The organism is Morganella morganii (assembly GCF_041099235.1).
Lineage (GTDB): Bacteria > Pseudomonadota > Gammaproteobacteria > Enterobacterales > Enterobacteriaceae > Morganella > Morganella morganii_E.
On sequence record NZ_JBFZSO010000002.1, the window covers coordinates 57,672 to 288,357 of the forward strand.

Genomic DNA, 230,686 nt, shown 5'->3' on the forward strand with positions numbered 1-230,686 from the left:
GCTGGATTATGCTTTCAGGGATAATATCCTGGCTCAGGATGCACTGAATCCGATGCAGGCGGCAGTGAAGAAAATCATTGCCGCACAGATTGACTGGCAGGGCGAGAAGATCCGCGAAGAGGCTGATTTGCAGCATCTGCTCCGGGAAGGGCTGAATAAAACACTGTTTCCGGCCTGTAACCGCTGGCAGGATCTGAAAAAGAGGACGCCGGTGATACTCAATGATACCTGGGCAACAGAAATCACCCTGGATTCTCTTCACATCAAAAGTAATCACTTCACCGCACAACTGAGTTATCAGCTTCAGGGACATTTCGGCCTGAGTACCGCAGATATGAAACGGTACAGGGATTCCCGGTTTTTCCGCATCTGGTATGTGCTGCAGCGTTATAAAAAATTCGCGTTTAAACCGTTTGTTATCAATATCAGAGCGACCACAGAAATCAGCGGAAAAGCGCCGGGCAGCCGGACAGAAAATAAAGAAAATTAAAAAAGACCCGTTACGGGTCTTTTTTACCGGATATTACGGCTGCTATTTCAGCGGCATAATATATTCGATAGCACCGGATTTATTGGCCACCCAGTCATACAGACGCTGACCACGGGTATTGTCTTTATGGGTGTGCCAGTAAAGACGGCCGCACGGACGTGCCAGTGCCTGCTGCTGTACAAACTCAATCAGTTGTTTGCCGATATGCTGGCCGCGCACAGACGGATCCACATACAGGTCTTCAAGGTAACAAAACTCTTTTTCCGCCCAGGTGGAGCGGTGATAGAGATAATGCACAAACCCGATGACGTTGCCGTTCATCCGCGCCACGGCGCAGAACATCGGTTCTTTTTCATCAAAGAAGCGTGACCAGCTGGTCAGCGTGACCTCTTCCGGAAAGCTGACTTTATAAAATTCCTGATAGGCCAGCCAGTGCGGCAGCCAGCCCGCATAATCATTCTGTGTGGCAGGTGCCACTGTCACCAGATCCAAAACGGATGATGTCATTGTATTATTCATGGTGTTTCCCTCATTATTCTGCATTCTGCTGTTGTGAAGAAAACGCGCGTTTTCCGTGATGTGAAGAGTACGTGTTATTTTGGTTCTTTATAAGATACACTTTTTGTATTTTTAACAGATCCACTTTTCAGGCAGATCACAATGCGAAAATCCGGCGCAGCAGCGTTTCCCGAATTACTGACAGGTAACGGGATCATCAAAGATCAGGTGTATCACGCTCTGCGGGAAGCGATCCTCAGCGGTCGTCTGCATGCGGGCAGCAAAGTGCCGTCCGGACGGGCGCTGGCGGAGATGATGGGGATCTCCCGTAATTCGGTGATAGCCGGGTTTGAGCGGTTGCAGGATGAGGGCTATCTCATCACCCGGCGCGGGGCGGGGACCTTTGTGGCGGATAATCTGCCGGATCACGCCATCTGCGGACCGGTGGCATCCCCGGCGGATGATGCCGGGGAGCCGGTGACCGCCAATATCAGCCCGCTGGCAGAAACATTGAAGTCACAGCGTGTTGCATCCGGTGCGCCGTCCGATGCACTGTTTATGGTCGGCACCGGATGTGTGGATCTGTTTCCGCATGATGTCTGGGGGCGGCTGCTCGGCCGTGTCTGGCGTCAGTCCCGCTATGCACTGCATGCGCACAGTGAGCCGCACGGCTACCCGCCGCTGCGCCGGGCAATCTGTCATTATGTCCGTGCCACCCGCGGATTGCAGTGCGATGAGGATCAGATCCTGATTGTTAACGGTACTCAGCAGGCGATCAATCTGACAGTGCAGACACTGTTACAGCCCGGGGATGAGGTCTGGCTGGATGATCCGGGCTATGACGGTGCGCGCGGGGCGTTTTTATCACAGCGGCTGACGGTGCGTCCGGTACGGGCGGATGAAGAGGGTATGGATGTGTATGACGGCCTGTGCCGCTGGCCGGACGCGAAACTGGTGTTCACCGCGCCGTCACATCAGTTTCCCGGCGGCGGTACACTCAGCCTGGCCCGGCGATCGGCGCTGCTCTCCTGGGCGGCAAAGCACCATGTCTGGATCCTGGAGGATGACTATAACGGTGAGTTCCGTTATGCCGATCGTCCGCTTCAGGCATTGCAGGGGCTGGACAGGCATCAGCGGGTGATTTATGCGGGAACGTTTTCCAAAATGCTCTATCCCGCTTTCCGTCTGGGATTTCTCGTCGTGCCGAAAGCCCTTATTCCGGCCTTTGAGGTGACAAAATACTATGCCGATACCGGCTGCGGCTATCTGGAACAGGCCACGCTGGCCCGGTTTATTAATGAAGGGCACTATGCGCGGCATGTCCGCCGGGTGCGCAAAGCCTGTTATGAGCGGCGGCAGGCAGTGACGGATGCTATAAGTCAGTATCTTCCTGCGCTGCTGGATATTGTGCCGAGTGACTCGGGAATTCACCTGTTATGCCGGATGAAAAACGGCATTCCGGCACAGACAGTGATTCAGGCGGGGCGTCAGTGCGGCATGGGCATGCAGCCGTTATCGCGTTACTGCCGCCCGGATGCACCGCAGGACGGGGTGCTGTTCGGGTTTGCCGCGTATCCGGCAGAGAAACTCACCGACGGCATCCGCCGTCTGGCGGAGGCGTTACAGGCGCAGGGCGTGGTGACGGTTTAGAACAGATTCAGTGTCATCATCACGGCGCTGCACAGGATAAGGATCAGCGTGGCATACTGAAAAGCGCGATCCGGCATCCGCGTGAGCAGAATTTTGGTCAGCGGCATACTGAGCAGGGAACCGGCAAACAGCCACAACGCCAGACGGACATCCGTGTGCCCGTCCTGCATATAGGCAATAGCGGAAGAGCCGGAGAGCAGGGTGGTGACAAAAATAGAGGTGCCGATCGCCTGACGGATATCCATCTTTGCATAGCGCAGCAGCATCGGCAGTACCACAATCCCGCCACCGACACCCGTTGCCCCCAGCACCACACCGGCGGTGATCCCCGGCAGCAGTAACTCCCGTACTGACATAGCGGTTTCAGCCGTATCCGCCGGCAACGGCGGCGGGAAAAACATCCGCTGAATAAACAGCCACAATGAAAACAGGATCGCAGCCACCACCAGCAGATTAATACTCTTTTCCGTAATGTCCTGCCAGGCTGGTACCGAGGCAAGCCATGTCACCAGCAGGCTGGCGCCGAAGGTGGCGGGCAGCATAATCCCAAGCACAATCATGGCGCGCCGGAGCGGAATATTACCGAGCTTGTAGTGCAGCCAGGAAGAGGCAACTTTCATCAGCATGGAGAGAAGATTGGCGGTGGCGACGGCCATCAGGGCATTCATGCCGTAGAGATACGTCAGGATTGGCAGCACTATCACTCCGCCGCCGACACCGGTGGTGCTGATAATCAGCCCGGTTAAGGCACCTGTGATCAGTGTTGTGATAATGGCCATTGTCCTTTCCCCGGGCCGGAATAAACAGGGGAGTTATCATACCCCATGGCGGGCAGATAAATACACTTAAGGATAATTCCGGTCAGGATTTCTCATTTTTTGCGCTATGATCACAACGGGTTTCCGGTGATTAAATAAAGGATGAGTCATGAAAAGGGGCGTGTTTTTATCTGTGGTGATTGCATTGCTGGCCGGATGTAAGGAAACCCCGCCTGCGCCGGACGGATATTATGTAATTGATGATATTACCGTCACATATGATAACCCGGCGGATAATGCGCCGGAGAACAGTGATCCGGAAAAAAATGTCAAAGCCGCCATCCGTGACACTATGGTCAGCCTGAAAGACACCACATTCTTCTGGTTTGAGCCGGGCAGAGTTACGGTGGATAACAGCGGCAACCGCTTTGACAGTGATATTCATGGCGATACCTTTGATCTGAATAATATACAGACCACCTGGACGTCACCGGACAGCGGACAAACCGTCTATCTGACCACGGAAAAAGAGGGCGCGTGCGGCTTTTTTAACTGCACCCTGAAAATGACCCTTTCCCGCGCCGATCACACCTCCGAAAAACTGGCCGGGATGAAAGCGGTATCTGATGTCAGAGCGGCCTCCTACGAAGCTTATCTGGAGACGCAGCGTCAGTTTTATAAAGAGAACGGTTTCCCGCCGGTTCCCGGTGACACCATCAGAATGACAGAAAATATCTCCGTCACTCTGCCGGAAACAATGGCCATCGACCTGAAAAAACAGGAGGGCGGCGATTATGTCCGCGATATCGGCGGCCTTCATATTGAAAGCGATGATGATAATACGGAGATTTACCGCTTCCGTGATCCGCTCAGTGACGCGGAAGGTGTCATTCACTTGGTTAAAGTCCCGAAATACCGCTGGCGTTTTGATGAATGGCTGAATCAGCAGAAAGGCATTATCTATCAGGAAGAGAACGGTGCGATTTACTACAACCGCTGGGGTAAGCCGGAATGCACCTATTTCCGCTATGATCAGAAAGAGCGGCGCTATGTGATTATTGTGGCGGAAACGGCGGATCAGATGATGATGCAGCGGATGTACAGTATTGCGCGATCTGCCGGGAAAAACCCGCCATCTGAAGCGAAAGGCAATCAATAAGTAAAAAAATGCCCGGCTGTGCCGGGCATTTGAGTGATGATGAATTATGACTCTTTGGTGCTGATATAGATGTTTTTCACTTCGGTATAGGCATCCAGCATCATTTTATGGGTTTCCCGTCCCAGCCCGGAGTTTTTATAACCGCCGAACGGGGCATGAGCCGGCAGCTCATGATAGGTATTCACCCACATACGGCCGGTTCTGACCGCTTTCGCCACACGCAGTGCGCGGTTGATATCCTGTGTCCAGACCGCACCACCCAGCCCGTACTCGGAATCATTTGCCATCGCGACAACTTCATCCTCATCACTGAACGGGATCACCACCAGTACCGGCCCGAAAATCTCTTCGCGGGCAACACGCATCTGGTTAGTGACATTGGTGATAATTGTCGGCTTCATAAAGAACCCGGCATCCAGCCCGTCACTGGTCAGACGCTCACCGCCGGTGAGGATGGTGGCACCCTCTTTTTTCGCCAGTTCCACATAGCTGAGGATGGTATCGAGCTGTCCCTGACTGACCTGGCTGCCCATCTGGGTATCTTTCGCCATCGGATCACCGACTTTGACAGATTCAAAACGGGCTTTCAGTTTTTTCAGGAACTCATCGTGAATATCTTTGTGCAGGAACAGGCGTGAACCGGATTCACAGGCTTGTCCCTGGTTCATCAGGATCGCGATAGCCGCGTATTTGACGGCTTTTTCCATATTGGCATCCGGGAACACGATATTGGCGGATTTACCGCCCAGTTCCAGAGTGGCCGGGATCAGTTTTTTCGCGGCGGCGGCGGCAACGGTGTAACCGACGCTGGTGGAGCCGGTGAACGCCACTTTATCCACATCCGGATGGTCAAGAATCGCCTGGCCGACCACAGAGCCGCGGCCGGTGACAATGTTAATCACCCCGGCAGGCAGCACATCATTCAGAATACGGCCCAGTTCCAGCAATGTCAGCGGCGTCAGACTGGCCGGGTTGATCACCACGGTATCTCCGGCAGCAATGACCGGCGCCAGTTTCCAGGCGGCCATCAGCAGCGGGAAGTTCCACGGGATAATCTGACCGACAACACCGAGCGGTTCGCGGATCACCAGACTCAGGGTGTTTTCATCCAGCACATCAGCCTGGTCGGAATGGGCGCGGATAGCGCCTGCAAAGTAGCGGAAATGGTCGATGGCAGCCGGTAAATCGATGGAAATGGCCTCATTATACGGTTTACCGTTATCGAGGGATTCCAGGGTGGCGAAGCGCTCTTTTTCGGCTTCCAAACGGTCGGCAATTTTCAGTAACAGTTGCTGACGCTCAGCAGGGGAGGTATGGCGCCAGGTTTCAAAGGTCTTTTTGGCGGCAGCAACCGCAGTGTTGACATCCTGTGCCGTACCGGCCGGGTAATCTGCTAATAACTCACCGGTGGCAGGGTTAAATGTCTGGCTTTTGGCGTGATCACTGCTTTCGACCCACTGGCCGTTAATCAGCATTTTGTAGGATGGCTGAGGACGCAGAGCCTGTTCTATATCTTTCAGTTTAATCATTATCTTCTCCGTTCTGTCCGGGTGACTGATGAGCGCCGGAACGGCCTCATCGGGACAACAAGGCGTAAATACATGAGTACATAACAACACGTATTTATTAACGTCCTTAAACATTACCATATCAAACTATTAACGTGGCAATGAATTTGGCTATAACTGCAAAAGGCAGCATTAATTACCAAAAGTCAGACCGCCAGCAAAAGCCGCCCGGCAAACAGCAGCAGAACCGTGCCGATCACATTGTCGAACAACCGGCTGTGCGCGAGGAACCGCTCACGGATACGCTGGTGTGAGAACAAAACGGAAACGGCCATAAACCAGGCCGCATTCACGCCGCACATCCACACGCCGTAGAATAATTTTACGGATACCGGCGTGGACGGACTGACCAGCGTGGTGAACATGGCCAGGAAAAACAGCATCGCTTTCGGGTTGGTGGCGTTGGTCAGAAACCCCATCCAAAATGCCTTTCCGGCTGTTTGTGCCGGGCGGGTATCCGGGCTCTCCGGGGAGATAGCGGCACTTGCGCCTTTACTGCGCAGAAACTGGATTCCCAGCCAGATAAGATAAGCCGCACCAATGTATTTTGCGGTATCCATCAGCCACGGCGTGGCCTGCATCAGGGCTGTCACACCAGCCAGTGTGTACACCACATGCACAGAAATTCCGGCACCGATGCCGAGCGCCGTCATCAGCCCGGCTTTGCGTCCGTGATAAATACTCTGGCGCAGCGTCACGGCAAAGTCCGGTCCCGGCGAGACAACAATGAAAAAATGGACGAGCGCAAGCGCCAGAAATTCACTCTGGTTGAACAGATTCATCATAACCTCAGCAGATCAGCAGGAGCGGCGGGAGTGCCGCCGCAGAGAGACAGGCTCCGTCAGACGACGTCGTACTGAACGGACAGAACGCCCTTTTTGGTTTTCACGGATTTCAGCACCAGTGTGCCGATTTCACCGAGTGACTGTACATGCGTGCCGCCGCAGGAGTAAGGCTCAAAATCCGCAAACCGGATCTGAAACATACCTTCCTCATCCTGATAGTGATAGCAGGGGTGATCTGCGTCGATCAGCGCCTGACAGTGACGGCGGACATCTTCCGGATCCACGATCACCGGGGAACCGGCAGGAATATACTGGATCCGCCCTTCATCCGGCCAGTGATGTCCTTTGGTCGGTTTCCAGCCGAAAGTTTCCATCACATGAGAAAGCAGATGCCCGCCGGTATGCAGCCGCGAGTGCAGCTGACGTTTCTCCGCATCGACATTCATCTGAACTTCGCCGGGGGCGACCGGGATATCGGTGTAGTGAATGATACCTTCCGGCATAAAAGCGGTGTGAATAACAGTGGCATCACCGAGTGTGCCGGTGTCACCCGGTTGTCCGCCGCCCTGCGGATGGAACAGGGTTTTATCCAGGATAACCGCATAGCGCCCGTCCTCTGCCGGACGGCACTCCAGGACAGTGGCGGTGCCTTGTAAGGCGCGGCTGGTCAGATAGCATTTTTCTGTCATGGTGATGTGTGCCTCATTATTATTGTGTCGTGTTGTCTGACATTGTATTGCAGGCACTGTCATATGATAATACGGCAAAAATGCAAAGGATTTATTCCCTGTGATCACAAATGAAACCCTCGCATTACTCGAGGAAATGGCGGTATTTGCCAAAGTGGTGGAAACCGGCAGTTTCTCGGAAGCGGCCCGGCAACTGGGCGCTACCCCGTCTGCGATCAGCCGTGCGGTCTCGCGGCTGGAGCGCGCCCTGAATACCCGGTTATTGCAGCGTACGACCCGCAAGCTGCGCCTGAATGAGAGCGGAAAGGCGGTGTATCAGCACTGTCAGGCGCTGGTCAATTCTGCGGGGGCTGTGATGAGTGCCAGCGGGCAGTTCAGTGAAACACCGTCCGGGCTGGTGCGCCTGGGGGCACCGAAAGCACTGGGTTACTTTATGGTGCATCCGCTTATCAATGAATTCCTCGCAATGAATTCAGGTGTGAATGTGATGCTGCGTCTGGAAGATCGCTATATGGATCTGATTGATGAGGACATTGATCTCGCCATCCGTATTACCAATGAACCGCCGCCGGGGCTTATCGGCAAGCGGCTGTTTACGGTCAGTCATATTTTGTGCGCCACACCACAATACCTGGCGGAACATGGCACGCCGTCTCATCCGCAGGAACTGAAGGATCACAGCTGCCTGTTTCTCAGTGAGGAAGCGGCAGATACCCGCTGGCGTTTTCAGCAGGGGAATAAAGTGGTGTCTGTGAATGTGCACGGACGTTATTCATCAAACCACAGCGGCGTGCGGCTCGGCGGGGTGAAATCACATCTCGGGATCGGCGGGTTGCCGGTGTTTACGGCGCGTAAGTCTCTGGAGAGCGGGGAAATTGTGCAGGTTCTGCCGGACTGGACATTTAAAACCCGTTACAGCGGGGATGCCTGGCTGCTGTATCCGCCGTCGCGTTATCAGCCGCCGCATATGATGGTGTTGATTGATTATCTGGTGAAAAAACTGCGGACATAAAAAAAGCGCCTTAAAGGCGCTTTTTTTGTATCTGTCTGATAAATCAGAATGCTTTGCTGTATTTTGCAATGATAGCAGCAGCACGGGTCAGATTTGAGAAGAAAGTTTTGATACTTTTCATAATGAACTCCTGCTTTGAATTAGTTGAGTAAGCGTGTTTTGCTTCGATGGAGGTATGATACCAGTTTTGTGATGTGGGTCAACATTAAATTCAACTATTTTTTAATGATTACAAAATCATTTTAATAACAAAAAAGCAGTGAAAAATAGCAGAAGTGAGCATCGTAACCGGGATAAAACAGTGTGTTTCTGCTGGTTGTTATTTACTAAATTGATTTACATGAATTTTTTAATCAGTGAAAAGGTGTTGAAAATGTTAGAGGCACGTTACGGCAGCGGAAAAACGGAAGTTGTGCCACTGTCTCGGTCAGTCACTTCAACTTTTGTTGAAAGCTGGATCGCAGGCAATAAAAAAGCGCCCTGAGGGCGCTTTTCTTAAATCTGTCTGATTTAATCAGAATGCTTTGCTGTATTTTGCAATGATAGCAGCAGCACGGGTCAGATTAGAGAAGAAAGTTTTGATACTTTTCATAATGAACTCCTGCTTTTGAATTAGTTGAGTAAGCGTGTTTTGCTTCGATGGAGGTATGATACCAGTTTTGTGATGTGGGTCAACATTAAATTCAACTATTTTTTAATGATTACAAAATCATTTTAATAACAAAAAAGCAGTGAAAAATAGCAGAAGTGAGCATCGTAACCGGGATAAAACAGTGTGTTTCTGCTGGTGGTGTTTTACTGAATTGATTTATAAGTAATTTTAAATCAGATGAAAGGTGCCGAAAATGTTAGTGACACGTTACAGCGGCAGATAAACCGGCTGTTTTGCCTCTGAGGCGATTATCTGTTTCAACTTTTTTTGAAAGAATCACACTGCGATAAAAAAAGGGTGGCCGGAGCCACCCAAAACTGTGCATTTAAAGGATGAGACTGTTGTTATTAATTAATGGCGGTTGCGCACTAACTGGTAGCGGCGCGTAATGTATTCGACCGGCGCACTCCAGATATGCACCAGACGGCAGAACGGGAAGATCAGGAACAGCGTCATACCCAGCACCAGGTGCATGCGGAAGATAAAGGCAACCCCTTCCAGATGCTCTGATGCGCCCCCCTGAAATGTCACGACAGACTGCGCCCAGCCGACCAGTTTCATCATCTCGCTGCCGTCGGTGTGCTGCGCAGAGAACGGAATGGTGCCCAGTCCCAGAATCACCTGGATCACCAGCAGGGTGATGATCAGGATATCACCCGCAGATGATGTTGCACGGACGCGCGGGTTGGTCAGACGGCGTTTGAGCAGCAGACCGCCGCCGATCAGGGTCATCACCCCGCAGGCACCGCCTGCCACCATCGCCAGCATCTGTTTCTGAGCCACAGTGATAAATGGTTCATACATCCAGTGCGGGGTCAGCATGCCGACGAAATGCCCGAAGAAAATACCGAGGATCCCGATGTGGAACAGGTTGGAAGCCAGACGCATCCCTTTTTTATCCAGCATCTGACTGGAACCGGCACGCCAGGTGTATTGTCCGTAGTCATAACGCAGCCAGCTGCCGATGATAAAGACCGCGCCTGCGATATACGGGTAAATATCAAAGAAAAATGTATTCAGGAAATTCATGGAGTTACTCCTTTCGCCGCAGGGGGAACCGGCGCGTCACCCACCTGAATGTAATTCGGGGCGACACTCTGTGAAAAACGACGCTCATGCTGTGTCAGAACAGAGTTGTCACAGCCTTTATCGGCCAGGAATGTCACCTGTTCTTCTTCCCAGACCGCATCCAGCGCAGCCGGGGTGTCATCACGGGCTTCGCCGTCCACCTGACGGGTCAGTGAGCTGAGTGTCAGGTCGCTGTCCGCCATTGCCAGCAGCAGGCTGAATAGTTCATGGTAATGACTTTCGCGCTGACGCAGCCGCTCACCGAGCAGGGCGAGGATCGGTGCGATATCTTTCAGTCCCTGACAGGCCTGTTCCGGAGGCATAACAGAGAGATATTCCAGATAAACCGGCAGGTAATCCGGCAGTTCGCGGCTGCTGAGGGTGATCCCGGCCTGCTCATACTGCTCCAGCAGTGACACCATCGCCTGGCCGCGATCGCGCGACTCACCATACACGTGTTCAAACAGCAGCAGAGAGGTGGCTCTGCCGCGATCAAACAATTCACTGTAGCGTGCCTGGCTGTCGAGCAGCGGCTCTGCGGTCAGTTCAGCGACGAAGTACATCAGTGCGGCAGCCTGAGTCAGGCGCAGTTCGTGCGCCTGTTCAATCTCTGCAATCAGTTCGTCGCGGTGTGCCCAGAGCTCCTCATTCGGGTAATCCAGCAGGCAGCCGATAATTTTTAAGCTGATCATGATGAATGCCTCTCTGAGATTGGTGTATCTGCCGGTGTTTTCTGCGTGATATCAATGGCATCGATACGGCGGCTGTTAAACAGATTAAATTTGGTATCGCTGCCGTGGCAGCCGTCACCGAAGCTGAATCCGCAGCCGTTACGCTCAGGGAATGCCTCACGGGCCAGTTCGCGGTGTGATGACGGGATCACAAAGCGATCCTCATAATTCGCGATAGCCAGATAGCGGTACATTTCCTGTGCCTGGGCTTCTGTCAGACCGACTTCTTCCAGCGCACTGATATCGCGGGTTTTATCCACGGTTTCCGCACGTTTGTAGTGACGCATAGCCAGCATCCGTTTCAGGGCACGCAGTACCGGCGCGGTATCCCCGGCGGTCAGCAGGTTGGCGAGGTACTGAACCGGGATGCGCAGACTTTCCACATCCGGCAGTACGCCGCTGTGCGGCAGCATACCCGCATCACTGACAGACTGAATCGGTGACAGAGGCGGCACATACCAGACCATCGGCAGGGTGCGGTATTCCGGGTGCAGCGGCAGAGCAAGTTTCCACTCCATCGCCATTTTGTAGACCGGCGATTTCTGTGCCGCGTCTATCACACTCAGCGGAATGCCGTCTTTCTGCGCCTGACGGATCACTTCCGGGTCGTTCGGGTCGAGGAAGATCCCGAGCTGACGCTCATACAGATCTTTTTCGTTATCCGTGCTTGCCGCTTCTTCAATGCGATCCGCATCATAGAGCAGCACACCGAGGTAACGGATACGGCCCACACAGGTTTCCGAACAGACGGTCGGCTGACCGGCTTCGATACGCGGATAGCAGAAAATACATTTCTCGGATTTGCCGCTCTTCCAGTTGAAATAGATTTTTTTGTACGGGCAGCCGGTCAGGCACATACGCCAGCCGCGGCATTTGTCCTGATCGATAAGGACGATACCGTCTTCCGCACGTTTATAGATCGCACCGCTCGGACAGGTCGCGACACAGGCCGGGTTCAGGCAGTGTTCACACAGACGCGGCAGATACATCATAAAAGTCTGCTCAAACTGGCCGTACATCTCTTTCTGCATGTCGGCGAAGTTTTTGTCCGCGCTGCGGCGGCTGAATTCACCGCCGAGGTCATCTTCCCAGTTCGGGCCGTTTTCGATTTTTGTCATGCGCTGACCGGTGATCAGTGAGCGCGGACGGGCGGTCGGCAGATTGCCTTCCGGGGCATTTTTCAGATGATCATAGTCGTAAGTGAACGGCTCGTAATAATCATCCAGCTCCGGCTGGTCGGGGTTGGCGAAGATTTTTGACAGCAGGCCGATTTTGTTACCCATACGCGGCACCAGTTTGCCGCGGATGTTTTTGATCCAGCCGCCTTTCCATTTTTCCTGGTCTTCCCAGTTATGCGGGTAGCCCAGGCCGGGTTTGGTTTCGACGTTATTGAACCACGCGTATTCCACACCTTCGCGGCTGGTCCAGACGTTTTTACAGGTGACAGAGCAGGTATGGCAACCGATACATTTATCCAGGTTCAATACCATGCCGACTTGGGAACGTATCTTCATTATGCTTTCTCCTGCCCGCTCAGGGTCTGTTGATAACCATCCTGCTCACCGTCGAGCCAGTCCACATTTTTCATTTTGCGGACCACCACAAACTCGTCGCGGTTGGAGCCGACAGTGCCGTAATAGTTGAAGCTGTACGCCAGGTGGCTGTAGCCGCCGATCATATGGGTTGGTTTCGGGCAGACACGGGTGACGGAGTTATGAATACCGCCGCGCATACCGGTCACTTCCGAGCCCGGCAGGTTAATCTGACGCTCCTGGGCGTGATACATAAAGATCATCCCGTCCGGGATACGCTGGCTGACAATCGCACGGGCAGTCAGTGCGCCGTTGCTGTTGAAAGCTTCGATCCAGTCATTATCCTCAATCCCCAGTGAACGGGCATCGTCCTCACTCAGCCACACTACCGGACCACCACGGCCGAGGGTCAGCATCAGCTGGTTGTCGCTGTAGGTGGAGTGAATACCCCATTTCTGGTGCGGAGTCAGGAAGTTCAGGGCTTTCTCCGGGTAGCCGTTCGGCTTTGCGCCCAGCAGCGGTTGTGCCGCACGGGTATCCACCGGCGGACGGTACACCACCAGAGACTCACCGAATGCACGCATCCATTCATGATCCTGATACAACTGCTGACGGCCGCTCAGGGTACGCCACGGAATCATCTCGTGAACGTTGGTGTAACCCGCGTTATAAGAGACATGCTCATCTTCAAGGCCGGACCAGGTCGGGCTGGAGATAATTTTGCGCGGCTGTGCCACGATATCGCGGAAGCGGATTTTTTCATCTTCTTTATGGATAGCAAGATGTGTATGGTCGCGGCCGGTCACTTTACCGAGCGCATCCCACGCTTTCACCGCCACATGGCCGTTGGTTTCCGGTGCCAGTGACAGCACGACTTCTGCCGCATCAATCGCGGTTTCAATCGCCGGACGTCCTTCCGCGGCGCCTTCAGTACGGGTGCGGTTGAGTTTTTTCAGGAAATCGACTTCTTCCTGCGTATTCCAGCTGATACCTTTGCCGCCGTTGCCGAGTTTATCCATCAGCGGCCCCAGCGAGGTAAAGCGGGCGTAGGTGTTCGGATAATCGCGCTCCACCACCATCAGGTGCGGTGCGGTTTTCCCCGGGATCAGGTCGCATTCACCTTTTTTCCAGTCCTTCACATCAAACGGCTGCGCCATTTCGGCAGCGGAGTCATGCTGGATTGGCAGCGTGACAATATCGGTCTCTTTACCCAGGTGGCCCGGGCAGAGTTCAGAGAAGGATTTGGCGATCCCTTTGTAGATTTCCCAGTCGGTTTTGGATTCCCAGGCCGGATCGACTGCAGCGGTCAGCGGATGAATGAACGGATGCATATCCGAGGTGTTCATATCATCTTTTTCATACCAGGTGGCAGTCGGCAGCACGATATCCGAGAACAGACAGGTGCTGGACATGCGGAAATCCAGTGTCACCACCAGATCCACTTTCCCTTCCGGCGCATTATCCACCCATTCTGCTTCTTCCGGTTTCACGCTGCCCTGTTCGCCGAGATCTTTACCCAGCAGACCGTTTTCGGTACCGAGCAGGTATTTCAGCAGATATTCATGGCCTTTACCGGCGGAGCCGAGCAGGTTGGAGCGCCAGATAAACAGGTTACGCGGGAAGTTCTGCGGATTATCCGGCTGTTCTGCCGCAAAGCGGATCGCACCACTCTTCAGCGCTTCTGTGGTGTAAGCCTGCGGCTCCTGACCGGCGGCTTTTGCTCTGGCAGCGATTGTCAGCGGGTTCACGTTCAGCTGCGGTGCGGACGGCAGCCAGCCCATGCGCTCAGCGCGGATGTTGAAGTCCAGCAGGCTGCCGCTGAAGCGGGATTTGTCCGCCAGCGGGGAGAGAAGCTCCTGCGGCTGAACAGTTTCATAACGCCACTGGCTTGAGTGGTTATAGAAGAACGAGGTGCTGTTCATATGGCGCGGCGGACGTGACCAGTCCAGCCCGAACGCCAGCGGTAACCAGCCGGTCTGCGGACGCAGTTTTTCCTGGCCCACATAGTGTGACCAGCCGCCGCCGCTCTGGCCGACGCAGCCGCAGAACACCAGCATATTGATGATGCCGCGGTAGGTCATATCCATGTGATACCAGTGGTTGATACCGGCACCGACAATCACCATCGAACGGCCGTGGGTTTTCTCGGCGTTATCGGCAAACTCACGGGCAATGCGGGAGATATGATGCTGACTGACGCCGGTCACTTTCTCTGCCCAGGCCGGGGTATAGGCCTTGATTTCGCTGTAATCCGCTGCGCAGTTCACATCGTTCAGACCACGATCGATACCGTAGTTGGCGAGGGTTAAATCGAAAACACTTGCCACACGGATTTCACTGCCGTCTGCCAGACGTACCACTTTCACCGGCAGTTTGTGCATCAGCACTTCATCCAGAGCCACACCTTCGAAGAACTCATTTTCAATGCCGCCGAAATACGGGAACGCGACATCCGCAACTTCATCGTGCTTATCCAGCAGGCTCAGCTGCATGGTGATCTCATCACCGCTCTTGCCGTCACGCGGCTCCAGGTTCCATTTGCGGGATTTGTCCCAGCGGAACCCGATAGAGCCCTGCGGTGCCACCAGTTGCTGACTGTTTTCATCAATGGCGATGGTTTTCCACTCAGCATTTTCTTTCTCGCCGAGAGAATCCACCAGATCAGATGCCCGCAGCATACGGCCCGGCACATAGCCGCCTTCCGCACGCGGATCCAGCATCACCAGCATCGGCATGTCGCTGTAAGTGCGGACATAATTGGTGAAGTATTCCGCCTGACGCTTCGCGTGGAACTCATTAAGGATCACATGACCCATCGCCAGTGCAACGGCGCTGTCTGTACCCTGTTTCGGGTTCAGCCACTGGTCACACAGTTTGGCGATTTCAGCATAATCGGGCGTGATCGCGACAGTTTTGGTGCCTTTATAGCGGACTTCGGTGAAGAAGTGCGCGTCCGGGGTACGGGTCTGCGGGACGTTGGAACCCCAGGCGATCAGATAAGAGGAGTTATACCAGTCTGCGGATTCCGGCACGTCAGTCTGCTCACCCCAGGTTTGCGGGGAGGCCGGCGGTAAGTCGCAGTACCAGTCATAGAAACTCAGGCAGGCACCGCCGATCAGGGATAAATAACGGGCACCGGAGGCATAGGAGACCATCGACATCGCCGGGATCGGCGAGAAGCCGATAATACGGTCAGGGCCGAACTGTTTGGCAGTCACAATATTGGCTGCCGCAATCATTTCATTCACTTCCTGCCAGTCGGAGCGGACAAACCCGCCGCGTCCGCGTGCCTGTTTGTAGCTTTTGGCTTTTGCCTCATCATTAATAATGGACGCCCACGCATCGACCGGATCTGCGTGCTGCGCTTTGGCCTCACGCCATAGTTTGATCAGGCGTTTGCGTACCATCGGATATTTCACGCGGTTTGCGCTGTACAGATACCAGGAATAGCTGGCACCACGCGGACAGCCGCGCGGCTCATGGTCAGGCAGATCAGGACGGGTACGCGGGTAGTCCGTCTGCTGCGTCTCCCAGGTTACCAGCCCGTTTTTCACGTAGATTTTCCAGCTGCACGAACCGGTACAGTTCACGCCGTGGGTGGAACGGACAATTTTGTCATGCTGCCAGCGGCTGCGGTAACCATCTTCCCAGTCGCGGTTGACGTTCAGCTCTTGTCCGTGGTCGCCGGAGAAGGTTTCCCCGCGCTGCTTAAAATAACGGAATCTGTCTAAAAACTTGCTCATTCGGTAATCCCCCGATAAGCGCCGGGCGCTCACATTGCTCTGATTATCAGAATTGAATTAATTATTTTTTACGGCCGTATACCAGCCATGTGGTCAGAATGCAGACCACATAAAAGACAACGAACACTTTCATTGCACCGGCAGGCGAGCCGGTCAGTGTCAGTGAAATACCAAAGGCATTCGGGATAAAGAACCCGCCGATAGCGCCGATGGCAGAGATAAAACCGAGTGCGGCAGCACTTTCGGTGATAGCTTCATGCTGAGCTTCTTTTTCGGTACCGCCCTGTGCCAGCACGCGCTCAGTGGTGATTTTGCGGAACACCACCGCAATCATCTGAAAAGTGGAGCCGCTGCCGAGACCGGCAGTGAAAAACAGCACCATAAAGACGCCGAAGAAAGCGGCAAATGAACCGGCATCATTTTTGCCCGGCAGTGTGAAGAACAGCAGGAATGCGAATACCGCCATCACCACAAAGTTAATAAAGGTCACACGGATGCCGCCGAATTTATCGGAGAGGAAGCCGCCCAGCGGACGGGCCAGTGCACCCAGTAACGGGCCGAAGAAGGCAAATTTCAGGATAACGATATCCGGGAACTGGGTTTTCGACAGCATGGCAAACCCGGCGGAAAATCCGATAAATGAGCCGAACGTGGAGAGATAGAGGAAGCTCAGGATCCACAGATGTTTGCGTTTCAGAACCGGTAACTGCTCTTTTAACGAGGCTTTGTTGGCAGAAAGGTCGTTCATCCCCAGCCAGGCGGCAGCGGTAAACAGCAGCAGGAACGGTACCCAGATCCACGCGGCATTCTGTAACCACAGCTCAGAGCCGTCCGGCTGGGTCACACCGGTGCCGCCCATAAAGCTGAACACACCAAATGTCACAATAAACGGCGCGACCAGCTGCATCACACTCACACCGAGGTTACCCAGCCCGCCGTTGATACCCAGTGCTCCGCCCTGTTTTGCTTTCGGGAAGAAAAAGCTGATATTCCCCATACTGGAGGCAAAGTTTGCCCCGGCAAAGCCGCACAGCAGGGCGATAATCACAAACACCGCATACGGCGTTGACGGGTTCTGCACCGCGAATCCGAGCCATACACACGGCACAATCAGGATCAGGGTACTGAATGCAGTCCAGCGGCGGCCGCCGAAAATCGGGATCACAAAGGAGTAAGGAACCCGCAGAAGTGCGCCGGAAACAGACGGCAGCGCGGTCAGCATAAACAGCTGATCGGTGGTAAAGTTAAAGCCGACTTTCGGGAGATTGACGGCAACGGCACTGAACAGCATCCACACGCAGAATGCCAGTAACAGGCAGGGAACGGAGATCCACAGGTTGCGTGATGCAACCCGGTGCCCGCTCTCTGCCCAGAATTTTTCATCTTCCGGGCGCCAGTCAGTAATGACGCCCGCTGATGCCTTGCCTTCGGAGATCTGAGCCATAATACACCTCAAAATTATGCTGAAATTAAGGGCGTTTTACGTGGGTTATAAGGTGCTGATACTGATCTTAATCAAAGGGTGAACCGATTGATTTTTAAGCGCAAAACCGTCATTCTACTTTAGGGGTACGGTTGTTAATCTGATGAAAATACGTAAAATCAAACGGTTAGTATCAGTATGATTAGTGTGGGTTATAGCGGCTAATTCCTCAAGGTTTTAAGGGGTACTACTTTGGTGGTAAGTGTTTTTTCGGGAAAATCAGAGAGAATAACCGGTCAGTTCAGAGGAGCATCAGTGCATGCTGAAACACACATCCATTCTTACCCAAATCACCGGTTTTATGGTGCTGCTTACCGTCTTTGCGGTGATCGGCATGGGGCTGACCAATCAGATCACGGAAAGTGTGCAGGGCAATGCGCACGCGATTAATAAATCCGGCACATTGCGGATGCAGAGCTACCGTTTCTTGTCTGAAATCCCCCTGACCACACATTCACAACAGTATCTTAATGATTTTGAATCCGATTTAACCCTGCTTGCCGGGATGAAAGCAGTCAGTCCGGCCAAAATACAGCAGCAGTTCCGGTCCGTGGAACAGACCTGGCGGCAAAAGCTGCGTCCGGCACTGGAAGCGGCAAAACAGCCTGAAGAGGCCCGTGCGCTGGTGGCCGCGTTTGTCAGTCAGATTGACAGCCTGGTGTCGGCTATCGATCACCAGACCGAATCCACCATCCGGCTGGTGGCGGCTATTCAGCTGGTCTTTATCGCACTGATGATTTTACTGCTGCTGTTGTCGGCGCGGCATTTCCGCCGCCGGATCCTTCATCCGTGGCAGCGTCTGCTGGCGCAGGCGGATGCAATGGGGCAGGGGAATTTTCAGCCGCGCTTTGCGGATTATGACCACCGCGACGAAATCACCATGATCGGTAATACCCTCAACCGCACGGCAGAGGAACTGTCTGCGCTCTACGGGGAGCTTGAATCGCGGGTGGCGGCCAAAACACAGGATTTACAGGAAAAAAACCAGATGCTGGCCTTCTTATATAAGAGCGGACAGCGGCTGAATAATACCAATGACCTGACCACGCAACTGACAGATATTCTGCGTGACCTGCATCAGATCATACCGGAAGGTGCACTGTGCCTGCGGATCTTTGAGGATAATAACGCCACCCGTTTTACTGAAATCGGTGACTGCGGCTGTGTGCCGTCACAGACACAGGAACAGCTGACCTGGAATCTGAGCGGACCGATTAACCGTTACGGGGTATTGACGCTTCTGTTACCGGCCGGGCAGCAGCTGAACAGTGAACAGCAGAATATGATGCAGATGCTGAGCAAACAAATTATCTCTGCTTTTGCGCTGGCTTATCAGCATGAGCAGCAGCAACAGCTGATTCTGATGGATGAGCGCTCAGTGATTGCCCGCGAACTTCACGATTCTATTGCGCAGTCGTTATCCTGCCTGAAAATTCAGATAAGCTATTTACAGATGCATTCCGCGCAGATCCCGGAAAATTGTCAGACACTGCTGACCGAAATGCGCCAGGAAGTGAACGGTGCTTATCATCAGCTGCGTGAGCTTCTGACCACTTTCCGCCTGAAACTGACTGAGCCCGGGCTGCTTGCAGCGTTACAGAGCACGCTGGAGGAGTTTGAGCAGCGGATGGGGTACCGCATCGGTTTTGATTTTCAGCTCTCCGGGCGCCAGGTCTCCGCGCACCAGACCATTCATGTGGTGCAGATTGTCCGCGAGGCGCTGAGCAACATTCTCCAGCATGCTAATGCGTCAAGGGCGCAGGTGATATGCCGGTCAGAAGATCAGATGATTTATATCAGCGTGGAAGATAACGGGGAAGGTATCCCGGAACATCCGGAAAAAAATAACCATTACGGGTTATCCATCATGCGGGAACGGGCAGCCACACTGCACGGAACCTGCCGGATAACCACACGGGAACAGGGCGGCACTCAGGTGCTGATCAGCTTTCCCGCCAATACAACTATAAGAATAAATGAAGACGATTCAGGAGCAAGGTAAACAATGACGAACAGAATACTTTCGGTCGGAGAGATTATACTCAGTGATCCGGATGAAGCCGCTGACCCGGCCTCTCCCGCCACGATCCTGCTGATTGACGATCACCCGATGCTGCGTAACGGTGTCAGGCAATTAATCAGCATGGAGCCGACACTGACCGTGGCTGGTGAAGCCGGGAATGGCCGCGACGGCATTGCGCTGGCGGAATCACTCGATCCGGATCTGATTCTGCTGGATCTGAATATGCCGGAAATGAACGGTTTTGAAACCCTGGATATTCTGCGGCGCAAACCGCTCTCCGGCCGGGTGGTGGTGTTCAGTGTATCCAACTACCGGGAAGACCTGATTACGGCACTGCGCCGGGGAGCGGACGGCTATCTGCTCAAGGATATGGAGCCGGAAGAGCTGCTGGTGGCACTGCGTCAGGCGGCAGCCGGCAAAATGGTGGTCTCCCCGGCACTGACCGAAGTGCTGGCAGGGGCGCTGCGTGAGGTGCGCAGTGATGATGAACCGGATATCAACAGCCTTACCCCGCGTGAGCGCGATATACTGAAACTGATTGCTCAGGGGCAGCCGAATAAAATGATCGCCCGTAAACTGGACATCACTGAAAGCACGGTAAAAGTGCATGTGAAAAACCTGATGAAAAAGATGAAGGTAAAATCACGGGTGGAAGCAGCGGTATGGGTGTTGCAGAACAAATAGTACCGGTGTCCTTCTCTATATAAAGGAACAGATTATGATTATTGCAGCACACCGCGGCTTTGCCGCCCGTGCACCGGAAAATACCATGGCAGCATTCCGGCAGGCTGCGGAGTTCGGCTGTCTGTGGATTGAAACCGATGTTCAGCTCAGCGCCGACGGTGTACCGGTGCTGATCCACGACGAAACCGTGAACCGCACCACTAACGGCAGCGGGAAAGTGACGGATCTGACCTTACGCGAACTGCGGGCACTGGATGCCGGGTTATGGGCGGGGGAGGTATACCGGGGGGAAAAAATTCCGCTGCTGACCGACCTGCTGGCGCTGGCGGAAGAATCCGGACTGTATCTGAACCTGGAACTGAAAACAGAGCTGACAGACAGCGACCACGCGATAGCTCAGCTGTGTGAAGCCACCGCAGCAGTGCTTGAGATGCAGAATTTCCCGGCAGACCGTATTCTGTTTTCCGGCTTTGACACCCGCACGCTGCGCCATATGCACAAACGGATGCCGCATATCCGGCGCGGACAACTCTGGGAAAAAATTCCGCCGCAGCCTCTGGCACTGCTTCAGGAGATTGACGCATTCAGTGTGCATTGCGACTGGTTGTTCCTGCGGGAAGAGACGGCGAAATCGCTGAGAAAGGCCGGTTATCAGGTCTTTTGCTATACACCGAATTATCCGGAACTGGTTGCGCATTTTGCTGACTGGGGAGTGGGGATGCTGATAACGGATAACCCTGCAATATACAGGGACGAAAATCGTTTTTCTTAATGCTATATTGCATCTGTATTACACCGGCCTCTTCTGACAGGCCGGTGTTTTTATTTTGGCAGGCGAAAATACAAGTTATCGGAGTTATATTTAATAAATCATAATAAAATTCTTTTTATTATTATCAGATGAACAAAAAGAGGATAAAAACTGTAACAAAGTGATACAGGTTTAATCATACGGGGAGTTATCTCAAATATCCTTTTTCTCACGCCATCATTACCCATCCTGTTTGTTTTTATATAATAACCTGAAATTACATAACTATTTTGTCTTTTATTACTATTTGTGGTTACTCACAGATAGATTTTACCAATTGTTCTTAAGGCAACGAAAGAGGAATGATTATTTGCATGACTGCTCCGGATTCACTTATTCTTTACCCGATCTGATAGTGATGATTTATCGGTATTATTTTGTTATCAGTGATTTTATTGCTGCTGAATAACCGGGATTAAACTCACTTAATTTGTATTTAGCTGAATAATATCAACTGAAAATAAAAGGCAGTGGCTGGCTTCTTTTCCGATAAAGGATGCAGTAATTAACAGGGATCGTTACCTTTCCGGTCTGATTCTCCGGTGGATATAGTGCGTAATAACGGGGTTTTTATGTTTATTACTATCGTTAATTATTCCGGATAAACCTAAAAGGAGTTAAATATCCCGGGTAAATCAGGTTTTGCTATGTGTGATAATAATATATCTCTATTGAAAGAAGTTGGTTTTTTCTTAAAAAGAAGGCGAAAAAGTCAGGGATTAACAGGTTCGGAAGTGGCTGAGAAACTGAATATCAGTCAGCAGCAGATATCCCGCTATGAACGCGGGCTGTCGGTGCTCAGTCCGGATGTCATGCTCAGGTATTGTGCGGCGCTGGGAATGACGGAGCGTGAGATCAGCGAACTTTTCTCCATTATCAGCACCCATTATCAGTCTGTTATTTCCGGACCGGAAGATACAGATGACACTGATAACCCGTAATGCTGACTATCCAACTGTTATGACTCTCCCTTTACGCGTGTATTTAATATCACCAACCTTTTTCTGTCTGATGACATCTGAATGCTGTTAATAATATGTTGCATTAACTTCATATCATCAGCAGACAGGTGTTTTTATTAAACCTGTAATTTCTCTCTGTAAGAGTTAATTTTATAAATAGGAATAAATGAAAATGATGATTAACAAAAAAGCACTTGTTGTAGCCGGGCTTTCTCTGGTTATTTCTGCCTGCTCAACATCACCGGCAAAGAAAAATACGGCAGCAGTTAAAAACCCGCCGGTAAAACAGCAAACCCGTTCTGCCACACCGAATGTAACCGGTAATAACGCGGCACAGGCGTATGTGGGAAGTAAACAGGTGGCATCGCAGGGTATTGTTATTGCATCCACCAATAATGCCTGCGTAGACGGATTTAATTTCCTTAAAGGCGTAAACCAGGCTGAGTTTAATGATTTTTCATCAAGCTACGGACGTATTAATCAGAACTATACCTTCTTAAACGTCAATAAAGAGATCATGGATAAAGACTCCCGTGAAGTGTTATCCATGACACTGAATAAAAAACTGGACACCTTATGTACCAAAGTTCAGTACGCAGGTTTCATCGGTGTGAAGGATAAAATAAAAGCACTTTCTGATATTTAATTTTTTTTGGATTTTTAATCTTATTTCGGGGATGTATTCATGCCTGTGACTTCGTATTACTCAAAAACAAAGAGGGTAACAGCCTATCTGTTGCTCTTTTTGCAGTTATTTTTTCCGGTGTCGACGGCAACATTATCTGTTGCCTACGCGGCAGAACATGACAATGAATTAATCATGTCAGAAACATTTGACGGACTTAATGCATTGATGGATACATCCCCGGCTCCGCCTCCGAAACCACAGGGCGGAAAAACCGCTTCCGGCAGCACTCTGAGCGGTGAGGGATTTACCGTTGAAATGCCGTCCGGCAGTGAATACGGCGTGATGCCGGCCGGTTCAGACAGTGGCTTTATCTCCGGACAGAACGGCATGCCGTTCCCGATGAGTGTCAGCACGCTGCCGGATCCGGCGAATCCTGCACCGCGTGATAACACCGTGCGATCCGATGATATCTTCAGTGCGTTGCCGACCCTCGGTCTGCCGGATATTTCTCCGGAAGATGAAGCGGCACAGAATGAAGCCCGCCTGGCGGGTAACGCCTCACAGGCCGGGCAGATCCTCTCCAGTGAGGATGCGGTGAATGCATCCCTCGGCTATGTGCGCGGTATCGGTGAAAACCTGCTTAACCAGCAGGTGAATGACTGGCTGAACCAGGTGGGCCATGCCCGCATTCAGTTTGGCAGCAATAAAACCGGCGATGCGGACGTACTGATACCGTTAATCGATAACCCGAACAGCCTCCTGTTTTCACAGGTCGGGCTTCGCGCTAATGAAGAACGTACCACCACCAACCTCGGTCTGGGTTATCGTCAGTATGAAGACGGCTGGATGTGGGGTGTGAACAGCTTTTATGACTACGATATCACCGGCAGTAACTCGCGGGTTGGTGTCGGCGGTGAGTTATGGGCCAATTACCTGAAACTTGCGGCCAACGGCTATTTCAGGGTAACAGACTGGCACCAGTCAAAACTGCATGAAATGCGCGATTACGACGAACGCCCGGCTAACGGGTTTGATATCCGTGCGGAGGGCTATCTGCCTGATTATCCGCAGTTAGGCGCATTTGCAAAATATGAACAGTACTTCGGCGATGGTGTCAGCCTGGCCAGTACCACCTCTTCCGGTGAACTGAAAAGTAACCCGTCGGTCTCCACCATCGGGCTCAGTTACACCCCGTTCCCGCTGATCACCTTCAAAGGTCAGACATCCCGCGGTGATTCCAACGACAGCCAGATTGGTATGGAGCTTTCCTACCGTTTCGGCGTGCCGCTGTCACAGCAGCTGGATACCGACAATGTTGATCTGATGCGTAACCTGGCGGGTAACCGTTACGACTTCGTCGACAGAAACTACAACATTGTAATGCAGTACCGTAAGCAGGAACTGCTGCGGATTGCTCTGCCGCCGGCACTCAACGGTGAAGCGGCACAGACACTGCCGGTGACGGTCAGTGTGCTGAAAGCCAAATACGGCCTGAAATCACTGCGCTGGTCAGCACCTGAACTGCTGGCAAACGGCGGTGAGATCAAACAGACCGGGCTGACCACGGCAGATATTACGCTGCCGGAATATATTTTTATGGATCGTAACGGCGGGCCGCAGGGCTACCGTGTGACAGCTGTTGGTGAAGATAACGAGGGTAACCCGTCCAACACCGCAGAAATGTGGGTGAATGTTATTCCGTCTGTGGAAACCATCACCAAACTGACCGTCACGCCGAACCAGTCTTTAATCGCCAACAACAGCGACCAGTTTACCGCTGTGGCGCTGTTACAGAATGACAAGGGCGAAGTGCTGCCGAATAAAGCAGTGACTTTCAGCGTTTCCGGCCTGAAAAATCCGGAAGGCGTGACCATTTATGATGCAGACGGTAACAGCGGCCAGACACTGACCGTGATCTCCGGGCCTGACGGCACGGCGACCGTGAAAATTATCAGTAAATCCGCCGGTAAAGGATTGCTGAAAGCCAAGATGCGTAACGGTAACAGCCGTACCGAAGCAATCACTTATATCGCTGATATCAATACAGCAAAAATCAAAACTCTCGAATTAACCAATAACAAAGCAGTGGCTGACGGCCAGGCGAAAAACATCGCTGTGGCAACGGTGACTGACCAGTTCGATAACCTGGTGGAAAACTTCCCGTTAACGTCCAGAGCAGATAACGGGGCAACCGTCGCTGATCCTAACCAGCAGACTGACAGCAATGGTCAGGTCACTATCCGGTTCAGCAGTGAGACGGCCGGGGATTCCAAACTGGTTGTAGAGGGAACGGGTACGTCGAAGAGTGTGACCGCACAGTTTATCGCGGATATCAGTACTGCGAAGATCCAGAGTGTTGTGGTAACTCAGAATAACTCGGTGGCAGACGGCAAAGCGAAAAACAGCGTGCTGGTAACCGTCACTGATAACCGCAACAACCCGATCGCCGGTGCACCGGTGACAATCAAAGTACCGGGAACTGCCGGTTATCTGACACAGCCTGCCGGTGGCCTGACTGACAGCAATGGTCAGTTGCGGGTGAATATCACGAATACCAAAGCGGGTCAGGATAACTATACCTTCAGTATCAATGACAGCCGTGAAACTGAGGCTCTGACCTTTGTTCCGGATCTGTCCACTGCAACCATCACGTCCCTTATCAGTGATAAGAAAGCCATTATTGCTGATGGCACTGAGCAGGCGATGCTGACTGTAACGGTGAAAGATGCCTTTAATAACGTGATCCCGGGTAATACCGTTAACCTGACAACCACACTCGGCCAGCTGAGTGATCAGAACGTCGTTACCGGCAGTAACGGTGAGGCAACCTTTACACTGACCGGTACCCGTGTGGGTGATGCGACTGTCCGTGCGATCAACGCCACAGACGCAGCCGGTAAAACCACCGTTGTCCGTATCACACCGGATAACAGCTCGATGGCTGTCCGCAGTGTGCTGTTAAACGGTGATCAGACAACCAAAGTTGCCAACGGTACAGATAACTTTACCTATACCGTCCTGGTTCAGGATAACAATGGTAACCCGATCCAGGGTGTTCCGGTTACTGCATCCGCAGATAATCCGGCAGCAGTTGTACTGGTAACAGGCACCACCAATGCGGAAGGTAAAATCACCATTACCTTAGCCGGTACCAATAAAGCGATGGACAACGTTCTTGTCAGCGCGGCGCTGGACGGCGGGGTAAGTGTGGATGCGGATAAGAGTGTTAACTTTATCTATAACATCGACACCGCGAAGGTCAGTAAAGTCACGCTGAACGGCGATGTCACTCAGAAAGTGGCTGATGGTCTCAGCAGCTTTACCTATACCGCGCAGCTGGTGGATGGTAACGGTAACCCGATCCGTCAGGCGGATCTGGATGTGAAGTGGACGCAGAACAAAGGCAGCGATGTGGTGCTGTCAGCGGAAACCAGTAAAACCAACGCAGACGGTGTGGCGACTATCACACTGATCTCCACCACCAAAGTGGCAGATAACATCCGCGTCAGTGCGCAGTATGCCGGTACGCCGGTTATTCAGGCGGATAAAGCCGTCAGCTTTATTTATAACGTTGCCTCAGCCAGAGTCAGCAAGGTGGAACTGAACGGCAGTGTGACTGAAAAAGTCGCCGATGGCCTCAGCAGCTTTACCTACACGGCACAACTGGTGGATGAGAACAACAACCCGATCCGTCAGGCGGATCTGGATGTGAAATGGACGCAGGACAAAGGCAGTGATGTGGTGCTGTCAGCCGCAACCAGTAAAACGGATGCGGACGGTAAAGCCGTTATTACTCTGACCTCGACCAAAAAAGCAGCGGAGAATATCCGTGTCAGTGCACAGTACGCAGAAACTGCTGTGGTACCGGCAAACAAAACTGTCAGCTTTATCTTCAACATTAATATGGCCAAAGTCGGCACAGTGGAGCTGAATGGCGCTGTCACGGAGAAAGTGGCAGACGGCACCAGCAGCTTTACCTATACCGCACAGCTGGTGGACAGCAATGGTAACCCTGTCCGCAAAGCAAACCTGGATGTGAAATGGACCCAGGATAAAGGTGCGGCGGTGAAACTGTCCTCCGTTGTCAGTAAAACCGATGCCGATGGTAAAGCGACTATCACGCTGATTTCGACCACCACAGCAGTGGATGATGTCCGTGTCAGTGCGCAGTACCAGGAAACCGCAGTCGTGCCGGCGGATAAAACCGTCAGCTTTATCTATAACATTGCGTCAGCCAAAGTCGGTACCGTGAAACTGGACGGCGATGTGGTACAGAAAGTGGCGGATGGTGTCAGCTTCTTTACCTATACCGCGCAACTGGTGGACGGCAACGGTAACCCGGTTCGTCAGGCCGATCTGGTGGTGAACTGGAGCCAGGATAAAGGGACGGATGTTGCTCTGTCAGCCACAACCAGTAAAACGGATGCCACCGGTAAAGCCACGATCACCCTGACCTCCACCAAAAAAGCGGTGGATGATGTCCGCGTCAGTGCGCAGTACGCAAGTACCGCTAAAGCAGATGCGAATAAACTGATCAGCTTTATCTTTGAACTGACCTCCGCCAAAGTCGGTACAGTTACCCTCAACGGTGATGTGACGGAAAAAGTTGCTGATGGCGTTAACGCCTTTACCTACACCGCACAACTGGTGGACGGCAACGGTAACCCGATCCGTCAGGCCGGTCTGGATATTAAGTGGACGCAGGATAAAGGCAATGATGTGACGTTGTCTGCTGTCAGCAGTAAAACCAACACGGACGGTCAGGCCACTATCACACTGACGTCGACCACAAAAGCGGTGGATGATGTCCGTGTCAGCGGGCAGTACGAAAGTACCGCCAAAGCGGCAGCGGATAAAACGGTCAGCTTTATCTATAACGTTAATCTGGCCAAAGTCAGTACTGTGACCCTTGACGACGCTGTTATTGAAAAAGTGGCGGATGGTGTGAATACCTTCACTTATACCGCGCAACTGGCGGACGGCAACGGTAACCCGGTCCGTCAGGCCGGTCTGGATGTGAAATGGACGCAGGACAAAGGTAATGATGTTGTGCTGTCTTCGGCAACCAGTCAGACCAATGCCGATGGTAAAGCGACTATCACCCTGAAATCCACCAAAAAAGCTGTCGATAACGTCACGGTGAAAGCTCAGTACAAAGAAACCGCTGAAGTTGCTGCAGATAAGACGGTCAGCTTCATCTATGAACTAAGCTCAGCCAAAGTCGGTACCGTGACCCTGGACGGCACTGTCACGCAGAAAATCGCGGATGGTACCAGCTTCTTTACCTATACCGCACAGGTTGTGGACGGTAATGGTAACCCGGTCCGTAAAGCGGATCTGGTGGTGAACTGGACGCAGAACAAAGGTAACGATGTTGTTCTGTCAGCCACAACCAGTAAAACCCGTGCCGATGGTACAGCCACTATCACGCTGAAATCGACAACCACTGCGGTGGATAATGTCACCGTCAGCGGGCAGTACGAAAGTACGGCCACTGTGGCGGCGGACAGAAATGTCAGCTTTACCTATGAACTGACCTCAGCCAAAGTCGGTACCGTGACCCTGGACGGCGATGTGGTGCAGAAAGTGGCAGACGGCGTCAATGCTTTCACCTACACCGCACAGTTGGTGGACGGTAACGGTAACCCGATCCGTCAGGCCGATCTGGTGGTGAACTGGACGCAGGACAAAGGCAATGCAGTCGTGCTGTCAGCGACAAGCAGTAAAACGGATGCCACCGGTAAAGCCACTGTTACACTGACATCCACCACAACTGCGGTTGATAACGTTACAGTGAGTGCACAGTATGAAGACACTGCCAAAGTGGCAGCGAATAAAGCGGTCAGCTTTATCTTTGAACTGACCTCAGCCAAAGTCGGTGCCGTGCAACTGACCGGTGATGTGGTACAGAAAGTGGCGGACGGTGTGAATAACTTCACCTATACCGCGCAACTGGTTGACGGCAACGGTAACCCGGTCCGTCAGGCTGATCTGGTGGTGAACTGGACGCAGGACAAAGGTAATGCAGTCGTGCTGTCAGCGACAAGCAGTAAAACGGATGCCACCGGTAAAGCAACTATCACCCTGACCTCCACCAAAAAAGCGGTGGATGATGTTCTCGTCAGTGCGCAGTATGCCGGTACGGCCAAAGTGGATGCCAATAAGCTGATCAGCTTTATCTATGAGATGAGTTCAGCCAAAGTCGGTACCGTGCAACTGACCGGTGATGTGGTACAGAAAGTGGCGGACGGTGTGAATAACTTCACCTATACCGCGCAACTGGTCGATACCAACGGTAACCCGATCCGTCAGGCGGATCTGGTGGTGAAATGGACGCAGGATAAGGGCAACGATGTTGTGTTGTCTGCTGAGACCAGTAAAACCAATGCGGACGGTAAAGCAACCATCATACTGACCTCCACCACAAAAGCGGTGGATACCATCACCGTGAGTGCGCAGTATGAAAGCACCGCCAAAGTGGCGGCGGATAAGATGGTCAGCTTTATCTATAACCTGGCATCCGCACACGTCAGTACTGTGACACTGAAAGATGATGTGACGGAGAAAATTGCCGATGGTGTGAATACCTTTACCTATACCGCACAACTGGTGGACGGCAACGGTAACCCTGTCCGTCAGGCAAATCTGGATGTGAAATGGACGCAGGACAAAGGCAGTGATGTCACGCTGTCAGCGGCAACCACGAAAACGGATGCCAACGGTCAGGCGACTGTCACCCTGAAATCAACCACCAAAGCGGTGGATACCATCACGGTGAAAGCGCAGTACAAGGAAACCACCGAAGTTGCGGCGGATAAAACTGTCAGCTTTATCTATAACATGGCGTCAGCCAAAGTCGGTACGGTGAAACTGACTGGTGATGTGGTGCAGAAAATTGCTGACGGGGCAAATAACTATACCTTCACGGCGCAGTTAGTTGATAACAACGGTAACCCGATCCGTCAGGCGGATCTGGTGGTGAAATGGACGCAGGATAAGGGCAATGATGTTGCACTGTCGGCTACAACCAGTAAAACGGATGCGGACGGTAAGGCTGTTATCACTCTGACCTCCACCAAAAAAGCTGTTGATACCATCACCGTGAGTGCGCAGTACGAAAGCACGCCGGTTGTGGCAGCTGATAAGACGGTCAGCTTTATCTATGACCTGGCGTCAGCGCATGTCAGTACGGTCACGCTGGGCGGTACAGTGACAGAAAAAATCGCGGATGGCGTGAGTTACTTTACTTACACCGCACAACTGGTGGACGTAAATAACAACCCGATCCGTAAAGCAGATCTGGATGTGAAATGGACGCAGGATAAAGGTACGGATGTTACGCTGTCCGATGTAACCAGCAAAACGGATGCAACCGGTAAAGCGACCATTACCCTGACCTCCACCACAAAAGCGGTGGATACCATTACGGTGAGTGCGCAGTATGAAAGCACCACGAAAGTGGCAGCGAATAAAGCCGTCAGCTTTATCTATAACCTGACATCCGCACACGTCAGCACCGTGACACTGAAAGATGATGTGATTGAGAAAATTGCCGATGGTGTGAATACCTTTACCTACACCGCACAACTGGTGGATGGCAACGGTAACCCTGTCCGTCAGGCAAATCTGGATGTGAAATGGACGCAGGACAAAGGCAGTGATGTCACGCTGTCAGCGGCAACCACGAAAACGGATGCTGACGGTCGGGCGATAGTCACCCTGAAATCGACCAAAAAAGCGGTGGATACCATCACCGTGAAGGCTCAGTATCTGGATACCACCGAAGTAGCGGCAGACAAAACGGTCAGCTTTATCTATGACCTGGCGTCAGCCAAAGTCGGTACCGTGATACTGACCGGTGACGTGGTACAGAAGGTGGCCGATGGCGCGAACAACTTCACCTACACCGCTCAGGTGGTGGATGATAACAACAACCCGGTACGCAAAGCGGATCTGGTGGTGAAATGGACGCAGGATAAAGGTAACGATGTCGCGTTGTCAGCAGCAACCAGTAAAACGGATGCTGATGGCCGGGCAACCATCACCCTGGTTTCCACCACAACAGCGGTCGATACCATTACGGTGAGTGCACAGTACGAAAGCACACCGGTTGTGGCAGCCGATAAGACAGTCAGCTTTATCCATGACCTGACGTCAGCGCATGTCAGCACAGTGACCCTGGATGGTGATCTGGTTGAGAAAGTGGCAAACGGCACCAACAACTTTACCTATACCGCGCAGTTAACGGACAGCCGCGGCAACCCGATCCGCCAGGCGAATCTGGATGTGAAATGGACGCAGGATAAAGGTACGGATGTTGTACTGTCAGCGACAACCAGTAAAACGGATGCAGAGGGCCGGGCCGTTATCACGCTGAAATCGACGACCAAAGCGGTTAAAGATATCACTGTGAAGGCTCAGTACGCTTCGACTGCTGAAGTGGCAGCCAATAAGACGGTCAGCTTTACTTATGACCTGGCATCGGCGCACATCGGTGAGGTAACGCTGGATGGTGATCTGATTGAGAAAGTGGCAAACGGCACCAACATCTTTACCTATACCGCACAGCTGGTGGATGCCAATAACAACCCGGTCACACAGGCGGATCTGGATGTGAAATGGACACAGGATAAAGGCAGTAATGTCATCCTGTCAGCGGCAACCAGTAAAACGGATGCGACCGGTAAAGCGGTTATCACGCTGAAGTCGACCACCAAAGCGGCTTATGATATCAGTGTCAGTGCTCAGTACCTTGAGACCGCACAGACTGCGGCTGATAAAACCGTCAGCTTCACAGCGGATCTCGCAACGGCGCACATTGCATCGGTCAATCTGAAAGGGGAAGTCACCCGTAAAGTGGCCAACGGGACAAATACCTTTATATTTGTTGCCACGGTACTTGACGGGAACGATAACCCGGTAAGGGATGTCGCGCTCACCTGGGAAGGCAGTGCACCAACAACCACAACACTGACAGCGGCTGCGCCGAAGACGGGTGTTGACGGAACGGTTGAAGCCACACTGACGAGTTCGGTGACACCAACGTATGACATTGTTGTTTCGGCCAAAATGGACGGACAGAACAAGGTTAATGCGAATCTGACGGTGTCTTTTGAAGAGTTGTTCAAGAGTACAATCACCGTTGTGGATGCCGGTAAAACAGGCACCGTTGTTATTCCGGGAGCGAGAATTGAAATCTATTCCGAGAATAAAGGTGAAAAACTGGTTGATAGGCTGACACCATCCGACGGCAGGATTGAGGTTGAACTGGTGGCAGGACGGTATGCGATTGTTATTACAAAAGATGGCTTCAGAACCTATGATGATTTCATTGATATTCGCACAGGTCTCAACCTTAATTATCAGTACGGTCTGATCCAGATAGGTAATAATGATGCCAAGATTATTGTCCAGTGGCTGGAAAATAATCCGAAGGATCCGGATGCCTATATTAAAGTGCCTGACGGAACGGTGGTTTACCGTGGTAAGAAAGATTATGACGGAGTACATCTCGACAGGGATAACACATCCGCTCCGGGTCTTGAAACGATTACCATCGAGAAGTTTAAGCCGGGCACCTATACCTATGCTCTGGAATGCTACAGTTGTACCTGGTCAAACTTTAATAATACCGATACAAAAGTATCAGTACATATTAATGACCGTGTAACGCTGGCATCGGGAACCGCGCCTGATACTTATGTTGAATCTCCGCGGAATGCTTCGGGTACCAGCACTAAATTCTGGCGTGTACTTGAAGTTAATGTGGATAGCAATAATGTGGTCAGTGTGAGACTGTTGCAGACATACTCCTCTGCCATGTAATGCAGAAGATTGGTAATGATAAAATAAGCCGTTCAGACCACAGGATAATACGTGATCTGTATCTCATAATCTGATATGACGGTAATATAACGAAAAGCTCCGGTATGACAGCCGGAGCTTTTTATTTCGTGTGAAAAGAGGAATAACATTGGTAATACCGGCGCGGGGGTGATAAATCCCGGTGAACATATTGTATTTCAGATGTTCAGATGGTTTTTTTCGGCAAATATACATTTATTCAGATCTGCAGATTTATATCAGATGATCATACTAATTGACGGGATTTTATAAGTATAATACGCGTTTTTATACTATTAATCCGGAATGGAATACCACGAGTAATTATAGTTACCAATGCAATTATTTGTTAATAATTAGTGCGTTACAATGGTGTTTTTGTGAAAAAATATGATTAATGTGTAACAGAGTGCTTCAAACGTAATCGCGAGAGGAGTGGGGGGGATATTTAGGATAAATCGTATTTATTGTGTAAAAACAGTCACTTCAATTTAACTTACTGATGTAGTTAGTAAATTTGACTTATTATGCTATTTTTCGGGTATGAATAAATTTTTATTGATAGGTTTAATCTATTGTTCGATTTGAATGGAGAGGTGAATAAAAATTTGCACACACCGCCATAAGTCATTTACTCTTTACATGAAAATAAAATAACTTATATAAAGAAGGTTATTAACGATAACAGGTAAATGGCGACAAAATGATCTTCGTGATTGTCTTGTAATACCAATTTCCCCGGCGATAAGAAAAAGAAATACGGCTGACATATCAGTGACGATAATGTTTGTCCGTACACGGGATAGCAGAGATCATTAATCTCTGCCACTGTGACATTGTTATCAATAAAATAGTTAACTACTTAACAAAATGAATGCTGAAAATAGCATTTTTACTCTCACGTGGAGTGAAAATGTATTATCATGCTTATCTTTTTTAACTGAAGAAGGAGTTGTCTTAAACAGGCATGCAGTATATTAGTTTATCTTTTCAGTGATTATCATTATTTCACATGGCATATAAAACAGAGTACATATTGTTTTATTTATAATAAATAGTAGTCAGAGTGTAATGTAGTCGTCAGGAGGATTTGTGATTAAAAATATTCATCCTATTTCCAGCGTAATAGGCCAGGCTCTTAAAAATAAACGCCGGCAGCTCGGGTTATCCGGTATTGAACTTTCAAAAATTTTAAGTATCAGTCAGCAACAGATCTCCCGCTATGAAAGAGGCGTGAATTGTTTTAACCTGGACATGCTTATGCGCTATTTTGCTGCTCTTCAAATGACACCAAACGATGTTAATAATTTATTCTCGGTATTAGGGAGTTATTACCACCACAAGGTCGGTGAGCACGAAGGAAGAATAGAACAATCGTACTATAATGATTACGGAAAATGATTTAAACAATAATAAAGTATATTTATACAGAAATAATGCATAAAACCATTATGATGGGGATATCGTCGGTACTTATTGATAAATTATTTTATCATCATTAACTCTGAAAATCCGGGACCGGGACATATTTATGTTTATGTCATATAAAAAATTTAATATGAAAAAAATAAGATTATATCTGCTGTTTTCCTTGCCGTTTATTTTTCCGGTTTCAGTCGCAGTATCCTCTGCATCAAAGCCGGAGATCAGACAATCTGAGCCGGTAATATCGGAAACAATAGAGGGTATCGGGGCAGTTGTCGCCGTGTCTCCGGATGATCTCAGAAACCGCTTTTTATCCGGCAGACGGGGCATGCCGTTTCCGATGGATCTGACCACACTGCCGGAGCCTGCCGGAAAACTGCCGCCCGGCAGCCGGATCCCGCACAGTGATGTGTTCAGTACATTACCGGCGGTTCCGGTGCAGCGCGATGAATCCGGTGATCAGTTTTACTCGGATGAGATCGCCGGTGCCTGGCAGGCATTCTTTGATAATAACGGATACGATGTGCAAACCGGATTCGGCGGTGATCTGGAAAAAGATCTGAAAAATAATCAAAAAAATAACTTATTAAATACCAGCAGTTATATGGTTATCTATGATGAAAAACCATAGCTTTACCTTATGCAGTTCTGTTCAGATGTATTTGTTGTCACTTTAAACCTGAGCATCAGGAGGAACTATGATTTTTGATGATATGAAAACTGATTTGGCAAATATAATGAAAAAATTTGTTAAACAGGATTGTGATATTAAATATCACTATGACGGTGATAACGTCGTGTTTTATATCGATGAAGAGAATGGTGTGCATATCCAGATCAATATAAATTGTATCAGTGATGTGCCGGTATACCAGTAAACGTAAAGATACTGAACGAATGAAAATACATTTGTATTTATACAGTCTCTGGTTTCTCTGGGGAGGGATACTGATAGCTATTATCTCTTCCGGGAGAGAATTGTATTTTCATGTGAGCATCTATTCTTTACTTCTTTTTGTATTATTTTTCATCACAACAGGAAGGCGTTTTTTTATGGCATTATTCAGACAAGACGATAAAAAAGATAAAGCAGAACCCATGAAAGCGGAACCGGTAAAAGCAGAGCCGGTAAAAAATGAACCAGCCGGTAAAAGTATTACTATTGTGGGAACCGGCTGTGAAATAACCGGTGATATTATTCCTGGCGGTAATATTGAAATATTCGGGAAAGTGAAAGGGAATATCAATGCCGGTGCTTTTAAAGTTTCCGTTATGGAAAAAGGGGTTATTGAAGGTGATGTGACGGCGGAGTATGTTTCAATTAATGGTCTTATGAAAGGCACCTGCTGTGCTAAAAATACGGAAATTTTACAAAAGGGCGAACTTAATGGTGTATGCCGTGCAGAAGCATTTTCCATTATTACCGGCGGGCGTTTTACCGGCCAGTCCGAACCTTATAAGAGTAATAAAGTAAACCCTGATATCGTTGTTGCCGGTAAAGAAAAGATAATAAATCAAAAATGATATTTGTCCCGGCACACTGTTAACGGATAAAGGAAAAATGAAAATATATTCCCGGATTTTGATAGCGCTGCTTTTTATCCCGTTACTTTGTTCTGCGGGAACGCCGCCGCAAAATGTTGAGCTGCTGAGTATAAAAGCAGGGCAGGGAGAGACAAATGCTCAGTTTTTACTGGGAACACTGTATCTCACCGGACGTTACGGTGTAAAAAAAGATATTGAAAAGGGAAAGTATTATTTGCTTATTGCGGCCGGAAAAGGTGATTCAGATGCAAAACGTTTTTTGGCGCTTCAGTATTATAATGAAAAAAACTATTTTGCATTCCTTAATCTGCTTTCTGAGTACTGCCTGGATATTATTGAACAGAATCCTGACTGATAATAAACAGAGACTAAAAAGGCTTGTATTAACTGCAAGCCTTTTTTATTTATAAACCGGCCTTCAGACTGGATTTTTTCTTGATTGAGCGGAACGCGCTTAGTTTGATATCACTGCATACCTTACCGAGTTTTATCGTCAGGCTGTTTCTCATATAAATTTTAATATCATTGTCCATGATACTTTCATTTTCCCGCAGGAAATTAAACTCATTCATCACTTCACTGTATTTCCCGGATAACACACGGTAATCATTGGCATTCGTTTTGCGCAGCAGATACATATCATCAATACAGCTGTCACTGGTGGAATTCTGTGCCGGAGCAGGGAGCAGTTTTACCGGCTCTGCCGCAGGTTGCGGGGGCTGAGAGGCCATTTGCCGTGACGGGGTGGTACAGCCGGACAATGTGGTCAGTAATCCCGAAATCAGAATTAATGTTTTAAAACGCATGATAACTCCTCTGGCGGGTATATATTGTATCTGATTTTAAAAACAGAGAGGGTTATACATTAAAGTATGTCTGTAGTGTTTGTATATGAATAGAGTGTGACGAAATAAGCATAATATTATCATGTTTTTATTTGGTTTTTTGGTGATAAATATACTGATGATTATATTTTTTATTATTAAATTTGTCGTGACGCAATATAAGTAATGCAAGGTACAGAGGATATGATTATATACACGTTATAAGAGTGGTAATAAGCATCATAGTATATATATAACCGGTATTTTGCCGCGGAGTAAATAAAAAATATTTTTCCGCCCTGCATTGTTATGTCGTGGCAGGAAATCATCTTTTCCGCAACGGAAAACGCCTTTTTACTATTCATCAGTAGGGTAAGGAAAAACAGATAGTTACAATCTCACAGATGACTTTTTGATTGGGATAGAGTGATGCTTAAATATGTGATTTTCAGCTTCTGGATTGTACTGATGTACCCGCTCGGGGTTGATTTGCATCTGACCGGTATTCCGCAGATTGCTGCGGATCTGAATGCCCCGGAAAGCGCACTGTATACTGCTTTCTCCGTATATCTTGCCGGAATGGCGGCCATGATGCTGATTGCCGGATGGTGTGCTGATCATATCGGGCGCCGACCAGTGGCACTGGCCGGCGCGGTTATTTTTTGTCTGGCGTCGGTGGCTGCCGGGTCCGCTGTCACTACCGGGTTTTTCCTCGCTGCCCGCTTTGCCCAGGGCGCAGGTGCCGGGTTCTGCTATGTGGTGACGTTTGCCCTGCTGCGCGATGTGCTCCCCGGTCCGGCACGGACAAAAGTCCTCTCTATGATGAACGGTATTACCTGCATTGCGCCGGTACTGGCGCCGGTGATTGGTTTTCTTATCCTGTTGTATTTTCACTGGTCCGTGATGTTTTACTTTTCTGCGGGCTATGCGCTGGTGAGCATTATTTTCTGTCTGTTCTTTATTAAAGAGACCCGGCCGGATAAACACACGGCGGAAACAGCAGCAGTTGCCGGAAATGAACAGCCGGAAGGTTTTCTGAATGCCTTTTTCCTGACACGGCTGGTGATTTCCTGCCTGGGAATGGGCGTGATCCTGACTTATGTGAATGTGTCGCCGATTATTCTGATGGGACAGATGCAATTCACCTCCGGTCAGTTTTCAGCGGCGATGGCGTTGCTTGCTATGGTCAGCATGAGTGTCTCTTTTTCCATGCCGAAAATTATCGCCGCTTTCAGCAGTAATGCCATTTTATATGCCGCGCTTGGATTGTTCCTGCTCAATGCCGCGTTGCTGGGAATATTTTTGTCCGGGGCGGAATACACGCTGATACTGATTATTGTGTTTGGTTTGTGCGGTGCCGGGTTTTCACTGATGTTCGGGATTATCATGAGTCAGGCGCTGTCGCCGTTTGCAAAGCGCGCCGGTGTGGCCAGTTCGGTGCTGGCGATTGCCCAGCTCAGTTTTGCCTCGCTTTATATCCGGCTGATGGCTGCCGCAGAAACCGGCGCGGTGGCAATGCTGCTGATTATTCTGCTGACAACCGCCACGGCGGGTGCGATATTACTGAAACGATATCCTGTCAGCAGCGGAAACCGCCGGGCGCTTTATGAATAAATCACTGCACCGCCTCGATTTAAATCTGCTTATCATCCTCCAGTATCTGCTGGAAGAGCGGAGCGTGAGCCTGGTTGCGGCCCGGCTGGCAGTGACCCCTTCGGCGGTCAGTAAAGCGCTGACCAAACTGCGAACCTGGTTTGATGATCCGCTGTTTATCCGCAGTCCGCAGGGATTAATACCGACACCGCTGATGCTGCGTCTGGAAGGGGTGCTGCCGGAATTTCTCCATACCGCCAAATCGGTGGCGGAGATCCGCGACAGCGATAACCCGAAAGGGGTGCAGTTCCGTCTGCTGATGGAAGAGCCGCTGAACCTGATCATGCTGCATGACCTGGCGGTCACGATCCTGAATCACTATCCGGAGTCGGCGGTCAGTATCCGTGACTGGGATTATAACTCACTCAGTGAAGTGATTGCGGGAGAGGCGGATATCGGTCTGCTCGGACGCGAAAGTTACCCGAAGTCGCGGGAGAGCATCAGCGCGATCCCGGATATTGTCAATTTTGATCTGCTGTTCACAGACAGACCGCTGGCGTTTATCCGGCGCGGACATCCGCTGCTCAGTGAAGCGTGGACTATCAGTAATCTGATCAAATACCCGCATATCAGTACGGAATATGCGAACCGGATCCCGTGGGCACTGGATGATTTACTGCATGATCTCGGCTATTCGCGTCAGATCCGGCTCTCTTATTCCTCTTTTGAGCAATCACTGCAGATGGCCGCGCATCCGGGACACGAACTGATCACCTGTGCGCCGGGTTACTGCAGCCACTATGTGACGAAATTTCAGCTGGATCTGGAGTGCCGCCCGCTGCCGTTTGAGGAGTCGTTTTACCGCCAGCTGGATATTCCGTTTCTGATGCTCTGGCATAAACGCAACGCGCATAATCAGAAAACCCGCTGGCTGCGGGAACAGATCCGGCAGAGTGTGAGGGCGTTTACCGGAGAATAAAAAAAGGCATCCGCCCCCGGATGCCTTTGGGTACAACAACTGAACAGCGGACTATTCAGCGGTTCTGGTACTGGTGCGGATCAGGTAATCAAAGGCGCTGAGTGACGCTTTGGCCCCTTCGCCTGCCGCGATAATAATTTGTTTGTACGGCACGGTGGTACAGTCACCGGCACCGAACACCCCTTTAATGCTGGTTTCGTTACGGGCATCGACCACAATCTCACCCATCGGGTTCAGATCCAGTGTTCCTTTCAGCCACTGCGTATTCGGCAGCAGGCCAATCTGAACGAAAATCCCCGCCAGTGTCAGTGTGTGAAGCTCACCGGACACACGATCTTTGTACTGTAAGCCGGTCACTTTGCTGCCGTCGCCGAGCACTTCGGTGGTTTGTGCATTCACAATGATATCCACGTTTGCCAGGCTGCGTAATTTCTGCTGTAACACCGCATCGGCTTTCAGTTCCGGGGCAAATTCCAGCAGGGTGACGTGTTCCACCACACCGGCCAGGTCGATAGCTGCTTCCGCGCCGGAGTTACCGCCGCCGATCACCGCCACGGATTTGCCTTTGAACAGCGGGCCGTCACAGTGCGGGCAGTAAGTCACCCCTTTGGTACGGTATTCCTGCTCGCCCGGAACACCCATGTTACGCCAGCGGGCTCCGGTACTGATAATGACGCTGCGCGCTTTCAGGGTGGCACCGGACGCGGTCTGTAACTGATGCAGGCCGCCTTGTTCTGTGGCCGGGATCAGCGCCGTGATGCTCTGGTTATCAATCACATCTGCGGTGTAATCTTCCACATGCACTTTCAGTGCTGCAGCCAGTTTTGCGCCTTCGGTTTTCGGCACGGAGATATAGTTTTCAATATCCACGGTATCCAGCACCTGGCCGCCGAAACGCTCACCGATAAGTCCGGTACGGATCCCTTTACGGGCGGCATACACAGCAGCGGATGCCCCGGCAGGGCCGCTGCCGACAATCAGCACTTCATACGGCGCCTGCTGATTCAGAGCGTCAGCTGCACGTTTACCGGCGTTGCTATCCACTTTATTGACGATTTCCGCCAGTGTCATACGACCCTGACCGAACTCGTTACCATTCAGGAAAACCGCCGGCACGCCCATGATGTTGCGTTCGGTGATCTCATTCTGAAACAGACCGCCGTCAATGGCCGTGTGTGTGATGTCCGGATTAAGTACCGCCATCAGGTTCAGTGCCTGCACCACATCCGGGCAGTTATGGCATGAAAGTGAATAATAGGTCTCAAAATGGAATTCACCTTCCAGATTACGCACCTGATCCAGTAATTCCTGTGCTTCTTTCGACGGGTGACCGCCGACTTGTAACAGTGCTAACACCAGTGAGGTGAATTCATGACCCAGCGGGGAACCGGCAAAGCGGATACCCTGAGTCTGTCCCGGATTTACAATCAGGAATGACGGCTTGCGTGCAGAAGCACTGTTATCTTCGCGAACGATAATCTTCGGCGATAACTCAGCGATTTCCTGTAATAATGTCCTGATTTCACCGGATTTAGCACTGTCGTCAAGGGTTGATACCAGCTCAACCGGACGGGTTAATTTTTCGAGATACGCTTTAAGCTGCGCTTTCATTGTGTTATCGAGCATGATTATTCCCTTAAAAAATCGGGTGCAATGCACCCGATAACAGTAAATAAGAAAGAAGACGGAGAGGGGGTCTTAGATTTTACCGACCAGGTCCAGTGACGGAGACAGAGTCGCTTCACCTTCTTTCCATTTGGCAGGGCAGACTTCACCCGGATGGCTGGCAACATACTGAGCCGCTTTTACTTTACGCAGCAGGTCAGATGCGTCACGGCCGATGCCTTCAGCGGTGATTTCAATCGCCTGGATGATACCCTGCGGGTCAACAACGAACGTACCGCGGTCAGCCAGACCTTCCAGTTCACGCATGTTTTCGAAGTTACGGGTCAGTGCGCCGGTCGGGTCACCGATCATGGCATATTTGATTTTGCCGATGGTTTCTGAGCTGCTGTGCCATGCTTTGTGGGTGAAATGGGTGTCAGTGGAGACAGAGTAGATGTCCACGCCCATTTTCTGGAATTCGTCGTAATGGTCAGCCAGGTCGCCTAACTCAGTCGGGCAGACAAACGTGAAGTCAGCCGGATAAAAGAAGAAAATGCTCCATTTGCCTTCGGTGTCTTTTTCGGTGACTTCGATGAATTCACCGTTTTTGAATGCCATGTTTGTGAAAGGTTTGATTGGGGTATTAATTAAAGACATAGATGATTCCTCCTGTTTCGTTGAAAATAACAATACGGGAAGCTGCGCAGGGAAGCCAATGGCTTGCTGCTATCGATGTGATAGGTTTTACCTGAGAATGGATTTATTTTAATAGTTTACAGCGCCAAAACGGCAGATATTGCGCACGGACAATAAGATCGCATTCCTGTTTGAAAATGCATTCAATCAGGGGGATGATTGTTAAGATATGTATGAATAAAGATGAACAAAAAATTAGTGGCGTGATGACGTTTCAGCTTTCATTTTAAGGTCGCTGTGTTTATTATGCCCTCTTCTTTTTTTGACGGCGTAACTGGTTTTGGGCATTGGCCATAAGTAGACCAATCTGCTTTAACAGTCTTTTTTCAGTTACGGTTCTATCTGCATGACCTCCGGGATAGAGTGAATAGCATAAATGACTGAGACAACCTCTCTGACACCACTTGTCACCCTGAAAGGGCTGAGCAAAAGCTTTGACGACAAGAACATAATTAAGCATTTCGACCTCACAATTAATCATGGTGAGTTCGTCACCATTCTGGGCCCGTCCGGGTGCGGTAAAACCACGGTTTTACGGTTAATCGCCGGGCTTGAGGATGCGGATGAAGGCACTATTATGCTCGGCGACCAGGATATCACCCATATCCCTGCTGAACAGCGCCATATCAACACTGTTTTCCAGAGCTACGCCCTGTTTCCGCACATGACGGTTTTTGAAAACGTCGCATTCGGGCTGCGCATGCAGAAAACCCCGGAAAATGAAATCACACAGCGTGTTGAAGAAGCCCTGAAAATGGTGCAGCTGGAAGATTTCGCCGGACGAAAACCGGGCCATCTTTCCGGCGGACAACAGCAGCGTGTTGCCATTGCCCGTGCGGTGGTAAATAAACCGGAAGTGCTGCTGCTGGATGAATCCCTCTCCGCGCTCGATTACAAACTGCGCAAACAGATGCAGAGTGAACTGAAAGCTCTTCAGCGTCAGCTGGGGATCACTTTTGTGTTTGTCACCCACGACCAGGAAGAGGCGCTGACCATGTCTGACCGTATCATTGTGATGCGCGACGGCAGGATTGAGCAGGACGGCACACCGCGTGAAATCTACGAAGAGCCGAAAAACCTGTTTGTGGCGCAGTTTATCGGTGAGATTAATATCTTTGATGCAGATGTTCTGCACCGAATCGATGAACAGCGGATCCGCGCAAATGTCGAAGGGCACGAGTGTGATATTTACACCACGCTGGATGTCACGCCGGGGCAGAGAGTTCATGTGCTGCTGCGTCCGGAGGATCTGCGCGTTGAAGAGATCCATGATAATGAGCCGATTGCCGGGCTTATCGGTTATGTCCGTGAGCGTAACTATAAAGGAATGACGCTGGACTCCGAAGTGGAGATGGAAAACGGCAAACGGGTGATGGTCAGTGAGTTCTTTAATGAGGATGATCCGGATGTGGATCACTCGCTGAATCAGAAAATCGCCGTGACATGGGTTGAAAGCTGGGAAGTGGTGCTGGGCGATGAAAATGACGCGTAAACCATTCCAGACTATCGTGATCACGGGGATTGTCGCCTGGTTACTGCTGTTTGTTTTCCTGCCCAATCTGATGATCATCGGCACCAGTTTCCTGACACGCAATGATGCGAATCTGGTCGATATGGTCTTTACCCTCGACAATTACCGTCGCTTATTTGACCCGATGTATGCACAGGTGATGCTGCACTCGTTCAATATGGCGGTGATTGCCACGGTCTGCTGCCTGCTGATCGGCTATCCGTTTGCGGCTTTTATTGCCGGGATGCCGCAGAAGTATCGTCCGCTGATGTTATTCCTGCTGATAGTCCCGTTCTGGACCAACTCTCTTATCCGCATTTACGGGCTGAAAATTTTCCTCAGCACACGCGGCTATATGAATGAGTTTTTATTATGGACAGGGCTTATCGATAAACCCTTTAAGCTGATGTATACCTCTGAAGCGGTGGTGCTCGGGCTTATCTATATTCTGCTGCCGTTTATGGTGATGCCGCTTTACTCCAGTATTGAAAAGCTCGACAAATCTTATCTGGAAGCGGCGCGGGATCTGGGGGCAAATAAATGTCAGACCTTCTTCCGCATTATTCTGCCGCTGACCATGCCGGGCATTATCGCCGGTTGTCTGCTGGTACTGTTACCGGCGATGGGGCTGTTCTATGTGGCGGATCTGATGGGCGGGGCGAAAAATCTGCTGATTGGTAACGTGATAAAAAGTCAGTTCCTGAACATCCGTGACTGGCCGTTTGGCGCGGCAACCAGTATTTTCCTGACCGCAGCAATGGGGCTGCTGCTGTATGTCTATTACCGTGCGGCGAAAATGTTAAATAAGAAGGGTGAACTGGAATGATAGGACGCCTGTTACGCGGTGGTTTTATGACCATCATCTATGCTTATTTATACATCCCGATTGTCATCCTGATTGTGAACTCCTTTAACTCATCCCGTTTCGGGATCAACTGGCAGGGGTTCACTACTGACTGGTACAGCACGCTGGTCAATAATGACAGCCTGCTACAGGCGGCGGGTCATTCACTGACAATGGCGATTCTGTCCGCCACATTCGCCACGGTTATCGGTTCACTGACGGCGGTGGCACTGTACCGCTACCGGTTCAAAGGAAAACCGTTTGTCGGCGGTATGCTGTTTGTGGTGATGATGTCACCGGATATCGTGATGGCAATTTCCCTGCTGGTGCTGTTTATGATCCTCGGGGTGTCGCTCGGTTTCTGGTCATTACTGTTCTCGCACATTACCTTCTGCCTGCCGTTTGTGGTGGTCACAGTCTATTCGCGGCTGAAAGATTTTGATGTGAAAATGCTGGAAGCGGCACGTGATCTGGGTGCCGGGGAATTCACCATTCTGCGCAAAATTATTCTGCCGCTGGCGTTACCGGCAGTGATCGCGGGCTGGCTGCTGAGCTTTACCCTGTCAATGGATGACGTGGTGGTGTCCTCATTTGTTACCGGACCAAGCTATGAAATTCTGCCGCTGAAAATCTACTCGATGGTAAAAGTCGGGGTTTCACCGGAAGTGAACGCGCTGGCCACGATTTTAATGGCACTTTCGCTGTTTATGGTCATCATCAGTCAGCTTGTGCTGCGTGACCGCTCACACAAACAGCAGTAACCTTTCTGTTACCGGCGCGGTCTTCAGCGGATCCGCCGGTTTATTTTGTGAATAATCCCGCATTGCCGCAGAATTTTCAATTCTGTTACCGTTTTATGACGTAATCGTTGCTTTACCCCCCGCTTTTCCGCTTTTATAATTGCTCTGCTTAATTAACAAAGGGGGCGTTACCGCCTGTGATATTCACTGATTAACCCGGGTTGAGGGAAACACTGAAATGAAAAAGTGGTCCTTACTGCTTGGTGCCGGCATTCTGGCAGCGGGCTTGAGTTCAGCATCAGCAGATGACAGTAAAACACTCTATTTCTATAACTGGACGGAATATGTTCCGCCGGGATTATTAGAGCAGTTTACCAAAGAGACCGGAATCAAGGTGATTTACTCCACCTATGAATCCAACGAAAGCATGTACACCAAACTGAAGACCTACAAAGACGGGGCTTATGACCTGGTGGTACCTTCAACCTATTTCGTCGCCAAAATGCGCCACGAGGGGATGCTGCAGAAGATCGATAAATCAAAGCTGAGTCACTTTGATAATCTGGATCCGAACCTGCTGCACAAACCGTTCGATCCGGAAAATGATTACTCGATCCCTTATATCTGGGGTGCGACTGCTATCGGGATTAACGGTGATGAGATAGATCCGGTCTCTGTGACCTCCTGGGCCGACCTGTGGAAACCGGAGTATAAAAACAGCCTGCTGATGACTGATGATGCCCGCGAAGTGTTCCAGATTGCTTTAAGCAAACTGGGTTATTCAGCAAATACCACCAACCCGGCTGAAATTGAGCAGGCATATAAAGAACTGCAAAAACTACGCCCGAATATTTTAGCGTTCAACTCCGATAATCCTGCCAACCCGTTTATGGAAGGGGAGGTGAATGTCGGGATGATCTGGAACGGCTCCGCTTATGTGGCGCGTCAGTCCGGCCTGAATATTGATGTTGTCTGGCCTGAGGAGGGCGGTATCTTCTGGATGGACAGTCTGGCTATCCCTGCCAATGCCAAAAACCCGGAAGGTGCACATAAGCTGATTGATTTCCTGTTGCGTCCGGAAATTGCAGCACAGGTCGCACAGACTATCGGGTATCCGACCCCGAACCTGGCAGCGAAAAAACTGCTCCCGGCTGAGATTGTGAATGACAAATCACTTTATCCGGATGAGGAAACTATCCGCAAAGGACAGTGGCAGGATGATGTGGGTGACGCCAGCGTACTTTATGAAAGCTATTATCAGAAGCTGAAAGCCGGTCGTTAATTTTACTGGCGCTAAAAAAAGCACCTTCGGGTGCTTTTTTTATGCCCGCAATAAAGTGACATAACCTAAATAGTTTCATTGCAATGATATATAAGGAGCTAAACAAAAATGTTTTTAATTATTAAACAGTGATTGAATCAATAAAGCGGTTTATAGAAAAAACATAAATGACACCTGTCACAATGTGGATTTGTAATCATTTCAACTAATTGTTTTAAGTCAATTATTATCTAATGCATTGATGTATAAGGGGCTGATTTAAGTTATCCCGGTTTAAGCGAAAAGTGATGTGAAAATTAACAAATAAAAAATTACAAATACAACAAGTAAGTTACAAATTGCAACGACGAGACTGCAATATCATGCTGGATATCTTTTTTTGTTGAGAATAAAAACTTGAAATTAAAATAAAATATTCACGGTGCAGCATGAAACACTTATTCACTGTGAATGTCAGATTTTAATGGTTTTTTATCCGGGCAGCATAACTGATGCCTATCTAAAAATAATTAGATGATTATAATTACGAAAGTGACTAAGTAATGTGTAAATGGGTAATTATAAATACCATTATTTGTTACTGGTTTTTCAATCAATTCACCCTTTGGATGGCGGATTGGTCAGTCGCTGAGTCTTTTTTCATCATATAGCTGGTGTTTTAGGCATAATGGCGATTAAAGTGTGATGGGTATCACTGAATTGATGTAAAACAATGAAAAATATTTTGTTGCATGTGATCTGTTTCACTTTTTCTGTGGTTAGATCAAAGAATCATAGTTAGCGGATGGATTAGTATATAATCAGACATCCTGATTTACATTCTCTCATTATTTCGGCTGATGCTACGGATAGCATAAAAAAAGACAGGGCGACGAATTAATCACAAAATGGCTAAGTAATTATACTAAAACATTACTTATCTTTATGTGACTAGTTAGTAATCCCGGTCTTATTTTGTTTAGGGAATAGTCTTAAATATGCAGAGTGATTTTAAATTTTGATATCGTAATAAAGATTCTCACGTTTTTCTGTGGCGCTGAATTTTTTAATTGGTTAAATAGATAAACCTGGTTAAGCATTTTCACTGAAGTTCAGATAAATCTGTTTATTTCTTAAAGATATAATGAAATTTCTGTGAAGTGTGACATCGATATTAAACTAAATTTAAATATTACGTCATAATTAAAACGCAATTATTCATAACTTTTAGTATTTCTAGAGAAATACTTTGTTTTTATTTGAAATTTTAATACATAAAAAAATATAGCTTTTAAGTAATTTTACTTAATCGAATTCACGACTTATAGAGAAATAGGTAGACATTATGGAAACTTCCGACTTTTATGCAGTCTTAGGCCACAGAATCCAATCAAGACGTAAAGAACTCGGGATTGTTACGGTTAAATTAGCACAAAAACTGAATATCAGTCAGCAGCAATTTAACCGTTATGAACGCGGTGTCAGTAAAATCAGTCTGCATCATCTTATTGAATTATCTGAATTATTAGATGCGCCGATCGAATGGTTCCTCAGCGGTAAAGCTGAAGCATCAGAACATCCGCATGAACCGCATATTCAGATGCGTTCAAATCAGTTCAGAGCAGAAACAGTATTACTGAACGGCAAGCAATTTATTTAAATCAAGATATTGTTTCTGCTGTTATCAATTCTGATGCGACAGACATTATCAGCTAAACGCAGTAAGCCAGTCATCTTTGTTATTATTTTGGTTAAAATCAGCGGAAAGTACATCCGGTGCAAATCCCAGCTGCTTTTGATTAACCATCTTAAGAAGATATTGTTGGTAAAAGGCATAATAGTTCACAGCTTCGCCGCCAGCCTGGCTTACTGATTTGCACATTTCCGTATCAGAATATTCCGGATTTTTGATTAATTTATTTTCAACAGCAATTAATAACTTTATTTTTTCTTGTATATTATTGCCGGTATTATAACCATCAATATCCACTAACCTCATTCCAAGATAAATATCCTCTCTTTTATTATAATTATTCATAAGCCAGTCATGCAATCGTTTGGCTTTTTCATTGTCTTCGTTATGATTAATATCCGGCTTCCCGGTTTCCATTTCTGCTCTCATATTTATTGTCCTTTTTTGTATAATTATAAATATTCACCGGATATATCCGCCGTGCTATCCGGAACAACACGGGCATTTATTTGTGTTGTTTTTTCACGGGCAAACGTTTCCGGAGTCAGATAAAGTAATTTTTTTCCGGTACGTAATATGATGTTACGACTGAAATGAAAAGAAACCGGCACAGTGAAATCCGGATATTCAGTCATTTTCTTTTTAAGCTCAGCCGGCAGGATTAATTCACATTCACACTCCGCTGCAAACTGTTCAACCAGTTGATAAATCAGCTGAAAACGTATTCCGGTATCATCAAAAAATGCAGTCAGTTCTTTTTCCAGACCGGAAACTGCGCCGGCCAGGTTCTGATGAATGACAAGTCTGTACTCATTCATCACGCGCATCAGTTCCGGCATCGCCTGTGCCAGACCCTGTTGAAAACCGGCATCAAATCCGGCTTTGCGGTGTTGCTCTGCAGTATCTTCCGCCTGTTTTATCAGGCGGGCAGCATACTGGTTTGCCTGCCGGGTCAGGTTACTGAGGCGGCAAAGGGCAGAGACGTGACGATGTTTAATCAGCACGCCGTGTCTGATATGTGACAGCAGGGAATCAGGCAGTAAACGGCACATAATGTAATACCAAAGGTAAAAGAGAACAGGGCAGATGCGGCAGATGTATTTCTGCCGGTGATAAGGACGCATCCGTCATCAGCTGAAACCGGGCCGCCAGCGCGGAGGAAAAACCGGATAATAATTGAGTCATGGCAACCAGGCCGGGCAGGGTTGCCGGGATATCCTGCATTACCTGTGCCTGCGGCCACGCCGGCAGCGGCAGCACGGGACTCAGTGACAAAAATGCCTGTTGGGATGAATCAGGCACGGTATCATCCGGCAGATCATAAGCATGGCGGATGAACATATCCAGGTAACGGCTGACGGCCGGAAGCTGTTGCCAATGGCGCATCAGCGGGATAGTCAGCGGAGATAACAGATCAAAATCCCTCTCACGCGGTAGCCGGTAGTGATCAATAATGACCGCATTATACATTCTGCGGTATGACGCAGATTGCGCTTCCGGCGGCAATCCGCTGAATAAGCGGCTGCTGTGCAGATAATCCGCCGGCTGGTACATAACCCGTGCAACGGCACCTTGTATATCAAACCGGTTATTCATGGTGTTTTGATCTTCTGGCGCGTCAGAAATGCCCGTAATTGTGCGCGGCGGAGATAACCGGCCGCAACCAGTATGAACCCTGCCGGAAACAGCAGAAAAAACGGGGACAGACCGGCTGCTTCCGGTTGCGGCGGCAGATCAATAACCGGTTTCCCGGGATACAGAAGGACAGAAACGGTTTCTTCGGTCAGTCCGTTAAAGGCATTCATCACAAATGTCTGAATATCCTGAGTGAACTGCGTTTCCTCCTCAATCCCGGAATGGTAAATCAGCACCGAGGCACGGGGTATTTCCGGTTTTTTCCGGGGGCTTCCCGGTCCGGACAGCGGATAACTGAGATGAACCCGGGCTCCGGTAACCGTATCAAACGAGAGCAGCGATTGTTCCAGCCGCTGCTCAATGGCAGAAATCAGGCGGGCTTTTTCTGACTGCGGGGAGGCAATCAGTGAGTCTGACGGGAAGATCCCGGCAATCTCAATCCGCTCATCAGTCGGCAGATGGTATTCCTGCAAAATATGAATGGCGTGACGGCTCTGTTCTTCCGGTACGGAAATGGTAAACAGACCTTTTCCCTGCGGAGTTTTCACTGCCTGAATCTGGTGTTTATGCAGCGCGGCCAGCACTTCATTAGACTGACGCTGATTAAGTGATGACAGAATCGTACCTTCTTTGCAGCCACCGAGCAGCAGACTTATCCCGCTTATTATTAATATAAACATTATCTTGTGCATCACTGACCCTTAATCACCGTATCTGCGGCATTCAGGGTCAGATGCAGCATACGGGAATAGAAGCTGATCTCTGTATGCCATTTGGCCATCACGGCCTGGTTTTCCAGCATCATCATGACATCGTTGGTGTCTGTGGTTGTTTGCCCTGCGTCCAGTGCCTGTGTTTTTCGGCGCAGGTCTTTTTTTGCGGTTCCGGGTAATGCGATATTCTGATAAGCCGCCTGCTCCCGGCCGCTGAGATCAGTCAGTAATTCAGTGATCGTTGAAACAGGTAAAATCCGGTTAAATGATGACATCATACAATCCTTGTTATGGTTAATGGCAGGCGGGTAACCTGCCAGTTTTACGTCATAAATCAGCGCATATTACCGATCGGCGTTGACAGGTTTTCTTTATGCTGGCGGATCATCGCTGAGAGTGCGGAACACTTGATATTCAGCGATGAAGTACAGGCCTGTAACATCGCCATATCGTAAGCGTTGGCAGTGTCTTTATTGCCTGACTGTAAATTATTCATCAGCGCATTCAGTTTCACATTATCTTCATGAATGGGTAATTTGAATTTCTTCGTCAGGATAGTGAATGTAATTGCATCATTTTTATTTGCTATATCAGCCATAAATATCCTTATTTATCATCAGAGGTGAATTTTGTGTGGTTATCAGACAGGTGAATATAATTTATTGAGCCATATACTCCCGGCGGTGTATCACGGTATGGTATTTCCCTGTACTGTACCAGCGTGTTTTCCGGTGCTGAGGATATCGTGGTATTGATATCCTTTATAATATTGTCTGTTTCCTTATCTCTCCTTTTTTCGCCATGAATGATAATGCTGTTATGTGATTTTTTCACAGAATATCGAATCGGAAGATGACTGAATCTGTTATTTATTAATCTGGTTATGTCATCGAATGAAAAATATCTTATAGTAATATTTTCCCTGAATGTATCAGGGATGGCCAACAGGGTTAACGGTGTTTTGTTATTATCCTGTCGTATATATATGATCTCTTTTCTGTGATAAAAATCAGGCGTCAGGATGATATCATTATTATTTATTTTTAATTTTGATTTGTTTATTCTGTGAATGTGGTAGCCGGGAAGCTTATCCCTGATAATCTTAATTATATGTTCATCAGTGTATAAAATAAGAATATTATTCCCATTAATAATGTAATTATTGTTTTCGATATATTTTTTTATAATATTTATGCTGTCTATGTTATCAGGATTTCTGATTCTGTTGTCGCTGTATTGAAAGAACATCAATCCGGTTACTGGTAGGAATAATAGCAGAATCATAACGGGAAGAAGATAGCGACGGGCAGGGTGTCTCACTTTATTTTCTGGTAACATTATGTTTTTACACCATTCATCGGATTGATTTTTGATGGCGAAAAGACATTTCCCCTGACATATAAAAGGGGAATTATAACTAATTTCTTGTGTTATTAATTCACCATTATATGTTTTAAAAGAGACGCGATAATGATCGTCATGCAACTCAACTTCTGTCTGTTCAGGCAGTAAACTGGTATCTGTGATATTCAGGTTAATCAGGTTGTTGTCATGATTGACTGCATTATTGATGCCGTATATCCCGGAAGGAATGGTTATTTCTTTTTGTAATCCTTCATCGGAAATTATGATTAAAGTATAAAGATTTTGCATCAATAAGCCCTGGTTATTAAATCATAAGTATAATAATTTTATTTGATAGTGTATTTCTGATATTCAAATGATAGTTAGGTTTATAAAAAAATGGTAGTAAAAAATAGTTTAATATTTTAAATTCATCACTAAAATTTAGTTCGTTCAGTAATGGTTTACTGTTTTACAGGTATTTGTTATCTATTCTGAGGCAAAGGATGGTTGAATTCATATGGAAAAGGAAAGTCAGATATATATTTATAATGATATATATAAAGTGGATAGGTGCAGAGAATATGGTCAGGCTGACCGTTGTTTCCCGTTATCGAAATGTATAAAACTGCTGGCATTTATAGATTGCCATTATCATTTCCCCCGGACAGATACTAATGCAGCAGCAGATAACCAGGTCTGTCCTGATTATGAGATTATTTTTTCGGTTCAGGGGGATGCAGACAATCCTGAATACCGGATTGTCTGTGAAATACTGAATGAAAATAGTGTAATAAAAACATTTTTTAATACATTGCGTCACTCTGAACACTATTGGCTGGTAAAGCATCTGATCAGTGCGGCGGATTGTAAAAATAACAATATCAGGGATATCAGCCAGCGTTACGGATTATCCGGTACTCATTTCAGACGCCTGTGCCAGCGTTATATCGGCAATCAGAGTAAATACCAGTTACGTCACTGGCGCGGCGTGGCATCGGTGCTGGATATCCTGGTCAAAGAGCACTCACTGACCCGGATCGCAGCAGATAACGGCTACTGCTCGGCATCGCATTTCTCAAATGAAATCAAAATATTATTTGGTATGTCTCCCCGGAAAATAAGGAATTTAAATCATGCGGTTAAAAAATAGCACCGGGGGACTGTTTGGTCTTATTCTTTGTCTGTTTTCTCTGCCGGTCATGGCGGAGCAAACACTGTTATACGAAAAAAAACCGCCGCGTCAGGAGCAGTATGTGGCGAAAGAAACACGCCTGGATCATTTTTTTGATGCGCTGGCCGGAAAGCTGGATGTCATGATGATTTCGTCGGACGCGGTGAAAAAGAAGAAGATTTCCGGCACCTTTGATTTATCCGACCCGCAGGCCGCACTGTCACAGATGCTGAAAACGATGGCACTGGTGTCATACCGGGAAAACCGGACTCTCTATATTTACAGCAGCAATGAAATTGAATCATCAATGCTGACTCTGAATGCCATCACCCGCCATGAACTGACGGCTTTTCTGAAACAAACCGGGTTATTTGACGCGCAATATCCGCTGACATCTGACCGGCAGCAGCGGATTTTATATGTCACCGCCCCTCCGCGCTACCTGGCACTGATCCGTTCTGCGGTGGATGCTCTCGAAGCTCAGTACAGTGTGCAGGAACAGGGGATTTCACCGGAAGATGAGCATATTCAGTTGGTTAAGCTGGAAAACAGTTTTGTGCAGGACCGGGAAATTACGTCGCGCGGGAAAAGCCTGATACTGCCGGGAGTGGCCTCGGCATTGCGGGAGTTACTGGATTCCGGGTCAGCAGCCAAAACCGGACTGGTGCCGCAGGATGGGGAACCGGAAGAGACAGCGCCTGCTGAAACGGTCTGGCTGGGCGGTGAACGGGTACGGATTGTGCCGTTGCAGGGGGAAAACAGCCTGCTGTTAAAAGGCCATCGCAATGCCCTGCACTTAATCAATCAACTGATAAAACAACTGGATGTTACCAAACCGCAGATCGAATTATCATTGTGGATTATTGATGTATCAAAAAATGAAGCAGATCAGCTGGGGATCAACTGGCAGGCTGATTACGGTACAGGAAAAATGAAGGTGTCATTTAATCTCAGTGAGCTTAATCAGTTTACTGGTTTTTCCTTTTTCAGCAAGATCAGAGCATTGTCTGCGAAAGGGCAGGCCAATATGGTCTCCCGGCCGATTATTCTGACCCAGGATAACACACCGGCGATTTTCGATAATAACACCACCTTCTACAGCAAATTGCAGGGAGAACGCACGTCATCCCTGGAAAGCATCACCTACGGTACAAAAGTGAGTGTGACACCGCGGATCGCCAATCAGCGGAAATCCGTGGAGATGATTATCGACCTTGAAGACGGCGCACAGAAAAAGGACGCTGACGGAACAGGCGGAGAAGATGCACTGCCGGTGATTAACCGCACCAATATCAGCACGATAGCCAGGGTTGCTCAGGGCAATACACTGCTGATTGGCGGGTACACGCGGGAAAACAGCCATCGCCATAACGATAAAATTCCGCTGCTGGGTGATATCCCGCTGGCAGGCCGGTTGTTTCAGTTTGAATCAGTGAAGACAGAAAAAATGGTCCGGCTTTTTTTGTTGCAGCCCCGTATTCTGCAACAGGATTTTTTCAGCGACACAGAGATTACTGGTCATATTCCGTTTAATGATGAGAATAAACAAGGTATTAAGATGATGCAGTCACTGAGGCAGGGCTATTGATATGATCAATAGCGTATCCGGCTCAGCGATGTTCCGTCCGTCAGCAGCACCACAAAAACAGGCGGGTGATGTGGCGGCGGAGCAGCGCCCGGCGGAAAACCAGGCAGAAAATCACGCCGAACAGATGATGGATGTGATGGATGACATGGCGATGGCGCTGTCACAATTTAACCGGCGGCAGTACGGCAAAGATGAAAATATCAGTCAGTTACCGGCATCAGAGCAAAAAAACAGTGCGGAGGGCGCGGAGACAAAACTGGATCGGGTCGTGAAGTGGTTTGCGGCTTGCGGACGCTCTGTCCGGGAGTTTCTCGATTATGTGCGTAACCTGTTTCCGGACCCCAGTGATTATGTCATGGCGCTGCGTTCCTTATTGCGTAAGCTGCCGTTTTCGGCAGAAGAAGCCGCTGAAATTGATGCGGAAATTGAGCAGTTACTTTATGGTGAGTTTGCGCAGGAAACGCGGGCCGGAATCAATATCGCGCTGAAAATCCGCCTGCACGCACCGGTGACACAACTGGATTGCGCGCAGCTGAGAATGGTGTATCGCAGTTACATCAGCTGGAAATTCGATATTTTGTATCTGTGGAAAGTGTGGCTGGAGCAGTACCGGAAAAGCCGGGTCAGAAGCCTGCTGAATTATGTCCGTGACTCGCTGGTGTGTGATATGGCGGCTGCGTTACCGAGTTGCAGTCATCACAGTGAGTTCGGGGAGCTGACCGCCCGTCTGCATACCCTGAATCAGCTTATTTCCCTGAATGATATGTTTCATCAGAAAATTTCGTCTCTGAATTGTGCAGAACCGGTACTGGCGGATGAGCCCCGGCTGAACCAGTTACTGATTTCCGGGCTCGGTGACGCAGAGGCATTTCAGACGGAAACCGAATCGTTGCTGGCGGCGGCAGAAGATGACAAAAACAAACCGCTTATTTTACAGCGTTTGATTGTGATTTTTGGTGAGATACCGGATGTCCTTTTTTTGCAGGAAGCAGGGAAAGAGCAGGTGGTTTCTTTTCTGAAAGCCCTTATGAGTAAAACTATTAATATCTTATAACTTTCACCGGCAATGGATTGCTATGCTGACAACTTTTATTAATGCGGTCAAAAGCAGACCGGAGATCGCGGTACTGCTGATTATGGTGATGGTAATTGCCATGCTGATCATTCCGCTGCCGAAAATGCTGGTCGATTTTCTCATCGGGCTGAATATTGTCATTTCTATCCTGATGTTACTGCTCTCTTTTTATATCATCCGGATTCTGGGATTTACCTCTTTCCCGGCACTTTTGCTGATCACCACCCTGTTCCGGCTGGCATTGTCGATCAGCACCAGCCGCCTGATCCTGCTGGATGCCGATGCCGGGAATATCATTCAGTCATTTGGTGAATTTGTTATCGGCGAAAATATTGTGGTGGGTTTTGTTATCTTCGCCATTGTCACCGTGGTGCAGTTTATTGTCATCACCAAAGGATCGGAGCGTGTGGCGGAGGTGGCGGCGCGTTTCTCTCTTGACGGTATGCCCGGCAAACAGATGAGTATTGATGCCGATCTGAAATCCGGCCTGATTGATAACGAAGAAGTGCGCAAACGCCGTAAAGAACTGGAGCAGGAGAGCCAGATGTACGGTGCGTTTGACGGTGCGATGAAGTTTATCAAAGGCGATGCGATCGCCGGAATTGTTATTATTTTTGTGAATTTTGCCGGCGGAATTGGGATCGGTGTTGCGCAAATGTCGATGCCGTTCAGTGAGGCACTCAGCACTTACACGCTGCTGACGATCGGAGATGGTCTGGTGGCGCAGATCCCGGCGCTGCTGATTGCTATCAGCGCGGGGTTTATTGTCACCCGGGTCAGCGGCACCAATCAGAACCTGGGGGCTAATATTGTCAGGGAGCTGTTTTCTCATGACTTTACTCTGATTGTCACCGCTGTCCTGGCACTATGTATGGGGATGCTGCCGGGGTTTCCGGCCGGTGTTTTCGGCCTGCTGGCTGCCGGACTGATGTTGTTTTACGGTATGCGGCTCAGACAAAATAAGCAGAAGCAGGCATCTGAATCGGCACAAACCCGCACTGACAGCCGCTCTCAGGCAGTATCCGCGTCGTCTGCGGACGATTTTGCGCCGCGCGGACTGACGGCAGAAAATAACGAAGCTATTCCGCTTATCATCACGCTTCACCACCGTTATCAGACGCTGTTTGAAAAACAAAATATTACAGCGTGGCTGCAGGAGGAGTTTGCCTTCTGTTATGGCTTCTTTTTGCCCGCTGTCATTATTAATTACAGCCGGGAAATACCGGAACATAAAGCGGTGGTGTTAATCAATGAGATTCAGTCCGGAGTCATTTACAGCTATCCGGATCGTTACCGGATAATTGAAATCAATGATGCCCTTGATTCACTGAATATTGAATCTGAGAGTATTGATCAGGAAGGCGGTGAGAAAACGATCTGGACAGATAAAAATCACGAGGAAGACTGCCGGGCAGCCGGAATGGAGACAGAACAGGGTATTACAGTATTTTTCAGCGAATTCAGCCGGATAATGACGCAACATATTCAGGAACTGCTGGGCATTCAGGAAACCAAAACGCTGCTGGATAATGTGGAGAATAAATATCCGGAACTGCTGAAAGAGTGTTACCGCTATTTATCTGTTCAGCGTATTGCGGATGTCTTTCAGCGGCTTATCGCGGAGCAGATATCCATCCGTAATATTAAAATTATTCTCGGCGCGCTGGTGCAGTGGGGGCAGAAAGAGAAAGATCCGCTGGTGCTGGTTGAGCATGTCCGCAGCCACCTTGCCCGTTATATTTCGGCACATTTTGCCTGTGATCAGGTATTGCGGGCGGTGGTGCTGTCAAACCCGCTGGAGGAGATGATCCGTCAGGGTGTCCGCCAGTCAGCGGGCGGGACGTTTATTAATCTTGAACCGGCGCAGTTGGATCATTTTTATGATGCACTGGCGCTGGTGATGACACCGTTGCGCCACCGGCGGGATATCGTGTTACTGACGACAATGGATATCCGCCGTTTTGTCCGGAAACTGACTGAAATGCACTATCCGGGAATAGCGGTGCTGTCATTTTCTGAAATTGTCCCGTCGGCACAGGTGTCGGTGATTGATTCTGTTTAATGTCATAAAAAGGAAACTGGAGATGGATCTTGCAACACTGGTAACAGAAGGAATGAAACTGATCGGGCGCGGGGATTTGGTGCCGGAGGGCAGCTCTCTCGATAATCACTCAACAATCTCATTATCACTGGGGGAACAGCAGGTGATCCATATTGCGGTGGTGGATGAATATCCGGTTATCTGGGTGCCGCTGCCGGCGGATTTACCGGCATTGCTGCCGGAGGTAAAAGGCGGATTGCTGGATATTCTGACAGAAGAACCGGCTGCACTGTTTTATCCGGGATTACCGGCACTGCGGCAGACAGAAAACGGCGCAGAACTGGTCGGCTGCTTCAGTCACAGTGCCGTGAGTGATGCGGAGTCCTTTGTGCAGGCGCTGGATCAGTTTGTCCGCCTCAGTCAGCAGTGTCACACGCTGATCCTCAGAGGCTGATCATGCTGGATGCTCTGCTCAGCCGGCGGGCATTTCCGGTGCATATCCGCGGGTATTACCTGGAAGCACCGCTGCCGGATGTGTTTATCGGGGAAATTTGTCTGTTATGGCAGGATCTTACCTGCCGCGTCCTGCTCGGCCGGGCTCAGGTGGTGGGGTTTAATGAACACAACACCCTGCTGAGCCTGATCGGGCAGGCAACCGGACTGACGCTGACCACGGTTATCGCGCCGACGGGTCGTGCAGTAACACTGACATTCACACCGCAGATCCCGGGCTCGGTGATTGATCCGTCCGGTAATACGCTGGCCCGTCTGAGTGAGATAACTGAGCCGGATAACCGGGCGATCACGCGCCCTGTCTGCGGGGAGGCACCGGATGTGCTTTCCCGGCAGCGTATCACGGAGATTTTGCCGACCGGAGTGAAAGCCATTGATGCCCTGCTGACCTGCGGAAAAGGTCAGCGGCTGGGCATTTTTGCCGGGGCGGGCTGCGGCAAAACGGTGCTGATGAATATGCTGATTTCGCATGCGCAGGCGGATATTTTTGTGATAGCGCTGATTGGTGAGCGCGGCCGGGAAGTAACAGAACTGATTGATGAACTGCGCAACAGCCCGCAGGCCGCTAAATGTATCCTGGTCTGCTCCACCTCCGATAAACCGGCGGTTGATCGCTGTAATGCGGCACTGGTGGCAACGTCACTGGCGGAATATTACCGTGATGAAGGGAAAGAGGTGGTGCTGTTTGTTGACTCTCTGACCCGCTACGGGCGGGCGCTGCGGGATGTGGCGCTGAGCGCCGGGGAAACGCCTGTCCGGCTGGGGTATCCGGCATCGGTATTTGAGCAGTTACCGGCACTGCTGGAGCGTCCCGGTGCCACGAAAACCGGGGTGATCACGGCTTTTTATACGGTACTGCTTGATAGTGAAAATGAGCCGGATGGTTTTGGTGATGAAGTGCGTTCCATTCTCGACGGACACATTTACCTTTCACGGCGGCTGGCCATGCAGAACCATTATCCGGCGATCGATATCCCGGCCAGTATCAGCCGTGTCATGTCACAGATTGTTTCACCACAGCATTTGTCAGCTGCCGGGCGTTTCCGGGCACGGCTGGCGAAACAAAATGAACTGAAATTGCTGGTGGAACTCGGGGAATATAAATCCGGATTGAATGCAGAGAGTGACAAAGCGGTTGAGCTGACGCTGCCGATGCGCCGTTTTTTATGTCAGTCACCGGCAGAATCTGTTGTACCGGATGAGACAGGCAGGTTACTTGAACAGCTCACGCAATGAATTACAGCAACTGATCGCACACTTCAGCCTGAAAGAGCGCTGTGTACAGGCAGCACTGGCACAACTGCATCAGCGCTACCGGCAGGAGCAGGAAAACAAAGAGAAACTGCTGTTGTTAATCAAAGGATTAGAGCAGCAAGTTCATGAATTTGAGTGCTGCGGATTATTATCTTATATCGCACTGAATGAACGCCGCCGTAAACAGGCAATATACCGTAAACAAATCCCGGAGGTTCGTGCGCGGGTGGATGAAGTATCCATTCAGTTGGCGCAAATCTCAGATGATATTGCTGAGAGTAATAAAACGATAAACAATCTGAAGAAGAAAATTATTAAGTTTGAACAATACAGCGAGCAATAAATTTAGTTTATAAATATAAACGGGGAGCCATGGTGAATATTGAATGTTATTACAGTGATCCTGAGTCTGGTTTTTGTACGGAGATGGTGAATAAACAGGTGGCCGATTTACTGTCAGTGATGATAAAAAGAAAAGAAAAAAAACAGTGTGATAATGATATCCCGGTAATCTGTTCAACAATTCAACATTATTATGATAAATATTACAGTGGTAATGCATTATATTTTTTTTCGAAGAATGAAAGGGGTGATTATCATTTTTGTGACAAGAGTGATGCTGTTATGAACTTGACCTCACCAGCAGAAAAGATGAAAAAAATAATATGTCCGAATACGTTACCTGACTATATTTTATATAAAAATACGGCAGATAAATACCCTGGTACGCATCCTGAGAATGTGATTTCTGCAAAAGAACCGAAAAGCATGGCAGCAGAAAGAAGAACGATGGAAAACATCCCGGAATCAGCAAATATTCCGGAGACAGAATACACATCTGGAACAGAATACACACCGGAGACAGAATACACATCTGGAACAGAATACACATCTGGAACAGAATACACACCGGAAACAGAATACACACCTGAGACAGAATACACACTGGTGACAGAATACATGACGGCAGCAGATATGACGCCGGAGTTGCCGGCGTTTCCGGTTTTACGGCTCTCCGGAACCACACCGGAGAAAAGGAGTCTCACGTTACGGTATTATGAGCAGGAAAAGGGGTCGCAGGAAAAAGCCGCTCAGGTTATCGGCTATACCGGAAAAAATCAGGCTGTCCCGGAAAACGGCAGACCTGATTATTATTGTTCTTATCATTTCAGGCAGAAATATCAGCCACCTGAACCGGTGTTTATTTACCGGGAAAAGCCGGGGCGGTTTAAACTGGAAACCGGTTCAGAAACGCTTAGCCGGCGACTGAAAACGATGAACGCGATAAATGGAATTAATAGTGTTGATATAATATAAACGGAAAAAATAAATGTATTATGATGCATGTCAGGCGATGGATTACCTGAGTTGTTACCTTCCGGAAAAAAAAGAAATTAATGGGCGCGTCATTCATTGTCTTCTGATCAATACACAGAATACATTGGATGTTTTAATTGATGTTGAATCATTTCTCCATTACCTGATCGGGGAAAATACGATTCCGTGGGAAATTATTCCGGAACATTATTTATCTGAACTGATTAATGAACATAAAAAAGCGATCAGACTACCTTTTTTCTCACCGGAATGTTATTTCCCTGAACTTTGTACCGCCAGTCCGGCGGCAAATATCACACGCAGGCTTACATTCAGCGGGGATGGTATTGATTTCTGTCTGATCGGGGCAAAAGGGCGGTTTGATATTACCGGCATGCCACTGACAGCGGATCTTTCTGTTCCGGTGAATGCCGGCATTTATATGGGTTCAACCCGGACATTTACCGGTGTGATTCAGCAAATCAATGAGGGCGATGTCCTTTTCATTACACAAAACCAGCGGTTTCTGAGAGCAGGAGGCTATTTTCAGATGACACTGAAACAGGAACAGGACGAGACAGTTATTACTGAACGGGGAATTGTCCCGCAAGCGCCGGTAACCCCGCCGGAAGCCACCCTTTTTGACAGCCGCAGAGTGCCGGTTCAGGTGGATTTTTTGCAGTACCGCAGGGTGTTTCCGCTATCTGAACTGATGGCGCTGCAACCGGGCGATAAACTGACGCTGCCGGCGGCGGATAATCATCTGATCACGCTGGAAATCAACGGCCAGCGTTTTGCTCAGGGGGAACTGGTGCGCGTCGGGAAACAATACGCCGTGGAAATTCATCATATCTTTCATAAGGGTGAATGATGACTGACAGTGCTGTGTCGATGATGCTGATGCTGGCCGCGGCATCCGTTCTGCCCTTTATTCTGGCGGCGGGAACTTGTTACCTCAAATTTTCCATTGTATTTGTGATGGTGCGCAACGCCCTGGGAGTTCAGCAGGTACCGTCAAATATGGTGCTTAATGCCGTTGCGTTTATCCTGGCAATGGTGGTGATGTTTCCCCTGGCCAGTAAAACCTATGCCTATGTTACTGAAAATCCGGTGGAACTATCTCAGCCGGAATCAGTGTCACGTTTTGCGGACGAGGGGTTGCAGGATTACCGGGATTATCTTTTCCGTTATGCGGATAAATCCCTGCTGCATTTTTTTGCGCAAACCGGCGTTGACGAGGATGCCGACCCGGAACTGACGGATGCCCGGGATATCGCATTCTTTCCCCTGCTGGCCGCTTATGCGCTGGGGGAAATCAAATCAGCCTTTCTGATCAGCTTCTATCTCTATCTGCCGTTTATCGTGATCGATCTCGTGGTGTCCAGTGTTCTGCTGGCGCTGGGCATGATGATGATGAGCCCGGTGACGCTTTCGGTGCCGATCAAACTGATCTTATTTATTGCTCTGGATGGCTGGTCGTTGTTATCGGCCAGTCTGGTCTCTCAGTATCTCGACCTGATGGATATTTAACATGGATGCTATTTATGCGGCAGATAAAGGAATTTATCTGGTGATTATGTTATCGCTGCTGCCGGTGAGTGTGGCGACCGTCGTGGGGCTGACCGTCGGCCTGCTGCAAACCGTCACACAAATCCAGGAGCAGACATTGCCTTTCGGGCTGAAGCTGATCGCCGTGTTTGTCTGTATCTTAATGCAGCTTACCTGGCTGGGGGATTCGATGCTCAGTTATGCCCGTGAAATGTTCTCACTGGCGCTCAGTACAACGGCGGCAGGCTAATTCCCGGTGCTGTTATTCTCCTGGCTTCATGATCTGCTTCAGAGCACACTGTTAAGTAGTGTACGCTTATTTGCGGCGTTCGCTTTTTTGCCGTTTCTGAATGATAAATTTATCCTCAGCCGCACCACGCGGGGTATTATCGTTTTTCTCACGGCATTGTGCCTCAGCGGAAATGAACACGGCCCGGCGGCAGAGTTTTCAGTGGTCAGCATACTGAGTGAAATCATTACCGGCACGGTGATGGGGCTTGTTTACAGCACGCCGTTCTTTATTTTTGCTGCTTTCGGTGAATATATCGATAATCAGCGCGGTGCGAATATCAGTGATACCGCTGACCCGACAACCGGCACGGATGCATCTCCGTTCTCTACCTTTATGAACCTGTTTTCGGTCTCTTTTTTTCTGCTCAATGACGGCCTGGTGTTACTGATGGCTTCCGTTCAGGATAGTTTTCGTTTGTTGCCACCAGGCACATTACTGACGGAAATCCATTACGCGCCGCTGTTTGACTGGCTGACAAACAGCCTGTCGCTCTCTTTGCTGTTTTGTATGCCGGTACTGATTATCTTATTTATTTCTGAAGTCAGTCTGGGCATTCTGGCATTGTATAATTCGCAGCTTAATCCGTTTTCATTATCGCTTTCAATAAAGAGCATTATTGCCTTTCTGCTGGTGGTGCTGCTGTTTCGCAGCACAACGGTAACGGATGTCACGCTGCTGTTTGATACGTCCCCTGTCACGCAATTTCTGAGGGGAAAAGATGGCTGAAAAAACGGAAAAACCCACCAGTAAAAAACTGAAGGACGAATCGAAAAAAGGGAATGCATTCAAATATAAAGAACTGCTCTCCACGACCGGTTATGCAGCGGGCATTGCATTCCTGGTCTATATTGCCGACTGGTCAGCATTTTCCCGTTTTTATCAGACGGTATTACGCAATGTGAATCATCTGACTCTCTCTGTTTATATACAGATGTTATCGGATATCTTTTTTCAGATGGTGTTACCGCTGATTATATTATGCGGAGTGAGTGTCAGCTTTGTTTCCCTGATGCAGACCCGTTTTGCTATCGCAACGGAAGCGATTAAATTTGATTTAAAGAAAATTGATCCTATCGCCGGATTTAAACGGATTTTCACCAAAAAATCGCTGAAAAACCTGGTCAAAGCACTGATCTCACTGATTGTGTATTTATCGGCAGGCTATGTATTTATATCGCTGTATACCGGTGATATTTATCAGTTAATCCGGGCGCCTTTCTCTGAAGTGAGTGACGGTTTTCTGTATTTTGCCGGTCGCTATATCGTTATTTTTATCCTGATGCTGATGCCATTACTGGTGATTGATTACATTGTTGAATATTTTTTCTTTTTCAATGATATGAAGATGGAAAAACACGAAGTTAAACAGGAGCATAAAAACAGTGAGGGGAATCAGGAGATAAAATCTGCCCGTAAACAGCAGCACCGGGAACTGCTGAATGCGGAAACCAAAGCACTGATAAAGAACTCGGATGTGGTGGTGGTTAACCCGACGCATATTGCCGTCGCTATCTACCTTGACCCGGAAAATGGTGTTATGCCGCTGATTACGGTGAAAGAGAAGGGCACATATGCACTGGCGGTCCGCCGGTATGCTGAAAAGCACAGGGTGCCGGTAGCCCGGGATATCCGCCTGGCGCGGACGTTATTCCGGAAATATCATGTCTTTGACACCATTATTGATGATGATCTGGATAAATTTCTCGAACTTTTACTGTGGCTGAATGACGCAGAGCAGGCCGCATTTGCCGACAGTGAACCACACTAATATGTATCAGCAGGATGATGCTGAGGCGCATTTTATGAAAGTGATTATCAGGGCTGTAAGATAGTATTTATCCGACTTGATAATCAAATATTATTAAGGAGTGTTTGTTATGGATAACAATATAAATCTGGATATTAAATCCCTGGTTGGTAATATTTTTTCGCACCTGGAGAGTGGTAATATAGCGGGTCTTCTGATGCCAAAGAATGATGGTGATTTTACGGATGTTTATTCTCTGGCATGTGATTATTATGATAAAGGGCTGATAGAGCAGGCTGAAAATATATTCAGATCTCTCTGTTTATATGATTTTAGTAATATTGATTATCTGCTGGGGTTGGCTGCTATTAAACAGGTGCAAAAACAATATCAGAAAGCAATAAATATTTATTGCCTGGCTATTAATCTGGATGGAAATAATCCGACTGTATACTTTCATATAGGCCAGTGTTACTTATATTCTGGTGAGAAAGAATTGGCAGTAAATAATTTCAGGCATTGTCTTTCATTAGGATGTAATAATAGTGAGAGAGAGCAGGCTATGCACTATATATCTATTATGGGAGAGACAGTATGAGATTAGATTATGAGTTCACAGTGGATAATAATAAGTATCAGTCTCCACAGCCCTTATCTGCTGATGGTGTCAGGGTTTTCGGTGAACTAAACACTCCGGATGAAGAGGCAAGATTAATATATGTATATAACAAGCTTGAAAAAATAAATTTAGCTTTGACTGATCCAAAAACAACGGAACATCAGGCAATAGAAATATTAAGAAAATATCATGATTTAATGGGTGATAATGAAATTATAAAAATACTCAATAGCTCTGATAGTGAGACAGCAAGAAAAGCAACAGAGATAAATAATGAAATCAAAGAATATCTTATAAGACGAGATATGATAACATTTGGTTATTTTGTTGATAAAATGGATACAGTGGCAAAATATAGTTATAATATAGGATTTAAATATCATCGTGAAAGTATGAATAATTATATGTCATTTTTTAAAACATTATCTGCTGACATTCTGAATTCATATGGGGAATATACGGCGGGAACTGTTGATGATGGAAAAAAATAAAAGTAGGACATAATAAATTCATGTTTAATTTACATCGTAATTATATGGCATGTTATCCTGCCAAAAGAAATCTGATGAGTGACAGAAACACAAGCAGTGCTCTTTATCAAGGTCGATTCGAAATAGTTATCGGTGAAAATAAAAATGACTGTAGTATATATGTTGACGGAGTACTAATAGACTCAGGTGTTAGCTATGATTATGCATATAAAAAAATGGATTTTTTCTTTGCTGCATTAAAAAAACCAGCGTCAGGAACACAGGCGCTAAAAAATATTAATGCGGAAACTGAAAATAATAAGGTAAGTAAAATAATTGGTACTGTTGATATTATTCTCTTACCTGAAGCATTACTGAAAAGGTTGAATATTTATGTAAGTAATGAAGATATTGCTAATATTAATAGTTACTATGATAAAGAAATGATCACTCTGCAAGATTTTGATGCTCTGGATGGCGATAGGATATCTAAGCAATATGATGATTCAATGGATAATGCTTACAATATTTTTGATAAAAGATTGGGTGAGAGTTATTATAAAAAAAACCTCGGTAAAGAAGATGATATTTGGACAATAACAAATGGGGAGTTAAATTCATATAATACGCTCATTGATGGGGTTAAAAAAGAATCCCAGATGATATTGGATGAATTAAGTCAGAAGTTTAATACAATTAATAGTAATTATGACAATATTCTTAAAGTCATTACGACAATGATAAGTGAGTTAACTCAGGAATTAAAGGGATTTTTACGTTTTTAATATAGGAGGATTACATGGATGTACAATCAGCAAAAAACAATTCATTTGTCAGTGATTTTAATTCAGAAGATAACAATATTTATGTTAAATCAAATAATCATGAAGGTGCAAGCGTTCAGCATTCAGATGAAACGATTAAGGATATAGGTAGAAAGAGTATTAATTCTGAAAACGAGAATGGCAAGCCACGAATTAATAACGATAAATCTGCCGTGGATGACAAAAAAAACAATAATAAAGAAACTAATATTAATAAAAGTAAAAAGGCCGGGGGGATTAATGAAATATTTGCATCATTATATGATGATCTGGATGGAACTATCACGGAAAACTCAGAAAAATATGCCAAATTTAACAAAAAAATGATATCAGGAATGTGGTCAGAAAAAAGAGAAAAAGACCTGCATGATATGATTAGTCAGAAATTTTATAAGTGTGAAGAATATTTCAATGCTATAGTAGATTATTATTGGGATATTTTGTGCGGAGAGGATGAGCCAGATAAAGATGTCAAGTATAAGTTATTTGGTGATAATGTTGTTGAGTTTAAAGATAAAAATGAATTTTCTTTTTTTCTGAGGCAAAAATCAGGTATTGATGAGCTGAAAAACTCACTTAAAGATAGTTCGGGTAATTATTCAGAGAAAACAAATGTTTTTAAACAATTTCTAGGTGCAGTCAGTGTCTTATCCGGAGTCGATGGTGGTAACAATGAAATATCTGAAAAATATAATGAATTAAAAACTGATATTAATGATTTACATCTGATGGCTGAAGTTTTAGATGAGGCAAAAAAAAGTTTTGAATATATCCAGGCGGTTCTTTTACAACAGGGGGGAATAACAAAATCACAAAACCTTTCTCTGATTGAATTGATGGGAAAATTAGCCGACTTACGGGATAAAATTGCACAGCGCAAGCTGGAAAATGACAGAGAATTAGCACAACTTCAGCAGCAGGCACTACAGGAAAAAACGGATAAAGAAGCCGATGAGATCGCAAAAAAATTAGAAAAAGCAAAACGTCTGGAAGCATTATTTAAATGGCTCGGACCGTTATTAACTGCGTTAATGGCGGTATTAACCGCACTGACCGGCGGATTGATGGCAAAAGCACTGGCAGCAGTAGTTGTCGTTGTCACCGTAATTAGTGAAGCGGTTAAAGCTACCGGTGGCCCGGATATTATGGCAAAAGCTATGGAGCCGGTCACAAAACTGGTTGAAGTGATTCAGAAATTTATTAAAAAGGTTTCAGTAGCAATTGCAAAGTTACAGGGGAAATCTCCTGAAGAGCTGAAAAAACTGGAAGAAAAAATGGAAATTGTTTCCATGATTCTTGCTGTTGTTGCAGTAACAGCTATTTTTGCGGCTGCTGGTGCCATTATCGGGAAAATTGTCGGACAGGTTGCATCAGAAACAGTAAAGGAAGTCCTGAAACAGGTTCTGGCGGAAGTCAAAAAACTTTTAATAACAATTATGCTGACATCAACGGTGGTTAATGGTGCCAGCTCGATTGTGCAGGCAAATCTGAATGCTGATATTATTAAAAAACAAGCTGAGATCGACCTTGATCAGGAATTGATGGATCAGATTATGGCATTGATGGATCAGATTATGGCCGCTTTTTCTGAATCAAATCAGGAAATTATTGCTCTTAATGAAAAATTAAGCAAAATAGGAAAAGACGCTTTTCAGCGGAAGAAATATATATTACAGCAGGGACTGGTAGCGGTTTAATTTAAAAGGGAACTTATTATGACAATTACAGCAATAGCAACTAATACAGCACAAACTATTTATACACCAGAAGATGAAAATATTAATACAGGTAAAAATAATCAGACGGGAACAGATATAAAACCCGGTGTGGTAAGCAAGATTACAGAAAATAAAATAACAGAAAAAACAGCCATGACGGATGAACAATGGGGTGAAAGCATTCGTACCAGAGTCAGAGATGTTATGCCGTCATTATTATCTGACTATGACGAAAAATGGTTAAAATTGTCTGTCGAATTATGCAAAGTACTTGTTGATGATTCTCTCAGTCAGCAGGAGCGGCGTAATAAGCTGGAAGGGTTGGTGATGGAGCTGGCAAAACAATTAAAAGACCTGAAATATAAAGAGGCAGGTATTCAGGAAAGAGCAGCCCTTACCGGCGCACTGTTGTCTATCGGAATTGCTGTGATTGGTGCCGCAGTTGGCGGTAATGGTGGCCAGATTATTAACGGCCTGTCTAATTCGGTCGGGCAGACATTTTCACAGGTTATTATGGCAGAAGCCACCCGCTTACAGGGAGATGCGGAAGTGATTCGCGGGGAAAAGGACGTATTGCTCAGCGGTATGTCAGCTCACAGTAAAGTGTCTGAAGACCAGAAAGAATCAAAGAAAAAATTTATGGATACGGTCAGCCGTTATTTTGATAACCGCCAGGCAACAGTTGGTAACCTGATTAATAATATGCGGACATAATCTCTTTTCTGCTCATAAATCCAGGCCGCTTCTGACAGCGGCTTTTTTCATATTCACTCTCATCATGAAGAAAATTCATCTTGTTTTGCCACTTCCGTTTTGATCTCTGCGGGGAATACCGGTATAAGAAAGGAATGTCTAAACGTCTGGACGTCTAAATAAAGATATTCACCTGTGCGGTAAGGAAGAACACATGAAACTTGAAACGCTCTCTGTCCATGCCGGTTATTCACCGGATCCGACCACCAAATCTGTCGCGGTTCCTATCTATCAGACCACATCCTATGCCTTTGATGACACGCAGCACGGCGCGGATCTGTTTGATCTGAAAGTCCCGGGGAATATCTATACCCGCATTATGAACCCGACCAATGATGTGCTGGAGCAGCGTGTGGCTGCACTGGAGGGCGGAATTGCCGGGCTGGCGGTGGCATCGGGCATGGCGGCGATCACCTATGCTATCCAAACCCTGGCCGGGGTCGGTGACAATATTATCAGTGTCTCCAAACTCTATGGCGGCACGTATAATTTGTTTGCACATAATTTTCCGCGCATCGGGATCGACGTTCGTTTTGCTGATCATGATGATTTTGCACAGCTGGAATCCCTGATTGATGACAATACCAAAGCCGTTTTCTGCGAAACCATTTCCAATCCGGCGGGGCATATCGCGGATATTGAAAAACTGGCGGAAATCGCCCACCGTCACGGCGTTCCGCTGATTGTGGATAATACCGTTGCCTCTCCGGCGCTGTGCCGCCCGATTGAGTTTGGTGCGGATATCGTGGTGCATTCACTGACCAAATATATCGGCGGACACGGCTCATCTCTCGGCGGAATTGTTATCGACTCCGGCAAATTCCCGTGGCAGCAACATGCGGATCGCTTTGCGGTACTGAATACCCCTGATCCTTCCTATCACGGTGTGAACTACAGCGAACACTTCGGTGCGGCGGCCTTTATCGCCCGCTGCCGCGTGGCACCGCTGCGTAATACCGGTGCGGCACTGTCGCCGTTTAACAGCTTCCTGATTTTGCAGGGACTGGAAACACTGGCGCTGCGCATGGAGCGCCATACCGAAAACGCCCTGCGTGTCGCGCAATACCTGCAACAGCATCCGCAGGTGGCCTGGGTGAAATATGCCGGACTGGCGGATAGTCCGGAACATGCACTGGCAAAAAAATACGTGAAAGGCACACCGGCATCCATTATGTCTTTCGGCATTAAAGGCGGGGCAGAAGCGGGAGCGAAGTTTATCGATGCCCTGAAACTGATTGTCCGCCTGGTCAACATCGGTGATGCAAAATCCCTGGCCTGCCATCCGGCGACCACTACTCACCGGCAACTGAATGAGGCCGAACTGGCCCGTGCCGGGGTATCACAGGATATGATCCGGTTATCTGTCGGTATCGAGCACATTGATGACATCCTGGCGGATATCAGTGCGGCACTGGACAGTGCGAAATAATATTATTAGTCAATAAAATATAACCATAACAATATGTTCCGGAGATAGTATGAGAAAAATTATTGTATCGGCACTGCTCGCCTGCACTACATTACTGGCGGTGTCCTGCTCGCAGAATGATGATGAAAAACCACTGAAAGTAGCGATTAACACCGGACCGGATCAGGCAATCTGGGAAGAAGTGGTAAAAGTCGCCAAAGAGAAACAAGGACTGGATGTTGATGTTATCGCCTTCAATGACTATGTCCTGCCGAATGAAGCACTGCGTAACAATGATGTGGATGCCAATGCGTTCCAGACCGTGCCGTACTATGAGGCACAAAGCAAAGAACGCGGTTATCAGTTTGAAGTCATTGGTAAAACCTTTATCTTCCCGATAGCGGCATACTCGAAAAAAATCAAATCCGCAGCCGAATTGCCGGAGGGAGCAACAGTGGCTATCTCCAACGAAGCCACCACACTCGGGCGCAGCCTGCTGCTGTTACAGGCTCAGGGATTGATTAAACTGAAAGACGGCGTCGGTTATCTGCCGACCACGCTGGATATCATCGAAAATCCGAAGAAGCTGAAGTTCGCGGAAATCGACACCCCGCAACTGACCCGCACCCTGGATGATCCTGATGTGTATCTTTCCATTATCAACAATAACTTCTCATCTCAGGTCGGATTATCCGCCGCCCGTGACGGACTGTTTATGGAAGGTGCAGATTCCCCGTATGTGAACCTGATTGTGGTCAGAGCAGCAGATAAAGACAATGAGAAGCTGAAAAAACTGGTCGCGGCATTCCAGAGTGATGAGGTGCTGAAAAAGGCCGATGAGGTTTATAAGGGCGATGCTGTCCGGGCCTGGTAAATACGCGTCATCCTTCCGCCCATAGCTGCGTTGGCTTCGTTCGTCCATCCGGGTCACATACTGGTGTATGCTCCCCGGATGTCCTCACTTTGCCGCCTTGCTCTGAGCGGAATGATTTAACGTATACGCGTCATCCTTCCGCCCATAGCTGCGTTGGCTTCGTTCGTCCATCCGGGTCACATACTGATGTATGCTCCCCGTGCCCCTTCATTTGCCGCCTTGCTCTGAACGGAGTGATTTAGCGTATTAAGATCTACGGGCACAGGTGACGGGCAAAGAAAACAGAAAGCATGCGAGCCATGGATGGCGAGCCTGAGCGCACACGGATGTGTTTACAGCGACTTTCTGTTTTTGCCCGTTGCCGGTGCAGGCACCGTAATCCCCGAATGTCTTCACTTGCTGCCTTGCTCTGAGCGGAATGATTTAGCGTATAACACGGATGTGTTTACAGCGGCTTTCTGCTTTTACCGGTTATCAGCGTAACACCGTAATCACCAATAACACATGGAAAGCAATCAGTTAGCTTTATCTTGAATCCCCGGCGGATTGCCTGAATAATAGTCGCCACTGAGATAAGGAAAATACGATGAAACAACTGATTATCGGATTACTGGGTGTGGTGGTGCTGGTCGGCGTGCTGCTGGTCTCCAATTACAACAGCATCCAGACACAGGACGAAGCGGTGACCGCATCCGCCTCTGAAATGCTCAACCAATACAAACGCCGCGCGGATCTGATCCCGAACCTGGTGAAAACCGTGCAGGCTTCTTCTGACTTTGAACGTCAGGTCTTGCAGGATGTGGTGAATGCACGGGCAAAAGTCGGACAGATGAATATCAATGTCACTGACCTGAATGACCCGGCGCTGCTGGCAAAATTCCAGCAGGCGCAGACTGAACTCGGCTCCTCACTCTCCCGCCTGCTGGCGGTATCAGAACGCTATCCGGATCTGAAAAGTAACGCACTCTACAGCGACTTAATGGTACAACTGGAAGGCAGCGAAAACCGGATCGCCGTGGCGCGCGGCCGCTATATCGAACGTGTCCGTGAATACAACACGACTATCCGGAAATTCCCGGCCGTGATTATTGCGAACTACATGGGATACACCGGCAAGCCAAACTTCAGCGTCGAAAATGAAGCAGAAGTCACAACAGTTCCCGATGTGCAGTTTCAAAAATAAACCGGCTGAACATAATTAACTGATGGCAGGATAAATTGAGTTTCCGGGCAAAATCCGTTAGAAGGGGAGAATAATACTAAGGAGTTATCGTGATTACCGAAGAATTTCTCTCCAATAATGTGCTCAGCCTGATTGTGCTGGTGCTGTGTCTGTTCGGCTCTGCCGGGCTGATGATTTATAACCGCAGCCGGGAAAAGGGCGAACACGCCACATTAGTCCATGTTTCCCAGTTTGTGATGTGGGCGCTGGGGGTCATTATCCTCGGTGATTTCGCGGAGCAGGGGATTGACCACTTTCAGTGGCGCTTTATCACTGCCGGTACGGTCGCCATGATCTGCACCACGCTGATTGTGCTGATGCTGATCCGTAAACTGTTCCTGATGATAAACCGCCTGGCCGCCGCACAGATCAAACGCGGCAGCGATATCACCTCGGCACATATTGTTTCCCGCGTGCTGAAAATCCTGATTGTGATTGTGGTGTTCCTGTTCTACGGCGAACACTTCGGCATGAGTCTGTCCGGCCTGCTGACCTTCGGCGGTATCGGTGGTATTGCTATCGGTATGGCGGGGAAGGATATTCTCAGTAACCTCTTCTCCGGCATCATGCTCTATTTTGACCGCCCGTTTAAAATCGGTGACTGGGTCAGCTCACCTGACCGGCAGATAGAAGGGACGGTGGTGGAAATCGGCTGGCGTATCACCAAAATCATTACCTTTGATCACCGCCCGCTCTATATTCCGAACTCGTTGTTCTCCTCCATCAGTGTGGAAAACCCGGGGCGCATGACCAACCGGCGGATCAAAACCACCATCGGGCTGCGTTATGAGGATGCGGAGAAGATTTCACAGATTGTCAGTGAAATACGGGCGATGCTGAAAGCAGAGAGCAGCATTGATCAGCACCAGACTCTGCTGGTCTATTTTGATGAATTCGGTGATTCTGCCCTCAATATCATGGTGTACTGCTTTACCAAAACCACGGTCTGGGCAGAGTGGCTGGCAGCACAGCAGGCGGTGTATCTGAAGATTATTGAGATTGTGCACCGCAACGGTGCGGACTTTGCTTTCCCGAGCCGGACACTCTATATGGAACGCAACAGTGTTTCCCGCGAACCGCCGGGAGTGTGATCTGACACCTTGCACCATCCCCCTTGTTTCCGTTATTGTGCCGCCGGTTAATTCCTGAGAAGGTCATCAGAGGCGGCACAATATGGCGAAATATTTTTCCATCGGTGAGATGGCAAAGCTCCATAAAATCAGCATTCAGACACTGCGTTATTATGACCAGCTGGGGCTGTTCCGCCCGGTGTATGTGGATCAGGAAAGTAACTACCGCTATTACACTATCGATCAGTTTTCCCGGCTGGATATTATTAAATATCTGAAATATCTCGGTATGCCGCTGAAAGAGATCAAACACCGCCTGGAAGACAGTGACACACAGATCCTCAGCCTGCTGACCCGGAAAATTTCCGTGGTGGATGAGAAAATCCGTGAGCTCGAGCTGATTAAAAAGGTGCTCTCCACCAAAAAAGAGACCCTGGAAAAAGGGATTGATACTGAGAGCATCGGCAAAATTACCCGCCGTTATATTCCGCGCCGTCATATTTTATCGATGAATTATGAGCCGGGTCTGAGCTTTGAGGAGACCATGGAATTCTCACGGCGGCAGATTGCCAATATCCTCGAGGAAAATATTTCTATCTTCTACGGCGGCGTCAGTGGACTGGTCTCCCGTGAGGAATTTCTGGCCACACAGCAGGTGCATTATCTGAACAGTTTTGTGATTGTCGAGCGTGATCTGTTTAATCCGCAGGTGCAGGATAAAATTACAGAAATTCCCGATGGTGAATTTATCTGCCTGATGTATCAGGGGCCTTACAGTGAAAATACGGCAGCATTTAAAGCGCTGACGGATTATGCGGAATATAAACGTATTCCGGTGGATGACATGATGTATGAAATCCCGGTGATTGACCCGCTTTCCACTAATGACCAGCGCCAGTTGCTGACAGAAATCCAGATCAAAGTGAAACGGCGTGAAATTGATACCCGCTGCCTGGTATAAAACTCTCCCTCTGCTACAGGTCTAAATGCTTTCAATACAGAAACAGGCTGATATTCCTCAGCCTGTTTTGCTTTTATCCACCGTATAATTACCCGTTTTGTGATACATATCTACTATCTCTGAATTGACTCTATAGTAACTGGAGAGTCTATAGTTATCCACATTACAGCAATGGTTAAAAAGGTCGTTACTGCCACACTATTACCCCCGCTGATCCTGAATCAGCAACCCGAACTCACTAATGATAATAAATGATGACATGCGGATCAGAATGCTGATCTCATGAGGAGTCTGTCGTGCAAAAAAATACTGATTATGATTTGGAAACCAAACTGATCCACCAGGGTCATTCACCGGATCCGGCCACCGGCGCGCTGGCCAGTCCTATCTACCAGACCGCCACATTTGCGGCGCATTCTGTGGAGCATTTCGAAGAACTGTGCCGGACATGGGGCTATGTCTACAGCCGCGAATGCAACCCGAACCTGACCGAGCTGGAAAGCAAACTGGCGATGCTGGAAGGGGCGGACAGCGCGATTGTCAGCGCATCCGGTATGGGGGCAATTGCGTCAACCCTGCTGTCACTGGTGAAAACCGGCGATCATATTGTCAGTGCTGACGGGATCTTCTCCCACACCCGCCTGCTGATGACTGAACTGCTGGCAAAATTCGGCGTGGAAATCACCTTTGTTGATGCCACGGTCAGTGACAACATCCGCGCTGCCATGAAACCGGCGACAAAACTCGTGTATGTGGAAAGCCCGCTCAATCCGTCTCTGGCGCTGGCGGATATCCGCGCGGTGGCGGACATTGCCCATCAGAACAAAAGCCTGCTGATTGTTGACAGCACCTTCTGTACGCCGATCCTGCAACGCCCGCTGGAACTGGGTGCGGATCTGGTGGTTCACAGCCTGACCAAGTTTATGAACGGTCACGGTGATACGCTGGGCGGCGCGGTTATCGGCTCCCGTGAGCTGATCGAGCTGATCAAATGGCCGGGATTATGCTGCTTTACCGGCGCGGCACTGGCGCCAAACAACGCCTGGATGATTATGCGCGGGATGAAAACCCTCGATATGCGCATGAAAAAACACTGCGAAAACGGCCTGGCACTGGCGGAGTTCCTGACATCTCAGAGCGAAATCGAAGAAGTCCGCTACCCGGCACTGAAAAACCATCCGCATTATGAACTGTGTCAGTCCCAGATGAACGGCCTCGGCGGCGGTATCGTCTCTTTCCGTCTGAAAGAGGACATTCACGGCCTGACCCGCGACCAGGTAAGCCGCAAATTTGTGAACTCCCTGAAACTGACCACCATTGCCACCAGCCTGGGCGAAGAACACACCCTGGTTCAGATGAACGGCGAAAACCTGATCCGTATTGCTGTCGGACTTGAGTCAGCAAAAGACATTATTGCGGATTTCCGCCAGGCCCTGGATGCAGTTCACGGCTGATAAAAAGAGATAATAATTATGGCAAATCACATGGCAAATCAATCCCGCATCAGACGGATGCTGATTCTGTTTCTGCTGGCATTCGGTACCACCGCAATGTACAGCCTGCCTTACCTGAAGTCTTCGTTCTATGATCCGATGCAGCAGGCGCTGGGACTGACACACATTGAGATTGGTAACCTGCTCAGTCTGTATGGCCTGATCGGTATGTTTTCCTACTTTTTCGGCGGCTGGTTTGCGGATCGTTTTTCACTGCGCAACCTGATCACTTTCTCGTTGATCGCCTCCGGGTCACTGGGATTCTGGTTTGCGACTTTCCCGTCGTATAACACGATCCTGCTGATCCACATTCTGTGGGGTGTCACGACGATCCTGACATTCTTCGCCGCATCGATCAAAGTGGTGCGGATGCAGGGTACGGAAAAAGAGCAGGGGCGGATCTTCGGGTTTTATGAAGGATTGTCCGGTGTGTCCGGTACACTGATCTCGTTTGTTGGTCTTTATTTCTTCGGCAAATTCGCCGAGGCGGCTATCGGCTTCCGTTATGTGGTCTGGCTTTACTCCGGTGCTTCCGTGATTTGCGGCGTGCTGCTGTTCTTCCTGATCGCGCACCGCAGCAGTACCGCTGACAGCGGTGAACCGGAAGAGAAAACCACATTCCGTTCGCTGATGAGTGTGGTGACGATGCCGAAAGCGTGGCTGATCGGGCTGATTATTTTCTCCACCTATGTGGTGTTCTCCAGCCTGACGTATCTCAGCCCGTATCTGTCACAGGTGTATGTGGTACCGATTACCCTGGTGACGGCGCTGTCGATTATCCGTACCTATGTGATCAAAATGGTAGCCTCTCCGGTGGCGGGGATCGTGACGGATAAAGTCGGATCATCTATCAGCGTGATGTTTGTCGGCTTTATCATCATGGCGGTGAACTGTGCTCTGTTCCTCGTGATCCCGAAAGGTAACGCCTTTATGTGGTTTGCAGTGGTGAATATGGTGGTGCTGAGTGCGTTACTGTTTGCCTTCCGCGGTATCTATTTTGCCTCTGTTGCGGAATCGAAAATCCCGATGAAAACCACCGGTGCGGTGGTGGGTTTTGCCTCCTTTATCGGCTTTTCCCCGGACGCGTTCTATTATTCCGTTGCCGGCTACTGTCTGGATAAATACGGCGAAACTGGTTACAGCTATATCTTTATGCTCTCGGTCGCCTGTGCGCTGCTGGGTGTGGTGGCAACCTTCCTGCTGCGTCAGATCAACCGCCGGGAAGCGGCGGGCGGTGGAATGACACTCTCCCCGTCAGTCTGAAAATAAAAAGACGGCACACAGCAGATAAAAATATAAAACAGACAGCGCCCCCGGTAACGGGGGCGTTTTTTATGCATAATCGCGGTTTACGGATGAGGTACGGAGACAACGATATGAATCTGAAACCGGCAGGTGTTTTGCTGATGAGTCTGTTTACGGCACCGTATGCGGCGGCGGAGTCCGGCGGTTTACCGCAGGAAGTCGGGCAGTTACAGCAGCAGGCACAACGTGGTGAGGCGCAGGCGCAATATCAGCTGGCAGTACGCTATCTCAGGGGAGATGGTGTGGAAAAAAATGAGGCGCAGGCGGTGACATTGCTGGAAAAATCAGCCGCACAACATAATGCGGATGCACAGTATGTGCTGGGATCGCTGTATGCACACGGAAGCGGTGTGACGGAAGATAAGAATAAAGCAATTGAATTCTATGACAAAGCCAGAGAGCAGAATCATCCGGAGGCTCAATACATGCTGGGCATAATGTATCTGGAAGGAAAATATGTTGCCCCGAATTATAAATATGCCCGTTACCTGATAGGTGAAGCCTGTAAAGGCGGGGCAGGCGGTGCGTGTGATGCATTTTCCCGTCTGCCTTCGCCGTAAGCGGTAACAACCCCGCATAGTTTATGCGGGGTTGTATGCGGCATCAGTAACGGTATTCCACGCCCAGCCAGAAATTACGGCCTTCTTCCATATAGCCGTTGGTGTACTCGTAGGATTTATCAAACAGGTTATTGACAGAGGCATTGGCGGAAATGCCGTAACCGAAGTCATAGTCCACGCGCAGATCAGTAAGAGCATAACCGGCCACTTTGTTATTTTCATCCGTACGGTTATAGCTCCATGCACGGAACTCTTCAGCCAGGGTGATGGTCAGCGGTTCGATCGGCGAGACTTTTACCCATGCATAGACTTTTTGTTTTGGTAGTCCATCTATATGATCAACATCTTTCGGATCACTGTGGATGTAGCTGTAGTTGATCCCGGTTTTCAGCCAGTCACTGACTTCGCCCTTCACACCTAAATCTAACCCTGTGTAGTCTACACGGCCGCTATTTCTGTATTGAGCAATGTTTTTTCCATTTTTAGGATTAACACCGACATGTCGGGAAATGATGGCATCACTTATGCGGTTATGATAGAGGCTGGCTTGGTAACCCCATTTATCAGTGATATTGCCTTCATAGGTTAAATCAAAGGTCAGTGCATGCTCGGCTTTCAGATGTGGGTTAATAATGACTTCTTCATTGAACCCGGGTTTATCAGTTGTGTAACGTTCTTTTTGAGTAGGAAAACGGGTCCTGTCAGACACGGAGAACCGCATGTTATCCTGGTTGGCGAAGGTATATTTTGACATCACCTCCCAGTTAAAGGCGTGCTGATCATTATCATCCGCCCCTTTATCTGCCTGACGACTTTCTCGCCAGTCATAGCCGATAGCACCGATGATATCTAAATCCTGAGTGGCAGCCCACTGATACTCTGTTGCCACGGAGTAGGTGCGGTCTTTATAACGCTGCCAGTCACCACCTTTCTCTTTCTGAGCGCGGTGAACATCATCTTTCCAGTGTGCGGAGAACGAGAGCAGATCATTTTCCCGCATGTCGATCCCTAACTGGAGAGAGGCGCCGTTGCTGAAATCATCATAACGGCTGTAATCCACCTGGTTGCCCTTTTTCGGGTACATCAGCAGGGTATTTTCAAACTTGTCATGGAACAGGCGGCCCTGGAGATTTACGCCGTCTGTCAGTTGAGTGGTACTGTTGAAATAGTAGCTCTCTTTGTTGTAATCCGGCCATTCCCACCAGCTGTATTTTCCCTTGGCTCCGGGATCAGCAGATGGCGCACTGTCTTTGCTGCCGTCCTGCTTCAGATAAGTAAAGACATACTGGTCAGTCTCACGCGGGGTCCAGCCCACTTTCACCATGCCGCGTTTGTCATCGGATGAGGAGTGTGCACGGCGGCCGTTGCTGCCCGCCAGGGCATTATCATCATCGGATCCCGGCAGGCCGAGGAAACGTTGTTTGTACTGGCTGCCGCTGACCTGGATAAACCCGAGATCGCTGCGTGCGCCGACACGGGCGCTGGTGTTATAGGCATTATCCGCGCCGCGTGCGAAGCCCTGGCTGAATGACACATTGGCCTCAAACGGTTTTTTCGGGGTGGCGGTGGTGAGGTTGATTGCACCGCCCATCAGGTTCGGGCCCTGTAACAGCGAGGTATAGCCTTTGCTCACCTCAATACTTTCCAGCTCGCTGGTCATAAAGCGGCCGAGGTCAAGGTTGCCGTCATACGGGACGTAAGTCGGGATGCCGTCGAAGAACACCGGCACCTGGCGGCTGTCAAAACCACGGACTTTGACCGTCAGTTCATTACGGTTGCCCGATTTTTCGAGAACCACACCCGGCATGGTGCTGATCGCTGTCGCCGCGTTGGTTTTGTTCAGCGACTGCATCTGCGGCTGTGTGATGACATCCGGATTGGAGGCCACCGGGCTGCCCCAGACTGTCAGAATATCTGTGCTTTCTGCCTGTACCGCGGGCGCGGTTGCCAGCAGAATAGCTGAGCAGAGTAGAGTTCGTTTCATTGTTATTTTTCCTGTTACCGATATGTATTTATTTATATAACGTCTTGCCAGACAAAAGGACAAAACGGCCGGTTCAGTGACCTGACCGGTTTATCCCTTAACTCACTATAAGGTTGTGCGGTTTTCCGTCAGCGCGGATATAACCGGACTTTAATGTCCGCCGGAGACGCATAATACGGCGCAGATGTGACAAACAGCTTCACGCCGGTATCCGCATACTGCCCGATGGTTTCTGCATTCAGTCCGCCTGCAACAGACAGTGTGCAGCCCGGTGCCAGCACCGTCGCATCTTTAACGAGACGGCGGATATCATCAGGACTGAATTTATCCAGCTGCAGCACATCCGGGCAGCCTTTCAGCGCCTGATAAGCTTCATCCGGGTTATCCGCCTCGGCAATAATGGTCTTTTCCGGGGCTTCACGGCGCAGTGCAGCAATCGCCGCACACCAGTTTTCCGGCTCTGCCAGGAAACGGCGGTGATTGGCAAACAGCAGGATAGTTTCCGCACAGCCCTGACGGTGGATGATGCCTTTTCCGGCCAGTACAGCAGCGGTTGCCAGCAGTTTGGTGCCGGGGATATTTTTACGGGTGCAGGCCAGCTGTGCGTCCGGCTGATACTGACGAAGGGTATCCACCATGCAGCGGGTCATCTGTGTCACGCCGCTGCTCCACTCAATCACATTCTGGACAATCTTCCAGCCCTGATGCAGCGCGTCCGCACGACCGGTGGCGGTCAGCAGCAGAGCACCGGCTTCCGTATGATCGCCGTCGTTCGCGTGTAATTGTGTTTGTAAGCCGAGTTTTTCCAGTAATTTCTGACCCAATGTCAGCCCGCTGACATAACCGGCCTGCTTGCGGGAAAAGTGTATTTCTCCGCTCTGTGCGCCGATGCCGAGTGCGCGGGTGGTGAGATCGCCGTAATGAATGTCCTCCAGCAGGAGGCTGTCCAGAAAGGCATCACTGTAGTAGATCACTTCTGACCTCCCGGCAGCAGCAGGGCGGATTCCGGTACCACACTCCAGGAGACCATAGCCCAGTCGCGGGTGGCCGGTACCACCGGCAGGCCGTCAGCCGCCTGCTGGTCGTAATAGCGGCGCAGCAGGGTTATTTCATGGTCATCAAGCTGTCCCAGCGACCAGACCACACCCTCGGCAAACTGCTCAAAGGTCATGTTATCGTGGCTCTGGCAGTTCGGGCTGCGGATAAATTCCACATCCGGATGAATGCCGAGCTGGTTGAGAATATTCACCGCGTAAATATAGGTCGGCAGCGTGACCGGAGTGCGCCCGATGGCGCGGATCACGCGGATATCAACAAATGTCGGGCTGACAGTGTGGGTAGTGTAAACCCGCAGCCGCGCGTGGCGGTTCAGTTTCAGCAGCGCGGCCTGTAAATCCATCACCAGCGTGGAGCGGGAGGCCACAGCGATATCGCACGGTGGCAGGGCTGACCAGTCATCTTCCCAGGCGCAGTGGCGGAAAGTGACGTGTGAGCAACCCTGAGTCTCTGCCCGCTGACGCGCGACTTTCAGCATCCCTTCGCTGTAATCAATGCCGGTGACCTGCTCAAAGCTGTCGGCCAGTTGCAACGCGACAGAGCCCGGCCCGCAGCCGACATCCAGCAGGGTTTTCGCGCCGGTGGTATCGACAATCTCTTTAAAGCGGATCAGGTACGGATCGGCGGGGTTCGCACAATTTTGTGCCATTTTCTCCGCTCGTTTGTCCCAGTGTTCCGGATCTTTGCGGGTGCGTTCGGCCTGTGCGAGATGGTCGCGGTAGAGTCGGGCGAAATCGATATCATCAATAGTCATGAGCATCCCTTATAAGCTGGCTGCGCGAAGTGGGCAGCAATATGTTCTGGTGTCACATGATAGAGTGCCGCCAGGGTTTCCGGTGTGAGCAGTGCAGCAGGTTTATCCTGGCAGGCGGGGCCGTCTTTGCTGAGCATTACGATACTGTCCGCCACAGCCGCCGCATGCTGCGGGTGGTGGGTGGACATCAGCACGGTGATCCCTCTCTCACGTAACTGTTCGATTTTATTCAGTAATTTTATCTGATTGCCGAAATCGAGGCTGGCCGCCGGTTCATCCATAATCAGCAGTCCCGGCTGTTGTACCAGGGCGCGGGCAATCAGTACCAGCTGTTTTTCCCCGCCGCTCAGGCAGGAATAGGCGCGCTGTGCCAGATGGGCGATCCCCAGGTGGGCCAGTTCCTGCTCTGCCATCTGCCGTTCGGCGCGTCCCGGGGCGGCAAACAGAGAGAGGTGGGCACTGCGTCCGAGAGCAACCATATCCGCCACACGGAAAGAAAACGGCATGTTGTGTGCCTGCGGCACATAGGCAACGCGGCGGGCAAGTGCGGCGGCGCTCCAGCCACGCAGCGGTGTGTTATCAATGCGGATCTCCCCGGCCTTCGGCGGCAGCAGGCCGAGCAGGGTTTTCATCAGTGTGGTTTTGCCGCAGCCGTTGGCACCGAGCAGACAGATAATTTCTCCCTGATGTAATTGCAGACTTATGTCAGTGAGTATTAACTTCTCTCCGTAGCCGACCGCCAGGCCGCGGGTGGTCAGTACATCGCTCATCCGTTCCTCCGGGTCTGCAACAGCAGAAAAATAAAGAAAGGTGCGCCGACCGCAGAGGTCAGAATGCCGAGCGGCAGTTCAATCGGGGCAATGGTGCGTGCCAGCGTGTCTGTCAGCAGCAGCATGATGGCACCGATCAGCAGTGATACCGGCAGCTGGTGGCTGAAGTTGGCACCCACTAACAAACGGGTGATATGCGGGACAATCAGTCCGAGCCAGCCGATAATCCCCGCGACAGAAACCGCACTGGCAGTGATCAGGGTGGCTGAAGCAATAAAAATCAGCCGCGTCACGGTGACATTCAGCCCGAGTGCGCGGGCTTCCTCATCACTCAGGCTGAGCAGGTTCATGCGCCAGCGCAGCAGCAGAAGCGGCACCATACCGGCAACGATCAGCGGTGCGGTGGTTTTTATATCATCAGGTGAAATCGCGGACAGACCGCCGAGCAGCCAGAAGGTCATGGCCGGCAGCTGGGTATAGGGATCGGCCAGAATCTTCATCAGGGAAATGGCGGAGCCGCACAGGGCGCTGACGGCGATCCCGACCAGCACCAGTGACAGTACCGGATCATGCTGACGCGCCAGCCGGGCGACAGAATAGACCAGAGCAACCACACACAGCCCGCCGGTAAAGGCAAACAGCTGGATAGTGAGCATTGACTGACCTGCAAAAATCCCGAGGATCGCACCAACTCCCGCACCGGCGGAAACGCCCAGAATATCCGGTGAAACCAGCGGGTTACGGAACATACCCTGATACGCCGCCCCGGCCATCGCCAGCCCGCCGCCGATAATCAGCGCGGCGGCAATGCGCGGCAGGCGGATTTGCCAGAAGACCGTCATATCGCGGCTCAGTGCCGGATCATCCGCGCCGCTGTTGCCGGTGATTTTTGCCTGTACCACATCCCACAGTTGCTGCGGAGTCAGTGAGAACTTACCAACATTCAGAGCAATGCCGGTGACCAGTACCAGCAGCACAAGCAGTAACAGGGTTTTGGCGGAGATGGTCATCGGGCGGATAACAGACTGTTAATCTGTGCCTCTGATAGCGGAGAGTGATAAAACAGACTGAAAAACAAACCGGTGTCTGCTTTCAGATCGGCACTCTCCGGTTCAAACTGAGCCTGAAGGCGGCGCAGCCCTAATAACCGGTTCAGTCCCGGCGGGCTGTCGAGCCAGCCGAACGGCAGCCCGGCATAGTAAAAGACCTGCTTATTCTTCACCGCATCCAGGCTCTGCCAGACCTCACCCTGCATAATCGCATCATATGTCACGGCATCCTGAGCGATAATAAAATCCGGGTTCCACTGCAGTAACTGCTCGAAAGAAACTTCCGCCAGCCCCTGCATATCCGGGACATCCGCGACATTCTCAAACCCCAGCAATTCCGGGGCTTCGCTGTGAATCGAACCGCGCAGACCGGTTTGCAGGCCTTTTGCACCGCGCGCCAGATAAAAACGGTGTTTGTGTGTCTGGCGATCAGCAAAAGCGGCAGCATCCCGCAGCCATTTTTCCGCCAGTTGTGCCTGTTGTTCCGTGCGTTCCGCTTCCCCCAGCAACGCACCGGCCTGGCGCAGCAGATCCGGCGTTTGTGTCAGGCTGCCGGACAACAGAATATACGGAATACCGGTCTGACGGCTGAAACGGGCGGCCTGTGAGCGGTAAGTGTCATCGGTCAGCCCGCTGTCAACAATCACATCCGGTGCCAGTGCCAGCAGGGTTTCCGGGGAGAGGGTGCTGCCGCGTCCGGAGAGGCGTCCGGTGACCGGCAGCGCGCGCCAGCGGGGCGCAAAATACGGGCTGTTTTTTACGGACAGGGAGGCAAACCCCGGCAGTTTTTCCGGGGCGACCGCAAACAGCAGCTGATCAGTCGGCGGGCCGCTGCTGACCACACGGTGAATGGATTCCGGCGGCGGAAGCTGACCATAAATAAAGACCTGAGAGGCGGTTTCCGGCGCGGCAGCGGCTGACAATGCCGGAAAAGTGAACAGCAGTGCGCAGCAGAAAAGAAATCCGGAACAGAGGCGGTTAAGTATCATCGTGATCAGTCGTCATTATCGTTATATGTATTGTTATACAGCGGGACGTTAGCGCAGAGCATGAGGTGAGTCAATAAAATCAGCGGTAAATAGGGAAGTAAGTCAAAACAAGGTAAAATTCCCGGCGGAATAAGGTATAACTACGGCCTCTTTCGGCGGATATGACGACACACAGACCAGTCTGTATTAAGATAAGTACTATGAAGAAAAAACGCCCTTCGTTACAGGACGTGGCTGACCGCGTTGGTGTAACCAAAATGACTATCAGCCGCTTTTTGCGTAATCCTGAACAGGTTTCCGAAAAACTGCGCGGCACGATTGCCCGTACCCTCGATGAACTGGGGTATATCCCGAACCGGGTGCCGGATATTTTATCCAACGCCACCAGCCGGGCTATCGGCGTGCTGCTGCCCTCGCTGACCAACCAGGTATTTGCGGAAGTGATCCGCGGTATCGAAACCGTGACGGATGCCGCCGGTTACCAGACGATGCTGGCGCACTACGGCTATCAGGCGGAGAAAGAAGAAGATCGCCTGGTCTCCCTGTTGTCCTATAATATTGACGGCCTGATCCTGGCCGAACGTACCCATACCCCGCGCACCCTGAAAATGCTGGCTACCGCCGGGATCCCGGTGGTTGAGCTGATGGACAGCGTCTCCCCCTGCTATGATTCCGCCGTCGGGCTGGATAACCGGCTCGCTGCATTTGAAATGACGCAGGCCATGATTACACGCGGCTGCCGCCGTGTGATTTACCTCGGCGCACGTCATGACGAACGGACATTCATGCGCCTCAAAGGTTATGAACAGGCTATGCGGGATGCCGGGCTTGAACCGGGCAATGTGATGACGCAGGAAAGCTCCTCGTATTCGCTGGGGGCGAGACAACTGCACCAGGTCAGAGCCGATTATCCGGATGCTGACGGGCTGTTCTGTACCAACGATGACCTTGCTATTGGTGCTGTTTTTGAGTGCCAGCGCCTCGGGATCCGCATCCCGCAGGATCTGGCGGTTGCCGGGTTCCACGGCCATGATGTCGGCCGTGTGATGACCCCGAAACTGGCAAGTGTCCTCACACCACGTGATCTGATGGGCCGCCGTGCGGCAGAAGTGCTGCTGGCACGTCTGCGCGGCGAACTGCCGCCTCAGCAGATAGTGGATGTCGGCTTCGAATTATTACCGGGAGAGAGTATTTAACGGCTCCCGGCCCTTCCTGAAGTGACAGGAATTTCATTTGAGATAACTGTCACAATTTGTTCATCCGAAAACAGTGTTTGATTGCATTGTAACCATATCCGTTGGTAATGTTACCGGTAATAGTTACCGGTAACATATCCGGTGATAATGACCGCATAAGAGGAATTGTTATGAGTGATAGCCAAAAACCACATCACGCCTTTGTTTTGATGGGGGTTTCCGGCTGCGGAAAATCCGCTGTGGCTAACGGGGTTGCTACCGGGCTGAATGCGGCCTTTCTGGACGGGGATTACCTGCATCCGCGTGCCAATATCGAAAAAATGGCGGCGGGGCACCCGCTGAATGATGCCGATCGCGAACCGTGGCTGAAAGCCATTAACGACGCGATTTTTGCTATGCAGCGGACCAATGAGCTCTCGGTGATTGTCTGTTCGGCGCTGAAAAAAAGCTACCGCGATATTCTGCGCCGTCAGAACAAAAATCTGTCATTTATCTGGCTGAAAGGGGATTTTGAGCTGATCGAAAGCCGCCTGAAAGCCCGCAAAGGGCATTTCTTCAAACCGGAAATGCTGATCACTCAGTTCGATACCTTAGAAGCACCGGACACTGCCGCAGAGCAGGATGTGCAGGTGCTGGACATTCAGCCGCCGCTTGAGGATGTGATTGCGGGCGCGGTTCAGATTATCAGACAGGTTTCCGGAGGTCAGTCATGACAACATTAACCCTGGTGTTAACCGCTGCCGGGTCGGTATTACTGCTGCTGTTCCTGGTGATGGTCGCACGGCTGCACGCCTTTGTGGCGCTGATGATTGTGGCTATCGGCGCGGGGCTGTTCTCCGGCATGCCGCTGGAGCAGATCACACAGACCATGCAGAACGGCATGGGCGGCACACTCGGTTTCCTGGCGATAGTGGTCGCGCTCGGGGCGATGTTCGGCAAAATTCTGCATGAAACCGGCGCACTCGACCAGATAGCCGTCAAACTTCTGAATTCCTTCGGTGAAAAACGGGCGCATTATGCGCTGGGGATCGCCGGGCTTATCTGCGCTCTGCCGCTGTTCTTTGATGTGGCTATTGTGCTGCTGATCGGTGTGGTCTTCGCCGTTGCCCGCCGGACCGGCGGTAATGTGGTGCGTCTGGCTATCCCGCTGTTTGCCGGTGTGGCCGCCGCTGCCTGCTTCCTGCTGCCGGGACCGACCCCGATGCTGCTGGCTGACCAGATGAATGCAGACTTCGGCTGGATGATCCTGATCGGCCTGTGTGCGGCGATCCCGGGCATGATCCTGGCAGGCCCCCTGTTCGGTAACTTTATCAGTAAGTTTGTCACCCTGGAGCTGCCGGAAGACCTGACTGAACCGAGCATCGGGCAGAGTAAAATGCCGTCGTTCGGCCTGAGCCTGGCGCTGGTACTGTTCCCGCTGGTGCTGGTCGGTCTGAAAACCATTGCAGCGCCGATGGTGGATCCGGATTCAAAACTGCACGCCTGGCTGGTGTTTATCGGACATCCGTTCCTGGCGATCCTGATTGCCTGTCTGGTGGCGATTTACGGCCTGGCAATCCGCCGTGGCATGAGCCGCAATAAAGTCATGGAAATCTGTTCTGCCGCTATTCAGCCGGCCGGGATTATCCTGCTGGTGACCGGTGCCGGCGGTGTGTTCAAACAGGTGCTGGTGGATTCCGGCGTAGGTCCGGCACTGGGTGAATCCCTGATTGGTGCGGGGCTGCCGATTGCTGCTGCCTGTTTTGTTCTCTCCGCTGCAGTCCGTGTGATCCAGGGCTCCGCAACCGTTGCCTGTCTGACCACTGTTGGTCTGGTACTGCCGGTTATCGGCGAGCTGGGCTATTCCGGCGCACAGCTGGCGGCACTGTCTGTCTGTATCGCGGGCGGTTCTATTGTACTGAGCCACGTGAACGACTCCGGTTTCTGGCTGTTCGGGAAATTTACCGGTGCGACTGAAGCACAAACCCTGAAAACCTGGACACTGATGGAAACCATCCTGGGAACCACCGGGGCGCTCGTCGGTATGCTGTTCTTCGCCTTCCTGTAATACGTCCGTTTTCACTCTCCGGCAGTGGGTTATCAGAATCCGCTGCCGTTTTTATTACTCCCCGCCGTCTGCATAAAGCCTCTGTTTTTTCCGCCGATAGTCAATTTGTCCCCGGCGGCAATCCGCGCTATTTCCCTGAGTTGCATTATCTGTCTTAACCGGAATTAACATGCTGAATATAATGAAAAAATGGATGTTTTTACAAAAAAAACAGCCCGTTGTCTCCTGGGAGGCACCGGCGGTTTATCCGGTGCCGTCAGAGCACGTGATGACGGGAAATACGGATGAACAGCGGCACTTTCACGGTGAAATCCTGTGCCGTCATTTGCTGGATGGGATCGCGGCGATAGAGATTATCCGCAACTCCCTGCTGGATTCCGGCACCCGGCTTGCCGGGGAGCAGGGCACACTGGATGAGATCGCGCTGCATAACAGTGAAACACGCCGCTACATGCAGGAGCTGTGCAGTGTACTGGATGATATCAGTGAGCACGCGGATAAGGGGCTTGATTACACGCAAAAACTGGTCTCTGTGCTGGGACAGATTAATCAGAACATTAATAATATCGAACGCCTGGCCAACCAGACTAATCTGCTGGCGGTTAACTCGGCGATTGAAGCTTCTCATGTCGGCAGCCGGGGAGCCGGGTTTTCAGTTATCGCCCGCGAGATAAAACAGTTATCCGGTGAAATTCAGGACGAAGCCGTCAATATCACTGCATTTACCGGCAAAATAAAATTACATGCCAAAGCGATTTATACGGATGCGGAAGATAATCAGAAGCTGGTGAGCAGCATCCGCGCTATCGCGGTTCAGGCGGAAGATCGCTTACAGAGTATGATCACCAGCTCCTCGCGGATGGAGGCGATCATCCGGTTTGTGGCGGTGCAGCAATTTCTCAATACCGTCAAGCTGGATCACGTTATCTGGAAAGGGGATATCTACCGCCGCCTGCTGGACGGAAACGCAGACTTATCAGTTAATGACCACACACAGTGCCGTCTCGGCAAATGGTATTACGCGGACGACGGACAGCGGTTTACCGGTCATGATGCCTACCGGAAACTGGAAAGACCGCACCGGCTGGTGCATCTTTCCGGACGTCTGGCGCTGGAAGCCCGGGCGAAGGGCTCACTTCATGATGAAGAACTGCATTTGTCGGCCATGGAAGATGCCAGCCGCGAAGTGATCGAAAACATCGATGACCTGCTGGCATCGATCAGTTACTGAAAGAAAAACCCCCGGAATCCGGGGGCTGAGTGAACATCGCTGTCGGGTAAACGGGCGGTGTTTCAGAGGTGGTGATGTAAAAACTCACTCAGTTCCGTGCGGGTGGGCGCACCGTCAGACCCCGGGCGGCTGACCACAATGGCCGCCACCGCATTACCGGTCCGTACGGCATCCGTGAGCGGCTGTCCGCAGGCCAGACCGGCGAGAACACCGGCGCAGTGACTGTCTCCGGCGGCAATGGTATCAGCCACCGGCACCGTATACGCCGGGATTCTGACCGGCTGCTGCCCCGGCTGACACACCACGGCACCTTCTTTATCAAAGCGGGCGATCAGCGGCAGACCGTAGCTGTCGGCAAACGCCTGTGCATCGTCTGTCTGTATCTCAGACTGTTTTCCGCCCTGCGGATTGAGCTGTGCCAGTTCGTCACGGTTGACGGTCAGCAGCGGCTTTTTCGCCAGCAGCTTTTCAATAAAGTCCGGATCAATATCCCGCAGACGCGGACCGAAATCCGCAAACAGGGTTTTATCCGCACTCTGCGCCAGCAGCCAGTTACGCAGCGGCGCACTTTCCGGACTGACCAGCTCGTAACCGGAAACATAAATCAGGGCATTGTCCGGCACCGGAATTTGCGCGAGCAGCGCGTCACTCCAGTGCTGTTCACAGCCTTCGATGGTGATGAATGTGCGTTCTTTGCTTTCCTCCACCAGCGCCAGGCACCAGCCGTTATCATGCGACGGATGGCGCAGCAGAACCGGCAGATTTTCCTTTTCCATCGCGGTAATGACCTGTTTTCCCCAGCTGCCGTTGCCGGCGGGAATACCGTTGACCGGCACAATGCCGAGACGGCTCAGGGCGCGGGCGACATTAAAGGCACAGCCGCCGATCTGCTGCCCGATCGGCAGGGCGCTGATATCATCCCCGCTGTGCGGCAGTGCATTCACTTCCAGCATCACATCGCCGAAAGCCGCGCCGATAACCACGACCGGTCGCTGTGGTGTCAGTAACGTTACATCCATCAATTCCGTTTAACCCCGTACCGGTTTCATCATCAGTGTCAGGCGGTACGCCGCCATGCTCACCAGGAAGGAGACAAACAGCCCCAGACTGGAATTCTCAAACACACCGGTGGCAAACGGCCCGTTAATAAAGCCGGTCTTCGTGACCAGCAGCCCGGCAACCGAACCGCCGAGCCAGCACAGGAAGGTCGGCCAGATAACCCCGGTGTCGCCGTAGAGCGAAACTTCGTCGTAACCGGCGGTTTTATGTTTGCAGTAATAATCAGTGATAAAAATCGCCGCCCAGGAGGCCAGGAACAATCCGCAGAACACCAGGAATGAAATAAACGGCCCGAGGAAGTCACCGGAAACAAACAGAACATAAATCGCGATCGCCAGCACAATCACGCCATCGAGAGCAACGGCGGTGCGCTGTTTGAGTTTGATGCCCATGCTCAGCAGGTTGAGACTGGCAGAATAGAGGCTGAGGACGGCGATAGTGACAATCCCGGCCACCGCAGCGGCCAGATACGGCACCGCCATCCAGGACGGCAGCAGCCCGCCGATTGCGGCAATCGGGTTCTCTTCCGCTGCCAGATCAGGCAGTTGCGCGGTCAGCAGAATACCGGTCAGGATCAGAAGTAACAGCGGTAGTGCAGCCCCGCCGACCACAGAGCCGAAAATACGGCTGTGGGATGAGGACGGGCTCTGGTCGCGGCTGTAATCCGCCCCGGCAATCGCCCAGCTGATCCCGGTGCCGGCGGCGATAATGGATACCGCAGGCAGGAAACCGGTGATCCAGTTACCGGAAGGACGGCTGATCAGCGCCTGCCAGTCTGCGGTCGCCAGCAGCCAGAGCACGACAAACAGGGTCATTGCCCCGAAAATCCGCGTGATCCATTTCTGCATCAGCAAAACGGTGTTCTGCCCGAGAATACTGACCAGTACCGTCAGTCCGCCGAACAGTATCAGCGCGATGGCTGTCATCAGGTGTCCGCTGCCCAGCCCGATGGCGGTAAACAGCGCGGCCAGTGTCAGAGTGCCGGTGATGATATTCACCGCTTCCCAGCCCATCAGGTTAAACCAGCAGAAAGCCGTCGGCGCGATATTGCCGCTTTTGCCGAAGCTGGCCCGGGAAAGGGTGAGAGTGGTGGTCCGGCCGATTTTACCGGCGATACTGGTGATCCCCACTAAAATAAAGGAGGCGACACCAACCACTGCCGCTAAAACCGACTGAAAGAAAGAAAGCCCGAACGACACAATAATCGCGCCATAAACCACACCGAGAATACCGATATTAGCGGCACACCAGACAAAGAATAGTTCGGCGGGTTTTTTGGTCTGTCTGGAAGGGGGGAGCAGGCCGATCCCCAGTTCTTCGATGGTCGGATCGGTTTTGTTCAACGCTGAAGGGACAGATTGCTGACTCATGACATCATCCTGTTCGTCGCGGCATACTCCTGTCTGAACTGTGCCAGACGGCGGGCATACGGCGTAAAATCGATATTATTTGTATGATTTATCAATGCGATACTGTCAGCATCAAAACTGTCAATGCCGTGAATTGCGCCGCAGATGGCCGTCGCCATGGCACCGATGGTGTCCGTGTCGCCGCCCAGATTTGCAGCCAGTACCGCACAGCGTACGGGATTGGTGTTGGCTAAATCCGCGAGTGCAATTGCACACGGGATAGATTCAATATTATCCATACCGGCGCCGACTATCTCATAGAGATCGGTCAGTGCCTGCTCTTCGTCCGTGCGCCCGCGGACCACATTGAGGGCGTACATAATCCTCCGTCCCAGCAGCGGGCTGAAGGTAGACTCAAACCGGCGCTGAACAGTGTCAGCCAGCGGTATGACAGCCTGTTTTATCGCAGACCAGTCAGTGCCCTCAACAGCCAGACTGACGGCCCGCGCAATCACGACAGCACCGGCAATGGCGATATCGGATTTGTGGGTCGGCAGACAGGAGAGCCTGATCTGCTCAATAAAACGATCTGTATTATATGATGGCATCAGGCAACCGACAGGCGCGACACGCATCGCGGAACCGTTGGTCACACCATTTGCCTCTATTCTATCTAAAGGTATTCCCTGGTGTATGGCATTCAGCGCAGCTTTTGATGTCGGCCCCAGAATATTTTTTTCAAACGCCTTTATCCGGGTGGCCCACGCCATTATGTGACGGGCGATCGTCTGCGGGACGACAGCACCGTGCTCCTCAATAATGGCATCCATCAGGGCAACACACTGACTGGTGTCATCAGTAAATTCCCCGGCAACAAACTCGTTGGCGGCAATATTCTCCTCAGGGCCCGGCAGGAAAGTATCAATCCAGCCGAAGTGCTGACGGACCCGGCTCTTCGGCCAGAGTTCCGACGGCATACCCATTGCATCTCCCGTTGCCTGCCCGTAAAGACAACCGAGAATACGTTTTTCTGTCACATTTAACGGGACTGCTGCTGATTGTGTCATTTATTATTATCTGGACTGGTGTTGAATGAATTAAAAACAACAAATTATATTATTGGTATAAAACTGCTGTGGAGCCTTTGTCTTTATAGAGTATATAATAGACGATAAATAAGTCCAGTTGTAGTCCAGTTGAATTGATTTTAATCAGTGTGTGATAGCGGACACAAAAGTTGCTACACTGTTTTCAGCCGTTATCCGCAGCATGACAGGAACCTATTTGTGGAACATGATTTTCTCACTTTTTTACAGCACAGGCTTGATCAGCAATCAACTGTTCCGTTATATCTTCAGCTGAAACAAAGGATTGAAGAAGCCATCACACAAAAGCAGCTGACGCACGGTTGTGTTCTGCCGTCTGAGCGTCGTTTATCGCAATCGCTGGGAGTATCCCGCGTTACGGTGGTGAAGGCACTGGACTTACTGCTGAAGCAGGGGCTGGTGGTGAAACATCACGGCAAAGGCACGCAGGTTAATCTGCCGGTGCAGTACAACCTGTCCGGCGGCGGTTTTTCCGCACAGGCTGCCGGCAGCGGCAAGGTGTCCAACCGCTGGCTTATTCGTCAGCTGGACTCTGTGCCGGACTCACTGGCCCCGGAACTGGAATTATCCGCAGGTGATACGATGGCGGTGATCAAGCGTGTCCGGCTGGTGGATGATATTCCGGTCTCGCTGGAAACCATGTTTATCCCGGAAGCCTTTCTGCCGCGTCCTGATCTGCTGGACGGCTCTCTGTACGCGCACTGGCTGGCGCAGGGAATTGAGCCGGATGTGCAGGAGTATGCACTCTCTATCTGTCACCCGACAGCGGAGGAGGCAAAACTGCTTTCTATTCCGCCGACTGCCTCACTGATGAAAATTATCCTCAGAAGCCGCGACAAGCTGGGCAGAGTGCTGGAGTACGGTACGGCTATCTGCCGCAGTGATTTCTATCATTTCCACTTTACGGTAAAAGCCTGAAAGCAAAAAAGCACTGTAAAAACAGTGCTTTTATTTAAATTACGTTGCTGTTTATCAGGCCATCGCGGTGATGGTTTTATTCAGTAACGCATTGGCGAGTGTGTCTGTGGTCACCGTTTCATTGGTGTTCGCGGTAAGATCCCACAGGCCGACCTGGCCGTCACGGTTGAGCGTCACAATGTAACGGCAGCCGGATTTCAGCGCATTGCTGTGCTGACGCTTCAGTTTGGCACTGGTGAAATCATTGAGGATTTTATATTGCGGCAACTGATGGCGCAGTGTGTTAGCCAGTAACAGCGCTTCCACATTCTGTGCCGGATCTTCATAAGTCACCACGATATCCGGCTGATTCACAATCTCTTTATCCAGGCCGAGGGTCTGGATCAGCAGTAACAGCCGTTCGATCCCGATAGCAAACCCGGAAGCCGGTAACTGTTTGCCGCTGAATAATTCAACCAGACCATCATAACGGCCGCCGCCACAGACTGTCCCCTGTGAACCCAGCTCTTCCGTGATCCACTCAAACACTGTGCGGGTGTAGTAATCCAGCCCGCGGACCAGACGCGGGTTAACCACATAAGCAATGTTTTCACTGTCCAGCAGACGGCGCAGATCATCAAAGTGCTGTTGTGATTCCTCACCGAGGAAGTCCAGCAGACGCGGTGCTGCTTCAATCATCTCCTGCATATCCGGGTTTTTGCTGTCCAGGATACGCAGCGGGTTGGTTTCCAGACGGCGCAGGCTGTCCTCATCCAGCAGCGCTTTGTGCTGCATAAAGTAATTCACCAGCTGCTGACGGTGCTCTGAGCGCTCTTCCGGTGTCCCGAGAGAGTTAATCTCCAGGCGGACGTGTTTATCCACGCCGAGCGCCTTAAAGATATCTTTCACCATAAAGATAAGCTCTGCATCCACATCCGCCCCCGGCATACCGAAGGTTTCCACCCCGAACTGGGTGAACTGGCGCAGACGGCCTTTCTGCGGACGCTCATAACGGAACATCGGGCCCTGATACCACAGGCGCTGCGTGGTGTTGTAGCACATGTTGTTTTCAATCACGGTCCGGACGCAACCACTGGTACCTTCCGGACGCAGGGTGATGTGCTCGCCGCTTTTATCGAGGAAGTTATACATCTCTTTTGAGACGATATCGGTGGATTCACCGACCGCGCGCTCAAACAGGGCAACCGGTTCCAGAATCGGCAGCCTGACCTCCTGATAGCCGTAGCGGGAAGTGATATTCCGGATCCGGTTTTCCAGCCACTGCCAGACCGGTGTTTCCTCCGGAAGCACACTTCTCATCCCTCTGATTGACTGAATCTTTTCCATTTTTAGTCCTCTATATACAGTTTCTCTGTGAGAAATTCCGGCTGTCATCATTGTCAGCCGATAACGCCATCTCAGCGGTCTGCTCAGTGCAGATCCCCGGGATGTACGACAGGGCGAGCCCGGGACGGGGATCAGTAGTGTTTTTTTCGCGGCGCATAATAAAAAACAGATACAGCGGAATGGTAAACATCTGCAGCACCATACCCCAGAACAGCGGTTTGGTGCCGGCGCCTGTCAGCGCGACCATAATGAATCCCAGACCAATCAGGCTCAGAGTGGCGTAAATAATAAAGGTGCGCCCGTACTGCATTTTTTTGGCGATCATGGCGATCGGCAGGGAAATCACAGCAAACGCATACGGGATCAGACTGGCGGACACCGCAAGAATAATGATGTTGCGGAACTGCTGTTCCAGGCTTGGTGAGATGGTGAGCAGCAGCACGGCGCTCATCATCCCTGCGGTACAAATCAGTCCTTTATACGGCACGCCGTGGCGGTTCACATCAGCAAAAAAACGAGGGAATGTGCCTTCTTCCGCCGCAGAGCGGGGAACTTCAGTCTGTAAAATCTGCCAGCCCGGTAATGCACCGAAGCAGGCAATAATGGCGAGCGCAGAGATAATCTGTCCCGCATGTTCGCCCCACAGATAACGGGCGGTATCCGCAAACGGCGCGGTGGAGTTAACAAGCTGTTCGTGGGGCAGGATCCCCATCATGACATTGGTGGAGCTGAGATAGCAGGTGGCGGCAATAACCAGCCCGATAATGGTTGCCAGCGGAATATTGCGGTGCGGATGAATCACCTGGGCGGATGAAACCGACGCGGATTCAATTCCCAGATAGCCCCACAGCGAAATAGCAGCGGCAGCAAAAATAGCATCTGTGTTACTGGTCTGAGTAACATTAAAACTGGTGATATAACGTGTGTAATCAAAACTGGTCCAGCCGAAAATACTGATGCTCAGAATAACGGTGAGCATACAAAGGCCGGTAAAAATCTGCGCATAGCCGACGACTTTTGCGCCCTGCAAACCCAGCAGAACGAAAGCCCAGAGAATAATAATAGCGGTAATAGCGGCGTAGAGCGGAGTGTGAAGCTGCGGAAAGAAATAAGAGAGATAACCGACACCGGAGATCAGTAAGGCACAGTTGCCTATCCAGGTCGAAAGCCAGTAAAAAAGTGATGTCTGTAACCCGATATACTGCCCGAATGTCCGGCCGATGTTGGCAATCACACCGCCTTTACAGGGGGAGATTTCACCGGTCTTGGCGAACACCAGCGCCAGTGCCAGCACGCCGCAGAAGGTCAGCAGTCCGCCCCACAGCGCGATGGAACCGATATGCGCGAGGGAGGAGGGTAACATAAACACGCCGCTTCCCATCATATTGGAAGCCGTCATAATAATCAGGGCTGTCAGGCCCATGCGGTGGGTGGATTTACCATTGGGAACCATACCATTTTGTCCTCACAGAAATACTCCAGCTGCGGATGAGGGAGCAAAAAATCTCACGATCAGAGAACTGAGCCGTGTTTTTTGGTCTTTTTTCTTGCATCATCCTGTGTCGCTGTATAGGTTAGAGAGCGTTGCCGGCAGGATTGGCGTCTGCGCCGGCAACGAACCGTAAGGGGGCAGTGGATATTTACCACTGCCTTTTTTTATGCCGCGTGTAAGTTAAAATCCGCGATAACGTCGTCGATCAGTTTGTCGATCTGTACGGTATCCAGATGGTGCGCGGTGGTGATCAGGTGAGCCACGTCGCCGGAAGTTGCCAGGCAATGTTCTCTCCAGACGCGTTCTGACGGGCAAGGGAACACAACAGTGATGGAGTTCTTGTTGCGCCATGCATTGATACCGGCTTTCTGCATACGGTCAACAGCGTACTGCGCCATATCCAGACTGCGGGTGATGCGGCGTTTCCATTCCTCAGTTGAATGTGAACGGATAGCTTCCCACAGCATCAGTGGTGTGTGACCGTTACGTGAACCGGTGATGGTTTTGTCGTGTGCGGAGATGTAGTCGATTTCAACAGAAATACGGTCTACGTTTTCTTTCTTCGCAACAACGATACCGCAAGGGATTGGTGAACCAATCATTTTGTGGCCGGACACACCGATAGAGTCGATACCGTCAGCAAACGTGAATGGCTGTGCATCATCAACGAATGGCAGGATCATGCCGCTCAGTGCCGCATCAGCGTGCAGATAGTAATCTTCACGTTTGATACCGGCTGCTTTCAGGCGTTTCTGGATTTCAGCGATATCATCAATAGCACCGCGGACAGTGGTACCGATGTTAGCGAAGATGATCGGATGCGCTTCTTTATCGTCAGCGATTTTTTTCATCAGATCGTCATAGTCGATTTCGCCGTTTGGCTGAGATTCAACAACCTGAGATTTGATACGCAGTAATTTAACGATTTTCGCAACGGAATAGTGAGTATCTTTTGAATAGTACAGCGTACCGTCAGGGAAGATTTCACGACCCAGGTAGCAACCGAACATGTTACCTTCGGTACCGCCGTTGGTCACATAACCCCAGCTTTGTTCAAACGGAATTTTGAACAGGTCTGCGAAATACTCCATCACTTCTTTCTCGAAATCGAAAGAGTTCAGCAGATAGTTGCAATATTCGCCCCAGTCACCGCAGTTGTTGATGGAGAAACGTAAGAAGCGTTCCAGATTGGTGTAATCGAAATCCGCTGATTCAGGATAACCGATGTTGAAATACTGGTTTTTTACGCAATAAGCCCAGAATGCATCAAGTTTGTTTTGATCATTGATAGACAGAGTCATACTTAATTACCTCTTGTTTTTCAAAATTGAAGACTGTGAAGCGGAGCAAATCACGCTTTGTTTTGTTCGTCATTGATGTACAGGATATCGTTGCCTTTTTTCGCACGGCCTGCGGCCACGAAGCTGAACAGCGGGATAGTGATTGACATCATGACCAGACCCCAGAACATAGAATCAGAACCGGAACCTAACAGGGCAAAGACACAGTAGATAATGCCGATAACCACCAGGACGTTATAGAAAATGAAGGTGCTGCCGCGGTTCATTTTTTTGGAGACCATGATGATTGGCAGAGAAATCAGTGCATACATGTATGGCAGCAGGGATGCGAAGACAGACATCAGGATGACGATTTCGAACTGTTTGGCCAGGTTTGGTGATGCGGTCATTAACAGCACCAGGCTCATCAGCACACCGGTGAAAATCAGGCTTTTCATCGGAACGTCATTTTTGTTCACATCAGAGAAGAATTTAGGGAACAGACCCTGGTCGGCACCGGCACGCGGACCTTCAGACTGCAGGATTAACCAGCCGGAGATAGAACCGAAGCAGGCGATGATACTCAGGATAGACGCAACAGTACCGGCAGTTTCACCGAACATGTAACGGGCAGCATCCGCAAACGGTGCAGCAGAGTTAACCAGTTCTTCATGCGGAACCAGACCCATGATAACGGTGCAGCTGCCGACGTAGCAGACTGACGCAATCAGCAGACCATAAACGGTGGCGCGCGGAACAGTGTATTCAGGTTTGTCCACCTGGCCGCTGGAAACCACAGCAGATTCAACACCCAGGAAGCCCCACAGTGCGATAGACGCTGCAGTGATAATGGCTGTGGTATCACTTTTACCGGTACCGTTATAAACCTGAGAGAACATCTGCGGATCGAACCAGAACCAGCCGATCACACCGACACCCAGAACAACAACCAGCATGCAGCTTGCAGTGAATGACTGCGCACGGCCGGCGACACGGGCACCGAAGCTGGCTAATACCACGAAGCCCCACAGAATCGCGATAGCAACGACACTGCCGATAGCCGGGTTTTTCAGTTCAGGGAAGAAGTAGCTGAGATAGCCGACACCGGCAACCAGCAGCGCGACGTTACCGACCCAGGCACTGATCCAGTAACAAACAGTGGTCTGGAAACCGATAAACGGACCGAAAGCATCGCTGGCGTAAGCCACGATACCGCCGTTACGCGGTGTGATAAGACTGGTTTTGGCGAAAACTAATGCTAATGCGATAACACCAATGATTGTAAATAACCATCCCCATAAGGAGATGTAACCGACGCCCGCGAGGTTAGTCGGCAGCATGAACACACCGGAACCCATCATATTTGATGCGGTTACCAGGGTCAGCGCGACCACCCCCATTTTATGGGCGGAACTGGCACTCATGTTTCCCATAATGCTTTTCCTGTAATGATTGTTTAATTGGAAAGGTGCACCCGATGACAATTACCGAGATAGGGGAAACTTAATTTTTAAATGTCGTTCTAAATTTGATATTGATCAAAAAAAACAGCGCTTCTATAACAGTTTTAGCTGAAAATGAATATTTTATGTGCCGTTTTGCAGTAAGTGACTCTGTCCCCTTTTTTTGACATGAATAATCCGACTTTTGGTGTGGTTATTATTTAACTTTTGTCATGTGTTAATTAACAAAGCAGGTAAGTAAAAAATAAATATACTTTTTTCAATACGATAAAAAAGAATGGCATTCAGAAATAAAAAACGGTTTTATGATATGAGTTAAAATAACAAAACCGGTTTTATATTATATTACTCATTAGATAAATTGATTATTTTTAGCGATTGGAGCGCTGACGTATGCCAAGAAGAGAGCGCCTTTATTTTCCGGGATTACCACAGCTGATTAAACTTAACGGGCACAATCATGAAAAACTCTTTCAGGAAGAGAATGATTACGCCCGCTTTCTGACCTGCGTGGACAGGTCTTTAGAATCATACAATTGCGAGCTTCATGCCTATTCCCTTCAGGCGGATACGGTATTGTTGCTGCTGACACCAAAATCAAAAGAAGACTTAAGCCGTTTTATACAGCACATCGGACGCCAGTATGTTCCTTATTACAATAATAAATATCAGCGCACCGGGGCATTATGGGATCGGCGTTATAACAGCTGTCTGATTGAAGCAAATTCTTATTTTCTTTTGGTCTCTCAATATGTTGATACCTTCACATCCGACCAGTCATCAAATAATGATAAACATAACTTGAATTATTCCAGCTATGGTCATAACACCGGGGAATGCACTATTCCGAGAATGACTGAACATCAGTGTTATTTGCAATTAGGCAAAACACCGGAAGAGCGCGGGATCCATTATCAGCATTTTTTATATACCACTATCAGCCAGTCTGTTATTGAGCGTATTCAAATCTGTCTGAATCAGAATTGTGTCCTGGGCACCAATCAGTATTGTCAGAAACTGGAATTTGAAATGAACCGGACAGTACGCCCGCATCAGAGCGGACGGCCGCGCAAACATTACAGTAATGATGTGGCGGACTGGATCTGGCTGGAAAACCGCGCTTCTAAGCTGCTGGCGCGCTACTGTTATCAGGAAATCCGCTTTCCGCTGCTGGAATACTGGGATGACCATATGAAGAATACCGCGGCGTTCGCGGATGATAACCATAACGGTCCCAAACTCAACTGCAGCCACCCGGCACTGCTGCGCGGTGAGGGCACGATGGGCTGTCTGCGGGTGATTGCACAGCATCAGCGTTTACAGTCAAAAAGCAAATTATGGTATATCGGCGCGATGTTCCGGAATGTGGCCGGGCAGAAACAGGATTTTGAGCAATATCACCAGATCGGTGTGGAAGCGTTCGGCTACGATAATATTGATATCGAGCTGGAACATATTTTAATGCAGTATGATTTTTTCAGCTCATTACATCTCACGCCGTACATTGAATTAAAAATAAATACCGCCGGCAGCGAAGAAGAATTCAGCCGTTTTCGTCAGGCACTGAGAGAGTATTATCAGCCGTTTCTGCCGTTCTTTGAGGAGCCGTGGCTGGTCAAACTGAAAGAGAAACCGGAGCAGTTATTATCCATACCGCACAAGCTGCTGGATATCGTTAATAAAAAAGCGCCCCGGCTCATTGAGTTTCTCTCTGAGGCTTCCGCCACCCGCTTCCGTCAGTTGCTTGAATCCCTCAACCGCCTGAAAATTCCGTACAGTGTGACGCCGGGACTGTATCCGGTGAATAATTACTGCCACACCCTGTTTGAATGGCGCACCACGCATCCTGACAGCCATGATGAGCTGCTATGCCGTGGCGGCCGTTATGATGCCAGTGCGTCGCATCTGCTGGATAAACAGGTGGCGGTCAGCGGTTTTGCGTTTATGCTCGACCCGATTATTTTCCTGATCCGCAAATGTCACAAACAACTGCTGCGTCAGAATGCGACTGATGTGGTACTGATCCCGGAAAACACCCGTGCCGCCGGACATGCACTGATAGTCGGCCGCCGTCTGCGGACACTGTTCCCGCAGTTCACCATTAAAAATGACTGCTCGGGGATGCGGATCAGTACCTGCCGCAAGAATGCTGAGCGCAACGGCAGCCGCTTTATCATTGTGGTGCCGTCAGAGGATGACAAAGCGCTGGAACTGACTGATAAAGATAACGGAATGATTCAGTTTGTGAATGAGAATGCCATGATCGGCGTGCTGGGACACAGCGTAAACTGCTGAGGGGAGAGGATCCGCAGATAATCAGCTTATCTGCGGATAACCGGTTACTGCTGGCTGAGCAGGGATTCCAGCGCGTTATAGAGTGCCGTGGCGCTCTTTTCATAACCCGGGCCGGAGAGATGGACTTTGTCCGGCCGTGCGAGATCACGCAGCACCCAGCTGTTGATTGCACAGTCGCCGCCCATGAACTGCTGCCAGTCCCAATAGAGCAGACCTTCACTTTTCGCCACAGACTGCTGAATCCGCATGACATTGTGCAGATTGGCAGGCTGCTGTGAGCGGCAGTCAGACGCGGTTTTGTTCTTGATACTGTCGCCCGGGCCGACCAGCAGGATTACCGCATCCGGCATGTTGCTGCGGATACTGCGCACCACATTGGTCAGCTGCTGACGATAGAGATCCAAATCCAGCGTATCATTAAAGGCTTCGTTGGTGCCGTAAGCCAGGATCACCATTTCCGGATCGGTCTGCGCCAGGGTATTCACCCACTGCGGCTGCCATTTTCCCGTCATGGCAATCGTCGCGCCGTTGATACCGACAGACGAGAGCATCACGCCCGGATGGTTGCGGGTGATAAACCAGCCGCCGATATTCAGCGGGCTCTGCTCATTCGCGGTAATTTCTGCCGGGAAGGTCACCGGCACACTGTCAGAAAAACGCCACTCTGAGGACGGTGCCAGATTCAGCGTACCGCCTTTGCCGCCGCGTACCGTAACGGAGGCCGGGTAGCCGGTCTGATACAGCACCTGCATATCATACTGATAAGAGGACGGATTGCGCTCCTTCATGGTCAGCGTGCTGTGTGAGGTCAGCGGCGAAATAACAAAACCGCCTAACGGGAAGTTGGGTGCATCATCTTTCCGGCTGGTCAGGAATGACCACTGTTTTTTCGGCTCGGTGAAGACAAAGTTCGCCGTGCGCTGTCCGGCGATAATGCTCGGCGGCACAAAGCCGATCCCCGCATTGCCGTAACGCGCCTGAAATTTGTCACGCAGTGTGCCGGAGAAAAAATCCGCTGCTGTATGGGAATCGCCAATCTGGACAATATGGACACGCGCGGACGGATCCCGCAGGCGGTGTGCCAGGCGGCTGAGGTTCGGATCGCCGTAGTTGGTCAGATCATTACGCGACACCGGTGGCGGTGTCTGCGGCTGTATCCACTGTTTATCCGAATCGTTCTGGCAGGAGAGCAGGGAGAGCGCTGCGGCAAACAGGGCTCCCGCACCGGCCAGTTTAAGGTGCCACGACGGGCGTTTTTGTTGTTTCATCATGTGTTTCTGTTTTTTCCTGCGCCGCCGGGGTTTCCTCCGGCGCAGCATTAAATTTAATCAGATCAAATACCGTGTCAGCGATGGCTTTCTGACCTTTGTAGGTAAAGTGAATACCGTCGCCGCTGCGCAGCTTGATAGTGCTGCTGCCGTCACCGGGGTAATCTGAATAGATCTTATCCTGATATTTGAAAATGGTATTCGCGGACAGCCAGATTTCACCGGCATTGTTAATTTCCGACTGATAGACCCCGCTCAGATAGTGTACACCATCTGACAATTTGTCTTTGCGCATATTCGGCGGTCCTATCCATATGACGTCCACATCCTGTATCCGGGCCGTTAACAGAATATCCTGAATCCGTTTACGGTACTGCGCCTCCCACTCCGGAGACATAAAGCGCAGATAGCGCCCGCCGCCTTCCGGCGGCATGTCCCACGGGTCATTCGGGCCGAGGAAAACCACCATCAGGCGGATATCCGGGTTGGCTGCCAGCGTGGTTTTGATAGTTTCCGGCCAGTTGAAAAATTTCGGATACGTCAGGCCGGTACTCTGTTTGCTGAGGTTGATGCTTTCAATGCCGTAGGTTTTGGCCAGACGGGATTGTAACACAGGTGCAACGCCCTGCATGAGGGAATCGCCCACGAAGAAGACTTTGTCACCGGCGCTCAGGTCAATAACAGATTTCGGTGTTTTTTTCGTCAGAATGTGTTCCGCAACCTGTTCCGGGTCCAGTTTCAGCACAGAACTGCCGATCGCCGGACGCTCCCGGTTCAGCAGCTCAGGGAAGGTCACAGACAGCGCAGCAGCCGGATAACGGTAGCCGTTGATAAAATGCAGCCCGACCTGAAACTCCTCCGGAAACGCGGTATTGCCGGGAACAGCCTCTTCCGCTTCCTCAACGATATGGTTGCCCTGTGTATAGATCCACAGGGTCTCTCCGGCAGCCACCACGCCTTCCTGAAGGTAACCCCCCAGATCCCACGCATAATGTCCCTCCAGCTTCGCCCACGGCGCTGGCTGGTGGTAGGTCTGTTCCCAGTAACGGGCCAGCGGGTTCTGATTCAGCCAGACCAGTGCCACGGTTGCGGTCAGCACAATAAAGACGACCTTCAGTGCCCGCTCGAGATTTTCTGTAAAATCAAAAATTCGCATAGATAAAACCCGGCATTCCTGAAGGAGAGAAAATAAAGACCAGCGTCATAAAGAGCGCGAGCGGTAAAGGATACCAGATCCATGAGATCCGCCGGTAATAGTGTCCGGCGCGGTGATACAGGCTGACACACAGCGGATAGATAAACAGCAGCAGCCAGAAGGCGATAATCAGCGGCGCGCTGGCCATGACAGAGGCAATAAAGCCGTCAGCGGTCAGTTGTGTCAGCATGGTGACAGCATCACTGAGCGTAGCACTGCGGAAGAAAATCCAGGTCAGGCAGAGCACATGGAAGGTGAAAATCCGGGCGGTCCAGACTCCGGTTTTTTGCCACAGGGTTTCCGCCGGGTCTGTGCGCGGCGGCAGCAGTTTGTGTTTGATATTCATCAGCACAATACCCAGACCGTGCAGTGCACCCCAGATGATAAACGGCAGCCCGACACCGTGCCAGACCCCGGAAATCACCATCGCGATAAAGGCGTTGAGGTTCATCCGCAGCCAGCCCTTGCGGTTACCGCCGAGCGGGATGTAAATATAATCGCGGATAAAGGTCGACAGACTGATGTGCCAGCGCGCCCAGAACTCTTTGAGGTTGGTGGCAAGATACGGCGCATTGAAGTTCAGCGGTACCCTGAAACCAAGCAGCATGGCTATCCCGGTTACCAGGTTGGTATAACCGGAGAAGTTAAAATAGATATTCCAGGCATAGGCGTACACCGCCACCAGAATCTCACCGGCGCTGTAGTTGACCGGCGAACTGAAGACCGGGTTGGCAAAGTTTTCTGACAGATAAGCGCTGAATAAAAACAGCTTCACCATCGCCAGGGTGATCAGCAGCAGGGCTTTTTTATAATCAATAATTTCCCGTGAGGCTGCCTGTATTTGCGGCATGAATACTTTGGCGCGGTTTATCGGTCCGGCGACAATGCTCGGGAAGAAGCAGAGGTAGAGCACCACATCCAAAAAGGGCGCTTTTTCAATCTCTTTGCGGCAGACCGACACTACATAGCTGACAGAATGGAACGCGTAGAAGGATAACCCCAGCGGTGCCAGCACGGAGAGTACCGGCAGCTCAACCTCCACACCGGCCTGCGACAGTGCGCTCTGCAGGGATTCCTGCATAAATCCGTAGTATTTGAATATCGTAAAACAGCCGATGATCCCCGCCGCCAGCAGACTGTACACAGCCCGTGCGGACAGGCGGCTGCTCAGGACATTGGTCAGCAGATAAATAAACAGAGTATATCCGGCCAGCACATACGCGAAGCTTGCCTGGAATGAGAAGACAAACAGATAACCCGCCGTAATTAAAAGGATATTCTGTAAACGGGGCTTTTTTTGACAGAGCCAGTAAATCAGAAAAAAGGCAGTAAAGGAGGCAAGAAATTCAAATGAAAAGAAATTCATATCAGGCTCTGTGCAGGCTTGTTGAAAATGTCATAATTAGCGTGCTGAGTATAATATAAGTTATCAACCACGATTCAATAAGAATGATGAGAAGCCATAAAAAAACCCGCGTAATACTCAGATTAACGCGGGTTTTCGGGGGTCTGTTACAGAAAACAGAACGATTATGAGTTTTGGGCGACCTTCTGTGCCGATGTGATCAGTGTTTTGTTACTGTCATACATCTGGCGGAGGTAACGGTTATAGGCATCTCCCTTCTGCGAATAACCTTCCAGCTGACTGATAAGTTCCGGTGTGCTCAGTGAGTCATCATCACCCAGACGCTGTTTTGCCCTTTCTGAACGCAGTGAATTGTAAGCACGATGCGTATTCAGATTCTTCATGTAAGCAGTGACACTATCCTCAATAGTGCTGTACGCGTAGTAGCCCTGAACCTGTCCGGCTTTGGCACTACAGCCCCGTCCGCAACGCATACCAAAAAGGTTATTGTTGGACTGAGCCAGTTTTGATGTTCCCCAGCCTGACTCGGTTGCCGCCTGTGTGGCAACGAAGTGGGTGGGCAGGATATCGACACGGCTCAGCAGCGCGTTCCAGTTGGTGCGCTTAGGCGAGCTGCATGTTATATCATAGCTCCGGCAAAGCTTTCCGAGCTTTGCAATATCACTCTGTGACCAGTGTTTGGCATTCCGGCGTTCCAGTAACCAGGTGCGGTCATTCATGATTTCGCGATTCACTTTGTCAATCGCAGGGACAATGGCATTTAAAAACGCTTTCTTACGGGGTGTACCTGACGCGTATTTTTTCAAATCAGGCAGCGTCTTTTGTAACTGCTGCGTGTTTTGATGTGAATACGCCAAGCTTGTCGTGGTACTGGTTGAGGCAAAGCCCGAACCGGTAAAGAATAGTAAAATCAAGAAAGCGAAGACTGCATTTGTCCTCATCGAAAGAGAGGGCATTGCTTTTTCCTCGTTTTATTGTCTGAACAAAAATCGAACGAATACTAGCAAAATAGAAAAACCAAGACCAGCCTTATTATCCATCGTTTAATATTAATCGGGTATGCTTTGGCAGGATAAAATTCTGTTTTCTGATTTTATGTATGTCTATTAGTAAGTTAAAACGGACATCAAACGGCTGCGGATTTTAGCAAAAATGGCGGATTTATCCGGAAAATTAATGTTTTTTACGCGGTGACCGCCCCTGTTTTCACTTTTTTCTGCGGTTTTTACCGGCCATTTTTATCAGAATTTATGATTAGTAGTACTCGAAATTGAGGATTGCCGTGGTATTGATGCGGCCTGCACTGAGCCGGGCAGCATCATAGACATAGTAATACGCCCAGAGATTAAAGCCGTTATTTACTTCAATAAATTTGTCCTTTCCCCACTCAAACAGATAGGAATCCGCACGCGGCTGCCGTCCCGGCGGGTTGATCGCCAGTGCGCTGTTGTCATTGGTATCCGCATAACGGCCGACCCGGATCCCCACACCCTGTGCCGCGCCCTGCGAGGTATCAATGAGGGTTTTCATATCCCGCAGCCAGACCTGGTTGCTGGCCAGATAGGCTTTTACCGGACGGCTGGTGCGGCCGTTCAGGCGATCCCGGCAGGAGATATCCAGCTGGAAACGTGTCATCCCGGCGGTTTTGTTACGCAGCAGCTGTGCTCTGTCCACCTGCGGCAGTTCGACTAATAAATCCGCATTATCAAAGGTGCAGGTAGTTTCACGGGGCTGATAAATGACATCCAGCGGCTGCAGGAACAGATCCTCATTATGCTCCGGCCAGTGTCCGGTCAGCAGATAAGTAAGGATATCCAGCCCGAGGCGGACAAAGAACTGAAGGATGCCGACGCGGGTGGTATCCGCGGCGATCACCGCGCCGTCAAAGCGGTACTGGCTGCCGGGCACTGTCACATCACTGCGTGAGTTCTGCGGCATCACCCGCGCGCTGAGGGTAAAACGTGCCTGAAGCCGATCCGCCGGGTACGGGTTCCTGCTGTAGCCGAATTTCTGAGTGCTGCCGGGCTGGAGGTCGATCACCCGGAACTCAACCGGATAGCGGCCGTTCTGAAAACCGACCACAATGGAACGTTTTTGCAGATAAGAGGCGTTGGAGACACTGCTGCTGTAGCCGTTACAGCTGAATTCCCCGCTGTAGCGGGTATTAAAATAGAGGGTGGTTTCTGTCTGACGGTAAAAGGTTTCCGACAGATTAGCCATCAGCGGCGGCGCTTGTTTGTTGCCGTCGTTGTAGCACTCCGCCTGCGCATAACCGGCGATCAGCATCAGCAGGCCGGCAAAAATATGTTTTTTTCTGAGCATCGGTGATGTCTCCCTTTATTCTGCACAGGGCAGAGGTGCACTCTGCGGATCCGGTGTGAGTGTGATGCGGCAGTAGCCGCTGTCCGTATCTGTCAGGCGGACATTGATCTGTTCCGGCCGCGTTTCGCTTCTTATATAAAGGAGGCTGTTCTGCCCGACATAGCCGATGCTGTTATTGTTCCCGTCAGTGACTTCTGTGCCGAACGGCAGCGGCCTGCCGTCCCGGCGTACCGCATGCAGATAAAATTCCTGCCTGGTGTCCGTTCTGAAGTTGACGAGTGTCACCGCTCCGGCGTAAGGCACGATATCCTGCACATTGCCAAGCAGTTCTGCGGCATCTTCCGGTGCCTGTGAGGCATCCAGGATCAGCGCGTTTTTGCGGTAAGCGGACAGATAAGGCACCAGAACCTGCCCCTGTGTGTTGGTGGTGACATTGCGGTCATTGTTTACGATGGCATTGGCGGTGCCCGGTACATTCACCACAGCAAAGGTTTCCCCCGGCTGATTTGCGGTGAGAATACCACCGGACCAGGCCACCACACTGCCGGTGGCTCCGGCTCCCAGCTGGCGGTAACGGCCGGATTCACTGTAAGAGGCGTTCAGTGTCGCCGGGGCGGCCCGGTAAGCGGCGCTGGTGCTGAAAGTGGTTCCGCCGGACTGCTGATGCGCGGCATTTACGTTATAACTCAGCGCGTTGCTCTGTCCGGCGGTACCGCTCAGGCCGATATTACTGCTCTGATAGCGGCCTGCTTCTGTCATGCTGTTTGCCGTCAGATACACCTTGTGCCCGGACAGGGTCAGAGGAACGGAAAGTGTCAGGTTTATCCGCGTTTCTTCATTATTACTGTCTGCCGGGTTGTTGCTGTCTTTGCTGTAGCGGGTCCGGCCTGCGCTGAGGGTGTAATTGATATCCTGCCAGTTGTTGGCATAACCCAGCTGATATTCACGGGTGCTGCCCTGGCCGCCCCAGTAATCACGCAGCGTACCGGCGAGATAAACCGAGCCGTAATCCGCGCCGATCCGCTGGTTGATATTGACATTAAAGGTACTGCGCTGGCGGTAACTCTGTGACTGCACGGAAAGATCGCCGGTAAGATCCTGCCGGTTAAGCAGTTCCTGATACTGCACCGCATCTGTCAGGCTGAAATAGCCGCTGGTGGAATAACGGTAAGCCGCCAGCGAAAAATTGGTATTGGTCTGATGAATAAAACGGCTGTAAGCCACTTTGTAGCTCTCACCCCGGTAACGCGGCATGTCCTGACCGAACCGGGCATCAGAGTGCGTGATATCTACGGATAATGCACCGATCGGCAGATTAAACCCGCTGCCGAGCAGAAACGCCTGATAATTTTCCGCCGCAATCACGCCGCCGTAGCCGGTCAGCGTGTTATTAATGCCGTACAGGAGATTCAGCTGCGCGAAATCCGGATGATAAGCGGTATCTGTCAGACGGACTTCACCGGCATTCAGCTCATATTTAAAGAGTCCTTCCTTTAACATATTCGGGACAGCGGAGAATGGCACCATAAAGCGGTTGATTTGTCCGTCCGCTTCATTTACTTCCACCTGCAGATCCCCGCCGGAACCGGTCGGCAGCAGGGAATCGACCACAAACGGGCCGGGCGGTACGCTCTGCTGCCAGATAAGCTGTGAATCCTGATAGATTCTGACCAGTGCGTTGGTCTGCGCCACGCCGCGCACGACCGGAGAAAAGCCCTGCCAGGCATCGGGATACATGCGCATATCTGTTTTCAGGGTTGCGCCCCGGAAACGGACGGAATCGAACAGTTCGTTGGAGGTGTAGCTGTCGCCGGCACGGAAATCAGATTTGATTGCCGGAAAACCGCGCTGAAGGTAACGGGTGTTGTTATTCCATTGTGTGCTCTGTCCGCTGCTGTAGGTCACAGAGGATTGATCCCGCAGTTGCCAGCCGGCCAGATTCAGGCCACTGCTCAGGGTCAGATACGCGTTGTCGTTATCACTGCCGTCACGTTTATTAGTGGCGTGATAATAGTTGGCGTTATAACTGACCATCGCGGCATTAATGCCCTGATCCCACCGCGATGGGTCGACATATCCTTTAAGCACGGTATTCAGCATTGCCTGCGGCACATTCAGTGCCAGCTGAAACTGTCCGGTGTTCAGGGTATAACTCTCAGGCGGCACCAGACTGCTCAGCACGACATAACCGTCTTCATCGGCCTGCGGCGGCGGTGTGCTGTCACGAAGTCCCAGTTTCGGCACATCGTCCTGCGGGATCAGAATTGTGTGTCCGCTTTGTTGCAGACGCAGCGGAAATCGTCCCTTCCATTCTCCGTTCACACTGATTTCAACGGTGTATTCACCGTCGGGCAGGGTATCGTCACGATCAAAACGCGATAAATCCGCTTTGGCGGAATCACCGTAAAGGAAGTTGGTATTAAAACCGGCCCCGGCTGCCGGTGTGCTGAGCAGCACCGGCAACAGTGAAACAAGGGCGGAAAAACGGCGGACAGGGCGCGGCATCAGGCTGCTGTTCAGTTCAGTGACAGCGGATAGGTATTGATGGCACCGAAATCGTCGATCAGTGTCAGCGAATAGTGATTTCCGGCCGGTAATCCGGCTGCGGCAGGCAGCGTAAACTGAGAATAAGGGGCAATCATCGTGCCTTCTTCCGCCAGATCACGGCTGCTCGCGGTTTCTTTCAGGCCGAGAATATTAATATGATACGGAGAGTCATTTTTCAGAATATAGCGCTGACCGTCACGGGTGAATGTCAGGCGGGTATGGGCTTTATCCGCACTCAGGGTCAGACCGGACGGGCGGTAAAACAGTTTGATTCGGGAGCGGATAGCAATCTGCATCATGTTTTTATCGGCACTGTTTTCCGGCAGCGGCGGAATATCCAGTAAATTCAGATAAAACAGGGATTCTCTGTCCGCCGGAAGCTGTACCGGGGTCATTTTCACCCGCAGCTGCTGACCATTTTTACCGTCGATTTTTACCACCGGCGGTGTCAGGATAAACGGGACATTCGCTGTTTCCGGGGTGGAATCGGGGTTGCCGTCATCAATCCATGCCTGGACTAATGCCTGCTGTGTTCCGGTGTTAAATAATTGTACCGGAACCTCTTTACTTCCCTGCGGATAAATAACACGGGTGGAATTAATAATAACGTTTGCCGGACTGACAAATGTCACTGTTAATAACAACAATGTTAAGATGATTTTTTTCATGATGTGTATTTTCAAAAGTCAGGCCCCTGAATTAAAGAGGCCTGAAAATATCAGAAGTAAGACAGGTTATATGTCAGCATGGTATTAATTTTACCCGGCTGAGCAGGCTCGCTGCCGACTTTGTAATATTTTGCATAAAACTGCATAACGCCATTATCAGAAATGATTTTTGTATCGTATGGTGTGTTTAAATTAATGACTTCATCACTTTTCTGTGATGTTAACGCAATCCCGACATTTTTAGGATTGCCTTTCTCATCCGTTTCCTGATTGATCAGATAATTGCCGTTATTGGCAATCAGATTGGTGGATGCGAAATTAATATGCAGTGACTTACTGTCTTTGTCGCTGGCGTTACAGTCTGATAATTCAATGGAAAATGCTTTTTTGCCTTCTTCGATAGGACCCTGTTTATTGAACAGGTTAACAGTAACCGGGTCTAATAATACTGACATGTTTGCATTACCGTTATTAATGGTACAGGTGGCATCTGTAATAAAACCGGTAAAATTGATTGAACCACCGGATGCGGTAGTCGCCGCAGACGCAGAGTTAGCAACAAAAATAAAGGAAAGAGACGCTGCAAGAGCGAATTTTTTATTCATTATCCTCTCCGGGATGGAATATATAATAAATACGGAAACGGAATTAATTACGTTACCCGTAAATTTATTTTTAGTCATAGTGATTTTTAGCCGATTCTGAAAAAACAAATCAGCAGGGTTTATTTAGTTAGTAGCATCAATAAGAAATAGTTTTCCCCGGCAATTTTTTATTACCGTTAACAGGAAAGAAGTTTCTTATACATCAGAATGGAAGGCATAACTAAAACGAAACAGAGTATATAGTCATGAAATGATTAATTGAAGTATTTTTCTGATTTACGGATTAAAAGGTGAGTTTTATCTGTAATATCCGGATACAGATAGTTACTTATGGTTTTATATATTGTGTTTTTATGTTATTGCGATGTTATTTGTTGATTGTTGTTAATGTTTTTAAATATTCATTTAATATATGTTAAAAAATGCAGTATTTAATATTATTTTTTCTTTATAATTATTGGTTGCAACAATTAAGAATAATTATCATTAGCGATATTAACAACGTAAAATCAAGCACTCATAATGATTCCGCTATTGATTATCGGCACAATGACAGAGAACTTTAATTGTTTTCAACTTTATTTTAAGTGCAGCAGGATAACTATCAGAATCGGCTGATAACGAATGTAATTATTTATATGGCGATTATTTCAGGCGGGAAAAAAGCAGCGGGCAGCATTGCGGCTGCCCGGACAGGATCAGTTTTTGTTCTGTTTATGGAAAGCCAGACGTTCTTCAAAGTAGTCTTTCAGGTGAGATGCCAGCCCGTGGATTTTGTCATCCAGCTGACGAACCAGAAATTCATCACTGTTCATATCATCAACCCGCTGCATCGCGAGGTCATCAACATATACTTTTTCTTCCGGCGTCAGTTGTGCCATTGTCTGTCTCTCTGAATATAGTGGGAATATGGTATGTTACCACGATTTTAACGGATAACACGCAGGTGTCACGATGGATGAAAAACAACTTTATCATTATGCCATATGGCTGCTGGGACGGCGGGAATATGCCGGGGCAGAACTGGCCCGCAAACTGAAACGGAAAATAGCCGAAAAGCAGGATACCTCCCCGACGGAAGAGCATGTTCTGCCGCGGGTGATGGCGCGGCTGACAGACTCACAGTATCTGGATGACACCCGCAGTATCGCGCTGTTTTTTCAGGCCGGGGTGAGAAAACTGCACGGACCGGTGCGGATCCGTCAGGAATTACGCCAGAAAGGGTTTGACGGTGAACTGATTGATGCGGTTTTTTCCGCGCAGGAGACCGACTGGTTTGAGCAGGCCCGTGAGGCAAAAATGAAGAAATTCGGGGAGAGCGTACCGGCTGACTATAAAGAGAAGCAAAAACAGATGCGTTACCTGACGTACCGGGGTTTCACGTCTGATCAGATTTATGAACTGTACTGACGGGCAGGCATTATTTATTTTTATTCAGTGCCTGCTGTATCGCGTCATGGTAACGGTGATACAGAAAATCCGTATTGAGTCCCGCCTGCTGCATCTGTAACGCCAGCAACCGTAAGCGTTTGTTTGTCTGCTCATATTCTGTGCTGTCCGGCGGCAGAGCGGACAATAATTCCGCCAGTGAAACCGCCTCCTGCCGGGCCAGTAATGCCGGAGGAAGATATCCTGCATTTTTCAGTAACCGGTAACCCACCCGCAGTTCAGGGGGAACATGGCTGTCATCATCCAATGTGAGCGGCTTCCCTTCTCCTGCCAGTCCCTGTAATTCCCCCTTTTCAAGTGCAGCCTGAATATGCTGCTCAGCCAGTGTGTCAAAAATCGTCATGCTGTGTCCGCTTCCCCTGTCACCTGTTGTCACTTCCTTATTATAACAGAGCCTGTTTTTGCCGCATAAATAACCTGTTTTACGCATAACCGGATTATTTACCGTTGCATAATAACTGAATCAAATTCAGGTCTGAAATGCATGAAAATGCATTTTTTGGTGAAGGGATATTTGTTTGAGGTACGATCTGAGTAATACCTGCTGTTTGTATCGTTATACGCATTAAATGCGTATTTAATCGCAGGAAAGTGCTTTTCTGTGTTTATCCTGTATTGCTATTTTTCACTGCTATTTTTGGTTATATGGCGAAAATGGCGTGATTAACCGGCTTAAATAAGGCAATGCTCTTACTTTAAACGCGTTAAATAAGTAATTTAGCTTAATGGTAACGGAGGTGTCTTCCTGCTGTCAGTGCTTTTTTTGTTATTTTTATGTTTATTTTGTGTTTATTAATTGATCGGTATTTTACTGTGATTTGTATCACGAAAGCTGCTTGTGAGTTAAATTGCATACGCATTTAATGCGTAAAATGAACTATTTGTGCTTTTTATCAAAAATAGCCCAAAAAAAGTTAAAGTTTTTTAAATTCACATTGTGTGCATAAAAATGCATGCAATAATGTAACGGAAGTGTGTGCCATGTTATGTTTGGAAATAAATTGAATGAATTACATATTGTAAAATGATTAGTTAATAAATCTAAAAATAATTCATAAATCAAATTATTTATTTTGAAATTTTAGTTTTATTGAATTTAAATATCGCCGAGTGGCTGTATTTGGGTAAGTGAAATTAACAAGCCAATCAGTGTTACATGTAAGTAATTACGCGTTCAATTTGTAATTTTGTGGTTATTTATCTTTTTATGATTATTTTGTAGTGAATTTAGCTTAGGATGATTCCTAAAACCGCTATAGACATTCGAAATCCCCTCTCTATAATACGCCGCCGATTCAACCATAAGTAAAATTTTCTGAGTCCGGATACAGGGCAATTCAGGTGAACGTTAAATAAATTAATTAAATAACCCCATTACGCTGATAACCGTCAGCCGCTCAGGTGACGGCACATTTTTTTCTGTGATGCATTAAATGCGTCAGGGTTTTCTGCACCTGGAATTTCCTTATTCACGTCCTTCAATTTTGAGAAAAATAAACAATGAATAAAATATTCAAAGTCGTAAAAAATCAACGGACAGGGAATTCTGTTGTCGCATCTGAATTCGCAAAGGGTGCAAAGAAAGGGAAAAAACTGGCGCTGTTATCACTGGCAATGCTGATGGGAAGCGGGGTGAGCGTCTCTGCGCTGGCGGCGGATCCTGAGAGTCTGTTGTTAGAAACTGAGTATCTTCCTGCACAATATGACAGTACAACTAAAACGTGGGTAAATAATTCAAACGAGAAAAAACAATCCCGGGTTATTAACGATGGCAAAGTTAAAGATCTTAATTTAATTCAGGATGAAACAAAATTTACGAATAACCTTGAGTATCAGACAACCTGGTTTAATTTGCAGGATTTATGGGCCAAGAATACCGACGAAAATAAAGTTATTTCAATTACCGAATATCGCGACGGACAGGCACTTCCCGGTGATGCTGCACTGAGTGCGATTGAAGACTGGCGGGTGCCGGATAATCCGTCTGCCTTTGAGCAGATCGAATGGGAAACCGAAGACGGAAAAACAGCTTACCTGCAGGCCTATAATACCGATAAATTCAAAGTCACCGTTAACCCGGATCTGGGTGTCTATCTGCTGGAAAAACAGCCGATGATATCGCCGTTTTATCATCTGACGCTTGCGGAAGTGAATAACGGTGTTCTGGATATGACTGCAAAAAACAATGTTGACTGGAATATTGATTTTATCAAAGACAGTTCATTGTTTGTGGCAAAGGCAGATCCCGGTGAAAAAGCAACCATTAATACCACCAGTAAACTGCATGTCAATTTCGGTGAAGCGTATGGTATGGATATCTCTTCCGGTACGGTGAAATATAAACTTCAGCCGAAAAATCAGTTGATTGCCAGTGTTCCTGTGCCTAAAGGACTTGATGGCTTTACCGGATCAAACGGCCGGACCTATCACACCGGTGGCACCATTGCTATCGGCGATGCGGCAGGGCTGGCGGCGTATAATGAATTATTAATCGAAGCGGTCAAGGCGAATAAATTAACCGGACAGGAATATAAAGATCTGGTCGGTGCGACGGTTACCGGCGCTCCGCAGGGTAAAGATTATTTTGACGTTAATATCGACCTGAAAAGCCTGGAAGATAAAAATATCAACCTGAATAAAGCCGTTACTGCGGCTATCGGCTATCGATCCATTTTTGAGGTTGCCGGTGACGGCAGTGTGCTGAATATCAATGACGGCGCAGATATCCGTGGTGAAACGATATCAGATGCAGGTACTTACCGCGCTTATCATATCTATGCGCATGACGGTGCGAAAGTGTTCCACAAGGCCACAACGTCTGTCCCGAATTACAAAGGCCAGAATGCGTTAATTGATAATGCGGAATTTACCAACAGCGGCACCCTGAATCTGGGTGATGGTACAACCCGTATTCACGGCGATCAGGTGACAGGGGAAAAAGCACAGTATATCAACCTCGGTAAAATTGCGGTTGAGGCATTTAACCTGGCCAATAATGACCGGGCCGACAGCGACGTTACTGCGAATACCGGTGTGACGGCGACCGGCGGCGCACTCGTGACTAACGCTAAAGGTGCATCTTTGCTGCTGGGGCAGAAAGGTATTGCTGCTGAACAGGGAACTGTCACCGGTGTTGAAGTCCGCGGCGCATCATTTGTCAACGATGGTGATATTCTGATGGGCGCAGACGGTGTGATACTGGCAGGCGGCCGTAAGGATGATACCTGGGATATGCGGGTAATGTCGAATGCTGTGGCAGCATTGCTGGATAAGCATATTGCCGCCGATGGCAAAAACGAAATTGTCAATAACGGCACAATTACTATCGATAAAGGCGTCAGTAATGCGGTCGGGATTAACGTGACGTCAACGCCTGATCGTACTGCGGGTTCCGAACTGACAGTTCTTAATAATCATGAGATTAATACTGCCGGCAGTTATACCGTCGGGATGCGGGTGTCCGGCAAAAAGCAGGCGAATGATGTTATCGAAAACCGCGGAACTATCAATGTTTCCGGTGAAGGCTCTGTCGGCCTGTTTGCACTGGGTGATTCAACGATCACGCACACCGGTGACGTGATTGTGACAAACAGCGCTAAAACAGTTGATGGTAAAAAACCGGCCCGTACCACCGGTATCCGTGCCGATGATGCCAAAGTGGAGATTAAGGGCGGAACCGTTGAACTGAAAGGCGATAACACGGTCGGGGTATTTGCCCGTGCCGGTGGTCAGATTGATCTTAACAAGGGACAGGTGCTGTTTGATAACAACTCTGTCAATCAGACGGGGTACTGGATCGCCGGCCGTAAAGGCAGTGATGCAGCAGACAGTTCCAGAATCAATTTCGGCGGCGGAGATGTAAACCTGGAACTGAATAATAACGATTCCACGCTGTTCCGTGTTGATCAGAAAGCGCAGTTCCTGGCATCCAATGACGGTAAAACACGCTACCATTTTGATGTTAATGGTGAAGAAAGCCGTGGTTTTTATATTGCGGATAAAGGCACAAAAGTTGAAACCGGCAGTATGGAGCTGAATGTTAACGGTAAGGATGCAACCGGTCTGTATCTGGCAAACGGTGCCGGAGCTGATGGTCAGGTGAGTCTGGATAACGCCACCACCATTAATGTCAGCGGTGAAGGGGCCACCATCGCGATTATTGATGGTAATTATTATGATATTAATGGAAACCAGATCGCAAACGGATCGGGCAGCACCACACTGAACTCGTATGCTCACCTGAAATCGGGCGGCATTAATGACAATATCGCGAAAAACGCCATCGGTTATAAAGTGATCAATGGTGGTGTGCTCAACCATAAGGGCAATATTGATTTCAGTAAAGCCGATAACGCCACCGGTATTCGTGTGGAAAGCGGTAACGTTGATAACACTGCCGATATTACGGTGAATGGCGTCGGTGTTGATATTTACGGCGGAAGCTCCTATGTGACAAACAGCGGGAATATCACCGCTAATGATGGCACTGCGGCAATTCGTCTGAATAAAAACTCGTCAATGGCTATCGGCGGCACCGGTACTATCCTCGGTGAAAAATCGGCAGATGCGGTACGGGTACACTCCGGCTCTGCGGTACGTCTGGATAACGCCAATATTAGCGTCACCGGCAGCGGCAGCGGTCTTCATTTACTGAATGTGGACGATGATACCGGCGCATTTCAGTTAGAGGGCAGCGGCACGATCACGGTCAGCGGTGAAAGAGCTTCCGGTCTGAAACTGGAAGCGGATGACGGCAAAGGCGACGTGACGATGGCGAAAAGCAATCTCGACACCTCCGGCGCTAAAGGCACTACGATCAATGTGAAAGATAAGGGCGGCAACGGTATTGTGACCAATACGTCCGGTGATGTTATCAGCGGAATGAATGTCAATATCGAATCAGCAGAAGGCGAATCCGCGCTGGTGGTGCTTGGCCAGACCAAAAACATCACACAGAGCGGCAAACTGACATCAGCATCTGACCACAGTGTGGTGAATCTGATTGCGCTGAAAAATGCATTCAGCTTCACCAACAGCGGCGAAATTACTGCGGCGGATATAACAAACGGCATCGCGGTTGATGCGGGTCAGAACAGCAATATCAGCTTCGGCAACAGCGGGACTATCAGCGGAAAATCTATACTGGGCAACGGTACCAACAGGATTGATCTGAGCGGTACAACCAGTGAGCTGATCACCGGTCACGGCGACAATACCGCGATGCTGCACGGCGGCGCGAAAACCGGAATATTGTCCGCCGGTAACGGTAATAACACGATTGAAATGAAGGATACGGCTCAGACTGACACACTGATGACGGGTCACGGGAATAATACCATCACTCTGAACGGTGGTACGCAACTGAAAAACGGTATGACCGGTAATGGCCGTAACAATGTGATTCTGCAAAATGTCTATGAAGCACAAAGTGATGCCCTGTTCGGCAATCTGACCGCAGGCGGCGGCGGGCAGGATACGCTGACGCTGAAAGGCAAAAAAAGCCACTATGTATTACAGGACAGCAGTAAAATCAGCGGTTTTGAAAAACTGAATGTTGAGGAAGGCCGTTTTGAACTTCGTAATACCGACATCACGCTGAATGAACAGACGGCAGATGACGGTATCACCGTGAAACAAGGTGGTGAGCTGTTTATCAATCAGAACCAGGCACATACCTTTGCTCATCAGTTACAGGGAAATGGTCTGGTCACCACCTCAACGGCGGGACAGGCATTTGCCTTTAATAATAAGAGCGCGGCTTTTGCGGGAGATAACTTCACCGGTACGCTGCGTCTGACAAACGGCACCTTTGATATCGCCGGTGACAACACCCGTGCGCTGCAAAAATCCCGTCTGAATATCGGTGATAAGGCAGTGGCGACAGTCCGTGAAGGGGTCGGCACACAATCATTTGATCGCCTGGCAATGAGCGGCGGGACACTGGCCTTTAAAGACAATATTACCGGCAGCCGGATCATTGATGACAACATCAGTGTGAATTCACTGGAACTGGACAACGCCAAAGGGACGGTTCAGGTGAAAGCGGACGGTTTTGATAACCTGCCAGCGCCGTCAGCTAACAATAAAGTGCCTCTGCTGGAGCAGGATGAAAGTGATTCGGTCGCTCAACTGGTGAATGCCGGGCAGGCCTCGGATTACACCGGCGGACTGAATCTGCAACTGACGGATAAAGACGGCAATGTGATCCCGTCAAATACGAAGACAGAGCAGGATCTGCGCCAGGACGGCAAAGTGGTTGCGAAAGGCACCTATGATTACGGCTTACAGACCAGTGCAAACGCCGGTGGTAAAGCAGATGGCTTATATGTGGCCTATAAGCTGACCGAAGTGGATCTGCTGGGTAAAGGCAGTGATGCACTGGTGCTGGCTGCGCAGGCCGGAAAATCCGGTTCAGCCGCTAACCTCGGGGCGAAAATCACCGGACAGGGCGACCTGGCAATTGATACCGCAAGTGAATATGTCACGCTGTCTAATAACAGCAATGATTACACCGGCAGCACGTTTGTCCGTCACGGCAAATTACGGGCAGAAGCGGATAATGTGTTAGGGAATACACAGTTGCTGGATCTGGCGTCCGGGACTGCGGTTGAACTGACCAGTACAGCCGGTGCCGGTACAGAGCAGACCGCCGGGAAACTCACGTCTGCGGCAAACAGCCTGGTGGCGCTCGGTAAAGGCAAACTGACGGTGAAAAACGGCGGTGAGGTGAACGGCTCTCTGAGCGGTACTCAGGATGGCCAACTGGTGGTGAATAACGACACGCTGACCATCGCCGGAGCAAACAACGGAATGCATTCCGCAGTGACTATCGATCAGCCCGCACAGGTTACTATCCGTAATATCGCGGGTCTGGGCGACAGCCTGATCGCGGTGGCGGGTACACTGCGCACGGAAGGGGCACAGGGTCTGCTGCGTAATCAGCTGACCGGCAGCGGCACCACCGAAATCGCGCAGAAATCGGACGCACAGCTGACGGCAGATAACAGCGGGTTCAGCGGACGTTTCACTACGGATGCAGACAGTACACTGCGTGCCTCACAGGCAGAGCATATCGGCAGTGCGGCGATTGAAAACGCCGGTACGCTGGTGCTGACGCACAATGACGGCAAACAGCCGTGGGATCTGACCAACAGTGTTACCGGGACCGGGACCCTGGTGAAACAGGGGGCGGGCCGTATCACGCTGACAGATAAATCAGCGCAGTATACCGGTACCACGGAGATTCAGAACGGTACATTGCAGGCGGGGAGCTATGATTCCGCACTGGTGATGAACAGCCGTCAGATGAATATCGGTACTCAGGGTATATTTGCCGGTCAGGGCACACTGAAAGGCAGCGTGAATAACGCCGGTCAGTTCTATGTCGGTGAATTGGATAAGAAAGATCTCGGACAGGCAACGGATTACCGTGTTGACGGCAACTTTGTCAACAACGGCGGCAGCATCTGGCTCGCGAGTAAGAAAGAGACCGAAAGCCGTCTGAATGTCGGCGGGGATTTCACCGCGAACGGCGGTTCGATCACACTGAATACCGTGCTGAACAAAGGTCATGAGGAAACCATGACAGACCAGCTGGTGGTTGACGGTAATGTGTTTACCGGGAAAAACGGCGCGACCACGCTGAACATTAATAATGTCGGCGGTAAAGGTGCGGATACACTGAAACAGCCGGATGCGATTAAAGTGGTTCATGTCGGCGGAAAATCGGATAAAAATGCCTTTAAACTGGGCGGGCCGGTCGCCATCGGAGTGTACGAATACCTGTTACACAAAGGGTATAAAGATGACAGCTGGTATCTCGATTCTTATGATACCAATGTTTATCCACCGGATGAAAACAAGGAAGATCCGAACCGTAACGTGAACCCGGAAATCGGCGGACACATGGCTAACCGCATGGCGGCACTGGGTATGTTCTCCATGACCCTGCATGATCGCCTGGGCGAGCCGCACTATGCCGACAGCTTTAAAGGGGATGAAAACGCCTCTTCTGTCTGGCTGCGTATCACCGGGGATCGTCAGCGTCAGGATGCGGTCAGCCGTTCACTGCGTCTGAAAGGGGATACCTACACCACCCAGCTGGGCGGCGATATTATCAACTGGAACAATGATGCACAGGACACCACGATCCGCGGCGGTATCATGGGTGCAATCGGTAAGTCTGATTACACCAGCAGCGCCAAACGGACCGGTACGAAAGCCGATGCGAAAATTGATCGTGCTTACAGCGTCGGTTTATACGGCACCTGGTATCAGAACCGCGAAGATGAAAACAATGCTTATGCGGATGTCTGGGCACAGTATTCCTGGTTTGATAATAAAGTCTCCATGGCCGGCAACTCATCGGATTATAAGAGCCGCTTAGTCAGTGCTTCTGTTGAAACCGGCTACAGCATGGCGGTGTACAAACCGGATGCGGATAAACAGTGGCTGTTAACACCGCAGGCGCAGGTTATCTTTAATTCGTATGATTCCGATGATAGCAGCAGCGGCACCGGTCTGGTGATGAAAGGCGGACGCAGTAACAGTGTGGATACCCGTCTGGGTGCCCGTCTGACCTACGCAAACCAGAAACAGTCAGATAAATCCGCTCAGCCGTTTGTTGAGGTAAACTGGCTGCACAGTACGGCGAAGAGTGATATGACCTTTAATAAACACTACACCTTCAGTGATGATCGTCCGGCGAACCGGTTTGAAATCAAGGCCGGTGTGGAAGGGCAGATTTCACCAAACTGGACAGTCTGGGGTAACGTTTCTCATCAGATGGGGTCGAATGATTACTCCGGTGACCGTGCGATGATCGGTGTGAAGTACCAGTGGAAATAAGCTGAACCGCTGAGATAAAAATCCCCCTGTGTTGCCACAGGGGGATTTTTTTTATCAATAACGTTCCTGATGTCAGCGCCGTGGCGCGAAAGGGTAACGAACAGTGTGAAATCAGTTTGCAGAAGCTGGTTCTAATTTAATTTTTGCGTCTTTCTCTTCTGACAGTGCCTTCTGACGGTTACGTTCCAGTTCCAGTGCACCGAAGTGAGACAGAATACAGAAGATGATGCAGCAGACGATACCGCCTAACAGCAGATAGAAACCGCCGTGCCAGCCCATACGGTCAACAATGAAACCGAACAGAGTGGTGCCCAGGGTTGCACCCAGGATGTAGCTCATGAAACCGCGTAAACCCACCGCAGAACCAACCGCGAAGCTCGGGACGATTTCCATGGTCTGCACGGATGCCAGGAACTGAGGCACATAAATCAGGCAACCGACAACCGCAGCAAAGAAGGTGACGACGGCCAGGGACTGGCTCTGCCAGTAGCCGATCAGGCAGAAGAAAATCAGGGTCATACAGACGATAGCCAGCGGCATTCTGCGGCCTTTGAACAGTTTGTCTGTCAGCCAGCCTGCCAGCAGGGTGGACGGAATCGCAGCCCATTCGAAGAACAGGAAGGCCACACTCATCTGATCTTTACTGAAGTTTTTCTCAGTCAGCAGATAAATCGGCAGCCAACTGATGATCCCGAAACGCACCATGTACACGAACACGTCAACAAAAGAGACATACCAGGCGTTTTTGTTTTTCAGCACATAGGTGCAGAAAATCTGAAACGCAGACATATTTTCCGGAGACTGCTCTTTCTGTGTGTCAGATAGAACCACTTTTTCTTCCGGCATCATCTCTGCCAGTGCCGGTAAACCTTCCTGTTCCGGAGAACCTTTACCCAGCAGCAGGACGATCACCGCGAAGATCACAGCGATAACCGCCGGAACCGCATAGCTTGCCGCCTGCCAGTGCTCAGTACCGAGAACCGCGAAAGCCGCGCCCACGATTGGCGCAACGATACCGCCGCCGACGTTATGGGAGATATTCCAGAAAGCCCCGATACGGCCGCGTTCACGGCGCGGGAACCATTTGGCGATAGTAATAAAAGAAGGACCGACACCCATGCCCTGGAACAGACCGTTGAGGGCAACAAAACCGACGAACAGCCAGAACGCGCCGCTGAAGCCCATACCGAGGTTAACAATGGCACAGAGGATCAGGCCAAAGGCCATAAAGGCTTTCGGGCTGGCTTTATCTGCCAGGCTGCTCATAATTCCTTTACTGATCCCGTAAGTGATCAGCATGCAGCTGGTTAACATACCGATCTGTGTTGTGGTCAGATCGAGGTTTTCTTTCAGATAGGGTGTGGAGAGCGTAAAGTTATTACGAACAATATAATACGCTAAGTAACCGAGGAACACGCTGAGCAATGCCTGAACGCGGTAGCGTTTGTAAGTGGCAGGCACTTTTTCAGGTGCGACTTTATTTTTTGCCATAGCCGGCTTTAAAAATGACAGCATAATTTCACCTGCAGAAATGTATTTTAAAATAGGATTACTGTGTGTATGGTCGTTTTTTTTCTGACAGGGTTATCATGTTCCGGCTGGATAAATATCTCAATATCATGCTTTTGAGTCACTTTTGACTCAATATTAAAAATAAAAGGTATAAACTGACACAAATAAGTTTATTGATATGTTTGTTTTGTATCACTATGAAACAGAAGGGAAAATAAATAATGCAAATGATAAATAAAAATGAATAAATAGCTTTTATATTGAACTGTAAGGCTTTTATTCTTGTTTTGTTGTTGTGGTGATTTATTGCTATTATTGTTTCCTGCATTGTTATTATCTGTTTATGGCGATGATATTAAAATATCAGTCCGGTTACCGTTCCTGTTTGTTATTTCATTTAATATCTGCGGCGCGGATACCGGTAAACAAACGGGTAATATTTGTCTCAAACGGACTTTTGCGACAAACTGAAAAAGATGTCATTTTTATGATGTGAATCACACCCCGCAAACGAATACAGAACCCAGCTTATGCCACAACGCCGAATCCGCCGCTTTGCGGCCAGTATGATAACCGCCGCCGCGCTGATATTCAGTCTGTCAGCTATGGCGAAACCGGATGAACTGGTGATCGCCACCACATTTTCACCGGAAGCAACCGCCCATATTATCAGCAGCTGGCAGCAGCAGCCCGGTGCCGTCCGTATCCGTACCATTAACCGCACCAGTGCGGCACTGGAGCGTCTTCTGGATACCCCGGCACTGGAAGATGTTGATCTGGTGGTGACATCCTCGCCGATGTTATTGCAGCATCTGCAGGAGCATGACCGGCTGGCGGAGCTCACTGATCTGCCGGATGTTTCCCGGCGTCTGGTGCCGCTGCGGCTGCGCGATAATGCGGCAGCGGTGGCATTTTCCGGTTACGGCATTCTGGTGAATAAACGGCGGATGGCGGAAAATAATCTGCCGGTTCCGGCATCGTGGGATTCCCTGACCGACAGCCGCTATCAGGGGTTGCTGCTGATGAGCAGCCCGTCACGCTCGGATACCTATCATCTGATGGTCGAATCGCTGTTACAGCAGCGCGGCTGGGATGAGGGCTGGGCGCTGCTGCTCAATGTTTCCGGGAATCTGGCGACTATCTCGTCACGCAGTTTTGGGGTGGCGGACAAAATCAAAGCCGGGCTGGGCGGTGCCGCGCCGGTGATTGATAACTACGCCTGGCTGCTGCTGGGCGATCCGGAGCTGGCCTTTAATTATCTGCCGGACTCCGCGACATCCCCGACCTTTGTCGCGATAAGCCGCCACAGCCTGAATAAAGACAATGCCCGCGCCTTTATCGGTTTTTTGCTCAGTGAACAGGGGCAGAACGTGCTGGCGGACAGCAGCACCGGTAAATATCCGGTCACACCGCTGCCGCAGGGAAATCCGCGTGAGCCGGTGCAGCGCCGTCTGCTGAATTCCCCGCATCAGATGGATGAGAATCTGGTGCTCAAACGTCAGCGTATGGTACAGCAGCTGTTTGACACCGCGATCACCTTCCGTCTGACGGAATCCATCGATGCCTGGCGGGCGCTGTATACCGCCGAAGCCCGCGTGAAACGTCCGCTGCCGCATATCCGTGCCCTGCTGACCGCCATGCCGGTCTCTGCGCAGGAAAGTACCGACCCGGCCTATTACTCACGTTTTGACGATAACCGCAAAGCAGAGGAAGAGTATATCCGCTGGCAGCAGTTCTTCCGCGAGCAGCAGCGCAAGGCTATTGCTGAACTGGAGAAAGTCCGGTGAAACAGCGTATTGCCCGTTATATCGGCCGGTTCAGTATCAGCGCGATCCTGCGCAGCGCGTTTGTTATCGGCACGCTGATGACACTGATTGTCAGCTGTGTGAGCCTGTACGCCTGGCAGGCGCAGAACCGTCAGATCCGCTACGCGCTGGGGGATTATTTTCCGCGTATTCAGGCGTCGTTTCTGATCGAGGGACAACTGAACACGCTGGTGGATGAGCTGAATGAGTTCCTGAAAGCGCCGGATACCGCAGCGCGTCTGCAGCTGCGTAATCAGATCACGCTGCATTTGTCACAGATCGAAGCGATCAACCGGAAACTGAGCGGAGAGGATCAGGCGCAGATCACCGCGATTGTGCAGCAGGGACAGGCGCTTTTGCAGCGTCTCGACAATGCCCTGTATACCCTGTTTCTGGCCCGGGAGAATGTGAATACGCTGTCCGCGCGGATCGCCTGGCTGCATGACGATTTCAGTACCGAACTCAGTTCACTGTCACAGGACATCAGCTGGCAGCAGGGCTCTCTGCTGGATCAGACAGAGCAGGATCCGTCCCGGGCTATCGCCTTGCAGGGCAGTCTGCGCAAAGTGCAGGGGGAGTTACAGCTGATTTATACCCTTGCACGGCTGGAGGGGCAGATTATGGATGATCTGACCGGGCGTCTGCGTGATGAACAGAATGAAAATACGGAAATCAGCGCGGATTCGCACAGTTATGTCCGCTACCTCTCCTATCTGAAGTCCGGTGCGGAATCAAACGAAACGGCGCTGGATATGTATCCGAGCACCGTGACACTGCGCCAGACCATTGATGAACTGCTGGATATCGGCCTGTCTGACAGTAAAATGCCCGGCGTGCTGAAAGATTACCGCGCGGCGAAAGCGGAACTGGCGGCTGCCACGGCAGAAAAAGATCGCATTCTGGAGCGGTTCCGCACTCAGCTGGATGTGCAGCTTGATAACAGCCACAGCCAGTTACAGTCTCTGAACCACCATCTGTCCGGCATTATGAGTTACAGCGGTATTATCATTATTATTACCGCGCTGCTGGCGTTATTACTGGCGGTGATCTTTAACCACTATTTTATCCGCACCCGTCTGGTCAAACGCTTTACGGTGCTGAATCAGGCAGTTGCACGGATAGGACACGGTGATCTGACCGCGGAGATCCCGGTTGAGGGGCGCGATGAAATCGGCCGGGTGGCCATGCTGCTGCGCCAGACACTCAGCCAGATCAACCGGCAGAAAGTGCAGCTGGAACAGGAAATTACCGACAGAAAAGCCATTGAGGCTAATCTGCGTGCCACACAAAATGAGCTGATCCAGACGGCGAAACTGGCGGTGGTCGGGCAGACCATGACTACCCTGGCGCATGAAATCAATCAGCCGCTGAATGCATTATCTATGCACATTTATATGGCGAAGCGGGCTCTGGCGGCGGAAGGAAACACCAATGCCGTGAATGCACTGAATAAATCCGCACAGCTTATTACGCGGATGGACGGCATTATCCGCTCTCTGCGCCAGTTTGCCCGGCGGCGGGATGACGGCGCAACATTACAGCCGATTGATTTGCACCAGAGCGTTCAGGATGCGTGGGATATCCTCGCATTACAGAACAAAATGCGCGATGTCACCCTGCATCAGCCGGACTTTCTGCCGCAGGTGCAGGGGGATGCTATCGGCATACAGCAGGTGCTGGTCAATATGCTGTCCAATGCGCTGGATGCCTCACCGGCAGCGGCTGAAATTGTGATTGATTTTACGGAGTCCGGTGATGAGATTTCTCTCTTTATCAGCGATAACGGCAGCGGCTGGCCGATAGAACTGGCGGACTCACTGATGAAGCCCTTCACCACCAGTAAAGAAATCGGCCTCGGGATCGGCCTGTCTGTCAGCAGTTCGATCATGCAGCAGCTGGGCGGGAGTCTGCGGATCGCATCCACGCTGACCCGCCACGGATGTGTGATCCTGAGTTTTAAAAAGGTAACTGAATATGCTTGATGATAACTACGATATCTTATTAATAGATGATGATACGGATGTCCTGGAAGCTTACTGTATGCTGCTGGAACAGGCCGGATATCGTGTTTATGCCTGTCATGACCCGCTGGCGGCCAAGGAGCTGGTTCACCGCGACTGGTGCGGTATTGTGCTCAGTGATGTCTGTATGCCGGGGTGTTCCGGTATCGATCTGATGGCATTGTTCCTGGAAAAAGACAAATACCTGCCGGTACTGCTGATCACCGGTCACGGCGATGTGCCGATGGCGGTGGAAGCGGTCAAACAGGGGGCGTGGGATTTTCTGCAGAAACCGGTGGATCCGGAGCATCTGCTGACCCTGACAGAAAAAGCCCTGGCTGCCCGCAAACAGCGGGTAACCCAGCGCCGCTGGAGTTCAGAGCAGCTGACACTGAATCTTGCCGGTGAGAGTGAATGGACAGAGCATGTCCGTCAGCAGCTGCGCGGACTGGCGGAAACCCATGCTGCGGTCTTTCTGCACGGTGAGCCGGGGAGCGGCCGCACCTATCTGGCGCGTTACCTGCATCAGATAAGCAGCAATAAACGCGGGCCGCTGGTGATCAAAACCCTGCTCAGTGATGAAGAGATCCCGCTGGAGGCCTGGCTGGATGAAGTGACGGACGGCACACTGGTGATCAAAAATATCGATCTGATGCCGCTCAGCCGGCAGCGCTGGCTGGTACAGCATATCCGTCAGGAGCAGCGGACGTTCCGCCTGATCGGGATCGCTGATACGCCGCTGATTATGCTGACCAAACAACAGAAGATTATTGCCGAACTCTATTACTGTTTCTCCATGACACAGATTGCCTGCCTGCCGCTGTCCCAGCGCAAAGCCGATATTGCACCGATATTCCGTTATTATCTGGAACAGGCCTGTTCCCGTCTGAATCATCCGCTGCCGAACCTCGCGGAACCGCTGGTGAAAAAACTCACCCGGCGGCACTGGCCGGGCAATGTCAGTGAACTGGCGAACGCGGCGGAGCTGTATGCGGTCGGGATTATGCCGATGGGCGATACCGCGAACCCGCTGCTGCCGTCCGTGGCACCGACTGCGCTGGATCAGCGGGTGGAGAGCTATGAGCGGCAGATTATCACCGAAGCCCTGAATATCCATCAGGGGCGGATTAACGATGTTTCAGAGTATCTGCAAATCCCGCGTAAGAAACTCTATCTGCGGATGAAAAAGTACGGGCTGGACAAGCATCACTATCGTATATGACATAAATTAATCTGATGGTTTTTGCCTGTAAGCCGGTTTGTGTAAAATTAACCGGCTTTTTTATTTGTTTTCATCCGGTTTTAATTTAAAATTTTTGAATGATTTGTTCGTATTATTTTAACGATGACGTTAATAATCAAATATAACGGCTAGCACCAATGGAATTATCAAAATTAGCGATTCGTGCGCTTTGTATTATTGTTATTTAACAATAAATGCTTTGGTTTTGAAACTATTTGTCACATTATGCATGCAATAAGTGCTTTTTTTGACATATCTTGCTATTTATCGCCAATCGGGGCTGAGATCGTGTTGTAATATGAACTTTCAGGGTGAATAATCTACAAGGCTCTGTGTAAATAGAGTCAGAGAGTAGTGGTTAATATAATAGGAATATAAAATGAAAAAGACATTATTAGCTGTATTAGTCCCGCTCGTTGCATTAAGCGGCGCTGCAAACGCGGCAGAGATTTATAACAAAGACGGTAATAAACTGGATCTGTACGGTAAAGTCGATGTTCGTCATTTATTCAGCGACAATGACCACTATGGCGACAGCCAGAACGGTGATGACTCCCGTTTCCGTATCGGTCTGAAAGGTGAAACTCAGATCACTGATCAATTAACCGGCTTTGGTCGTTTCGAAAACGAAATCAAAACCAACGGTACTGAAGGCGAAAACAAAAACCAGGTTCGTTTAGCTTACGCTGGTCTGAAATTCGCTCAGTTCGGTTCACTGGACTACGGCCGTAACTACGGTGTTATCTATGACACCAACGCATGGACCGATGTGCTGCCAATCTTCGGTAACGACACCATGACCCAGACCGACGTCTACATGACCGGTCGTGCTGCAAACCTGCTGACTTACCGTAACTCTGATTTCTTCGGTTACGTTGACGGCCTGAGCTTCGCATTACAGTATCAGGGCGCAAACGACGATAACTCTATCGCAAGCCGTGGTACCAGCAATTTCAATGACCCTACCAGCTACGATAAAACAGCTAACGGTGACGGCTTCGGTTTCTCCACCGCGTATGACATCGGCTGGGGTGTGAGTGTTGGTGGTGCGTACTCAAGCTCTGCCCGTCCGGACGGTCAGAAATATAACAAAGCAAGCGGTGCTCTGGGTGATCGTGCAGAAGCATGGAACGTCGGTGCTAAATTCGACGCTGACAACCTGTACCTGGCAGCCGTTTACGGTGAAACCCGTAACATGACTTATTATGGTAACGGTAACGGCAACTGGGATATGGCTCAGACTGCTAACAAAACTCAGAACATCGAGTTAGTGGCTCAGTATCAGTTCGATTTCGGTCTGCGTCCATCCATCGCTTACCTGCAGTCTAAAGGTAAAAACCTGAATACTCCGTATGGCAGCGATGATCAGGACCTGGTGAAATATGTTGATTTAGGTGCTTACTACTACTTCAACAAAAACATGTCTGCTCTGATCGACTATAAAATTAACCTGTTAGACGAAAATGAGTTCACCCGTCAGTCCGGTATCAACACCGACAACGTACTGGGCTTAGGTTTAGTTTACCAGTTCTGATTTAATTCAGAGAACGTATAATGAAAAAGGAGGCGAAAGCCTCCTTTTTTTATATCTGAAAATCAGTGAAATAATCACTTTTGAAAACTTTTTAATCGCGTGAGTTATTATTTCACTTTTCTTCAGGCAGTAAAAAAGGAGGCGGCTGCCTCCTTTTTTGGCTTATTGCTTGTAATTTGAATCGACACAGACAAATCACCAATAAGAATTTGTTCGAACGCTGTAATAATAGTCCATATCGGGATAAAACATTTAACTATTGATGTGATTTTAGGTTTTTCGTTTATTCATTTTGTGCTTATGATTAATTAATACGTAATGTAAGTAAATATGAATAATATTTTTGATGGTTTATGCTGTGCGGTCAGAAAAGGTAACGATCAGATTGCTTTATGTATTGTGCCGGCTCGCCGGCACATCAGCAGTGTCAGACAACCTGCACATCCCCGATCCGGCGCAGGGCATCAGTGACCAGATCCCAGAAGCGGGTGTGATCCAGTTTTACCGCTACCTGTGTCAGGCAATCCGCCGGAGCCGGCGAACGGAAATCCGCAACGGTCATGCCGAGTGTCAGTGTGCCGGTCAGCTCCACGTCCAGCGGCACTTTGCGGGTGGTCATCACGGACGGGTCGATCACATACGCGACCGCGCAGGGGTCATGTACCGGCGGATAATCGAATCCCTGGGCGCTTTTGTACATGGTGCCGAAAAATTCCAGCAGTTCGAGGACAAATTGCGCCGGTGCTGTGCCGACCGCCGCAATTTTGCTGACAACCTCCGGGGTTGCCAGCGCCTGGTGTGTCAGGTCCAGCCCCACCATGGTGAGCGGCCAGCCCGCGTTAAACACAATGTGCGCCGCTTCGGGATCAATTTTGATATTAAATTCCGCAACCGCACTCCAGTTGCCGGTGTGATAGCCGCCGCCCATCAGCACCACCTCTTTGACCCGGTCAATAATACGCGGCTCCAGCCGGGCGGCCAGCGCGATATTGGTCAGCCCTGCTGTCGGCACCAGGGTAATGGTTTTCGGCGGATGCGCCATAATGGTATCAATGATCAGCTGTACTGCATGGCGCGGATCTAATGCCAGCACCGGCTCCGGTAATACCGGCCCGTCGAGACCGGAATCGCCGTGAATATCCGGCGCAGTTTCAATCTCCCGGATCAGCGGGCGCGGGCAGCCTGCCGCAAAAGGAATACCGGTAATACCGGCAATACGGGCAACGGCCAGCGCATTGCGTGTCACCTTCTCCAGTGTCTGATTGCCGACCACCGTGGTGACTGCCAGCAGATCAATCTGCGGATTACCGTAAGCAAGTAATAGTGCGATGGCATCATCATGGCCGGGATCGCAGTCAAGAATGATTTTTTTCTTCACATATTCCTCTTTATCTGTCCGTTTAAATTCACCGTTATGTTACACACTCTGTGCCCGGAAAAATAATAAGCCGCCCGAAAATCTGAGCGGTTGCCGGGTAATCACAGAAACAACACAATAACAGCGGAGAATAATGCCTTTTTTCGGGAACAGAGAAAGTTCAGGGACGGGCAGCCGGATTATCCGCGGAGAGGATCCCAGATTTGCTGAAAACGTTTTGAATTACTGGCGGTATAAATAACGGTATGGGAAATATTCCTGTGCCCCAGATAATCCTGAATCAGACGGGTATCGCGGCCGAGATCGGCAAGGGAATAGCCGCAGGCATGACGCAGCATATGCGGATGTGGTGCGACGGAGATATTGGCGGCCCTGCCGTACTGCTTTAATAAGGTATGAACCTGCTGACGGGAAATAGCCCCGCTTTTCTGCGATAAAAATACCCATTCCAAATCCCGGTTACGCCAGGTATTTCTTATATTAAGCCACGACACCAGCGCATTATATTCAATATCAATCAGCGGTTGTGTGGTGGAAAGCCCGCCTTTCAGACGCCGGACATAAATAAGGCGGCTGTCCAGATCAATATCAGAAAGTGACAGATGACATAATTCACTGACGCGGAAACCGTGCAGATAGCACATTAAAATCATGCAGTAATTCCGTTCGGCATACCGGCTTTTCCGGGCTTCTTTCAGGATGGCGTCAACTTCATAACGGGTCAGAAACTTACGTTTGTCCATGATTTATTCCTGTTTATTGTCCGATAAGTTCATAAAAACCAGAGATATCACTATAGCAAGTAATAAAAATGAATAAAGACAACGGACAGGAAAGAAAGTACTACAAAGTGTTTACGTATTGACAATATATTCATAAAAACCAATCAGAAATTGGCTTTTTTTAATCTGAGACAGATCAATTTAAGGCCATTGTACAGAGGTAAATATTCTCAATTTAAAAAAAGACAAAATACATCAAATTGTTTGTAATTATCACCAAAGGCTTTCCCTTAGTCAAATATTGATGTGTTAGCCAAATTATCAACACATAACTCATTAATTTTTAAAAGGTTAATATTTTATTCTGCCGGGTGGCGGCAGCCTGCTTCACTGCTGTCATTATTTTTTACAGCACTTGAAAACAGAGAGGGGTAGAAACCCGACATTCACCTGTTTTGCGTGATAAAAAAGAACAGTTTTCTTAATTTTTCTGCGATAACAGCAATTCATTCTTAACGGGACAATTTGATGTATTTTGTCCCGTTTTTTTATATATCCGGATAACGGAACAGACATATTCATCAAATAACGATAACGCCGCGCGGTTTCATATTTCCGCGTGTGACCGCGTTATTTTTAATATCAAAAAAGCAGAACGTAATATAGGAAATAACATGACTTTGAATAAATTAGCATTAGTGCTGGGCTTTGGTATGTCTGTGGTTGCAGGTGCGGCATCTGCTGCTGATCAGGGACACGGTACTGTTAAATTCACCGGTTCAATTATTGACGCGCCTTGCTCTATTACGCCGGATACCGAAAACCAGACTGTTCCGTTAGGCCAGATCTCCACTGCCGCACTGAAAGACGGCGGCCGCAGTAATTCCCGTGATTTTAAAATCGCATTAGAGAATTGCACAACAGAAACCTACAAAACAGTACAGACCACTTTCACCGGTTCTGAGGCCGCTGATATTCTGGCCGGTTCCCTGGGTATTGAAGGGATTGCCAAAAACGCGGCGGTTGTTATTACTGATGCAGGCGGCAAACAGATCAAATTAGGTACACCAAGCGCGGCACAGGCTCTGCGTGACGGTAATAACGACCTGAACTTCGCAGCGTATTTACAGGGTTCTTCTGCTGAAGCCGCTGTTCCGGGTGACTTCACCGCTATCGCGACATTCGCACTGACTTATCAGTAATTAATGCCGGCACGGCTCAGGGATGAACCGTGCCGCTTTTCAGTTGCGTGCGTTCAGCGGAGGCAGGAAATGATGAGCAGAGTCATCCCTCAGGGAGTGCTGATAACAATAGTGTGTTTTTCCTCTTATACAGCGGCAGGTGAAACGAAACAGGATGCAAAAACCAGCCTGCGTTTCGGCGCGGTACAGATGCAGGGCACGATCCTCGAGCCGGTCTGTACGATTTCCACCGCCAGCCGTGAGCAGGCCGTGGCGCTGACCGATGTTTCTGTTCCGCAGCTGCGTGATGAAGGGCAGGGACCCGCGGACTACTTCTGGATCAGGCTGGCGGAATGTACCGTGCTGCCGGTGAAAGGCGGTGCGGCGGATAATCTCCGTTTCCGGGTCACGTTTGAGGGGGCTGAACAGGACGGACGTTTTCAGCTGACCGGCTCCGGCAAAGGGGCTTCCTTATCGATTTCAGACCGCAACGGGAATGAGGCGGTTCCCGGCAAACCCTTACCGCCCGCAGATATTGATCTCAATAATATGGCGCTGCGATATCAGGCGCGTCTCGTGAAAAACAGTGATGAACTTCAGTCCGGTTATTACCGGGCAACAGTGGGTTTCAAGCTGGAATATTATTAAACCGAGCTGACTGGATCCATTATGGTAATTCCGCTGAGTACCGTCTCCCGCCGGAGACTGACAGTGCTGATTTCATTTATTCTGACCGGTATCCCGCAGGCAGCTTATCCGGATAATCAGGATGTTGAATTTAATACTGATATTCTTGATGTAAACGATAAACAGAATATTGATCTGTCCGATTTTTCCCGTGCCGGTTATATCATGCCCGGCACCTACGACTTTTTTATCCGGGTGAATAACAGTGAGTTACCTGATATTTACCCGGTCTCTTATATTGTGCCGCCGGATGATCCGAAAGGCAGTGACGCCTGTTTATCCCCGGAACTGATGGCGCAGGCCGGGCTGAAACCGGAGTGGACAGAGCGTCTGCGCTGGTGGAATGACGGCAAATGTCTGGATACCGCGTCACTGCCCGGCATGTCGGTGTCACCGAAACTGGCGGACAGCGAGCTTATCCTGACACTGCCGCAGGCCTATCTGGAATATACCGCCGCCAACTGGGATCCGCCTTCCCGCTGGGATGAGGGGATTTCCGGCGTGCTGTTTGATTACAACGTGAACGCCGGTATTAATGACCCGGCACACGGCAAACAGACACAGCAGGTCACCGGGAACGGGACTGCCGGGGCAAACCTCGGTGTCTGGCGTATCCGTGCCGACTGGCAGGCAAATCTCCGCCACACAACCGGTTCCGGGGATCGCTCCGAACATAACTGGACATGGAGCCAGACCTATCTCTACCGGGCGGTTGCCTCATTACAGGCAAAACTGACGATGGGGGAAACTTTCTCGCGCTCGGATATTTTCGACAACTTCCGCTATATCGGGGTCAATCTGGCCACCGATGACAACATGCTGCCGCCGAATCTGCGCGGCTACGCCCCGGAAGTGACGGGGGTGGCGAAAACTAATGCCAAAATTACCGTCAGTCAGCAGGGCCGGGTGATTTATGAAACCCTGGTCGCGCCGGGGCCGTTCCGTATTCAGGATATTAATGATGCGGTCAGCGGCAAACTGGATGTCCGGGTGGAGGAGCAGGATGGCTCTGTACAGTCATTTCAGATGGATACCGCCAGCATTCCTTACCTGACCCGCCCGGGCCGGGTGCAGTACAAACTCGCCGCGGGACAGCCGTCCGAAATCGGCCGCCACGGAAAAGGCCCTGTTTTTGGTATGGGGGAATTCTCGTGGGGGATCAGTAACGGCTGGTCATTATACGGCGGCTCCCTCGTTGCCGGGGACTATAACGCAGTTTCTCTTGGTGTTGGTCGTGACTTGATGGCCTTCGGGGCCATCTCTTTTGATGCCACCCAATCTTTTGCCCGTCTGCCGCAGGAAGACAAACAGTATCGCGGCGGCTCATACCGCCTGAGTTACTCCAAACGGTTTGAGGAGCTGGACAGCCAGGTCACCTTCGCCGGATACCGTTTCTCCGAACGCGACTTTATGAGCATGAATCAGTATCTGGATCGCCGCTACAGCGATAACCACGCGGATAACAATAAAGAGCTGTACACCATCATGTTCAGCAAGCAGTTCCCGGATATCGGGCTGAGCACTTATCTGAACTACAGCCACCAGACTTACTGGAACCGGCCGGATAACGACAACTATAACCTGTCGCTGGCGAAGTACATGGATATCGGCAGTTATAAGAACATCAATATCAGCTTATCCGCTTACCGCAATAAATATCAGGATAAGAATGATGACGGAGTGTATCTCAATATCAGCATGCCGCTGGGGGATCGGGCCACGGTCAGCTACAACAGCATGATCAACCGTCACGGTAATTCTCATAACGTCAGTTATTACGATCGTCCGGATGATAATAACAGTTACCGCCTCGGTACCGGTCTGAGCAGCAACGGCAAAGCCTCCGTTGACGGCTATTACATGCACTACGCCGACAGCGCGCTGGTCACTGCCAGTGCCGGACATATTGACGGGGAATATACCTCAGCATCGCTCTCGCTTCAGGGCGGGGTGACGATGACACCGCAGGGCGGGGCATTCCACCGCATCAATATGCCGGGCAGCGCCCGTCTGCTGGTGGATACCGGCGGCGTGGCTGATGTACCGGTCAGAAGCACCGGGGCACTCAGCTATACCAACCGCTTCGGGAAAGCCGTTCTGCCGGATATGAATAATTACTTCCGCAACAGTGCGGCTATCGATATCAACAAACTGCCGGAAAATGCAGAGGCGCGTCGCTCTGTTCAGCAACTGACGCTGACAGAAGGCGCCATCGGCTACCGTCAGTTTGATGTGCTGTCAGGACAAAAAGCCATGGCCACTATCCGTCTGGCGGATGGCAGTGAGCCGCCGTTCGGTGCCGTGGTGACCTCGGCGGATAACCGTGAACTGGGGATCGTCAATGACGGCGGACAGGTGTATCTCAGCGGTATCAACAGCGGGGATATTCTGACGCTGCGGCGCGGCAATGAGGCTGCGTGCCGGATGACGGTGCCGGAACTTGCACCGGGACAGGCGCTGTACACCCTGTTGCTGACCTGCGGCGCAGAGCCGCAATCCGTCCCGGAAAAACCGCAGCCGGTTGCGCTGCCGTCTTCCCCGCCGCCGGCTGACCGCCCGCAGCAGGGGAAATGGCTGAATATCACAGGCCGGGCAGACCCGGCACCTTCCACACGTAACGAAATGAGTGATTCATTATGATGTCAGTTAAACAAACCCGTCTCTCTGTTCTGGCCGTTGCCGCTGTATTGCTGGCCTCAGCACAGTCGCACGCGGCTATCGCGCTGGACAGAACCCGTGTCATTTTCAACGGGGCAGAGAAATCTGTCAGCCTGAATGTCAGCAATCTGAATAAAGAGCTGCCGTATCTGGCGCAGGGATGGATTGAGGATCAGAACGGAGAAAAAATTTCGTCGCCGCTGGTGGTTCTGCCGCCGGTGCAGCGTATTGAGCCGGGTGATAAAAGTCAGGTAAAAATTCAGGCGTTACCGGCGATCGCTGCACTGCCGCAGGACAGGGAAAGTGTCTTCTATTTCAATCTGCGGGAAATTCCGCCGCGCAGTAACCGGCAGAATGTCCTGCAAATCGCCCTGCAGACCCGTATCAAACTGTTTTACCGCCCGGAAGCTATCTATGCCTCACAAACGGACCTGACTAATCCGTGGCAGGAAAAAATCATCCTGACGCGCCGTGGTGATCATTATGTAGTCAATAACCCGACCGCGTATTACGTGACGATTGTGGATGCGCTCAGCGGGCTGGGCGGCAAAAGCCTGAACGGGTTCTCCCCGCTGATGGTGGCACCGAAAAGTCAGGGCACACTCGGCCTCAGTGCAACCGCTCTCGGCAGTGCGCCGGTGCTGAGTTATATCAACGACTACGGTGGCCGCCCGCAGTTGCAGTTCAGTTGCAGCGGCGCAGAGTGCCGTGTGACAAAAACGGCTGCCGGTAACTGAGAAGACAGGGGATAAACCATGGATGAGCGGATCAGAAAACAGCGTTTCCTCCGGCGGATACTGGCGGTTGTGCTCTGTATCTCTGCGGGAAGTGCTGCAGCACTGCCGGAACGGGTGGCCGGTATCCGGGGCGTGCCCGGGATCACCTATATCACTATCCGCGGCAATGTGATTGCGCCGCCGCCGTGTGTCATCAACAACGGCAATACCATCCTGGTGGATTTCGGGGAGGTGATGAGCACCCGTATTGACGGCCAGCGCTACAAACAGCCGGTCAATTACACGGCGGAGTGCACAAAGATGCCGACCAATGCCATGACTCTTGCTATCACCGGCAATACCGCCGGATTTGATGCCGGATTACTGCAGACTGAAATCGCCGGGCTGGGAGTGCGCATGCTTTATCAGGGGCGGCAGCTCAATCCCGGTGAGAAAGTGAAATTTACTTATCCGGTCTTTCCGGCGCTGGAAGCGGTGCCTGTCCGTGATATGACGGCGGTGCTGACCGGCGGGGATTTCTCGGCGGTGGCAACACTGGAACTGGATTATCAGTAAGGAGCCTGACCATGGCAAAACATTACCGGCGGTTACTGATGCTGCTGCTGTGTGCCGCAGCGGGCAGCGCAGCCGCCCCGAATATGAAGCTGTTTGGTACGTTGCTGGTACCGCCCGCCTGTACGATCAGTGACAACGGCGTAATCGATGTGTTTTTCGGTGACAACGTCGGCGTGCATAAAGTGGATGGCGTCAATTACACCCGGGCGGTTAATTACACCCTGGTGTGTGAGGACAATATCAAGGGCTGGGATCTGGGATTATCGGTCACCGGCCCGGTCAGCGGGTTTGATGATGCAGCTTTACAGACCAACATCCCCGACCTGGCGATTCACCTGACACAAAACGGAAAGCCGTTCACGCTCAACAAACGCATTGCGGTATCACCGGATAATCCGCCGGTGATTCAGGCGGTGCCGGTAAAACGGCCGGGCAGCACACTGCCGGAAGGTGCATTTGATGTGACCGCCACTCTGCTGGCGGAATATCAGTAGGAGCAATGCAATGAATGAAACAGTAAGGCGCTTTTTTATCAGTACCTGCGGTGTGTTTCTGTTATCTCTGCCGGGAGCGGATGCCGGGGCTGTCCCTGACAACCTGTATTTTCACGGCACGCTGGTGGATGAACCCTGCACGATACATCCGGGGGATGAAACCGTGGAACTGCCGTTCGGCAATATCCCTGATAAAAACCTGTACGCCTATCAGCGGACACCCTCAAAGGATTTCCGGATCCGGCTCTCGGAGTGTGACACCTCCATCGGCAAGCGGGTGACGGTGATGTTTGCCGGGGATGAGAACCCGTTTATCAGCGGCGCACTGGCCATCAGCCCCGGCAGTCAGGCGGAAGGCATTGCGGTCGGGCTGGAAAATGCGGACGGCACGGCGCTGGCGGTCAATGAGGTGTCACCGCAGATCACGCTGAATGACGGACTGACACTGCTGAACTTCCGCGCCTATGTACAGGGAGAGCCGGATGCGCTGGCAAACAAAACCATTAAACGCGGGCCTTTCAGTGCCATTGCGACATTTCATCTCAATTATGACTGACGGGTAACTGAGGCTCGCTATGAACAGATTTGTGAAAATAATTGCGGCGGTTGCGCTGCTCTGGTCCGCTTCGGCGGCGGCATCCATCTTCTCTTATATTACGGAGTCATCAGGGAAACCGACGAATGCCATTTACACCTACATTATCGAGCGCTGGGATCCGGAAGATCCCTCTGTCCCCAATCCCTGCTACGGCTGGTCTGTCTGCTGGATCAATATCAACCACAAACATGATGTGGATGGTTCGCCGGGCCAGTCCACCAAATCGATTGTCCGTGTGGAAAAGCTGAGAACACTGGCGGAAGTGCGGGATGCGGTTTTGAACAATATTTCGCTGCCGTATAACGGCACGGCGAAGCATGTCGGCCCGGCGCTGAATTCCAATCAGGAGTGCGTGGGGCTGTTTTATGAATCTGAATCAGGCGGCTGGTCGAAAAACGGACGTCTGCTGCCGGGATCATTATGCGGTATCGCGCCGCCGCCGGTGGGCGCCTGTGAAGTGACCAGCGGCTCTGTGATCCTGGATTACGGGGATATTGATGAAGTCAGTCTGCCGGATGCGGCGCGCAACAAAAGCATCACCGTCACCTGTAACCTGGATATGAATATCCTCGTGATCGCCTCCGGTTCTGACAGCGGCCGTGTCCCGCTGCGCCCGGATAACAGCCTGTACGCGGATCTTTATCTTAACGGCAATCCGGGAGAACAGGGGGCACCCATTCATGTCCCGGCCGGCGGTGCGACGCAGGTGGATGTGAAATCAGTACTGAAAGTGAACGGACGGGTTGCGCCGGGCGCTTTCGAAGGTTCCGGCTCCATTATTCTGGTTATGCCGTAATTTCTTATTTTCTCTTACAGTGCTGCGGAGACCGGCAGCACTGTGAGCCCGCAGTGAGACTGAAATATGATTACAGAAGATACTGATTTAACCGTTAATAAATCTGTCGGCTACCGGATCTTCCGCAAACGGAAAGAGCTGGGCTGGTCCGGCAGCCGCCTGGCCGACCATCTCGGGATCAGCCAGCAGCAGTTCTCGCGTTATGAGCGGGGATGCAGTCAGATTAATGTCAGCCTGCTGGTCAGGGCGGCGGAAGTTTTACAGACACCGGTCAGCTGGTTTTTCGCTGACTGTCCGGAAGCGCGTTCATACCGGGAGTGCTTCCGGGGAAAAGCGGATATTTATACAGCGGAATCGGTTCCGGAGTATGGATTGTCCGCACCCTCCCGGTACAAAAGGAAACCGGATGAAGGAAAACAAACGTAAACACCTGATGCAGTCTGAGGTGGAGAAAATGATGGCGGCAGCGGAAAACGGCCGTGATCCGGAGCGGAACACTTGCCTGCTGTGGATGTGTTTTGTCCACGGCTTCCGCGTCAGTGAACTGGGGCAACTGAGTTTATCGGACATGGATGTTGCCGCCGATAATCTCTATATAAGACGACTTAAAAACGGCCTCTCTACCACCCATCCCCTGAGCCGTACAGAAAAAAATCTGCTTACCCGCTGGCTTAACTGCCGCTCCCGTTATCCCCGTGCTGCTGAAAACCACTGGCTGTTTTTATCCCGTAAAGGCGGACATCTTTCGCGGTCACGTATTTACCGGATCTTAAAATCACTGGGGGAAATGGCAGGGCTGCCGGTACCGGTTCATCCGCATATGCTGCGTCACGCCTGCGGTTATGCGCTGGCCGATAAAGGTGCGGATACCCGGCTGATTCAGGATTATCTCGGACACCGCAACATTCAGCATACTGTACTGTACACCGCAGCAAATTCGGGGCGCTTCCGCGGATTATGGGACTAGAATAATGTAACATAATAAACCAAAGTGTCGCTATATTATTTCTTGTTTATTTGATGGGCAATATTTAAATTTAAAATATATCAAAATAAGTTCAAAACTCCGTCAAAATCCCGGATCGTCTTTTTTTTAATCACATTCGGTTTGTTTATCACGCAAAAAATGCCTGTTTTTTATCCTGTGCGGAATCTTCTTAACGATTCGTGCTGACCGGTTCTGACGTAAAATCGCAATATCCCGTCTTTTTTCCGGCCCGTTTCGCCTCCCTTTCTTTTTGGTCTCTGCCAAATCAATTTTTGCCACCCGGTAAATTTATACATTTCAGCGTGATACACAAAACGCAACATTTTGGTTTATTTCGTTGCGTCACGGGGATGAGACGTGACCATCCGGAACGGGCGCTGATGACGAAATAAACCGGATAACCGGCCGGATCATAGATCCGCTGACGGTGAAATGTTGCAGGCAGTTCCGGAACTGCATCAAAAACGTACAAAAGCAAATTATTGCTTATATATGCCATATGTCGGCATTTTTATCTAAAAACGAGTAGATCAGGAATTTTGATATGAGTATGAAAAAAGTGGTTCTCGCACTGGCAGTTTCTTCCGCAATGGCTATGACTGCGCAGGCAGCAAATCAGGGCGGCGGCACAATCAAATTCAACGGTGAAGTGATTGATGCAGCCTGTTCCATCGATGCAAACAGCCTGAAACAGACCGTTGAATTGGGCAGCGTGGCAAAAGTGCAACTGGCGAAGGGCGGTAAATCCACTCCGGTTGATTTCACTATCCAGTTACACAACTGCGATATCACCGACAAAACCACCACAACCGTCACCTTTAAAGGTGTTGCGGGCGGCGCTGCGGCAGACGGCCTGGATAAAGCCTTTGGCGTCAGCGGCCCGGCGACCGGTGCAATGGGTGTGGTCGTAACGGATGCGGGCGGTAACGTCATCGCACCGGGGGCAGCATCATCTGCATTTACCTTAAACGAAGGTGATAACACGCTGAACTTCAAAGCGTATATGCAGGGTGCAACAACCGCTGACACCGTTGCACCGGGTGCTTTCACCGCAACAGCTGACTTCCTGATGGACTATCAGTAATCGGGGTCAGTGTACTTACCCGTACCGGAGATCCGGTACGGGGATCCGGCGGAGAGCAAAAGTGAAGGCAAACATATTCGGTACCGGGCTGCTGGCAGTCTGCCTGACCGCTTCTGCGGCAGAAGGCGGACAGCAGAGCGGGCAGGTCTGGTTACAGGGATTTGTACTGGATTCTTCCTGCACCATCAATATGCAGGATCAGTATCAACGGATTGAAATACCACAGGTTGCCGCAACCGGGTTATATCAGCGCGGATACAGTTCAGCCTTTGCTTTTGCTGTCCGCCTGGAAAACTGCCTGTTGTCAGCGGATGACAAAAATCTGCGGATAACCTTTACCGGCCCGGCGGACAGCAACGGATTGTTTGCCGTCAGCGGGGAGGCGGAAGGCGTCGGGATTCAGCTTAGTCAGGGAGATGGTTCGGTGATTATGCCGGGAAAAGCAGTGGCGCTCCCGGATATACCACAGACAAAAAATATCACACTGAACTACCGGTTACGGCTGATTGCTGATCGCAAATCTCTGAAAACAGGGGCATACCGGTCGACCGTTAATTTTAACCTGGATTATCTGTGATGAAAGCCAATGTAATTCCGTCAGGCCGCAGAATACCGCTGCCGGCGGTGCGGTTAAAACCGCTGACATTTATGATCCTGCTCTCTCTGTTTTCTGCGGCGGTACAGGCGGAGGACATGACGGAATTCAATACTGAGGTATTGGATCTGAATGAGCGCGGACAGATTGATTTATCACAGTTTTCTCAGGCCGGTTATGTGATGCCGGGAACCTATTCCCTGGCACTGAAAATCAATAACAGCATGCTGGCAGAGCGGCAGATCCGTTTTCTGGCCCCGGATAATGATCCGCAGGGCAGTATGGCCTGTATTACCCCGGAGATGAGCGAAGAGCTGGGGTTAACCTCACCGGCAAAAGGACAGCTGACCTGGTGGCACAACGGAGAGTGCGCGGATCCGGCCTCACTGCCGGGGATGACTCTGCGGGCGGATTTTGCCGCCGGGGCACTGCGTGTCAGTCTGCCGCAGGCTTATCTGGAATATACCGCAGAGAACTGGGATCCGCCGTCACGCTGGGATGAGGGTATTGCCGGTTTTATCCTCGATTACAACCTGAACGGACAACTGACAAAACAACGCGAAGCCGGACACAGTAACCGGCAGGAACTCAGCGGTAACGGTACCACCGGGCTGAATGCCGGTGCCTGGCGTTTGCGTGCGGACTGGCAGGGACGCTACTCGCGCACCAATCACGAGTCTGATCAGAGCTGGGACTGGAACCGGTTTTATGCGTACCGCGCCATTGCGCCGCTGCGGGCAAAATTAACCCTGGGGGAAAATTATCTCACCTCCGGCATGTTCGATAGCTTTCGCTATACCGGTGTGGCTCTGGACACGGATGACATGATGCTGCCGCCGAATCTGCGCGGCTATGCACCGGAAGTCGCCGGTGTGGCGAAAACCAATGCGCGGGTCACCGTGAAACAGCAGGGACGGGTGATTTATGAAACCACCGTTGCTGCCGGGCCGTTTCAGATCCGGGATTTAAGCAATGCACTGTCCGGTAAACTGGACGTGGAAGTGGCGGAGCAGGACGGCACAGTACAGACCTTTCAGGTGGATGCGGCGAGTGTGCCGTATCTGACCCGGCCGGGACTGGTGCGGTACAAAGTGGCGCTCGGTAAGCCCTCGGAATATGACCACCGTGTCAAAGGGCCGGAGTTTATCAGCAGTGAGTTTTCATGGGGGGTCAGTAACGGCTGGTCAGTTTACGGCGGCGGCTTATTTGCCGGGAAATACACAGCGGTTTCTGCCGGTATCGGCCGTGATCTGCTGATGCTGGGTGCATTGTCTGCTGATATCACGCAATCCCGCGCGTCACTGCCGGGCGGTGAAACCAAAAAAGGCGGCTCTTACCGGCTGAGTTATTCCAAACGGTTTGATGCCACCAACAGCCAGGTCACCTTTGCCGGATACCGGTTTTCAGAGCGGGATTTTATGACGATGTCGCAGTATCTGAATGCCCGTTATCACAATTCAGCGGTAACGGGGAACGGCAAAGAGATGTACACCATGACATTCAGCCAGACGCTGAGTTCGCTGAATACCAATGTGTATCTGAATTTTAACCACCAGACTTACTGGGATCGCCCGGCAAGTGACAACTGGAATATTTCCACCTCCCATTATTTCGATATCGGGCAGGTGAAAAACATCAGCCTGAACTTATCAGCTTACCGCAACCGCCACGAAGACGGACGCGATGACGGGATGTATATCGGGTTGTCTGTGCCGTGGGGAGAAAGCGGCAGCATGGGCTACAGCGGACAGTTCAGTAAAGGACAAAACAGTCACTCGGTGGATTACAGTGATCGTATTAACGATCGGACAAATTACCGTATCACCGCAGGGATGAGCAGTGATCACCGCACTATCGGTAACGGTTATCTGGACTATCGCGGGGACAAAGCGGAAGTCACCGCCACCGCCGGATTTGAAGGTGAGCGTTACAGTGCAGCCGGGCTTTCGGTACGCGGCGGATTTACCGCCACAACAGAAGGCGCGGCACTGCACCGCAGCGGTGTGATGGGCGGAACACGGATGCTGGTGGATACCGGCGGTGTGGCGGATGTTCCTGTCCGTGGCGGCGGCGGAGAAACCACCACCAATATCTTCGGTAAAGCGGTTGTCAGCGATATCAGTAACTATTACCGCAGCAGTGTGAATGTGGATCTGAATCAGCTGGGTGAAAACGCCGAAGCGACCCGTTCCGTGGTGCAGGGCACGCTGACGGAAGGGGCTATCGGATACCGCCGCTTCGGTATTGTCTCCGGACAGAAAGCGATGGCGGTACTCAGTCTGGCTGACGATGATGTTCCGCCGTTCGGTGCAGTGGTTCAGAACAGGGAGAATATCCAGACCGGGATGGTCAGTGAAGACGGCATGGTCTGGCTCTCCGGTATCAATCCGGAAGAGACAATGCAGGTATCGTGGGGCGGGGAAGTGCAGTGTGAAATCCGTTTTCCGGAAACGATTCCGGCCGGGAATCTGCTGCTGCCGTGTGTCTCTGCGACGAAGAAAATGCCTGAAAAATCAGTGACAACAGAAGAAACACCCCGCTGGCTGACAGAGTCTGATGCGGGGAACAGAAGAGAGAGTAAGCAATGAAAAATCAATACCATCGTTTCACTTCACGATGCCTTCCGGCTCTGACACTGGCTGCCATTCTGGCGGCCCCGGCGGGGAATGCGGCAATCGCACTGGACAGAACCCGTGTCATTTTAAACGGTAGTGAACGTGCTGAAAGTGTTGAGATTTCTAATCAGAATAAAGAATTGCCGTATCTGGCGCAGGCATGGATTGAAGATGCGCAGGGTAACAAAATCAAAGATCCGCTGGTGGCACTGCCGCCAATCCAGCGGGTGGAAGCCGGTGAGAAAAGCCAGGTAAAAATTCAGCCGACAGCCGGAATGAAGATGCTGGCGCAGGATAAAGAGAGTCTTTATTACTTTAATCTGCGGGAAATTCCGCCGAAAACGGATAAAGCCAACACATTGCAGATTGCCTTACAGACCCGTATCAAACTGTTTTATCGTCCGGCGGGCTTAGTGGTGGCGCAGAATGCAAAACCGTGGCAGGAGAATATCACGCTGACACGTCAGGGAAATTCTTACACGGTGAATAATCCGACACCGTATTACGTCACGATCTCCTCGGCATCGGCAGCTTATAAAGGAAAAGATATCACCGGTTTCAATGCATTAATGATTGCACCAAACAGCAGTGAAGTGCTCGGCGGCAGTGCTGCGTCACTGGGGAGTACGCCGGTACTGGGTTACATCAATGATTACGGTGGTCGTCCGAAGATGATTTTTGCCTGTCAGAGCAATACCTGCCGGGTGAGTGAAGTCAAACCGGGCTGATGTGCAGCCGCAGACCAGGAGCAGAAAACGTGAAAATATCCGTTTCGTATATGACTGTGCTGTGTTCCGGTTTGCTGATGTGTTCAGCGGCATACAGTGCGGACGTTGAAGTAAAAGGACAACTGGTGTTTGAACCGTGCACCTTATCGCAGGCGAGTGAAAATATCTCGCTGCCGTTCGGCACAATAGTCAAAAACTATTTTTATACCGCAGACCGGACACCGCCGGAGCCGTTCACGATTGAACTGATTAATTGTGATACCGGGATTGGCAAAGAGGCGTTTGTGACCTTTCGTGGTGCGGAAAGCAGCGCGTTACCGGGTTTACTGTTGCCGGATAACGGCACATTACCGGGATTGGCGATCGGCATTGAAACGCCGGAGGGCAAACCACTGCCGCTGAATAAAACCAGCCCGGTATATGCCCTGAGTAACGGCACAACCACACTGAATTTTCAGGGCTATGTACAGGCAGAGCCGGATGCGGTGAAGGACAAAACCCTGACGACAGGTGTGCTGTCAGCGACAGCCACATTTGAAATTTCATATCCGTAGTCTGCCCGGCAGATCACAGACAGGACTGTATTATGACATTCCCGAGATGTGCGCACGCGTTATTACTGGCCGGGCTGTTATCAGCCGCAGTGAGTCCGTCCGCACTTTCCGCACCGCGTAAAGCCGGTGATGAGAGCCGGATGAAAATCAATATTTCCGGTTCAGTCATCGCCACCGGGCGGTGCACGTTTAAAAACTCATCACCGCAGGTGATTGAATTCGGTGATATCCGTTACTCCTCTGTTTCCGGAGTGAATAATCTGAGCGGCAGTTACAAACAGCCGCTCAGCAGTGAAATGACATGCAGCGGCGATACGGCAGGGAATACCCATTTCCGGCTGGAGTCAAAAAACGGCGCGCCGGTTACTGACGGTCATTCTCAGTTACTGCCGGTGAATATCGGCAATGACAGAACACCGAATCTGGGTATCCGCTTGCTGGTCAACGGCAAGCCGCAGGATGTGAATACAGATTTTGTGATAGATATTCAGCACTTACCTGTGCTTGAAACCGAACTGATTCAGTTGCATCCGGATGATACTGTCTGGATGAACGGCCAGTCGTTTTATTCTCATGCCACATTAATTATGAGCTTTAATTAGCAGGGGGAATGGAGAAATGATCAAAATACTACCCTTTATCTTATCCCCGCTGTTGTTATTTACCGCGCTTTCAGCGCAGGCGGCACAGATCGGGGATCAGTCAGTGATCCGTTTCGGCGGCACATTAAGGGCAATGACGATTTGCCGTGTCAATAATGACCGGATGATTACCGCTGATTTTAAAAACGTCGGTATCAATAAGCTGGACACGGAAGTCTACAGCCTGCCGCTCAGTTACACACTGGACTGTCCCGGTATTAATCCGGCCAATACCTTACGGATGATCTTTATGACATCCCGCCCGTCCGTGTCTGATCCGTCGGCGATTGAAAGTGATGTCAGTGGTTTGCTGGTGAAAATCCTGAAAGACGGGCAGCCGCTTGAATTAAATAAATTTTTCACAATTGCTGATATTACACAGCAGCCAAAGCTGGAAGCTCAGCTGGTGAAAGTACCGGGCGCGGATTTAACACAATCCCCGTTCCGGGCCACCGGTACGCTGGTGGCGGAGTATCTGTAGGAGTAAACCATGAATAAATTAATGATACGCGGGGCAGCGCTGTTTTTTCTGCTGATGGTATCGCAGGGCGCCAATGCGATTGGTTGGGTGGGCGCGAGCGGAATCTGTGTTTCCGGTGGGAAGAACACTATTCAGTACAGCCTGTACTGTGACTGGAAACCAGATACCGGGGCTTATTACGGTAATGGCCAGACGGTTAGTTTTTTGATGGCACAGGGGGGAAATACCGGGGATAGTAAAGCGTATGTGCCGAAAAGCGGTTACTACATCACTAAAGTTTACTGGTGTACCTATCCGGATACGATGGATACCTGCAGTAAGGCGAAAGGTTCCATCATACTGGTTGGGGACAGAGTCTGGCTGGAGCAATCCAAATCGTTTGATGAGCAAAGAATCTTTTATCATGATCAGACCAAAAAATCACCTTCTGCCGGTAGTTACTGTTTCACAATAGAAGATACTGAAACAGGCTATGAATACCGGGGCAATATGGGATATGGCCCGGATAACCGGGGGAAATTCTGCGGGGATGCTTATAAATTACCCGTCGAACCACCAAAATGCACCCTGAACAGCGGTGCAGACCTGGATGTTCAGCTGGGAAAATTAGAACGCACGGATATTGCCGTTAAATCCGGGACAACAACCCCGGTGACAAAAGATATCGCCATTAAATGTGACGGTAATATTGTCTATAACGCCAATATGAAACTGGAATTCACCCCGATCTCCGTCAGCAATGAACAGGTGATCAGCACCAGCACCACCGGATTGGGTGTTGCTGTGTTATATAACGGAAAAGCCATTCAGCCCGGACAAACGTTTCCGATCAGTTATCAGCCCGGTATTCATACTCTGACGCTGGGGTTTGAGGCGGTACGCGACCCGGCAATGGCCGCCGCGGATCTGAAAACCGGGGATTTCACCGCCAGTGCGGTACTGGTTTTCACCGAGCAGTAATCACAGTTTGATACTGCGGAAGCGCGCCACATTACTGGCGGTATATAACACGGTGTGCTGAATATTGCGGTGGCCGAGATAATCCTGAATTAACCGGGTATCTGTTCCTCTGTCCGCTAATGCATAACCGCAGGCATGGCGCAGCATATGAGGGTGTGCCGCAATATTCAGATCGGCGGACAATCCGCTGTCGCGGATAATCCGGAATATCTGCTGGCGGGATAAACGGCCGCCTTTGCGGGAAAGAAAAAGCCAGGGTTCGGCATAATGTTCAGATGTATTCCGCTGTTCCAGCCACTGTGTCAGTAATTCATATTCCAGTGACTGTAATGGCTGATTGGTACTTAATCCGTTTTTCAGCCGGGTAATATGAATGGTTTTTTCATTGATATTAATATCACTGAGCATTAATCCGGTCAGTTCACTGGCGCGTAATCCGTGACTGAAACAAACCGCAATCAGACATTGATTGCGGAGATGGTTAATTGAGTCAGGTAATGATGATATTAAGGAATGAACCTCCTGTTCACTCAGGTGTTTTCGTTCTTTCATGGGAATATTCAGTCTGGTAATTATAGTCAGGTTTGGTTCTTTTTTCGACGTTATCACAGAATAAACGGATGACCTATTTTTCATCATCATAATGATAATGCTGTAAAAAAGTAAAATTGATCATGTATTGTTGATTTATCTGAAGATAATAAACCGAGCGTGTTACTTATTTTTTATATCATCGTTATATATTCAATTTTATGTATTTTTTATGTTTCATTTATCTGTGGAGTATTTATTGTTAATCAGTGTTATTTTTTATTTTTGTTAATGAAATAAATTTGATTTTATTTAAACAATAAATACTTTTTTGTTCTTATTGGTTTCCGGAATATATTTCCGGATGATTTTATTTCTGAAGGTAATTAATATGACAGAGATTCAATCCTGCCGGGACATGGTACGGGTAAACCGCGCTGTCGGTGACCGGATTTTTTGCAGACGAAAAGCGCTGGGGTATTCCGGGCAGCAGCTCGCAGCTTACCTGGGAATCAGTCAGCAGCAATTATCCCGTTATGAACGGGGACAAAGCCGGATTAATGTGGGGATGCTGGTCAGGGCGGCAGATATTTTACAGACACCGGTCGGCTGGTTTTTTGCCGGGTGTCAGGACAACTCTTTATATGAAGAAAGTCTCAGCATTCAGTCGGATATTTATACGGCAGCATCGGTGGTATTAAAAACAGAATATCTCTGCTGAGAGAAAGCGGCTCCGCCGGTAGTGCGGAGCCTCAGATTGTTGGCAAAGTCCGGGAGAAAACAGGCCGGGATTTTGTCAGCAATCTTATGTCAGACAATCAGCTCTTTTTCACAAACTCAGATTTCAGTTTCATCTGACCAAAGCCGTCGATTTTACAATCGATATTGTGGTCACCTTCCACTAAACGGATGCCTTTGACTTTTGTGCCGATTTTCAGCATGGATGAGCTGCCTTTGACTTTCAGGTCTTTAATGACTGTCACGGCATCGCCGTCTGCCAGTAAATTACCGTTGGCGTCTTTGACAATCAGCTCGTCACTTTCTGCTGCCGGTTCAGCATCATTCCACTCGTGGGCACATTCAGGGCACACATACATTGCACCGTCTTCATAGGTGTATTCAGAATTACATTTCGGACATGAAGGTAATGACATAATGAGACTCTCAGATTTTCACAATGGGGAGCAGCAAATTGTCACACGATGGGGTGATATTTGCCCGTGGTTATGTGCACTGTCTTCAGTGCGGCCGCCAGTATAGCGGGATTGGCACCTTTTTGCAGCTTTTACCGGATAAAGAGTGTGGTTATCGCCTTTTCCGGCCCCGGACAATACACAGGTAAATAACGCAATAACAGCCTCCGGTTTCCTGAAAAATCCGCCAGTGCTGATAATCACCGGAGTTTATCTTTTTTTTCGGAATAAGTACTCAGGGGGAGTACATAATTACGCCGCGGACTCTTATATATTGAAACTGCATTATTTTAATAACCGGTTTCTGACTTTTTTATTTATTTGTCTGTGGCTCATCAGGAGTGAAATATGCGTAACGTTATCCGTTCTTTATTATTGTCTGCGGCGCTCGTGGCCGGGTCGTTAAATAGCGCCTTTGCCGATCCGCATTTAAATTTTGCCTGGCCGGTAAATGTGGGGCCGCTGAATCCGCATCAGTATGCGCCGAATCAGATGGCCGGACAAACGATGGTGTATGAGCCGCTGGTCCGTTATATGAATGACGGAACCGTAAAGCCGTGGCTGGCGGAATCATGGACGGTATCGGATGACGGCAAAACCTATATTTTCACTCTGCGTGATGATGTGAAATTCTCCAATGGCGAGATATTTGATGCCGCTGCGGCCAAAGCAAACTTTGATGCCATTCTGGCAAACCGCGAGCGCCACGCCTGGCTTGAACTGGCCAATCAGATTACGGCAGTTGAGGATATCGCACCGAATCAGTTAAAAATCACCCTGAAAGATGCTTATTATCCTATTTTACAGGAGCTGGCGTTACCGCGTCCGTTCCGCTTTATTGCGCCGTCACAGTTTAAAGACGGCGGCACCAAAGACGGTATTATTAAACCGATCGGTACCGGCCCGTGGATATTAACGGAATCCCGTCTGAGTGAGAAAGATGAATTTATCCGTAACGAATCATACTGGGGTAAAAAACCGGTTTATGAATCCGTTACGTTTAAAGTGATTCCGGATCCGAATACCCGCGCCGTGGCATTTGAAGCCGGTGAGGTGGATTTATTATATGGCACGGACGGCATTATTTATCCGGACACCTATCAGCGCTTTAAAAATATGCCGGGCTATACCACCAAACTCTCGGCACCACTGGAATCACTGGTGCTGGCCATCAATACCAAAACCGGTCCGACCCGGGATTTAGCTGTGCGCAAAGCCATTAATCATGCGGTTGATAAAGATAAAATGATTGAAAAGGTACTGTATGGCACGCAATTAAAAGCTGACACCCTTTTTTCAGAAAATGTGCCGTATGCAGACGCGGGTTTAACACCGTATGCCTATAACGTTGAGGAAGCGAAATCCCTGCTGGAAAATGCCGGCTGGAAAGCGAAAACCGAAAACGGTATCCGTGAAAAAGATGGCGAAGCGCTGGTGGTGGAGCTGAATTTTGTCGGTACCGATGCGGTGGCGAAGTCGATTTCTGAGGTGGTTCAGGCTGATCTGCGCCGTGCCGGGATTGATGTGAAACTGGTCGGGGAAGAGGAAAGCAGTATCTACTCGCGCCAGAAAGATGGTCGTTTCGGGATGATTTTTAACGGCACCTGGGGAGCGCCGTTTGACCCGCATGCGTTTGTCAGCTCTATGCGTATTCCGTCCCATGCCGATTATCAGGCACAGCAGGGACTGGCGGATAAAGCGGAAATTGATGCCAAAATCACACAGGTGCTGACCACCTCGGATGAAAAACAGCGCCGTGCGCTGTATCACGACATCCTGACCCGTCTGCACGAAGAAGCGGTTTATCTGCCGCTGACCTACATTACCGCCATCGCGGTGGCAAAACCGGAAATCGGCGATGTGCCGTTCAGCGCGATGTCGAATGAGATCCCGTTTGATCAGCTGACACCGGCTGCGAAGTAACAGGTCTGCGATTATGATGCGATTTATTTTCCGGCGGGTACTGCTGCTGATCCCGATGCTGCTCGGTACCTCGCTGTTTATCTTTCTGATCCTGCGCCTGGGGCCGTCTGACCCTGCGCTGGATTATCTGCGGTTATCCAAAATTCCGCCGACCCCGCAGGCAGTGGAAAGCGCCCGCGAGCTTCTTGGTCTCGATAAGCCGGTCATGACCCAGTATTTTCACTGGCTGTCTGACGCGCTGCATCTGGATTTTGGTATCTCTTATGCCACACAGAAGCCGGTGCTGCCGGATCTGCTCTATTTTCTGCCCGCCACACTGCAACTGGCGGGGCTGGCACTGGCGCTGACTATTATTTTGTCTGTGCCGATGGGGATGCTGGCGGCACGTTACCGTGAAAAATGGCCGGATCAGCTGGTGCGGGTGATTGCATTTATCGGGGTTTCCATGCCGAATTTCTGGCTGGGGTTCCTGCTGATCCTGCTGTTTTCCATTCATCTCGGCTGGCTGCCGCCGATGGGCAAAGGGGAAGCAAAACATCTGGTGATGCCGGTCATTGCTATCTCGCTGATGTCACTGGCAATTAATGCACGATTATTGCGGGCAAGCATGCTAGAGGTGGCCGGGCAGCGCCATGTCCGTTATGCGCGGCTGCGCGGGTTATCCGAAATGACGGTGGAGCGCTCGCATATTCTGCGCAACGCCTGGCTGCCGGTGATCACCGCGATTGGTATGCATATCGGGGAACTGCTCGGCGGCGCGCTGATTATCGAGAGTATTTTCAGCTGGCCGGGTGTGGGGCGCTATGCGGTCTCTGCCATTATGAACAGGGACTACCCGGTAATTCAGTGCTTTACCCTGCTGATGGTGGTGATTTTTGTCCTCTGTAACCTGATTGTGGATATTATTTATGCGATTGCGGATCCCCGTATCCGCCTCTCTGCGGAGGGTATCGAATGAGCGATATGATACTGAAAGCCCCTTCCGCCTGGCGGACACTCAGCCGGAATCTTCTGCTGTGGTTTGCGCTGGCTGTGGTGGCGCTGCTGGTACTGGCTATGATTGCCGGGCCGTGGATCTCCCCGCATGATCCGGATCTGGTGGAGTTATCCAACCGGCTTCAGGAACCGGATAGTCAGTACTGGCTCGGTACTGACCATCTCGGGCGTGATATTTTTTCCCGCCTGATTGCCGGGGCGCGGATTTCTCTCGGCACTGTAGCTATCACGTTGGTGATTATTATGACGCTCGGACTGGTGATCGGCGGTATTGCCGGGTTTACCGGCGGGCGGACGGATCAGATCATCATGCGGTTTACTGATGTGTTTCTGACATTCCCGACACTGGTGCTGGCACTGTTTTTAATCGGCATCCTCGGTACCGGGCTGACAAACGTGATTATCGCGATCGCGCTGTCACACTGGGCGTGGTATGCGCGGATTGTCCGCGGGATCATCCTCTCGCTGCGCCACCGGGAATTTCTGCTGGCGGCACGTCTGAGCGGAGCCGGAAATGTGCGGATCTTTCTCCGGCATCTGTTTCCGGCCACCATTTCTCAGCTGATCGTCCTGGCGACTCTGGATATCGGCCATATGATGCTGCATGTCTCCGGGCTGTCATTCCTCGGGCTGGGTGTGGCGGCTCCCACCGCAGAGTGGGGCGTGATGATCAGTGATGCCCGCCAGTTTGTCCGGACATCACCGATGCTGATTTTCTGGCCGGGTTTAATTTTATTTTTCAGTGTGATGGCGTTTAACATCCTCGGGGATGCACTGCGTGATCGTCTGGATCCGACACTGAGGGCCGGGACATGTCATTAAATCATTCTGTACTGGAGGTCAGTCATCTGTCGGCAGGGTATCTGCATAATAACCATGCCCATTTCCTGCTTTCTGATCTGTCATTTTCACTGCGGCGCGGCGAAGTGCTGGCGCTGGTCGGTGCGAGCGGCTCCGGCAAATCCATGACCTGCTCTGCGCTGCTGGATGTACTGCCGCCGGGCGTGCAGAAAACACAGGGCACTATTCTGCTGGACGGGCAGCCGGTCGCCGGGCAGGCCCTGCGCGGCAGGCAGGTGGCATCGATTATGCAGAACCCGCGCAGTGCATTTAATCCGGTGCGGACCATGCATCAGCATATTACCGAAACCCTGAAAGCAACCCGGCAGCCGCTGCATGACATTGATAAACGCATCCGTGATGTGCTGGCGGAAGTGGAACTCGGGGACAGTGAACATATCCTGAAGCTCTATCCGTTTGAGATGAGCGGCGGCATGTTACAGCGGATGATGATCGCGATTGCGATCCTCAGTGATGCACCATTTCTGTTTGCCGATGAGCCGACCACTGATCTGGATCTGGTGGTGCAGATGAAAATCCTTGATTTGCTGGATCATGTTGTGACTGACCGGCAGACCGGACTTCTGCTGATCACTCACGATATGGGCGTGGTGGCGCGTCTTGCCGATCAGGTGGCGGTGCTGTCAGACGGGAAAATTATTGAAACCGGATCGGCGGAGGATATTTTTGCCCGGCCGCGCTCGCCGGTGACCCGCAATCTTATTTCCGCGCATCTTTCACTGTATGGTCTGGAGCTTTCCGCATGACACTGATCTCTGTTGAACACCTGAGCAAAAGCTACCAAAGCCATTCACTGATGGGGGCGGGAAAACCGCGCTGTATTCTCGATGACATTTCCCTGACCCTGAATGAGGGCGAAACTGTTGCGCTTCTCGGGCGCAGCGGCTGCGGAAAAAGCACTCTGGCGCGCCAGATCTGCGGGCTGGAATATCCGGAAAAAGGGGATGTTTTCTACCGGGGGATGCCGGTGCGTAAACTGGACAAAAAACAGCGCCAGCAGTTCCGTTCGGAGATCCAGATGGTCTTTCAGGATCCGCCCGGGGCGGTTGATCCGCGTTTTACCCCGGAGCAGATTATTGCCGAACCGCTGAAATTGCTGACCTCACTGGATGAAACACAGCGCAAAGCCCGGATAGCCGAACTGCTGGACATGGTGGAACTGCCGCTGTCAGTACTCGGTAAACTACCGTCACAGGTCAGCGGCGGACAGTTACAGCGCATCTGTATTGCACGGGCGCTGGCCCCGGATCCGCGTCTGATCATCCTGGATGAAGCGGTATCAAACCTGGATATACATCTGCAGGCATCTCTGCTGACACTGCTCGGGCAGTTACAGAAAACGCAGGGGATTGCGTATCTGTTTGTCACACATGATTTGCGGCTGGTCAGCCGGTTTGCCGCGCGGGTGGTGGTCATGGATGAGGGCAAAATTGCCGAGACCTCACCGTATGGGTGCATTGAACAACTGCGCCATCCGGCATCACTGGCACTGAAAAATGCGGTGTTGCCGCCATTCCCGTCTTCTCACCGGCGAAAACCGGTATCTGTCTGATAACAATAAAAAAGCGCCGTGATATTAACAGGGCGCTTTTACTCATTATTTACGGTTTATGCTTTACCGGAGCAACTGCATTTGGCGGCAGTCTCTTTGTGATGGTGAGCATCAGGGTCACAACAGGCATCAATGGCTTTATTGATAATATCTGCGAGCTTATTGACGGTGGAAATAATTGAAGAAAGCTGTTCGCACACATCGCGGCAATCTGCATGTGAATGACCGTTATCCGGGATCACCGGCGGTGTCAGACTGTCACAGAGAATTTCCTGTAATACCAGCAGGAAGTTCGCGATACCGGTGGTGTAGATATAAGAGCGCCCGCCGGTCTGCTCTGCCAGCCGCTGATACTCCTTTGTCACCTTGTCTCTTTCCGCAATCGACGGGAAGCGGTCAAGGTTTTCCGGACGATCATCCGGGGTTCCCTGATAGGTATAAACTTTGACACCGTGAAGTTGCGCGACACCAATCGCCTCACTGTTTTTCGCGACAGCGGCATTGGTCAGTGTTCCGCCGCCGCCTTCCATCCCTTCATCACCCAGCACAAAAATGGCACGGCGGGCGCCGGGGCGCCAGTCAAAATATTTACTGGCATCAATAACCGCACGGCATAAGTCTTCCTTATTCCCGGCGTGATTACGACCATCGGCTTCGGTAAACGGTTTTCTGGCCTGTAAATTACCTTCGGGGGCACCTTTGTTAATCAGATAATCACTGACTGATTGATCAAACTTTGTGCCGGTCCAGGTGCCTTGAATACCCAGGAAAGTCGCCCGTAACTGAGACGGGCAGCGGGCAGCCGCTTTCTCTATCGCTGCGTCTATTTCACGGCTGAGATCGGCGGATTCATCTGACATTGAGCCGCTGGTATCAATAATCACCACCAAATCCAGTGCGATATCACTGTTACCGCCCATGACCTGCACAACCGGGTCAATACCGGCTGCCGGTGCAGACAGATCCTGTGTGTTGAGATCCTGATTCATTGTTTTTCCTCTGTGTTTATTGCAGGTGTGTGTTTTCTGTGCAATCTGTTGCGCAGAGGGGCAGTATCTTTTTATTTTTCAGGGATGTATTTCCCAAAAAATAACAGAATCAGTCTGTTTGTTGAGAGGGAGTCATGGCCCCGGTGACAGTGGCATGGCCGGGGCGGAAGGTGTGGTTATTTTTACAATAAGAAATCGGGTTTATTAATATTTTTATTTAAAAACAATAAATTATCTATATCCAGTAAGGTATGAACAGTATCTGAGGAATCATATTGTTTTCTGAGCTCGTTCAGGAAAACGATCAGTGAGATATCCAGTGCTGTGAGTATCCGGAACAGCAGGCTGACCGTCAGATTCCCTTTACCCAACTCATAGCGGGAAACCTGTTGCTGACTGATTTCAAGTGTAAAGCCTAACTTCTCACCGCTTATTTTTTTCAGCTTACGAAATCTGTACAGCACCTCCCCGATATTTTTATTGAGTAAATCTGAATCTATGCATTGATATTTCTGCACCATTTATCTCCGTAGATTAAATCTGTCATAACAGGAATGGTTGTTATTCCCGGTAAATAATTACCGGTTGTGTTTTTTGGTCTTATTAACATGTCTGGTGTTTTTTCGAAAAAAAGAATTGTGTATCTAATGATTAAAATTAAATAACACATGTTATTTTTTGATGCAAATATAATATTGGTATGTTTTATTATTTTCATAAATTTACAAACCTGGTATGTAATTTAATCGCTTTTATTTGATGCAGCGCAAAATATAAAGAATATCTCATGTTTTACATGAATTTTTTGTTGAAATTTTTTATTCGATCTCTTCGTGACATTGTCTGACAAGACATGTTAAGCAAATTGTGATCAGAAAATGCGTTATTTTGTCTGTGATAATGGACGTTTTTCAGTATATTCTGCCATCATCATAATAAGATAATATTTAATTATTGCCTGTTTTACAGCTATTTATATTGTTTTTATCATTTGGAGAGTGTGATGGCAGCGGCATTACTTAATTGTTAAATTTTTAACCCAAATATGTTGCGAAAACAAACATCTGTAACAAAGTTCTGTTTGTTTTAATTTCAATGCATTAAATTTTATGTAAATTGCCACAAAACAGTATTTTATGCTATTGTTAATCCAATTATAGATAAATAAAGAATAAACATTCCGTGGATTTTGTTACTAAGTAATGTTTACTTACATCTTTCATATTAATTCATTGAAATATCAGTTAAAAATAATCAAAACAATTTGTTAACATCAATATCATAAAAATATCTTACCTATCATCGTGGTTGTAATAATAGATAAACACACGTAATGTGTAACGTAAATATAACCTGATTTATTTCTTATAATAATATTGTTCTGCTGACTTTATATATTAATAAAGCCCGGGGAATTTTATTTAATTAATTTTTACATTTGTATCCTGCTTTTATTTTTACGCCGGGAGGCTTTCCCTTATGAAAAAATATAAATCTGTAAAAAGATTCGCATTGCCGGTATCTATTATACTGGGGTCGGGATTATATTCACTTCCCGGCATAGCGGATCCCTGCACATCGGTGACAGACGGCGACGGAAAAAAACACCTGACCTGCACCTCAACCATTTATTACTACAATTCCGGTGAGCATGGCGGAACGGCATTATCCGATTATGCGAGCGTGACCATCAATACGACTACGGGGGCCTCAACGTCACCACTTCAGGGTTGGGCGGTCTACGGGAACAGCAGCACCTATAATTTCAATGAGCTGAATATTGAAACCAGCGGCGCCAAATCTGATGGTATCGTGACAAAAAACGGTGCCAGTAAAATTAATATTGATAAGTTAACCATTAAAACCACCGGTTCTTCCGCAGATGGTCTGAACGTCGGCAAGGAAAGTAACGGCACTGTGATTACCGTGGGTGACGATGCTTATATTGATGCATACGGGATGGGGGTACGTGCTAACTCATCAACCACCGGCACAAATGAAAACCTGATCACTCTCGGGAAAAATGCCGTCATTATTTCGCACGAAGCCGGCAGTAACCTGGAGTTTCTGGGAAGTGAATTCGGTACCGGTTATGCGGTTTATGCCGGGAATACCAACTCTGCGGCAACCGGGGATGCCCGTGTGGTGATTGGCGACAACAGTACCATTGTGGCAAACGGCGGCTCAGCGCATGCGGTTTATGCCAACAAAGGCGGTATTATCGAACTTGGCTCAACGAATATCCGCGCCGAAGGTACGACGGCACACGGTGTTTATGCCGAAGCCGGATCGAAAAAGGTCGGTGGTGCAACAGTCACTGCGGGCAGTCAGGTGTATCTCGGCGGTGATACCACCATTAATGTGGTCAGTGACGGCCGGAAATTTGCCTTGTATGCCAAAGGAGCGGATTCACAGATATCCTCTTCTGATCGCCTGTCCGGTGACAGTATCCGCAGTGTATTCACCGTTGACGGTGATATGAAAGCAGAGACAAAAGGGATTATTGATCTGCAGATGGCGGATAACAGCCGGTTTACCGGCAGTACCAATTCACTCGAATATAACGCGGCGGGCGTACCAAATACGACCACAAACGGCACCATTAATCTGGATATTGCCGGTGCAAACAGCATCTGGAATATGACCGCTGATTCTGTGCTGTCAAACCTGACACTGACCGGTGCGACACTCCGTTATAACTCTCCGGACGATCTGACCAATCCGGACGCCTTTGTACCGAAAACACTGACCGTGGCTGGTGATTACACCGGTAACGGCGGGCACTTAATCCTCAATACTGTATTGAATGATGATAATTCACCGACAGATAAGTTACTGATCAAAGGTAATTCTGCCGGAACCACGACGGTCAGTTTTGTGAATATCGGCGGGCAGGGCGGGCTGACCATACTCAACGGTATTGAAGTTATCACCGTTGACGGTATTTCTGACGGTATATTCACTCAGAGCGGGCCGATTGTTGCGGGTGCATATGATTATTCTCTGGGACGCGGTAAAAACGGTAATGAAAAAAACTGGTATCTGACATCAGAATATACTCCGTCAAAACCGGATCCTGAGCCGGAGCCGGAACCAGAACCAGAACCAGAGCCGGAACCAAAGCCTGATCCCGATCCTGAACCGGAAAAACCAATTATAAAACCGCCGGTAAATCCGGCTATCCGCCCGGAAGCAGGGGGATATATCAGTAACCTGCAGATGGCGAATACCCTGTTTAATGTGCGTCTGCATGATCGCCTCGGTGAAACCCAATATACCGATGTGCTGACCGGTGAGCGTAAAGTCACCAGTCTGTGGCTGCGGAATGTGGCCGGGCACTCAGTGGTGAAAAGCGGTAATGGTCAGTTAAGAACCGGGACAAACCGATATGTGGCACAATTGGGCGGCGATATTGCACAGTGGTCTGATAATGATCTTAACCGTTATCATATCGGGCTGATGGCGGGATATGGCCGTATCAGCGGTAAAACCGCAAACAGTGTAAAAAGCACGGAATCAACCTCTCATGCTGACGGGTACAGCGTCGGGATATACGGCACTTACTACGCTAATGAGGCGGATAAAACCGGACTGTATGCTGACAGCTGGGTGCAGTACAACTGGTTTAAAAACCGGGTTGAAAGACGGGGATTAGCAGAAGAGAAATACGATTCTGACGGTATCACACTTTCTGCCGAAGCCGGGTACAGCGTTCTTATCAATGAAACACAGGGCAGTGAAGGCAGCATTAACCGCTGGTATATTCAGCCGAAAGCACAGGTGACCTATATGGGTGTGAAAATGGATACCCACACAGAGCGGGGCGGTACCCGCGTATCGGCGACCGGTGAAGGGAATATTCAGACCCGTCTCGGGGTAAGAGTGTACGGACTGGGACAGGCGTTGCAGGATAAAGACAATGATCGCCACTTCCAGCCATTTGCTGAAATTAACTGGCTGAATAACAGTAAGATGGCGGGTGTTTCTATGGACAATGAGTACGTCAGTCAGTCCGGCACCCGTAATATCGGTGAAATCAAGGTTGGGGTTGAAGGACAACTGACCCGCAATGCAGATATCTGGTTTAACGTGGCGCAGCAGGCCGGCAGTGATCACTACTCGGATACACAGGGTATGTTAGGTCTGAAATACCGCTTTTAACTGTCAGTAACATCCTGCCGGGATAACAGGAATACTGTTATCCCGGCTTTTTTGTGTCCGGCGCTGATAGTGACTTAATCATTACCCCAGCGGTTCAGAAATTCAGCAATATCATCGATACGCTGTTTATCGATACCGGCTTCAGCCGCCATCTTTTTCTGAGCTTCCTCACTGATCTCTTCATTGTTTGTCAGGCAGGTGATCAGTAACTGAAAATAGTGTGCCAGTCCGTCATATTCCTGCTCTTCAACCGGCTCTTCCGATTCCAGCGCGTACTCATCAGCGATATCGTAGTATTTATCCGGTACTATATTTTCCATAAATCCCTCCGGGGTTAATGCCGGTGTCAGTGGTGTGTATCACACCATTGTAGCCGATCCGGCTTCGTTTTCGCACCTTACCCGGCGCTCCATCGTTAAATAATACGCTCTTTCCGGAAACCGACGGCGACCAATACGTATACAGGATCAGGTTTCTTTTCTTGAAAGTTGTGATTTAAAAAAGGAATAAATGAGAGGAAAGATAAAAAACCGGAAAATCGCTCCTTAAAAATGATATCACTAATACAAATGTAACTGTATTAACCGACCGGTATGCGGCAAAGCAGAGAAATGAAATCACCTGTTGCGCCGGAAGGGCACAGGGTTGATTGTGGTTGCATCCGGCGAGGACAGGAAACCTGTTTTTACATGATCTCTTCCCTTTCTTCAGTACCGGTGTAAAGTAGAGTTTCCGGCCTTTCTTCTCCTGAAAAAAAGAGGTCATCTGACATGAAAAAGACACGTTATACCGAAGAACAGATCGCATTTGCCCTGAAACAGGCTGAAACCGGTACCCGGGTAGAGGAAGTGTGCAGAAAGATGGGTATTTCTGAAGCCACTTTTTACAATTGGAAGAAAAAATTCGGTGGTATGGGTGTGACGGAACTTCGCCGCCTGAAACAGCTTGAGGAAGAAAATCAGCGTCTGAAGCGCCTGGTGGCAGATCTGAGTCTGGACAAAGAGATGCTGCAGGAGGTCATCAAAAAAAAGTTCTGAGACCGGCCCAGAAGCGGGAAGCGGTAACCTGGCTGCTGGAGGCCTACCGTATCGGGCTGCGGCGTGGTTGCCGTCTGATGATGCAGAGCCGCACGGTCTACCACTATCGAAGCCGGCGTGACGACCGTGCAGTCACGCAGCGGATAAGGGAAATAGCGGAAACCCGCGTCCGTTACGGTGTGCAGCGTATACACATCCTGCTGCGCCGGGAAGGCTGGCTGATTAACCATAAGAAAACCCACCGTATTTATTGTCAGGAAGGGCTGAATCTGCGGACAAAGCGGCCCCGCCGACATGTCACAGCCAGGCACAGACAGGAGCGTCCGGCAGTGACGGCAGCCGATCAGTGCTGGAGTATGGATTTCGTTGCTGATAATCTGTTCAACGGGCGCCGGATCCGGGCGCTGACTGTAGTCGATAATTTTAGTCGGGAATGTCTGGCGATAGAAGTTGGACAGGGTCTGCGGGGTGACGATGTGGTTGCGGTAATGGCGCGTCTGAAGCAGTTACAGCATCGCGTTCCCGAACGGTTTCAGACCGACAACGGCAGCGAATTTATCTCAAAGGCGCTGGATAAATGGGCATATGAAAACGGGGTAACGATGGACTTCTCCCGGCCCGGAAAGCCGACGGACAATGCGTTAATCGAATCCTTTAATGGTAGCTTCCGTGACGAGTGTCTGAACGTTCACTGGTTCTTGTCGCTGGAAGATGCGCAGGAAAAGATCGAGTGCTGGCGGCAGGAATATAACCGGCAAAGACCCCATTCCTCGTTAAATAACCAGACTCCGGAGGAATTCATCCGAAGTCTGCAAAAAGGTCCGGATCTCTGATTTAACCTGGCGCTGATTTTGGGAGGAGATCAAAAGGTCCGGATCTCTGATTTAACCTGGCGCTGATTTTGGGAGGAGATCATCAGGGCAGAAAATCTAATTATAGTTGTTCCATTTTAAGGGAAGTGGACAGAGAAGCCATTCTAATCAGAACTATTCTAGATACTTGTAAGTTAGTAATAAGATATTTTTGCTGATTATATCCATCAAATTGTGAGTAATGAGGCATTTAAAGCTATATATAAATTCATTATGTTTTTTTATATCTTTTTTTTAGATAGAAGTATTTTTTTATTTTAAATCAATTGGTTGTAATGATATTTAATTGATTGACGGAATAAAATATATTCACTAATATAGAGCAATGCGTATATGGTATTATATTTTTATACTTAATCTATATGGACTATATTAGTTTATTTAATTAAAATTAAAGAGCAATATTAGGTTGGTTGTTTTTAAACTTATTTTTTATAAACTTAGCTATCGTAAGTTTAAGTATACGTAAATACTATTTAATTATAAAAATTACAAAAGATATATATATAAGGTTTCGCAGAGTTATATTTATATAGAGGCATTTTATGTTAAAAGATATAAAGAATTTAAGGCTTATTGCTCCATCTTTATTCCCTGAGAATTCTTGGAGTGAAGCTGAAGTTTTCGGTGCCATGGTATGGCTTTGGAATAAACATTCTAAATATAAATTAACAGCTATAGATGTTGCTAGTGAAAGTCTACTTGCTATTATTAGGTCAAATAATTTTGCACTTGTTGTGATAGATAATAAGCCTATTGGTTATATTAACTGGGCTTACATGAATGATAATGAGTCAAATGATTATATAAATAATAGGATGACCTATATAGAAGCAGTAGGAAAAATAGAAAAATCAGAAAGTAAAAAAACATGGGTATTATCTTGGTTTGTTCCTGAATCTACAAATTATAATAAATCAGTAGCTAAAAATAATCTTCTCATCAAAAGAATAGCTAAAGAAGTTATTTTTTCTGAGGAAATAGTATATGTAATTTGGCATCATCACAAAAAAAGAAATATAGTAAAGAAATTTAAGGGGTTGAGTGTGAATAAAATTTAATTTTTGATACAAGTCTATTTGTAATCGATACCCCTGTAATTTTTTATGGGCAATTAAATGATTTGGAAAGAATAAGAGAAATTAATCATGATAAAATCATCCAGTAATATACGAAGCTTTGTATCCTACAATAATAGTGAGCATTATAAAATAACCCATATCTGTCACCCCTACAATCTTAAGGTTTTAACATCTGCAATAATTATTTCTCTTTTTGCTGTTGGTAATAAATCCTATGCTCAAGAATGTAGTTCTAGTACAAATGGTAGCTATATTCCTACTAATTTAGCTGCTTGTACTATTAATCCAGATAATAACCCAAAGTTTGATAGTATAAATGGCATCATCAATCTCGACAATACTGGTTTCTTTATTATGAATAGAAACCTTAGCAACTCAGATACCAATGTGAATGGTGATTTAAAAGTTAGAGCATTGAATGAGAAAGGACAATTTGCTGCAATAGCTAATCAGTATCGTTCAAATAAAAATTTGAATCTTAATAATGTTGATATTGAATATAATTCCAATGGTAATTCAGTTGGTTTAGATACAAACACACTGAATAATATTACAGCCAACGATGTTACTCTTAAGGCTCATGTACAGAAGAATAGTAAGGAAGTTTATGGACTATTAGCTGGTTCATCGATAAATTCTGGTGAGAAAGATACAAGTAATAATGGTAAATATTCATCTATTAAAGTCAATAATTTAACTATTAATCAATCAGCTGAAAAAGGAAAAGTAGGACCTACTCTGAATGCAGGCCTTCGTAGTATTCAGGGAGCAACTGATGATACCAATGGTAGTGCAGGAAAGATTATTATTAATGGTACACTTAATATGAATCTGACGGGCGAGCGTATGGAAGGAATCTATGTATCTGGTTCGGCGGAGGACAATAGTGGGAATGAAGCCGTTTCTCAGGTAGTGCTTAAAGGTGACAGTAATATTATACTAAACCAGATTAATAATTTTGATAATCAAAGTAGTGCGATAAAAATAGGTAAGAGTCGAGCTGTCGGTACTGGTAAAGGGGCTGTTTATTCGGAAGGGTCTATGAATATTGACTCCTCCGCTGCTGTTGGTGATGCTATTAAATTATATGGCAGTGGTTCGTTACTAAAAGCTGATTACGCCAACAGTAAGATACAAATTAAAGCAAATAAGAGTGCAATTATTGTAGGTGGAAGTGATTGGCAAGAACCAGCAAATCATCAAAGTTCTGATAATGCTGTCTATTTGAAAGATGCGAAACTGGAGTCAATCACTAGTACTGCTTCTCTTATAAAGATTTATGATAATCAAAAGAACTTTACATTTAGTGTTGTGGGTGATGAAACTGATATTGTAGCATCCGAGAATGGTTGGTTAATGGAAATTGGAGCTGGAGAAAATATTAAAATCGAAGGTGACACGCATGCTTTATTTTCTGGGCAAGGCTCTATGCGAGGAATGACGACAATAAATGGTTCTCGGCTTGATATGAACCTGACTGATGGTTTTACATGGAATCTACAAAAACGAGATACGGATACAACTACTTCTTTTAGTACTTTGTCGATGCAAAATGGTGCTATTGTTAATGCTTTTGATTTATTAAATACATCGGAATTCACTATGAAAGGTGATATTCATTCATCATTTTCTACTATTAACATGAGTAATGGTATTATTGGTGATGAATTAACAATCTTGGGTAATTACACTGGTGATAATGCTCGTTTACTGATAGATTCCCGTTGGGATAATCCTGATCTTCAGCAGACTGATCACTTAATTATTACTGGTACCTCAAGTGGTATGACTGTTGTATCTGTTCCTGAGGGAATTATCGGGGATGTAACGCAAGGCGATTTACCAAAAAATGGACAATGGCAAACACCTGTAGTGTCAGTACGGGGTGATGATCAGCAGAAACCAAAAACTTTTTCTGGGGTAGCAGAAACTACTAATGCTGGTCAGGCTCAATTAGTCCAACGGAATTCTGATAATGGAGAAAGTAATTATTACTGGACATTGGCTGCTATGCCTCCGAGTCCGAATCCGAATCCAGACCCAAATCCGAATCCTACTCCTATCTATACTCTAGGCACATCTGGCTATGTACAAATGTCTCGCATAAACCGTGAAATGGGGCTGGATCAATTGGGTAAGCTACATGAACGTATTGGAGAACGCCAGACATGGGTCTGGGATGACTGTGGGCAACGCTGCGGTCAATACCGACAAAAAGTGGTGGATAGTGAGCGTCCTTATCCGATTTGGGGTCGAATGAGTTATTCTGACCTCAAAGAACAAGGTAATAACCGATTTGGGTATACTACCAAGAGAGGCTTTTTTCAATTTGGGACAGATCTTAGAGTTAATACTGATGAAGATAGTAACCATCAGCATTTGGGAATAATGTTCAGCTATAGTCATGGTAAACATGATTTTTATGATAAGTATCGGGCACAGGATGGGGTCGTAACCAATCAAAAACAGGTAGGTAGCGGTACTAGTGATATGTACTCACTGGGAACTTATAGTACATGGTACCAGGCCAACGGTACATACCTTGATCTTGTAGGCAATATCTCAGGCATTCATAACAATTACGAGAGTGCTAGTGGACAGACCAGTCAGAATGGCTACGGAGTAGGCGCTTCTGCAGAGATTGGACGCCCATGGCAGTTGGGAGATAGTCACTGGCAAATTGAACCACAAGCTCAGATATCTTATCAATACGTTTACTTAAATGATTTTAACGACGATGTTCGTATGGTCGATGGACAGAGTGGTGGAACTATGCGTGGACGAATCGGGGCTCGCTTGGCATATAACCAAAATAATGATCAAGAACGGACGAATACCTTCTATGTGACAGCTAATATACTACATGACCTCTCAGGTAATGAATCAAAAGCCAAAATAGGACGGGATGATTTGCGAGAGACCTACAAACGAACCTGGGGAGAATTAGGTGCAGGAGCACAGTTACCATTAGGTAAAGCTACCTATTTATTTGGTGACATGCGTTACGCGCATTCATTCGGTAGTAGCACCCAGGTGTTCCGAGGTAACGATACAGCTCGCGAAAATATTAGTGGTCATATTGGACTTCGCTATAGTTGGTAAGGCAGAGAAATAGCTGTAAAACCCAGCTATAAAATGGCTATATTTTACTGCTGTATAACCAGTACCGTTTCGTATAGATAAGGATTTGTACAGATGAGATATTTTTTTAAGTTCCTACGAATTACCGGTATCATTGGAGTAATACTTATGCTGACCGCCTGTGCTGACTTCCATGACGTCGATCACAGATGGTGTCCACCAAAAAGCTCAGAGGTAGAATCAGTACAAGAAATAGTCAATTTGAAAGTAGATACATTATTTAGCTTTGATGGAGCCAAGTTTGAAAATATTCAACCTTCTGGTCATGAACAACTCAATAGTTTGGTTGCACAATTGATTAATAGTTATACCAAAATTGATAATATTGTAGTTGAAGGTTATACGGATCGACTAGGCTCAGAGGCTTATAATCAAAGTTTATCTCAAAAGCGTGCTGAAACCGTAAAATATTATTTGCAATCTAAAGGTATCAATACATCTATAACGGCCGTTGGTCGCGGAGAAAGCAAATTAGCTATAAACTGCCAAAATTATAATAATATGGCTCAGTTAATTGATTGTCTACAACCAGATCGTAGAGTTGTAGTACGTATTTCAGGTGCAAAACGCTGACTAATATAAAGTCTAACAGAATTAATTCTGTTAGACCTTTATTATTAGTCTAATTTAAAGTTTATTAATATTAGTTATCTATATAATTATACAAGAGGGTATGATTTTAGTAGATAATTATTGATATAACATTTAGTATAAGATCTAAGAGTAAGTAACCATGATTAAATATAAATAAAAATTTCTTATAAAGAAATTTATTACATATCTTAAATAATTTAATTGTATTAAAGATAGTTATTCTATTCATAATGGTTTATAATGAAAATGAAGATAAATAAAAAATTATATCCAATAAGATATATTGAGAATTCAGGGCTGACACTGCAGGAGTGTGTCGGAATATTAATTCGTAAGATACGGATAGAAAAAGGATTGAGTGGTGAGGAATTAGCTTTTTATGTAGGACTAAGTCAACAGCAGATTTCACGTTACGAGCGGGCTGAAAGTGAAATGACACTGGGACAGTTACAGATGTTTTCAGAAGCGTTGGGAATGAGTATATGGAAATTTATGGATATATTACGGTTATTGTTAGATCCTGAAGTCTATGAAAATAAAAAAAGCAAACAACATTTATCATCATCATGAAGTAGTGTTTTTTTAATTACCAATAAATCCAGCATGTAATTAAATTACAGTGAATTTATATTCGCACAGGATGTTTAATTAAGCTAAATACATACTGTAAATATAATTGACATATAGGGATTGATGATGAGGTTAAACAGGGAGATAACCTATGTTATAGATTAATTTAATAGTGAGATGAAATGAAATATAAATCAACAATTTTTCTGATTGCTAAAATCATTACTATCATTTTTCTGATGGTTATGTCATTTGTTTTTGGTATTTCTTTTATCAAAACAGCTGATGTTGACCCCATAGAGCAAACGAAAATTAATATTTCAACTTTTCTTGAATGTCGGGGTATTGCAGAGTTTAAAAATATCACTTATTATTTAGAATAAAAAATGCAAAACGGAGCGTTTCATGGCTGCATTTGGAGGGCATCTTGTTATCCATAACTTAAAATAGCTTAGATTCCTGTTAACTGAAAAGTTTCATTTTTTTCTTCCACTCAAGTTGCGGAAGACCCGTAAAACTGATGCAACTCAAAGGGTAAAAACTGCTCTGGGGGTTAATCTGCTCCTCTGAATACAGGGGAGCTTATAATCATGTTTGAGATACATATGGAAATTAAAATCCTGAACAAGCCGGGAATGAGCAACTGGAAACCGAGGATTTCCTGCAATATGGTAAAGCGCTACCTGCGTGCCCAGTGTGAACCGGTAAAATATACGTCACATCCGGCAGCGGTCTCACTTCTCGACGAGTACAGGGGTTACATATACCAGCTTATTGTGGATGCGCATCCTTATAAAACCCCTGGGATTTCAACCTCGTATTTTTCATTTTTTTAGTATCTACTCGGCTTAATTATTTACTTTCTATATATTCTTATAAGGTATCATTAACATTAGAAAAGCTGTCAAATATTATTCAGAGGGGTCTATGGATTATTTTTTAGCGCGGTCAGATGATGGTATCAAATCCGTTTTACACAAAAAAATATGCAAAAAATTACAACAGGTCAAAGGTATTGAATATATCGGATATTATCTAGGCGAATATAGAGCTATTCGGCATGCAAAAATTATTGCGAAAGATACTGTTATCTTATGCCCTGTATGCTTGAGCGGGATTGGTAATCCCATCGGAAAATGGAAGTGTTCATAAATAGAATTTTCTCATAATCTGAATCTTAACCGAGATGTAAGTATCCCAATTAAGCGTCTGATTCACTTTCAGAGATCTCGAACCATGCAGCTTAGATACCTTACCTATTTTATGTGTATAAAAAAATAAACCACACTTTAATAGACATCTTCATGCCTAGGCATGAAGATGTCTATTAGTCATTAATTAAAATTTACATTAAAAACATTATCCAAGCTTCCCTCCAACTCATCCATGTAATTTGCATACCACTGCATCATTTTCATTTATCCATTCAAATACTGAGCATGGTTACCCGGTAATCCCCCCGAAAAACCGGTGTGTTCATAAGTAGAATTTTCTCGTAATCTGAACCGGGGAGAATTCTATGAAGAAAGCACGTTTTACCGACAGTCAGATCATGTCTATCCTGAAACAAGCAGAGGCCGGAACACCGGTAGCTGAACTGTGCCGCGAGTACGGCATGAGCAATGCCAGTTTCTATAAATGGCGTTCACGCTATGGCGGAATGGATGCTTCTATGATGGCCCGCCTCAAAGAGCTGGAAGATGAAAACCGCCGCCTTAAAAAGATGTATGCCGAAGAACGCCTCAAAGCCGAGATCATTCAGGAGGCAATGGCAAAAAAGTGGTAAAGCCATCATGCCGGAAGCAGATGGCGCAGGATGTAGTCAGAAGCCGAAACGTCAGTATACGTTTTGCCTGCCAGCTGTTTGCTGTCAGCGAAAGTTGCTATCGTTATCAGCCTAAACTGAATGAAGAAAATCAGGTCATTGCCGACTGGTTGCTCCGCATTACTGACAGTCAACGCAACTGGGGATTTGGCCTGTGTTTCTTGTACCTGCGCAATGTTAAAGGTCTGCGGTTCAACCACAAAAGGGTGTACCGGATTTACTGCGAGTTGTCGCTGAACATGCGCATCAGGCCCAAAAAACGACTGAAGCGGGATAAACCGGAACCACTGAGAGTACCTGAAAGCAGCAATGAATGCTGGTCAATGGATTTTATGCACGATCAGCTATCAGATGGTCGCTCTGTCCGTTTACTGAATGTTATCGATGATTTTAATCGTGAGGCACTGGCCATAGAGGTAGATTTTTCTCTGCCAGCAAGTCGGGTAGTCAGAACACTGGAGCAACTCATTGAATGGAAGGGAAAACCCGCAGCCATTCGGTGTGATAACGGACCGGAATATACAGGTAACATACTGATATCATGGGCGGCTCAGCAGAATATAATGCTTCGATTTATACAACCAGGTAAACCTCAGCAGAATGCTTATATTGAACGATATAACCGGACAGTGCGTTATGACTGGCTGGGGCAACACCTGTTTACATCACTGGATGAATTACAAAACTATGCGACCGGATGGCAATGGTTTTATAATCACGAACGACCCAATATGGCGTTGAATGGCTACACACCGATGCAGCATATTCAGCGTATGGCCTGATTCTACTTATTACCTCCGTTAAAAATGGGGGGATTACCACCCCATCGAAGTATATTTTTATTGATATACTCAATCGATGTCTCAATCTGGTCTGACTTAGATCTTTTTTCATGGAGTATCATGCTCATTGTATGATATAAATCTATATACACAAGATGAATTAATTCTGCCTGTTGATATCCATAGGGTTATTAACTTTTGCATAATCAAAAGGTGAAATAATTTGTTCTCTGTTAGCATCCAGAAAATCAGCCCACCATTGCAGCATCAGCCTGCGTTCTTCAAGAAACTCCGCTTTGTGAATATAAGCTGCACGTACGCCATTACGTTCCTGGTGACTCATCTGGCGTTCTACAGCATCTCTTGACCATAATCCTGATTCTATCAATGAACTGCATGCCATAGCTCTGAAGCCGTGACCACAAACATCAATTTTCGTATCGTATCCCATAAGTCGTAATGCATTATTTACTGTATTTTCACTCATCGGTTTCCAGGGGTTGTGATCACCTGTGAAGATCAATTCATGTTCACCGCTGATAGTGTGGATCACTCGCAGAATATCCAGCGCCTGAGTAGAGAGTGGCACCAGATGCTCTGTACGCATTTTTGAGCCACGATGAGAGAATTTTACACCTTTAATTGGTTTCCGTTCCGAAGGGATAGTCCACATGGCTTTTTCAAAATCTATCTCGGGCCAGCGGGCAAAGCGAAATTCACTGGAGCGGATAAATATCAGCAAAGAAAGCTGTGTAGCCAGTCTGGTCATGATTTGTCCCCGGTAAGTATCAAGACGTTCCAGTAACTCAGATATCCGACTCAGTGGCAATGCAGGTCTGTGCTGCCGTTTAACTGTGGCCAGCGCCCCCGCCATATCGGTAGCGGGATTATAATCAATGATCCCGGACTGGGCGGCATATCGCATGATAGCGGAGATTCGCTGTTGAAGACGGGCTGCTACTTCATAAATCTCTTTTGCTTCAGCAGCTTTAACCGGAATAAGTAAATCAGGTGTTTTCAGTGATGTAATATCCCGTGAACCAATGTAAGGGAAAACATGTGTTTGAAGGCTTTTCCATGTTTTTTCCCTGTGGGATTCTGACCAGGTTTTGTTGCTTTTATGCCAAAGTCCGGCAATGGCTTCAAAGCTTTGTGAAGCGTCTGGTAAAGCTTTCTTTATCCGTTTCTGTTCACAAGGGTCGATACCCTCAGCAATCTGCTTACGTGCGCTGTCTCTTTTATCACGTGCGTCAGAAAGGGATAATTCAGGATAAATTCCCAGAGCTAATGTTTTTTCTTTTCCCTGAAAGCGGTAACGGAGTCGCCAGTAACGTGAGCCGTTGGGATGAACAAGTAAAAACATGTTGCCGGAATCAGCAAGTTTATAGGGTTTTTCTTGCGGTTTTGCAGCCCGAATCTTAGCGTCAGTAAGTGCCATAAAAGGGGTCTCCGGAATACGAGAGGGTACAAATTCCTGTCGAATCAGGGTATACCCTCATTTGTACCCGCGCAAGCGACTTGATGCGGGTAGAATTTAGTTGAGTTGGGTTGAATGAAGAACTATGGAGAAGTTGATATCTGGCGGGCTTTACAAACGAAAACGGACCTCCGTAGAGGTCCGTTGACATGAATTTGGTGCCCGGACTCGGAATCGAACCAAGGACACGGGGATTTTCAATCCCCTGCTCTACCGACTGAGCTATCCGGGCAACGGGGCGCATTAAACCGTATTCCGTGGTTTGCGTCAATGCCTTTCTGTCAAAAAACCATAAAAAAAGTGTGAGTGTGCTCTTTTTATGCAGAATGCGGGCGCAATTTATGCATGTGGTGAATAAATCAGCTGAGCGCGCCGTTTTTACGGCAGCGGGCGATAGTCAGCACATCTTCTGCCAGCCGCCGGGCGGTGGCGATATCATCGGTGCTGCGGGATATCAGCAGTTTGCTCAGGCATCCTTCCAGAATCAGTTCCAGCTGACGGGCCACCATATCACAGTCATCAATATCCAACTCTCTGAGCAGCTCTGTAGTGAATGCAAAGGCACTTTGTTTCTGCTGGCGGGATAACTGATGGATCGGATGATCCGCATCAGGAAATGCGCTGCTGGCCGCAATAAACAGGCATCCCGGAAAACGGTTTTCGCGGACACGTTCCGCCAGTGCCGTGTAACGGGCAAGCAGTTTATCTTCACAGGACAGAGACTCATCCAGCAGAACGCGGCGCTGCCAGATATCAATCTGATTACCGTGGTAACGCAGGCAGTCGTAAAGCAGGTCATTACGGGTCGGCCAGAAAATCCGCAGGCGTTCGGGATCAATGTCCAGGTTATCGTTGAGGGTGGCTTCAGACATCAGAAGGCCGTGGTTTTCCAGCAGACTCAGTGCCTGATTGAGGACGTCTTCACGTTGCACAGCAGGTTCTCCCTGATAAAGGCATATAATCCAGAATAACGTGAGTGCTGATGAAAGGCGAGAGACGCAGGAAAATAAAATCCGCCCCGGGGGGGCGGATTGTCAGAGCAGGGAATTACAGAACGACACTGCCGATCAGGAAGCCGAAGCAGACCGACAGGGCAACACCAATGGTGCCCGGGATAAAGAACGGGTGGTTGAAGACCAGTTTGCCGATGCGGGTGGTGCCGGTGTCATCCATCTGAACCGCCGCGACCAGTGTCGGGTAGGTCGGCAGGATAAACAGGCCGGAAACCGCAGAGAAAGAGGCAATGGCAGTCAGTGGTGTGACACCCAGCGCCAGCGCCATCGGCATCAGCGCTTTGGCGGTGGCGGCCTGTGAATAGAGCAGGGCAGAACAGAAGAAGAAAATAACCGCCAGCAGCCACGGATGCTGAGTGATTAAATCACCGGCGGTCAGTTTGATCCAGTCCAGGTTAGCCTGAACGAATGTATCACCCAGCCACGCAACACCCAGGATACAGATACAGGCACTCATCCCGGCTTTAAAGGTACTGGAGTTCAGGATAGTATCGGTTTCCACCTTACAAATCAGGGTGATAAGTGTCGCAACACTGAGCATGATAATCAGAATGGCGTTGGTGGTTGTCATAATCGGCTCAGACAGCAGCCCGACACTCTTACTGTTGACAACCGCAAAGACCACAACAGACAGAACACCGAGCAGGAACAGGAGAACAGACAGTTTGGCAGCCGGTTTGATGGCGGCTTTTTCACTGCGGTTCAGTTCCACCACACCTTCGGCAAGGCGTTTCTTAAAGACCGGGTCATCAGCAAGTTTGTCATCAAACAGCCAGGAGACAATAAAGGACATCAGGATGATCGCGACAAAGGTGGATGGCAGCAGGATCATCAGCAGATGCAGGTAACTGACGCCCATCGGCTCCATGACCGATGACATATACACCACCGCCGCTGAAATCGGTGATGCAGTGATCCCGATCTGCGCCGCCACAACAGCGGTGGAAAGCGGACGGGAAGGTTTAATCCCCTGCTCTTTGGCAACTTCGGTGATCACCGGCAGGGTAGCCAGTGAAATATTACCGGTTCCGGCAAACAGTGTCAGAAAATAGGTAACGATCGGGGCGAGGATGGTGATATAGCGCGGATTACGGCGCAGCAGTTTTTCAGTCTGCTGAACCAGATAATCCAGCCCGCCCGCGACCTGCATGGCAGAGATTGCAGCGATAACAGCCATTATAATGGAGATAACGTCGAACGGAATACTGCCCGGTTTCACGCCGATGGCGGCAAGGGCAAGAACCCCCAGCCCGCCGGCAAAACCGATACCTATCCCTCCGAGGCGCGCCCCGAGATAAATGGCCAGCAGTACGATAATAAATTCGATGGCTAGCATAAGTGCTCCTGTAAAATCCCGTAGAAAAATGTTAAATTTTTGTAGTAGGGTAATAAAAAAGCACGTTACCTTGCGATGACGTGCTTTTGTGTTCTATGTATTTCTTATTATTATATTAGTCATCAAAGCGTTTTGCTTTATAGGCCGGATTTTTTAAGTTCTCAATCGAGAAAATATCATCCAGCTCAGCTTCAGTCAGCAGACCGCGCTCCAGAACCACTTCGCGCACACTCTTGCCGGTTTCCGCACAAATTTTACCGACGATATCCCCGTTATGGTGACCGATGAACGGGTTCAGGTAAGTAACGATACCGATAGAGTTGAACACATACGCTTCACAAATTTCTTTGTTGGCGGTAATACCGGAAACGCATTTTTCGCCCAGGTTACGGCAGGCGTTGCTCAGCAGAGAGATAGATTCAAACATGGCCTGACCGATAGCCGGTTCCATCACGTTCAGTTGTAGCTGACCCGCTTCAGCCGCCATGGTAACACATACATCGTTACCGATAACTTTGAAACACGCCTGGTTTACCACTTCCGGAATCACCGGGTTCACTTTTGCCGGCATAATAGAAGAACCCGCCTGCATTTCCGGCAGATTGATCTCTTTGAGACCCGCACGCGGACCGGAAGAGAGCAGACGCAGGTCATTACAGATTTTGGAGAGCTTCATAGCCAGGCGTTTCAGCGCACTGTGCAGCATCACGTAAGCACCGCAGTCAGACGTTGCTTCGATCAGGTCTTCTGCCGGTACACACGGCAGGCCGGTCACTTCCGCCAGTTTTTCCACCGCCAGTTTCTGATAGCCCGGTGCGGTGTTCAGCCCGGTACCAATCGCGGTGGCACCAAGGTTAACTTCCAGCACCAGCTGAGCGGTGTGATGCAGATTTCTGATTTCTTCTTTCATCAGGATGGCAAAGGCGTGGAATTCCTGGCCTAATGTCATCGGAACCGCATCCTGTAACTGGGTACGGCCCATTTTCAGGATATCTTTGAATTCATCGGATTTGGCATCAAAGGTACCTTTCAGATACTCAACAGATTTAATCAGCAGGGTAATTGAATTGTAGACGGCGATACGGAAGCCGGTCGGGTAAGCATCGTTGGTGGACTGGGCTTTGTTCAGGTGATCATTCGGGTTGAGGAACTCATATTCCCCTTTTTTGTGGCCCATCAGTTCCAGGCCGATATTTGCCAGTACTTCGTTTGTGTTCATATTCAGTGAAGTGCCGGCACCACCCTGGAAAACATCCACAGGGAACTGATCCATACATTTACCGTGGATCAGGACTTCATCGCAGGCTTTGATAATGGTATCCGCAATCGCACGCGGAATGGTGTGCAGTTCTTTATTCGCCATGGCAGCGGCTTTTTTCACCATCACCATGCCACGGATAAATTCCGGGACATCATTGATTGTACGGTCGCTGATATAGAAATTTTCGATAGCCCGCAGTGTATGGACACCATAATACACATCGTCCGGTACTTCGCGTTTACCCAGCAGGTCTTCTTCGATACGAAAATTATTTGACATGAGAACCTTCTTTGATTGAATGGTTGTCTTCACTAATAGTGAAGGCCGCAATTATATTATTTTGTCCGATATTAATAGTGAGTATCACTTAGTTTATTGCATTCTCAGTGATGATATTCTGTATTTGCGTTGAATCCTTTTAGCCAGATCACTTATTAACTGAAATGTTTGCACTATTATCACTCTTATGTGCGATAAATCACAAATATCATGTGCGATTCCGGCACAAGCTGCGCTTGAAAACGTCTGAAATGACCCCATCATTATGAACATCTATGACTAAAAATCGAATTTACAGCGCGTCTCTTAGAAGTAGTTCACAAAGGCTGACAAAGGGGCGGTTTTTTACATCACAGTGCACCACATAAGGAAGACGTTATGCGTTGGTTACCCCTTATCCTCATTTGTCTGCTGATCTATATTGAGGCGGTTATTTTTGTTCACGTGGCATCCGCCATCGGTGTGTTTATGACACTGGTGCTGGTGGTGCTGACATCCTGTCTCGGTGTATCTCTGGTGCGCAATCAGGGAATGCGTAATCTGAGCCTGATTCAGCAGAAAATTCAGGCGGGTGAGAGCCCTGCGGCAGAGATGATCAAAAGCGTCTCTCTGGTGCTGGCCGGGATCCTGCTGGTCCTGCCGGGCTTTTTCACCGATTTCTTAGGGCTGTTGCTGCTGCTGCCGCCGGTACAGAAACTGCTGGTGTCCCGTGTGCTGCCGTTTATCCGTGTGTATCAGCCGCGGACGAACCCGTTCGCCGGTAACGCGGCAAACCAGGGGAATGTCTATGAAGGGGAGTTTGAGCGCCGGGGTGACACACCATCTCAGCGGCTCAACCAGTCACCGGCATCGCACAATGATGATAATCCGCAGGATAAACCCTGATATCTGAACAGTTTGGACAGAGACCGTGAAATTTCGTATTTTTTTCGTCTCTGCCCCCTTGAACTTGTCCGGAACTGACCCCATCTGCTCAAACATGGCAATGGTATTAGTATCCGGCCTGAACCTTTAATCCACGTTATTTGATACGGATTTTTTTACAGGAGATCTATCAATGAAAATTCGTCCTTTGCACGACCGTGTTATTGTTAAGCGTAAAGAAGTTGAAGCGAAATCAGCGGGCGGGATCGTCCTGACCGGTACAGCGGCAGGTAAATCGACCCGTGGTGAAGTGCTGGCAGTAGGTAACGGTCGCATCCTGGAAAACGGCGAAATGAAACCACTCGACGTTAAAGTCGGTGATATCGTGATTTTCAATGATGGTTACGGCGTAAAAGCTGAAAAAATTGATAATGAAGAAGTGCTGATTATGTCTGAAAGCGACATCCTGGCGATTGTCGAAGCATAATTACACCGTACTGGTTGTACTCAGATCTTCTTAAACCATAAAAGCATTCGAAGGAATAGAAATAATGGCAGCTAAAGACGTAAAATTCGGTAACGACGCCCGTGTTAAAATGCTCCGTGGTGTCAATGTTCTGGCAGACGCAGTAAAAGTTACTTTAGGTCCGAAAGGCCGTAACGTTGTGTTAGACAAATCATTCGGCGCACCGGTTATCACGAAAGATGGTGTGTCTGTTGCGCGTGAAATCGAGCTGGACGACAAGTTCGAAAACATGGGTGCACAAATGGTGAAAGAAGTTGCCTCCAAAGCGAACGATGCTGCGGGCGACGGTACCACCACTGCAACCGTACTGGCTCAGTCTATCATCACTGAAGGCCTGAAAGCCGTTGCTGCGGGCATGAACCCGATGGATCTGAAACGCGGTATCGATAAAGCCGTTGTTGCAGCCGTTGAAGAACTGAAAAAACTGTCTGCACCATGTTCTGATACCACTGCAATCGCGCAGGTAGGTACTATCTCTGCAAACTCCGATGAAACCGTCGGTAAACTGATTGCAGAAGCAATGGATAAAGTCGGCAAAGAAGGCGTTATCACTGTTGAAGAAGGCACCGGCCTGGAAGACGAACTGGATGTTGTTGAAGGTATGCAGTTCGACCGCGGTTACCTCTCCCCGTATTTCATCAACAAACCGGAAACCGGTTCTGTTGAATTAGAAAACCCGTACATCCTGCTGGTCGACAAAAAAATCTCCAACATCCGTGAACTGCTGCCGGTTCTGGAAGGCGTTGCAAAAGCAAGCAAACCGCTGATGATCATCGCAGAAGATGTTGAAGGTGAAGCACTGGCAACACTGGTGGTTAACACCATGCGCGGTATCGTTAAAGTGGCTGCGGTGAAAGCACCGGGCTTCGGAGACCGTCGTAAAGCGATGCTGCAGGATATCGCAACCCTGACCAACGGTACTGTTATCTCTGAAGAGATCGGTATGGAGCTGGAAAAAGCGACTCTGGAAGACCTGGGTCAGGCAAAACGTATCGTTATCAACAAAGATACCACTACTATCATTGATGGTGTGGGTGATGAAGAGACTATCGCAGCACGCGTTGGTCAGATCCGTCAGCAGATCGAAGATTCAACCTCAGATTATGACCGTGAAAAACTGCAGGAGCGCGTAGCGAAACTGGCAGGCGGTGTTGCTGTCATCAAAGTCGGTGCGGCAACTGAAGTTGAAATGAAAGAAAAACGCGCCCGTGTTGACGATGCTCTGCACGCAACCCGCGCAGCCGTTGAAGAAGGTGTGGTTGCCGGCGGCGGTACTGCATTAGTCCGCGTTGCGGCTGCACTGACTGCACTGACCGGTGATAACGAAGATCAGAACGTGGGTATCCGTGTTGCGTTGCGCGCAATGGAAGCACCTATGCGTCAGATCGTTGAAAACGCAGGTGAAGAACCATCTGTTGTTGTTAACACCGTGAAAGGCGGCAAAGGTAACTACGGTTACAACGCAGCAACCGAAGAATACGGCGATATGATCGCAATGGGTATCCTGGATCCGACTAAAGTAACCCGTTCTGCTCTGCAGTTCGCCGGTTCTATCGCGGGTCTGATGATCACCACTGAAGCGATGATCACTGAACTGCCTAAAGACGACAAAATGGATTTAGGTGCAGCCGGTGGTATGGGCGGCATGGGCGGTATGGGCGGCATGATGTAATCATGTAGTCTGACTGCAATTGTTTGCTGAAAAAGCCCGTAGCCTGATTGGTTACGGGCTTTTTTTGTGTGTCCGGTTTGTCTTTCATAATATCCCACTGTTTATCATCATTATGAGGTACTATTGAAAGATATCGCTGCTGAAATGGGGGAGTGCGGATATGCTGGATTTTCTGAAGAATTACGACAACTTAACCGTCAGTGAGAAGAAAGTATTAAAATATCTTACCGAAAATATTGCCGATATCCCCTGGTTAAATATTAATGAATTAGTCGCCAAAACGTTTGTGTCCAAAACGGTGATTATCAATTTATCGCAGAAATTAGGTTTCAGCGGATTTAAAGAACTTAAATTTCAGATTAACAATCATATCCTCTCACAAAATAAAGCAGAGAAAAAAGCACCGGCATCCTATAAAAAACAGCTCGAGAATAATATCCATAAGACCTTCACACTGATTAATGAAGATCAGATCCGCGATTGTGCAAAAACATTGCGCGGTTCTCGGAATATCTTTCTGGTGGCACGGGGAACCAGCAAGGCGGTCGGCTATTATCTGGAGCATTTATTATTTTCGCTGGGGCTGCACTGCTTTTTTATTAATGATTATAACCTTTCTGACTCCTTTACCCGCCTTGTCAGCAAAGATGACACCGTGATTTTTATCTCTCTCTCCGGCGGAACCAAAAAGATCATTGAAACCGCAAAAATCGTTCAGCTGAAAGATGCCCATATCATCAGTATGACCGCCTTCCACACTAATGAACTGACCACATACGCAAATAACACACTCTTTTGCTTCTCTGACAGTTATGACACCAAACGGGATGACTCAAAGTCCAGAACAGGATTTTTTATCCTGGTGGATTTATTAATTAATGAGCTGGAAAGTTTGCTGTAAATAAATGCGCTCATTATTTAGCTTAAGTTGAATTGAATGCTTTTTGTTCAATAATTCCTGCTGTTTTTAAAATAATTTTTGTTCAGAAAATCATTAACAGAACATCTTAAAAATTATTATCATCCTGATTTTTAAATCATTATCGCCTTAAAATGACCCGGGTCATAATGTAAGACCTGAGATAATATTTAAAACCGAACCATCATTTCATTTAAAAAACGCAGTGCTAGTATTCCGGGTAATGTCAATATTCTTCGTCGCAAGGAAACACTATGGCTAAAAGAAAATTCGGGGAGTCGATCCAGCGCTTTGGCCGGACACTGCTCCTGCCCATCGGGGTTCTGGCTCCGATAGGTATGATTCTGGGTATCAGTGGTGCATTAGTGCAGACTTACATGATCGCCCGGTTCCCTTTCCTCGGAAATGAAACGGTTAACGCACTGCTTGTCAGCATCCGTTCTATTGCCGGTGTTATTTTTGACAACATTCCGCTGCTCTTTGCCATGGGGGTTGCCTACGGGATGAGCCGGCGTGATAAGGGGATCGCGGTCTTTGCCTCCGTGGTGGGCTATTTGTCACTGATTATCACCATGAATATCTGGCTGGTACTCACCGGCAAACTGGCTGATCCGGCTGTTATGGGGCAGGTGGGGCAAATTAAGGTGTTAGGTATCCAAACCTTAAATATCAGTGCCGCCGGGGGGATCATCACCGGTTTAATTGCCGCGTGGGCAACGGATAAGTTCTATAACCTGGAGTTGCCGACCGCCTTTGCTTTCTTCTCCGGTAAAAAGTCCGTTTCCATCATCATGGTGGGTCTGATGATCGCCGTCGGTGCGACACTGCCGTTTATCTGGGAAGTGCTGGTACAGGGGCTGATGAAGCTTTCTGCTGTCTTCCTGAGTCCCGTTGGCCCGTTCTTTACGGCAGGCGGTGAGCGTCTGTTTATTCCGTTCGGTCTGCACCACGTCTGGAACGTACTGTTCAGATTTACCGAAGCGGGCGGTACTTATGTGATTGACGGACAAACCTTTGTCGGTGTCGTTCCTGCCTTAACCGAAGTATTGTTCAAACAGGGACCGGGAACGGAATACTGGGCGATGATGCCAAGCCTGACGCGCTTTATGGCACAACAGCAAATGCTGGTCACGCTGTTCCTGTTCCCGGCCATCGCGTTAGCTATCTATAAAACCTCGAAGGCAGAGAACCGTGCGGAAGTGAAATCGATGCTGGTGACGATGGTACTGACCGCTATGCTCGGTAACGTTACGGAACCGCTTGAATTTACCTTCGTGTTTATCGCACCGCTGCTGTATTTAATTTATGCCATCATCGTCGGGATTGGTGCAGTATTGCTGTCATTTGCAGGCGTGGCAATTGGTTATATCCGCGGAACGATCTTCGATTTCACGATTTTCGGTCTGCTGTACGAGCGCACTAACTGGATATTCCTGGTGCTCATTGGTACCGGACTGGCGGTGGTGACGTTCTTTATCTTCCGCTGGGCAATTCTGCGGTTTGATATTAAAACCCCTGGCCGTGAAGAATCCAGCAACCTGAAAAACACGTTAATTAAAGAAAAACGTTATGGCGAAATCGCGGAAATTCTTATCGAAGCGCTGGGCGGAAAACAAAATATCCGCAACGTCGATAACTGTATCACCCGTATGCGTATTGATATTGCAGAAGTGAATAAGATTGATAAAGAGTTAATGTCGGAATCAGGATGTACTGCATTCTTCTTTCCATCGGCAAACCACGTCCATGTTGTTTACGGGCCGAAGGTTGAATTTGTCCGCAACGCTGTTGATGAAGCAATGAAGAAATAAAAGGATATATGATGAGAGCTTTATATGATTCTAAAAGTAAAACCATCGATGACCGCGGCATAAAAGCGCTGCTGTCAGATGAAGCCAAATACACAACCTGGCTGATGTTTGAATCAGTGTTAGCTCAGGCGCAGGCAGAACTGGGGTTTATTCCCCGGTCTGCTGCCGATGAAATTAAAGAAAAAGCGGTTATTGAGAATATCGATTTCGAAGAGATGAGCCGTATTTATCAGAAAATCGGTCATGGCTTCGTGCCGTTCTTAAAAGTATTAGTGAACGCCTGTTCTGAAGAGAGTGGTAAATATATCCATTACGGTATTACCACCCAGAATATTCAGCAGAGTTCGCAGCTGTATATGATGAAGACAGTCCATAATAAATTTATGTTGCTGTTAAGCGAGATCCTCGAAAATTTATCGCGTCTCGCAGAAAAAACCAAACACATGGTAATGCCGGGCAGGACACACGGCCGTCATGCCATTCCTATCACTTACGGCTATAAAGTGGCGGTGTGGATCAGCGATTTTATCGATTGCAGCCAGCGCATGAAAGAGTGTGAAAAGCGTGTATTCACTATCATGATGGGCGGTGCGGTCGGGGCATTTAACACCATGCCGGGTATCGGTCTGGAAGTCCAGAAGCGGGTTGCTGAACTGACCGGCATGCATGCGATGGAAGTGCCGTCCCGCAACCTGAGTACGCATAAACTGGAGTATATGGCGAACCTGGCGCTGATGGCGAATATTTGCCACAAAATCGGTGAGGAAGTTTACAGCACCACGCTGGAAGAGATCGCAGAAGTCTCCGAGGGCTTTACCAGGGGTACCGTGGGCAGCAGCACCATGCCGCACAAGATTAACCCGAAACTTGCCAAAGGGATTATCGCAAACTCTCAGAAGCTGTATTCACTGCCGGGTGTCGGTATGTATTCCGCTGTCAGACCGTATGAGGGCGACAGCAGCTCTTATATGTTATTCGACGGACTGATCGAAGAAGCACTCGAACTGACCACTGAAGTGCTGCTGAGAACAGAAGAGCTCACCAGAACCATCGTGCCTCATGAAGAGAGAATGCTGCACAACGTCATGAGAAACAAAGGGCTGGATAACACTGAATACGTCATGATGAAAATGGCGGAAAAGCTGGGTAAAGATAAAGCTCACTCATTACTGTATGAGGAAGCGATCAAAACCGCTGCGGATGGTGAGGATTTCTACACAAACCTGACGAAAAACGACACCATTACCGCCGCTTTCAGCAATGAAGAAATCAAAGCAATGTTAGATCCGCGTGCGTATATTGGTCTGTCCGTCGAAATCGCCGAAAAAGAAGCGAAACGGGGTGTAGTCACCGCCAGTGAAATCAAAAAATATTATAAATAATTAAACCGTACTGACGAAATGAACGGCTCGGCGTTCTGCTACCTCCGGTGACCGGTATTGCTTAATACCGGGAAAACAGACCGGCATTCTGATAAAACTCAGAATGCCGGTTTTTTTAATCCACATGTAAATGGATATTGGATTTAATAATTTATTATGTAAGTATGTAAGGAATAGGAACAACTCTGCGTTTATTGTGATAGCTCAAAGCCATTAGTAGAATAAACGGGTTATTTAGGTTTGATGATTAGATAAAATGATAGAAAATAAATAAAAATATAATTGTAATTACTTATATCTTCAATGGGGCTGTTAATTTCGTTGGTTAGCTAGCGTGTCCCTATATAAAAATTTATGATATTTATTCTTTTATGTTAACTCCAAAAAATAGTGATGATGAATTTTTCTATAAAATGGAAAGGCATACTTTCTTAATATACTATTAATTACTGTGTGTTTCCAGATTACAGTTACCTTAATATGTCAGATTTGAATGTAAAACTAAATACTTTGATTCTAATGGAATTGGCTAAACGAGCATCTCAAGGTGTTACTTTAACTCAAGGGTTTATCAATTTTATACGAGGTGCTCCTATTCAATTAGGATTAAAGCCAATGCAATCTGAAGAATATTAATATAGAGGGAAAGAGCTAACTGGCTCTCTATATTAATATTCTTCGTACAGAGGGCCCTGAGTAATTATCAAATCGCGACCATTGACCGTTGAAGGTCAGACGTGCAGTTTCTATAGGCCCGTTACGCTGTTTGCTCTGGGGGATTTCTGCCGCCCCCTTTATGCTAACATTTTTCGTAATAGGCCTCATTTACAGGTATTTTCCTCACGAGCTTGACTGGTCAGGAGTTGTTGTACTTCGACGAGGTCAAGAAATTATCCTACAAAATCAATCAAAAAGTCATTATTTTTAATAATGCGACCTCTAAGGATCTTTATTAAAATAACTATTGGAATCAATACCTGAGTTGCAGGTCCGGTAAAATGGACAGTTCTAAAACTATCTGTTACGTCATAAATATCAATGAAGACGTTCACATCGATAGAATCATTATTATTTTCATTCAGATAAGTATCAATGGCATTAATTATTTTTTCGCACTTATTCTTATTAATTCCGTTTGTTAATACTTCCTTTTTGAAATTGTTCATCATTACATCAAGTATCATGCTTTCTATTTCAAAGTATCTGCTCTCCTTTATGTTCTTTATTCCAATCTCATAGGAAATGTCTCGCAATATTTCATCGTATTTGACACCATTCCCTCTGATTATGTTAACGATGGAATCCCCTCCCATCAACTGTATTTCATTTGTTAAAGCCTGGGTGTCAACTTCGCTATCCGAAAATGATTTATTTCTTTTGTTTAATAGTTTTGATATTACCTCTCTTTCATTTTTTGATGAATAATATATTACATTATAGAGAGCTTCATCTTTCAAAGAAAATTCAATTGGTGTATCATTGCTAATGACCATGATCTCTTTTCTTGATTCGTTATTAAAGTCTAAATGCTTAATTATTCCATGCAAATTATCCCAATAATCCAGGTGGCCTAGTGAGTGAAAGGGTCTGTTTATTATCCTGTCATTTAGTTCTTCTTCTACAACAATAGGATGAGAGCCTATGCATTTTTCAAGGTCGGGTTTTATTTTTAAAACGAGATCGGTATCTGAGTGAATGTTGTATATATTTCCAGATGTCACTGTTAATAATTTCTTACATTCTATATTGTTTAAATTTCTTGCGCCCGCCATGAATACTAAGTTGTTTATATTTAAATCTTTAAATTCATCACCCATTGCTAGAATGGAATCAATAACTAGCCTAACACCAAGAGAATGAGAGTATATATTTATGGTCGCGTATTTTGTGCCATTTTTCTTTAAAAAACGACTCAATAAAACGTAAAATTTATATTTTAAGTTATTTATACTTTGTTCAATTGCTTTAAATCCACCAATTTGAGATGCTATGGCATTCACGACAAAAAGGTAGGGATTTGGTTTTAGGGCGGCTCCTAAAAGGTCTACGTTACAAAAATTATCGAGCATGGAACCACTCGGCCAAAAAGCAAAGACATTAGAATCACGTGAATTTGCTTTAGTTATATAATTTTTTAGCTTATCTCTATCACTTTCTGTTGACGCAGCAGAGTAGCCATGAATGAATATATTCAAGGTATCCCCTTGCCCATTGCCACAACGCTCAAAAAAAATATCCTCTTTCACGATAACTCCTTAATTAATTTGAAAATAGTGAAAACATTATAATGGCAAATCAATCTTGAAATACTATTAAATCATAGATTTTCAGATGGTAAATATGCAGAGTAAGAAATGTGAGCAATCTGAGATAGAAAATTGAAATAAACCGGGTTACTCTGGCTTCAGGGCAAATACTCTTCGAAGCGAGGTTTGCTGTAGTTATCAAATCGAGACCGCTGACCGTTAAAGGTCAGACGAACTGATCCGATAGGCCCGTTATGCGGCTTGTCATAAACATCATGCCGTCAAAATATTCCATCGTGTGCCGGAATTCAGCCACCACGGTGTCATGCACCATATCAATTTCCTGAGCGTCATTTGCATTACGCGCCCGCGCTGTAAGGGTAGTGATAATCATCTTAGCCACGTTTATATACGCTGTAGAGTATAAAACAGGGATATACGGTATAGCGTATATTACCGGGCTGACACAGGAAAAAATAAACCGGCACTCTGAGGAAATTCAGGACGCCGGTTTTTTTATGCATAATTTGCGGCTGATTGCGATCCGCAGGTGGTTTTCAGCGATTAGTTTTTGAAGTCGCTGCCACAAAGTGGTTAAATTAGCTGTATAAATTTTTTTCCAACCGTGAATGAGGAAAACTATGCGGATTAAAATGTTACCCGGTGCTCTGGCACTGTTATTACTGGCAGGCTGTACGACCACGAACGAACTGAGCTCCGCCGGATCACAGGTCCGCTTTTCCGAAGAGCAGCCACCGGCAGAATGTCAGAAATTAGGTGAAGTTACCGGTGTACAGAGCAACTGGATGACCGGCGTCGGTAACGAAAGCAGCTCCATGCGCGGTGCGGCAAATGACCTGCGTAACAAAGCCGCTGCAATGGGCGGTAATGTGATTTATGGTCTCGGCAGCCCGGCAGAGTCAGCCATTGTGTCCAGCCTGATTCCGGTGGATAGCAAGCTGACTGGTCAGGTCTTTAAGTGCCCGTAATTTCGCGTCATCCTTCCGTCCATAGCGGCGTTGGCTGCGCTCAGCGGCCCGGGTCACATACTGATGTATGCTCCCCGTGCCTCTTCGCTTGCCGCCTGGCTCTGGACGAAATGATTTAACGAATTCGCGTCATTCTTCCGTCCATAGCGGCGTTGGCTGCGCTCAGCGGCCCGGGTCACATACTGATGTATGCTCCCCGTGCCTCTTCACTTGCCGCCTTGCTCTGAACGAAATGATTTAGCGAAATGTTTTGATGGGATAAAGAAAAACCACCGTCAGCATGAACGGTGGTTTTCTTATTCAGATGCGAAAAGCGTGGGCGGCGGGTAAAGAAAACAGAAAGCATGCGAGCCATGGATGGCGAGCCTGAGCGCACAGGGATGTGTTCACAGCGACTTTCTGTTTTTACCCGCCGCTGGCGCAGACTCCGTAATCACGGACAACACACGGAAAGCAATAAATCAGCTTGCAGATAACCACTGTATTCACAGCGATTTTTTGTTTATCAGATCTCACCTTACCTTCACCGCCGCAGTGGCAATAAATGTCGGCAGATAATTATCGATAACAAAACGCGGGTTCGGTTGCCAGTCCTCATAAAAATCTGTCAGCTGAAAACCGGCTTTCAGTTGTCCGCCGATCAAATCTGTCAGGGAATGACCAAACACAAAAGCTTCCTGCCGCGCCTGCTTCTCTGCCAACTGCTCAGGTGTTAAGGCTGTCAGTTCAGAGAACGGCATTTTATATGCCGGTTTGATAATGCCTTCTTCGCGGTATTTCGCATCACGATCGCCGACAAACACCACTGAATTAAAGAAACTGGCCAATAGTGTGCCGCCGGTTTTCAGTACGCGGTGGCATTCACGCCATACCGGATTCACATCCGGGATATACAGATTGGAAATCGGATGGAACACGCAGTCAAAAGTACCATCCGCAAATGTGCTGAGATCCCGCATATCACCCTGTACCGCCTGCAGTGTCAGCCCGTCGCGCTGAGCAACCTGACGATCGTGCTCAAGTTGCTTATCTGATAAATCAAACACCGTCACATCAGCACCGGCGGCAGCCAGTACCGGTGCCTGCTGGCCACCGGCAGAGGCCAGACAGAGAATGCGTTTGCCTTTCACATCTCCCAGCCAGGCTTTCGGCAGCGGCTGCGGGGTGAGATGCACATCCCATTCCCCCTGTCTGGCAGCCGCAATCAGTTCCGCACTGACCGGTGTTGACCACGCCTGTTGTTGTTCCGCCTGTTTATCCCACGCGGCCTGGTTTGAGGTTAAAAAATCCGTCATCATTTTGTACTCGATAATACATATTGGGCGTAATTTAACCTGTCTGAAGGTACCTGTAAAATACTATTTCTTCAGATGACCATGTTTACGTGGTAATACTCAGCTCTGACGCAGACGGAGGTCGATCGGCGTTTTACTCGGTTCACCGCCGATTTCCCGGGTCAGACGCGGCACCAGATACCCGGAAATACGCGGCAGAAGATCATGCATGATGCGGCGTGCTTCATCATCACTGATCAGAAAATGTCCCGCACCCTGTACTTTGTCCAGCACATGCAGGTAATAAGGCAGAATACCGGCGTCAAACAGTGCATTACTGAGCTGTGCCAGCACCTCTGCATTGTCATTCACATCACGCAGCAGGACACTCTGATTGAGCAGGGTGACGCGGCTTTCACGCAACTGATTCATTTTTTCCTTCAATGCATCGTCGATTTCATTCGCGTGATTGATATGTGTGACTAAAATTATCTGTAACCGTGAATCGCGGAAACGCGCGGTCAGTTCCGGCGTAATGCGTTCAGGGATCACGACGGGCAGACGGCTGTGAATGCGCAGCCGCTGAATATGGGGAATCGCTTCCAGTTGTGTCAGCAGCCAGTCCAGCTCATGGTCTTTTGCCATCAGCGGATCACCACCGGAGAAAATGATTTCATTGAGTTCAGGATGGTTAGCGATATAATCGAGCGCCTGCTGCCAGTTATGTCTGGTGCCTTTATTGTCCTCATACGGGAAGTGACGGCGGAAACAGTAGCGGCAGTTGACCGCGCACCCGCCTTTCACTAACAGCAATGCCCGGTTGTGATATTTATGCAGTAGTCCCGGAACAACACTGTGTTGTTCATCCAGCGGATCGTCAGAGAACCCCGGGGTCAGGTCAAATTCAGCCCTGTGTGTCATGGTCTGAAGTAATAACGGATCGCGCGGATTGCCTTTTTCCATTTTGGCGATAAAAGGACGGGGGACACGCAGAGCAAACAACCGGCGGGCATCAGTACCGGCACGCCAGTTTTCGTCCTGTTCCAGACCTAATATTGCCAGCAGTTCTGTTGGGTTAGTGACAGAATCAGTGAGTTGATGCAGCCAGACTTCTCGGGCGGGTTGTTTTTGGGTTACAATATCGACCATTTTTTTGGCTATGCCATTTATTTAAAATTAGAGGATTTCCATGGCTACTTATAGTACCAACGAATTTCGCCAAGGTCTTAAAATTATGTTAGACGGCGAACCTTGCGTGGTTGTTGAAAGTGAGTTTGTTAAACCGGGTAAAGGTCAGGCATTCGCCCGTGTGCGTCTGCGTAAACTGATCTCCAACAAACTGCTGGAGAAAACCTTCAAATCAACAGACTCTGCGGAAGGCGCTGATGTCATGGATCTGAACCTGACTTACCTGTACAACGACGGTGAGTTCTGGCACTTCATGAACAACGAAACGTTTGAGCAGCTGGCTGCGGATGAGAAAGCTATCGGTGATAACGCCAAATGGCTGATCGACCAGGCGGAATGTATCGTTACCCTGTGGGACGGCCGTCCTATCGCGGTTACCCCGCCAAACTTTGTTGAGCTGGAAATCACGGAAACCGATCCGGGCCTGAAAGGTGATACTGCCGGTACCGGCGGTAAACCAGCGACTCTGAGCACCGGTGCAGTGGTTAAAGTACCTCTGTTCGTGCAGATTGGTGAAGTAATCAAAGTTGATACCCGTTCAGGTGAATACGTTTCCCGCGTGAAATAAGATTACGTTATGAATTACAAAACCGCCGCTGAATCAGCGGCGGTTTTTTTATATTCAGTAATATTCATAACGGTAACGCTGGATGGTCTGTAAGACCGGCTCCGGATTGTCATCCGCAGAATAGCCGTAATAATCGGCGGTATAATTTTTTTGCAGCAGACAGTTACCGTGATGATCCCATTGTTCACAACGTGCGGTGAGTACATTCAGCAGTTCGCTGCCGCTGTAAACAGAGATCAAAGTGACTGATGGCCACGGTTGATCAGTGTAAGTAAAGCGGGTCTCTGAGGAACCGGAGCCACGGGATACGTGTGACAGGCGGCCTTGTGAATCATAGCGGTACAAGAGACTTTCTGATTTTTCCCCGTCTGTTTTCACCTCATCCATACTGTGGAGCCGGCTGTTTTCCCAATTGAAACGAGCAGTAACGGCATCCTCCTGTTCATCGTCACCGGCATTTTTATTCAGTAAGGTATAGCCGGCAATCTGTCCTTTATCATTTATCGTCCGGGTGATGTCTGTCTGTGAATTAATGTGTTTATCGTGAAATTTGTATTCTGCTGTGCCGGTCAGGTGAAGCGGATTATCCGGATCTGTTTTGTACTGTTCCTTCCGGTAAACGTCCGGGCTTATCAGAGAGTACATCTGCTGCTCATACTGCGTCACGGCACCGCACGGTGACAATGTAATGGTGGTTTCGCTGCTGCCGTAAGATTTTTGTTTGTTATTGCGTGTGGTAACAACGGATTTGACCGGCCCGTTCAGATACAGGCCGGTGATAATGTAGGTATTTTCCCGGTTCAGCAGACGCTGTGCGTCCGTACAACTGCTGTCGTCCGCCATTGCCGCGGACAGCGGCAGGCAGAGCGCCAGCAGGGTAACTGTTTTTCTCATCCTTAAATTCTCTCTCTGTATCAGCGGATGAGATTACTGTATCACCGATAGCAGAGATTATTTTTATTATTAATCCCGCCGTCGGATGATGTCACACCGGAACAGCCGAGAATGGTATCGAATAATTCATGATGGAAAAATGTCCGTGTCCGGCTGTTTTCTTTCAGGTTATCAAACAGGGACGGGTTATTTTTAATATAGTTATCTGACATCCAGACAATAAACGGCACACGGAACTGCTCCGGCGGGGCAATATGCCGTGGCGTGCCGTGCAGGCGCATGCCGTTATTTTCGCCCAGGGATTCCCCGTGGTCGGAGGTATAAAAGACAATCGCATTTTTGTCTTTTAATTTTTCTGTCAGATCATGCAGAAAATGATCGGTGTATAAGATCGAATTATCATAGGCATTGATCTCTTCCTGTATGCTGCATTTGGTGCCTTCCTCTGTGCATTCCGGCATATATTTGCGGAATTCAGGCGGATAACGCTTGGAATAAAGATGATGTGAGCCTTTGGTATGTAAAATAATCAGGTTCTGTCCCTGCTTTTTACGGGCGAGCATATCATCGACTTCATTCATCAGTAATTCATCACGGATAGCTTTGCCCGGTGCTCTGTTCTGAGCGGTGATCATTTCACGGATCAGATAATTATCCAGGTCGAGCCGGTTATAGAACCAGACTTCACTTTGCATGGAAAACAGCTCGGAATAAAAGCCGTTCTGTTTCATCACAGAGAAAACATTATTTTCGGTGACGGTCCGCTGTTCGTTATCTTTTACGCCGCCTTCACGCACAAACATGCAGCGCAGTGATAATTTGGTGGAGGTATCACAGGACTGACCTTTAAAGGCGATAACGTTTTTATCGGCAGATAATAATGGCGTTGTTTCCCGCTCATAACCGAGTAATTGCATATGATCCCAGCGGGCGGTTTCCCCGATCACGAAAACCACATAGACATCGTCATTCTGCGGTGCCGGGGTGTAAGTGAATTCATCGGCCGGGTCGAATAAATCAATTTCATTAAAGGTATCGTCATATTTGACCACCGCATACTGCACCAGCGGCACAATCCAGTTGGTCGGTAAATAGGAGTAACTCAGCTCTCCGCCATAACTCGACACATCAATACTGCCGTTCATTTCAATTTTTTTCTGATTGGCATCAGCCAGTTTTAAATAGCCGAAAATCAGTACCGGAATAATGATAAAGGTAAACAGGGCAAGTGCCCTGCGTCGTGATGCCGTTTGTATGTCAGTTTTTTTTGCCGACCAGATCAGAAATAAAGCCGGTACAGAAAGCAGTGAAAACCAGAGATAAAAATGCCCGCCGACCGCTTCCTGTGACAGTTCAACACTGTCCGTTGCCAGGGTGGAGACTAAAATACCGTAACCGATAATCACGTCATAAAACATCACGTAATAACTGACTGCAATACTGACCAGGATAATAAAACTGCCGAGAATTTTAAAACTCAGCAGTCCGGTTTGGGCAATCAGCCGGAATAAGAAGAAGCTGAACAGAACATTGACAAAAATTTCGGCAATCAGATAAAGGGAACCATAATTACCAGCCAGTAATAACTGGTTCTGAGCGCGGGAAAAATACACGGTGTAGTTGAGAAAAAAGCCCAGAAACAGGGCAAGAACAGCAGAAACAACAAATTCATTTCTTAGTGTGTTTAATAACGGACGTATAGGCATCAGGTACATCACTTCATCGCTAAAGAGAGTTAGAGAAACGATCAGTCACTTGGTTCAATATTTATTCATTAATCATTTGCGTCATAACTGATGACAGCAGACCGCATGACATTTTTGTCGTCATTAGTGTCGAACCGACAGTTACCTCCGCCTGAAAATCATGTCAATGCATTGATAAACAAGAACTTCTGTATATGGCACGAAAAATGCTTAACAAGGGTATCAAACTATATGACTCGTCTGATTTTTCTGGAGGGTGGGGCGAATGAATCGCTTTGTTATTGCCGACCCGCATCTTTGTATCGGATGTAATACCTGTATGGCGGCCTGTTCTGAGACGCATAAACAGCAGGGATTACAAACACATCCGAGATTGAATGTGGTGAAAATCGGGGAACTGACCGCGCCGATGCTTTGTCGTCAGTGTGATGATGCTCCGTGTGCCCGTGTGTGTCCGGTGAATGCCATTACACACGAAAATGACATGATCGTGCTGAATGAAAGCCTGTGCATCGGCTGTAAATTATGCGGTCTGGTCTGTCCGTTCGGGGCTATTACCCCGTCAGGCAGCAAACCTGTCGATATGCCGGACTTCTTTGAGCAGTATGTGCCGAAAGAGATGCTGCTGGATGTACCGGACAGTTTGCCGACCATGAACCCGTTTCTGGCATGGAATGCCGGCATCCGTAATATCGCGGTGAAATGCGATTTGTGTGATTTCAGTGAAGAAGGCCCGGCGTGTGTGAAAGTATGCCCGACCGATGCCCTCCATCTCGTTGAAGAGAATCAGCTGGAAAACGAAAGTGCGAAACGCCGTACCGCGTCTGTCGATGCGATGCCGCCGGAGTTCGACATTTTCGTCTCAGGACAGGAGAGCAGAAAATGACATCTCTTGAATTACTCTTATGGTCCGTTGCCCTGTATACCGCCGGCGGTTTTATTTCGCTGCTGTTTAAACAGCAGGAAAAAATGGCGGTGTATGTTGCCGGGCTCACGGCGATTGCCGGCGGGATCCTCGGTTTATTCAGTGCCGTTCCGGTGCTGATGAGCGGTGAAACACTGACGTTTTTCGCTCAGGGACCTTTCCCGTTCGCCCATTTTGTCATCCGCCTCGACAGTCTCGCCGCCTTTATGGTGATGGTGATTTCGCTGCTGGTGACCGTCAGCGCTCTCTATTCCCTGAACTATGTGCAGGAATATCTGGGACGCGGCGCGTGGAGCATGGGTTTCTTCCTGAACCTGTTTATCGCCTCTATGGTTGCCCTGGTGGTGATGGATAACGCCTTCTGGTTCATCATCCTGTTTGAAATGATGTCGCTGGCCTCCTGGTTCCTGGTCATTGCGGATCAGGATGACAAATCCATCCGCGCCGGTCTGCTCTATTTCTTTATTGCCCACGCCGGTTCTGTGCTGATCATGATCGCCTTCTTCCTGATGTGGCGCGAAAGCGGCAGTCTGGATTTCGATTCCTTCCGTCAGCTTTCACTGTCTCCGGCGATGGCCTCTGTGGTCTTCCTGCTGGGCTTCTTCGGCTTCGGTGCCAAAGCGGGTATGTTACCGCTGCACAGCTGGCTGCCGCAGGCTCACCCGGCTGCACCGTCTCACGCCTCCGCACTGATGTCCGGTGTGATGGTGAAAATCGGTATCTTCGGGATCATTAAAGTCGGTATCGACCTGCTGGGTGCAACCCAGGGCTGGTGGGGTATCGTGGTACTGGGCTTCGGCGCGGTCTCTTCTGTTCTCGGCGTTATGTATGCGCTGGCAGAGCACGATATCAAACGTCTGCTGGCGTGGCACACCGTGGAAAACATCGGGATTATCCTGATGGGCGTCGGTGTGGCAATGGTGGGTATGGCGAATGATATGCCGGTACTGGCAACGATTGGTCTGCTCGGCGCGATTTATCACCTGCTCAACCATGCGGTGTTTAAAGGTCTGCTGTTCCTCGGGGCCGGTGCGGTGATTTACCGTATTCACACCCGTGATATGGAAAAAATGGGCGGCCTCGCCAAACTGATGCCGCTGACCGCAACCGCGTTCTTAATCGGGTGTATGGCGATTTCCGCGTTACCGCCGCTCAACGGCTTTGTCAGTGAGTGGTACACCTATCAGTCATTGTTCTCAATGAGCCATGACGGCACATTCATCATGAAAATCAGTGGTCCTATCGCCATCGTGATGCTGGCGATCACCGGTGCACTGGCGGCGATGTGTTTCGTGAAAGTGTACGGTGTCAGCTTCTGCGGCGGTGCGCGCAGTGAAGCGGCCACCCATGCCCGCGAAGTACCGTGGACCATGACCGCCGCGATGCTGATTCTGGCGGTGGTGTGTGTGCTGCTGGGGGTCGGTGCAAGTGTGATTGCACCGGTGCTGGCGAAAGTGGCGATGTCACTGACGACGGCGACGGATGTGACTGTTGTGCAGGGCGCGATGCTGGTGCCGGATTCTGCCGCTCAGGCCATGATTTCACCGGCGATGACATTCCTGTTGCTGCTGGCGCTGCCGCTGATCCCGTTCATCATCTATCTGGTCTTCAAAGGCAAACAGATGAGCTTCCGCCGCAAAGGCGATGCCTGGGCGTGTGGTTATGCCTGGGAACGCGATATGTCCGTATCTGCCGGGGGCTTTACCCAGCCGCTGCGCTCAATGTTTGCGCCGCTGTACCGCATGCGCAAACAGCTTGATCCGTCAGCCCGTCTGGCTCACGCCTTAGACGTGACCAAAGCCGGGGCCGGAAAAGTCGAGCCATTCTGGGATGAACGCATTATTTATCCGCTGGTGCGCGGGATTAACCGTTTCGCCAAACGCATTCAGTGCCTCCAGGGCGGGGATTTCAGACTTTACTGTCTGTATGTCGTGGCCGCGCTGGTTGTTCTGCTTGTTGTGATTGCGGCGTAAGGAGAGAAACCATGTCGATTCAGGATACACCTACATTGATGACGGGGCTCTTCGCAGTAGTTCAGGCGATTTTCCTGCTGCTGCTGACGCCGCTGTTTACCGGCATCTCCCGTCAGATCCGCGCAAAAATGCACTCCCGTCAGGGGCCGGGCATTATGCAGGATTACCGTGACATCATCAAATTACTGAAACGCCAGTCTGTGGCACCGCGTGATTCCGGATTTATTTTCCGCGTGATGCCGTATGTGCTGCTCGGCAGCATGCTGCTGCTGGCGATGGCGCTGCCGGTTGTTACCACAACGTCACTGTTCAGCGGGGCAGGCGACCTCATCATCATCTTATATATTTTCGCGCTGTTCCGCTTTTTCTTCTCCCTGTCCGGTCTGGATACCGGCAGCCCGTTCGCCGGTATCGGTGCCAGCCGTGAGCTGACCCTCGGCGTGCTGGTGGAGCCGATTCTGTTCCTCGGCCTGCTGGTGGTTGCGCTGATTGCCGGTTCGACCAATATCGGCAGCATCAGTGCCGTGATGAGCCAGGGCTGGGTATCACCGACCGCCACCTTCCTGGCCATGCTGGCCTGTGGTTTCGCGACCTTTATCGAAATGGGCAAAATCCCGTTCGACGTTGCGGAAGCCGAGCAGGAACTGCAGGAAGGGCCGCTGACCGAGTACTCCGGTTCCGGTCTGGCGCTGGTGAAATGGGGGATCGGCCTGAAACAGGTGATTGTGGCAGTGCTGTTTCTCTCCATTTTCTTCCCGTTCGGCAGTGCATCCGTTCTGACCGCAGGCAGTCTGCTGCCGGCGCTGGGACTGATGCTGGTAAAACTGCTGGTGATTTTCGTTCTGGCATCGCTGGTCGAAAACAGTCTGGCCCGTGGTCGTTTTCTGCTGACGCATCATGTGACCTGGTTAGGATTCGGCGTGGCTGCGCTCGGATTCGTGTTCTATCTCACCGGTCTGTAAGGAGCGATAAAGCATGTTAGAAAATATTGCACTGGCGACCCTGCTGATTCCGTTTGCCGGGGCGTTGCTGGTCAGTGTCCTGCCGACGCGAATGGCCCCGTGGCTGAGTACCTTAGTCGCGCTGCTGGCCTCTCTCGGTACGGCGGCACTGGGCTGGCTGTATCTCGACGGCGGTAAGACCGCCGCCACACTGGAACTGGTTCAGGCCGGTGATATCGCGCTGTTCGGCTTTACCGTTGACGGCGTGAGCACCCTGATTGCGTTTGCGGTGGTATTCCTCGGTTTCCTGATTTGCCTGTACTCCACCGGCTATCTGACAGAAGGTAACCGCGAGCACGCCCACGGACCGACCCGCCGCTATTATGCCTTCCTGCTGATTTTTATCGGCGCGATGGCGGGTGTGGTGCTGTCATCCACCATTCTGGGGCAGTTACTGTTCTTTGAAATCACCGGTGGCTGTTCATGGGCGCTGATTGGTTACTACCAGACAGAAAAAGCCCAGCGTTCCGCAATGAAAGCACTGCTGATCACACACGTAGGTTCCCTCGGCCTGTTTATGGCGGCGGCAACCCTGTTTATCAGCACCGGTACGTTTGCCCTGAGCGCGATTAACCAGCTGAATGAGGCACAAAGCCTGATCGTCTTCGGCGGGATCCTGTTTGCGGCATGGGGTAAATCAGCCCAGCTGCCGTTACAGGCCTGGCTGCCGGACGCGATGGAAGCGCCGACACCGGTGAGTGCGTATCTGCACGCAGCGTCCATGGTGAAAGTGGGTGTTTACATCTTTGCCCGCAGCATCATGTCTTCTGACCATGTGCCGGAAATAATCGGCTGGGTTGGCGTGGTGATGGCCGTTATCACACTGGTGTATGGTTTTATGATGTATCTGCCGCAGAAAGATATGAAACGTCTGCTGGCATGGTCAACCATCACCCAGCTGGCGTATATCTTCCTGGCGCTGTCGCTGTCCATCTTCGGATCCAAAGAAGCCTTTGACGGCGGTATCGCGTACATCTTTAACCATGCGTTTGCCAAGAGTTTGTTCTTCCTGGTGGCCGGTGCACTCAGCTACAGCTGCGGGACCCGTATGCTGCCGCGTCTGCGCGGTCTGTCAAAACGCTATCCGCTGCTGGGTGTCGGTTTCTGTGTGGCTGCGCTGGCGATTGCCGGTGTGCCGCCGCTTAACGGCTTCTTCAGTAAATTCCCGATTTTCGCGGCCGGTTTCGCGTTATCTGAACAGTTCTGGATCTTCGCGCCAATCATGGTGCTGGTGCTGATCGAATCCGTTGCCAGCTTTGCCTGGCTGCTCTACTGGTTCGGCAAAGTTGTGCCGGGCGAGCCGGGCGAAGACGTGGCAAACGGAACTCCGGTTCCGGCAGCAATGCAGTGGGTTATCGGCCTGCTGATTGTGATGTCGTTCTGTTCAAGTGTTATCGCCGTCATCTGGCTCGGTTAAGGGAGAGAAAGTATGACTGGTTCCATTATTGTGAACAATCTGGCGGGGCTGATGATGATCACCTCGCTGCTGGTCATCGGGGCGAAGCGCCCGGTGGCTTCCTGCTGGTTCTATGCACTTCAGTCGCTGGTGCTGGTGGCGATTTTCGCCACGCTGTCACAGACACTGGATGCACCGCAGCTGGGCATGTGGGCGATCACCGCCTTCGCGACCAAAGTGGTGCTGGTGCCGCTGATTATGGGCTATGCCTTTCGCAAACTGTCTGATCCGACCGCCAACGGCGGCGTGATAAGCCCGGCCTGGCTGATGCTGGCCGCGGCGGTGATTGTGGTACTGTGCTGGTTTGTGGTTGAACCGGTGAAACTGCCGATGGTGGCGGATCTGAAACCGGCGCTGGCAGTTTCTCTGGGTCACTTTATGCTGGGCTTACTCTGCATCGTGACACAGCGCAACATCCTGAAACAGGCATTCGGTTACTGCCTGATGGAAAACGGATCGCACCTGACACTGGCTCTGCTGGCGTATAAAGCGCCGGAGCTGGTGGAAATCGGTATCGCGACGGACGCCATTTTCGCTGTGATTATCATGGCGGTGCTGGCACGTAAAATCTATCGCACGCTCAACACACTGAACGTGGATCAACTGACCGCGCTGAAGGGGTGATGAGATGAGTCAAACCATGTTGTTAACGTTATTAATGGCAACGCCGCTGGTGATTTCACTGCTGGCATTTGCCTGCCGCCTGGCGGGCGGCGGGGCGAAAGGTGTGGTCACCCTGGTGCATACCATCGGTATCTCCCTGATGCTCGTCTTCTCGCTGTGGATGGTGTACACCATCAGTGCGGAAGGGGATCTGCTGATGGCGAACCGCTGGATCCACCTGGACAGCCTGGCCGGGTTATTCCTGGCGATCCTCGGGATTGTCGGTTTCCTGACCGGTCTGTATTCCATCGGTTACATGAACCACGAAGTGAATGATGGTGAAGTGAGTGTGGCAACACTCTGTAACTATTACGGTTTCTTCCACCTGTTCCTGTTCACCATGCTGCTGGTGATCACCAGTAACAACCTGATCCTGATGTGGGCGGCAGTAGAAGCCACCACACTCAGCTCTGCGTTCCTGGTGGGTATCTACGGACAGCGCTCTTCCCTGGAAGCGGCGTGGAAATACATCATCATCTGTAGTGTGGGTGTGGCGTTCGGTCTGTTCGGCACTATCCTCGTGTATGCGAATGCGGCGAGTGTGATGCCGGATCCGGAACTGGCTATCTTCTGGACTGAAGTGCTGAAACATACCGCGCTGCTGGATCCGACCCTGATGCACCTGGCCTTTGTGTTTGTGCTGATTGGTTTCGGGACCAAAACCGGTCTGTTCCCGATGCACGCCTGGCTGCCGGATGCGCACAGTGAAGCGCCGAGCCCGGTCTCCGCGCTGCTGTCTGCGGTTTTGCTGAACTGCGCACTGCTGATCATCATCCGTTACTACATCATTATCACCTCAGCTATCGGCGGGGAATTCACTCAGACACTGCTGCTGGTTTTCGGGCTGCTCTCTGTGGCGGTGGCGGCGTTCTTTATCCTGATCCAGCGTGATATGAAACGCCTGCTGGCGTACTCCAGTGTGGAAAACATGGGGCTGATCGCGGTGGCGCTGGGTATCGGTGGTCCGCTGGGTGTGCTGGCTGCACTGCTGCACACGCTGAACCACAGCCTGGGCAAAACCCTGTTGTTCTGCGGTTCCGGTAACGTGTTACTGAAGTACGGCACCCGTGATATCACGGTGGTCAAAGGGATGCTGCGCACCATGCCGTTTACGGCGGTTGTCTTTGCGGGCGGCGCGCTGGCACTCGGCGGTATGCCGCCGTTCAACGTGTTCCTCAGTGAGTTTATGACCGTGGTTGCGGGTCTGGCGGCGGATCATTTCTGGCTGACACTGCTGCTTTTGATCCTGCTCACTATCGTCCTCGGCGGGTTGGTTAGAATGGTATCGAAAACCCTGTTCGGCGCACAGCCTGACTGCGTGTCACGCGGCGAGGCAGGGATCCTGACGACATTGCCGATGGCCATCCTCATTGTACTGATGCTGGTGATGGGCACCCACATTCCGCAGCCGGTCAGCCGTCTGCTCGAAAATGCCGCCACTATTGTCCTGACGGACAGTGCATTACCAGGTACAGAATTAACCACCCCGGACTACCGCTGGCCGTGGGGTGTTGATACAACATCCACATCATCGCAGGAGAAATAAAACGTGAGCTATCAGAATTACACAGATACCCTTCAGGGCGTTCGTAAAGGCGCGGGCTATCTGGCACAGGTCCGCGAGAAATTTCCCCATGCGGTGCTGGAAGAGGAGTGGCAGACTGCCAACCAGCTGACCATCACCATCAAAACAGAAATGCTGCCGGAAGTGGTGGAGTTTCTGTACTACGGCTGCGGCGGCTGGCTGCCGGTGCTGTGGGGTAACGATGAGCGTCCGCTGAACGGGCAGTTCGCGGTTTACTATGCACTCTCTATGGAAGAGGGTGAAAAATGCTGGGTGACTGTGAAGGCGTATGTCAGCCCGATCACCCAGGAGTTCCCGTCTGTCACACCGCGCGTGCCTGCTGCGGTGTGGGGCGAGCGTGAAATCCGCGATATGTACGGGCTGCGCCCGGTGGGTCTGCCGGATGAGCGCCGCCTGGTGCTGCCGGATGACTGGCCGGATGATCTCTATCCGCTGCGCAAAGACACCATGGATTACCGTCAGCGCCCGGCACCGACCACCGATACCGAGACTTATGAGTTTATCAACGACAGCAAAAAAGATGCGCGCGTTGTGCCAATCGGCCCGCTGCACATCACGTCGGATGAACCGGGTCACTTCCGTCTGTTTGTTGACGGGGAACGGATTGTCGATGCGGACTACCGTATGTTCTACGTCCACCGTGGCATGGAAAAACTGGCGGAAACCCGTATGGGGTATAACGAAGTCACTTTCCTGTCAGACCGCGTGTGCGGCATCTGCGGCTTTACCCACAGCGTGGCATACACCACATCGGTGGAAAACGCGCTGGGGATTTATGTGCCGCAGCGTGCGCACACTATCCGCAGCGTGCTGCTGGAAGTGGAACGCCTGCACAGTCACCTGCTGAACATCGGTCTTGCCAGCCACTTTACCGGCTTTGATACCGGCTTTATGCAATTCTTCCGTGTGCGTGAAAAATCCATGACCATGGCCGAATTGCTGACCGGTGCCCGTAAAACATACGGAACCAACCTGATCGGCGGTGTGCGCCGTGACTTCCTCAAAGAGCAGCGGGTAAAAACCATTCAGCTTGTCCGTGAGATGCGTGCGGATGTCACACAACTGGTGGATATGCTGCTGAGTACGCCGAACATGGAACAGCGTACCGTCGGTGTCGGTCGTCTGGACCCGAAAGTGGCCCGTGATTACAGCCCGGTCGGCCCGATGATCCGCGCCAGCGGCTTTAAACGCGATGTGCGTTTTGATCATCCGTTTGCCGACTACGGCAACCTGCCGAAAACCCTGTTTACCATGGATGGCTGTGATGTTTACTCCCGTGTCATGGTGCGTGTGAAAGAAACCCTCGATTCACTCGCCATGATCGAATATGCGCTGGATAACATGCCGGAAGGGCCGATTCTGACCGAAGGCTTTACCTATCAGCCGCACAAATTTGCGCTGGGTTACACCGAAGCACCGCGCGGGGAAGATATCCACTGGAGCATGCTGGGTGATAACCAGAAACTGTTCCGCTGGCGCTGCCGTGCGGCCACGTACGCTAACTGGCCGGTGCTGCGCTATATGTTGCAGGGCAATACGGTGTCTGATGCGCCGCTGATTATCGGCAGCCTTGACCCTTGCTACTCCTGTACTGACCGCGTGACGCTGGTGGATGTGAAAAAACGCAAAGCGAAAACCGTGGCGTACAAAGAGATCGAGCAGTACAGCATCGATCGCAAACATTCACCGCTGAAATAAGCCGGAGGGAATACCATGTTTAAACTGTTTAAAACCCTCCGCAATGCGGGGACAGCAACGGTCAAATACCCGTTCAAACAACTGGAAGTGGCGCACGGGTTCCGTGGTAAGCCGGAATATGTGCCGGAACAGTGTATCGCCTGCGGTGCCTGTATTTCTGCCTGTCCGGCAAACGCGCTGACGATGGAAACTGACCTGGAAAGCGGTGAGCGCCGCTGGCAGTTGTTCCTCGGCCGCTGCATTTATTGTGCGCGCTGCGAGGAAGTCTGTCCGACCCGGGCTATCCATCTGACCGAAGAGTTTGAAACGGCGGTGATGAACAAGGCGGATCTCTATATGAAAGGGACATTCCGCTTACAGCACTGCCGTCAGTGCGGGGAAGCCTTTGCACCGAAAAAATCCGTGGAATATGCGATGGCGCTGATGGTGGCATCCGGTGTGGAAGAGAGCGGAATTGAAGCGTTGCGGCCGATGTATGAAACCTGTCCGTCCTGTAAGCAGAAAAATAACCTGCTGAACAATGACCGTCAGAACTTCCGTCTGCATATTGAGGGAGAAAAATCATGAGTTTACCTGACATTCCGGTAAACCATCATGTCAGCGAACCGCTGAAGATGGATGAACAGGTAGCGAAGCTGAAAAGCACGCTGCTGAAAGATATCAAACGTTCAGCGTATGTTTACCGTGTGGACTGCGGCGGCTGTAACGGCTGTGAGATTGAGATTTTCTCCGCTATTACCCCGGTCTTTGATGCGGAGCGTTTCGGGATCAAAGTGGTGGCCTCGCCGCGTCACGCGGATATTCTGCTGTTTACCGGCGCGGTGACCCGCGCGATGCGGATGCCGGCACTGCGGGCGTATGAATCCGCACCGGATCCGAAAATCTGTATCTCTTACGGTGCCTGCGGCTGCGGCGGCGGTATCTTCCATGACCTGTATTGTGTCTGGGGCGGCAGTGAGCACATCGTGCCGATTGATGTCTGGATCCCGGGCTGCCCGCCGACACCGGCAGCAACCATCTACGGTTTTGCTGTGGCTCTGGGTCTGCTGAACCAGAAACTGAAAGGCCAGGATCATGTCGAGGAAGACAATGAGCGCGTTCAGCTGCTGCTGCCGTCCGTTCCGCTGGCAACCCGTGTGATGATTGAGCGTGAGGCACGCCGCCAGGCCGGGTATTATCAGGGGCGCGAAATCAGTGACCGCTTCCTGACGCTGCTGGAAAATGCCACACCGGAACAGGTGAAAGGTACAATGCAGACCTGGATGGATGAAGAGCAGGATCCGCGTCTGCGCGAAATTGTGAACCGTCTGGTGACCGTATTACAACAAGGAGGCATTCATGCCTGAACAGACACCCGATCATGCAGGTACTGACGGAAAAGTGATCTTCTGGTCGCTGAGACAGAAATTTGTCGACAGTGACGATGATGTGCCGGAAGAGGCTCAGCAGGTGATGTATTACTCACTGGCAATCGGCCACCACGTTGGCATGATCGATTGTCTGAATACGGAGCTCATCTGCCCGCTCAGCGGTTATCAGTCCTGGGTGAATGCGCTTCCCGAAGGGGAGGCGCGCCGCAAATTGCAGGGGCTTATTACCTTCGGTGAAATCAATATCGATTCCACGCATACCAATATGCTTGCACTGGCATTAGATCCGCTGACGAAGGATAAAAATCCGGACTTCCGCGAATGGAGTGCCACGCTTATCCGCCTGCTGGGAGAGATTGAGCGTGAACCGGCAATTTACCTGATAGTGAAGCGCCGCCCATGAGTGAAATGACTGCAAAAAATGTGATGCTGGCGGTCGGTAACAGCATGATGGGGGATGATGCGGCAGGACCAATGCTGTTTGATCTGATGGATGCGAACCCGGTTGACGGCTGGATCGCCGTTAACGGCGGCAGTGCACCGGAGAATGTGGCGCATCAGGTGCGGGCACTGAAACCGGAACGTCTGCTGATTGTGGATGCGGCGGATATCGGTCTGAATCCCGGGGAAATCCGCATTATTGACCCCGATGATATCGCCGAAATGTTTATCATGAGCACGCATAATCTGCCGCTCAACTTTCTTATTGATCAGCTGAAAGAAGATATCCCGGAGGTTATTTTCCTGGGTATTCAGCCGGATCTGGTCGGGTTTTATATGCCGGTCAATGAGAAAGTCACCGGTGCTGTACAGCAGGTTTATGATGCGCTGCCGGGCTGGGAAGGGCTGGGCGGATTTACCTTATTTGAAGGTGAAGACGAAGAGTGAGTCTGTTCCTCTGACTATCACTGAAACCGCCGCAGAAATCCGGCGGTTTTTTTATAAATACACGGATTTAAGGCCGGTATTTGATATCCGGCCGGTGCATTTTTTTCTATGGTCTGAGCTTTCTTTCTGAGAGTAAAAATACCATGAAAAAAAATGCTGTTGTTATTTCGCTTGTTTTACTGCTGTCTGCCTGTGCCACCAAACAATACCCGCAGGCTGCAGCGATATCCGGCGAGGAATCGGTCTTAATGAACTGTCATGATATTAAAACGGAAATTGCCAAAACCCGCAGTATTCAGCAGGAAATTGAGAAAACCGGTGAATTTGACGGTAAAACGATATTAGGGTTTCTGGGGGATTTTGGTATCGGAAACGGGATTGCCAAAGGGGATGCCCGCGAAAAAGTCTCTGCCCGTCTGGGGCAGCTGATGCGTTTACAGGAAAATAACTGCCGCTGATGTATAAAAAAATACCGCAATCATTTGCGGTATTTTTACCTGAGATCCGTTGTGCGGCTCAGCAGCATTTCGGGCCGCCTTTGCTGCCGTAACGGGCATCCTGACGATCGCGGAAAAACTCTTCATAGGTCATCGGTGTCTGATCAGGATGGGTGTTTTTCATGTGTTGTACATAGTTATCGTAATCCGGCACACCAATCATCATTTTGGCGGTCTGACCGAGATAACGTCCTGCTTTTGCGAGAGTATCAAACATAATTATGACCCTGAACCTGTTGCGTACGGAGGAGCGGCAGTTGTCTGCCGCTCCTTATTTCACCAGTATATCAGATTTTAATGGGCAGATTTGCTGTTTGCCACTAAATCAAGATAGTTTTCCGGCATTGGCTCGTACGGTGTTTCGTTGTCCGTCGGTTTGTCGGATTTCAGCGCTTTCAGCGCGGTCTTCAGTGAGAAGACAGCCAGCACCACCACAACAACCATAAAGAACAGTGTCAGACCGGCATCGAGACGGTTATTAAACACCAGTTGTGACAGCTGGGATGCGCTGTACTGCGACGGGATATTACCGCTGTCAATCATTGCCTGGAACTTATTCGCTACCGCCAGGAAACCGACACGGGCATCTTCGCTGAACACTTTTTCCCAGCCTGCGGTCATGGTACAGATTAACAGCCATGCCATCGGCACCAGAGCCACCCAGGCGTAAGCCTGGCGTTTCATCTTGAACAGCACCACTGCGCACAGCATCAGTGCCATACCGGCCAGCATCTGGTTGGCGATACCGAACAGCGGCCACAGGGTGTTAATACCACCGAGCGGATCCACCACGCCCTGATGCAGGAAGTAACCCCACGCCAGCACACACAGCGCGGTGGCGATCAGGTTAGCAGGCAGGGAATCGGTCCGTTTCAGTGCCGGGGAAATCACACCCAGTAAATCCTGTAACATAAAGCGCGCGGAGCGCGTACCGGCATCCACGGCAGTCAGGATAAACAGGGCTTCAAACAGGATGGCGAAGTGATACCAGAAGGAGACATCCATCAGGCCGCCGAGCGCCCCGTGCAGAATATAGGCCATACCGACGGCGAGTGTCGGCGCGCCCCCCGCGCGGGAGATAATGCTCTGTTCGCCCACTTCATTGGCGATATTGGTTAAGGTTTCCGGGGTTATCTGGAAGCCCCAGCTGCTGACCACACTGGCGGCAGAGGCGACGACATCAGTGGTTCCGGCCGGTGCCAGCATTGCCATCGGGCTGTTCATGGCGAAGTACACACCCGGGTCGATCACACAGGCGGCAACCAGTGCCATAATCGCCACAAAGGATTCCATCAGCATGCCGCCGTAACCGATAAAGCAGGCCTGGTTTTCGTTAGCCAGCATTTTCGGTGTGGTACCGGAGGCAATCAGGGCGTGGAAGCCGGAGACCGCACCACAGGCAATAGTAATAAACAGGAACGGGAACAGATCCCCCGCCCAGACCGGGCCGGTGCCGTCGGTAAATTTAGTCAGCGCAGGCATTTCCAGCATCGGGCGCATAATCAGGATACCGATCGCCAGACCGACGATTGTCCCGATTTTCAGGAAGGTAGACAGATAATCACGCGGTGCCAGCAGTAACCAGACCGGCAGAACTGCTGCGACAAAGCCGTAACCGACCAGCATCCAGGTTAACTGTACGCCGTCATAATCAAAATACGGTGCCCAGGTCGGGCTTTCTGCCACCCAGCCGCCGGAGATAATGGCGAACACCAGGAAAATCAGACCGATAACAGAGACTTCCCCGACACGTCCCGGACGGATGTAGCGGGTGTAAATCCCCATAAAGAAAGCGAGCGGGATGGTAAAGGCCACGGTGTAGGTTCCCCACGGGCTGTGGGTCAGGGCTTTCACCACGATCATGGCGAGGACGGCAAGGATAATCACCATAATCATAAAACAGGCGATCAGCGCGATCACCCCGGCGACATTTCCCATCTCCTCTTTGACCAGTTCCCCGAGGGAACGGCCGTTGCGGCGGGTGGAGACAAACAGCACCATAAAGTCCTGTACCGCCCCGGCTAATACCACACCGGCGAGCAGCCAGAGCATGCCAGGAAGATAGCCCATCTGCGCTGCGAGCACCGGACCGACCAGCGGACCGGCACCGGCGATAGCCGCAAAGTGGTGGCCGAACAGGACTTTTTTGTCTGTCGGTACATAATCAAGCCCGTCATTATTTTTAAAGGCGGGGGTCATGCGGGTTGCATCGACTTTCAGTACTTTCTCTGCGATATACAGCCCGTAATAGCGGTATGCCACCAGATAAATACAGACGGCGGCAACGACTATCCAGAGCGCGTTGATCTGTTCGCCTCTGTTCAGTGCGATATACCCGAGGGCAAAGGCACCGACAATTGCGAGCAGCACGCCGGCAAGTTGTTTGAACGCTTTCATAGATTTCACCTGTCAGAATGAGTAAAGAGGAGTAGTTTCAGTTTGTTATTATCAAATTGTACGGAAGAGGAATAACACTTATTTGACTTAGTTCCCAGCAGTAACCTGCGGATAAGATGGATTTATTTCATTATTGTTAGGTTAATCACTGTTAGCGGAATGTAGCGTGATTGTGGTTTCAGGGAGATGATAAGTTCACAAAGAAAATACACAGATAAAAAAGGGTTATTCACAAAATGAATAACCCTGTGATATCCGATAATGGTCAGGTTAATTTCCGTCAGGCAGACGGGTGGTTACCAAAAGGGGGTGTTCCGGAAAAAAGAAATGATCAGTTTCACGGATTGGTACTGCCCGGCTGAGGGTCATTTCACTGATCGTTTCCCTGAGTTTATTAAACTCAACGGCCCCCGAATTTCCGCCGTAAAATTTATCACACAGAAAAGTGTTAAATATATTTTCTGCAATATGATTATAAATATCCGCTCTGATTGCGGTTCTTTCACCGGCCAGTGCGGCGTTATACTGGCGGTTTGATTCAGCCAGCTCTTTTTGCAGGTTTTGTCGTGCTTCAATATTCACCGGATGATCCGGTGATTTTTTTATTATATTCTGCATTTTTGCTGACATTATATCCGCTGTTTCATCAGGAACGGCATTTTCTATCTCAAGCGTATTGATCCCTTTCGCCAGTGATGGGTTGTTGAGAAGTGCCTGAATAATTGACGATTGTGCACAACCGGCATTCAGTTCTGTTTTACTGAAGTACGTATCTTTGATCTCATTAAACAGGTTTTCTTTTTCAGTCTTACCGATTTTTACATGGTTTTCTCTGCATGTCTGATCAATAGTCCGGTTAATAAAGGCTGAAACAAAGGTCGTTTTCTCCTGTGCCCGCCATTCTTTTATTCCGTTATTAATATTTTCTTCAGCACATGAAATAAAACCGGAATCGGTAATAGCATCCGGTTTTTTCAGTGGCATGCTGAATTTACAGATATCGGAAAGTAAATTTTTACTGAATTCACGGGTGTCTGTCACGAACATTTTTTTATTCAGCCTGAATTCCATTGTGGTATTTTGTATATAATTTATCCTTTCCGCCATACGGTCAAACTGAAGCGGATTTATTGTTCTCCCGTCTATTTTTGGTAGTGGTATATTAACAGAGGGTTTATTTCCGGGGATGTCACTGATTCTCATAAAATATCCTTTTTATATGGTTGATTAGCTAATTATGTCTGCTTTTATGATTATTTCTTTAAAAAAATAAATATTAATTATTTTTTTAAAGAATGTTTTTTACCGGGAATTATTTTGAGTGATGGATTAAACATAAAAGTATTATTGGTTTTGGTGTGAAATGATATGACTAATGCTATTACCTTTATCAGGGAAAAATATGCCGGATTTATCATCGTTTCACCGCACAGCAATGATGTTGCTGCGTCATATCAGCCCGGACGCGCCACAGCCTGCTACAGATCAGCATACATTTATGTTAACAATCGACAGCCGTTATTCATTGTCTCTGGCCGTCATTGATGGGACTGACTGGTATCTGTCAGCAAATACCGGGGAATTACCACACATTACGCAGAGTAATGAATTACTGCAGAAAGTCCTGAAGCTGAATACGTTAACACAGCTTTCCGGGCAGCCGGTGATTTCCCTGAATGACAAAAATGAGTGGGTGATCTGGAGCCGTCTGTTACTTCAGGGAACGGAAGACAGCCATGTCATTGCGTTATTTGACTATATTCTGAAATCCGCAGATTACTTGCTGGATCTTCACTAAACACAGAGGGAGCTATTATGGGACCAATACAGGGAATACAGGGACATCCGGCGATTCAGACCGGGAATAATGATATTTACGATTCAACAGGTGGTAACAATTCATCGTCATATGTCAGTGCATCCGGAATTAAATCCGTTTTATTACATGCGTGGAATACGGTTAAGTCCGTTGTTTCCGGCATGTTATCATCATTCGGTTCGCATCTCAGCGGACAGCAGGGTAGTGATAAGCCGGGCAGAGAAATTGTGATGGATATGTCTTCGCGGCCGGCGCAGCCGTTACCGGGTATGGATGCTCAGTTTGAAAACAGTATTTATGAGAGCAGTGGTGAGAGTACCTATGATTCAGTTTATGCGCATATCGGATCCGGACGACCGGAAAGCCTTTATGCTTCTGTTGATGATGATGCTTTTGTTCGTGAGTCGGTTGCACCACCGATCCCGGGTTCACCGCGTCCGTCATTAACCGGATCGCTGTACAGTGAAATTGAAGAGCCGCTGTATGAGGAGATTGGTAACGACCAGGATCAGACTCCGCCGCCGGTAAATCTTTCGACTCATCCGTCATTATCGCGGTTACCCGGCCCGGACGACGATATTTACGCGGAACCACATGACAGCCTGAAAGCTGGCGGCAGAGCGGAACAGGAAAGTATGGAGCCGGGATATGCATCATTACATGAAAATATCTATTCTGAGCCATATAATTCCGGAAATACGATCAGTACACCGCATAATGACCAGAAGCAATCATTACCGGATGCACAATTACAACAGCGTATAATGAGAGAAAGACTGAATATATCGTAACTTTACCGGTCAGTCAGCCCGTAAACACCCGGGCAGACTGACTGTTATTCTCTTCAGACCGCTTTTCTGCGGGTCAGCAGCGACACCAGACGTTTGCCGAAGACGGTCAGAATCAGGCCCGCCATAATAAAACCGAGACCGGCGAACTGCATCATGGTGATGGTTTCCCCCAGCAGCAGCGCGCTGCTGGCAATGCCGGCAAACGGCACCAGCAGAGCAAACGGCGTGACACGCCAGGTTTCGTAGCGGCCCAGCAGACGGCTCCATAAGGTATAGCCGACAAAGGTGGAGAGATAAGCGAGATACATAATAGCCCCCACAGTCAGCAGGCTGATATGGGAAATACTGCTGACAATTGCGTCTGCACCTTCCATCCACAATGACATCAGGATAAACGGAATAATCGGCACCAGCGCACTCCAGGCGACCAGCGACATCCCGTTACAGTCCGGTGTCTCTTTCATAATGATACGGTTGCAGATATTACCGCAGGCCCAGGAGAAGCCACCGGCCAGCGTCATCATCAGCGCCATCAGCGGAATGTCGGTCAGACTGCCGCTGTCCCCGCCTTTCGCCAGCACGGTTAACCCGACAACGGCGACAATAATGCCGATCACCTGGCTGATTTTCAGCGACTCTTTCAGGATCAGGCCGCCGAGGACAATTGTGAAGAAGACCTGGGACTGTAAGACGACAGAGGCAATCCCGGCCGGCATCCCGGCTTTGACCGCACTGAACAGAAAGGCAAACTGGCCGAAGCAGATAGTCAGGCCGTAGATAACCAGGCGGCTCAGGGCGATTTTCGGGCGCGGAATAAAGAAGACGGCGGGCAGTGCCACAAACAGAAAACGCAGTGCCCCGAGAAATAACGGCGGAATGCCGGTGACGCCCACTTTGATCACCACGAAGTTCACCCCCCAGATCACGGCGACCAGCAGGGCGATTAAAATATCATTAATTTTCATATCAGGTTTTTATCTCTCTTTTATTATTTTGATAATACGCGGAGCCACGCGCAGTATCAGACAGGAAGCGCCGTGAAAAATTAAGTCATTGTTACAGTCATTGTAAAACAGCACCGGGAAACCGATATCAACAGTCAGCGGGAAATTATTCGTAAACTGTTATGAAATACGGGAAAAACCGGCGGTGCGGATGATTGATCACCATCATATTGTACTTCTTTAACACAGTTATAATTCATCATGCAATTGTAAAATTGTTCTGAAGGGACGCGCCTGCGTCAGTGTCGTTGTCTGACACCGGACAGAACCGTTCGACATTTTTGACGATCCCGTCGGTGCCATCGCCTGTCATGGTTATAACAAAAAAATTAAAACAAAATATATTCAGTAAGTTAAAGGGATTTTATTTCAGCTTTAAAATTGGCATAAACCCTGCATGACTGGTGGTGATAAGGCGGTATTTACCCGCTAAGAGAAGATATAGGAGCAATGTTGATGGAAAAGGTCATCACCGTCTGCCCGTATTGCGCCTCAGGCTGTAAAATTAACCTGAAGGTGGAGAACGGGAAGATCATTGGCGCGGAGGGCGCGAATGGTCACACCAATGAAGGAGAGCTCTGCCTGAAAGGGTATTATGGCTGGGACTTCATTCATGACACCAAGATTTTAACCCCCCGCTTAAAGACCCCCATGATCCGCCGTCAGCGTGGTGGCAAACTGGAACCGGTCTCCTGGGAAGAGGCGATTGAGTTTGCCAGTTCCCGCCTGTTGGCTATCAAAGAGAAGTACGGCCCGAAAGCGATTATGACTACCGGTTCATCCCGTGGTCCGGGTAACGAAGCCAACTTCGTGATGCAGAAATTTGTTCGTGCGGCAGTCGGCAGTAACAATATTGACTGCTGCGCACGTGTCTGACACGGCCCTTCGGTTGCAGGTCTGCAGCGTTCGGTCGGTAACGGCGCAATGAGTAACTCAATCGTCGAGATTGAGGATACCAAATGTATTTTTATCTTCGGTTACAATGCCGCGGATTCACATCCTATCGTCGCCCGTCGTATTGTGAAGGCGAAAGAGAAGGGTGCACAAATTATTGTCTGTGACCCGCGCTATATTGAATCAGCGCGTCTTGCTGACATTCACTTAGCACTGAAAAATGGTTCAAACATTGCGCTTATCAATGCGTTAGCGCATGTGATTATTGCGGAAAATCTGCACGATAAAGCCTTTATCGATGGCCATACCGAGCAGTTTGAGGAATACCGCAAGCTGGTTGAGCCGTACACACCGGAGTCCGTGGAAGCGACCACCGGTCTGAAAGCTGAGGATATCCGCAAAACAGCCCGTATGTATGCGAAAGCGGAAAACGCGGTCATTCTGTGGGGTATGGGTGTGACGCAGTTCTATCAGGGTGTGGAAACTGTCCGCGCACTGACCAGCCTGGCGTTACTGACCGGCAACCTGGGTAAACCGCATGTCGGTGTCGGCCCGGTCCGTGGTCAGAACAACGTTCAGGGTGCCTGTGATATGGGTGCACTGCCGAACACACTGCCGGGCTATCAGTATGTGGAAGACAAAGCTGCTCTGGAGAAATTTGCCAAATTCTGGGGCATCGAAAAAATGCCTGCCGAAAACGGTATTCCGCTGAGTGAGGTTCCGCACTTTATCGACGAAGGCGTGCTGAAGGCACACTACGTGATGGGTGAGGATCCGCTCCAGACAGAACCGGATCTGGCGACTATCCGCCGCACCTTCGATAAACTGGAGCTGCTGATTGTCCAGGATATCTTTATGACCAAAACCGCGTCGATTGCTGACGTGATTTTCCCTGCCACTTCCTGGGGGGAACATGAAGGGGTGTATACCGCAGCGGATCGCGGGTTCCAGCGCTTCTATAAAGCGGTTGAGCCGGTCGGCGATGTGAAACCGGACTGGGAAATTATCAGTCTGATGTCCACGGCGATGGGTTATCCGATGCATTACAACAACACCAAAGAGATCTGGGATGAGTTACGTGAACTCTGCCCTATCTACTATGGTGCGACCTACGAGAAAATGGCGGATCTGGCTTATATCCAGTGGCCGTGCCGCGATGTGGCGGACAGTGATCAGGGAACAGAATACCTGTACGACGGCGGTATCTTCGATACCCCGAACGGCAAAGGTCAGTTCTATACCTGTGAATGGCGTGCGCCGATCGACCAGGTCAGTAATGACTATCCGATGGTGCTGGCAACCGTCCGTGAAGTGGGGCATTACTCCTGCCGCTCCATGACCGGTAACTGTAAAGCACTGGCGGCACTGGCGGATGAGCCGGGCTATATCCAGATCAATACCGCAGATGCCGCTGCACTGGGGATTAAAGATCAGGAGCTGGTCTGGGTGGCATCCCGTCAGGGTAAAGTTATCACCCGCGCGAATGTCAGTGAGCGTCCTAACAAAGGGGCGGTTTACATGACCTATCAGTGGTGGATTGGTGCGTGTAACGAGCTGGTGGCGGAAAACCTCAGCCCGATTACCAAAACACCGGAATATAAATACTGTGCTGTCCGCGTCGAACCGATTGCGGATCAGAAACAGGCTGAGCATTATGTTGTTCAGGAATATACCGGTATTAAGCGCCGTCTGCGTGAAGCGGCGGAAGGGTGTTAATCCGTTAGTCTTAATATGATAAAAAACCGGCGCTCAGAAATGACCGCCGGTTTTTTTATATTTTAATTTTTTGTTTAATTATGATGTCAGTCGTATTCAGTTTCTGAATTTTGATCACATATTATTGCCCTGAAAATAAATGAACATATTACGACAGCCATTCCGTTTCTTTTGCGATATATTTTTATTTGCGAGACATTCTTATTTCAGTGGCGGTGATTTAAATATCAAGTCAGTGATTATCTTCTTCGAATATATCCTGTACAGAAATACCTAACCGCTGCATACGGGATAATAATGTTGTCCGTTTCAGTCCCAGACGGGTTGCGGCTCCCCGGGCACCGGCAACAACGCCGTTGGTGGCCTTCAGGGCAGCAATAATCCGGTCGCGCTCTTCGTCATCATTCTCCGGCGCGGCCGTCTGCATCCGTTTTTCCAGTGAGCTCGGGGTCTCCAGCGCCGTTTTCAGGCGTGAATGCTTTGGGATGTTCAGTTCATGCAACTGAATATTCAGGGTGTTTCCGCGTGTCAGGATCACTGCCCGTTCAATCACATTTTCCAGCTCGCGCACGTTGCCGGGCCACGGATAGCGGCTCAGCTGCTCAAGGGCATCACGCGGAATGCAGTCGATATTGCGGTTCATCCGGCGGGCAATCTTCTGTGTGAAGTAGGTCGCCAGCAGCGGAATATCCTCCGGACGCTCGCGCAGCGGCGGGATCCAGATAGGGAACACATTCAGCCGGTAGTAGAGATCTTCGCGGAATTCGCGCTCATCGGTCATGGATTTCAGGTTGCGGTTGGTGGCGGCAATCAGCCGCACATCCACCGGAATTACCTTATTACCGCCGATGCGCTCAATTTCCCGCTCCTGTAACACCCGCAGCAGTTTTGGCTGGAGATCCAGCGGCATATCGCCGATTTCATCAAGAAACAGGGTGCTTTTATCCGCCATTTCAAAGCGGCCGATATGGGTGGTGGTTGCACCGGTGAAGGCACCTTTGTCATGGCCGAACAGGTCGCTTTCCAGCAGCCCGGACGGGATGGCCGCGCAGTTCATTTTGATCATGCTGCGGTGATGGCGGTCACTCAGGCGGTGGATGGCGCGGGCAATCAGCTCCTTGCCGGTACCGGTTTCGCCTAGGATCAGCACGGTGCTGTCGCTGGCGGCAACCAGATCCACCTGCTCCAGAATATTGCGCATGGCATCACTCTGGAAAATGATTTCACTGAAACTTTCGTTGTTGTGAATCTGTTCGTTCAGCCACAGGTTTTCATGCTTGAGGCTGTCTTTCAGACGGGTGATCTCTTCATAAGCCGCGGCATTATCCACCGCAATAGCGAACCGGGCGGCTATTTGTTTGAGCAGATTACAATTATCGTCAGTAAAAATATGATTATTTTCATGAGATAATATCAGAACACCCAGCGGCTTATGGTTAAATGCCAGCGGCAGCAGCAGGGTTTCCGTCATACCCTGCGCGCAGACATGCTGATACAGCGGATCGTTTGTCGCGCTGTCGAGTGTCAGGCACATCGGCTGGTTACTGTCCAGAACCTGAGTCAGATCAGGATGCAGTTCATCCAGATGATATAATGTTTTTTCTGCGGGTTTGCGGGCCTGATAATAGCTGGAATAACAAAGATATACAGCAGAACTGTAATTATCACACAACGCAATGCTTATCTGGCTCAGCCCGAAAAACCGGTGGATCTCGCGGGAAACCTCAGCAACCAGGCCGTCCATCTCCAGATGGGAAAGCACTGAGTTGGTGATATCCACCAATATCCGGTACTGGTCACGTTCATGGCGTATGTGTTCGGTCTTGTCAGTGTTGTCCACAACGTCTCCGCTCGTCTTCGTCTTTCACATTCCTGATCCGGACGGATTGCTCTTAAAATTAATTCCCCTCTGCGTAGTTATAGGTATAAATAAGGTGCAGAGAGGTAATATCCATTATTGTAATGACTCTGTAAGAAAAGAATATCGCTGTCTGATTTAAGTTTGATCCAATCCCCTATTTTTCGGCGGGATGAAAACCTAATATATTATGACACATACTGATGATAAAAATTATCGTCAAAAATGTCGAACTGTGTGACGAATATTCTCACTATGACACACAGTGCGGCAGCATTATTTATTAATACGCTGATTTCACTGAAATTAAAAAAAATGCCAGACTGGCACGATGCATGCTTATTTCCTGATTATTCTAACCAGAGGACGGCTGCACCGGAGTGCCGGATGTGAAGTCGCCGCGTATCATTCAGGAGAGTATGATGAACCGTTTCATCATTGCAGACCCAAAAAAGTGCATTGGCTGTCACACATGTGAAGTCGCTTGTGTTGTTTCGCATCAAGAGCAGGAAACCGGTATTGAAACAGTGGTGAAAGATGAATTCTTTCCCCGTATTCATGTGATGAAAGGGTACACCATCAGTACGGCAGTTGTCTGCCGTCAATGTGAAGATGCACCGTGCGCCAATGTCTGCCCGAACGGCGCTATCAGCCGTAAAGATGATTTTGTGTATGTCGATCAGGCAAAATGTATCGGCTGCAAAACCTGTGTGATTGCCTGTCCTTACGGCACTATGGAAGTGATCAGCCGTCCTGTTGCACAACAGACAACTGCACTGAACACCATTCCTCAGTACCGCGCGGAAGCCCACAAATGTGATTTATGCCATACCCGTGCAGGCGGACCTGCCTGTGTGGAAGTGTGCCCGACTCATGCATTAATGGTGGTTGACCGTAATAAGATGGATGAGATCGTCAAAGAACGCCGCCGCCGCGCCGCATTTGAAATGCCGGCCGACCTGATGTCCTGAGGACAGACGGATGCATGAGGTGACGTTATGCCAGAATGCGCTTGATATTATCGAGCAGCAGGCAAAACAGAGCGGGGCGCAGCGCGTCACCGCTGTCTGGCTTGAATTGAGTGCGGTATCCTGTATCGAAGAAGATGCCCTGCATTTCTGCTTTGATATCGTCTGCCGTGATTCACTGGCTGAAGGGGCTGAACTGCATGTCACCACCGTCCCGGCGCAGGCCTGGTGCCGGGAGTGTCAGAAACCGGTCAGTGTGGCCGGGTTTAACACCGGCTGTCCGCACTGCGGCAGCCATAATCTGCAGGTGGACAGCAGTGATGCCATGCAGGTCAGACAAATCGAAATTCAGTAGTCCGGTAAGGACTTATCAGTCAATCAGGAGCCGGTTATGTGTTTAGGTATTCCCGGGCAAATCGTTGCCGTGGGTGACTCTGTAACAGACAATGCGCAGGTGGAAGTGTGTGGTGTCAGACGGGATGTGAACATCGCGCTGGTTTGTGAAGGTGAGCCATCAGAAATGCTGGGGAAATGGGTACTGGTTCATGTCGGTTTTGCCATGAGCATTATCGATGAACAGGAAGCCCGCGATACGCTGGATGCATTACTGGCTATGGAAAGTGTCGAAGAGGATGTGTCGTATTTTCTGCGTGGTAATGCGTAGCGGTATGCAGTCCGGTTATCCTGCTGAAACACCTGTTCTGACAGGTGTTTAATTTCGTTATTTTCTGCCGTATCCCTCCGTTCTGTTATTCTTCCGCAAGACTGTTTTTTTATTCAGGACATTGCTTTTCTGCCGCTCTGATACCGCTGTTACCCGTCGGATTCTGAATTATCTTAGAGGGTTGGTACTCGCATTCAGTACCGTATCTGTGCTTTGATGGTTTCTGAAAAAACAGAACAGGGGACGGGGATATGGCGCAGACGGCACTGTTGTCAGGGATTGTTCAGGCCTTAATGAAGCACCAGGGGCGGGCTCAGCGGGATACACACTATCCGGGCTGGCATACTGCGCCGGTGTGCGGTCTGATGAATGATCCTGCCGGGTTTATTTATCACAACGGCCTCTGGCACCTGTTCTATCAGTGGGATCCGTTTGGCTGCGAACATAAACATGCGTGCTGGGGGCACTGGTCTTCGGCGGATCTGATCAACTGGACACATGAGCCGGTCGCGCTGCTGCCGTCCGGCAATTATGATTCCGGCGGCTGTTTTTCCGGCAGCGCAGTGGTAAATAACAATACACTGACCCTCTGTTATACCGGCAGTCTGGTGTACCGTGACGGCTCACGGACATCGTGGCAGTGCCTGGCCCGGGAAAAGCCGGACGGCGGCTTTGAGAAATACGGTTCCGCGCTGGGGCTGCCGGAAGGATACAGCGCCGATGTGAGCAATCCGAAGGTCTGGCAGTACTGCGGCCAATGGTACATGGTGCTGGGTGCCCGCGATGAGAATGACAGAGGCTGTGTGCTGTTGTATGACGCGGCGGAGCCGGGTGAATGGGTATCGCGCGGCGTACTGGCCGGCAGCCGCTGTGGCGGGTTGCGGGATGCGGGGTATTTGTGGGAAAGCCCGGATTTCTTCCGGCTCGGTAATGAATGGGTGCTGCTGTGCTGCCCCCGTGGTATACCGCGGGAACCGACCCGTTTTCTGAATACCATTTCCGGCGCGTATCTGGTCGGGCAGTTTGATTATGAAAGCAAAACCTTCCGCCACAAACCGCAGATATATGAAGCTGATGCCGGGTTTGAATTTTATGCCCCGCAGACCACACTCGCCCCTGACGGACGGCGCATTATGGTGGCGCTGATGGGGGTACCGGGCGGTGAAGAGATGCAGCAGCCGACCGTTAAAAACGGCTGGCTCCACCAGATGACCTGTCCCCGTGAGCTGACACTGCAGAACGGACAGCTGTACCAGCGGCCGGTGAAAGAGCTGGAGGCGTTGCGCGGTACCGGCGGGCAGTGGTCAGGTGAAGCGGACAATGCTCTTGAGCTGAGTGCCGGGCGGCTGGAGGTGATTATCCGGCTCTCCGGCCCGCTGATCCTGAATTTCAGCAAACAGCTGATTTTTTCCTATGACGGGCATGAGATCCGCCTGTCGCGCCGGAGTCTGCTCAGTGGTGACTGGCAGCACCGCTACTGGCAGGGAGAGGTGAAACAACTGCATATTTTTACCGATCACTCGAGTGCGGAGATTTTTATCAATGACGGCGAGGCGGTAATGAGCAGCCGTTATTTCCCGCAGCAGACAGCGACACTGGTATTTCGTGGCCTTTCCCCGGTGCAGCTCAGCTACTGGCAGCTTAACCGCGCGGAAGTGGCCTGACGGCAGATAAAAAAAGACCGGCTTTTAAGCGCCGGTCTTTTTATGACAGACAATGATTACAGCGTGATTACACCAATCACGGCCATCACACTGAGGATGGTTGCCAGGCCGTAAAAGACCCAGCGTCCCGCAGGTACATGGATTTTCAGGTCATGCATGCAGTGGTGGATACGGTGAAGCGCACACCACAGCGGCAGGATAATCATCAGCAGCAGGAACACTTTGCCGATAAAACCCTGACAGAAGGCCAGGATGCGGCTGTAACTGAGCATATCCGGTGCCACAGCAAACGGAACCAGAAAAGCCAGCAGGACAATAACAGCCGGTGAAACAATGGCACTCCACATGCCGCCTGCGCCAAACAATCCCCAGAAAACCGGTTCCTGTGAGCGTTTCGGATTCGGATTAATCATATCAGCTTCCTTCCTTATCACAGTAACGCAACGGCCAGAATGACGGCGTTAACAATGAGGGTCACCACCCAGAGCAGACGGACAATCGGCTCCGGTCCCATTTTTTCGTCTTTGATAACGATATTGACGGCTTTCGGTGCCAGCTGGAACCAGGTCACCGTGTGCAGCAGAGTACCGGCCAGTGTCAGGATATTAACCAGTACCACCACCGGATTCTGCAGGAAGTGAACATACCCTGCCCAGTCCGCCGGGCCGCCCTTAAGACAGTAAACGCCGTACATCACCAGCAGGCTGAACCAGAGCTGGACCACTGCGGTGCCTTCCCGCAGCATATAAAAACGGTAAAAACCGAGTTTATTCCACCATGTCGGTGTCATTTCACGCACATAAGGCTTACGTTTGGTCGTCATTTCTCTCTTCCTTATTGTGGTTTCAGACGGGCAATAATGTAATCTTCCGCACTGGCGGCTTTACCCTGCTGAATAGCGGCTGCCGGATCCACATGTTTCGGACAGACTTCCGAGCAGTAACCCACGAAGGTACAGGTCCATACGCCGTTATCGCCGTTGATTTGTTTCATCCGCTCTTTTTTGCCGTGATCGCGGCTGTCGGTGTTATAGCGCTGCGCCAGTGTCAGCACACCCGGGCCGAGGAATTCCGGATTCAGGCCGAACTGCGGACAGGCGGCGTAGCACAGACCGCAGTTAATGCAGCCGGAGAACTGATGGTATTTCGCCATCTGTCCCGGGGTCTGGTTATTCGGGCCTTCGGACGGTTTGCGGTCATTGCCGATAATATAAGGCTTGATCGCTTCCAGGCTCTCGATAAAGTGCGTCATATCCACAACCAGGTCGCGCTCGATCGGGAAGTTGCCGAGTGCCTCAATTTCCATGCCCTGCGGATATTCGCGCAGGAAGGTTTTACAGGCGAGCTTCGGCACCTTATTGACCATCATGCCGCAGGAGCCGCAGATAGCCATCCGGCAGGACCAGCGGTAGGAGAGATCCGGCGCCAGGTTGTCTTTGATATAGCCCAGCGCATCCAGCAGTGACGTCTGCTCATCGTAAGGCACCTGATACGTGACAGCATGCGGCTCATTATCCGTTTCCGGGTTATAGCGCATCACTGACATTTTCAGCATTTTCATCTCAGCCATTGACGTTTTCCTTCTCTTTTGCCGCCTGTTCAGCCGCCGCCGCTTCACCACCGTAGACACGTTTTGCCGGGGCGGATTTGGTTATCTTCACATCACTGTATTCCAGATGCGGCGAACCGTCCGGATTGTGGAAGGCGAGGGTGTGTTTCAGGAAATTGACATCGTCGCGCTCAGTACAGCCTTCATCCAGACGCTGGTGCGCGCCGCGTGATTCTTTACGGTTAAAGGCGGAGTGCGCCATACATTCCGCGACATCCAGACCGAAGCCCAGCTCAATGGTGTAGAGCAGGTCGGTATTGAAGACAGAGGAGCGGTCAGTGATTTCAACGCGTTTGAAACGCTCTTTCAGTTCGGCCAGTTTATCGATGGTTTTCTGCATCAGTTCCGGTGTGCGGTAGATACCGCAGCCTTCTTCCATTGCCTCACCCATCTCATCACGCAGTCTGGCCCAGCTTTCGGTGCCCTTCTGGTTCATCAGCGCTTTCAGATTGTTTTCAATGTCAGCGGTGCGGGCATCGATAGCATTACTGTTGGCAGCGTGCGTTTCCTGTGCGTGCTTAGCCGCTTCTTCCCCGGCCAGACGACCGAAGACCACCAGTTCCGCCAGTGAGTTGGAACCGAGGCGGTTCGCACCGTGCAGACCGACGGAGGAGCACTCACCGACTGCAAACAGCCCTTTGATACGGGTTTCACAGCGCTGGTCGGTTTCGATACCGCCCATGGTGTAGTGCGCGGTCGGACGGACAGGGATCGGCTCTTTGACCGGGTCCACGCCGACATAGGCTTTCGCCAGCTCGCAGATAAACGGCAGACGCTCCAGCAGTTTTTTCTCGCCGAGATGGCGGAGATCCAGATAAACCACATCACCGCGGCTGGTTTTGATAGTCCGGCCTTTGCGCCACTCGTGCCAGAACGCCTGGGAGACTTTATCGCGAGGGCCGAGTTCCATGTATTTATTTTCCGGATGGCCGAGCGGGGTTTCCGGCCCCATGCCGTAATCCTGGAGATAGCGGTAGCCGTCTTTGTTGACCAGAATACCGCCTTCGCCCCGGCAGCCTTCTGTCATCAGAATACCGGAACCGGGCAGACCGGTCGGGTGATACTGAACGAATTCCATATCCCGCAGCGGCACGCCGTGACGGAAAGCCATTCCCATCCCGTCGCCGGTAACAATCCCGCCGTTAGTGTTATAGCGGTAGACACGACCGGCACCGCCGGTGGCCATAACCACGGAATTGGCGCGGATCTGAACTTTTGTCCCTTCCATCATGTTGATTGCCACCAGACCGCGCACATGGCCTTCATCCACAATGATATCGAGGACAAAATGCTCATCAAAACGCTGAATCTGAGGGTATTTCAGAGAGGTCTGGTACAGGGTGTGCAGCATATGAAAGCCGGTTTTATCGGCGGCGAACCAGGTCCGCTCGATTTTCATACCGCCGAAACGACGCACGTTGACGGAACCGTCTTCTTTGCGGCTCCACGGGCAGCCCCACAGTTCCAGCTGAGTCATTTCTGTCGGACAGTGTTCGACAAAATACTCCACCACATCCTGCTCACATAACCAGTCGCCCCCGGACACCGTATCACTGAAATGATAATCATAGGAATCATGGGATTGTGTCACAGCCGCAGAGCCACCTTCTGCGGCCACGGTGTGACTGCGCATCGGGTAAACTTTTGAGATCAGAGCAATTTTCAGGTTCGGGTTAGCTTCCGCAGCGGCAATCGCCGCCCGCAGCCCTGCGCCGCCTGCTCCGATAATTGCGATATCGGCATTAAAGGTTTGCACTGTGCTTCTCCATTGTTCAGGTAAATCGAAAGTTAAAATGTAAAAACGAAATCTGAAACGGGTACTTAAAATTGTTATCAGTAACCGAATCCTTTCAGTTGATAAAAACGCTAATCATTTTCGGTTACTGACTGGTTATAAAATCACATTCTGTTCAAAGTATAGCGAATAGCTGATCGTTTAAATTTGATATAACCAAGGGTTTTAAGCGCTAATTTTGCATTTTTGCGGATGAATAACCGGATATTTAAGGTAATCACCTAAGTAATTACTTGAGTGTAGTTATTTTGTTTTATTCCGGTTACATAAAATATACTGGGTAAACATATAATTAGCGCTAAAAGCATAGCGTATATCAGCGGCGGCACAATAATTAAATCTCAGAGGTGTGAATCAGACAGAAAACAGGCGGAAAATCAGTCAGTTTACGGGTATTTTCTGCGGGAAAATCCGGATGTTGCGGATATGTGATATTCATCACGACTATGGATTATTTCGCTCTAATTTTTGGTGTTTTGTTTTCGTTTTTGCTCATTATCAATCATGGAGGCAGAAAAAACGGCTACGCTATAACCATAATAAAGGAACATGACTGAGAGGAACCCATGTCTGATTCACCTGTCAATGAAGCGGATGTCATTATCATCGGCGGTGGTGCAACCGGTGCCGGGATGGCACGGGACTGCGCCCGGCGCGGCCTGCGCACGCTGTTACTGGAGCGGTTTGATATCGCGACCGGCGCGACCGGCCGCAACCACGGCCTGCTGCACAGCGGTGCCCGTTATGCGGTGACGGATCCGGAATCCGCCCGTGAGTGTATTTCGGAAAACCGGATCCTGCGGCGCATTGCCCGCCATTGTGTCGAGGAAACAGACGGCCTGTTTATCACACTGCCGGAAGATGAGGTGGCGTATCAGGCCACGTTTATTGAGGCCTGCCGCGCGGCGGGTATTGAGACTCAGGTGATGTCCCCGCAGGAGGCGCTGCGCTTTGAGCCGTCTGTAAACCCGGCACTGCTGGGGGCGGTGAAAGTGCCGGACGGCACGGTGGATCCGTTCCGTCTGACCGCCGCCAATATGCTGGATGCGCGGGAGCACGGTGCGCAGGTGCTGACCTATCACGAGGTCACGGATGTACTGCGTCAGGGCGATCAGGTAACCGGTGTGCAGGTTTATGATCATCAGAATCACCGCCGCTATCCGCTGTATGCGCCGGTGGTGGTCAATGCGGCAGGGATCTGGAGTCAGCGTATCGCCGGTTTTGCCGGGGTGCATATCAGCATGCTGCCTGCCAAAGGATCACTGCTGATCCTCGGGCACCGCCTTAACCAGCATGTTATTAACCGCTGCCGCAAACCGGGTGATGCGGATATTCTGGTGCCGGGGGATACCATTTCCCTGATCGGCACCACGTCAGTTCATATTCCTTATGATGATATCGACAATATGATTGTCACGGCGGATGAGGTCGATACCCTGATCCGTGAGGGCTCACGCCTGGCACCGGCGATGGCGCAGGCGCGTATTCTGCGGGCGTATGCGGGGGTCCGGCCGCTGGTGGCGGCGGATGACGATCCGACCGGGCGCAGTATCAGCCGGGGGATTGTGCTGCTGGATCATGAGAAACGCGACGGATTGCGCGGCTTCCTCACGATCACCGGCGGCAAGCTGATGACTTACCGGCTGATGGCGGAGTGGGCGACAGACGCGGTGTGCGCGAAGCTCGGTATAACCGCGCACTGTTCCACGGCGGAGGCGCCGCTGCCTGGTTCGGCACATTCGGCGGAACAGACATTGCGTAAAGTGATCTCCCTTCCTGCACCGCTGCGCGGATCGGCGGTGTACCGTCACGGCGATCGCGCGGCAGAACTGCCGCACACCACGCGGCTGGATAAAAGTCTGGTCTGTGAGTGTGAAGCGGTCACTGCCGGTGAGGTGCGCTATGCCACGGAAAGCCTGACGGTGAATAATCTGCTGGATCTGCGCCGCCGCACCCGTGTCGGCATGGGCACCTGTCAGGGCGAGCTGTGTGCCTGCCGTGCGGCGGAGTTGCTGACTCAGCTGAAAGTCACTACCGCTGAGAAATCCGAAACCGAACTGATGCATTTTCTGAATGAACGCTGGAAAGGTGTGCGCCCGGTGGCGTGGGGGAATGCACTGCGGGAAAGTGAGTTCACCGGCTGGGTGTATCAGGGATTATGCGGGCTGGAAAACAGCGGGACAGACGAACAGGGAGAGCAGCATGAAATATGATGTGGTTATCGCGGGCGGCGGTCTTGCCGGTCTCTCCTGCGGCGTGAAGCTGGCAGAGAGCGGACTGAGCTGCGCTATTATCAGCGCCGGACAGAGCGCGCTGCATTTCTCATCGGCATCACTGGATCTGCTTTCGGCACTGCCGGACGGGCAACCGGTCACTGAGCCGCTTTCGGCACTGGCAGCGCTGGCACATCAGGCGCCTGCTCATCCTTACAGTGTGATAGGGGAAAGTGCGGTGCGCCGCTGCGTGTCACAGGCAATGGCGCTGTTACAGCAGGATGCCTTGCCGTTGCGGGGATCGGCGGAACGTAATCACTGGCATCTGACCCCGGCCGGACAGTGGCGGATGAGCTGGCTGACACCGGATGTGGTGCCGGTTCTGAGCGAAAAAATGACGGCAGGCTGGCAGCCGGCTGCGGTTATCAGTATTACCGGTTTTCTTGATTTTCAGGCGGAAATGGCCGCCGCTGCACTGACCCGTCAGGGATATCCGGCACAGGCGTATACCCTGCATCTGCCGTGCCTGGATAAGTTACGCAATAACCCGAGTGAGTTCCGCTCTGTCAATATTGCCCGTGTGCTGGATTTGCCGCAAAACCGGCAGGAACTGGCTGATGAACTGGCACAGTGCGGTATCACGGAACAAACCCTGATTTTACCGGCCTGTTTCGGGGCGGAAAACAGTGACGGAATTGCCTTCTTACAGCAGCAGCTGAATAAAACGGTTTATCAGTTACCGACCCTTCCGCCGTCACTGTTGGGAATACGTCTGCATCAGGCATTACTGCGCCGCTTCCGCCGGGCGGGGGGATTTGTGATGCCGGGGGACAGTGTCATTTCTGTCTGCCGTGACGGTGAGCGGATCACACATCTGTTTACCCGCAATCACGGTGATATTCCGGTACAGGCTGAGCAGTTTGTGCTGGCGACCGGCAGTTTCTTCAGTAACGGGCTGGCGAGCGATATTGACCATATTTATGAGCCATTGCTGAATCTTAATCTGACCGAAACCCTGCCGCGCCGGGAATGGACATCGGCAGATCTGTTTGCCCGTCAGCGTTATCTGGAAGCGGGGGTGGCGACAGATGCACATCTGCATCCGTCGGATGCGCACGGTACTATCACTAATCTGTATGCTGCCGGGGCGGTACTGGGCGGGTATAACCCGTTACAGGAGGGCTGCGGTGCGGGTGTTTCTCTTGTCACTGCGATGTACGCAGCGGAACAGATTCTGGCGCAGACGGGCGCAGGCAGCACGATGCCGGTAACGGAGGAACAGGTATGAGCACGGGACAAACACAGTTTGAGAACTGCATCAAATGTACAGTCTGCACAACTTACTGCCCGGTGGCGAAGGTTAATCCGGATTATCCGGGGCCGAAACAGGCGGGGCCGGACGGTGAGCGGCTGCGTCTGAAAGATGCCATGCTGTATGATGATGCGCTCACCCTCTGCACCAACTGTAAACGCTGCGAAGTGGCGTGCCCGTCGGATGTCCGCATCGGGGATATTATCGCCCGTGCCAAACTGACATATTCCCCGTCACGGCCGAAAATCCGTGACGCGATTCTGAGCCACACCGATCTGATGGGATCACTCTCCTCGCAGTTTGCGCCTGTGGTCAATACTATCACCGGCCTGAAACCGGTGCGTAAACTGCTGGATACTGCTCTGAAAATTGATCACCGCCGCGAGTTGCCGAAATATTCGTTCGGTACTTTCCGCCGCTGGTACAAAAAACAGCAGGAAAACCAGGCTAAATTCGGCGAACAGGTCGCGTACTTCCACGGTTGTTATGTGAATTATAACCATCCGCAGCTTGGTAAAGATGTGATTAAGGTCTTTAACAGCATGGGGATCGGCGTGCAGCTGCTGGAGCGGGAAAAATGCTGTGGTGTGGCGCTGATCGCCAACGGTTTTGCAAAGCAGGCTAAAAAACAGGCGGCGGTGAATATGGAATCTCTCACCAAAGCCATTGTTGAACAGAAGATGCCGGTGATTGCGACATCCTCCACCTGTGCTTTTACCCTGCGGGATGAATATCCGCATATCCTGGATGTGGATACCGCGCCGCTGCGCGATAACATAGAGCTGGTGACCCGTTATCTTTACCGGCTGATGCAGGACGGGCGCAGGCCGGCGCTGAAGCATACGCCGCTGAAAGTCGGTTATCACACGCCGTGCCATATGGAAAAAATGGGCTGGACGGCCTATTCCCTTGAGCTTATCCGCTCAATCCCGGGGGTGGAACTGATCGTGCTGGATTCACAATGCTGTGGTATCGCCGGAACTTACGGGTTTAAAAAGGAAAACTACGAAACATCACAGGCAATTGGTTCCCCGCTGTTCCGCCAGATAGAAGAGTGCGGTATTGACCTGGTGATCAGTGACTGTGAAACCTGTAAATGGCAGATTGAGATGTCTACCAGCAAAAAATGTGAGCACCCGGTATCTCTGCTGGCGCGGGCGCTGGCATAAAAAAGGATGACAGAAACCGGCTGAATATTACGTATAAACCGCATTTTCTATTCACTTTTCTCTCCCGCCCGGTGCTAGCATCGGGCGGATTTTTTAAAGAAAATAATAAAGATATTGAGAGGAAAATGAACAATTTCGCATCACATTCAGTCACTAACTGTATAATTGCAGTGTCAATGGTATTCCTGCTTTCCGCCTGCTCAAGCCGCCTGCCGGATCACACCGAACAATCTGATTTTCTGAGTGATTATCAGCGCCTGACCGAAACAGCAACAGCCTCCGGTGAGGTGATTAAATCCTGGCGGGCTGATGATTTCACTGCAGAAAACCCGAAAACAAAGCTGATCTTTACGCCGGTTGTGTTTAAGCCGCTGAATGAAAATAACAAAATGGGTAAACAGTTTATGGCTGTTTTGCTCAACTACACCAATCAGCAGATCAAAAGTGAGCTGGCAAAACGGTATCAGCTGACAGAAACCGCCGCACCGGGTGTGCTGCGTTTTGAGGGCGTGGTCACCGCCGTTAAAGTGACCAATAAAGATTTCAAACCGTATGAGGTCTTACCGGTGATGCTGATTGTCGCCGGAACACAGCTGGCAATCGGTAACCGGGATGCAGATACGTCAATGTATTTTGAATGGAAAATTACCGATTCAGTATCGAAAAAACCATATCTTGAAGCGATCCGTAAAAATAAAGGTGAGCAGATGAGTAATAAAGATCAGACTATCACCTTACAGGAACTGAAAGCAGCGGTTGATACGATCGCCGCAGAGGTCCTGCCTGCCGCATAATGAATACCGGCGGCGGATTATCTGCCGCCGGTTTCCAGCAGCAGGCGCTGTGCTTCCGAATGCATCAGATCCAGCTCATACTGTAAATCATTCACGGCCTGCTTCAGGTGGCGGTATTCCCGGCGATCGTCACGGGTTATCTCCTTATCGCGGCCGTAGCGCAGTTTATCCTCCAGTTTTGACAGATCATATTTTGCGTCTGACAGCGCGGATTTCTGCTGTGAGATAATCTGTCCCTTGAGGAAAAAGATCTGCATATTCTGCTGCTGCCGGGCGGAAAGCAACGGCGTACATTGCACCATCATCTGGTCAAATGCGTATTCTGTTCCGATAGTCAGCGCCGTTTCATACACGCAGTAGCGCTCTTTCAGCCCCCTCTGATATCCGGCGTCCCATTGCGGTTTGCTGAACGTCAGATTGTGCGTCTGACACTCGCGCAGAATGCTGTTGTAATATTGCGGGTGTCCGCCAACGCTGCCGGTATTGTAACCGGCGGCATGCCAGTCACGCTGATAGGAGAGACAGGTTTGCTTCTCTTTCTCCCGGGCAATCCGCGCCTCTTCAGCCTGTTGCGCCTCACGCGCCTGTTTTTCCGCGATCCCCGCCGGAGAGGCGGTATACAGCGAGTAGTTATAGCTGTCGCGGGCATCACCAATCGTCCCGCAGGCACTCAGCAGCAGCGGGCAGAGCAGTACAGGCAGAAGGGCGGGTAAGCGGTTTATCATGGTTTATCCGTTGTATTTTACGATGGCGGAAAGATTCTGGTTATCGAGCGCACTCAGTCTGCTGCGGTACTGACGCAGTGTCCGCTCCGCATCCCGCTGTTCCTGTTTCAGGCGGCGCAGCAGATGGCGGGCCTCACGGGCATCTTCCGGGTTCATGCTGTCTTTGCTGTATTCCAGATTGCTGATCGTGCGATCCAGATCGTTATAACTCGTTTCCAGTTCGCTGATCTGACGATTGATTTCCGACCAGCGCAGCCCCAGTTGCCAGGCGTTATTCAGTTGCGAAATCTGTGCCGGTTTCTTTTGGCAGCGGTTTGCCTGATAGGTGTAATTCTGTTTACCGGTGTTATACGCCTGCAAAGGCTCGCAGTACAACTGGCTGCCGCTTTTGTAGCCGCTGTCCCACTGACTGCGGTCAATCACAAAATCATGCTTTTCACATAACGCCCGGTATTCAGCCAGCCCCGGCGCGCTGTCGATACCGGCCAGTGCATAATCACGCCCCAGGGTTAATGATCCTTTTTTACAGATTTCCCGTTCACCGGCGGCCTGCCGTGAAATTTGCATGGCGCGCCACTCTGCATCAGACATACAGCCGTTCAGCAGCGGAAGCAGACAGAGCAGGAAAACAGACTTTTTCATCAGCATGACATTCCCTTAAAACCACATGGTGAAAGGCAGAGCCAGATATTGTCCGAAGGTCAGCACGCCGTCGGCTGCTGTCGCAAACGGAGACAGGGCGGTGGCTTTACGGTTCTGAGATTCCAGTAATGCTTTATCTTTGGTGGTGACCGTATCAAGCAGGTACGGGAACGGGCGCGGTAATTTTGTTCTTACTGCGGCTTTTGATGCCGTCGTGGTGGCAAAAATTTGTGCGCGGCTGTCGCCCAACGGAAAATAAAAACACGGCTCTTTCAGATGGGGGGCAAAATAAATCCGTTCGCGTTCAAATGATTTTTTATATTCATCGATCTGCGATTGCGGCACGGTATTGTTAAAGCACATAATCAGAGCGAGATCGTTAAGTATCGGTTTTTCCAGCGGGATACCGTTATCATCAACCAGAATGTAGCGCCATATTCCCCAGCCTTCTTCATCACGATACAGCACGCGGATATTATCGCGGATAGCCGGGGTATCAATAATGAACTGCACTTTTTTGGCTACCGGCGCAATATAGGAATATTGATTACCCACGATCAGAAACTCTTTTTTCTCCGGGTCATAAGAAAAACCGATGAAACTGTCTTCGCTCCGGTTGGTGACTGTCGCTTTAAATGCATCAGTGGATTTCAGTACTTTGTCACTGACAATACTGCGGTTGATGGGGTCATAACTGCCGCAGGCGGTCAGCAGCGCAACGATGATACCGGAGAGGAGGTAATGCATTATCCGCATTATGATGTTTCCATATGGCTGATATATATTTTTATTATGTATATATGAACATACCTGATTCATACGGAATGATAAGCCGGATTAGTCTGTAATAACGAAAATCCCCGCACCGCATCTGCGGTACGGGGATCGGAAAAACAACCGGTCAGAGGATATTCCGGCGATCAGTACAGCCAGTCACGGCCCATACGGTCAGCAGCCATAATCGCGGCGTAAACCTGATCAGAATCGACTTCGAACGGCATGTTATAGATGGTTTCGTTGTCTGCACAACTCAGTTCGGCAACGGCCATGACCTTCTCTTCCAGTTCAGTACCGATGCTGTCCACACCCAGTTCTTCCAGGGTGATTGGCAGACCGACCTGTGCACAGAACTCCAGTACGGTTTCCAGCTCTTCCGCCGGAGCATTTTCCAGCACTAACTGCACGAGAGTACCGAACGCCACTTTTTCACCGTGGTACATGTGGTGGCACTCTTCCAGCGCGGTAAAGCCGTTGTGGATAGCATGTGCCGCCGCAAGCCCGGCACTTTCAAAGCCCAGCCCGCTGAGCAGGGTGTTGGCTTCAATGATGTTTTCCACCGCTTTGGTGCTGACTCCGGCTTCCACCGCCAGTTTGGCTTTGATGCCGTCGCTGAGCAGGGTATCAAAGCAGAGATTCGCCAGTGCCAGTGCCGCCAGTGTGGTGCTGCCGCCGGCCATAGTGGCTTTTCCGGCTGCGCTGCATGCACGTGCCTCAAAGTAAGTGGCCAGCGCATCACCCATTCCGGCAACCAGCAGACGAGCCGGTGCGCGGGCAATGATATTGGTATCCATCACTACCACGTTCGGGTTCTGCGGATAGAACAGGTAGCTGTCGAACGCACCGAGTTCATTATAGATAACGGACAGTGCGCTGGTCGGCGCATCCGTTGATGCGATAGTCGGGGCAATGATCACCGGCAGTTTGGCAAAATGCGCCACAGCCTTGGCGGTATCCAGTGTTTTACCGCCGCCCACACCCAGTACCGCCTGGCATTTATGGTTTTTCGCCAGTTTGGTCAGACGGTCGATCTCCTCGTGAGTACACTCGCCGCCGAAGGTTTCAAAGACACCGCTGACTTCGTATTCGCTCAGGCTGTCATTCACAATATCGCCCACCAGCTCGCGGACAAATTTATCAGCAATCACCAACGTTTTTTCCGCTAATGGTCTGATGTATTTACCCACATGGTAAAGCGCGTCCGGACCCTGAATGTATTTGGCCGGGGATTGGATCACTTTTAACATACTCAAGCTCCTGAATGCATTCGCGTTATGGTGTCAGTGAGGGATAGTATTCCGTCTGAATCAGACTAACAGTTACAGTAACGGATATGTGAGAGCTGACGCACTGTACGGGCCGGGAACACGGGGCAGATCGGGAAAATGTGATACAGACGACAGCGCAGAGGCAGGATAGCGCCTCTGCGTGTCAGAAAAATGAACAATCAGTGATGCGCGGGCAGGGAGCCGTCAGCGCGTTGCGCAAAAAAAGAGCGCAGGATCAGATTGAGCAGCACGCCGTAAGCCGGCAGGAAGAACAGCATGCAGATAGTGACTTTGAAACTGTAATCCACCAGGGCGATTTCCACCCAGTTTGCCGCCATAAACGGATCGGTACTGCGCCAGAAGGCGATAAAGAAGAAGGCCAGGGTATCGATCAGGTTACCGACAAACATCGCGGCAGCCGGGGCCACATACCAGCGGCGGTTCTGACGCAGACGGTTAAAGACACTCACATCCAGAATCTGCCCGAGGGCATATGCCATAAAACTGGCGGCTGCTATCCGCGCCACAAACAGGTTGAAATGCGAAAGTGCTTCAACACCGGCCCATGCCCCCTGAAAGAACAGGGCGGAGACTACATAGGAAATGGCCAGTGCCGGGATCATGACTGACGTGATAATCCGCCGTGCCAGCGGCGCGCCGTAAATACGGACGGTCAGATCGGTTGCCAGAAAAATAAACGGAAACGTGAATGCCCCCCAGGTGGTATGGAAGCCGAAAATAGTGATCGGTAACTGCACCAGGTAGTTACTGGAGGTAATGATCAGAATGTGAAAAAGTGATAACCAGACAAGCGCGGTGCGCCGCTGGCGGGCAGATAAATCAAACATATTGTACCTTTTTGGTGGTTGGGGTGAGGGAACCCAATAATCTCGGACGCAATAATACGTCGTTTGCGCAACAAAAGCAAAGAACTCTCCCGGTCTGGCCGTGAGAGTTTCCTGTTATTCGCCGCCTGAATAATGCGGCTCTGTTTCATCGCCGGGGATGGCGAATCTGAACGGTTCGGATTCCCGGAAATACTTTGTCACATTCCCGGTAAAGCGATGCTGCTGGTTATTTCCCAGCGCCAGTTTCCTGACCGTACCGGTCTGTGCTGAGAAGTCGATCTCACTGAGATCCACCCAAATCACTGCGGGAGCCATCACGGCATCAAAGAAGTAGCGCTTGCTCCGGTGATCTGCCACTGTGCGCCAGCGGGTGGAAGAGAGAGGATCAACCTCACCGCTGACAACCGCATTCCGGGTTTGTGCTGAGCGGTAAGGAGTGGATGTATAGCGGATAACACTGAGAACGGCAGCAAGTGCCTCATCAGAGCTCAGATTTTCCGGAATACGACTGCTGTAAAATGTTGCCCTGACAAACCGGTCTTCCGAACGGCGTGAGCCGGGCAGTACTTTCAGTCCGTCTGCGGTTTCCCAGTAGCGGCCGAGAGCAAGCTGGTCACTGAATACCGGGGAATTGGTCATCACATCGGTACCATCATTCTGATAAATCACTAATTTCCCGTCAGTATACTCAATAACTGCACTGTCACCACGGCTATCAGAAACAGATAAATGCAGTGATACCAGCCGGTCTCTGCCCGGTTCCTGGTCAGTAACAATGACGAAGGTTTCTTTTTTTAATTCCTCAACCGCTTCTTTTACCGTGGCAAAATTATCCAGAACATACTGAGCCCAGACAGAGACCGGCATGAGTTTGTGTTGCCGGTTGTCTTCAGGGTAGATTGTTTCATCCAGCCAGAGCTGATTGACGGATAATCCTTTTTCATTCATGCCGTCTATCGTGGCAATGTCATAAGCCGTCGCGATCACACTGCCGTAGCGGGATGTCCAGGT

General features: G+C 49.7%; 201 protein-coding genes, 1 tRNA gene and 2 pseudogenes (2 of these 204 only partly in view). 124 read left to right on the forward strand and 80 right to left on the reverse strand.

Annotated features, from left to right (window positions below; translation table 11 throughout):
* On the forward strand, positions 1-490 hold the 3' portion of the coding sequence (locus AB7038_RS03690) for a DUF3289 family protein (protein WP_368889713.1). It extends 374 nt beyond the left edge of the window; the window shows 490 of its 864 coding nt (coding positions 375-864); its start codon lies off the left edge, out of view; it ends in the stop codon at positions 488-490.
* 42 nt (positions 491-532) lie between these two features.
* On the opposite strand, the gene AB7038_RS03695 is transcribed toward AB7038_RS03690, so the two are convergent.
* Positions 533-1,009 carry a GNAT family N-acetyltransferase gene (locus AB7038_RS03695; RefSeq protein ID WP_432765975.1) on the reverse strand — a complete coding sequence of 159 codons (477 nt, stop codon included), beginning with the start codon at positions 1,007-1,009 and terminating at the stop codon, positions 533-535.
* A gap of 141 nt (positions 1,010-1,150) precedes the next feature.
* Here AB7038_RS03695 and pdxR point away from each other — a divergent pair, with 141 nt between their 5' ends.
* Positions 1,151-2,638 carry a MocR-like pyridoxine biosynthesis transcription factor PdxR gene (gene pdxR, locus AB7038_RS03700; protein WP_369452779.1) on the forward strand — a complete coding sequence of 496 codons (1,488 nt, stop codon included), beginning with the start codon at positions 1,151-1,153 and terminating at the stop codon, positions 2,636-2,638.
* Here pdxR and AB7038_RS03705 read toward each other — a convergent pair.
* Positions 2,635-3,417 (reverse strand): sulfite exporter TauE/SafE family protein, encoded by a 783-nt coding sequence (locus tag AB7038_RS03705; protein ID WP_368889715.1) that lies wholly within the window; start codon positions 3,415-3,417, stop codon positions 2,635-2,637. The two genes, pdxR and AB7038_RS03705, sit on opposite strands and share 4 nt — an antisense overlap.
* A gap of 148 nt (positions 3,418-3,565) precedes the next feature.
* On the opposite strand from AB7038_RS03705, the gene AB7038_RS03710 reads away from it, so the two are divergent.
* Positions 3,566-4,555 carry a hypothetical protein gene (locus AB7038_RS03710; protein WP_368889716.1) on the forward strand — a complete coding sequence of 330 codons (990 nt, stop codon included), beginning with the start codon at positions 3,566-3,568 and terminating at the stop codon, positions 4,553-4,555.
* Positions 4,556-4,599: 44 nt separating this feature from the next.
* Here AB7038_RS03710 and AB7038_RS03715 read toward each other — a convergent pair whose 3' ends face one another.
* The 3 genes from AB7038_RS03715 to AB7038_RS03725 all read right to left on the reverse strand — a co-directional run bounded on the left by AB7038_RS03715 (position 4,600) and on the right by AB7038_RS03725 (position 7,597).
* Entirely contained in the window at positions 4,600-6,084 is a 1,485-nt protein-coding gene (locus AB7038_RS03715) for an aldehyde dehydrogenase family protein (RefSeq protein WP_004241158.1), read from the reverse strand.
* A 185-nt stretch (positions 6,085-6,269) separates the two neighbouring features.
* Entirely contained in the window at positions 6,270-6,908 is a 639-nt protein-coding gene (locus AB7038_RS03720) for a LysE family translocator (protein ID WP_368889717.1), read from the reverse strand.
* 56 nt (positions 6,909-6,964) lie between these two features.
* Positions 6,965-7,597: a metal-dependent hydrolase gene (locus AB7038_RS03725; RefSeq protein ID WP_354621910.1), complete on the reverse strand. Its 633-nt coding sequence runs from the start codon at positions 7,595-7,597 to the stop codon at positions 6,965-6,967.
* 100 nt (positions 7,598-7,697) lie between these two features.
* On the opposite strand from AB7038_RS03725, the gene AB7038_RS03730 reads away from it, so the two are divergent.
* Positions 7,698-8,609: a LysR family transcriptional regulator gene (locus tag AB7038_RS03730; RefSeq protein ID WP_369452780.1), complete on the forward strand. Its 912-nt coding sequence runs from the start codon at positions 7,698-7,700 to the stop codon at positions 8,607-8,609.
* Positions 8,610-9,612: 1,003 nt separating this feature from the next.
* Here AB7038_RS03730 and narI read toward each other — a convergent pair.
* From narI to AB7038_RS03755, 5 genes are all read right to left on the reverse strand, one after another.
* Entirely contained in the window at positions 9,613-10,290 is a 678-nt protein-coding gene (gene narI / locus AB7038_RS03735; RefSeq protein WP_072868880.1) for a respiratory nitrate reductase subunit gamma, read from the reverse strand.
* Complete coding sequence (gene narJ / locus AB7038_RS03740) at positions 10,287-11,021, reverse strand: nitrate reductase molybdenum cofactor assembly chaperone (protein ID WP_072868882.1); 735 nt, start codon at positions 11,019-11,021, stop codon at positions 10,287-10,289. The genes narI and narJ overlap by 4 nt, the downstream gene beginning before the upstream one ends.
* Entirely contained in the window at positions 11,018-12,574 is a 1,557-nt protein-coding gene (gene narH / locus AB7038_RS03745) for a nitrate reductase subunit beta (RefSeq protein WP_368889824.1), read from the reverse strand. The genes narJ and narH overlap by 4 nt, the downstream gene beginning before the upstream one ends.
* Positions 12,574-16,335, reverse strand: coding sequence for a nitrate reductase subunit alpha (locus tag AB7038_RS03750; protein WP_369452781.1), 3,762 nt, complete (start codon positions 16,333-16,335; stop codon positions 12,574-12,576). Before AB7038_RS03750 ends, narH begins: the two co-directional genes overlap by 1 nt.
* Positions 16,336-16,396: 61 nt before the next feature.
* Complete coding sequence (locus AB7038_RS03755) at positions 16,397-17,779, reverse strand: NarK family nitrate/nitrite MFS transporter (protein WP_036408230.1); 1,383 nt, start codon at positions 17,777-17,779, stop codon at positions 16,397-16,399.
* A 298-nt stretch (positions 17,780-18,077) separates the two neighbouring features.
* Here AB7038_RS03755 and narX point away from each other — a divergent pair, with 298 nt between their 5' ends.
* The 11 genes from narX (at position 18,078) to AB7038_RS03810 (ending at position 36,094) form a co-directional block, all read left to right on the forward strand.
* Positions 18,078-19,820, forward strand: coding sequence for a nitrate/nitrite two-component system sensor histidine kinase NarX (gene narX, locus AB7038_RS03760; RefSeq protein WP_368889827.1), 1,743 nt, complete (start codon positions 18,078-18,080; stop codon positions 19,818-19,820).
* 3 nt (positions 19,821-19,823) lie between these two features.
* Entirely contained in the window at positions 19,824-20,525 is a 702-nt protein-coding gene (gene narL, locus AB7038_RS03765; RefSeq protein ID WP_369452782.1) for a two-component system response regulator NarL, read from the forward strand.
* 34 nt (positions 20,526-20,559) lie between these two features.
* The gene (locus AB7038_RS03770; protein WP_369452783.1) at positions 20,560-21,297 is read left to right on the forward strand and encodes a glycerophosphoryl diester phosphodiesterase; all 738 of its coding nucleotides are present in this window, start codon (positions 20,560-20,562) and stop codon (positions 21,295-21,297) included.
* A 773-nt stretch (positions 21,298-22,070) separates the two neighbouring features.
* On the forward strand, positions 22,071-22,277 hold the full coding sequence (locus tag AB7038_RS03775) for a helix-turn-helix domain-containing protein (RefSeq protein ID WP_051456253.1): 207 nt from the start codon (positions 22,071-22,073) through the stop codon (positions 22,275-22,277).
* Between the two features lie 193 nt (positions 22,278-22,470).
* Positions 22,471-22,944, forward strand: a complete 474-nt coding sequence (locus AB7038_RS03780; protein WP_225914259.1) for a hypothetical protein — start codon at positions 22,471-22,473, stop codon at positions 22,942-22,944.
* A gap of 174 nt (positions 22,945-23,118) precedes the next feature.
* Positions 23,119-32,751, forward strand: a complete 9,633-nt coding sequence (locus AB7038_RS03785; RefSeq protein ID WP_369452784.1) for an Ig-like domain-containing protein — start codon at positions 23,119-23,121, stop codon at positions 32,749-32,751.
* Positions 32,752-33,861: 1,110 nt separating this feature from the next.
* On the forward strand, positions 33,862-34,170 hold the full coding sequence (locus AB7038_RS03790; protein ID WP_004241177.1) for a helix-turn-helix domain-containing protein: 309 nt from the start codon (positions 33,862-33,864) through the stop codon (positions 34,168-34,170).
* A 352-nt stretch (positions 34,171-34,522) separates the two neighbouring features.
* Complete coding sequence (locus tag AB7038_RS03795; RefSeq protein ID WP_225904157.1) at positions 34,523-34,825, forward strand: hypothetical protein; 303 nt, start codon at positions 34,523-34,525, stop codon at positions 34,823-34,825.
* 106 nt (positions 34,826-34,931) lie between these two features.
* Positions 34,932-35,072 carry a hypothetical protein gene (locus AB7038_RS03800; protein WP_223302422.1) on the forward strand — a complete coding sequence of 47 codons (141 nt, stop codon included), beginning with the start codon at positions 34,932-34,934 and terminating at the stop codon, positions 35,070-35,072.
* Positions 35,073-35,247: 175 nt separating this feature from the next.
* Complete coding sequence (locus AB7038_RS03805; protein WP_369452785.1) at positions 35,248-35,718, forward strand: bactofilin family protein; 471 nt, start codon at positions 35,248-35,250, stop codon at positions 35,716-35,718.
* A 37-nt stretch (positions 35,719-35,755) separates the two neighbouring features.
* Entirely contained in the window at positions 35,756-36,094 is a 339-nt protein-coding gene (locus tag AB7038_RS03810) for a tetratricopeptide repeat protein (RefSeq protein WP_072868899.1), read from the forward strand.
* A 49-nt stretch (positions 36,095-36,143) separates the two neighbouring features.
* Here AB7038_RS03810 and AB7038_RS03815 read toward each other — a convergent pair whose 3' ends face one another.
* Complete coding sequence (locus AB7038_RS03815) at positions 36,144-36,545, reverse strand: hypothetical protein (RefSeq protein ID WP_072868900.1); 402 nt, start codon at positions 36,543-36,545, stop codon at positions 36,144-36,146.
* A 447-nt stretch (positions 36,546-36,992) separates the two neighbouring features.
* On the opposite strand from AB7038_RS03815, the gene AB7038_RS03820 reads away from it, so the two are divergent.
* Together AB7038_RS03820 and yidZ are read left to right on the forward strand one after the other, a co-directional pair.
* Complete coding sequence (locus tag AB7038_RS03820) at positions 36,993-38,177, forward strand: MdtL family multidrug efflux MFS transporter (protein WP_369452786.1); 1,185 nt, start codon at positions 36,993-36,995, stop codon at positions 38,175-38,177.
* Complete coding sequence (gene yidZ, locus AB7038_RS03825) at positions 38,170-39,135, forward strand: HTH-type transcriptional regulator YidZ (RefSeq protein WP_369452787.1); 966 nt, start codon at positions 38,170-38,172, stop codon at positions 39,133-39,135. Before AB7038_RS03820 ends, yidZ begins: the two co-directional genes overlap by 8 nt.
* A 51-nt stretch (positions 39,136-39,186) precedes the next feature.
* On the opposite strand, the gene ahpF is transcribed toward yidZ, so the two are convergent.
* Both ahpF and ahpC read right to left on the reverse strand, forming a co-directional pair.
* The gene (ahpF, locus tag AB7038_RS03830) at positions 39,187-40,761 is read right to left on the reverse strand and encodes an alkyl hydroperoxide reductase subunit F (protein ID WP_368889834.1); all 1,575 of its coding nucleotides are present in this window, start codon (positions 40,759-40,761) and stop codon (positions 39,187-39,189) included.
* A gap of 72 nt (positions 40,762-40,833) precedes the next feature.
* Complete coding sequence (gene ahpC, locus AB7038_RS03835; RefSeq protein ID WP_127377912.1) at positions 40,834-41,397, reverse strand: alkyl hydroperoxide reductase subunit C; 564 nt, start codon at positions 41,395-41,397, stop codon at positions 40,834-40,836.
* Between the two features lie 415 nt (positions 41,398-41,812).
* On the opposite strand from ahpC, the gene potA reads away from it, so the two are divergent.
* The 5 genes from potA to AB7038_RS03860 all read left to right on the forward strand — a co-directional run bounded on the left by potA (position 41,813) and on the right by AB7038_RS03860 (position 47,451).
* Positions 41,813-42,928 carry a spermidine/putrescine ABC transporter ATP-binding protein PotA gene (potA, locus tag AB7038_RS03840; RefSeq protein ID WP_004234784.1) on the forward strand — a complete coding sequence of 372 codons (1,116 nt, stop codon included), beginning with the start codon at positions 41,813-41,815 and terminating at the stop codon, positions 42,926-42,928.
* Entirely contained in the window at positions 42,912-43,772 is an 861-nt protein-coding gene (gene potB / locus AB7038_RS03845; protein ID WP_368889835.1) for a spermidine/putrescine ABC transporter permease PotB, read from the forward strand. The genes potA and potB overlap by 17 nt, the downstream gene beginning before the upstream one ends.
* Positions 43,769-44,551: a spermidine/putrescine ABC transporter permease PotC gene (potC, locus tag AB7038_RS03850; RefSeq protein WP_004234794.1), complete on the forward strand. Its 783-nt coding sequence runs from the start codon at positions 43,769-43,771 to the stop codon at positions 44,549-44,551. Before potB ends, potC begins: the two co-directional genes overlap by 4 nt.
* A 217-nt stretch (positions 44,552-44,768) precedes the next feature.
* Positions 44,769-45,812, forward strand: coding sequence for a spermidine/putrescine ABC transporter substrate-binding protein PotD (gene potD, locus AB7038_RS03855; protein WP_369452788.1), 1,044 nt, complete (start codon positions 44,769-44,771; stop codon positions 45,810-45,812).
* Between the two features lie 1,324 nt (positions 45,813-47,136).
* Entirely contained in the window at positions 47,137-47,451 is a 315-nt protein-coding gene (locus AB7038_RS03860) for a helix-turn-helix domain-containing protein (protein ID WP_046895268.1), read from the forward strand.
* A 48-nt stretch (positions 47,452-47,499) separates the two neighbouring features.
* Here the strand turns inward: AB7038_RS03860 and AB7038_RS03865 are convergent, their stop codons facing one another.
* Genes AB7038_RS03865 through AB7038_RS03895 form a run of 7 tightly spaced genes read right to left on the reverse strand, consistent with a single transcriptional unit; the run spans position 47,500 to position 51,485 of the window.
* Positions 47,500-47,913, reverse strand: coding sequence for a hypothetical protein (locus AB7038_RS03865; protein WP_369452789.1), 414 nt, complete (start codon positions 47,911-47,913; stop codon positions 47,500-47,502).
* Positions 47,914-47,936: 23 nt separating this feature from the next.
* Positions 47,937-48,536, reverse strand: coding sequence for a hypothetical protein (locus tag AB7038_RS03870; protein ID WP_369452790.1), 600 nt, complete (start codon positions 48,534-48,536; stop codon positions 47,937-47,939).
* On the reverse strand, positions 48,517-49,080 hold the full coding sequence (locus tag AB7038_RS03875; protein WP_368889839.1) for a hypothetical protein: 564 nt from the start codon (positions 49,078-49,080) through the stop codon (positions 48,517-48,519). Before AB7038_RS03875 ends, AB7038_RS03870 begins: the two co-directional genes overlap by 20 nt.
* Positions 49,077-49,799: a type III secretion system inner membrane ring lipoprotein SctJ gene (gene sctJ / locus AB7038_RS03880; RefSeq protein WP_369452791.1), complete on the reverse strand. Its 723-nt coding sequence runs from the start codon at positions 49,797-49,799 to the stop codon at positions 49,077-49,079. The genes AB7038_RS03875 and sctJ overlap by 4 nt, the downstream gene beginning before the upstream one ends.
* 11 nt (positions 49,800-49,810) lie before the next feature.
* Positions 49,811-50,110 carry a hypothetical protein gene (locus AB7038_RS03885; RefSeq protein WP_368889841.1) on the reverse strand — a complete coding sequence of 100 codons (300 nt, stop codon included), beginning with the start codon at positions 50,108-50,110 and terminating at the stop codon, positions 49,811-49,813.
* A 56-nt stretch (positions 50,111-50,166) separates the two neighbouring features.
* Positions 50,167-50,430, reverse strand: a complete 264-nt coding sequence (locus tag AB7038_RS03890) for a hypothetical protein (RefSeq protein ID WP_368889842.1) — start codon at positions 50,428-50,430, stop codon at positions 50,167-50,169.
* 8 nt (positions 50,431-50,438) lie between these two features.
* On the reverse strand, positions 50,439-51,485 hold the full coding sequence (locus AB7038_RS03895) for a hypothetical protein (RefSeq protein ID WP_369452792.1): 1,047 nt from the start codon (positions 51,483-51,485) through the stop codon (positions 50,439-50,441).
* Between the two features lie 505 nt (positions 51,486-51,990).
* Here AB7038_RS03895 and AB7038_RS03900 point away from each other — a divergent pair.
* The 26 genes from AB7038_RS03900 to AB7038_RS04025 all read left to right on the forward strand — a co-directional run bounded on the left by AB7038_RS03900 (position 51,991) and on the right by AB7038_RS04025 (position 77,002).
* Positions 51,991-52,329 carry a helix-turn-helix domain-containing protein gene (locus tag AB7038_RS03900; RefSeq protein ID WP_369452793.1) on the forward strand — a complete coding sequence of 113 codons (339 nt, stop codon included), beginning with the start codon at positions 51,991-51,993 and terminating at the stop codon, positions 52,327-52,329.
* Positions 52,313-53,938: a type III secretion system outer membrane ring subunit SctC gene (sctC, locus tag AB7038_RS03905; protein ID WP_369452794.1), complete on the forward strand. Its 1,626-nt coding sequence runs from the start codon at positions 52,313-52,315 to the stop codon at positions 53,936-53,938. The genes AB7038_RS03900 and sctC overlap by 17 nt, the downstream gene beginning before the upstream one ends.
* Position 53,939: 1 nt before the next feature.
* Positions 53,940-54,992 carry a type III secretion system gatekeeper subunit SctW gene (gene sctW / locus AB7038_RS03910; RefSeq protein ID WP_369452795.1) on the forward strand — a complete coding sequence of 351 codons (1,053 nt, stop codon included), beginning with the start codon at positions 53,940-53,942 and terminating at the stop codon, positions 54,990-54,992.
* A gap of 22 nt (positions 54,993-55,014) precedes the next feature.
* Complete coding sequence (locus tag AB7038_RS03915) at positions 55,015-57,075, forward strand: EscV/YscV/HrcV family type III secretion system export apparatus protein (RefSeq protein ID WP_368889847.1); 2,061 nt, start codon at positions 55,015-55,017, stop codon at positions 57,073-57,075.
* 22 nt (positions 57,076-57,097) lie between these two features.
* Entirely contained in the window at positions 57,098-57,508 is a 411-nt protein-coding gene (locus tag AB7038_RS03920; RefSeq protein ID WP_368889848.1) for a Type III secretion system protein BsaR, read from the forward strand.
* Between the two features lie 2 nt (positions 57,509-57,510).
* On the forward strand, positions 57,511-58,803 hold the full coding sequence (gene sctN, locus AB7038_RS03925; protein WP_369452796.1) for a type III secretion system ATPase SctN: 1,293 nt from the start codon (positions 57,511-57,513) through the stop codon (positions 58,801-58,803).
* Entirely contained in the window at positions 58,784-59,164 is a 381-nt protein-coding gene (locus AB7038_RS03930; RefSeq protein ID WP_247709316.1) for a hypothetical protein, read from the forward strand. The genes sctN and AB7038_RS03930 overlap by 20 nt, the downstream gene beginning before the upstream one ends.
* Before the next feature lie 29 nt (positions 59,165-59,193).
* Positions 59,194-60,138: a hypothetical protein gene (locus AB7038_RS03935; protein WP_369452797.1), complete on the forward strand. Its 945-nt coding sequence runs from the start codon at positions 59,194-59,196 to the stop codon at positions 60,136-60,138.
* A gap of 13 nt (positions 60,139-60,151) precedes the next feature.
* On the forward strand, positions 60,152-61,009 hold the full coding sequence (locus AB7038_RS03940; protein WP_369452798.1) for a FliM/FliN family flagellar motor switch protein: 858 nt from the start codon (positions 60,152-60,154) through the stop codon (positions 61,007-61,009).
* Positions 61,006-61,668 carry an EscR/YscR/HrcR family type III secretion system export apparatus protein gene (locus AB7038_RS03945; protein ID WP_368889852.1) on the forward strand — a complete coding sequence of 221 codons (663 nt, stop codon included), beginning with the start codon at positions 61,006-61,008 and terminating at the stop codon, positions 61,666-61,668. Before AB7038_RS03940 ends, AB7038_RS03945 begins: the two co-directional genes overlap by 4 nt.
* 1 nt (position 61,669) lies before the next feature.
* Positions 61,670-61,936, forward strand: coding sequence for a type III secretion system export apparatus subunit SctS (gene sctS, locus AB7038_RS03950; RefSeq protein ID WP_072868951.1), 267 nt, complete (start codon positions 61,670-61,672; stop codon positions 61,934-61,936).
* Between the two features lie 6 nt (positions 61,937-61,942).
* Complete coding sequence (gene sctT, locus AB7038_RS03955) at positions 61,943-62,704, forward strand: type III secretion system export apparatus subunit SctT (RefSeq protein WP_368889853.1); 762 nt, start codon at positions 61,943-61,945, stop codon at positions 62,702-62,704.
* Positions 62,697-63,746, forward strand: coding sequence for an EscU/YscU/HrcU family type III secretion system export apparatus switch protein (locus AB7038_RS03960; RefSeq protein WP_368889854.1), 1,050 nt, complete (start codon positions 62,697-62,699; stop codon positions 63,744-63,746). Before sctT ends, AB7038_RS03960 begins: the two co-directional genes overlap by 8 nt.
* Before the next feature lie 109 nt (positions 63,747-63,855).
* Positions 63,856-64,323 (forward strand): tetratricopeptide repeat protein, encoded by a 468-nt coding sequence (locus AB7038_RS03965; protein ID WP_369452799.1) that lies wholly within the window; start codon positions 63,856-63,858, stop codon positions 64,321-64,323.
* Positions 64,320-64,835 (forward strand): hypothetical protein, encoded by a 516-nt coding sequence (locus AB7038_RS03970; RefSeq protein ID WP_369452800.1) that lies wholly within the window; start codon positions 64,320-64,322, stop codon positions 64,833-64,835. Before AB7038_RS03965 ends, AB7038_RS03970 begins: the two co-directional genes overlap by 4 nt.
* 74 nt (positions 64,836-64,909) lie before the next feature.
* A complete protein-coding gene (locus AB7038_RS03975; protein ID WP_369452801.1) occupies positions 64,910-65,599 on the forward strand; it encodes a hypothetical protein in 690 nt (229 codons plus the stop codon).
* Positions 65,600-65,613: 14 nt separating this feature from the next.
* On the forward strand, positions 65,614-67,335 hold the full coding sequence (sctE, locus tag AB7038_RS03980) for a type III secretion system translocon subunit SctE (protein ID WP_369452802.1): 1,722 nt from the start codon (positions 65,614-65,616) through the stop codon (positions 67,333-67,335).
* Between the two features lie 18 nt (positions 67,336-67,353).
* A complete protein-coding gene (locus AB7038_RS03985) occupies positions 67,354-68,070 on the forward strand; it encodes a hypothetical protein (protein WP_368889858.1) in 717 nt (238 codons plus the stop codon).
* A 193-nt stretch (positions 68,071-68,263) separates the two neighbouring features.
* Positions 68,264-69,538 carry a bifunctional O-acetylhomoserine aminocarboxypropyltransferase/cysteine synthase gene (locus tag AB7038_RS03990; RefSeq protein WP_108656060.1) on the forward strand — a complete coding sequence of 425 codons (1,275 nt, stop codon included), beginning with the start codon at positions 68,264-68,266 and terminating at the stop codon, positions 69,536-69,538.
* A 49-nt stretch (positions 69,539-69,587) separates the two neighbouring features.
* On the forward strand, positions 69,588-70,391 hold the full coding sequence (locus AB7038_RS03995) for a MetQ/NlpA family ABC transporter substrate-binding protein (RefSeq protein ID WP_072868960.1): 804 nt from the start codon (positions 69,588-69,590) through the stop codon (positions 70,389-70,391).
* 586 nt (positions 70,392-70,977) lie between these two features.
* Positions 70,978-71,574 (forward strand): LemA family protein, encoded by a 597-nt coding sequence (locus AB7038_RS04000; protein WP_369452803.1) that lies wholly within the window; start codon positions 70,978-70,980, stop codon positions 71,572-71,574.
* A 92-nt stretch (positions 71,575-71,666) separates the two neighbouring features.
* Positions 71,667-72,704 carry a mechanosensitive ion channel family protein gene (locus AB7038_RS04005; protein WP_440590457.1) on the forward strand — a complete coding sequence of 346 codons (1,038 nt, stop codon included), beginning with the start codon at positions 71,667-71,669 and terminating at the stop codon, positions 72,702-72,704.
* Positions 72,705-72,786: 82 nt separating this feature from the next.
* Entirely contained in the window at positions 72,787-73,644 is an 858-nt protein-coding gene (locus AB7038_RS04010; RefSeq protein ID WP_369452805.1) for a MerR family transcriptional regulator, read from the forward strand.
* Between the two features lie 296 nt (positions 73,645-73,940).
* The gene (locus AB7038_RS04015; RefSeq protein WP_369452806.1) at positions 73,941-75,098 is read left to right on the forward strand and encodes a trans-sulfuration enzyme family protein; all 1,158 of its coding nucleotides are present in this window, start codon (positions 73,941-73,943) and stop codon (positions 75,096-75,098) included.
* A gap of 30 nt (positions 75,099-75,128) precedes the next feature.
* The gene (locus AB7038_RS04020) at positions 75,129-76,400 is read left to right on the forward strand and encodes an MFS transporter (RefSeq protein WP_369452807.1); all 1,272 of its coding nucleotides are present in this window, start codon (positions 75,129-75,131) and stop codon (positions 76,398-76,400) included.
* 113 nt (positions 76,401-76,513) lie between these two features.
* On the forward strand, positions 76,514-77,002 hold the full coding sequence (locus AB7038_RS04025) for a tetratricopeptide repeat protein (protein WP_369452808.1): 489 nt from the start codon (positions 76,514-76,516) through the stop codon (positions 77,000-77,002).
* Positions 77,003-77,045: 43 nt separating this feature from the next.
* Here the strand turns inward: AB7038_RS04025 and AB7038_RS04030 are convergent, their stop codons facing one another.
* The 6 genes from AB7038_RS04030 to AB7038_RS04055 all read right to left on the reverse strand — a co-directional run bounded on the left by AB7038_RS04030 (position 77,046) and on the right by AB7038_RS04055 (position 83,604).
* On the reverse strand, positions 77,046-78,986 hold the full coding sequence (locus tag AB7038_RS04030) for a TonB-dependent receptor plug domain-containing protein (protein ID WP_368889863.1): 1,941 nt from the start codon (positions 78,984-78,986) through the stop codon (positions 77,046-77,048).
* 128 nt (positions 78,987-79,114) lie between these two features.
* Positions 79,115-79,960 carry a ModD protein gene (gene modD, locus AB7038_RS04035; protein WP_368889864.1) on the reverse strand — a complete coding sequence of 282 codons (846 nt, stop codon included), beginning with the start codon at positions 79,958-79,960 and terminating at the stop codon, positions 79,115-79,117.
* On the reverse strand, positions 79,957-80,796 hold the full coding sequence (locus AB7038_RS04040; protein ID WP_369452809.1) for a class I SAM-dependent methyltransferase: 840 nt from the start codon (positions 80,794-80,796) through the stop codon (positions 79,957-79,959). Before AB7038_RS04040 ends, modD begins: the two co-directional genes overlap by 4 nt.
* The gene (locus tag AB7038_RS04045) at positions 80,793-81,566 is read right to left on the reverse strand and encodes an ABC transporter ATP-binding protein (RefSeq protein WP_369452810.1); all 774 of its coding nucleotides are present in this window, start codon (positions 81,564-81,566) and stop codon (positions 80,793-80,795) included. The genes AB7038_RS04040 and AB7038_RS04045 overlap by 4 nt, the downstream gene beginning before the upstream one ends.
* Positions 81,563-82,576, reverse strand: coding sequence for a FecCD family ABC transporter permease (locus AB7038_RS04050; protein ID WP_368889867.1), 1,014 nt, complete (start codon positions 82,574-82,576; stop codon positions 81,563-81,565). The genes AB7038_RS04045 and AB7038_RS04050 overlap by 4 nt, the downstream gene beginning before the upstream one ends.
* Entirely contained in the window at positions 82,573-83,604 is a 1,032-nt protein-coding gene (locus AB7038_RS04055; RefSeq protein ID WP_369452811.1) for an ABC transporter substrate-binding protein, read from the reverse strand. The genes AB7038_RS04050 and AB7038_RS04055 overlap by 4 nt, the downstream gene beginning before the upstream one ends.
* 200 nt (positions 83,605-83,804) lie before the next feature.
* Here AB7038_RS04055 and gntR point away from each other — a divergent pair, with 200 nt between their 5' ends.
* The 4 genes from gntR to AB7038_RS04075 all read left to right on the forward strand — a co-directional run bounded on the left by gntR (position 83,805) and on the right by AB7038_RS04075 (position 88,078).
* Positions 83,805-84,800 carry a gluconate operon transcriptional repressor GntR gene (gene gntR, locus AB7038_RS04060; RefSeq protein WP_368889869.1) on the forward strand — a complete coding sequence of 332 codons (996 nt, stop codon included), beginning with the start codon at positions 83,805-83,807 and terminating at the stop codon, positions 84,798-84,800.
* A 170-nt stretch (positions 84,801-84,970) separates the two neighbouring features.
* Positions 84,971-85,513, forward strand: coding sequence for a gluconokinase (gene gntK / locus AB7038_RS04065; RefSeq protein WP_004241234.1), 543 nt, complete (start codon positions 84,971-84,973; stop codon positions 85,511-85,513).
* Complete coding sequence (gntU, locus tag AB7038_RS04070) at positions 85,510-86,847, forward strand: gluconate transporter (RefSeq protein ID WP_072868988.1); 1,338 nt, start codon at positions 85,510-85,512, stop codon at positions 86,845-86,847. The genes gntK and gntU overlap by 4 nt, the downstream gene beginning before the upstream one ends.
* 169 nt (positions 86,848-87,016) lie before the next feature.
* The gene (locus AB7038_RS04075) at positions 87,017-88,078 is read left to right on the forward strand and encodes a methyl-accepting chemotaxis protein (RefSeq protein WP_369452812.1); all 1,062 of its coding nucleotides are present in this window, start codon (positions 87,017-87,019) and stop codon (positions 88,076-88,078) included.
* 62 nt (positions 88,079-88,140) lie between these two features.
* On the opposite strand, the gene AB7038_RS04080 is transcribed toward AB7038_RS04075, so the two are convergent.
* The 3 genes from AB7038_RS04080 to AB7038_RS04090 are packed head-to-tail and all read right to left on the reverse strand — an operon-like array spanning position 88,141 to position 91,523.
* A complete protein-coding gene (locus tag AB7038_RS04080) occupies positions 88,141-89,097 on the reverse strand; it encodes a PfkB family carbohydrate kinase (protein ID WP_368889871.1) in 957 nt (318 codons plus the stop codon).
* A gap of 9 nt (positions 89,098-89,106) precedes the next feature.
* Positions 89,107-90,507 carry a purine-cytosine permease family protein gene (locus AB7038_RS04085; RefSeq protein WP_369452813.1) on the reverse strand — a complete coding sequence of 467 codons (1,401 nt, stop codon included), beginning with the start codon at positions 90,505-90,507 and terminating at the stop codon, positions 89,107-89,109.
* A complete protein-coding gene (locus AB7038_RS04090; RefSeq protein WP_368889935.1) occupies positions 90,504-91,523 on the reverse strand; it encodes an ADP-ribosylglycohydrolase family protein in 1,020 nt (339 codons plus the stop codon). Before AB7038_RS04090 ends, AB7038_RS04085 begins: the two co-directional genes overlap by 4 nt.
* Before the next feature lie 249 nt (positions 91,524-91,772).
* On the opposite strand from AB7038_RS04090, the gene AB7038_RS04095 reads away from it, so the two are divergent.
* Positions 91,773-92,510 (forward strand): GntR family transcriptional regulator, encoded by a 738-nt coding sequence (locus AB7038_RS04095; RefSeq protein WP_369452814.1) that lies wholly within the window; start codon positions 91,773-91,775, stop codon positions 92,508-92,510.
* A 54-nt stretch (positions 92,511-92,564) separates the two neighbouring features.
* Here AB7038_RS04095 and hisS read toward each other — a convergent pair whose 3' ends face one another.
* From hisS to hdcC, 4 genes are all read right to left on the reverse strand, one after another.
* A complete protein-coding gene (gene hisS / locus AB7038_RS04100) occupies positions 92,565-93,836 on the reverse strand; it encodes a histidine--tRNA ligase (RefSeq protein ID WP_368889874.1) in 1,272 nt (423 codons plus the stop codon).
* A 10-nt stretch (positions 93,837-93,846) separates the two neighbouring features.
* On the reverse strand, positions 93,847-95,289 hold the full coding sequence (locus tag AB7038_RS04105; RefSeq protein WP_368889875.1) for an amino acid permease: 1,443 nt from the start codon (positions 95,287-95,289) through the stop codon (positions 93,847-93,849).
* Positions 95,290-95,492: 203 nt separating this feature from the next.
* The gene (locus tag AB7038_RS04110; protein ID WP_072869018.1) at positions 95,493-96,629 is read right to left on the reverse strand and encodes a histidine decarboxylase; all 1,137 of its coding nucleotides are present in this window, start codon (positions 96,627-96,629) and stop codon (positions 95,493-95,495) included.
* Positions 96,630-96,679: 50 nt separating this feature from the next.
* Positions 96,680-98,041 (reverse strand): histidine-histamine antiporter, encoded by a 1,362-nt coding sequence (gene hdcC, locus AB7038_RS04115; protein ID WP_072869021.1) that lies wholly within the window; start codon positions 98,039-98,041, stop codon positions 96,680-96,682.
* Between the two features lie 423 nt (positions 98,042-98,464).
* Here hdcC and AB7038_RS04120 point away from each other — a divergent pair, with 423 nt between their 5' ends.
* Positions 98,465-100,366, forward strand: coding sequence for an ATP phosphoribosyltransferase regulatory subunit (locus AB7038_RS04120; RefSeq protein WP_369452815.1), 1,902 nt, complete (start codon positions 98,465-98,467; stop codon positions 100,364-100,366).
* 44 nt (positions 100,367-100,410) lie between these two features.
* Here the strand turns inward: AB7038_RS04120 and AB7038_RS04125 are convergent, their stop codons facing one another.
* The 9 genes from AB7038_RS04125 to AB7038_RS04165 all read right to left on the reverse strand — a co-directional run bounded on the left by AB7038_RS04125 (position 100,411) and on the right by AB7038_RS04165 (position 111,218).
* Positions 100,411-101,634, reverse strand: coding sequence for an SGNH/GDSL hydrolase family protein (locus AB7038_RS04125; RefSeq protein WP_439958105.1), 1,224 nt, complete (start codon positions 101,632-101,634; stop codon positions 100,411-100,413).
* Positions 101,600-102,790 (reverse strand): DUF459 domain-containing protein, encoded by a 1,191-nt coding sequence (locus AB7038_RS04130; RefSeq protein ID WP_368889877.1) that lies wholly within the window; start codon positions 102,788-102,790, stop codon positions 101,600-101,602. Before AB7038_RS04130 ends, AB7038_RS04125 begins: the two co-directional genes overlap by 35 nt.
* On the reverse strand, positions 102,777-104,195 hold the full coding sequence (locus AB7038_RS04135; protein ID WP_369452816.1) for an MBOAT family O-acyltransferase: 1,419 nt from the start codon (positions 104,193-104,195) through the stop codon (positions 102,777-102,779). The genes AB7038_RS04130 and AB7038_RS04135 overlap by 14 nt, the downstream gene beginning before the upstream one ends.
* A gap of 164 nt (positions 104,196-104,359) precedes the next feature.
* The gene (locus tag AB7038_RS04140) at positions 104,360-105,151 is read right to left on the reverse strand and encodes a protein bax (RefSeq protein WP_368889879.1); all 792 of its coding nucleotides are present in this window, start codon (positions 105,149-105,151) and stop codon (positions 104,360-104,362) included.
* A gap of 298 nt (positions 105,152-105,449) precedes the next feature.
* Positions 105,450-106,517, reverse strand: a complete 1,068-nt coding sequence (locus AB7038_RS04145) for a fimbrial protein (protein ID WP_368889880.1) — start codon at positions 106,515-106,517, stop codon at positions 105,450-105,452.
* 15 nt (positions 106,518-106,532) lie between these two features.
* Positions 106,533-109,022, reverse strand: a complete 2,490-nt coding sequence (locus AB7038_RS04150; RefSeq protein ID WP_369452817.1) for a fimbria/pilus outer membrane usher protein — start codon at positions 109,020-109,022, stop codon at positions 106,533-106,535.
* An 11-nt stretch (positions 109,023-109,033) separates the two neighbouring features.
* The gene (locus tag AB7038_RS04155) at positions 109,034-109,732 is read right to left on the reverse strand and encodes a fimbrial biogenesis chaperone (RefSeq protein ID WP_440590458.1); all 699 of its coding nucleotides are present in this window, start codon (positions 109,730-109,732) and stop codon (positions 109,034-109,036) included.
* A gap of 50 nt (positions 109,733-109,782) precedes the next feature.
* Complete coding sequence (locus AB7038_RS04160; protein WP_368889883.1) at positions 109,783-110,337, reverse strand: fimbrial protein; 555 nt, start codon at positions 110,335-110,337, stop codon at positions 109,783-109,785.
* Between the two features lie 698 nt (positions 110,338-111,035).
* A complete protein-coding gene (locus AB7038_RS04165; protein ID WP_052926688.1) occupies positions 111,036-111,218 on the reverse strand; it encodes a hypothetical protein in 183 nt (60 codons plus the stop codon).
* Between the two features lie 73 nt (positions 111,219-111,291).
* Between AB7038_RS04165 and AB7038_RS04170 the strand changes: the two genes are divergently transcribed.
* Positions 111,292-111,747, forward strand: a complete 456-nt coding sequence (locus AB7038_RS04170) for a regulatory protein RecX (RefSeq protein WP_369452819.1) — start codon at positions 111,292-111,294, stop codon at positions 111,745-111,747.
* 10 nt (positions 111,748-111,757) lie between these two features.
* Here AB7038_RS04170 and AB7038_RS04175 read toward each other — a convergent pair whose 3' ends face one another.
* A complete protein-coding gene (locus AB7038_RS04175) occupies positions 111,758-112,129 on the reverse strand; it encodes a DnaJ family domain-containing protein (RefSeq protein WP_175547143.1) in 372 nt (123 codons plus the stop codon).
* Positions 112,130-113,286: 1,157 nt separating this feature from the next.
* On the opposite strand from AB7038_RS04175, the gene AB7038_RS04180 reads away from it, so the two are divergent.
* On the forward strand, positions 113,287-120,633 hold the full coding sequence (locus AB7038_RS04180; RefSeq protein WP_369452820.1) for an autotransporter outer membrane beta-barrel domain-containing protein: 7,347 nt from the start codon (positions 113,287-113,289) through the stop codon (positions 120,631-120,633).
* Between the two features lie 111 nt (positions 120,634-120,744).
* On the opposite strand, the gene pgtP is transcribed toward AB7038_RS04180, so the two are convergent.
* A complete protein-coding gene (pgtP, locus tag AB7038_RS04185) occupies positions 120,745-122,148 on the reverse strand; it encodes a phosphoglycerate transporter PgtP (protein WP_368889886.1) in 1,404 nt (467 codons plus the stop codon).
* A 527-nt stretch (positions 122,149-122,675) separates the two neighbouring features.
* Between pgtP and AB7038_RS04190 the strand changes: the two genes are divergently transcribed.
* The 4 genes from AB7038_RS04190 (at position 122,676) to AB7038_RS04205 (ending at position 128,727) form a co-directional block, all read left to right on the forward strand.
* Complete coding sequence (locus AB7038_RS04190) at positions 122,676-123,932, forward strand: ABC transporter substrate-binding protein (protein ID WP_440590455.1); 1,257 nt, start codon at positions 122,676-122,678, stop codon at positions 123,930-123,932.
* Positions 123,929-125,932, forward strand: a complete 2,004-nt coding sequence (gene pgtB, locus AB7038_RS04195; protein ID WP_368889887.1) for a two-component system sensor histidine kinase PgtB — start codon at positions 123,929-123,931, stop codon at positions 125,930-125,932. Before AB7038_RS04190 ends, pgtB begins: the two co-directional genes overlap by 4 nt.
* A complete protein-coding gene (gene pgtA / locus AB7038_RS04200) occupies positions 125,925-127,172 on the forward strand; it encodes a two-component system response regulator PgtA (protein ID WP_368889888.1) in 1,248 nt (415 codons plus the stop codon). The genes pgtB and pgtA overlap by 8 nt, the downstream gene beginning before the upstream one ends.
* A gap of 400 nt (positions 127,173-127,572) precedes the next feature.
* A complete protein-coding gene (locus tag AB7038_RS04205; protein WP_369452821.1) occupies positions 127,573-128,727 on the forward strand; it encodes a porin in 1,155 nt (384 codons plus the stop codon).
* A gap of 427 nt (positions 128,728-129,154) precedes the next feature.
* Here the strand turns inward: AB7038_RS04205 and uriH are convergent, their stop codons facing one another.
* Positions 129,155-130,105, reverse strand: a complete 951-nt coding sequence (gene uriH / locus AB7038_RS04210; RefSeq protein WP_368889889.1) for a uridine-preferring nucleoside hydrolase UriH — start codon at positions 130,103-130,105, stop codon at positions 129,155-129,157.
* Positions 130,106-130,284: 179 nt separating this feature from the next.
* The gene (locus AB7038_RS04215; protein ID WP_004234895.1) at positions 130,285-130,848 is read right to left on the reverse strand and encodes a tyrosine-type DNA invertase; all 564 of its coding nucleotides are present in this window, start codon (positions 130,846-130,848) and stop codon (positions 130,285-130,287) included.
* Positions 130,849-131,501: 653 nt separating this feature from the next.
* On the opposite strand from AB7038_RS04215, the gene AB7038_RS04220 reads away from it, so the two are divergent.
* From AB7038_RS04220 to AB7038_RS04305, 18 genes are all read left to right on the forward strand, one after another.
* Positions 131,502-132,029, forward strand: coding sequence for a fimbrial protein (locus AB7038_RS04220; protein WP_025152552.1), 528 nt, complete (start codon positions 131,502-131,504; stop codon positions 132,027-132,029).
* A gap of 69 nt (positions 132,030-132,098) precedes the next feature.
* Positions 132,099-132,656 (forward strand): fimbrial protein, encoded by a 558-nt coding sequence (locus AB7038_RS04225; protein ID WP_072869064.1) that lies wholly within the window; start codon positions 132,099-132,101, stop codon positions 132,654-132,656.
* Between the two features lie 21 nt (positions 132,657-132,677).
* Positions 132,678-135,335 carry an outer membrane usher protein gene (locus tag AB7038_RS04230; protein WP_369452822.1) on the forward strand — a complete coding sequence of 886 codons (2,658 nt, stop codon included), beginning with the start codon at positions 132,678-132,680 and terminating at the stop codon, positions 135,333-135,335.
* Complete coding sequence (locus AB7038_RS04235; RefSeq protein ID WP_368889892.1) at positions 135,332-136,090, forward strand: fimbria/pilus periplasmic chaperone; 759 nt, start codon at positions 135,332-135,334, stop codon at positions 136,088-136,090. The genes AB7038_RS04230 and AB7038_RS04235 overlap by 4 nt, the downstream gene beginning before the upstream one ends.
* An 18-nt stretch (positions 136,091-136,108) precedes the next feature.
* Positions 136,109-136,645 (forward strand): fimbrial protein, encoded by a 537-nt coding sequence (locus AB7038_RS04240; protein WP_072869071.1) that lies wholly within the window; start codon positions 136,109-136,111, stop codon positions 136,643-136,645.
* 11 nt (positions 136,646-136,656) lie between these two features.
* Positions 136,657-137,139: a fimbrial protein gene (locus AB7038_RS04245; protein ID WP_024474421.1), complete on the forward strand. Its 483-nt coding sequence runs from the start codon at positions 136,657-136,659 to the stop codon at positions 137,137-137,139.
* Between the two features lie 10 nt (positions 137,140-137,149).
* Positions 137,150-137,695 (forward strand): fimbrial protein, encoded by a 546-nt coding sequence (locus tag AB7038_RS04250; RefSeq protein ID WP_153641655.1) that lies wholly within the window; start codon positions 137,150-137,152, stop codon positions 137,693-137,695.
* Between the two features lie 19 nt (positions 137,696-137,714).
* On the forward strand, positions 137,715-138,533 hold the full coding sequence (locus AB7038_RS04255; protein WP_368889893.1) for an MrpH family fimbial adhesin: 819 nt from the start codon (positions 137,715-137,717) through the stop codon (positions 138,531-138,533).
* Positions 138,534-138,599: 66 nt separating this feature from the next.
* Positions 138,600-138,959, forward strand: coding sequence for a helix-turn-helix domain-containing protein (locus tag AB7038_RS04260; protein WP_004234910.1), 360 nt, complete (start codon positions 138,600-138,602; stop codon positions 138,957-138,959).
* Positions 138,940-139,500: a tyrosine-type DNA invertase gene (locus AB7038_RS04265; RefSeq protein ID WP_368889894.1), complete on the forward strand. Its 561-nt coding sequence runs from the start codon at positions 138,940-138,942 to the stop codon at positions 139,498-139,500. The genes AB7038_RS04260 and AB7038_RS04265 overlap by 20 nt, the downstream gene beginning before the upstream one ends.
* Before the next feature lie 565 nt (positions 139,501-140,065).
* Complete coding sequence (locus tag AB7038_RS04270; RefSeq protein ID WP_368889895.1) at positions 140,066-140,605, forward strand: fimbrial protein; 540 nt, start codon at positions 140,066-140,068, stop codon at positions 140,603-140,605.
* A gap of 61 nt (positions 140,606-140,666) precedes the next feature.
* On the forward strand, positions 140,667-141,182 hold the full coding sequence (locus tag AB7038_RS04275) for a fimbrial protein (RefSeq protein ID WP_349419041.1): 516 nt from the start codon (positions 140,667-140,669) through the stop codon (positions 141,180-141,182).
* Positions 141,182-143,788, forward strand: a complete 2,607-nt coding sequence (locus AB7038_RS04280) for an outer membrane usher protein (protein WP_369452823.1) — start codon at positions 141,182-141,184, stop codon at positions 143,786-143,788. The genes AB7038_RS04275 and AB7038_RS04280 overlap by 1 nt, the downstream gene beginning before the upstream one ends.
* Positions 143,785-144,543, forward strand: coding sequence for a fimbria/pilus periplasmic chaperone (locus AB7038_RS04285; protein WP_368889897.1), 759 nt, complete (start codon positions 143,785-143,787; stop codon positions 144,541-144,543). Before AB7038_RS04280 ends, AB7038_RS04285 begins: the two co-directional genes overlap by 4 nt.
* A gap of 29 nt (positions 144,544-144,572) precedes the next feature.
* Positions 144,573-145,097: a fimbrial protein gene (locus AB7038_RS04290; protein ID WP_369452824.1), complete on the forward strand. Its 525-nt coding sequence runs from the start codon at positions 144,573-144,575 to the stop codon at positions 145,095-145,097.
* Positions 145,098-145,129: 32 nt separating this feature from the next.
* Positions 145,130-145,699: a fimbrial protein gene (locus tag AB7038_RS04295; protein WP_369452825.1), complete on the forward strand. Its 570-nt coding sequence runs from the start codon at positions 145,130-145,132 to the stop codon at positions 145,697-145,699.
* Positions 145,700-145,715: 16 nt separating this feature from the next.
* Positions 145,716-146,219: a fimbrial protein gene (locus AB7038_RS04300; RefSeq protein ID WP_369452826.1), complete on the forward strand. Its 504-nt coding sequence runs from the start codon at positions 145,716-145,718 to the stop codon at positions 146,217-146,219.
* A 9-nt stretch (positions 146,220-146,228) separates the two neighbouring features.
* The gene (locus AB7038_RS04305; protein ID WP_369452827.1) at positions 146,229-147,179 is read left to right on the forward strand and encodes a fimbrial protein; all 951 of its coding nucleotides are present in this window, start codon (positions 146,229-146,231) and stop codon (positions 147,177-147,179) included.
* Here the strand turns inward: AB7038_RS04305 and AB7038_RS04310 are convergent, their stop codons facing one another.
* Positions 147,180-147,731, reverse strand: a complete 552-nt coding sequence (locus AB7038_RS04310) for a tyrosine-type DNA invertase (RefSeq protein ID WP_349419048.1) — start codon at positions 147,729-147,731, stop codon at positions 147,180-147,182.
* A gap of 370 nt (positions 147,732-148,101) precedes the next feature.
* Here AB7038_RS04310 and AB7038_RS04315 point away from each other — a divergent pair, with 370 nt between their 5' ends.
* The gene (locus tag AB7038_RS04315; protein ID WP_368889902.1) at positions 148,102-148,431 is read left to right on the forward strand and encodes a helix-turn-helix domain-containing protein; all 330 of its coding nucleotides are present in this window, start codon (positions 148,102-148,104) and stop codon (positions 148,429-148,431) included.
* 97 nt (positions 148,432-148,528) lie between these two features.
* On the opposite strand, the gene AB7038_RS04320 is transcribed toward AB7038_RS04315, so the two are convergent.
* Positions 148,529-148,864: a zinc ribbon domain-containing protein YjdM gene (locus tag AB7038_RS04320; protein ID WP_004234936.1), complete on the reverse strand. Its 336-nt coding sequence runs from the start codon at positions 148,862-148,864 to the stop codon at positions 148,529-148,531.
* 387 nt (positions 148,865-149,251) lie between these two features.
* Between AB7038_RS04320 and nikA the strand changes: the two genes are divergently transcribed.
* The 5 genes from nikA to nikE are packed head-to-tail and all read left to right on the forward strand — an operon-like array spanning position 149,252 to position 154,235.
* Positions 149,252-150,826: a nickel ABC transporter substrate-binding protein gene (nikA, locus tag AB7038_RS04325; RefSeq protein ID WP_369452828.1), complete on the forward strand. Its 1,575-nt coding sequence runs from the start codon at positions 149,252-149,254 to the stop codon at positions 150,824-150,826.
* 13 nt (positions 150,827-150,839) lie between these two features.
* Positions 150,840-151,784 carry a nickel ABC transporter permease subunit NikB gene (nikB, locus tag AB7038_RS04330; protein ID WP_072869082.1) on the forward strand — a complete coding sequence of 315 codons (945 nt, stop codon included), beginning with the start codon at positions 150,840-150,842 and terminating at the stop codon, positions 151,782-151,784.
* A 5-nt stretch (positions 151,785-151,789) separates the two neighbouring features.
* Positions 151,790-152,644, forward strand: a complete 855-nt coding sequence (gene nikC, locus AB7038_RS04335) for a nickel ABC transporter permease subunit NikC (protein WP_214178347.1) — start codon at positions 151,790-151,792, stop codon at positions 152,642-152,644.
* Entirely contained in the window at positions 152,635-153,429 is a 795-nt protein-coding gene (gene nikD / locus AB7038_RS04340) for a nickel import ATP-binding protein NikD (protein WP_369452829.1), read from the forward strand. Before nikC ends, nikD begins: the two co-directional genes overlap by 10 nt.
* The gene (gene nikE, locus AB7038_RS04345; protein WP_368898945.1) at positions 153,426-154,235 is read left to right on the forward strand and encodes a nickel import ATP-binding protein NikE; all 810 of its coding nucleotides are present in this window, start codon (positions 153,426-153,428) and stop codon (positions 154,233-154,235) included. The genes nikD and nikE overlap by 4 nt, the downstream gene beginning before the upstream one ends.
* Positions 154,236-154,291: 56 nt before the next feature.
* Here nikE and AB7038_RS04350 read toward each other — a convergent pair whose 3' ends face one another.
* Both AB7038_RS04350 and AB7038_RS04355 read right to left on the reverse strand, forming a co-directional pair.
* Positions 154,292-155,224 carry a VWA domain-containing protein gene (locus AB7038_RS04350; protein WP_369452830.1) on the reverse strand — a complete coding sequence of 311 codons (933 nt, stop codon included), beginning with the start codon at positions 155,222-155,224 and terminating at the stop codon, positions 154,292-154,294.
* 182 nt (positions 155,225-155,406) lie between these two features.
* Complete coding sequence (locus tag AB7038_RS04355; protein WP_004234954.1) at positions 155,407-155,745, reverse strand: helix-turn-helix domain-containing protein; 339 nt, start codon at positions 155,743-155,745, stop codon at positions 155,407-155,409.
* 1,060 nt (positions 155,746-156,805) lie between these two features.
* Here AB7038_RS04355 and AB7038_RS04360 point away from each other — a divergent pair.
* Positions 156,806-159,385 (forward strand): autotransporter outer membrane beta-barrel domain-containing protein, encoded by a 2,580-nt coding sequence (locus AB7038_RS04360; protein ID WP_369452831.1) that lies wholly within the window; start codon positions 156,806-156,808, stop codon positions 159,383-159,385.
* Positions 159,386-159,459: 74 nt separating this feature from the next.
* Here the strand turns inward: AB7038_RS04360 and AB7038_RS04365 are convergent, their stop codons facing one another.
* On the reverse strand, positions 159,460-159,705 hold the full coding sequence (locus tag AB7038_RS04365) for a DUF2543 family protein (RefSeq protein ID WP_004241511.1): 246 nt from the start codon (positions 159,703-159,705) through the stop codon (positions 159,460-159,462).
* A gap of 450 nt (positions 159,706-160,155) precedes the next feature.
* Here AB7038_RS04365 and AB7038_RS04370 point away from each other — a divergent pair.
* From AB7038_RS04370 to AB7038_RS04410, 8 genes are all read left to right on the forward strand, one after another.
* Positions 160,156-161,255, forward strand: a protein-coding gene (locus AB7038_RS04370; protein WP_155251731.1) for an IS3 family transposase whose coding sequence is annotated in 2 segments (ribosomal slippage) — positions 160,156-160,408 and positions 160,408-161,255 — 1,101 coding nt in all. Because the reading frame shifts where the segments join, the coding sequence is not laid out codon by codon here.
* A 584-nt stretch (positions 161,256-161,839) separates the two neighbouring features.
* Positions 161,840-162,355, forward strand: a complete 516-nt coding sequence (locus AB7038_RS04375; protein WP_036424029.1) for a toxin-activating lysine-acyltransferase — start codon at positions 161,840-161,842, stop codon at positions 162,353-162,355.
* Positions 162,356-162,442: 87 nt separating this feature from the next.
* Entirely contained in the window at positions 162,443-165,478 is a 3,036-nt protein-coding gene (locus AB7038_RS04380; RefSeq protein WP_036424026.1) for an autotransporter family protein, read from the forward strand.
* A 93-nt stretch (positions 165,479-165,571) separates the two neighbouring features.
* Positions 165,572-166,090: an OmpA family protein gene (locus AB7038_RS04385; RefSeq protein WP_051456216.1), complete on the forward strand. Its 519-nt coding sequence runs from the start codon at positions 165,572-165,574 to the stop codon at positions 166,088-166,090.
* A 261-nt stretch (positions 166,091-166,351) separates the two neighbouring features.
* Entirely contained in the window at positions 166,352-166,681 is a 330-nt protein-coding gene (locus AB7038_RS04390) for a helix-turn-helix domain-containing protein (RefSeq protein WP_051456215.1), read from the forward strand.
* Between the two features lie 182 nt (positions 166,682-166,863).
* Positions 166,864-167,064 carry a hypothetical protein gene (locus tag AB7038_RS04395; RefSeq protein WP_036424023.1) on the forward strand — a complete coding sequence of 67 codons (201 nt, stop codon included), beginning with the start codon at positions 166,864-166,866 and terminating at the stop codon, positions 167,062-167,064.
* 544 nt (positions 167,065-167,608) lie between these two features.
* Positions 167,609-167,833, forward strand: a complete 225-nt coding sequence (locus AB7038_RS04405) for a hypothetical protein (RefSeq protein WP_155251730.1) — start codon at positions 167,609-167,611, stop codon at positions 167,831-167,833.
* Between the two features lie 367 nt (positions 167,834-168,200).
* A protein-coding gene (locus AB7038_RS04410) for an IS3 family transposase (protein ID WP_194857069.1) occupies positions 168,201-169,288 on the forward strand; the annotation gives its coding sequence in 2 pieces (ribosomal slippage) (positions 168,201-168,453 and positions 168,453-169,288; 1,089 coding nt in all).
* Between the two features lie 160 nt (positions 169,289-169,448).
* Here AB7038_RS04410 and AB7038_RS04415 read toward each other — a convergent pair.
* The 5 genes from AB7038_RS04415 to aspA form a co-directional block, all read right to left on the reverse strand.
* The gene (locus AB7038_RS04415; protein ID WP_036424021.1) at positions 169,449-170,726 is read right to left on the reverse strand and encodes a tyrosine-type recombinase/integrase; all 1,278 of its coding nucleotides are present in this window, start codon (positions 170,724-170,726) and stop codon (positions 169,449-169,451) included.
* 195 nt (positions 170,727-170,921) lie between these two features.
* Positions 170,922-170,997 (reverse strand) — tRNA-Phe (locus tag AB7038_RS04420).
* 127 nt (positions 170,998-171,124) lie between these two features.
* Positions 171,125-171,697 (reverse strand): division control transcriptional repressor DicD, encoded by a 573-nt coding sequence (gene dicD, locus AB7038_RS04425; RefSeq protein WP_024474445.1) that lies wholly within the window; start codon positions 171,695-171,697, stop codon positions 171,125-171,127.
* A 115-nt stretch (positions 171,698-171,812) separates the two neighbouring features.
* Positions 171,813-173,114, reverse strand: a complete 1,302-nt coding sequence (locus AB7038_RS04430; protein WP_072869134.1) for an anaerobic C4-dicarboxylate transporter — start codon at positions 173,112-173,114, stop codon at positions 171,813-171,815.
* A 115-nt stretch (positions 173,115-173,229) separates the two neighbouring features.
* A complete protein-coding gene (gene aspA, locus AB7038_RS04435) occupies positions 173,230-174,654 on the reverse strand; it encodes an aspartate ammonia-lyase (protein ID WP_368889908.1) in 1,425 nt (474 codons plus the stop codon).
* 378 nt (positions 174,655-175,032) lie between these two features.
* Here aspA and AB7038_RS04440 point away from each other — a divergent pair, with 378 nt between their 5' ends.
* From AB7038_RS04440 to AB7038_RS04465, 6 genes are all read left to right on the forward strand, one after another.
* The gene (locus tag AB7038_RS04440; RefSeq protein ID WP_025154712.1) at positions 175,033-175,539 is read left to right on the forward strand and encodes an FxsA family protein; all 507 of its coding nucleotides are present in this window, start codon (positions 175,033-175,035) and stop codon (positions 175,537-175,539) included.
* Positions 175,540-175,711: 172 nt separating this feature from the next.
* Positions 175,712-176,005: a co-chaperone GroES gene (locus AB7038_RS04445; RefSeq protein WP_004240601.1), complete on the forward strand. Its 294-nt coding sequence runs from the start codon at positions 175,712-175,714 to the stop codon at positions 176,003-176,005.
* Positions 176,006-176,069: 64 nt separating this feature from the next.
* Positions 176,070-177,716, forward strand: a complete 1,647-nt coding sequence (gene groL, locus AB7038_RS04450) for a chaperonin GroEL (RefSeq protein ID WP_004234968.1) — start codon at positions 176,070-176,072, stop codon at positions 177,714-177,716.
* A 160-nt stretch (positions 177,717-177,876) separates the two neighbouring features.
* A complete protein-coding gene (locus tag AB7038_RS04455; protein ID WP_004234972.1) occupies positions 177,877-178,617 on the forward strand; it encodes a MurR/RpiR family transcriptional regulator in 741 nt (246 codons plus the stop codon).
* Positions 178,618-178,889: 272 nt separating this feature from the next.
* Positions 178,890-180,446, forward strand: a complete 1,557-nt coding sequence (locus tag AB7038_RS04460) for a PTS transporter subunit EIIC (RefSeq protein ID WP_369452832.1) — start codon at positions 178,890-178,892, stop codon at positions 180,444-180,446.
* A gap of 11 nt (positions 180,447-180,457) precedes the next feature.
* Positions 180,458-181,828 carry a class-II fumarase/aspartase family protein gene (locus AB7038_RS04465; RefSeq protein ID WP_369452940.1) on the forward strand — a complete coding sequence of 457 codons (1,371 nt, stop codon included), beginning with the start codon at positions 180,458-180,460 and terminating at the stop codon, positions 181,826-181,828.
* A 663-nt stretch (positions 181,829-182,491) separates the two neighbouring features.
* On the opposite strand, the pseudogene AB7038_RS04470 reads toward AB7038_RS04465, so the two are convergent.
* The 4 genes and pseudogenes from AB7038_RS04470 to AB7038_RS04485 form a co-directional block, all read right to left on the reverse strand.
* Positions 182,492-182,638 (reverse strand): annotated as a pseudogene (locus tag AB7038_RS04470) (hypothetical protein); the annotation flags it as partial.
* Between the two features lie 80 nt (positions 182,639-182,718).
* Positions 182,719-184,074 carry a hypothetical protein gene (locus tag AB7038_RS04475; protein ID WP_369452833.1) on the reverse strand — a complete coding sequence of 452 codons (1,356 nt, stop codon included), beginning with the start codon at positions 184,072-184,074 and terminating at the stop codon, positions 182,719-182,721.
* Between the two features lie 158 nt (positions 184,075-184,232).
* Positions 184,233-184,346: pseudogene (locus AB7038_RS04480) on the reverse strand (hypothetical protein); the annotation flags it as partial.
* Entirely contained in the window at positions 184,301-184,477 is a 177-nt protein-coding gene (locus AB7038_RS04485) for a hypothetical protein (RefSeq protein WP_369452834.1), read from the reverse strand. The gene AB7038_RS04485 and the pseudogene AB7038_RS04480, both read right to left, overlap by 46 nt.
* Positions 184,478-184,715: 238 nt before the next feature.
* Here AB7038_RS04485 and AB7038_RS04490 point away from each other — a divergent pair, with 238 nt between their 5' ends.
* Positions 184,716-185,063, forward strand: coding sequence for a DUF4156 domain-containing protein (locus tag AB7038_RS04490; protein WP_004234982.1), 348 nt, complete (start codon positions 184,716-184,718; stop codon positions 185,061-185,063).
* A gap of 175 nt (positions 185,064-185,238) precedes the next feature.
* On the opposite strand, the gene AB7038_RS04495 is transcribed toward AB7038_RS04490, so the two are convergent.
* From AB7038_RS04495 to epmB, 3 genes are all read right to left on the reverse strand, one after another.
* Positions 185,239-185,418: a hypothetical protein gene (locus tag AB7038_RS04495; RefSeq protein WP_150974935.1), complete on the reverse strand. Its 180-nt coding sequence runs from the start codon at positions 185,416-185,418 to the stop codon at positions 185,239-185,241.
* Between the two features lie 157 nt (positions 185,419-185,575).
* The gene (locus tag AB7038_RS04500) at positions 185,576-186,358 is read right to left on the reverse strand and encodes a class I SAM-dependent methyltransferase (RefSeq protein WP_369452941.1); all 783 of its coding nucleotides are present in this window, start codon (positions 186,356-186,358) and stop codon (positions 185,576-185,578) included.
* A gap of 99 nt (positions 186,359-186,457) precedes the next feature.
* Entirely contained in the window at positions 186,458-187,486 is a 1,029-nt protein-coding gene (gene epmB, locus AB7038_RS04505; RefSeq protein WP_072869145.1) for an EF-P beta-lysylation protein EpmB, read from the reverse strand.
* A 40-nt stretch (positions 187,487-187,526) separates the two neighbouring features.
* Here epmB and efp point away from each other — a divergent pair, with 40 nt between their 5' ends.
* Entirely contained in the window at positions 187,527-188,093 is a 567-nt protein-coding gene (gene efp, locus AB7038_RS04510; RefSeq protein WP_004234989.1) for an elongation factor P, read from the forward strand.
* Positions 188,094-188,147: 54 nt separating this feature from the next.
* Here efp and AB7038_RS04515 read toward each other — a convergent pair whose 3' ends face one another.
* A complete protein-coding gene (locus tag AB7038_RS04515; RefSeq protein WP_369452835.1) occupies positions 188,148-188,987 on the reverse strand; it encodes a hypothetical protein in 840 nt (279 codons plus the stop codon).
* A gap of 41 nt (positions 188,988-189,028) precedes the next feature.
* The gene (eptB, locus tag AB7038_RS04520; protein WP_369452836.1) at positions 189,029-190,702 is read right to left on the reverse strand and encodes a kdo(2)-lipid A phosphoethanolamine 7''-transferase; all 1,674 of its coding nucleotides are present in this window, start codon (positions 190,700-190,702) and stop codon (positions 189,029-189,031) included.
* Between the two features lie 256 nt (positions 190,703-190,958).
* Here eptB and AB7038_RS04525 point away from each other — a divergent pair, with 256 nt between their 5' ends.
* From AB7038_RS04525 to AB7038_RS04580, 12 genes are all read left to right on the forward strand, one after another.
* Positions 190,959-191,579 carry a 4Fe-4S dicluster domain-containing protein gene (locus AB7038_RS04525; protein ID WP_004234994.1) on the forward strand — a complete coding sequence of 207 codons (621 nt, stop codon included), beginning with the start codon at positions 190,959-190,961 and terminating at the stop codon, positions 191,577-191,579.
* Positions 191,576-193,591, forward strand: a complete 2,016-nt coding sequence (gene hyfB / locus AB7038_RS04530; protein WP_368889913.1) for a hydrogenase 4 subunit B — start codon at positions 191,576-191,578, stop codon at positions 193,589-193,591. The genes AB7038_RS04525 and hyfB overlap by 4 nt, the downstream gene beginning before the upstream one ends.
* An 11-nt stretch (positions 193,592-193,602) precedes the next feature.
* Positions 193,603-194,553 carry a respiratory chain complex I subunit 1 family protein gene (locus AB7038_RS04535; RefSeq protein ID WP_369452837.1) on the forward strand — a complete coding sequence of 317 codons (951 nt, stop codon included), beginning with the start codon at positions 193,603-193,605 and terminating at the stop codon, positions 194,551-194,553.
* A 13-nt stretch (positions 194,554-194,566) separates the two neighbouring features.
* Positions 194,567-196,009 carry a hydrogenase 4 subunit D gene (locus tag AB7038_RS04540; protein WP_369452838.1) on the forward strand — a complete coding sequence of 481 codons (1,443 nt, stop codon included), beginning with the start codon at positions 194,567-194,569 and terminating at the stop codon, positions 196,007-196,009.
* A gap of 12 nt (positions 196,010-196,021) precedes the next feature.
* Positions 196,022-196,672, forward strand: coding sequence for a hydrogenase 4 membrane subunit (gene hyfE, locus AB7038_RS04545; protein WP_004235001.1), 651 nt, complete (start codon positions 196,022-196,024; stop codon positions 196,670-196,672).
* Positions 196,673-196,676: 4 nt separating this feature from the next.
* Positions 196,677-198,257 carry a hydrogenase 4 subunit F gene (locus AB7038_RS04550; RefSeq protein WP_024474458.1) on the forward strand — a complete coding sequence of 527 codons (1,581 nt, stop codon included), beginning with the start codon at positions 196,677-196,679 and terminating at the stop codon, positions 198,255-198,257.
* Between the two features lie 3 nt (positions 198,258-198,260).
* The gene (locus tag AB7038_RS04555; RefSeq protein WP_108656143.1) at positions 198,261-199,994 is read left to right on the forward strand and encodes a hydrogenase large subunit; all 1,734 of its coding nucleotides are present in this window, start codon (positions 198,261-198,263) and stop codon (positions 199,992-199,994) included.
* A 15-nt stretch (positions 199,995-200,009) separates the two neighbouring features.
* Positions 200,010-200,561, forward strand: a complete 552-nt coding sequence (gene hyfH / locus AB7038_RS04560; RefSeq protein WP_369452839.1) for a hydrogenase 4 subunit H — start codon at positions 200,010-200,012, stop codon at positions 200,559-200,561.
* Entirely contained in the window at positions 200,558-201,340 is a 783-nt protein-coding gene (locus AB7038_RS04565; protein ID WP_368889915.1) for an NADH-quinone oxidoreductase subunit B family protein, read from the forward strand. The genes hyfH and AB7038_RS04565 overlap by 4 nt, the downstream gene beginning before the upstream one ends.
* On the forward strand, positions 201,333-201,767 hold the full coding sequence (locus AB7038_RS04570) for a formate hydrogenlyase maturation HycH family protein (protein ID WP_024474460.1): 435 nt from the start codon (positions 201,333-201,335) through the stop codon (positions 201,765-201,767). Before AB7038_RS04565 ends, AB7038_RS04570 begins: the two co-directional genes overlap by 8 nt.
* On the forward strand, positions 201,764-202,252 hold the full coding sequence (gene hycI / locus AB7038_RS04575; protein WP_368889916.1) for a hydrogenase maturation peptidase HycI: 489 nt from the start codon (positions 201,764-201,766) through the stop codon (positions 202,250-202,252). The genes AB7038_RS04570 and hycI overlap by 4 nt, the downstream gene beginning before the upstream one ends.
* A 143-nt stretch (positions 202,253-202,395) precedes the next feature.
* Positions 202,396-202,710, forward strand: coding sequence for a hypothetical protein (locus tag AB7038_RS04580; protein ID WP_368889917.1), 315 nt, complete (start codon positions 202,396-202,398; stop codon positions 202,708-202,710).
* 58 nt (positions 202,711-202,768) lie between these two features.
* Here the strand turns inward: AB7038_RS04580 and AB7038_RS04585 are convergent, their stop codons facing one another.
* The 3 genes from AB7038_RS04585 to AB7038_RS04595 all read right to left on the reverse strand — a co-directional run bounded on the left by AB7038_RS04585 (position 202,769) and on the right by AB7038_RS04595 (position 206,193).
* Positions 202,769-202,966, reverse strand: coding sequence for a YbdD/YjiX family protein (locus AB7038_RS04585; RefSeq protein WP_004235011.1), 198 nt, complete (start codon positions 202,964-202,966; stop codon positions 202,769-202,771).
* Positions 202,967-203,043: 77 nt separating this feature from the next.
* The gene (cstA, locus tag AB7038_RS04590) at positions 203,044-205,146 is read right to left on the reverse strand and encodes a pyruvate/proton symporter CstA (protein ID WP_369452840.1); all 2,103 of its coding nucleotides are present in this window, start codon (positions 205,144-205,146) and stop codon (positions 203,044-203,046) included.
* Positions 205,147-205,416: 270 nt separating this feature from the next.
* On the reverse strand, positions 205,417-206,193 hold the full coding sequence (locus AB7038_RS04595) for a hypothetical protein (protein WP_369452841.1): 777 nt from the start codon (positions 206,191-206,193) through the stop codon (positions 205,417-205,419).
* Positions 206,194-206,584: 391 nt separating this feature from the next.
* On the opposite strand from AB7038_RS04595, the gene AB7038_RS04600 reads away from it, so the two are divergent.
* Both AB7038_RS04600 and AB7038_RS04605 read left to right on the forward strand, forming a co-directional pair.
* Positions 206,585-206,944, forward strand: coding sequence for a type III secretion system chaperone (locus AB7038_RS04600; protein ID WP_368889940.1), 360 nt, complete (start codon positions 206,585-206,587; stop codon positions 206,942-206,944).
* A gap of 17 nt (positions 206,945-206,961) precedes the next feature.
* A complete protein-coding gene (locus AB7038_RS04605) occupies positions 206,962-207,756 on the forward strand; it encodes a hypothetical protein (RefSeq protein WP_369452842.1) in 795 nt (264 codons plus the stop codon).
* A 53-nt stretch (positions 207,757-207,809) separates the two neighbouring features.
* Here AB7038_RS04605 and AB7038_RS04610 read toward each other — a convergent pair whose 3' ends face one another.
* Positions 207,810-208,721, reverse strand: a complete 912-nt coding sequence (locus tag AB7038_RS04610) for an EamA family transporter (RefSeq protein WP_205515655.1) — start codon at positions 208,719-208,721, stop codon at positions 207,810-207,812.
* A gap of 495 nt (positions 208,722-209,216) precedes the next feature.
* Here AB7038_RS04610 and fdhF point away from each other — a divergent pair, with 495 nt between their 5' ends.
* Positions 209,217-211,370, forward strand: coding sequence for a formate dehydrogenase subunit alpha (gene fdhF, locus AB7038_RS04615; RefSeq protein ID WP_368889921.1), 2,154 nt, complete (start codon positions 209,217-209,219; stop codon positions 211,368-211,370).
* Between the two features lie 232 nt (positions 211,371-211,602).
* On the opposite strand, the gene AB7038_RS04620 is transcribed toward fdhF, so the two are convergent.
* A complete protein-coding gene (locus AB7038_RS04620) occupies positions 211,603-213,210 on the reverse strand; it encodes a sigma 54-interacting transcriptional regulator (RefSeq protein ID WP_369452843.1) in 1,608 nt (535 codons plus the stop codon).
* 440 nt (positions 213,211-213,650) lie between these two features.
* Between AB7038_RS04620 and hydN the strand changes: the two genes are divergently transcribed.
* The 4 genes from hydN (at position 213,651) to AB7038_RS04640 (ending at position 216,524) form a co-directional block, all read left to right on the forward strand.
* A complete protein-coding gene (hydN, locus tag AB7038_RS04625) occupies positions 213,651-214,199 on the forward strand; it encodes an electron transport protein HydN (protein WP_046893118.1) in 549 nt (182 codons plus the stop codon).
* 10 nt (positions 214,200-214,209) lie between these two features.
* Positions 214,210-214,551, forward strand: coding sequence for a hydrogenase maturation nickel metallochaperone HypA (gene hypA, locus AB7038_RS04630; RefSeq protein ID WP_004236221.1), 342 nt, complete (start codon positions 214,210-214,212; stop codon positions 214,549-214,551).
* Between the two features lie 36 nt (positions 214,552-214,587).
* On the forward strand, positions 214,588-214,860 hold the full coding sequence (hybG, locus tag AB7038_RS04635) for a hydrogenase maturation factor HybG (RefSeq protein WP_004236222.1): 273 nt from the start codon (positions 214,588-214,590) through the stop codon (positions 214,858-214,860).
* Positions 214,861-215,111: 251 nt separating this feature from the next.
* Positions 215,112-216,524 carry a sucrose-6-phosphate hydrolase gene (locus AB7038_RS04640; protein ID WP_368889923.1) on the forward strand — a complete coding sequence of 471 codons (1,413 nt, stop codon included), beginning with the start codon at positions 215,112-215,114 and terminating at the stop codon, positions 216,522-216,524.
* A gap of 56 nt (positions 216,525-216,580) precedes the next feature.
* Here AB7038_RS04640 and frdD read toward each other — a convergent pair whose 3' ends face one another.
* From frdD to frdA, 4 genes are read right to left on the reverse strand one after another with little or no spacing between them, the layout of a single operon-like run.
* A complete protein-coding gene (gene frdD, locus AB7038_RS04645) occupies positions 216,581-216,937 on the reverse strand; it encodes a fumarate reductase subunit FrdD (RefSeq protein WP_004240583.1) in 357 nt (118 codons plus the stop codon).
* A 17-nt stretch (positions 216,938-216,954) separates the two neighbouring features.
* Positions 216,955-217,347, reverse strand: coding sequence for a fumarate reductase subunit FrdC (frdC, locus tag AB7038_RS04650; RefSeq protein WP_004236225.1), 393 nt, complete (start codon positions 217,345-217,347; stop codon positions 216,955-216,957).
* Positions 217,348-217,358: 11 nt separating this feature from the next.
* On the reverse strand, positions 217,359-218,093 hold the full coding sequence (locus tag AB7038_RS04655) for a succinate dehydrogenase/fumarate reductase iron-sulfur subunit (RefSeq protein WP_072869179.1): 735 nt from the start codon (positions 218,091-218,093) through the stop codon (positions 217,359-217,361).
* Positions 218,086-219,888, reverse strand: coding sequence for a fumarate reductase (quinol) flavoprotein subunit (gene frdA / locus AB7038_RS04660; RefSeq protein WP_368889924.1), 1,803 nt, complete (start codon positions 219,886-219,888; stop codon positions 218,086-218,088). The genes AB7038_RS04655 and frdA overlap by 8 nt, the downstream gene beginning before the upstream one ends.
* A 605-nt stretch (positions 219,889-220,493) precedes the next feature.
* Between frdA and glpA the strand changes: the two genes are divergently transcribed.
* The 4 genes from glpA to AB7038_RS04680 all read left to right on the forward strand — a co-directional run bounded on the left by glpA (position 220,494) and on the right by AB7038_RS04680 (position 225,415).
* On the forward strand, positions 220,494-222,140 hold the full coding sequence (gene glpA, locus AB7038_RS04665) for an anaerobic glycerol-3-phosphate dehydrogenase subunit A (RefSeq protein WP_369452844.1): 1,647 nt from the start codon (positions 220,494-220,496) through the stop codon (positions 222,138-222,140).
* The gene (gene glpB / locus AB7038_RS04670; RefSeq protein WP_369452845.1) at positions 222,130-223,428 is read left to right on the forward strand and encodes a glycerol-3-phosphate dehydrogenase subunit GlpB; all 1,299 of its coding nucleotides are present in this window, start codon (positions 222,130-222,132) and stop codon (positions 223,426-223,428) included. The genes glpA and glpB overlap by 11 nt, the downstream gene beginning before the upstream one ends.
* Positions 223,425-224,621 carry an anaerobic glycerol-3-phosphate dehydrogenase subunit GlpC gene (glpC, locus tag AB7038_RS04675; RefSeq protein ID WP_369452846.1) on the forward strand — a complete coding sequence of 399 codons (1,197 nt, stop codon included), beginning with the start codon at positions 223,425-223,427 and terminating at the stop codon, positions 224,619-224,621. The genes glpB and glpC overlap by 4 nt, the downstream gene beginning before the upstream one ends.
* A gap of 176 nt (positions 224,622-224,797) precedes the next feature.
* Complete coding sequence (locus tag AB7038_RS04680; RefSeq protein WP_368889941.1) at positions 224,798-225,415, forward strand: DUF3313 domain-containing protein; 618 nt, start codon at positions 224,798-224,800, stop codon at positions 225,413-225,415.
* Positions 225,416-225,432: 17 nt separating this feature from the next.
* On the opposite strand, the gene AB7038_RS04685 is transcribed toward AB7038_RS04680, so the two are convergent.
* From AB7038_RS04685 to AB7038_RS04710, 6 genes are all read right to left on the reverse strand, one after another.
* Positions 225,433-226,140, reverse strand: coding sequence for a DUF2799 domain-containing protein (locus AB7038_RS04685; protein WP_369452847.1), 708 nt, complete (start codon positions 226,138-226,140; stop codon positions 225,433-225,435).
* Between the two features lie 3 nt (positions 226,141-226,143).
* Positions 226,144-226,788 (reverse strand): DUF2799 domain-containing protein, encoded by a 645-nt coding sequence (locus AB7038_RS04690; protein WP_369452848.1) that lies wholly within the window; start codon positions 226,786-226,788, stop codon positions 226,144-226,146.
* A 9-nt stretch (positions 226,789-226,797) separates the two neighbouring features.
* Positions 226,798-227,538 (reverse strand): hypothetical protein, encoded by a 741-nt coding sequence (locus AB7038_RS04695; RefSeq protein ID WP_369452849.1) that lies wholly within the window; start codon positions 227,536-227,538, stop codon positions 226,798-226,800.
* 164 nt (positions 227,539-227,702) lie between these two features.
* Complete coding sequence (locus tag AB7038_RS04700; RefSeq protein WP_004236232.1) at positions 227,703-228,806, reverse strand: glycerol dehydrogenase; 1,104 nt, start codon at positions 228,804-228,806, stop codon at positions 227,703-227,705.
* A 200-nt stretch (positions 228,807-229,006) separates the two neighbouring features.
* Entirely contained in the window at positions 229,007-229,675 is a 669-nt protein-coding gene (locus AB7038_RS04705) for a 7-cyano-7-deazaguanine/7-aminomethyl-7-deazaguanine transporter (protein ID WP_054425398.1), read from the reverse strand.
* A gap of 114 nt (positions 229,676-229,789) precedes the next feature.
* Positions 229,790-230,686 carry the 3' portion of a linear amide C-N hydrolase gene (locus AB7038_RS04710; RefSeq protein ID WP_369452850.1) on the reverse strand. 222 nt of this gene lie beyond the right edge of the window, so the window shows 897 of its 1,119 coding nt (coding positions 223-1,119); its start codon lies beyond the right edge, outside the window; its stop codon occupies positions 229,790-229,792.

Coding starts and splice junctions, on each gene's coding strand:
- AB7038_RS03695 (WP_432765975.1), bottom strand. CDS start 1,009: ATGAATAATACAATGACATCATCCGTTTTGGATCTGGTGACAGTGGCA.
- pdxR (WP_369452779.1), top strand. CDS start 1,151: ATGCGAAAATCCGGCGCAGCAGCGTTTCCCGAATTACTGACAGGTAAC.
- AB7038_RS03705 (WP_368889715.1), bottom strand. CDS start 3,417: ATGGCCATTATCACAACACTGATCACAGGTGCCTTAACCGGGCTGATT.
- AB7038_RS03710 (WP_368889716.1), top strand. CDS start 3,566: ATGAAAAGGGGCGTGTTTTTATCTGTGGTGATTGCATTGCTGGCCGGA.
- AB7038_RS03715 (WP_004241158.1), bottom strand. CDS start 6,084: ATGATTAAACTGAAAGATATAGAACAGGCTCTGCGTCCTCAGCCATCC.
- AB7038_RS03720 (WP_368889717.1), bottom strand. CDS start 6,908: ATGATGAATCTGTTCAACCAGAGTGAATTTCTGGCGCTTGCGCTCGTC.
- AB7038_RS03725 (WP_354621910.1), bottom strand. CDS start 7,597: ATGACAGAAAAATGCTATCTGACCAGCCGCGCCTTACAAGGCACCGCC.
- narI (WP_072868880.1), bottom strand. CDS start 10,290: ATGAATTTCCTGAATACATTTTTCTTTGATATTTACCCGTATATCGCA.
- narJ (WP_072868882.1), bottom strand. CDS start 11,021: ATGATCAGCTTAAAAATTATCGGCTGCCTGCTGGATTACCCGAATGAG.
- narH (WP_368889824.1), bottom strand. CDS start 12,574: ATGAAGATACGTTCCCAAGTCGGCATGGTATTGAACCTGGATAAATGT.
- AB7038_RS03750 (WP_369452781.1), bottom strand. CDS start 16,335: ATGAGCAAGTTTTTAGACAGATTCCGTTATTTTAAGCAGCGCGGGGAA.
- AB7038_RS03755 (WP_036408230.1), bottom strand. CDS start 17,779: ATGGCTCAGATCTCCGAAGGCAAGGCATCAGCGGGCGTCATTACTGAC.
- narX (WP_368889827.1), top strand. CDS start 18,078: ATGCTGAAACACACATCCATTCTTACCCAAATCACCGGTTTTATGGTG.
- narL (WP_369452782.1), top strand. CDS start 19,824: ATGACGAACAGAATACTTTCGGTCGGAGAGATTATACTCAGTGATCCG.
- AB7038_RS03770 (WP_369452783.1), top strand. CDS start 20,560: ATGATTATTGCAGCACACCGCGGCTTTGCCGCCCGTGCACCGGAAAAT.
- AB7038_RS03780 (WP_225914259.1), top strand. CDS start 22,471: ATGATGATTAACAAAAAAGCACTTGTTGTAGCCGGGCTTTCTCTGGTT.
- AB7038_RS03785 (WP_369452784.1), top strand. CDS start 23,119: ATGTCAGAAACATTTGACGGACTTAATGCATTGATGGATACATCCCCG.
- AB7038_RS03795 (WP_225904157.1), top strand. CDS start 34,523: ATGCCGTTTCCGATGGATCTGACCACACTGCCGGAGCCTGCCGGAAAA.
- AB7038_RS03800 (WP_223302422.1), top strand. CDS start 34,932: ATGAAAAAATTTGTTAAACAGGATTGTGATATTAAATATCACTATGAC.
- AB7038_RS03805 (WP_369452785.1), top strand. CDS start 35,248: ATGGCATTATTCAGACAAGACGATAAAAAAGATAAAGCAGAACCCATG.
- AB7038_RS03810 (WP_072868899.1), top strand. CDS start 35,756: ATGAAAATATATTCCCGGATTTTGATAGCGCTGCTTTTTATCCCGTTA.
- AB7038_RS03815 (WP_072868900.1), bottom strand. CDS start 36,545: ATGCGTTTTAAAACATTAATTCTGATTTCGGGATTACTGACCACATTG.
- AB7038_RS03820 (WP_369452786.1), top strand. CDS start 36,993: ATGCTTAAATATGTGATTTTCAGCTTCTGGATTGTACTGATGTACCCG.
- yidZ (WP_369452787.1), top strand. CDS start 38,170: ATGAATAAATCACTGCACCGCCTCGATTTAAATCTGCTTATCATCCTC.
- ahpF (WP_368889834.1), bottom strand. CDS start 40,761: ATGCTCGATAACACAATGAAAGCGCAGCTTAAAGCGTATCTCGAAAAA.
- ahpC (WP_127377912.1), bottom strand. CDS start 41,397: ATGTCTTTAATTAATACCCCAATCAAACCTTTCACAAACATGGCATTC.
- potA (WP_004234784.1), top strand. CDS start 41,813: ATGACTGAGACAACCTCTCTGACACCACTTGTCACCCTGAAAGGGCTG.
- potB (WP_368889835.1), top strand. CDS start 42,912: ATGAAAATGACGCGTAAACCATTCCAGACTATCGTGATCACGGGGATT.
- potC (WP_004234794.1), top strand. CDS start 43,769: ATGATAGGACGCCTGTTACGCGGTGGTTTTATGACCATCATCTATGCT.
- potD (WP_369452788.1), top strand. CDS start 44,769: ATGAAAAAGTGGTCCTTACTGCTTGGTGCCGGCATTCTGGCAGCGGGC.
- AB7038_RS03860 (WP_046895268.1), top strand. CDS start 47,137: ATGGAAACTTCCGACTTTTATGCAGTCTTAGGCCACAGAATCCAATCA.
- AB7038_RS03865 (WP_369452789.1), bottom strand. CDS start 47,913: ATGAGAGCAGAAATGGAAACCGGGAAGCCGGATATTAATCATAACGAA.
- AB7038_RS03870 (WP_369452790.1), bottom strand. CDS start 48,536: ATGTGCCGTTTACTGCCTGATTCCCTGCTGTCACATATCAGACACGGC.
- AB7038_RS03875 (WP_368889839.1), bottom strand. CDS start 49,080: ATGAATAACCGGTTTGATATACAAGGTGCCGTTGCACGGGTTATGTAC.
- sctJ (WP_369452791.1), bottom strand. CDS start 49,799: ATGTTTATATTAATAATAAGCGGGATAAGTCTGCTGCTCGGTGGCTGC.
- AB7038_RS03885 (WP_368889841.1), bottom strand. CDS start 50,110: ATGATGTCATCATTTAACCGGATTTTACCTGTTTCAACGATCACTGAA.
- AB7038_RS03890 (WP_368889842.1), bottom strand. CDS start 50,430: ATGGCTGATATAGCAAATAAAAATGATGCAATTACATTCACTATCCTG.
- AB7038_RS03895 (WP_369452792.1), bottom strand. CDS start 51,485: ATGCAAAATCTTTATACTTTAATCATAATTTCCGATGAAGGATTACAA.
- sctC (WP_369452794.1), top strand. CDS start 52,313: ATGCGGTTAAAAAATAGCACCGGGGGACTGTTTGGTCTTATTCTTTGT.
- sctW (WP_369452795.1), top strand. CDS start 53,940: ATGATCAATAGCGTATCCGGCTCAGCGATGTTCCGTCCGTCAGCAGCA.
- AB7038_RS03915 (WP_368889847.1), top strand. CDS start 55,015: ATGCTGACAACTTTTATTAATGCGGTCAAAAGCAGACCGGAGATCGCG.
- AB7038_RS03920 (WP_368889848.1), top strand. CDS start 57,098: ATGGATCTTGCAACACTGGTAACAGAAGGAATGAAACTGATCGGGCGC.
- sctN (WP_369452796.1), top strand. CDS start 57,511: ATGCTGGATGCTCTGCTCAGCCGGCGGGCATTTCCGGTGCATATCCGC.
- AB7038_RS03935 (WP_369452797.1), top strand. CDS start 59,194: ATGGTGAATATTGAATGTTATTACAGTGATCCTGAGTCTGGTTTTTGT.
- AB7038_RS03940 (WP_369452798.1), top strand. CDS start 60,152: ATGTATTATGATGCATGTCAGGCGATGGATTACCTGAGTTGTTACCTT.
- AB7038_RS03945 (WP_368889852.1), top strand. CDS start 61,006: ATGATGACTGACAGTGCTGTGTCGATGATGCTGATGCTGGCCGCGGCA.
- sctS (WP_072868951.1), top strand. CDS start 61,670: ATGGATGCTATTTATGCGGCAGATAAAGGAATTTATCTGGTGATTATG.
- AB7038_RS03960 (WP_368889854.1), top strand. CDS start 62,697: ATGGCTGAAAAAACGGAAAAACCCACCAGTAAAAAACTGAAGGACGAA.
- AB7038_RS03965 (WP_369452799.1), top strand. CDS start 63,856: ATGGATAACAATATAAATCTGGATATTAAATCCCTGGTTGGTAATATT.
- AB7038_RS03970 (WP_369452800.1), top strand. CDS start 64,320: ATGAGATTAGATTATGAGTTCACAGTGGATAATAATAAGTATCAGTCT.
- AB7038_RS03975 (WP_369452801.1), top strand. CDS start 64,910: ATGAGTGACAGAAACACAAGCAGTGCTCTTTATCAAGGTCGATTCGAA.
- sctE (WP_369452802.1), top strand. CDS start 65,614: ATGGATGTACAATCAGCAAAAAACAATTCATTTGTCAGTGATTTTAAT.
- AB7038_RS03985 (WP_368889858.1), top strand. CDS start 67,354: ATGACAATTACAGCAATAGCAACTAATACAGCACAAACTATTTATACA.
- AB7038_RS03990 (WP_108656060.1), top strand. CDS start 68,264: ATGAAACTTGAAACGCTCTCTGTCCATGCCGGTTATTCACCGGATCCG.
- AB7038_RS03995 (WP_072868960.1), top strand. CDS start 69,588: ATGAGAAAAATTATTGTATCGGCACTGCTCGCCTGCACTACATTACTG.
- AB7038_RS04000 (WP_369452803.1), top strand. CDS start 70,978: ATGAAACAACTGATTATCGGATTACTGGGTGTGGTGGTGCTGGTCGGC.
- AB7038_RS04010 (WP_369452805.1), top strand. CDS start 72,787: ATGGCGAAATATTTTTCCATCGGTGAGATGGCAAAGCTCCATAAAATC.
- AB7038_RS04020 (WP_369452807.1), top strand. CDS start 75,129: ATGGCAAATCAATCCCGCATCAGACGGATGCTGATTCTGTTTCTGCTG.
- AB7038_RS04025 (WP_369452808.1), top strand. CDS start 76,514: ATGAATCTGAAACCGGCAGGTGTTTTGCTGATGAGTCTGTTTACGGCA.
- AB7038_RS04030 (WP_368889863.1), bottom strand. CDS start 78,986: ATGAAACGAACTCTACTCTGCTCAGCTATTCTGCTGGCAACCGCGCCC.
- AB7038_RS04040 (WP_369452809.1), bottom strand. CDS start 80,796: ATGACTATTGATGATATCGATTTCGCCCGACTCTACCGCGACCATCTC.
- AB7038_RS04045 (WP_369452810.1), bottom strand. CDS start 81,566: ATGAGCGATGTACTGACCACCCGCGGCCTGGCGGTCGGCTACGGAGAG.
- AB7038_RS04050 (WP_368889867.1), bottom strand. CDS start 82,576: ATGACCATCTCCGCCAAAACCCTGTTACTGCTTGTGCTGCTGGTACTG.
- AB7038_RS04055 (WP_369452811.1), bottom strand. CDS start 83,604: ATGATACTTAACCGCCTCTGTTCCGGATTTCTTTTCTGCTGCGCACTG.
- gntR (WP_368889869.1), top strand. CDS start 83,805: ATGAAGAAAAAACGCCCTTCGTTACAGGACGTGGCTGACCGCGTTGGT.
- gntK (WP_004241234.1), top strand. CDS start 84,971: ATGAGTGATAGCCAAAAACCACATCACGCCTTTGTTTTGATGGGGGTT.
- gntU (WP_072868988.1), top strand. CDS start 85,510: ATGACAACATTAACCCTGGTGTTAACCGCTGCCGGGTCGGTATTACTG.
- AB7038_RS04075 (WP_369452812.1), top strand. CDS start 87,017: ATGCTGAATATAATGAAAAAATGGATGTTTTTACAAAAAAAACAGCCC.
- AB7038_RS04080 (WP_368889871.1), bottom strand. CDS start 89,097: ATGGATGTAACGTTACTGACACCACAGCGACCGGTCGTGGTTATCGGC.
- AB7038_RS04085 (WP_369452813.1), bottom strand. CDS start 90,507: ATGAGTCAGCAATCTGTCCCTTCAGCGTTGAACAAAACCGATCCGACC.
- hisS (WP_368889874.1), bottom strand. CDS start 93,836: ATGGAAAAGATTCAGTCAATCAGAGGGATGAGAAGTGTGCTTCCGGAG.
- AB7038_RS04105 (WP_368889875.1), bottom strand. CDS start 95,289: ATGGTTCCCAATGGTAAATCCACCCACCGCATGGGCCTGACAGCCCTG.
- AB7038_RS04110 (WP_072869018.1), bottom strand. CDS start 96,629: ATGACTCTGTCTATCAATGATCAAAACAAACTTGATGCATTCTGGGCT.
- hdcC (WP_072869021.1), bottom strand. CDS start 98,041: ATGGGAAACATGAGTGCCAGTTCCGCCCATAAAATGGGGGTGGTCGCG.
- AB7038_RS04120 (WP_369452815.1), top strand. CDS start 98,465: ATGCCAAGAAGAGAGCGCCTTTATTTTCCGGGATTACCACAGCTGATT.
- AB7038_RS04125 (WP_439958105.1), bottom strand. CDS start 101,634: ATGAAACAACAAAAACGCCCGTCGTGGCACCTTAAACTGGCCGGTGCG.
- AB7038_RS04130 (WP_368889877.1), bottom strand. CDS start 102,790: ATGCGAATTTTTGATTTTACAGAAAATCTCGAGCGGGCACTGAAGGTC.
- AB7038_RS04135 (WP_369452816.1), bottom strand. CDS start 104,195: ATGAATTTCTTTTCATTTGAATTTCTTGCCTCCTTTACTGCCTTTTTT.
- AB7038_RS04140 (WP_368889879.1), bottom strand. CDS start 105,151: ATGCCCTCTCTTTCGATGAGGACAAATGCAGTCTTCGCTTTCTTGATT.
- AB7038_RS04145 (WP_368889880.1), bottom strand. CDS start 106,517: ATGCTCAGAAAAAAACATATTTTTGCCGGCCTGCTGATGCTGATCGCC.
- AB7038_RS04150 (WP_369452817.1), bottom strand. CDS start 109,022: ATGCCGCGCCCTGTCCGCCGTTTTTCCGCCCTTGTTTCACTGTTGCCG.
- AB7038_RS04155 (WP_440590458.1), bottom strand. CDS start 109,732: ATGAAAAAAATCATCTTAACATTGTTGTTATTAACAGTGACATTTGTC.
- AB7038_RS04160 (WP_368889883.1), bottom strand. CDS start 110,337: ATGAATAAAAAATTCGCTCTTGCAGCGTCTCTTTCCTTTATTTTTGTT.
- AB7038_RS04165 (WP_052926688.1), bottom strand. CDS start 111,218: ATGGCACAACTGACGCCGGAAGAAAAAGTATATGTTGATGACCTCGCG.
- AB7038_RS04170 (WP_369452819.1), top strand. CDS start 111,292: ATGGATGAAAAACAACTTTATCATTATGCCATATGGCTGCTGGGACGG.
- AB7038_RS04175 (WP_175547143.1), bottom strand. CDS start 112,129: ATGACGATTTTTGACACACTGGCTGAGCAGCATATTCAGGCTGCACTT.
- AB7038_RS04180 (WP_369452820.1), top strand. CDS start 113,287: ATGAATAAAATATTCAAAGTCGTAAAAAATCAACGGACAGGGAATTCT.
- pgtP (WP_368889886.1), bottom strand. CDS start 122,148: ATGCTGTCATTTTTAAAGCCGGCTATGGCAAAAAATAAAGTCGCACCT.
- AB7038_RS04190 (WP_440590455.1), top strand. CDS start 122,676: ATGCCACAACGCCGAATCCGCCGCTTTGCGGCCAGTATGATAACCGCC.
- pgtA (WP_368889888.1), top strand. CDS start 125,925: ATGCTTGATGATAACTACGATATCTTATTAATAGATGATGATACGGAT.
- AB7038_RS04205 (WP_369452821.1), top strand. CDS start 127,573: ATGAAAAAGACATTATTAGCTGTATTAGTCCCGCTCGTTGCATTAAGC.
- AB7038_RS04215 (WP_004234895.1), bottom strand. CDS start 130,848: ATGGACAAACGTAAGTTTCTGACCCGTTATGAAGTTGACGCCATCCTG.
- AB7038_RS04220 (WP_025152552.1), top strand. CDS start 131,502: ATGACTTTGAATAAATTAGCATTAGTGCTGGGCTTTGGTATGTCTGTG.
- AB7038_RS04225 (WP_072869064.1), top strand. CDS start 132,099: ATGATGAGCAGAGTCATCCCTCAGGGAGTGCTGATAACAATAGTGTGT.
- AB7038_RS04230 (WP_369452822.1), top strand. CDS start 132,678: ATGGTAATTCCGCTGAGTACCGTCTCCCGCCGGAGACTGACAGTGCTG.
- AB7038_RS04235 (WP_368889892.1), top strand. CDS start 135,332: ATGATGTCAGTTAAACAAACCCGTCTCTCTGTTCTGGCCGTTGCCGCT.
- AB7038_RS04240 (WP_072869071.1), top strand. CDS start 136,109: ATGGATGAGCGGATCAGAAAACAGCGTTTCCTCCGGCGGATACTGGCG.
- AB7038_RS04245 (WP_024474421.1), top strand. CDS start 136,657: ATGGCAAAACATTACCGGCGGTTACTGATGCTGCTGCTGTGTGCCGCA.
- AB7038_RS04250 (WP_153641655.1), top strand. CDS start 137,150: ATGAATGAAACAGTAAGGCGCTTTTTTATCAGTACCTGCGGTGTGTTT.
- AB7038_RS04255 (WP_368889893.1), top strand. CDS start 137,715: ATGAACAGATTTGTGAAAATAATTGCGGCGGTTGCGCTGCTCTGGTCC.
- AB7038_RS04260 (WP_004234910.1), top strand. CDS start 138,600: ATGATTACAGAAGATACTGATTTAACCGTTAATAAATCTGTCGGCTAC.
- AB7038_RS04265 (WP_368889894.1), top strand. CDS start 138,940: ATGAAGGAAAACAAACGTAAACACCTGATGCAGTCTGAGGTGGAGAAA.
- AB7038_RS04270 (WP_368889895.1), top strand. CDS start 140,066: ATGAGTATGAAAAAAGTGGTTCTCGCACTGGCAGTTTCTTCCGCAATG.
- AB7038_RS04280 (WP_369452823.1), top strand. CDS start 141,182: ATGAAAGCCAATGTAATTCCGTCAGGCCGCAGAATACCGCTGCCGGCG.
- AB7038_RS04285 (WP_368889897.1), top strand. CDS start 143,785: ATGAAAAATCAATACCATCGTTTCACTTCACGATGCCTTCCGGCTCTG.
- AB7038_RS04295 (WP_369452825.1), top strand. CDS start 145,130: ATGACATTCCCGAGATGTGCGCACGCGTTATTACTGGCCGGGCTGTTA.
- AB7038_RS04300 (WP_369452826.1), top strand. CDS start 145,716: ATGATCAAAATACTACCCTTTATCTTATCCCCGCTGTTGTTATTTACC.
- AB7038_RS04305 (WP_369452827.1), top strand. CDS start 146,229: ATGAATAAATTAATGATACGCGGGGCAGCGCTGTTTTTTCTGCTGATG.
- AB7038_RS04310 (WP_349419048.1), bottom strand. CDS start 147,731: ATGAAAGAACGAAAACACCTGAGTGAACAGGAGGTTCATTCCTTAATA.
- AB7038_RS04315 (WP_368889902.1), top strand. CDS start 148,102: ATGACAGAGATTCAATCCTGCCGGGACATGGTACGGGTAAACCGCGCT.
- AB7038_RS04320 (WP_004234936.1), bottom strand. CDS start 148,864: ATGTCATTACCTTCATGTCCGAAATGTAATTCTGAATACACCTATGAA.
- nikA (WP_369452828.1), top strand. CDS start 149,252: ATGCGTAACGTTATCCGTTCTTTATTATTGTCTGCGGCGCTCGTGGCC.
- nikB (WP_072869082.1), top strand. CDS start 150,840: ATGATGCGATTTATTTTCCGGCGGGTACTGCTGCTGATCCCGATGCTG.
- nikC (WP_214178347.1), top strand. CDS start 151,790: ATGATACTGAAAGCCCCTTCCGCCTGGCGGACACTCAGCCGGAATCTT.
- nikD (WP_369452829.1), top strand. CDS start 152,635: ATGTCATTAAATCATTCTGTACTGGAGGTCAGTCATCTGTCGGCAGGG.
- nikE (WP_368898945.1), top strand. CDS start 153,426: ATGACACTGATCTCTGTTGAACACCTGAGCAAAAGCTACCAAAGCCAT.
- AB7038_RS04350 (WP_369452830.1), bottom strand. CDS start 155,224: ATGAATCAGGATCTCAACACACAGGATCTGTCTGCACCGGCAGCCGGT.
- AB7038_RS04355 (WP_004234954.1), bottom strand. CDS start 155,745: ATGGTGCAGAAATATCAATGCATAGATTCAGATTTACTCAATAAAAAT.
- AB7038_RS04365 (WP_004241511.1), bottom strand. CDS start 159,705: ATGGAAAATATAGTACCGGATAAATACTACGATATCGCTGATGAGTAC.
- AB7038_RS04375 (WP_036424029.1), top strand. CDS start 161,840: ATGTTAAAAGATATAAAGAATTTAAGGCTTATTGCTCCATCTTTATTC.
- AB7038_RS04380 (WP_036424026.1), top strand. CDS start 162,443: ATGATAAAATCATCCAGTAATATACGAAGCTTTGTATCCTACAATAAT.
- AB7038_RS04385 (WP_051456216.1), top strand. CDS start 165,572: ATGAGATATTTTTTTAAGTTCCTACGAATTACCGGTATCATTGGAGTA.
- AB7038_RS04390 (WP_051456215.1), top strand. CDS start 166,352: ATGAAAATGAAGATAAATAAAAAATTATATCCAATAAGATATATTGAG.
- AB7038_RS04395 (WP_036424023.1), top strand. CDS start 166,864: ATGAAATATAAATCAACAATTTTTCTGATTGCTAAAATCATTACTATC.
- AB7038_RS04405 (WP_155251730.1), top strand. CDS start 167,609: ATGGATTATTTTTTAGCGCGGTCAGATGATGGTATCAAATCCGTTTTA.
- AB7038_RS04415 (WP_036424021.1), bottom strand. CDS start 170,726: ATGGCACTTACTGACGCTAAGATTCGGGCTGCAAAACCGCAAGAAAAA.
- AB7038_RS04430 (WP_072869134.1), bottom strand. CDS start 173,114: ATGCTAGCCATCGAATTTATTATCGTACTGCTGGCCATTTATCTCGGG.
- aspA (WP_368889908.1), bottom strand. CDS start 174,654: ATGTCAAATAATTTTCGTATCGAAGAAGACCTGCTGGGTAAACGCGAA.
- AB7038_RS04440 (WP_025154712.1), top strand. CDS start 175,033: ATGCGTTGGTTACCCCTTATCCTCATTTGTCTGCTGATCTATATTGAG.
- AB7038_RS04445 (WP_004240601.1), top strand. CDS start 175,712: ATGAAAATTCGTCCTTTGCACGACCGTGTTATTGTTAAGCGTAAAGAA.
- groL (WP_004234968.1), top strand. CDS start 176,070: ATGGCAGCTAAAGACGTAAAATTCGGTAACGACGCCCGTGTTAAAATG.
- AB7038_RS04455 (WP_004234972.1), top strand. CDS start 177,877: ATGCTGGATTTTCTGAAGAATTACGACAACTTAACCGTCAGTGAGAAG.
- AB7038_RS04460 (WP_369452832.1), top strand. CDS start 178,890: ATGGCTAAAAGAAAATTCGGGGAGTCGATCCAGCGCTTTGGCCGGACA.
- AB7038_RS04465 (WP_369452940.1), top strand. CDS start 180,458: ATGAGAGCTTTATATGATTCTAAAAGTAAAACCATCGATGACCGCGGC.
- AB7038_RS04490 (WP_004234982.1), top strand. CDS start 184,716: ATGCGGATTAAAATGTTACCCGGTGCTCTGGCACTGTTATTACTGGCA.
- AB7038_RS04495 (WP_150974935.1), bottom strand. CDS start 185,418: ATGGCTCGCATGCTTTCTGTTTTCTTTACCCGCCGCCCACGCTTTTCG.
- AB7038_RS04500 (WP_369452941.1), bottom strand. CDS start 186,358: ATGACGGATTTTTTAACCTCAAACCAGGCCGCGTGGGATAAACAGGCG.
- epmB (WP_072869145.1), bottom strand. CDS start 187,486: ATGGTCGATATTGTAACCCAAAAACAACCCGCCCGAGAAGTCTGGCTG.
- efp (WP_004234989.1), top strand. CDS start 187,527: ATGGCTACTTATAGTACCAACGAATTTCGCCAAGGTCTTAAAATTATG.
- AB7038_RS04515 (WP_369452835.1), bottom strand. CDS start 188,987: ATGAGAAAAACAGTTACCCTGCTGGCGCTCTGCCTGCCGCTGTCCGCG.
- eptB (WP_369452836.1), bottom strand. CDS start 190,702: ATGTACCTGATGCCTATACGTCCGTTATTAAACACACTAAGAAATGAA.
- AB7038_RS04525 (WP_004234994.1), top strand. CDS start 190,959: ATGAATCGCTTTGTTATTGCCGACCCGCATCTTTGTATCGGATGTAAT.
- hyfB (WP_368889913.1), top strand. CDS start 191,576: ATGACATCTCTTGAATTACTCTTATGGTCCGTTGCCCTGTATACCGCC.
- AB7038_RS04535 (WP_369452837.1), top strand. CDS start 193,603: ATGTCGATTCAGGATACACCTACATTGATGACGGGGCTCTTCGCAGTA.
- AB7038_RS04540 (WP_369452838.1), top strand. CDS start 194,567: ATGTTAGAAAATATTGCACTGGCGACCCTGCTGATTCCGTTTGCCGGG.
- hyfE (WP_004235001.1), top strand. CDS start 196,022: ATGACTGGTTCCATTATTGTGAACAATCTGGCGGGGCTGATGATGATC.
- AB7038_RS04550 (WP_024474458.1), top strand. CDS start 196,677: ATGAGTCAAACCATGTTGTTAACGTTATTAATGGCAACGCCGCTGGTG.
- hyfH (WP_369452839.1), top strand. CDS start 200,010: ATGTTTAAACTGTTTAAAACCCTCCGCAATGCGGGGACAGCAACGGTC.
- AB7038_RS04565 (WP_368889915.1), top strand. CDS start 200,558: ATGAGTTTACCTGACATTCCGGTAAACCATCATGTCAGCGAACCGCTG.
- AB7038_RS04570 (WP_024474460.1), top strand. CDS start 201,333: ATGCCTGAACAGACACCCGATCATGCAGGTACTGACGGAAAAGTGATC.
- hycI (WP_368889916.1), top strand. CDS start 201,764: ATGAGTGAAATGACTGCAAAAAATGTGATGCTGGCGGTCGGTAACAGC.
- AB7038_RS04580 (WP_368889917.1), top strand. CDS start 202,396: ATGAAAAAAAATGCTGTTGTTATTTCGCTTGTTTTACTGCTGTCTGCC.
- AB7038_RS04585 (WP_004235011.1), bottom strand. CDS start 202,966: ATGTTTGATACTCTCGCAAAAGCAGGACGTTATCTCGGTCAGACCGCC.
- cstA (WP_369452840.1), bottom strand. CDS start 205,146: ATGAAAGCGTTCAAACAACTTGCCGGCGTGCTGCTCGCAATTGTCGGT.
- AB7038_RS04595 (WP_369452841.1), bottom strand. CDS start 206,193: ATGTTCGTGACAGACACCCGTGAATTCAGTAAAAATTTACTTTCCGAT.
- AB7038_RS04600 (WP_368889940.1), top strand. CDS start 206,585: ATGTTGCTGCGTCATATCAGCCCGGACGCGCCACAGCCTGCTACAGAT.
- AB7038_RS04605 (WP_369452842.1), top strand. CDS start 206,962: ATGGGACCAATACAGGGAATACAGGGACATCCGGCGATTCAGACCGGG.
- AB7038_RS04610 (WP_205515655.1), bottom strand. CDS start 208,721: ATGAAAATTAATGATATTTTAATCGCCCTGCTGGTCGCCGTGATCTGG.
- hydN (WP_046893118.1), top strand. CDS start 213,651: ATGAACCGTTTCATCATTGCAGACCCAAAAAAGTGCATTGGCTGTCAC.
- hypA (WP_004236221.1), top strand. CDS start 214,210: ATGCATGAGGTGACGTTATGCCAGAATGCGCTTGATATTATCGAGCAG.
- hybG (WP_004236222.1), top strand. CDS start 214,588: ATGTGTTTAGGTATTCCCGGGCAAATCGTTGCCGTGGGTGACTCTGTA.
- AB7038_RS04640 (WP_368889923.1), top strand. CDS start 215,112: ATGGCGCAGACGGCACTGTTGTCAGGGATTGTTCAGGCCTTAATGAAG.
- frdD (WP_004240583.1), bottom strand. CDS start 216,937: ATGATTAATCCGAATCCGAAACGCTCACAGGAACCGGTTTTCTGGGGA.
- frdC (WP_004236225.1), bottom strand. CDS start 217,347: ATGACGACCAAACGTAAGCCTTATGTGCGTGAAATGACACCGACATGG.
- AB7038_RS04655 (WP_072869179.1), bottom strand. CDS start 218,093: ATGGCTGAGATGAAAATGCTGAAAATGTCAGTGATGCGCTATAACCCG.
- glpA (WP_369452844.1), top strand. CDS start 220,494: ATGTCTGATTCACCTGTCAATGAAGCGGATGTCATTATCATCGGCGGT.
- glpB (WP_369452845.1), top strand. CDS start 222,130: ATGAAATATGATGTGGTTATCGCGGGCGGCGGTCTTGCCGGTCTCTCC.
- glpC (WP_369452846.1), top strand. CDS start 223,425: ATGAGCACGGGACAAACACAGTTTGAGAACTGCATCAAATGTACAGTC.
- AB7038_RS04680 (WP_368889941.1), top strand. CDS start 224,798: ATGGTATTCCTGCTTTCCGCCTGCTCAAGCCGCCTGCCGGATCACACC.
- AB7038_RS04685 (WP_369452847.1), bottom strand. CDS start 226,140: ATGATAAACCGCTTACCCGCCCTTCTGCCTGTACTGCTCTGCCCGCTG.
- AB7038_RS04690 (WP_369452848.1), bottom strand. CDS start 226,788: ATGCTGATGAAAAAGTCTGTTTTCCTGCTCTGTCTGCTTCCGCTGCTG.
- AB7038_RS04695 (WP_369452849.1), bottom strand. CDS start 227,538: ATGCGGATAATGCATTACCTCCTCTCCGGTATCATCGTTGCGCTGCTG.
- AB7038_RS04700 (WP_004236232.1), bottom strand. CDS start 228,806: ATGTTAAAAGTGATCCAATCCCCGGCCAAATACATTCAGGGTCCGGAC.
- AB7038_RS04705 (WP_054425398.1), bottom strand. CDS start 229,675: ATGTTTGATTTATCTGCCCGCCAGCGGCGCACCGCGCTTGTCTGGTTA.